The 230,686-nt window shown below is 61.3% G+C and carries 208 protein-coding genes, 2 pseudogenes and 1 riboswitch (2 of these 211 only partly in view); of the genes and pseudogenes, 87 read left to right on the forward strand and 123 right to left on the reverse strand.

What is annotated here, in order from left to right:
* The 5 genes from FPT15_RS04185 to FPT15_RS04205 form a co-directional block, all read left to right on the forward strand.
* Nucleotides 1–146, forward strand: partial view of a cysteine hydrolase family protein gene (locus FPT15_RS04185; RefSeq protein WP_106576532.1) — the 3' portion only. Its footprint begins 445 nt before the window's first position; 146 of the gene's 591 nt are visible here — the last part of the coding sequence; its start codon lies off the left edge, out of view; it ends in the stop codon at nt 144–146.
* A 141-nt stretch (nt 147–287) separates the two neighbouring features.
* Nucleotides 288–608 (forward strand): hypothetical protein, encoded by a 321-nt coding sequence (locus FPT15_RS04190; protein ID WP_053257227.1) that lies wholly within the window; start codon nt 288–290, stop codon nt 606–608.
* A gap of 75 nt (nt 609–683) precedes the next feature.
* A complete protein-coding gene (locus tag FPT15_RS04195; RefSeq protein ID WP_064453382.1) occupies nt 684–1,241 on the forward strand; it encodes a Smr/MutS family protein in 558 nt (185 codons plus the stop codon).
* A gap of 78 nt (nt 1,242–1,319) precedes the next feature.
* Nucleotides 1,320–1,865, forward strand: a complete 546-nt coding sequence (gene folE / locus FPT15_RS04200; protein ID WP_003442011.1) for a GTP cyclohydrolase I FolE — start codon at nt 1,320–1,322, stop codon at nt 1,863–1,865.
* 102 nt (nt 1,866–1,967) lie between these two features.
* Nucleotides 1,968–2,339 carry a glutathione S-transferase N-terminal domain-containing protein gene (locus FPT15_RS04205; protein WP_094951448.1) on the forward strand — a complete coding sequence of 124 codons (372 nt, stop codon included), beginning with the start codon at nt 1,968–1,970 and terminating at the stop codon, nt 2,337–2,339.
* 347 nt (nt 2,340–2,686) lie between these two features.
* On the opposite strand, the gene FPT15_RS04215 is transcribed toward FPT15_RS04205, so the two are convergent.
* Complete coding sequence (locus FPT15_RS04215) at nt 2,687–3,289, reverse strand: glutathione S-transferase family protein (protein ID WP_145158772.1); 603 nt, start codon at nt 3,287–3,289, stop codon at nt 2,687–2,689.
* A gap of 10 nt (nt 3,290–3,299) precedes the next feature.
* Complete coding sequence (locus FPT15_RS04220; protein WP_145158774.1) at nt 3,300–4,466, reverse strand: PLP-dependent aminotransferase family protein; 1,167 nt, start codon at nt 4,464–4,466, stop codon at nt 3,300–3,302.
* 81 nt (nt 4,467–4,547) lie between these two features.
* On the opposite strand from FPT15_RS04220, the gene FPT15_RS04225 reads away from it, so the two are divergent.
* The 3 genes from FPT15_RS04225 (at nt 4,548) to FPT15_RS04235 (ending at nt 7,225) form a co-directional block, all read left to right on the forward strand.
* Nucleotides 4,548–4,982 carry a MarR family winged helix-turn-helix transcriptional regulator gene (locus FPT15_RS04225; protein ID WP_145158776.1) on the forward strand — a complete coding sequence of 145 codons (435 nt, stop codon included), beginning with the start codon at nt 4,548–4,550 and terminating at the stop codon, nt 4,980–4,982.
* 188 nt (nt 4,983–5,170) lie between these two features.
* A complete protein-coding gene (locus FPT15_RS04230; RefSeq protein ID WP_145158778.1) occupies nt 5,171–6,517 on the forward strand; it encodes an NCS2 family permease in 1,347 nt (448 codons plus the stop codon).
* A gap of 66 nt (nt 6,518–6,583) precedes the next feature.
* Entirely contained in the window at nt 6,584–7,225 is a 642-nt protein-coding gene (locus FPT15_RS04235; RefSeq protein ID WP_145158780.1) for a LysE family translocator, read from the forward strand.
* On the opposite strand, the gene FPT15_RS04240 is transcribed toward FPT15_RS04235, so the two are convergent.
* Both FPT15_RS04240 and uraH read right to left on the reverse strand, forming a co-directional pair.
* The gene (locus FPT15_RS04240; protein WP_145158782.1) at nt 7,200–12,473 is read right to left on the reverse strand and encodes a dermonecrotic toxin domain-containing protein; all 5,274 of its coding nucleotides are present in this window, start codon (nt 12,471–12,473) and stop codon (nt 7,200–7,202) included. The two genes, FPT15_RS04235 and FPT15_RS04240, sit on opposite strands and share 26 nt — an antisense overlap.
* Before the next feature lie 153 nt (nt 12,474–12,626).
* Nucleotides 12,627–12,980 carry a hydroxyisourate hydrolase gene (uraH, locus tag FPT15_RS04245; RefSeq protein WP_106576519.1) on the reverse strand — a complete coding sequence of 118 codons (354 nt, stop codon included), beginning with the start codon at nt 12,978–12,980 and terminating at the stop codon, nt 12,627–12,629.
* A gap of 388 nt (nt 12,981–13,368) precedes the next feature.
* On the opposite strand from uraH, the gene puuE reads away from it, so the two are divergent.
* From puuE to FPT15_RS04280, 7 genes are all read left to right on the forward strand, one after another.
* On the forward strand, nt 13,369–14,295 hold the full coding sequence (puuE, locus tag FPT15_RS04250) for an allantoinase PuuE (RefSeq protein ID WP_145158784.1): 927 nt from the start codon (nt 13,369–13,371) through the stop codon (nt 14,293–14,295).
* Entirely contained in the window at nt 14,292–14,807 is a 516-nt protein-coding gene (gene uraD, locus FPT15_RS04255) for a 2-oxo-4-hydroxy-4-carboxy-5-ureidoimidazoline decarboxylase (protein WP_145158786.1), read from the forward strand. The genes puuE and uraD overlap by 4 nt, the downstream gene beginning before the upstream one ends.
* 78 nt (nt 14,808–14,885) lie before the next feature.
* Nucleotides 14,886–15,881 carry an allantoicase gene (gene alc / locus FPT15_RS04260; protein WP_145158788.1) on the forward strand — a complete coding sequence of 332 codons (996 nt, stop codon included), beginning with the start codon at nt 14,886–14,888 and terminating at the stop codon, nt 15,879–15,881.
* Between the two features lie 126 nt (nt 15,882–16,007).
* Nucleotides 16,008–16,511: an ureidoglycolate lyase gene (locus tag FPT15_RS04265; RefSeq protein WP_106576515.1), complete on the forward strand. Its 504-nt coding sequence runs from the start codon at nt 16,008–16,010 to the stop codon at nt 16,509–16,511.
* A gap of 50 nt (nt 16,512–16,561) precedes the next feature.
* The gene (locus tag FPT15_RS04270) at nt 16,562–17,863 is read left to right on the forward strand and encodes a urate hydroxylase PuuD (RefSeq protein WP_145158789.1); all 1,302 of its coding nucleotides are present in this window, start codon (nt 16,562–16,564) and stop codon (nt 17,861–17,863) included.
* A 196-nt stretch (nt 17,864–18,059) separates the two neighbouring features.
* Nucleotides 18,060–19,403, forward strand: coding sequence for a nucleobase:cation symporter-2 family protein (locus FPT15_RS04275; protein WP_145158791.1), 1,344 nt, complete (start codon nt 18,060–18,062; stop codon nt 19,401–19,403).
* 444 nt (nt 19,404–19,847) lie between these two features.
* Nucleotides 19,848–20,633 (forward strand): outer membrane protein OmpK, encoded by a 786-nt coding sequence (locus FPT15_RS04280; RefSeq protein WP_145158793.1) that lies wholly within the window; start codon nt 19,848–19,850, stop codon nt 20,631–20,633.
* Nucleotides 20,634–20,742: 109 nt separating this feature from the next.
* On the opposite strand, the gene FPT15_RS04285 is transcribed toward FPT15_RS04280, so the two are convergent.
* The gene (locus tag FPT15_RS04285) at nt 20,743–21,891 is read right to left on the reverse strand and encodes a patatin-like phospholipase family protein (RefSeq protein WP_145158795.1); all 1,149 of its coding nucleotides are present in this window, start codon (nt 21,889–21,891) and stop codon (nt 20,743–20,745) included.
* A 28-nt stretch (nt 21,892–21,919) separates the two neighbouring features.
* Nucleotides 21,920–22,855: a lipid A biosynthesis lauroyl acyltransferase gene (locus FPT15_RS04290; RefSeq protein ID WP_145158797.1), complete on the reverse strand. Its 936-nt coding sequence runs from the start codon at nt 22,853–22,855 to the stop codon at nt 21,920–21,922.
* 117 nt (nt 22,856–22,972) lie between these two features.
* Here FPT15_RS04290 and minC point away from each other — a divergent pair, with 117 nt between their 5' ends.
* The 8 genes from minC (at nt 22,973) to FPT15_RS04325 (ending at nt 31,198) form a co-directional block, all read left to right on the forward strand.
* Nucleotides 22,973–23,710, forward strand: a complete 738-nt coding sequence (gene minC / locus FPT15_RS04295; RefSeq protein ID WP_106576509.1) for a septum site-determining protein MinC — start codon at nt 22,973–22,975, stop codon at nt 23,708–23,710.
* Between the two features lie 199 nt (nt 23,711–23,909).
* Complete coding sequence (minD, locus tag FPT15_RS04300) at nt 23,910–24,722, forward strand: septum site-determining protein MinD (protein WP_003175251.1); 813 nt, start codon at nt 23,910–23,912, stop codon at nt 24,720–24,722.
* 3 nt (nt 24,723–24,725) lie between these two features.
* Nucleotides 24,726–24,980 carry a cell division topological specificity factor MinE gene (minE, locus tag FPT15_RS04305; protein WP_003175252.1) on the forward strand — a complete coding sequence of 85 codons (255 nt, stop codon included), beginning with the start codon at nt 24,726–24,728 and terminating at the stop codon, nt 24,978–24,980.
* 96 nt (nt 24,981–25,076) lie between these two features.
* Nucleotides 25,077–25,712: an RluA family pseudouridine synthase gene (locus tag FPT15_RS04310; protein ID WP_106576508.1), complete on the forward strand. Its 636-nt coding sequence runs from the start codon at nt 25,077–25,079 to the stop codon at nt 25,710–25,712.
* Between the two features lie 172 nt (nt 25,713–25,884).
* A complete protein-coding gene (locus FPT15_RS04315; RefSeq protein WP_145158799.1) occupies nt 25,885–27,174 on the forward strand; it encodes a M18 family aminopeptidase in 1,290 nt (429 codons plus the stop codon).
* Between the two features lie 246 nt (nt 27,175–27,420).
* On the forward strand, nt 27,421–27,597 hold the full coding sequence (locus FPT15_RS29715) for a hypothetical protein (protein WP_178119653.1): 177 nt from the start codon (nt 27,421–27,423) through the stop codon (nt 27,595–27,597).
* Nucleotides 27,598–27,669: 72 nt separating this feature from the next.
* Nucleotides 27,670–29,835: a mechanosensitive ion channel family protein gene (locus tag FPT15_RS04320; protein WP_145158801.1), complete on the forward strand. Its 2,166-nt coding sequence runs from the start codon at nt 27,670–27,672 to the stop codon at nt 29,833–29,835.
* A 16-nt stretch (nt 29,836–29,851) separates the two neighbouring features.
* Entirely contained in the window at nt 29,852–31,198 is a 1,347-nt protein-coding gene (locus tag FPT15_RS04325) for an amidohydrolase (protein ID WP_145158803.1), read from the forward strand.
* A gap of 50 nt (nt 31,199–31,248) precedes the next feature.
* On the opposite strand, the gene FPT15_RS04330 is transcribed toward FPT15_RS04325, so the two are convergent.
* The 5 genes from FPT15_RS04330 to FPT15_RS04355 all read right to left on the reverse strand — a co-directional run bounded on the left by FPT15_RS04330 (nt 31,249) and on the right by FPT15_RS04355 (nt 36,669).
* The gene (locus tag FPT15_RS04330) at nt 31,249–31,473 is read right to left on the reverse strand and encodes an MbtH family protein (protein WP_028617283.1); all 225 of its coding nucleotides are present in this window, start codon (nt 31,471–31,473) and stop codon (nt 31,249–31,251) included.
* 83 nt (nt 31,474–31,556) lie between these two features.
* A complete protein-coding gene (locus tag FPT15_RS04335; protein WP_145158805.1) occupies nt 31,557–32,969 on the reverse strand; it encodes an aspartate aminotransferase family protein in 1,413 nt (470 codons plus the stop codon).
* Between the two features lie 794 nt (nt 32,970–33,763).
* A complete protein-coding gene (locus FPT15_RS04345; protein ID WP_145158809.1) occupies nt 33,764–34,531 on the reverse strand; it encodes an N-acetylmuramoyl-L-alanine amidase in 768 nt (255 codons plus the stop codon).
* A 123-nt stretch (nt 34,532–34,654) separates the two neighbouring features.
* Nucleotides 34,655–35,974: an ATP-binding protein gene (locus tag FPT15_RS04350; RefSeq protein WP_145158811.1), complete on the reverse strand. Its 1,320-nt coding sequence runs from the start codon at nt 35,972–35,974 to the stop codon at nt 34,655–34,657.
* Complete coding sequence (locus FPT15_RS04355; RefSeq protein ID WP_106576501.1) at nt 35,974–36,669, reverse strand: response regulator transcription factor; 696 nt, start codon at nt 36,667–36,669, stop codon at nt 35,974–35,976. Before FPT15_RS04355 ends, FPT15_RS04350 begins: the two co-directional genes overlap by 1 nt.
* 177 nt (nt 36,670–36,846) lie before the next feature.
* Between FPT15_RS04355 and dsbD the strand changes: the two genes are divergently transcribed.
* From dsbD to dsbG, 3 genes are read left to right on the forward strand one after another with little or no spacing between them, the layout of a single operon-like run.
* Nucleotides 36,847–38,574 carry a protein-disulfide reductase DsbD gene (gene dsbD / locus FPT15_RS04360; protein ID WP_145158813.1) on the forward strand — a complete coding sequence of 576 codons (1,728 nt, stop codon included), beginning with the start codon at nt 36,847–36,849 and terminating at the stop codon, nt 38,572–38,574.
* Nucleotides 38,574–39,419, forward strand: coding sequence for a TlpA disulfide reductase family protein (locus FPT15_RS04365; RefSeq protein WP_145158815.1), 846 nt, complete (start codon nt 38,574–38,576; stop codon nt 39,417–39,419). Before dsbD ends, FPT15_RS04365 begins: the two co-directional genes overlap by 1 nt.
* Nucleotides 39,395–40,156 (forward strand): thiol:disulfide interchange protein DsbG, encoded by a 762-nt coding sequence (dsbG, locus tag FPT15_RS04370; protein ID WP_106576498.1) that lies wholly within the window; start codon nt 39,395–39,397, stop codon nt 40,154–40,156. Before FPT15_RS04365 ends, dsbG begins: the two co-directional genes overlap by 25 nt.
* Before the next feature lie 267 nt (nt 40,157–40,423).
* Here the strand turns inward: dsbG and FPT15_RS04375 are convergent.
* From FPT15_RS04375 to FPT15_RS04390, 4 genes and pseudogenes are all read right to left on the reverse strand, one after another.
* Nucleotides 40,424–41,422, reverse strand: a pseudogene (locus FPT15_RS04375) (chitinase); the annotation flags it as partial.
* A gap of 40 nt (nt 41,423–41,462) precedes the next feature.
* Complete coding sequence (locus tag FPT15_RS04380) at nt 41,463–42,098, reverse strand: lytic polysaccharide monooxygenase auxiliary activity family 9 protein (RefSeq protein WP_145158819.1); 636 nt, start codon at nt 42,096–42,098, stop codon at nt 41,463–41,465.
* Nucleotides 42,099–42,346: 248 nt separating this feature from the next.
* Nucleotides 42,347–55,243 (reverse strand): non-ribosomal peptide synthetase, encoded by a 12,897-nt coding sequence (locus FPT15_RS04385; RefSeq protein WP_145158821.1) that lies wholly within the window; start codon nt 55,241–55,243, stop codon nt 42,347–42,349.
* Between the two features lie 51 nt (nt 55,244–55,294).
* The gene (locus FPT15_RS04390) at nt 55,295–56,047 is read right to left on the reverse strand and encodes a thioesterase II family protein (RefSeq protein WP_145158823.1); all 753 of its coding nucleotides are present in this window, start codon (nt 56,045–56,047) and stop codon (nt 55,295–55,297) included.
* A 337-nt stretch (nt 56,048–56,384) separates the two neighbouring features.
* On the opposite strand from FPT15_RS04390, the gene FPT15_RS04395 reads away from it, so the two are divergent.
* Nucleotides 56,385–56,936: an RNA polymerase factor sigma-70 gene (locus FPT15_RS04395; RefSeq protein ID WP_145158825.1), complete on the forward strand. Its 552-nt coding sequence runs from the start codon at nt 56,385–56,387 to the stop codon at nt 56,934–56,936.
* Between the two features lie 40 nt (nt 56,937–56,976).
* Here FPT15_RS04395 and FPT15_RS04400 read toward each other — a convergent pair whose 3' ends face one another.
* Nucleotides 56,977–57,765 carry an ABC transporter substrate-binding protein gene (locus FPT15_RS04400; RefSeq protein ID WP_145158827.1) on the reverse strand — a complete coding sequence of 263 codons (789 nt, stop codon included), beginning with the start codon at nt 57,763–57,765 and terminating at the stop codon, nt 56,977–56,979.
* 93 nt (nt 57,766–57,858) lie between these two features.
* Nucleotides 57,859–58,482, reverse strand: a complete 624-nt coding sequence (locus FPT15_RS04405; RefSeq protein ID WP_145158829.1) for a TetR/AcrR family transcriptional regulator — start codon at nt 58,480–58,482, stop codon at nt 57,859–57,861.
* A 153-nt stretch (nt 58,483–58,635) separates the two neighbouring features.
* Here FPT15_RS04405 and FPT15_RS04410 point away from each other — a divergent pair, with 153 nt between their 5' ends.
* From FPT15_RS04410 to FPT15_RS04445, 8 genes are all read left to right on the forward strand, one after another.
* Entirely contained in the window at nt 58,636–60,414 is a 1,779-nt protein-coding gene (locus FPT15_RS04410; RefSeq protein ID WP_145158831.1) for an acyclic terpene utilization AtuA family protein, read from the forward strand.
* A 13-nt stretch (nt 60,415–60,427) separates the two neighbouring features.
* Nucleotides 60,428–61,300: an SDR family oxidoreductase gene (locus tag FPT15_RS04415; RefSeq protein ID WP_145158833.1), complete on the forward strand. Its 873-nt coding sequence runs from the start codon at nt 60,428–60,430 to the stop codon at nt 61,298–61,300.
* A 3-nt stretch (nt 61,301–61,303) separates the two neighbouring features.
* On the forward strand, nt 61,304–62,920 hold the full coding sequence (atuC, locus tag FPT15_RS04420; protein ID WP_145158835.1) for a geranyl-CoA carboxylase subunit beta: 1,617 nt from the start codon (nt 61,304–61,306) through the stop codon (nt 62,918–62,920).
* Between the two features lie 15 nt (nt 62,921–62,935).
* Nucleotides 62,936–64,093: a citronellyl-CoA dehydrogenase gene (atuD, locus tag FPT15_RS04425; RefSeq protein WP_145158837.1), complete on the forward strand. Its 1,158-nt coding sequence runs from the start codon at nt 62,936–62,938 to the stop codon at nt 64,091–64,093.
* Complete coding sequence (locus FPT15_RS04430; protein ID WP_145158839.1) at nt 64,090–64,857, forward strand: enoyl-CoA hydratase/isomerase family protein; 768 nt, start codon at nt 64,090–64,092, stop codon at nt 64,855–64,857. Before atuD ends, FPT15_RS04430 begins: the two co-directional genes overlap by 4 nt.
* Nucleotides 64,858–64,965: 108 nt before the next feature.
* Nucleotides 64,966–66,894, forward strand: coding sequence for an acetyl/propionyl/methylcrotonyl-CoA carboxylase subunit alpha (locus tag FPT15_RS04435; protein ID WP_145158841.1), 1,929 nt, complete (start codon nt 64,966–64,968; stop codon nt 66,892–66,894).
* Nucleotides 66,895–66,960: 66 nt separating this feature from the next.
* Nucleotides 66,961–67,503: an exonuclease domain-containing protein gene (locus tag FPT15_RS04440; protein ID WP_119742324.1), complete on the forward strand. Its 543-nt coding sequence runs from the start codon at nt 66,961–66,963 to the stop codon at nt 67,501–67,503.
* A 153-nt stretch (nt 67,504–67,656) separates the two neighbouring features.
* Nucleotides 67,657–67,938: a pyrimidine/purine nucleoside phosphorylase gene (locus FPT15_RS04445; RefSeq protein WP_106576484.1), complete on the forward strand. Its 282-nt coding sequence runs from the start codon at nt 67,657–67,659 to the stop codon at nt 67,936–67,938.
* A gap of 64 nt (nt 67,939–68,002) precedes the next feature.
* Here FPT15_RS04445 and FPT15_RS04450 read toward each other — a convergent pair whose 3' ends face one another.
* Nucleotides 68,003–68,809, reverse strand: a complete 807-nt coding sequence (locus tag FPT15_RS04450; RefSeq protein WP_145158843.1) for an MOSC domain-containing protein — start codon at nt 68,807–68,809, stop codon at nt 68,003–68,005.
* 316 nt (nt 68,810–69,125) lie between these two features.
* A complete protein-coding gene (locus FPT15_RS04455) occupies nt 69,126–70,061 on the reverse strand; it encodes a chemotaxis protein CheV (protein WP_017134971.1) in 936 nt (311 codons plus the stop codon).
* Between the two features lie 608 nt (nt 70,062–70,669).
* Here FPT15_RS04455 and FPT15_RS04460 point away from each other — a divergent pair.
* The 3 genes from FPT15_RS04460 to FPT15_RS04470 all read left to right on the forward strand — a co-directional run bounded on the left by FPT15_RS04460 (nt 70,670) and on the right by FPT15_RS04470 (nt 73,020).
* Complete coding sequence (locus tag FPT15_RS04460; RefSeq protein WP_178119654.1) at nt 70,670–71,119, forward strand: hypothetical protein; 450 nt, start codon at nt 70,670–70,672, stop codon at nt 71,117–71,119.
* A gap of 351 nt (nt 71,120–71,470) precedes the next feature.
* On the forward strand, nt 71,471–72,364 hold the full coding sequence (locus tag FPT15_RS04465) for a sensor histidine kinase (RefSeq protein WP_145158845.1): 894 nt from the start codon (nt 71,471–71,473) through the stop codon (nt 72,362–72,364).
* Nucleotides 72,361–73,020, forward strand: a complete 660-nt coding sequence (locus FPT15_RS04470) for a response regulator transcription factor (protein WP_145158847.1) — start codon at nt 72,361–72,363, stop codon at nt 73,018–73,020. The genes FPT15_RS04465 and FPT15_RS04470 overlap by 4 nt, the downstream gene beginning before the upstream one ends.
* Here FPT15_RS04470 and yegS read toward each other — a convergent pair.
* The 52 genes from yegS to FPT15_RS04735 form a co-directional block, all read right to left on the reverse strand.
* Entirely contained in the window at nt 72,979–73,899 is a 921-nt protein-coding gene (gene yegS, locus FPT15_RS04475; protein WP_106576480.1) for a lipid kinase YegS, read from the reverse strand. The genes FPT15_RS04470 and yegS overlap by 42 nt on opposite strands.
* Before the next feature lie 366 nt (nt 73,900–74,265).
* A complete protein-coding gene (locus FPT15_RS04480) occupies nt 74,266–74,658 on the reverse strand; it encodes a DUF2802 domain-containing protein (RefSeq protein ID WP_145158849.1) in 393 nt (130 codons plus the stop codon).
* Nucleotides 74,659–75,144: a chemotaxis protein CheW gene (locus FPT15_RS04485; protein ID WP_106576477.1), complete on the reverse strand. Its 486-nt coding sequence runs from the start codon at nt 75,142–75,144 to the stop codon at nt 74,659–74,661.
* 79 nt (nt 75,145–75,223) lie between these two features.
* Nucleotides 75,224–76,018, reverse strand: coding sequence for a CheW domain-containing protein (locus FPT15_RS04490; RefSeq protein ID WP_145158851.1), 795 nt, complete (start codon nt 76,016–76,018; stop codon nt 75,224–75,226).
* The gene (locus FPT15_RS04495) at nt 76,018–76,806 is read right to left on the reverse strand and encodes a ParA family protein (protein ID WP_014719332.1); all 789 of its coding nucleotides are present in this window, start codon (nt 76,804–76,806) and stop codon (nt 76,018–76,020) included. Before FPT15_RS04495 ends, FPT15_RS04490 begins: the two co-directional genes overlap by 1 nt.
* 50 nt (nt 76,807–76,856) lie before the next feature.
* Nucleotides 76,857–77,744 carry a flagellar motor protein MotD gene (gene motD / locus FPT15_RS04500; RefSeq protein WP_145158853.1) on the reverse strand — a complete coding sequence of 296 codons (888 nt, stop codon included), beginning with the start codon at nt 77,742–77,744 and terminating at the stop codon, nt 76,857–76,859.
* A gap of 28 nt (nt 77,745–77,772) precedes the next feature.
* Nucleotides 77,773–78,513: a flagellar motor protein gene (locus FPT15_RS04505; protein ID WP_145158855.1), complete on the reverse strand. Its 741-nt coding sequence runs from the start codon at nt 78,511–78,513 to the stop codon at nt 77,773–77,775.
* Nucleotides 78,513–79,634, reverse strand: a complete 1,122-nt coding sequence (locus FPT15_RS04510; protein ID WP_145158858.1) for a chemotaxis response regulator protein-glutamate methylesterase — start codon at nt 79,632–79,634, stop codon at nt 78,513–78,515. Before FPT15_RS04510 ends, FPT15_RS04505 begins: the two co-directional genes overlap by 1 nt.
* Nucleotides 79,635–79,683: 49 nt before the next feature.
* Nucleotides 79,684–81,906: a chemotaxis protein CheA gene (locus FPT15_RS04515; protein WP_145158859.1), complete on the reverse strand. Its 2,223-nt coding sequence runs from the start codon at nt 81,904–81,906 to the stop codon at nt 79,684–79,686.
* Nucleotides 81,907–81,917: 11 nt separating this feature from the next.
* Nucleotides 81,918–82,706, reverse strand: coding sequence for a protein phosphatase CheZ (locus FPT15_RS04520; RefSeq protein ID WP_145158861.1), 789 nt, complete (start codon nt 82,704–82,706; stop codon nt 81,918–81,920).
* 18 nt (nt 82,707–82,724) lie between these two features.
* Nucleotides 82,725–83,099, reverse strand: coding sequence for a chemotaxis response regulator CheY (locus tag FPT15_RS04525; RefSeq protein WP_005790040.1), 375 nt, complete (start codon nt 83,097–83,099; stop codon nt 82,725–82,727).
* A 168-nt stretch (nt 83,100–83,267) separates the two neighbouring features.
* Nucleotides 83,268–84,008, reverse strand: a complete 741-nt coding sequence (fliA, locus tag FPT15_RS04530; RefSeq protein ID WP_016973417.1) for an RNA polymerase sigma factor FliA — start codon at nt 84,006–84,008, stop codon at nt 83,268–83,270.
* Nucleotides 84,005–84,838 carry a flagellar synthesis regulator FleN gene (fleN, locus tag FPT15_RS04535; protein ID WP_003192912.1) on the reverse strand — a complete coding sequence of 278 codons (834 nt, stop codon included), beginning with the start codon at nt 84,836–84,838 and terminating at the stop codon, nt 84,005–84,007. Before fleN ends, fliA begins: the two co-directional genes overlap by 4 nt.
* Nucleotides 84,839–84,944: 106 nt before the next feature.
* On the reverse strand, nt 84,945–86,261 hold the full coding sequence (flhF, locus tag FPT15_RS04540; protein ID WP_106576470.1) for a flagellar biosynthesis protein FlhF: 1,317 nt from the start codon (nt 86,259–86,261) through the stop codon (nt 84,945–84,947).
* Between the two features lie 11 nt (nt 86,262–86,272).
* On the reverse strand, nt 86,273–88,387 hold the full coding sequence (gene flhA / locus FPT15_RS04545; protein ID WP_145159571.1) for a flagellar biosynthesis protein FlhA: 2,115 nt from the start codon (nt 88,385–88,387) through the stop codon (nt 86,273–86,275).
* Nucleotides 88,388–88,848: 461 nt separating this feature from the next.
* Entirely contained in the window at nt 88,849–89,052 is a 204-nt protein-coding gene (locus tag FPT15_RS04550; RefSeq protein WP_145158863.1) for a cold-shock protein, read from the reverse strand.
* A gap of 42 nt (nt 89,053–89,094) precedes the next feature.
* Nucleotides 89,095–89,295 (reverse strand): cold shock domain-containing protein, encoded by a 201-nt coding sequence (locus tag FPT15_RS04555; RefSeq protein WP_145158865.1) that lies wholly within the window; start codon nt 89,293–89,295, stop codon nt 89,095–89,097.
* A gap of 321 nt (nt 89,296–89,616) precedes the next feature.
* Nucleotides 89,617–90,753, reverse strand: coding sequence for a flagellar biosynthesis protein FlhB (gene flhB / locus FPT15_RS04565; RefSeq protein WP_145158867.1), 1,137 nt, complete (start codon nt 90,751–90,753; stop codon nt 89,617–89,619).
* Between the two features lie 3 nt (nt 90,754–90,756).
* Nucleotides 90,757–91,542 carry a flagellar biosynthetic protein FliR gene (gene fliR / locus FPT15_RS04570; RefSeq protein ID WP_064453451.1) on the reverse strand — a complete coding sequence of 262 codons (786 nt, stop codon included), beginning with the start codon at nt 91,540–91,542 and terminating at the stop codon, nt 90,757–90,759.
* A 4-nt stretch (nt 91,543–91,546) separates the two neighbouring features.
* Entirely contained in the window at nt 91,547–91,816 is a 270-nt protein-coding gene (fliQ, locus tag FPT15_RS04575; RefSeq protein ID WP_003214552.1) for a flagellar biosynthesis protein FliQ, read from the reverse strand.
* A gap of 4 nt (nt 91,817–91,820) precedes the next feature.
* Nucleotides 91,821–92,564 (reverse strand): flagellar type III secretion system pore protein FliP, encoded by a 744-nt coding sequence (gene fliP / locus FPT15_RS04580; RefSeq protein WP_106576465.1) that lies wholly within the window; start codon nt 92,562–92,564, stop codon nt 91,821–91,823.
* Complete coding sequence (gene fliO, locus FPT15_RS04585; RefSeq protein WP_145158869.1) at nt 92,564–93,004, reverse strand: flagellar biosynthetic protein FliO; 441 nt, start codon at nt 93,002–93,004, stop codon at nt 92,564–92,566. The genes fliP and fliO overlap by 1 nt, the downstream gene beginning before the upstream one ends.
* A 1-nt stretch (nt 93,005) precedes the next feature.
* Entirely contained in the window at nt 93,006–93,473 is a 468-nt protein-coding gene (fliN, locus tag FPT15_RS04590) for a flagellar motor switch protein FliN (RefSeq protein WP_057700902.1), read from the reverse strand.
* Nucleotides 93,474–93,507: 34 nt separating this feature from the next.
* Nucleotides 93,508–94,476 (reverse strand): flagellar motor switch protein FliM, encoded by a 969-nt coding sequence (gene fliM / locus FPT15_RS04595; protein WP_010166091.1) that lies wholly within the window; start codon nt 94,474–94,476, stop codon nt 93,508–93,510.
* Between the two features lie 9 nt (nt 94,477–94,485).
* Entirely contained in the window at nt 94,486–94,992 is a 507-nt protein-coding gene (fliL, locus tag FPT15_RS04600) for a flagellar basal body-associated protein FliL (RefSeq protein ID WP_145158871.1), read from the reverse strand.
* 219 nt (nt 94,993–95,211) lie between these two features.
* Nucleotides 95,212–96,567, reverse strand: a complete 1,356-nt coding sequence (locus tag FPT15_RS04605) for a flagellar hook-length control protein FliK (protein ID WP_145158873.1) — start codon at nt 96,565–96,567, stop codon at nt 95,212–95,214.
* Between the two features lie 87 nt (nt 96,568–96,654).
* Entirely contained in the window at nt 96,655–97,002 is a 348-nt protein-coding gene (locus FPT15_RS04610) for an Hpt domain-containing protein (RefSeq protein WP_106576461.1), read from the reverse strand.
* A gap of 30 nt (nt 97,003–97,032) precedes the next feature.
* Nucleotides 97,033–98,751: a fused response regulator/phosphatase gene (locus FPT15_RS04615; protein WP_145158875.1), complete on the reverse strand. Its 1,719-nt coding sequence runs from the start codon at nt 98,749–98,751 to the stop codon at nt 97,033–97,035.
* The gene (locus FPT15_RS04620; protein WP_106576459.1) at nt 98,748–99,053 is read right to left on the reverse strand and encodes an STAS domain-containing protein; all 306 of its coding nucleotides are present in this window, start codon (nt 99,051–99,053) and stop codon (nt 98,748–98,750) included. Before FPT15_RS04620 ends, FPT15_RS04615 begins: the two co-directional genes overlap by 4 nt.
* Nucleotides 99,054–99,223: 170 nt before the next feature.
* Nucleotides 99,224–99,673, reverse strand: coding sequence for a flagellar export protein FliJ (gene fliJ / locus FPT15_RS04625; RefSeq protein ID WP_145158877.1), 450 nt, complete (start codon nt 99,671–99,673; stop codon nt 99,224–99,226).
* Between the two features lie 3 nt (nt 99,674–99,676).
* Nucleotides 99,677–101,035 (reverse strand): flagellar protein export ATPase FliI, encoded by a 1,359-nt coding sequence (fliI, locus tag FPT15_RS04630; RefSeq protein ID WP_145158879.1) that lies wholly within the window; start codon nt 101,033–101,035, stop codon nt 99,677–99,679.
* Nucleotides 101,025–101,789, reverse strand: coding sequence for a flagellar assembly protein FliH (gene fliH, locus FPT15_RS04635; RefSeq protein WP_145158881.1), 765 nt, complete (start codon nt 101,787–101,789; stop codon nt 101,025–101,027). Before fliH ends, fliI begins: the two co-directional genes overlap by 11 nt.
* Before the next feature lie 10 nt (nt 101,790–101,799).
* Complete coding sequence (fliG, locus tag FPT15_RS04640) at nt 101,800–102,816, reverse strand: flagellar motor switch protein FliG (RefSeq protein WP_106576455.1); 1,017 nt, start codon at nt 102,814–102,816, stop codon at nt 101,800–101,802.
* On the reverse strand, nt 102,809–104,584 hold the full coding sequence (gene fliF / locus FPT15_RS04645) for a flagellar basal-body MS-ring/collar protein FliF (protein ID WP_145158883.1): 1,776 nt from the start codon (nt 104,582–104,584) through the stop codon (nt 102,809–102,811). Before fliF ends, fliG begins: the two co-directional genes overlap by 8 nt.
* Before the next feature lie 16 nt (nt 104,585–104,600).
* Entirely contained in the window at nt 104,601–104,930 is a 330-nt protein-coding gene (gene fliE, locus FPT15_RS04650; RefSeq protein ID WP_016972029.1) for a flagellar hook-basal body complex protein FliE, read from the reverse strand.
* Between the two features lie 146 nt (nt 104,931–105,076).
* Nucleotides 105,077–106,456 carry a sigma-54 dependent transcriptional regulator gene (locus tag FPT15_RS04655; RefSeq protein ID WP_145158885.1) on the reverse strand — a complete coding sequence of 460 codons (1,380 nt, stop codon included), beginning with the start codon at nt 106,454–106,456 and terminating at the stop codon, nt 105,077–105,079.
* A 7-nt stretch (nt 106,457–106,463) separates the two neighbouring features.
* Entirely contained in the window at nt 106,464–107,675 is a 1,212-nt protein-coding gene (locus FPT15_RS04660; protein WP_145159573.1) for a PAS domain-containing sensor histidine kinase, read from the reverse strand.
* A gap of 109 nt (nt 107,676–107,784) precedes the next feature.
* A complete protein-coding gene (locus FPT15_RS04665; protein WP_071483261.1) occupies nt 107,785–109,260 on the reverse strand; it encodes a sigma-54 dependent transcriptional regulator in 1,476 nt (491 codons plus the stop codon).
* Between the two features lie 170 nt (nt 109,261–109,430).
* Entirely contained in the window at nt 109,431–109,727 is a 297-nt protein-coding gene (locus tag FPT15_RS04670) for a flagellar protein FliT (protein WP_145158887.1), read from the reverse strand.
* A gap of 24 nt (nt 109,728–109,751) precedes the next feature.
* Nucleotides 109,752–110,141 carry a flagellar export chaperone FliS gene (gene fliS, locus FPT15_RS04675; protein ID WP_106576450.1) on the reverse strand — a complete coding sequence of 130 codons (390 nt, stop codon included), beginning with the start codon at nt 110,139–110,141 and terminating at the stop codon, nt 109,752–109,754.
* A 141-nt stretch (nt 110,142–110,282) separates the two neighbouring features.
* Nucleotides 110,283–111,695, reverse strand: a complete 1,413-nt coding sequence (fliD, locus tag FPT15_RS04680) for a flagellar filament capping protein FliD (RefSeq protein WP_145158889.1) — start codon at nt 111,693–111,695, stop codon at nt 110,283–110,285.
* A gap of 80 nt (nt 111,696–111,775) precedes the next feature.
* A complete protein-coding gene (locus tag FPT15_RS04685) occupies nt 111,776–112,135 on the reverse strand; it encodes a flagellar protein FlaG (protein ID WP_145158891.1) in 360 nt (119 codons plus the stop codon).
* Between the two features lie 75 nt (nt 112,136–112,210).
* Entirely contained in the window at nt 112,211–113,656 is a 1,446-nt protein-coding gene (locus FPT15_RS04690; RefSeq protein WP_145158893.1) for a flagellin, read from the reverse strand.
* 267 nt (nt 113,657–113,923) lie between these two features.
* Entirely contained in the window at nt 113,924–114,853 is a 930-nt protein-coding gene (locus FPT15_RS04695; protein ID WP_145158895.1) for a ketoacyl-ACP synthase III, read from the reverse strand.
* 277 nt (nt 114,854–115,130) lie between these two features.
* On the reverse strand, nt 115,131–116,714 hold the full coding sequence (locus FPT15_RS04700; protein ID WP_145158896.1) for a flagellar hook-associated protein 3: 1,584 nt from the start codon (nt 116,712–116,714) through the stop codon (nt 115,131–115,133).
* 14 nt (nt 116,715–116,728) lie between these two features.
* Complete coding sequence (gene flgK / locus FPT15_RS04705; RefSeq protein ID WP_145158898.1) at nt 116,729–118,765, reverse strand: flagellar hook-associated protein FlgK; 2,037 nt, start codon at nt 118,763–118,765, stop codon at nt 116,729–116,731.
* A gap of 10 nt (nt 118,766–118,775) precedes the next feature.
* Nucleotides 118,776–120,044, reverse strand: coding sequence for a flagellar assembly peptidoglycan hydrolase FlgJ (flgJ, locus tag FPT15_RS04710; RefSeq protein WP_145158900.1), 1,269 nt, complete (start codon nt 120,042–120,044; stop codon nt 118,776–118,778).
* Between the two features lie 3 nt (nt 120,045–120,047).
* A complete protein-coding gene (locus FPT15_RS04715) occupies nt 120,048–121,136 on the reverse strand; it encodes a flagellar basal body P-ring protein FlgI (protein ID WP_145159575.1) in 1,089 nt (362 codons plus the stop codon).
* 27 nt (nt 121,137–121,163) lie between these two features.
* A complete protein-coding gene (gene flgH, locus FPT15_RS04720) occupies nt 121,164–121,859 on the reverse strand; it encodes a flagellar basal body L-ring protein FlgH (RefSeq protein WP_003214607.1) in 696 nt (231 codons plus the stop codon).
* Between the two features lie 53 nt (nt 121,860–121,912).
* Complete coding sequence (gene flgG, locus FPT15_RS04725; RefSeq protein WP_005790105.1) at nt 121,913–122,698, reverse strand: flagellar basal-body rod protein FlgG; 786 nt, start codon at nt 122,696–122,698, stop codon at nt 121,913–121,915.
* A 71-nt stretch (nt 122,699–122,769) separates the two neighbouring features.
* Nucleotides 122,770–123,510 carry a flagellar basal body rod protein FlgF gene (locus tag FPT15_RS04730; protein ID WP_145158904.1) on the reverse strand — a complete coding sequence of 247 codons (741 nt, stop codon included), beginning with the start codon at nt 123,508–123,510 and terminating at the stop codon, nt 122,770–122,772.
* Nucleotides 123,511–123,762: 252 nt separating this feature from the next.
* A complete protein-coding gene (locus FPT15_RS04735) occupies nt 123,763–125,325 on the reverse strand; it encodes a sigma-54-dependent transcriptional regulator (RefSeq protein ID WP_106576441.1) in 1,563 nt (520 codons plus the stop codon).
* A gap of 257 nt (nt 125,326–125,582) precedes the next feature.
* Between FPT15_RS04735 and phhA the strand changes: the two genes are divergently transcribed.
* The 3 genes from phhA (at nt 125,583) to FPT15_RS04750 (ending at nt 128,029) form a co-directional block, all read left to right on the forward strand.
* A complete protein-coding gene (gene phhA / locus FPT15_RS04740) occupies nt 125,583–126,374 on the forward strand; it encodes a phenylalanine 4-monooxygenase (protein WP_145158906.1) in 792 nt (263 codons plus the stop codon).
* A gap of 105 nt (nt 126,375–126,479) precedes the next feature.
* Nucleotides 126,480–126,836: a 4a-hydroxytetrahydrobiopterin dehydratase gene (locus FPT15_RS04745; RefSeq protein ID WP_106576439.1), complete on the forward strand. Its 357-nt coding sequence runs from the start codon at nt 126,480–126,482 to the stop codon at nt 126,834–126,836.
* The gene (locus FPT15_RS04750) at nt 126,836–128,029 is read left to right on the forward strand and encodes an amino acid aminotransferase (protein WP_145158908.1); all 1,194 of its coding nucleotides are present in this window, start codon (nt 126,836–126,838) and stop codon (nt 128,027–128,029) included. The genes FPT15_RS04745 and FPT15_RS04750 overlap by 1 nt, the downstream gene beginning before the upstream one ends.
* A 125-nt stretch (nt 128,030–128,154) precedes the next feature.
* On the opposite strand, the gene FPT15_RS04755 is transcribed toward FPT15_RS04750, so the two are convergent.
* Entirely contained in the window at nt 128,155–128,964 is an 810-nt protein-coding gene (locus FPT15_RS04755) for a UDP-2,3-diacylglucosamine diphosphatase (RefSeq protein ID WP_145158911.1), read from the reverse strand.
* A gap of 138 nt (nt 128,965–129,102) precedes the next feature.
* On the opposite strand from FPT15_RS04755, the gene FPT15_RS04760 reads away from it, so the two are divergent.
* A complete protein-coding gene (locus FPT15_RS04760) occupies nt 129,103–129,852 on the forward strand; it encodes an AraC family transcriptional regulator (RefSeq protein WP_145158913.1) in 750 nt (249 codons plus the stop codon).
* A gap of 92 nt (nt 129,853–129,944) precedes the next feature.
* Nucleotides 129,945–130,829, forward strand: a complete 885-nt coding sequence (locus tag FPT15_RS04765) for a DMT family transporter (RefSeq protein ID WP_145158915.1) — start codon at nt 129,945–129,947, stop codon at nt 130,827–130,829.
* 3 nt (nt 130,830–130,832) lie between these two features.
* Here FPT15_RS04765 and FPT15_RS04770 read toward each other — a convergent pair whose 3' ends face one another.
* Nucleotides 130,833–131,120: a SelT/SelW/SelH family protein gene (locus FPT15_RS04770; RefSeq protein WP_145158917.1), complete on the reverse strand. Its 288-nt coding sequence runs from the start codon at nt 131,118–131,120 to the stop codon at nt 130,833–130,835.
* An 82-nt stretch (nt 131,121–131,202) separates the two neighbouring features.
* Between FPT15_RS04770 and FPT15_RS04775 the strand changes: the two genes are divergently transcribed.
* A complete protein-coding gene (locus FPT15_RS04775; protein ID WP_145159577.1) occupies nt 131,203–133,392 on the forward strand; it encodes a patatin-like phospholipase family protein in 2,190 nt (729 codons plus the stop codon).
* A 67-nt stretch (nt 133,393–133,459) separates the two neighbouring features.
* Here the strand turns inward: FPT15_RS04775 and FPT15_RS04780 are convergent, their stop codons facing one another.
* Both FPT15_RS04780 and recQ read right to left on the reverse strand, forming a co-directional pair.
* The gene (locus FPT15_RS04780; RefSeq protein WP_145158919.1) at nt 133,460–133,894 is read right to left on the reverse strand and encodes a MarR family transcriptional regulator; all 435 of its coding nucleotides are present in this window, start codon (nt 133,892–133,894) and stop codon (nt 133,460–133,462) included.
* A 121-nt stretch (nt 133,895–134,015) separates the two neighbouring features.
* Nucleotides 134,016–136,142, reverse strand: a complete 2,127-nt coding sequence (gene recQ / locus FPT15_RS04785; RefSeq protein ID WP_053258024.1) for a DNA helicase RecQ — start codon at nt 136,140–136,142, stop codon at nt 134,016–134,018.
* Nucleotides 136,143–136,416: 274 nt separating this feature from the next.
* Between recQ and FPT15_RS04790 the strand changes: the two genes are divergently transcribed.
* The 3 genes from FPT15_RS04790 (at nt 136,417) to FPT15_RS04800 (ending at nt 141,110) form a co-directional block, all read left to right on the forward strand.
* A complete protein-coding gene (locus FPT15_RS04790) occupies nt 136,417–137,004 on the forward strand; it encodes a YecA family protein (RefSeq protein WP_106576431.1) in 588 nt (195 codons plus the stop codon).
* A 20-nt stretch (nt 137,005–137,024) separates the two neighbouring features.
* Nucleotides 137,025–137,414, forward strand: coding sequence for a YbaN family protein (locus tag FPT15_RS04795; protein ID WP_145158921.1), 390 nt, complete (start codon nt 137,025–137,027; stop codon nt 137,412–137,414).
* A gap of 225 nt (nt 137,415–137,639) precedes the next feature.
* Nucleotides 137,640–141,110, forward strand: a complete 3,471-nt coding sequence (locus FPT15_RS04800; protein ID WP_145158923.1) for a PAS domain-containing hybrid sensor histidine kinase/response regulator — start codon at nt 137,640–137,642, stop codon at nt 141,108–141,110.
* A 105-nt stretch (nt 141,111–141,215) separates the two neighbouring features.
* On the opposite strand, the gene rmuC is transcribed toward FPT15_RS04800, so the two are convergent.
* Nucleotides 141,216–142,580, reverse strand: coding sequence for a DNA recombination protein RmuC (gene rmuC, locus FPT15_RS04805; protein WP_178119661.1), 1,365 nt, complete (start codon nt 142,578–142,580; stop codon nt 141,216–141,218).
* Nucleotides 142,581–142,755: 175 nt separating this feature from the next.
* Nucleotides 142,756–143,079 carry a hypothetical protein gene (locus tag FPT15_RS04810; protein ID WP_043293316.1) on the reverse strand — a complete coding sequence of 108 codons (324 nt, stop codon included), beginning with the start codon at nt 143,077–143,079 and terminating at the stop codon, nt 142,756–142,758.
* Nucleotides 143,080–143,537: 458 nt separating this feature from the next.
* On the opposite strand from FPT15_RS04810, the gene FPT15_RS04815 reads away from it, so the two are divergent.
* From FPT15_RS04815 to FPT15_RS04835, 4 genes are all read left to right on the forward strand, one after another.
* The gene (locus tag FPT15_RS04815; protein ID WP_145158927.1) at nt 143,538–143,843 is read left to right on the forward strand and encodes a hypothetical protein; all 306 of its coding nucleotides are present in this window, start codon (nt 143,538–143,540) and stop codon (nt 143,841–143,843) included.
* A 443-nt stretch (nt 143,844–144,286) separates the two neighbouring features.
* Nucleotides 144,287–144,511: a hypothetical protein gene (locus FPT15_RS04825; RefSeq protein WP_106576426.1), complete on the forward strand. Its 225-nt coding sequence runs from the start codon at nt 144,287–144,289 to the stop codon at nt 144,509–144,511.
* A gap of 278 nt (nt 144,512–144,789) precedes the next feature.
* Nucleotides 144,790–145,272, forward strand: a complete 483-nt coding sequence (locus FPT15_RS04830; RefSeq protein ID WP_106576425.1) for a hypothetical protein — start codon at nt 144,790–144,792, stop codon at nt 145,270–145,272.
* A gap of 146 nt (nt 145,273–145,418) precedes the next feature.
* A complete protein-coding gene (locus FPT15_RS04835) occupies nt 145,419–146,702 on the forward strand; it encodes an OmpP1/FadL family transporter (RefSeq protein WP_145158929.1) in 1,284 nt (427 codons plus the stop codon).
* A gap of 64 nt (nt 146,703–146,766) precedes the next feature.
* On the opposite strand, the gene FPT15_RS04840 is transcribed toward FPT15_RS04835, so the two are convergent.
* The 13 genes from FPT15_RS04840 to cobO all read right to left on the reverse strand — a co-directional run bounded on the left by FPT15_RS04840 (nt 146,767) and on the right by cobO (nt 158,266).
* A complete protein-coding gene (locus FPT15_RS04840; RefSeq protein ID WP_145158931.1) occupies nt 146,767–147,315 on the reverse strand; it encodes a glutathione peroxidase in 549 nt (182 codons plus the stop codon).
* A 150-nt stretch (nt 147,316–147,465) separates the two neighbouring features.
* Complete coding sequence (locus FPT15_RS04845; protein WP_145158933.1) at nt 147,466–148,674, reverse strand: MFS transporter; 1,209 nt, start codon at nt 148,672–148,674, stop codon at nt 147,466–147,468.
* A gap of 54 nt (nt 148,675–148,728) precedes the next feature.
* A complete protein-coding gene (locus FPT15_RS04850) occupies nt 148,729–149,133 on the reverse strand; it encodes a MarR family winged helix-turn-helix transcriptional regulator (protein ID WP_106576421.1) in 405 nt (134 codons plus the stop codon).
* A gap of 42 nt (nt 149,134–149,175) precedes the next feature.
* Complete coding sequence (locus FPT15_RS04855) at nt 149,176–149,904, reverse strand: adenosylcobinamide-GDP ribazoletransferase (protein WP_145158935.1); 729 nt, start codon at nt 149,902–149,904, stop codon at nt 149,176–149,178.
* Between the two features lie 2 nt (nt 149,905–149,906).
* The gene (cobC, locus tag FPT15_RS04860) at nt 149,907–150,482 is read right to left on the reverse strand and encodes an alpha-ribazole phosphatase family protein (RefSeq protein ID WP_145158937.1); all 576 of its coding nucleotides are present in this window, start codon (nt 150,480–150,482) and stop codon (nt 149,907–149,909) included.
* The gene (gene cobT, locus FPT15_RS04865; protein WP_145158939.1) at nt 150,479–151,534 is read right to left on the reverse strand and encodes a nicotinate-nucleotide--dimethylbenzimidazole phosphoribosyltransferase; all 1,056 of its coding nucleotides are present in this window, start codon (nt 151,532–151,534) and stop codon (nt 150,479–150,481) included. Before cobT ends, cobC begins: the two co-directional genes overlap by 4 nt.
* Nucleotides 151,531–152,052 carry a bifunctional adenosylcobinamide kinase/adenosylcobinamide-phosphate guanylyltransferase gene (gene cobU, locus FPT15_RS04870; protein WP_145158941.1) on the reverse strand — a complete coding sequence of 174 codons (522 nt, stop codon included), beginning with the start codon at nt 152,050–152,052 and terminating at the stop codon, nt 151,531–151,533. Before cobU ends, cobT begins: the two co-directional genes overlap by 4 nt.
* 232 nt (nt 152,053–152,284) lie before the next feature.
* Nucleotides 152,285–153,736, reverse strand: a complete 1,452-nt coding sequence (locus tag FPT15_RS04875) for a cobyric acid synthase (protein ID WP_145158943.1) — start codon at nt 153,734–153,736, stop codon at nt 152,285–152,287.
* The gene (gene cobD / locus FPT15_RS04880; RefSeq protein WP_145158945.1) at nt 153,733–154,722 is read right to left on the reverse strand and encodes a threonine-phosphate decarboxylase CobD; all 990 of its coding nucleotides are present in this window, start codon (nt 154,720–154,722) and stop codon (nt 153,733–153,735) included. Before cobD ends, FPT15_RS04875 begins: the two co-directional genes overlap by 4 nt.
* The gene (gene cbiB / locus FPT15_RS04885) at nt 154,715–155,623 is read right to left on the reverse strand and encodes an adenosylcobinamide-phosphate synthase CbiB (RefSeq protein WP_145158947.1); all 909 of its coding nucleotides are present in this window, start codon (nt 155,621–155,623) and stop codon (nt 154,715–154,717) included. Before cbiB ends, cobD begins: the two co-directional genes overlap by 8 nt.
* Nucleotides 155,620–156,270 carry a 5,6-dimethylbenzimidazole synthase gene (bluB, locus tag FPT15_RS04890; protein ID WP_145158949.1) on the reverse strand — a complete coding sequence of 217 codons (651 nt, stop codon included), beginning with the start codon at nt 156,268–156,270 and terminating at the stop codon, nt 155,620–155,622. The genes cbiB and bluB overlap by 4 nt, the downstream gene beginning before the upstream one ends.
* Nucleotides 156,267–157,658 carry a cobyrinate a,c-diamide synthase gene (locus FPT15_RS04895; RefSeq protein WP_145158951.1) on the reverse strand — a complete coding sequence of 464 codons (1,392 nt, stop codon included), beginning with the start codon at nt 157,656–157,658 and terminating at the stop codon, nt 156,267–156,269. Before FPT15_RS04895 ends, bluB begins: the two co-directional genes overlap by 4 nt.
* Nucleotides 157,655–158,266: a cob(I)yrinic acid a,c-diamide adenosyltransferase gene (gene cobO / locus FPT15_RS04900; protein WP_145158953.1), complete on the reverse strand. Its 612-nt coding sequence runs from the start codon at nt 158,264–158,266 to the stop codon at nt 157,655–157,657. Before cobO ends, FPT15_RS04895 begins: the two co-directional genes overlap by 4 nt.
* Nucleotides 158,267–158,345: 79 nt before the next feature.
* Nucleotides 158,346–158,596, reverse strand: a riboswitch (cobalamin riboswitch).
* Nucleotides 158,597–158,695: 99 nt separating this feature from the next.
* On the opposite strand from cobO, the gene FPT15_RS04905 reads away from it, so the two are divergent.
* Nucleotides 158,696–160,009 carry a sorbosone dehydrogenase family protein gene (locus tag FPT15_RS04905; protein ID WP_145158955.1) on the forward strand — a complete coding sequence of 438 codons (1,314 nt, stop codon included), beginning with the start codon at nt 158,696–158,698 and terminating at the stop codon, nt 160,007–160,009.
* A 73-nt stretch (nt 160,010–160,082) separates the two neighbouring features.
* Here FPT15_RS04905 and FPT15_RS04910 read toward each other — a convergent pair whose 3' ends face one another.
* The 5 genes from FPT15_RS04910 to FPT15_RS04930 form a co-directional block, all read right to left on the reverse strand.
* Nucleotides 160,083–160,622, reverse strand: coding sequence for a C40 family peptidase (locus tag FPT15_RS04910; RefSeq protein WP_145158957.1), 540 nt, complete (start codon nt 160,620–160,622; stop codon nt 160,083–160,085).
* A gap of 145 nt (nt 160,623–160,767) precedes the next feature.
* Nucleotides 160,768–161,397, reverse strand: a complete 630-nt coding sequence (locus tag FPT15_RS04915) for a C40 family peptidase (RefSeq protein ID WP_106576408.1) — start codon at nt 161,395–161,397, stop codon at nt 160,768–160,770.
* Between the two features lie 213 nt (nt 161,398–161,610).
* Entirely contained in the window at nt 161,611–162,315 is a 705-nt protein-coding gene (gene hda, locus FPT15_RS04920) for a DnaA regulatory inactivator Hda (protein WP_017134884.1), read from the reverse strand.
* Nucleotides 162,316–162,518: 203 nt separating this feature from the next.
* Nucleotides 162,519–163,592, reverse strand: a complete 1,074-nt coding sequence (locus FPT15_RS04925; protein WP_145158959.1) for an AI-2E family transporter — start codon at nt 163,590–163,592, stop codon at nt 162,519–162,521.
* A 42-nt stretch (nt 163,593–163,634) separates the two neighbouring features.
* On the reverse strand, nt 163,635–164,675 hold the full coding sequence (locus tag FPT15_RS04930) for a DUF2066 domain-containing protein (RefSeq protein ID WP_145158961.1): 1,041 nt from the start codon (nt 164,673–164,675) through the stop codon (nt 163,635–163,637).
* Nucleotides 164,676–165,030: 355 nt separating this feature from the next.
* On the opposite strand from FPT15_RS04930, the gene purM reads away from it, so the two are divergent.
* The 4 genes from purM (at nt 165,031) to FPT15_RS04950 (ending at nt 168,029) form a co-directional block, all read left to right on the forward strand.
* Nucleotides 165,031–166,089, forward strand: a complete 1,059-nt coding sequence (purM, locus tag FPT15_RS04935) for a phosphoribosylformylglycinamidine cyclo-ligase (RefSeq protein ID WP_145158963.1) — start codon at nt 165,031–165,033, stop codon at nt 166,087–166,089.
* Complete coding sequence (gene purN, locus FPT15_RS04940) at nt 166,089–166,739, forward strand: phosphoribosylglycinamide formyltransferase (RefSeq protein ID WP_145158965.1); 651 nt, start codon at nt 166,089–166,091, stop codon at nt 166,737–166,739. Before purM ends, purN begins: the two co-directional genes overlap by 1 nt.
* Before the next feature lie 8 nt (nt 166,740–166,747).
* Entirely contained in the window at nt 166,748–167,461 is a 714-nt protein-coding gene (locus FPT15_RS04945; RefSeq protein ID WP_106576404.1) for a DUF3108 domain-containing protein, read from the forward strand.
* A gap of 379 nt (nt 167,462–167,840) precedes the next feature.
* On the forward strand, nt 167,841–168,029 hold the full coding sequence (locus tag FPT15_RS04950) for a hypothetical protein (RefSeq protein WP_145158967.1): 189 nt from the start codon (nt 167,841–167,843) through the stop codon (nt 168,027–168,029).
* A gap of 134 nt (nt 168,030–168,163) precedes the next feature.
* Here the strand turns inward: FPT15_RS04950 and FPT15_RS04955 are convergent, their stop codons facing one another.
* From FPT15_RS04955 to FPT15_RS04990, 7 genes are all read right to left on the reverse strand, one after another.
* Entirely contained in the window at nt 168,164–168,709 is a 546-nt protein-coding gene (locus FPT15_RS04955; RefSeq protein ID WP_014719402.1) for a DUF2058 domain-containing protein, read from the reverse strand.
* Between the two features lie 25 nt (nt 168,710–168,734).
* Nucleotides 168,735–169,568 (reverse strand): nucleoside triphosphate pyrophosphohydrolase, encoded by an 834-nt coding sequence (mazG, locus tag FPT15_RS04960; RefSeq protein WP_145158969.1) that lies wholly within the window; start codon nt 169,566–169,568, stop codon nt 168,735–168,737.
* Nucleotides 169,569–169,718: 150 nt separating this feature from the next.
* Nucleotides 169,719–171,962, reverse strand: a complete 2,244-nt coding sequence (gene relA / locus FPT15_RS04970; RefSeq protein WP_017134872.1) for a GTP diphosphokinase — start codon at nt 171,960–171,962, stop codon at nt 169,719–169,721.
* Nucleotides 171,963–172,100: 138 nt separating this feature from the next.
* Nucleotides 172,101–173,453, reverse strand: a complete 1,353-nt coding sequence (gene rlmD / locus FPT15_RS04975; RefSeq protein ID WP_124418194.1) for a 23S rRNA (uracil(1939)-C(5))-methyltransferase RlmD — start codon at nt 173,451–173,453, stop codon at nt 172,101–172,103.
* Nucleotides 173,453–174,355 (reverse strand): cysteine synthase CysM, encoded by a 903-nt coding sequence (gene cysM / locus FPT15_RS04980; RefSeq protein WP_145158973.1) that lies wholly within the window; start codon nt 174,353–174,355, stop codon nt 173,453–173,455. Before cysM ends, rlmD begins: the two co-directional genes overlap by 1 nt.
* A 212-nt stretch (nt 174,356–174,567) precedes the next feature.
* On the reverse strand, nt 174,568–175,173 hold the full coding sequence (locus FPT15_RS04985) for a tRNA-uridine aminocarboxypropyltransferase (RefSeq protein ID WP_145158975.1): 606 nt from the start codon (nt 175,171–175,173) through the stop codon (nt 174,568–174,570).
* Nucleotides 175,174–175,177: 4 nt separating this feature from the next.
* Entirely contained in the window at nt 175,178–176,071 is an 894-nt protein-coding gene (locus FPT15_RS04990; protein WP_049712094.1) for a LysR family transcriptional regulator, read from the reverse strand.
* A 297-nt stretch (nt 176,072–176,368) separates the two neighbouring features.
* On the opposite strand from FPT15_RS04990, the gene speB reads away from it, so the two are divergent.
* From speB to FPT15_RS05010, 4 genes are read left to right on the forward strand one after another with little or no spacing between them, the layout of a single operon-like run.
* Nucleotides 176,369–177,319: an agmatinase gene (speB, locus tag FPT15_RS04995; protein ID WP_064453522.1), complete on the forward strand. Its 951-nt coding sequence runs from the start codon at nt 176,369–176,371 to the stop codon at nt 177,317–177,319.
* On the forward strand, nt 177,319–177,741 hold the full coding sequence (locus FPT15_RS05000) for a nuclear transport factor 2 family protein (RefSeq protein WP_145158977.1): 423 nt from the start codon (nt 177,319–177,321) through the stop codon (nt 177,739–177,741). The genes speB and FPT15_RS05000 overlap by 1 nt, the downstream gene beginning before the upstream one ends.
* A gap of 21 nt (nt 177,742–177,762) precedes the next feature.
* Nucleotides 177,763–179,277 (forward strand): cytosine permease, encoded by a 1,515-nt coding sequence (locus FPT15_RS05005; RefSeq protein ID WP_145158979.1) that lies wholly within the window; start codon nt 177,763–177,765, stop codon nt 179,275–179,277.
* A 24-nt stretch (nt 179,278–179,301) separates the two neighbouring features.
* Nucleotides 179,302–180,684, forward strand: coding sequence for a sodium:solute symporter (locus tag FPT15_RS05010; RefSeq protein WP_145158981.1), 1,383 nt, complete (start codon nt 179,302–179,304; stop codon nt 180,682–180,684).
* A 196-nt stretch (nt 180,685–180,880) separates the two neighbouring features.
* Here the strand turns inward: FPT15_RS05010 and FPT15_RS29940 are convergent, their stop codons facing one another.
* Nucleotides 180,881–181,003, reverse strand: a complete 123-nt coding sequence (locus tag FPT15_RS29940) for a PA1414 family protein (protein ID WP_256347311.1) — start codon at nt 181,001–181,003, stop codon at nt 180,881–180,883.
* A gap of 142 nt (nt 181,004–181,145) precedes the next feature.
* The gene (locus tag FPT15_RS05020; RefSeq protein WP_106576394.1) at nt 181,146–182,039 is read right to left on the reverse strand and encodes a LysR family transcriptional regulator; all 894 of its coding nucleotides are present in this window, start codon (nt 182,037–182,039) and stop codon (nt 181,146–181,148) included.
* A 103-nt stretch (nt 182,040–182,142) separates the two neighbouring features.
* Here FPT15_RS05020 and FPT15_RS05025 point away from each other — a divergent pair, with 103 nt between their 5' ends.
* A complete protein-coding gene (locus FPT15_RS05025) occupies nt 182,143–183,360 on the forward strand; it encodes a YbfB/YjiJ family MFS transporter (protein WP_145158983.1) in 1,218 nt (405 codons plus the stop codon).
* Here the strand turns inward: FPT15_RS05025 and FPT15_RS05030 are convergent.
* From FPT15_RS05030 to FPT15_RS05040, 3 genes are all read right to left on the reverse strand, one after another.
* Nucleotides 183,272–184,714 carry an NCS1 family nucleobase:cation symporter-1 gene (locus FPT15_RS05030; RefSeq protein WP_145158985.1) on the reverse strand — a complete coding sequence of 481 codons (1,443 nt, stop codon included), beginning with the start codon at nt 184,712–184,714 and terminating at the stop codon, nt 183,272–183,274. The two genes, FPT15_RS05025 and FPT15_RS05030, sit on opposite strands and share 89 nt — an antisense overlap.
* A gap of 198 nt (nt 184,715–184,912) precedes the next feature.
* Entirely contained in the window at nt 184,913–185,311 is a 399-nt protein-coding gene (locus FPT15_RS05035; RefSeq protein WP_119742218.1) for a DUF2177 family protein, read from the reverse strand.
* A 112-nt stretch (nt 185,312–185,423) separates the two neighbouring features.
* On the reverse strand, nt 185,424–186,260 hold the full coding sequence (locus FPT15_RS05040; protein ID WP_145158987.1) for a S1 RNA-binding domain-containing protein: 837 nt from the start codon (nt 186,258–186,260) through the stop codon (nt 185,424–185,426).
* 323 nt (nt 186,261–186,583) lie between these two features.
* On the opposite strand from FPT15_RS05040, the gene FPT15_RS05045 reads away from it, so the two are divergent.
* The 3 genes from FPT15_RS05045 to FPT15_RS05055 all read left to right on the forward strand — a co-directional run bounded on the left by FPT15_RS05045 (nt 186,584) and on the right by FPT15_RS05055 (nt 188,640).
* A complete protein-coding gene (locus FPT15_RS05045) occupies nt 186,584–186,763 on the forward strand; it encodes a hypothetical protein (RefSeq protein WP_003193095.1) in 180 nt (59 codons plus the stop codon).
* 221 nt (nt 186,764–186,984) lie between these two features.
* The gene (locus tag FPT15_RS05050) at nt 186,985–187,707 is read left to right on the forward strand and encodes a TorF family putative porin (protein ID WP_145158989.1); all 723 of its coding nucleotides are present in this window, start codon (nt 186,985–186,987) and stop codon (nt 187,705–187,707) included.
* A gap of 66 nt (nt 187,708–187,773) precedes the next feature.
* Nucleotides 187,774–188,640: a DUF6279 family lipoprotein gene (locus FPT15_RS05055; protein ID WP_145158991.1), complete on the forward strand. Its 867-nt coding sequence runs from the start codon at nt 187,774–187,776 to the stop codon at nt 188,638–188,640.
* Between the two features lie 52 nt (nt 188,641–188,692).
* Here FPT15_RS05055 and FPT15_RS05060 read toward each other — a convergent pair whose 3' ends face one another.
* Nucleotides 188,693–189,082, reverse strand: a complete 390-nt coding sequence (locus tag FPT15_RS05060) for a transcriptional regulator (RefSeq protein WP_145158993.1) — start codon at nt 189,080–189,082, stop codon at nt 188,693–188,695.
* A 154-nt stretch (nt 189,083–189,236) separates the two neighbouring features.
* Here FPT15_RS05060 and FPT15_RS05065 point away from each other — a divergent pair, with 154 nt between their 5' ends.
* The gene (locus FPT15_RS05065) at nt 189,237–189,512 is read left to right on the forward strand and encodes a hypothetical protein (protein ID WP_106576387.1); all 276 of its coding nucleotides are present in this window, start codon (nt 189,237–189,239) and stop codon (nt 189,510–189,512) included.
* Between the two features lie 49 nt (nt 189,513–189,561).
* On the opposite strand, the gene FPT15_RS05070 is transcribed toward FPT15_RS05065, so the two are convergent.
* Complete coding sequence (locus tag FPT15_RS05070) at nt 189,562–190,908, reverse strand: DEAD/DEAH box helicase (RefSeq protein WP_106576386.1); 1,347 nt, start codon at nt 190,906–190,908, stop codon at nt 189,562–189,564.
* Nucleotides 190,909–191,101: 193 nt separating this feature from the next.
* Here FPT15_RS05070 and FPT15_RS05075 point away from each other — a divergent pair, with 193 nt between their 5' ends.
* Nucleotides 191,102–192,400: a mechanosensitive ion channel family protein gene (locus FPT15_RS05075; RefSeq protein WP_145158995.1), complete on the forward strand. Its 1,299-nt coding sequence runs from the start codon at nt 191,102–191,104 to the stop codon at nt 192,398–192,400.
* Nucleotides 192,401–192,510: 110 nt separating this feature from the next.
* Here the strand turns inward: FPT15_RS05075 and FPT15_RS05080 are convergent, their stop codons facing one another.
* The 3 genes from FPT15_RS05080 to FPT15_RS05090 form a co-directional block, all read right to left on the reverse strand.
* Nucleotides 192,511–193,377 carry a carboxylate/amino acid/amine transporter gene (locus FPT15_RS05080; RefSeq protein WP_145158997.1) on the reverse strand — a complete coding sequence of 289 codons (867 nt, stop codon included), beginning with the start codon at nt 193,375–193,377 and terminating at the stop codon, nt 192,511–192,513.
* A gap of 203 nt (nt 193,378–193,580) precedes the next feature.
* Nucleotides 193,581–194,180 (reverse strand): FMN-dependent NADH-azoreductase, encoded by a 600-nt coding sequence (locus FPT15_RS05085; RefSeq protein ID WP_145158999.1) that lies wholly within the window; start codon nt 194,178–194,180, stop codon nt 193,581–193,583.
* Nucleotides 194,181–194,331: 151 nt separating this feature from the next.
* Complete coding sequence (locus FPT15_RS05090) at nt 194,332–194,646, reverse strand: 3-phosphoglycerate kinase (RefSeq protein WP_145159001.1); 315 nt, start codon at nt 194,644–194,646, stop codon at nt 194,332–194,334.
* A 49-nt stretch (nt 194,647–194,695) separates the two neighbouring features.
* Between FPT15_RS05090 and FPT15_RS05095 the strand changes: the two genes are divergently transcribed.
* The 5 genes from FPT15_RS05095 to aqpZ all read left to right on the forward strand — a co-directional run bounded on the left by FPT15_RS05095 (nt 194,696) and on the right by aqpZ (nt 199,901).
* Entirely contained in the window at nt 194,696–195,619 is a 924-nt protein-coding gene (locus FPT15_RS05095; protein ID WP_145159004.1) for a LysR family transcriptional regulator, read from the forward strand.
* 14 nt (nt 195,620–195,633) lie between these two features.
* Nucleotides 195,634–196,437, forward strand: coding sequence for an alpha/beta fold hydrolase (locus FPT15_RS05100; protein ID WP_145159006.1), 804 nt, complete (start codon nt 195,634–195,636; stop codon nt 196,435–196,437).
* 3 nt (nt 196,438–196,440) lie between these two features.
* Entirely contained in the window at nt 196,441–197,004 is a 564-nt protein-coding gene (locus tag FPT15_RS05105) for a peptidylprolyl isomerase (protein WP_145159008.1), read from the forward strand.
* 82 nt (nt 197,005–197,086) lie between these two features.
* Nucleotides 197,087–198,919 (forward strand): ABC transporter ATP-binding protein, encoded by a 1,833-nt coding sequence (locus FPT15_RS05110; protein WP_145159010.1) that lies wholly within the window; start codon nt 197,087–197,089, stop codon nt 198,917–198,919.
* A gap of 280 nt (nt 198,920–199,199) precedes the next feature.
* Nucleotides 199,200–199,901, forward strand: coding sequence for an aquaporin Z (gene aqpZ / locus FPT15_RS05115; protein ID WP_145159012.1), 702 nt, complete (start codon nt 199,200–199,202; stop codon nt 199,899–199,901).
* A gap of 11 nt (nt 199,902–199,912) precedes the next feature.
* On the opposite strand, the gene FPT15_RS05120 is transcribed toward aqpZ, so the two are convergent.
* On the reverse strand, nt 199,913–201,037 hold the full coding sequence (locus FPT15_RS05120) for a GNAT family N-acetyltransferase (protein ID WP_145159014.1): 1,125 nt from the start codon (nt 201,035–201,037) through the stop codon (nt 199,913–199,915).
* Nucleotides 201,038–201,318: 281 nt separating this feature from the next.
* Between FPT15_RS05120 and FPT15_RS05125 the strand changes: the two genes are divergently transcribed.
* Nucleotides 201,319–202,641, forward strand: a complete 1,323-nt coding sequence (locus FPT15_RS05125) for a putative porin (protein ID WP_145159016.1) — start codon at nt 201,319–201,321, stop codon at nt 202,639–202,641.
* Nucleotides 202,642–202,764: 123 nt separating this feature from the next.
* Here FPT15_RS05125 and FPT15_RS05130 read toward each other — a convergent pair whose 3' ends face one another.
* The 5 genes from FPT15_RS05130 to aceK all read right to left on the reverse strand — a co-directional run bounded on the left by FPT15_RS05130 (nt 202,765) and on the right by aceK (nt 210,902).
* Complete coding sequence (locus FPT15_RS05130) at nt 202,765–202,998, reverse strand: anti-sigma factor (RefSeq protein ID WP_106576374.1); 234 nt, start codon at nt 202,996–202,998, stop codon at nt 202,765–202,767.
* Nucleotides 202,992–203,606, reverse strand: a complete 615-nt coding sequence (locus tag FPT15_RS05135; RefSeq protein WP_064453547.1) for an RNA polymerase sigma factor — start codon at nt 203,604–203,606, stop codon at nt 202,992–202,994. The genes FPT15_RS05130 and FPT15_RS05135 overlap by 7 nt, the downstream gene beginning before the upstream one ends.
* A 130-nt stretch (nt 203,607–203,736) precedes the next feature.
* Nucleotides 203,737–204,858, reverse strand: a complete 1,122-nt coding sequence (locus FPT15_RS05140) for a beta-ketoacyl-ACP synthase III (protein WP_145159018.1) — start codon at nt 204,856–204,858, stop codon at nt 203,737–203,739.
* Between the two features lie 340 nt (nt 204,859–205,198).
* Entirely contained in the window at nt 205,199–209,110 is a 3,912-nt protein-coding gene (gene hrpA / locus FPT15_RS05150) for an ATP-dependent RNA helicase HrpA (protein ID WP_145159022.1), read from the reverse strand.
* A gap of 70 nt (nt 209,111–209,180) precedes the next feature.
* Nucleotides 209,181–210,902 carry a bifunctional isocitrate dehydrogenase kinase/phosphatase gene (gene aceK / locus FPT15_RS05155; protein ID WP_145159024.1) on the reverse strand — a complete coding sequence of 574 codons (1,722 nt, stop codon included), beginning with the start codon at nt 210,900–210,902 and terminating at the stop codon, nt 209,181–209,183.
* Between the two features lie 451 nt (nt 210,903–211,353).
* Here aceK and FPT15_RS05160 point away from each other — a divergent pair, with 451 nt between their 5' ends.
* Together FPT15_RS05160 and FPT15_RS05165 are read left to right on the forward strand one after the other, a co-directional pair.
* Nucleotides 211,354–212,916 carry a methyl-accepting chemotaxis protein gene (locus FPT15_RS05160; RefSeq protein WP_372241440.1) on the forward strand — a complete coding sequence of 521 codons (1,563 nt, stop codon included), beginning with the start codon at nt 211,354–211,356 and terminating at the stop codon, nt 212,914–212,916.
* Between the two features lie 64 nt (nt 212,917–212,980).
* The gene (locus FPT15_RS05165) at nt 212,981–213,877 is read left to right on the forward strand and encodes a DMT family transporter (protein ID WP_145159029.1); all 897 of its coding nucleotides are present in this window, start codon (nt 212,981–212,983) and stop codon (nt 213,875–213,877) included.
* A 91-nt stretch (nt 213,878–213,968) separates the two neighbouring features.
* Here the strand turns inward: FPT15_RS05165 and FPT15_RS30235 are convergent, their stop codons facing one another.
* The 4 genes and pseudogenes from FPT15_RS30235 to rfbD all read right to left on the reverse strand — a co-directional run bounded on the left by FPT15_RS30235 (nt 213,969) and on the right by rfbD (nt 217,050).
* Complete coding sequence (locus tag FPT15_RS30235; protein ID WP_306098697.1) at nt 213,969–214,778, reverse strand: WxcM-like domain-containing protein; 810 nt, start codon at nt 214,776–214,778, stop codon at nt 213,969–213,971.
* 174 nt (nt 214,779–214,952) lie between these two features.
* On the reverse strand, nt 214,953–215,495 hold the full coding sequence (gene rfbC, locus FPT15_RS05175) for a dTDP-4-dehydrorhamnose 3,5-epimerase (RefSeq protein WP_145159031.1): 543 nt from the start codon (nt 215,493–215,495) through the stop codon (nt 214,953–214,955).
* 82 nt (nt 215,496–215,577) lie between these two features.
* Nucleotides 215,578–216,120: pseudogene (locus tag FPT15_RS05180) on the reverse strand (sugar phosphate nucleotidyltransferase); the annotation flags it as partial.
* A gap of 33 nt (nt 216,121–216,153) precedes the next feature.
* Nucleotides 216,154–217,050: a dTDP-4-dehydrorhamnose reductase gene (rfbD, locus tag FPT15_RS05185; protein WP_145159033.1), complete on the reverse strand. Its 897-nt coding sequence runs from the start codon at nt 217,048–217,050 to the stop codon at nt 216,154–216,156.
* Between the two features lie 443 nt (nt 217,051–217,493).
* Between rfbD and FPT15_RS05190 the strand changes: the two genes are divergently transcribed.
* Both FPT15_RS05190 and FPT15_RS05195 read left to right on the forward strand, forming a co-directional pair.
* Nucleotides 217,494–218,285 carry a CPBP family intramembrane glutamic endopeptidase gene (locus FPT15_RS05190; RefSeq protein ID WP_145159035.1) on the forward strand — a complete coding sequence of 264 codons (792 nt, stop codon included), beginning with the start codon at nt 217,494–217,496 and terminating at the stop codon, nt 218,283–218,285.
* Nucleotides 218,286–218,359: 74 nt separating this feature from the next.
* On the forward strand, nt 218,360–219,925 hold the full coding sequence (locus FPT15_RS05195) for a PAS domain-containing methyl-accepting chemotaxis protein (RefSeq protein ID WP_145159037.1): 1,566 nt from the start codon (nt 218,360–218,362) through the stop codon (nt 219,923–219,925).
* 101 nt (nt 219,926–220,026) lie between these two features.
* On the opposite strand, the gene FPT15_RS05200 is transcribed toward FPT15_RS05195, so the two are convergent.
* Complete coding sequence (locus tag FPT15_RS05200; RefSeq protein ID WP_145159039.1) at nt 220,027–220,719, reverse strand: alpha/beta family hydrolase; 693 nt, start codon at nt 220,717–220,719, stop codon at nt 220,027–220,029.
* 79 nt (nt 220,720–220,798) lie between these two features.
* Between FPT15_RS05200 and ccoN (FPT15_RS05205) the strand changes: the two genes are divergently transcribed.
* From ccoN (FPT15_RS05205) to FPT15_RS05255, 11 genes are all read left to right on the forward strand, one after another.
* Nucleotides 220,799–222,223: a cytochrome-c oxidase, cbb3-type subunit I gene (ccoN, locus tag FPT15_RS05205; protein ID WP_145159041.1), complete on the forward strand. Its 1,425-nt coding sequence runs from the start codon at nt 220,799–220,801 to the stop codon at nt 222,221–222,223.
* 10 nt (nt 222,224–222,233) lie between these two features.
* Nucleotides 222,234–222,842, forward strand: coding sequence for a cytochrome-c oxidase, cbb3-type subunit II (gene ccoO, locus FPT15_RS05210; RefSeq protein WP_065909614.1), 609 nt, complete (start codon nt 222,234–222,236; stop codon nt 222,840–222,842).
* A 3-nt stretch (nt 222,843–222,845) separates the two neighbouring features.
* Nucleotides 222,846–223,046 (forward strand): cbb3-type cytochrome c oxidase subunit 3, encoded by a 201-nt coding sequence (locus tag FPT15_RS05215; protein WP_106576350.1) that lies wholly within the window; start codon nt 222,846–222,848, stop codon nt 223,044–223,046.
* Entirely contained in the window at nt 223,043–223,990 is a 948-nt protein-coding gene (gene ccoP, locus FPT15_RS05220) for a cytochrome-c oxidase, cbb3-type subunit III (RefSeq protein WP_145159043.1), read from the forward strand. Before FPT15_RS05215 ends, ccoP (FPT15_RS05220) begins: the two co-directional genes overlap by 4 nt.
* A gap of 348 nt (nt 223,991–224,338) precedes the next feature.
* Nucleotides 224,339–225,781: a cytochrome-c oxidase, cbb3-type subunit I gene (gene ccoN / locus FPT15_RS05225; RefSeq protein ID WP_106576348.1), complete on the forward strand. Its 1,443-nt coding sequence runs from the start codon at nt 224,339–224,341 to the stop codon at nt 225,779–225,781.
* On the forward strand, nt 225,781–226,389 hold the full coding sequence (ccoO, locus tag FPT15_RS05230) for a cytochrome-c oxidase, cbb3-type subunit II (protein WP_078738505.1): 609 nt from the start codon (nt 225,781–225,783) through the stop codon (nt 226,387–226,389). The genes ccoN (FPT15_RS05225) and ccoO (FPT15_RS05230) overlap by 1 nt, the downstream gene beginning before the upstream one ends.
* A gap of 5 nt (nt 226,390–226,394) precedes the next feature.
* Nucleotides 226,395–226,580: a CcoQ/FixQ family Cbb3-type cytochrome c oxidase assembly chaperone gene (locus FPT15_RS05235; RefSeq protein ID WP_003193169.1), complete on the forward strand. Its 186-nt coding sequence runs from the start codon at nt 226,395–226,397 to the stop codon at nt 226,578–226,580.
* The gene (ccoP, locus tag FPT15_RS05240; protein ID WP_145159045.1) at nt 226,577–227,554 is read left to right on the forward strand and encodes a cytochrome-c oxidase, cbb3-type subunit III; all 978 of its coding nucleotides are present in this window, start codon (nt 226,577–226,579) and stop codon (nt 227,552–227,554) included. Before FPT15_RS05235 ends, ccoP (FPT15_RS05240) begins: the two co-directional genes overlap by 4 nt.
* Nucleotides 227,555–227,891: 337 nt before the next feature.
* Nucleotides 227,892–229,307 (forward strand): cytochrome c oxidase accessory protein CcoG, encoded by a 1,416-nt coding sequence (gene ccoG, locus FPT15_RS05245; protein WP_145159047.1) that lies wholly within the window; start codon nt 227,892–227,894, stop codon nt 229,305–229,307.
* A gap of 15 nt (nt 229,308–229,322) precedes the next feature.
* The gene (locus tag FPT15_RS05250; protein WP_145159049.1) at nt 229,323–229,862 is read left to right on the forward strand and encodes a FixH family protein; all 540 of its coding nucleotides are present in this window, start codon (nt 229,323–229,325) and stop codon (nt 229,860–229,862) included.
* A 102-nt stretch (nt 229,863–229,964) separates the two neighbouring features.
* A protein-coding gene (locus FPT15_RS05255) for a heavy metal translocating P-type ATPase (RefSeq protein ID WP_145159051.1) crosses the window boundary here: on the forward strand, nt 229,965–230,686 show its 5' end (the start). It continues 1,729 nt past the right edge of the window; 722 of the gene's 2,451 nt are visible here — the first part of the coding sequence; its start codon is at nt 229,965–229,967; the stop codon falls past the right edge of the window.

A 230,686-nucleotide genomic window follows, 5' to 3' on the forward strand; every position in this document is an offset into this window, starting at 1 on the left:
GCTGCACCCTGGTGGAAGACGCCTGCGCCACGCGCGACCTGCCTTACAAAGGCGGCATCCTGAGCGCTGAACATGTGCAACAGACCGAAATGGCCATCATGGCCGATAACTTCGCGACCCTCGCATTGACCAAAGATCTGATCTGATTGAACTTCTGATGAGCGGCGCGGCGTGTTTATTGCCCCGCTCATCCGCAAAATCTTTTCATTTTCTGCAATTGCCTCTGGTACAGGAACAACCTGTGTATCTTCCGGTCGAAGGGCCGATACCCTGGAGGAAAGGTCGGAATGAAGATATCCGATGGTTTTGACGCTCGTCGCTTGCGCCCCAAGGGCCCGAGCAATTGGCGTCTGCGCCTGGTGGCCGGCTTTGCCGCGCTGCTGGCAATTGTAGGTTTGCTGCTGGCAGGTGCCGGTGGCGCCGGTTTGTTTGGTCATTCGCCGGCACTCGGCGAACTGAATGCCAGCCCGGGCGGCTCGGCAATTTTGTTGGTGATCGGCCTGTTGGTACTCTGGCTGGGCGTCTGGTTATGGCGTCGCAGCCGTCGGCGGATGCGCCAGCCGTTGTCGCTGAACATCGCCTCACACCTGATGAAAAAGCACGACTGATGGCGCTTGGATAGCGTTTCCTGCGCCCCGGCCGCCGCGATTTAGGTAAACTGCCCGCCCTTCGCGGAGGCTGACATGCAAGACGACGATTTTTCCCTGTTCAAAAACGAGCTGCGCGGCGTCAAGCCGATCAAGCACGACCGCGCCGACACCGGCAAACCCAAGACCGACCGGGCGCAGATCGCCAAGCTGCGCCAGGCCGCGACCGTGCGCACCGATGCCACCACCGTGGATGGCCTGTCGGACCAGTTCGTAATCGACGTAGGCCCCGAAGACGAGTTGATGTGGGCCCGCGACGGCGTGCAGGAAAGCCAGATGCGCAAGCTCAAGATCGGCCAGATCCCGTTCGAGGGCAGCCTTGACCTGCACGGCATGAACGTCGAAAAAGCCCGCGAAACCCTCTGGGCCTTCCTGGCCGAAGCGACCAAATTCGAAATCCGCTGCGTGCGCGTCACCCACGGCAAGGCCGTGCGGTTGGATGGCAAGCGGCCGATGATCAAGAGCCACGTCAACACTTGGCTGCGCCAGCATGCCCAAGTGCTCGGTTTTACCTCTTGCCAGGCCCGCCACGGCGGCGCGGGCGCGGTGTATGTGATGCTCAAGCGCACCATGATGGAGGGGCGCGACGAGTAACAAGTGCCATCGTCAGGCTTGCAGCGATGTGTCCGCCACCGTAACCTTGCGCTTTGCGAAAATCCCACAGGTAGTTTCATGTCCCTGGAACAGAATTACACCGCGATCCTCGGCCAACTCGGCGAGGACGTTTCCCGCGAGGGCCTGCTCGACACGCCAAAGCGTGCCGCCAAGGCGATGCAGTACCTTTGCCGCGGCTATGAACAGACACTCGAAGAAGTCACCAACGGTGCCTTGTTCAGCTCCGACAACAGCGAAATGGTGCTGGTCAAGGACATCGAGCTGTACTCGCTGTGCGAACACCACCTGCTGCCGTTTATCGGTAAAGCTCACGTCGCGTATATCCCGAGCGGCAAAGTGCTGGGCCTGTCGAAAGTGGCGCGGATTGTCGACATGTATGCGCGCCGCCTGCAGATCCAGGAAAACCTCAGCCGCCAGATCGCCGATGCCGTGATGCAAGTCACCGGCGCGCTGGGCGTGGCCGTGGTGATCGAAGCCAAGCACATGTGCATGATGATGCGCGGTGTAGAGAAACAGAATTCTTCGATGATCACCTCGGTGATGCTGGGTGAGTTCCGCGAAAACGCGGCCACGCGCAGCGAGTTTCTCAGCCTGATCAAGTAACAGGTTGTGCAGGAAAAGACCGGCGTTCATCGCCGGTTTTTTTTCGCCTGCAAATTTCAGGTAAGCTGCGGCCCCTTCTTCATGGGCAAGAGGTTTTCAGCCATGTTCGTCAAAGCACTTCGAGTGGGCCTCGGCCACGTCATCATCGCGGGCGACTTCATTACCCGCCCACGCAAAAAGCAGCGCCCCGCCGAACAACAGGCGCAGGTGAACGCTGCGGCCAAGGACCTGACCCTGTATCAGTTCCACGCCTGCCCGTTCTGCGTGAAGACCCGTCGTACGTTGCACCGTCTGAATGTGCCGGTGGCGTTGAAGGACGCCAAGAACAATGCGCAAGATCGCCAGACCCTGCTGGAGCAAGGCGGCAAGATCAAAGTGCCGTGCCTGCGCATTGAAGAAAATGGCCAGACCACTTGGATGTATGACTCCAAGGTGATCATTGATTACCTCGACAAGCGGTTCGCCGCAGTCTGATAAATACCGCTGTCAGTGTGGGAGCGGGCTTGCCTGCGATGCAGACACCTCGATTTATCAGTGACACCGAGGTGACGCTATCGCAGGCAAGCCAGCTCCCACATTAGTTCGGCGTTGCCAATTCGATATCCAACAAGGCCAAGCCCAGGCAGTTGCCGGAATCGGCGGCTGCACGGGTTTGAGCCCGGCGGCGCAGCGCTGTTTTGAATTGCTGAAGGATCAACTGTCTGCCACAACAGACAGCTAAAGGTGGGAGCGGGCTTGCTCGCGAAAGCGGTGGATCAGTCGAATCATCAGTGACTGCGCACCCTTGGCGAGCAAGCCCGCTCCCACGTTTGGACCTGTGTTCAGTCCAGCATCGCCACATGTTTGGGGTGGCTGGCCACACGTTTGAGCCACGCCTGCACCGCCGGGTACGGCGTCAGGTCAAAACCCCCTTCATGGGCCACGTGGGTGTAGGCATACAGCGCGATATCGGCAATCGAATATTGCTCGCCTACCAGGTAGGGCGTGGCTTGCAACTGACGCTCCATCACCCTCAAGGCCTTGTAGCCGCCCTTATGGGTGTTTTTGTATTCCTCCAGTCGGTCTTGCGGCATGTTCAGGTAGAACTGGATAAACCGCGCCACCGCGATATAGGGCTCATGGCTGTATTGCTCGAAAAACTGCCATTGCAGCACTTGGGTACGCAGGCGTGGCTCAGCCGGCAGAAACTCGCTGCCGTCCGCCAGGAAGTTCAGGATCGCGTTGGACTCCCACAGGCAGGTGCCATCTTCCAGTTCCAGCACCGGGATCTTACCGTTGGGGTTCTTGGCCAGGAATTCGGCGGTCTGGGTGTCGCCCTTGAGAATATCGACATCAATCCATTGGTATTCGATGCCCAACAGATTGAGCATCAATTTGACCTTGTAGCAGTTGCCCGACTTGTAATCGCCATAAACCTTGTACATGGGGCTCCCCTTATGCCGCTTGCGCGTGCTGTGCTTGACGGACCACCGCGGCCAGGCGCTTGAGACCTTCGTCCAGACGGGCCGGGTCGATATGGCTGAAATTGAGGCGCAACGAGCCGAGGTGTTGATCGGGCTCGGAAAAGAACGGTTCACCGGGCATGAACGCGACGTCCTGATCCAACGCTTGCGCCAACAAGGTGCGGGTGTCGAGCGGTTGTTTCAAGGTCAGCCAGAAGAATAATCCGCCCTGAGGCGTCTGCCAGTCAGCCAGATCGCCAAAATGACGCTCCAGCGCGGCCTGAAATGCATCGCGACGCTCGCGGTAAAAGCGGCGCAGTTGCGCCAGGTGCTGCTGGTATTTCTGGGTGCCGATCCACTGCATGGCCTGCCACTGGCCGACGCGGTTGGTGTGCAGGTCCGCCGATTGCTTGAGCTTGAGCAAATGCGGGAACAGATCCGGGCTGGCGATCAGGTAGCCGACGCGCAGGCCCGGTAGCAGGGTCTTGGAGACGGTGCCGGTGTAGATCCAGCTGGCTTTTTTCAGGCGGCCGGCGATGGGCTGCGCACTGGCGCCGTCGAAGCTCAGTTCACGGTAGGGTTCGTCTTCGATCAGGGTGACGCCGAACTCATCGAGCAAAGCGGCGACGGCCGCGCGCTTGGCCTCGCTGTAGCGTACGGCCGAAGGGTTCTGGAACGTCGGGATCAGATAGATGAACGCCGGGCTATGGTGTTCAAGGAGGCTGCGCAAGGTGGCGAGGTTGGGACCGTCGGCCTCCAGTTGCACAGTCAGGCAATCGGCGCCGAACAGTTGGAAGATCTGCAACGCCGCCAGGTAAGTCGGGCCTTCCAGCAGAACCTTGGTGCCCTTGTCGATATACAGTTTGGCGGCCAGGTCCAGGGTTTGCTGGGACCCGCTGACCACCAGCACCTGGCTCGCCTGGCACGGTACGCCCAACGCGCGGGCCTGGGCGGCGAGCAGTTCGCGCAACTGCGGTTCGCCTTCGCTCATGCCATATTGGCCGAGGGTGAGCGGCATGCCGTCCCAGTTCAGTGCCGGCAGCATGGCTTCGGCCGGCAGGCCGCCGGCGAACGACATCACTTCCGGGCGCTGGGCTGCGGCAAGGATTTCACGGATCAAGGAGCTTTTGAGGCGCGTAACACGTTCAGAGAAGGCCATAAGGTCACCGGTGGCAAAGCGCATGGAAAATACGTCAAACTGCTTGACCGAAATTACGCCGACTTGAGTAGATACGTCAATATGCTTGACCTTAAAACCCAGAGCAGCCAGCAACAAGCCATGGAAGCGTTCTTTTTCGGCTACCAGGCCTTTACCGCCAAGGCCGACGAGATGCTCGAACGCCGAGGCCTGAGCCGTGTGCACCAGCGCATCGTGTTTTTTATCGCGCGCTACCCCGCCTTGAGCGTGAAGCAACTGCTGGAGTTGCTCGGCGTGAGCAAGCAGGCGTTGAACATACCGTTGCGACAGCTGCAGGAAATGCACTTGGTAAACAGCGTGGCGTCCGAGACCGACAAGCGTAAACGCCTGTTGGAATTGAGCGACGAGGGCCAGCGTTTCGAGCAGTCCCTGCGCCGCGAACAGGTGAAGCTGCTGCAGCGCGCCTTCAGCGAAGCCGGCGAAGACGCGGTGGCGGGATGGCTGGCGGTGAATCAGGCGCTGAGTGCCGTGAATTAGCCTTTCATCTTGTTTCGAACACATAATCGAAAACATTATTTGCTTTATTTGTATACAAAAGCATAATTCGCTTCGTGCGAGTTCCTGACCTATTGGTCAACAAAAACCCGCCAGTACCTCAAAGCGCTGTTGCCCACACCTGTGACCGGCGCTGGAAATAACAATAAAACTCTTGAGGAGTACTCGCTGTGGAAAGCCGCAAATCCGAAGCCCCAACGCTGGACCTCTCCGCGCCGCAAGGCGGTTGGCTGGAACGCCTGTTCAAACTGCGTTTGCATGGCACCACAGTGAAGACCGAACTGATCGCCGGCCTCACTACGTTCATCACCATGGCCTACATCATCTTCGTCAACCCGAACATCATGGCCGACGCCGGCATCGACCACGGTGCGGCGTTTGTCGCCACGTGCATCGCCGCGGCGCTCGGTTGCCTGCTGATGGGCCTTTACGCTAATTGGCCCGTGGGCCTGGCGCCCGGCATGGGCTTGAACGCGTTTTTCACCTACACCGTGGTCGGCACCATGGGCTATCACTGGGAAACGGCGCTGGGCGCGGTGTTTGTTTCCGGGGTGTTGTTCATGGGCCTGACCCTGTCCCGCGTACGTGAATGGCTGCTCAACAGTATTCCCGTCAGCCTGCGCCACGCCATGGGCGCCGGTGTCGGCCTGTTTCTGGGGGTGATCGGCCTGAAAACCGCCGGCATCATCGTCGACAGCCCGGCCACGCTGATCAAGCTGGGGTCGCTGCACGAGCCTGCGCCCCTGCTGGCGGCGGTGTGCTTTTTGCTGATCGCGATCCTCAGCTATCACCGCGTGTTCGGCGCAATCCTCATCAGCATCATCGCCGTCACCCTGGCCGGATGGGGCCTGGACCTGGTGCACTACAACGGCATTCTCTCCACCCCACCCAGCCTGGCGCCGACCTGGATGGCCATGGACGTGAAGGGTGTATTCAATGTCAGCATGATCAGCGTTGTATTTGCGTTTCTTTTTGTACACATGTTCGACACTGCCGGTACACTGATGGGCGTTGCGCAACGCGCCGGGCTGGTGGGCGCCGATGGCAAGATTCATAACCTGTCCCGCGCGCTGAAAGCCGACAGTGCCTCCAGCGTGTTTGGCGCCATGGTCGGTGTGCCGCCGGTGACCAGTTATGTAGAAAGTGCTGCCGGTGTCGCCGCGGGCGGTCGCACCGGGTTGACCGCCGTGACCGTGGGCGTGCTGTTTGTGGCGGCAATGTTTTTCGCGCCCTTGGCGGGCATGATTCCTGCGTATGCCACCGCCGGTGCACTGATTTACGTAGCGATGCTGATGATGGCGAGCATGGCCCATATTAATTGGGATGAAGCCACCGACAGCATCCCGGCCATCGTGACCGCGATCATGATGCCGCTGACGTTCTCGGTTGCCGACGGTATCGCCCTGGGCTTCATCACGTATGTGGCGCTCAAGGCCGGCACCGGCAAGTACCGCGAGATTTCCATCAGCCTGTGGGTGCTGTGCGCGATTTTCATCGCGAAGTTCATCTTCCTGTAGTTCGCAGGAAACGGCCGAAAACCGCCTCACCTTCGGGTGGGGCTTTTGTACGAATGGAGGACTGTAATGACCCTGGAAACCTGGCTGCTGTTCAGTGGCGCTGCATTGATCGTGATCCTGATCCCCGGCCCGCTGTCGCTGTTGATGATCAGCAACAGCCTGAACTACGGCCTGCGCCGTTCCTACCCGGCGTTTCTGGGCGGCGTGTTCGCCTCGATCTGCCTGTTGAGTGCCTCGGCATTGGGGCTGGGTGCATTGCTGCTGGCCTCGGAGCAGTTGTTCAGCGCCCTGAAGGTCGTCGGTGCGCTGTACCTGTTTTATCTCGCCTGGCAGAGCTGGCAGCAATCGCGCCAACCGGCCCAGGGCGCCGTGGTGCCCCAGGCCGTGGCCACACCGCGTTTTCGCGCCTTGTTCGGTCGCGCGTTTGTGCTGGGCGCCAGCAACCCCAAGGACATCCTGTTCTTTGCCGCCTTCTTGCCGCAGTTTCTCAGCAGCGAGCACGCGTTCCTGCTGCAATTGCTGATCATGATTGCCACCTGGACCGTACTCGACTTGCTGTGCAAGCTGGCCTACGGCCTGGGCGCCCATGGGGCAGCACGCTACCTGCGCAGCGGCAGTGGCCAGAGCTGGTTCAACCGTGTCAGCGCCGCACTGTTCGGCGCCGCGGGCATGGTGTCGCTGATCAAGGCGAGGACGGGCTCACTTTGACAAAGTAGACGCTCGGGCGGGCCGCCTGCGTCGTAGGCCATTGAATGCCGGCGACGATCCGAGCCAGGCGATTTTCGTTCATGGCGCTCTTGACGCCCATCAACGCAACCGACCGGGGATGCGTATTGATTGCGGCGTCAAACCACCGGTCCGTCAGCCGGGTTTCCAGCCTCACCGTGCCTCTCTCGATCCAGTGAATGGACACGTAGTACAGCGTGTTTGAAGGGGAAGAAGGATGGGTCGCGATCAACTCATGCGTGAGCTTGCGCCCGTGCCTGAGCTGCAGTTCCTGCACATTGAACCCTTGCTGCTCCAGCGCGCGCTTGACTGCGGCGCGCTGCGCGACGACCCGCTGAGGCTTGACCTCACCGCCGCCGGATTGCAACGCAGGGTCTAACCCGACGGCCCGGAAGTCGACACGCGTGAAGCCGGGGGCCTTGCCCTCGTAACCGATGTGCAGCGCCCTGCCCGCCCTTTGAATGGGCCGTAACATTCTCAGCAAATCATCTGTCTGACCCGGCCCGTTGGGAGTCGACATCAGCCAATTGTCCAGCGTCGAACGGATATTGAGCAGGTGCGTGGCCGTCGCCGAGCGCGAAGAATCGGCCAGTTCAATCAGCCTTGCGGCTGCCAATGCCTGGCTGCGGCGGGTCATGCTGGGGAACGCCTGCCCCAAGGACTGCTCCAGCGGCCGGTCAAACAACGGGGCATGCACCTGCCACTCACCCGATACGCCGCGTGATATCGGAATGGGCTGTTCACCCATCGCAGTGCTCGTCCAACGTTCAATATCAACACGGGCAAGCGAGACCAGCGGCTCATTGCGGGTGATAAACGCGATGCCATTCCAGGGCGCATTGTCGCCCTGGTGAAGCACTCTGTAATAACCCGCCCCCGAAGCGGCGAGGCTGTCATACCGGGGTCCGATGTAGACGGCATCGTAGGGAAATCCCGGCGGCTCCATGTGCACATGAAACGTGCCGAACGCCGAGAGGCCGGACACCTGCCCCGTCGCATCCGGAACACGCCATTTGAACCAATAGGGGTCCGGTGCCGGTGACCGATAGATGCGGTTGTGCGTGGCGGCGCGCACCGTCGGTGGCTGCCAGTCCGGGGGCGCCTGCACTGGCGCACGCCACGGGCTGAGCAGCGTCGAACTGGTCCCCGCCACCGGCTGAGGCGCATCCGCGCCCAGTAACCATTCCCCGGGCTGGTGCACGTTCACTATCAGTTCGTCTTGCCCAGGCGCCTGCCGGTTTTTCAGGCGCAACGCGTGTTCGTTGCCGCGCCGATAAAGCGGGTAATGGTGTGAGTCATCCGCCACGAACAGCTCGCCATCTTTGACATACACGCCTTTTTCACCAACACCTTTCAACGCCACAGCCCCTTGAGGCACCCCCTTGATTTTGAAACGCTCCAGGTCCTTGAGTTGAGCCACCGGTGGCGGCGCCAGGCGGTCAAGCCCGCTGGCCCTCATGCGCAGACGATGGATACGCCCCAGCACAGCCCGCACGGCGGGCCGCGCCATACGAGCCGCCGCAACCGGCACCCTGGCGGGGCCGGGAATAAAGTTAAGTAACAAATCGATCGCCAGAAACGCGCTCATAAAACCCACATCGACCGCCGTGTGAGCGTCGCCAAAGCGGTGATAACGCCGCGCCATAAGCAGCAGTTCATGGAATTGATTAAAGATCCCGTACATCGGGCAGAAAAACCCCACCAGCGCCCGCGTACGTGTCTCGCTTTGCTCACCAAGGCGGCGCGCGCGGTAGGCCTGCAGCGCCTTGCCAGAATGGCTGGCGGCTTGAGTGCGGCGCTGCAGCTCGAGCACGCTGGCGTGGTAGAGCAATGCCCTGGCGTCGCTGTGAGAGGTGGCGACAATTGCCAGCCAGCCCTGCGGATCACTGGCAATCTGCTCAAGGGTGTGGGCCTGGATCTCATCGAGCAACGCCGTCGGCTCCAGGTGCTTGATGTTAAAGGAGCGAATAAAGCCAAGCCCCCGCCAAATCCCCTTCACCATAAAAAATGCAGGCGGCAGATCAAGCGTGCTGAACAGGTGACCTGGGCTATCGGCGCGGTCCGGATGGTGGGTGATTGCCTCAAATGCCCAGCCAGGTGCGACCTGTCGCGCGAGCACTTTGGCGTTATCGGCCGATGCGCCGATACGGTTCAATGCAGCAAGGGCCTGTTGCAGGTCGCTGTACTCGGTGAGAACCCAGGCTTGCGGGGCATCGGGCCAGTAGACCACGCAACACCCGGAGCGCTTGTCGTGCACCACCACAATGCCTGCGACATAGCGGTCGTGCTGCATCGTATGGCCCACCAGGTGCACCACATGCAGTTGCAACTCGTGCTGGTTGTTCAGCAAGTCTGGCGGCATGCGGGCCGCCATGGCGGTGCTAAACACACTTTGCGCGTTCGCCGACAGCCCGCTTTGCCGCGCCAGGAACCGGTGGTGGTCAACGCCTGCGTGCAACGCGCGATTCAATAAGGGCGAAATGCGTCCTTCGCTGAGGGCGCGGTCGGTGCCAGCAGGCGGATAAAAAGCGCGGTTGATCAATGCGTCGTACTGCCCGCCGATATCCAGCGAAGCGACCATCTGGATCAAATACCCGGCATTGAGCCGGTGTCGCCATTCAGGTTGCAGAAAGCGGGCGCGGTTCAATCGCCATTGCGTCCATGGCGCCAGCGGGTCGAGGTTGTGCAGCGCCAGTTGCAGCAGACTGAAGGAGGTACGCGTAGCGGTCGGGGTGAGGACGATGGTGCGATCACCGACAGTGCAGCCGCTCGCCCACCCACAAAACTGGCCATGAACATCATCAGGCATTTCAATAAAGGGCTGGTCGATCAGCCACGACGCAGGCACGCCGTCCTGCTGCAAACGGGCCGTCAAGGCACGGCGGGCAAACGTGTCCAAATCGGGCAGGTGCTGCTCAAGCCGCGTCTGGAAGGCGAAGGCGCTGCTGAGGTAAAAACGCTGCGAACGTTTGAAGTGTTTACGCTGGGCACGCGTGGCGCCCACCCAGCCCGCCGGCAATTTTTGCGCTTCAGACGCGGCCTTGCGCAGTAACTCGATGTTCGCCTGAGCCTGGCTCAGGGCGCTATTGGCCGGGACCTTGAGCTGTTGCGCCAGCCCCGCCAGCAGCAGCGCGCGGCTGAGCCCGATCTGCGTCACTTCGCTGAATATACGCGTGATGTCTTCAGTGCTTTTGTGCAGGCGATCGTAGCAACCGAGCAGTTTTTTCAACGCGGCCAATGCAGGCTTGCCGTCGATGGGGACGTAGCGCACAGCCAAGGTTTCACGCAGCGCATGTGCGCGCAAATCGCTGCGCTTGTCATGCTCGATACCGCCCCACAGCACCGAGCCGTCCCGGCTGCCGAGGCTCGCCTTGACGCTTCGGGTCAAGGCATCCAGCCCGGCAAAACCCAGCACCCCGCCCTCTTCCCCAAAGGCGTAGAGCACCACCGGAAGCTGGCGGGCCGGCACCCTCAGCGCGGCCGCGGTGGTCACCAGCCACACATTATGCAGGGGATAAAAAGCATCGGGCTCACTGCCCACGGCGATTGAAAGCACCTGGGTTTGGCTGCCCGGGCGTGCCGCGGGCGAAGGCGGGTCCAGCACGTCGATAATCAGGTCGCGGTGGGCCGTGCCCAGCAGTTTGAGACGGTGTTGCAGCTGAACCTCGCAGCGCAGTGCCTCGGCTTGGGCATGCATGAACAACGAAGCACGCCTGGGCGTTTGCACGCCACCGGGGCGCTCGGTCCAGAACTTCAGATCGAGCAGCCGGTGCTCTGCACCCTGCAGCAACGAATTCAGCGCCTGTGCATGGGCCGCGAGCTGCGCCTTCAGCGCTGTGAATTGCTGATAAGCGAGGGTCTCGATGCCGGGCTCATACGGATCCAGCAAGGCCAGCAGACCTTTTTCGTAACGCTTGACCTGCTGCTGCGCAGTGCGCAAGGCCAAGCCGGGTGAGGTACTGGCAAAGATTATTTCTGCGCTGCGTCGTTGCTGGTCCCATTTGAGTAGCGGGTCAGCAAGAGCGCCAAGCCGAGCGCTGCCGACCCACTGCTTTCGCGCCCCTTCCACCTGCGCGAGTAACGCGGCGACAGCCCCCGGCCGAGGCGGTTGTGCAGCAACAAAGGGAGGATCAACCCTCACGGCACACGCCAATTCGGTATTCCATTGCCCGCGCAACAACGCTTGCGCGCTCAGCGCCAACGCGTCGTCGAGCACCTCCAGGCCGCGCACAAAACCGCCCGCCGCAGACAACTGCGCGGGCTGGCATAACCCAGTGCGACGACTTGCCACCAACCCCTGCCAGAGCATGTGCAACTGCGCTCGGTCCAGCGGCAACAGGCCTTCCTGCAGGGCGGCAAAAGACGGGTACTCGTAGAACGTGCGGGCCACACCCGGCAGGTACACCACCTGCGGCGCCTGCGCGGGATCACCCTCACGATAAAAGTGCAATACGCCTGGCATCACCACCGCGGGTGTTCCGGGCCACATCAGCAGGCCCACCCGTACGCTGGCCCAATCCCCGCCTGCACGTTGGCGTGCCGTCGCGGTCGGGGCATCGATCACGGCCTGCACCAGGCTCATGCCCGCCAGTGACAGCTCATCCAGTTGCCGTGCCATGAAGGCCCGGTCAGCGAACAGTTCAGTGTGCAGCTCAACCCAGCGCTCGCGGCGTGTGAGCCATGAGCCCCGCGCCAAGGTGTCCCAATAGTGGTCTGCCGCCTGCACCAAGCGCTCAAAAAGCCGCATCGCAATGACGCGCTGCAAGGCTTCCAAAGGGGTATAGGGCAACCGACGGCTTGGCTGCCCTTTTATGCTGAGCGTGGTGAATTGATTGACATTGATAGGCACCGAGGGCCGTGCCAGCAGCGACAGGGCCCGCTCGGTCAAGCTGTTGATGATCTGCGGTGCGCCTGGGCGCTTGGTCTCGGTAAACAGCAGAGTGTCCGGTTCCATCTCAAATGCTTTGCGCAGTTGAGCACGGATCACTCGCAGGATTTTGGGCGAGCGCCCTATCAGCTGTGCCAGTGCGCGTACCGATTCGCGGCAGCGCCAATCGGCAAGAGCGAGCTGATTGATCAGGCGGCTGGGATGGGTAAACCGGTTGATCCGCCGGGTCAGTTGATCTCGAATGGCCTGCAAATCGGCTTGGGCAGCAACGACAGCATCAACGTCTTCGGGCAGGGAACTGAAAGAGGGCAAAACGCCTGGGTGATCTGGGGACGAGGCCATGGGTGTTTTCTTCTGAGGAAAACACCCAGCCTAAGCATCACCGACACTCAAGAGGTGCTAGATAGTTGAACGCGCAACAGGCAAAAAAAAGCCCGCAGTGTGGGCGGGCGAAAAACCAACGAAGAGCTTTGGGGGTGTGAAGCGAGGTGACGCTCAGCTACCGCGATAAGTGGAGTAGCTGTAAGGCGAAATCAGCAGGGGTACATGGTAATGGTCCTGTTCGGCGCTGATGCCAAAACGCAGCACCACCACATCCAGGAAAGCCGGCTCGGGAAGCTGCACACCGCGGGCCCGGTAATAATCGCCGGCACTGAATTGCACCTGGTACACACCGCTGCGGTAATCGTCACCTTGCAGCAACGGCGCGTCGCAACGGCCGTCGCTATTGGTCACGGCGGTGGCGACCAGCTCCAGTTGCGCGCCTTCGACGCGGTACAGTTCAACCTTGATCGCGCTGCCGGGGCAGCCATGTGCGGCGTCCAAAACGTGTGTGGTCAAGCGTCCCATGGCGTCTTTGCGCCTCCCGTAAACAGTAGAAAAGTGATCCGCACTCTTTCAGGGCAGTGAAAAAGCCGGCGATGGCTGATTAAGACACTTTCTAAAAAAATTGTACACAATAAATTCAACAAATATCCCGCACCTCGCAGCCACCGGTTCGCCGACCACCGCGGTGCACCTGATAAAACCCACTGAGGCGATCGCCGGCCAGCCAGCGCCTACCGCTGGACATCCGCGAAAAACTTTTTAGCGTTTAGCTGACCAGTCAGGCAGGTTTCTTGCAGTAGCTTGAGTGCGCGCCGTTGAGAAAAAATGCAGAAATGCGGGCTTACAAAGTCGGCGATAAGTTGTATACAATCACTCATCGCTACTACGACGAACAAGAAGGAAGACTGCAGTGAGCGCTGACTACCCACGCGACCTGATCGGTTACGGCAGTAACCCTCCTCACCCCCACTGGCCGGGCAAGGCACGCATCGCGCTGTCTTTCGTACTCAACTACGAAGAAGGCGGCGAGCGCAACATATTGCACGGCGACAAAGAGTCCGAGGCATTTCTTTCGGAGATGGTCTCGGCTCAGCCGCTGCAAGGCGAGCGCAACATGAGCATGGAGTCGCTGTATGAATACGGCAGCCGTGCCGGCGTGTGGCGCATCCTCAAATTGTTCAAAGAATTCGATATCCCGCTGACCATCTTCGCCGTGGCCATGGCCGCCCAGCGCCACCCGGATGTGATCCGCGCAATGGTCGCCGCCGGCCATGAGATCTGCAGCCACGGCTATCGCTGGATCGACTACCAGTACATGGACGAGGCCCAGGAGCGCGAGCATATGCTCGAAGCCATCCGCATCCTCACCGAGCTGACCGGCGAGCGCCCATTGGGCTGGTACACCGGTCGCACCGGCCCCAACACCCGGCGGCTGGTGATGGAGGAAGGCGGCTTTCTGTACGACTGCGACACCTATGACGACGACCTGCCCTACTGGGAACCCAACAACCCCACCGGCAAGCCGCACCTGGTGATCCCCTACACCCTGGACACCAACGACATGCGCTTTACCCAGGTGCAGGGTTTCAACAAGGGCGATGACTTTTTCGAGTACCTCAAGGATGCCTTCGACGTGCTGTATGCCGAAGGCGCTGACGCACCGAAGATGCTTTCCATCGGCCTGCATTGCCGCCTGATCGGCCGCCCGGCGCGCCTCGCCGCCCTCAAGCGTTTTATCGAATACGCCAAGGGCCATGAACACGTCTGGTTCACCCGACGCGTCGATATTGCCCGCCACTGGCACGAAACCCACCCGTACACGGGAGCGGCGAAATGACTGCGTTCCAAACCTTGAAACCGTCGAGCCTGAGCCGCGATGCATTCGTGACAGCCTTCGCCGACATCTACGAACATTCGCCATGGGTGGCCGAAAAGGCCTTCGACCTGGGCCAGGACGCGTCGATCGACCAGATCGAAACCCTGCACCAGCGCATGAGCGACATCCTGTTGAGCGCCGATCATGCCAGCCAGCTGGCGCTGATCAACGCTCACCCGGACCTGGCGGGCAAAGCTGCCGTCCAGGGCCAGTTGACCGAAGCCAGCACGAATGAACAGGCTGGCGCCGGTATTCACCAATGCTCGAGCGAGGAATTTTCTCGCTTCACCGAGCTGAACGATGCCTACAAGGCCAAGTTCAAGTTTCCCTTCATCATGGCGGTAAAAGGCAGCAACCGGCACCAAATCCTCGCCGCGTTCGAAACGCGCATTCACAATTCGGTGGAAGCCGAGTTCAAATGCGCCCTGGCCGAGATCAACAAAATCGCGTTGTTCCGATTACTGACCCTTTAGCAGACCTGGCCCGAGCGCTCATGACGCCCAGGGCCTGGCGAGCATCCCAAGCCACTTTATTTAAGGCAGACAAGAAGAATGAAAGCTTACGCCGTACCTTTCGAGAAGTTCGTCAACTTGGCCGACGCCCGTCTGGGCACCAAGATCCTTTCGGTGACCGATGACTGGTTCGCTGACGCCAACCGCCTGTTCCAGCCGACACCGGCCGTGTGGAAGGAGGGCGTTTTCGATGACAACGGCAAGTGGATGGACGGCTGGGAGTCGCGCCGCAAGCGCTTCGAAGGCTACGACAGTGCGGTGATCCGCCTGGGCGTGCCCGGCTCGATCAAGGGCGTGGACATCGACACTTCATTCTTCACCGGCAACTACCCGCCGTCGGCGTCCCTGGAGGCGTGCTTCCTGGCCTCGGGCGATCCTGATGAAAACACCCAGTGGGTGGAAGTGCTGTCGGCCGTCGAGCTGCAAGGCAACAGCCACCACTACCACGAAATCAGCAACGACCAGGCGTTCAGCCACCTGCGTTTCAACATCTACCCGGATGGCGGCGTAGCCCGTCTGCGCGTGTATGGCGTGCCGTTCCGCGACTGGTCGTCGGTGGGCGACAACGAACAAGTCGACCTGGCCGCAGCCTTGAACGGTGGGCGCGCGCTGGCCTGCTCCGATGAACACTTCGGCCGCATGAGCAACATCCTCAACCCGGGCCGTGGCATCAACATGGGCGACGGCTGGGAAACCGCACGTCGTCGTACGCCAGGCAATGACTGGGTCATCGTCGCGCTGGGGCACCCGGGCGAAATCGAGAAAATCATCGTCGACACCCTGCACTTCAAGGGCAACTACCCGGACACGTGCTCGATCCAGGGCGCGTTCGTCAAAGGCGGCACCGACAGCCAGATCGAAACCCAATCGCTGTTCTGGCGCGAACTGCTGCCGGCGCAGAAGCTGGAAATGCACGCCGAACACACCTTCGCCGAGCAGATCAAGGCGCTGGGCCCGATCACTCACATCCGCCTGAATGTGTTCCCCGATGGTGGCGTGAGCCGCCTGCGGGTCTTGGGCAAAGTAGCTAAATAAGCGGTGAGCCCATCGCAGGCAAGCCAGCCCCCACATTTGAATGTATTTGCGAATCAAAATGTGGGAGCCGGGCTTGCCCGCGATAGTAATAGAACAAACAACACAGACCTCGGATAAGAGACAGCCATGCGCACACTAGTGATCGAACCCCTGACCAAAGAAGCCTTCGCCCCTTTCGGAGACGTTATCGAAACCGATGGCAGCGATCACTTCATGATCAACAACGGGTCGACCATGCGCTTTCACAAGCTGGCAACGGTAGAAACCGCCCAGCCTGAAGACAACGCGATCATCAGCATCTTCCGCGCCGACGCGCAGGACATGCCGCTGACCGTGTGCATGCTGGAGAGACACCCGCTGGGCAGCCAGGCTTTCATTCCGCTGCTCGGCAACCCCTTTCTGATCGTGGTCGCGCCACTTGGCGATGCACCTGTATCGGGCTTGGTCCGCGCCTTCGTCACCAACGGCAGGCAGGGCATTAATTACCATCGCGGCGTCTGGCACCACCCGGTGCTGACGATCGAAAAGCGGGATGACTTCCTGGTGGTTGATCGCAGTGGCACCGGCAATAACTGCGATGAGCATTTTTTCAAAGAGGATGAGCGGTTGATCCTCGCCCCCCACCAATAAGAGAAGGTCTGATCACTCGACAACAGAGTGACAGGCGAGAGGTAAAGACTGTGGAAGCACATTTGATGGAATGGCTGAACCTTAGCGTGCGCTGGGTTCACATGATCACCGGCGTCGCCTGGATCGGCGCTTCGTTCTACTTCGTCTGGCTGGAAAACAACCTCAATCGCGTCAACCCCAAGGACGGCCTGGCCGGTGACTTGTGGGCGATTCACGGTGGCGGTATCTACCACCTGGAAAAATACAAACTGGCCCCGCCGACCATGCCGGACAACCTGCACTGGTTCAAATGGGAAGCCTATTTCACCTGGATGTCCGGCATCGCGCTGCTGTGCGTGGTGTTCTACGCCAACCCGACCTTGTACCTGCTGGCCCCGGGCAGCAGCCTCAGTGGCCCCGAAGGCGTACTGCTAGGCATCGGCTCACTGTTCGTCGGCTGGTTCATCTACTCCTTCCTCTGCGACTCGGCCCTGGGCAAACGCCCTGCCCTGCTCGGTTTGATCCTGTTCGTACTGTTGATTGCTGCCGCGTACGGCTTCAGCAAGGTGTTCAGCGGGCGTGGTGCCTACCTGCACGTGGGTGCGGTGATCGGCACCATCATGGTCGGCAACGTGTTCCGCATCATCATGCCCGCCCAGCGTGCGCTGGTAGCGGCCATTGCCGAGAACCGCACGCCGGACCCGGCGCTGCCCGCCAAAGGCTTGCTGCGCTCACGGCACAACAACTACTTCACCCTGCCGGTGCTGTTCATCATGATCAGCAACCACTTCCCGAGCACCTACGGCAGCCAATACAACTGGCTGATCCTGGCCGGTATTGCGGTGGCAGCCGTGTTGGTACGGCACTACTTCAACACCCGTCATAACAGCCAGAAGTACGCGTGGACCTTGCCGGCTGGCGCACTGGCGATGATTTGCCTGGCGTACGTGACCGGTCCGAAACCGGTGTCGACGGCTCCAGATGTGGCCAAGGCTCCGGCTGCCATCGAGTACCAGCCGCTGCCGGAAACGGCACTGGGTGGCGGGCTCAAACCGGCTGCGCCAGCGGCACCCGCACCGGCCCCCGCTGAAGCAGCACCGGCGCAGGCATCGATTGACTTTGACAAGGTGCATGGGGTGATTCAGGAACGCTGCGCCGTGTGCCATTCGGCCAAGCCGACCAGCCCCCTGTTCAGTACCGCGCCGGCGGGCGTGATGTTTGATACGCCGCAGCAGATCCAGCAATTGGCCCCGCGCATTCAGGCGCAGGCCGTGGCCAGCCAGATCATGCCGCTGGGCAACATCACCCAGATGACTCAGCAGGAGCGCGACCTGATCGGCACCTGGATCAATCAAGGAGCCCGCACCAATTAACTGATTCATACAGAACCCATGTGGGAGCTGGCTTGCCTGCGATAGCGGTGTATCAGGCACCGAAAGGGCGGGATGACCCACCGCCATCGCAGGCAAGCCAGCTCTCACAATTGGGATCGGCGTCGTTTTGAAGATCGAGTTCCACCCGGCAATTGAATGCCAAACAACACAAAAATAAAAAGATTCGAGGTGTTGCATGTCCCAGTTAGAACCGCAGACTCCTGCCGCGCCCGCCATGGTGCGGCTGCCCCTCTTGCAACTGATTCTGGTAGGCCTGCAACACGTCTTGCTGATGTACGGCGGCGCCGTCGCCGTGCCCCTGATCATTGGCCAAGCCGCCGGTTTGAGCCGTGAAGAAATCGCCTTTCTGATCAACGCCGACCTGCTGGTAGCCGGTATCGCCACCATGGTGCAGTCGTTCGGCATCGGCCCGGTGGGCATTCGCATGCCGGTGATGATGGGCGCCAGTTTTGCCGCCGTCGGCAGCATGGTGGCGATGGCCGGCATGCCCGGTATCGGCTTGCAGGGGATCTTCGGCGCAACCATTGCCGCCGGGTTCTTCGGCCTGCTGATCGCGCCGTTCATGTCCAAGGTGGTGCGCTTTTTCCCGCCGTTGGTGACCGGCACCGTGATCACCGCCATCGGCCTGTCGCTGTTTCCGGTGGCCGTGAACTGGGCCGGTGGAGGCAGCGCCGCCGCCACGTTCGGCTCGCCGGTCTACCTGGCGATTGCCGCGCTGGTACTGGGCACCATCCTGCTGATTAACCGCTTCATGCGCGGCTTCTGGGTGAACATCTCGGTGCTGATCGGCATGGCGCTCGGCTATGGCCTGTGCGGCATGCTCGGCATGGTTGACCTCAGCGGCCTGGCGCAAGCGCCGTGGGTGCAGGTGGTGACGCCACTGCATTTCGGCATGCCCAGGTTCGAGTTGGCGCCGATCCTGTCGATGTGCCTGGTGGTGGTCATCATCTTTGTCGAGTCCACCGGCATGTTCCTCGCCCTGGGCAAAATCACCGGCCAGGACGTCTCCCCAAAGATGCTGCGCCGTGGCCTGCTGTGTGATGCCGGCGCATCGTTTTTTGCCGGCTTCTTCAATACGTTTACCCATTCCTCGTTCGCGCAGAACATTGGCCTGGTGCAGATGACGGGCGTGCGTTGCCGCTCGGTGACGATCATGGCCGGCGCGTTTTTGATTGTGCTCAGCCTGTTGCCCAAAGCCGCCTTTCTGGTGGCCTCGATTCCACCGGCGGTACTCGGCGGCGCGGCAATTGCCATGTTCGGCATGGTCGCCGCGACCGGGATCAAGATCCTGCAGGAAGCCGATATCGCCGACCGGCGCAACCAGTTGCTGGTGGCGGTGAGCATCGGCATGGGCCTGATCCCGGTGGTGCGTCCGGAGTTCTTCGCGCAATTGCCCTTATGGATGAGCCCGATTACCCACAGCGGAATTGCCATGGCCACCCTCAGCGCGTTGTCGCTGAATGTACTGTTCAACATTCTGGGAGGTGCTGAACGCCCCGTTGTCGCCCACACGCATTGATTCCACCTGTTTTTAAAAACAACAAAAATAATAAACAACAGGAAACACGCACATGCACGCCATCCACCTAGGGCCGGCCACCCGCCGCGCCCTATTCTTGCCCCTCGCGCTCTCTAACAGCGCACTTGAGCCAAGGCCTGGGAGCCAGTATTCTCCGCGCCCGCTCGAATCGACTCAAAAAAAAACAGCGAATGTAAAAGCTGACTGTAGGGCCAACTTATCCCGGCCCCGCAGTGGCTGCCAAAGTGCGCAAAAGCCCCCTGAATTCGACTGCAGTTTGTGCAGCCGACGGGGATTTTTTGGCTTTTTGAACACCTTGGCGCAGCTCTTGCTAAAAGCATTAAAGCTGACCATACAGACGATTTTTTCAGCGAACCCAAAGGCGCCACACCAGAGCGCCTGCGTAGAAAAACAACCATAAAACTTTGACTCGGGAGCAACCGAATGAAACCTATGTTGAAAGGCCTGATGCTGGCAGGATCCCTGCTGGCCGGTGGCCAAGCCGTCGCGGGCGATCTGTTGCAGTGGCAAAACAACAGCCTGACGTATCTATGGGGCAAGAACTTCACCGTCAACCCGCAGATTCAGCAGACCGTCACGTTTGAACATGCCGATGCCTGGAAGTACGGCGACAACTTCTTGTTCGTCGACCGCATCTTTTACAACGGCAAGGAAGACGGCAACGTCGGCCCAAGTACCTACTACGGCGAGTTCAGCCCGCGTTTGTCGTTCGGCAAGATTTTCGACAAAGACTTGTCATTCGGCCCGATCAAAGATGTATTGCTGGCCTTCACTTACGAGTTCGGCGAAGGCGATAACGAATCGTACCTGTTGGGCCCGGGTTTTGACTTGAACATCCCGGGTTTCGACTACTTCCAGCTGAACTTCTATCAGCGCCAGACCGAAGGCAATCGGCCGGGTGACGGCGTATGGCAAATCACGCCGGTCTGGTCTTACACCATCCCCGTGGGCAACTCCAACGTGTTGATCGACGGCTTCATGGACTGGGTCGTGGACAACGACAAGAACGCCCGTGGTACTTACCACGCCAACCTGCACTTCAACCCGCAGGTTAAATACGACCTGGGCAAGGCGCTGCACTGGGGCGAGAAGCAGCTGTATGTGGGTTTTGAATACGACTACTGGAAGAACAAGTACGGGATTGAAGATTCCGGCGCGTTCAAGACCAACCAGGACACCGCGAGCTTCCTGGTCAAGTACCACTTCTGATTGAGCAACGCCAATCCCCTGTGGGAGCTGGCTTGCCTGCGATTGCACTCTGTCTATGCCACCTGTGCTGGCTGACACACCGTTATCGCAGGCAAGCCAGCTCCCACATTCAGATCGTGTTCAGCCCAAGGAATCTGGACAATTCCTCGCGCTTGGCCAACGCATCCTTCCTGCCCAACTCGATCAACTCGCTGCAATACCCCGCCTCGAACAGCAAGTAACTCAGCACCCCTGCCCCGCTGGTTTTGGTCGCGCCCGGCCCGCGCAAGAACAGGCGCAACGCTGCGGGCAACTCCTGGCGATGCCGCGCGGCGATTTCATCAATCGGCTGGCTCGGCGCGATCACCAACACCTCCACCGGGGCCAGGCCCTGGATCGCCGCATCCGCCGGCAACACGTGGCTGAACTGGTTCAGACGCTCGAGCAATTCGATATCGCTCTCCAGGCTGTCAATGAACGTGCTGTTGAGCATGTGCCCACCGATCTGCGCCAGGGTGGGTTCCTGGCCGGTGTAGGTGCGTTGCGTGGAAGGCTCATTGCCGCGCGGATTGCCACTCACGCCCACCACCAGCACCCGACTGGCGCCCAGGTGTAAGGCCGGGCTGATCGGCGCGGATTGGCGCACCGCGCCATCGCCGAAATACTCCTGATCAAGTTTGACCGGAGCAAACAGCAAGGGGATCGCCGAACTGGCCAGCAAGTGTTCAACCGTCAGTTGGGTGGGCATGCCGATACGCCGATGGCGCAGCCACGCATCGATAGTGCCGCCGCCCTGATAAAACGTCACTGCCTGCCCGGACTCATAGCCGAAAGCGGTGACCGCGACCGCGTGCAGGTGGTTGTTACGGATGGCCGCATCGATGCCGTCCAAGTGCAGTTTGTCGTTGAGCAATGCGCGCAACGGTGTGCTGTCGAGCAACGCGACCGGCACCTGAGCCCCCAGGCCGAGCAAGCTGTGGATCAAGAAACGACTGGCCTGGCGGATAACGCCAGGCCAGTCGCTGCGCAGCACCCGATGGCTGCGAAAGCCCTGCCAGAACGCCGTGAGGCGCTCGATGGCAGCAGTGAAATCAGTCGCGCCGCTGGCAAGACTCACCGCATTGATCGCCCCTGCTGACGTGCCGACGATCACCGGAAAGGGATTGGGCGCCCCTGGCGGCAGCAATTCGGCAATCGCTGCCAAGACCCCCACCTGATACGCCGCTCGCGCCCCGCCGCCGGAAAGAATCAAGCCTGTGACCGGTTCAGTTGGGCGCATTGCATCACTCCATGTGGGGCAGAAAGCGTTATCGACGGCGTTTTTCGTACAGCTTGGGCTCACCCGGTGGCCGGCTCTTGAAACGCCGATGGGTCCACAGGTATTGCTCCGGGCATTCGCGAACCGACGCCTCGACCCACTGGTTGATGCGCAGGCAGTCGATCTCATCGGTTTCGCCCGGGAAGTCGGTCAACGGCGGGTGGATCACCAGGCGGTAACCACTGCCATCGGCCAGGCGTTCCTGGGTGAACGGCACCACCAGCGCCTTGCCCAGGCGGGCAAATTTGCTGGTGGCGGTGACGGTGGCGGCCTGAATGCCGAACAGCGGCACAAAGATACTTTGCTTGGCGCCGTAGTCCTGGTCCGGTGCGTACCAGATGGCGCGGCCGGCGCGCAGCAACTTGAGCATGCCGCGCACGTCTTCGCGCTCTACCGCCAGGGAATCGAGGTTATGCCGCTCGCGGCCACGGCGCTGAACGAAGTCGAACAGCGGGTTGCCGTGCTCGCGGTACATGCCATCGATGGTGTGTTTCTGGCCGAGCAGCGCCGCGCCGATTTCCAACGTGGTGAAGTGCAGGGCCATAAGAATCACACCCTTGCCATCGAGCTGCGCCTGCTTGAGGTGCTCCAGCCCTTCGACATGGGCCAGGCGTGCCAGGCGCTGACGCGACCACCACCAGCTCATGGCCATCTCGAAAAACGCGATGCCGGTGGAAGCGAAATTTTCCTTGAGCAGCTTCTTGCGCGCTTTGGCGGATTTTTCCGGGAAGCACAGTTCCAGGTTGCGCGCGGCGATGCGGCGGCGCTCGCCAGCCACGCGGTACATGCCCGCGCCCAATAAACGACCAATGGTCAACAACGCGCGGTATGGCAACTGGGTGATCAGCCACAGCAGGCCGAGCCCCAGCCATAGCAGCCAAAAACGCGGGTGAAAAAATACAGCTCGAAAACGCGGGCGATCCATTACAGATTCCGGTAAAGACAGGGCCGCGCATTCTACAACGTTCGACTCGGCTTGCGGCCCGTGGATGTTCTCGTTATAAGTCTCGACACTTTTCGTGACAAGCCGCTTTTGCCGACCATGAGCCAAACCGAACCGCTAGACCAAGATCCCGTGTTCCAGCTGAAAGGCAGCATGCTCGCCATCACCGTGCTGGAACTGGCCCGCAATGACCTCGATGCCCTGGACCGCCAACTGGCCGCCAAGGTCGCCCTGGCGCCGAACTTCTTCAACAATGCCCCGCTGGTGTTGGCCCTGGACAAACTCCCGGCCGGCCAGGGCGCGATTGATTTGCCCGGGCTGATGCGCGTTTGCCGCTCGCATGGTTTGCGCACTCTGGCGATTCGCGCCAGCCGTATTGAAGACATCGCTGCGGCAATCGCCATTGAACTGCCAGTACTGCCACCGTCGGGTGCCCGCGAGCGACCGCTGGACCCGAGCGAAGGTGAAGTGAAGAAAAAACCGGAGAAACCGCCGGAGCCCACCGTCAAGCCTACAAAGATCATCACCTCCCCCGTACGCGGCGGGCAGCAGATTTACGCCCAGGGCGGCGACCTGGTAGTGATCGCTCCCGTCAGTCCGGGTGCGGAACTTCTTGCCGATGGCAACATCCATGTATACGGCCCGATGCGCGGACGTGCCCTCGCCGGCATCAAGGGTGATACCAAGGCCCGTATTTTTTGCCAGCAGTTGACCGCTGAGCTAGTGTCCATCGCAGGCCAGTACAAGGTTTCAGAAGATTTGCGCCGTGATCCGCTGTGGGGGGCCGGGGTACAAGTCAGCCTGTCGGGCGATGTGTTGAACATCATCCGTCTTTAACGGATACTGCCGCATTTTCCAAGCATCTCTAGACTCTGATAGCACAGCGAAACCGGCAAGATTTGCGTAGGAATATTCGAAGTTGGCGTTTCCCCTTGGGAAACCACATCTTTTCCTACAAAGGCTGTCCGCCTGCAGCGAGTTCCAAGAGATGTTTTTCAGGGGCTGAAAAGTCCTTTTTCCTTAGGGGTGAAACACCTTGGCCAAGATTCTCGTGGTTACATCCGGCAAGGGTGGTGTGGGTAAGACCACCACCAGCGCCGCTATCGGTACCGGCCTCGCTTTGCGCGGCCACAAGACAGTCATCGTCGACTTCGACGTCGGTTTGCGTAACCTCGACCTGATCATGGGCTGCGAACGCCGCGTGGTGTACGACTTCGTCAACGTGGTGAACGGCGAAGCCAACCTGCAACAGGCCCTGATCAAGGACAAGCGCCTTGAGAACCTGTACGTACTGGCCGCCAGCCAGACCCGCGACAAAGACGCGCTGACCAAGGAAGGCGTAGGCAAAGTTCTCGCCGAGCTGAAAGAAACCTTCGAATACGTGGTGTGTGACTCGCCGGCCGGTATCGAAACCGGTGCTCACCTGGCGATGTACTTCGCCGATGAAGCCATCGTGGTGACCAACCCGGAAGTCTCCTCGGTACGTGACTCGGACCGCATGCTGGGCCTGTTGGCCAGCAAGTCCAAGCGCGCCGAAGAAGGCCAGGACCCGATCAAGGAGCACTTGCTGCTCACCCGCTACAACCCTGAGCGCGTCAGCAACGGCGAAATGCTTGGCGTTGAAGACGTGAAGGAAATCCTCGCAGTGACCCTGCTGGGCGTGATCCCGGAATCCCAGGCCGTCCTGAAGGCTTCCAACCAGGGCGTTCCGGTGATTCTTGACGACCAGAGCGACGCCGGCCAGGCGTACAGCGATGCCGTTGATCGCTTGCTGGGCAAGACCGTGGAACATCGCTTCCTCGATGTTAAGAAGAAGGGATTCTTCGAGCGTATCTTTGGAGGCAACTAAACAATGAAATTTCTCGACTTCTTTCGCGCCAACAAAAAGCCAAGTACCGCGTCGGTAGCGAAAGAGCGTCTACAGATCATCGTGGCGCACGAACGCGGCCAACGCAGTACCCCGGACTACCTGCCAGCCTTGCAGAAGGAACTGGTCGAGGTGATCCGCAAGTACGTCAATATCGGCAACGATGACGTGCATGTCGCCCTGGAAAACGACGGCAGCTGCTCGATTCTGGAACTCAATATCACCCTGCCTGATCGTTAATCGAAAAGGCGGCCGCCACGGCGGCTCGGTCACCTTGATCCCTGTTGGGGAACCGGGTGGGCGAGCCGCCGTTGGCGTTTGTTACGAGGCTGTTTAATGCCGCTGTCCACTATCCATATCCTGCACCAGGACGACGCTGTCCTGGTGGTGAACAAGCCGACCCTGCTGCTCTCGGTGCCCGGCCGCGCCGATGACAACAAGGACTGCCTGATCACCCGCCTGCAGGAAAACGGCTACCCCGAAGCCCGCATAGTCCATCGCCTGGACTGGGAAACCTCAGGGATCATCCTGCTTGCACGCGACGCCGATAGCCACCGTGAACTGTCGCGTCAGTTTCACGACCGCGAAACCGAAAAAGCCTACACCGCCCTGGCGTGGGGCCAGCCGGCACTGGACAGCGGCAGCATCGACCTGCCCCTGCGCTACGACCCGCCGACCAAGCCACGCCACGTGGTCGACCACGAGTTCGGCAAACACGCGCTGACCTTCTGGAAGGTATTGGAGCGTTGCGGCGACTGGTGCCGCGTCGAGCTGACGCCGATCACCGGGCGTTCGCATCAATTGCGCGTGCACATGCTGTCGATCGGGCATCCACTGTTGGGTGACGGCCTGTACGCCCACGAACAAGCCCTGGCCGCCTGGCCACGCCTGTGCCTGCACGCGAGCATGCTGAGCTTCACCCACCCGCAAAGCGGCGAGCGGCTGCGCTTCGAGTGCCCTGCACCGTTCTGAGTGGGCAATGAGATCAAAAATGTGGGAGCGGGCTTGCTCGCGAATGCGGTGTGCCAGTCATAGATAGACTGGCTGATCCACCGCCTTCGCGAGCAAGCCCGCTCCCACATTTGTTCTGTGCACTTCTTGCCATCGAACGGTAAACTCCGCGCATTGCTGTCTGGAGCTATTTATGCGCGAAGCGTTGAATCAAGGCCTGATCGACTTCCTCAAGGCCTCCCCTACTCCTTTTCATGCCACTGCCGCCCTCGCCCAGCGCCTGGAAGCGGCCGGTTACCAGCGTCTCGACGAGCGCGAAACCTGGACCACCGAGGCCAACGGTCGTTACTACGTGACCCGTAACGATTCGTCGATCATCGCCTTCAAGCTCGGCCGCCACTCGCCGCTGCAAGGCGGGATTCGCCTGGTCGGCGCCCACACCGACAGCCCGTGCCTGCGCGTCAAGCCCCAGCCGGAGCTGCAACGCCAGGGCTTCTGGCAGTTGGGCGTGGAAGTCTACGGCGGCGCGCTGCTGGCGCCGTGGTTCGACCGCGACCTGTCGCTGGCCGGCCGCGTGACCTTCCGCCGTGACGGCAAAGTCGAAAGCCAACTGATCGACTTCAAGCTGCCCATCGCGATCATCCCCAACCTGGCCATTCACCTGAACCGTGAAGCCAACCAGGGCTGGGCGATCAATGCGCAGACCGAGCTGCCGCCGATCCTCGCGCAATTTGCCGGTGACGAACGCGTGGACTTTCGCGCCGTGCTCACCGAGCAACTGGCGCGCGAACATGGTTTGAACGCCGACGTGGTGCTCGACTACGAGCTGAGCTTCTACGACACCCAAAGCGCCGCGGTGATTGGCCTCAATGGTGACTTCATCGCCGGTGCGCGCCTGGACAACCTGCTGTCGTGCTACGCCGGCCTGCAAGCCTTGCTCACCAGCGAAACCGACGAAACCTGTGTGCTGGTGTGCAACGACCACGAAGAAGTCGGCTCCTGCTCGGCGTGCGGCGCCGATGGCCCGATGCTGGAACAGACATTGCGCCGCCTGTTGCCTGAGGGTGATGAATTCGTACGCACCATTCAGAAATCACTCTTGGTGTCGGCGGACAATGCTCACGGCGTGCACCCCAACTATGCCGAGAAACACGACGCCAACCACGGCCCGAAACTCAACGCGGGCCCGGTGATCAAGGTCAACAGCAACCAGCGCTACGCCACCAACAGCGAAACCGCCGGCTTCTTCCGCCACCTGTGCATGGCCCAGGAAGTGCCGGTGCAGAGCTTCGTGGTGCGCAGCGACATGGGCTGCGGCTCGACCATCGGCCCGATCACCGCCAGCCACCTGGGCGTGCGCACGGTGGACATCGGCCTGCCGACGTTTGCCATGCACTCGATCCGTGAACTGTGCGGCAGCCACGACCTGGCGCATTTGGTGAAGGTACTCGGTGCGTTTTACGCGAGCCACGATCTGCCCTGATGTCAGGGCGCGACCATCGCAGGCAACCTGCGCCCCCACTTGATCTGTGAATACAGTCAAATGTGGGAGCGGACTTGCCCGCGAAGGCGGTCCATCAGTGGGCAGATTCAGTCACTGACACCGCATATTCGGGGGGCAAGCCCCCTCCCATATTCAGTTGTGGGTACACATGATCTGCATCATCTGCACTTTCCATAATCCGACCTAGACTTGTCAGTATTCCCACTCTGACAAGGCCGTCGCCCCATGATCTCCATGTCCTCCTTCCACGCCATGCTCATCCCGATCCTCATCGGCATGATCCTGCTGGCCGTCGGCTTCAACTTTCGCGACAAGCCGGTCGGCGTGTTTGGCATGTGGATTGGTATGCTGCTGATCCTCGGCACCGTGGTTTACAAGATCCTCGCCAAACTGGCGGAATGACAAATGCACTCGCATTGGGCATAACGGCCTCGTACACTCGGTCAATTCGTCGTTTTCAAGGTTGACCGCCTCGTGCTCTCGCGTCTTTTTGCTCTGCCCTGCTACTGCCTGATTGCCCTGCTGATGTTGCTGCCGATAGCGCCTGCCCAAGCCGTGAGCTTGCCCGGCCTGCTCGGCAGCGCCAACAAGACTCAACCCCAGGCCGATGTGCCGCTGGGGCAGTCGCTGGACGAGGTGATCAAGACCCTCGAAAACGACCAGCAGCGCACCCAGCTGTTGAGCGACCTGAAGAAACTGCGCGAAGCCACGCAAAAAGCCCAACCCGCCGCTGAACAAGGCGTGCTCGGGTTGATCGGCAGCACGCTGTCCGACCTCGAACAGCAGTTCTCCGGCGCCGACAGCCCGGTGCAACGCTGGTCCAACGAGGTCGAACTGGCCAAGGATGAACTGGGCGCCCTGATGCTGCCCGCCAGTGAATGGCTGCCGATCATCTTCGGTTTTGCCGTGATCCTGGCCGTGTGGAGCCTGCTGGCCGCCGCGCTGATCTGGCTCAGCCACCGTCTACGCGAACGTTTCGGCCTGCCCGAAGAACTGCCGCAACACCCGCGCACCTGGGACATGCTGCGCTTCGCCCTGCGCAAGTTGGGGCCGTGGCTGATCGCCTTGGTGATCACCGTTTACCTGAGCTACGCCCTGCCTTCGTCCCTGGGTAAATCCCTGGCGATGGTGCTGGCTTACGCGCTGGTGGTCGGCACCTGTTTCTCGGCGATCTGCGTGATTGCATTCTCCGTACTCGACGGCCCGCACCGCCACCGGGCGCTGTATATCCTGCGTCACCAAGCCTTCCGTCCATTGTGGTGGATCGGCAGTTTCGCCGCCTTTGGCGAAGCCCTGAGCGACCCACGGCTGGTAACGGCCCTGGGCCAGCATCTGGCCCACACGGCGGCGACGGTCGCCAATGTGATGGCGGCGCTGTCCACCGGCGTGTTTATCCTGCGTTTTCGCCGGCCGATCGCGCACCTGATCCGCAACCAGCCGCTGTCGCGGCGCCTTACGCGCCGTGCCCTCACCGATACCCTGTCGATCATCGGCACCTTCTGGTACTTGCCGGCATTGTTGCTGGTGGGCATTTCACTGTTCGCCACCTTCCTGTCCGCCGGCGACACCAGCACCGCCTTGCGCCAGTCATTGTTGTGCACGGTGTTGCTGGTGTTGTGCATGGTCATCAACGGCCTGGTGCGCCGCCACGCGCTCAAGCCGCAGCGTGGGCACAAGCGCCACGCGCTGTACTCCGATCGCCTGAAAAGCTTCGTGTATACCCTGGCTCACTTAGTGGTGTGGCTGGTGTTTATCGAACTCGGCCTGCGTGTATGGGGCCTGTCGATGATTCGCTTTACCGAAGGCGACGGCCATGAAATCAGCGTCAAGCTGTTTGGCCTTGGCGGCACGCTGTTGTTTGCCTGGCTGATCTGGATCCTCAGCGACACCGCCATCCACCACGCCCTGACCCGCTCGCGCAAAGGCCTCGCGAACGCGCGTGCGCAGACGATGATGCCGTTGATCCGCAACGTGCTGTTTGTGACCATTTTCATCATCGCCGCCATCGTGGCGCTGGCGAACATGGGCATGAACGTTACGCCGCTGCTGGCCGGTGCCGGTGTGATCGGTATTGCCATCGGTTTTGGTGCACAGTCGCTGGTGGCGGACTTGATCACCGGCCTGTTCATCATCATCGAAGACTCGCTGGCCATCGACGACTACGTGGATGTCGGCGGCCACCTTGGCACCGTCGAAGGCCTGACCATCCGTACGGTGCGCCTGCGCGACATCGACGGCATCGTGCACACCATCCCGTTCAGCGAAATCAAGAGCATCAAGAACTACTCGCGTGAATTCGGCTACGCGATCTTCCGCGTGGCGATCCCCTACAACATGGAAATCGATGACGCGATCAAGTTGATGCGCGACGTCGGCCAGAAAATGCGCAACGACCCACTGCAACGCCGCAACATCTGGTCGCCGCTGGAGATTCAGGGCGTGGAAAGCTTTGAGTCCGGCAGTGCGATCCTGCGGGCGCGGTTCAAGACCGCGCCGATCAAGCAGTGGGAAGTGTCGCGGGCGTTCAACCTGGCGCTCAAGCGTCAGCTGGATGAAGCCGGACTCGACCTGGCGACGCCGCGCTTGAGTGTGCAGGTGGTCACTGCCGGCACCGTGCAGGAGAAAGAACCACAACAATAAAGAGGGAGAGGTACTTATGCGTTTGAACGGTCTGACACACCCATGGGTTTTCGGAATGCTCTGCGGGCTAGCCAGCAGTGCAGTGATTGCCGCCAGCAGCGGCCAGGAGAGCGCCCGGGAGGAAATCGCCGCGCAGGCAAAAATCCTTGAACCGGCGTTACTGGAAACCCGCCGCGATATCCACGCCCACCCCGAACTGGGCAACACCGAAACCCGCACCGCCGAGCTGGTCGCCAAGCAACTGCGCGCGTTGGGCCTTGAGGTAACAACCGGCGTGGCGCGTACCGGCGTCGTCGCGATCTTGAAGGGCGCCCTGCCCGGCCCAACCGTGGCCCTGCGCGCGGACATGGACGCGCTGCCGATCAAGGAAGTCGCCGACCTGCCCTTCGCCTCCAAAGCCAAGGGCACCTACCTGGGCAAGGAAGTCGACGTGATGCACGCCTGCGGCCACGACGCCCACACCGCGATCCTGCTGAGCACGGCGAAGATTCTCACCGGCATGCGCGACCGTCTGCCGGGCACGGTGGTGTTTTACTTCCAGCCGGCCGAAGAAGGCCCAAGCGACTTTATCCCCGACGGCAAAAACACCTGGGGCGCGAAGATGATGGTGCAGGAAGGCGTGATGCAAGCGCCCAAGCCCGACGCGGTATTCGGCCTGCACGTGTGGGCCGGCGTGCCTGCCGGGCAAATCGCCTACCGCCCGGGCCCGACCCTGGCCAGCTCCGATGACCTGCGCATCAAGATCCTTGGCAAACAGACCCACGCCGGCCGCCCTTGGGACGGCATCGACCCGATCACCGTCGGCGCGCAGACCATTGTCGGCCTGCAAACCGTGGTCAGCCGTCGCACCGACATCTCGTCATTTCCATCGGTGGTGAGCATTGGCACCATCAACGGCGGCACGCGCTACAACATCATTCCCGAGTCGGTGGACATGAGCGGCACCATTCGCTCCTACGACTACGGCATTCGTCAGAAGCTGCACGCCGACGTGCGCCAGACGGTAGAGAAAATCGCCGAGAGTGGCGGCGCCAAGGCCGAAGTCACGATCATCGAGAAGTACGACCCGACCATCAATAACCCGGCGCTGACCGAGAGCATGCTGCCAAGCCTGCGCTGGGCGGCCAAGGATGATGTGGTGCAGGCCCCATTGGTGGGCGGCGCGGAGGACTTTTCGTTCTATGCCAAGCAAGCGCCGGGGCTGTTTGTGTTTCTGGGGGTGACGCCAAGGGATCAAGACATGAGCAAAGCGGCGCCGAATCATAATCCGGGCTTCTTTGTGGATGAGTCGGCGCTGGTGGTGGGCGTGCGGACGTTGGCTTCGTTGGCGACGGATTACCTGTACACCAACCCACCGCTATAACGCTTTATGTGGGAGCGGGCTTGCCCGCTCCCACATTGGATTGCAGCGTGTCAGCCCGCCAGCGCAGCGCCATCCATCTTCTGGCGCAGGCTCAGCGGGCGCATGTCGGTCCAGACTTCCTCGATGTAAGCCAGGCACTCTTTTTTCATGCCGCTCTTGCCAACGGTGCGCCAGCCTTCCGGCACGGCCTTGTAGTCGGGCCAGATGGAATACTGCTCTTCGTGGTTGACCACTACCTGAAACAGGATGTCGTCGCGGTCAAATACTGAGGTCATTGCTGTTCTCCATCGCTCATAGAACTGGCTGCGCACCACGCGCAGCGCCGATATCTGTAGAAACGTACCAAGCGTGCGAAAAATTAGAGGTTGGCGACCGCTGCCGCCAGGGCGCGGCCGAAGATCTCGGCAACGCGGTCGATTTCGGCGGCGGTGATCACCAGCGGCGGCAGGAAGCGCACCACACTGCCGTGCCGGCCGCCCAGCTCCAGAATCAGCCCACGCTTGAGGCATTCGCGCTGCACCAGCGGCGCCAGTTGGCGATGCACAGGCGGATGGCCCTGGATATCGACGGCGCCGCTCGGGTCGACCAGTTCCACGCCGAGCATCAGCCCACGTCCCCGAATATCCCCCAACTGCGGGAAGTCGCGCTGCAGAATGCGCAGGTGCTCGCCAAGGCGTTCGCCCATGGCGGCGGCGTGGCCGGCCAGGTCGTGTTGCTTGAGGTAGCGCATCACCGCCGAGCCCGCCGCCATCGCCATCTGGTTGCCACGGAATGTTCCGGCGTGTGCGCCTGGCAACCAAGTGTCGAGCCAGTCGCGATACACCACCACCGCCAGCGGCAAGCTGCCGCCGATGGCTTTGGACATCACCACCACGTCCGGGATGATGCCGGCGTGCTCGAAGGCAAACATCTTGCCGGTGCGCCCGAAGCCGCTCTGGATTTCATCGACGATCAGCGCCACACCGGCTTGCTCGGTGATGCGGCGCAGGCCGCGCAGCCAGTCGAGATCGGCCGGGATCACGCCACCTTCACCCTGCACCACTTCGACAATCACTGCCGCCGGCAACAACACGCCGGCTTCCGGGTCATTGAGCAGGTTTTCCAGGTAATGCAGGTTGACCCGCACGCCTTCGGCGCCGCCCAGGCCGAAGGGGCAACGGTAGTCGTAAGGGTAAGGCAGAAATTGCACGCCATTGCCGAGCAAAGCGCCCAAGGGCTTTTTCGGCCCCAGGCTGCCCATCAGGCTCAGCGCGCCTTGGCTCATGCCATGATAACCGCCCTGGAAAGACAACACGGTGCTGCGCCCGGTGGCGGTGCGCACCAGCTTCAGTGCGGCTTCGACGGCATCGGTGCCGGTGGGGCCGCAGAACTGAATTTTCGCTTCACGTGCCAGTTCGGTCGGCAGCAGGCCGAACAGGTCCTGCACGAACTGGTCTTTCACCGGAGTGGTCAGGTCGAGGGTGTGCAGCGGCAGTTCGTCGCTCAGAACCTGCTGAATGGCTTCGATCACCACCGGGTGGTTGTGGCCCAACGCCAGGGTGCCAGCGCCGGCCAGGCAGTCGATGAAACGACGGCCTTCAACGTCTTCCACATAGATGCCCTTGGCACGCTTGAGCGCCAGGGGGATACGCCGAGGATAGCTGCGGGCGTTGGATTCCTGCTGGCGTTGGCGGGCCAGTATCGGGGTTTCTTCGAATTGGTAGAGTGTTTCTGCGCACGCCGGGCTGGCGTGCACCGGGGCGTCTTCGATACGGCTGGTAGCGACTGACATCTCTCGATCCCTCAATACGCGGGTGGGGTGACCAAACTGGCGATCCGCGCGCGCGCGGATTTCATGTTCTGGAGACGCACCAGGGAGTGGGGGATTTAGGCTTGTTGTGGTTTTTTGAGGTGGGGCATATCCGGCTTTTTGGTAATGGCGGGCAGGGGTTCCGCCCTTACCTCGGCCTAGTGGTTAGATCAAAAGCAAAAGCGAGGCGGCCTGACAGCCGACCTGATCTTGAAGGCTGAACTCAATCAAAAGTGGGAGCTGGCTTGCCTGCGATGGCATCAACTGGTTATGCCTGACACACCGAGTTGTCTGCATCGCAGGCAAGCCAGCTCCCACAGAAAAGCAAAAGCACTGCGATGCTAGCAGCTGTACTCGCTCCCACATTTGGAGCTCAGTGCATCAGATAGAGGTGTGTTGCTGTGCTGTTGCTGTGCTGTTGCCCTGCTTTTGCTTCTACCACTCAGGCGGCTACCAGGTCGCCGTGCTCTGCTTTTGATCTGACAGGCCCCGTCAACCATGTGTCCGGTCCGTACAGGGCGTTTGCCAAAAGTGACCCGCTGTAAGAGCCAGCCTTTTCAAGGTCTTTGGAAAAAGCCTCAAAAAATGATCATTTTTTAACCAAAAGAGATGCTAGCTGAACCAAATTCAACTCGTTTTTTTCTTAATTTCAGCCTGGAATGGGCGTAGGACGCGATTTAGGCAAAGACCTTGAAAGGGCTGGCTGTAAGAGCGCAACCCTACGAAGCCGTTACCGCAGCAACGGATATGTACACCCCCCAAAACAAAAAGAGCACTCAAATCCCCCGATACCGATCATTCAACGCATACAAAATCGCACACGTCTCCCCATCCAAAACCCCACCATAATCCCGACTCCGAAAGTGCATCTGAAACGCCCGCGTCCGCAGCTCAAACGCCCGGCGATTCTGGGCCGGCTTATACCCATACCGCTGAAACGCCCGCTCCACCTCAACCTCCGGCGGCAACCCAAGACAAAACCGCCGCTGGTACATGCCCCGCGTCGCCTCATCAAACCAGGCCCCAACCCCTGCCTCGAACAAACACCGCCAAGGCAACCGAGGCCCCGGATCGCTCTTGCGCCAATAGGCAACATCCGAATGCCCAAGCACATCGGCAGGCCCAATCTGCGGATAGCGCCCAAGGACATCGCGAACCAACGCAATCAACACATCAACCTGTTCTTCGCCATACGCTGGAAACGTAAACACGCCCCCCTCATCCCGCGCCAAATTAACAATCTCGACACCAATCGACCGGCTATTGAGATCATCCCGCCCACCCCAATAACTGACCCCGGCATGCCACGCACGCTTATCCTCGTCCACCAGCCGAAACACGCGCAATTCGTCATGGCCGGTGGCGCGGTAGCCAGGGTCATCCGGATCGGGCAGCAAGTAGTGAGCGCTGACACCCTCTTGCGTGAGCGTACGCAGGGATGAAGCAAAAGGCGCCGCGGTGTAATGCAAAACCACCTGCCGCACGGGCTCAGCGTTACGCTCATTGAAACCCCTGGCGGGGAAACTGCTATCGACCACCAACATAAGAACCGTCCTTTTCAGTACAGGCCGAGTCATTCAGCCCGCTCAAGCGCAAAAAAATTACCGCCATCCTGAAGGGAAGAATGTCAGGCGGGCGGTAACTATTTGGTGCTTGAAGAAAAGTGCTCAGCGCCGCAGCGGCATCCCCAGATCGACCCGCAAGCCATCTGCCTGACTGTCGAATTTCAGCGAGCAGGAGCAGCGCTGCACAATCGCCTGCACAATCGCCAGACCCAGCCCGCAGCCCTCGCTGCTGCCATTGCGCCAGAAGCGTTGGGTCAGGTATTGCAGGTCCTCACTGGAAATCTGCTTGCCATGATCACGCACGCGGAACACCACCGTGTCGGCAGTGGTGAACACACTCAGCTCCACCCGGGTATCACCCGGCGTATGGCGCAGCGCGTTATCCAGCAGGTTGCGCAAGGCCGCGACCGCCAGGGCCACCGGCATTTCCACCGGCGTATCGGTAAGGTTGGCCGACAGGATCAGGTCGATACGCCGGTTGTCGCCGGCGTTGGCATCCTGGATCGCCAGCCGCGCGACCTGTTCGGCGCTCGATTGCAGGCCGTCATCGAACGACAGGCTGCCTTCCACACGCGCCAGCAGCAGCAATTGCTCAAGGGTGCGATGCAGGCGGTCAGCGCCCTCCTCGGCATGGGCCAGGGACTGGTCGCGCGCCGCGCCGTCGGTCATGCGCGCCACTTGCAGGTGGGTCTTGATCGCCGTCAGCGGGCTGCGCAACTCATGCGCGGCGTCACCGGTGAGGCGGCGCTCACGCTCGATGGTCTTGGCGATGCGTTGCAACAGTTGGTTCTGGGTGTCGAGCAGCGGTTTAAGCTCGCTGGGCAAGGGGTGAATCTGCAAGGGTTCGAGCGAATCGGCGCTGCGTCGCATCAACGCGTCACGCATGCGGTTGAGCGGCAGCAGGCTCTGGCCGATGCCCAGCCACAGCAGGCACAGGCAACCCAGCAAGGCTACGCCGACCGGCACCGAAGCCGCCAGCAGGATCGACAGGTTCAGCGCCTCGCGCTCCACCTGGCGGTCGGCCGTGGTGATCAACAAGTCCCCCCGGGACAGAGTGAAACTGCGCCAGCCGACGCCGTCGATGACTTGATCGCGAAAGCCACTCTTGCGCGACTCCAGGCCTTCATCCGGGGTCATGTGGCTGCGCGCCAGAACTTCCCCACGCAGGGAGCTGACCTGGCAGGCCATGCCACCCGGCACATTCAGTTGCTCGGTGCGCAGGTGCGTACCGCCGCTCACACTGGCCAGGCCCGGCATCTGCTCGGTCAACCCCGCGACCATGCGCGCCGACGCCACCAGACGCTGGTCGAGAGAGAACATCATCTGGTTGCGCAGATCGTTGAGCATCCAGGCCGCCGCCAGCAGCCAGATCAGCACGAAAGCAGCGCCCAGCTTGAACGTCAGGCGCAGGCGCAGGCTCATCACGAGGCGTGTTCTCCATCATCGGCCACGCCACCATCGGCCGTGCCCAGGCGATAACCGAGGCCGCGTACGGTCTCGACGATGCCGTTGCCCAATTTGCGCCGCAGGTGATGGATATGCACGTTGAGGGCGTTACTTTCCAGTTCGTCGTTAAAACCGTAGACGCTGTCCTTGAGCTGTTCGCTGGACAGCACCCGGCCTTTGTTATGCAACAAGGCCTGCAACAACGCTTGTTCGCGACGGGAAAGATCCACCGGCTCGCCGCCCAGGAAGGTTTCGCGGCTGCTGGGGTCGTAGGCGAGGCGGCCGTGTTCGATCAGGTTGACCCGGCGCCCCGCCACCCGCCGCAGCAGGGTTTGCAGGCGGGCGGCAAGCTCGCGCAGGTCGAAGGGCTTGAGCAGGTAATCGTCGGCACCGGCTTGCAGGCCGTCGACACGGTTGGTCACAGAATCGCGCGCCGTCAGAATCAGCACCGGAATCTCCAGTCCCTGGCTGCGCTGCTGTTGCAGCAGCTTGAGGCCGTCTTCGTCGGGCAAACCGAGGTCGAGCACCATGATGTCGAACGTGGCCGCCTTGAGCATCGCCCGTGCAGCCGCGGCCGTGGCCACGCGTTCGACGGTAAAGCCCTGAGCGCCGAGGCCGGCCACGATGCCGCTGGCGATCAGTTCGTCGTCTTCACAGACCAGTACGTGCATGGTGAACCCTTCATGAAAGATGGGGAGAATTAAAGGTGCAGCGGATTAAGCGCCGATTATGCCGTGAAAAGAGGCGCGCTCAGACACGCCCTTCACTTTAGAATAGCCCCCGGTTAATCATCGGTTAATCAACGCCACACATTGTGTCCCTAACTTGCACCAAACTAAGGCTTGACCATGCGGCATCTGTTTACCTTTCTACTGGTAATGTTCGCGGGATTCGCCCAGGCCGCGCCGGGCAACCCTTTTGAAAGCAAACCCGATTTCCTCCCGGTGGGCAAAGCCTTCACCTTTACCTCCGAACGCCTGGAGTCTGGCGAGACTCAGCTGTATTGGCAGATTGCCGACGGTTACTACCTGTACCAGCAACGCATGAAGTTCGACGGCCTGGCCGAAAAGCCGGTATTGCCGCAGGGTGAAGCCCACAGCGACGAGTTCTTCGGTGAGCAGCAAGTGTATCGCCAGGGCCTGGAAGTGAAGATTCCAGCCGGCGCCACCGGCCAGGTCAAGCTCGGCTGGCAGGGTTGTGCCGATGCCGGCCTGTGCTACCCGCCGCAGTCGATCACCGTGGACCTGGGCGGCAACCCCGCCGTCGCCGCCACCGCACAAGCCCAGGACCAGAGCCTGGCCAGCGGCCTGCAACAGCGCAGCCTGGGCTGGAGCCTGCTGGTGTTCTTTGGTCTGGGCCTGCTGCTGGCATTTGCCCCGTGTTCGCTGCCGATGCTGCCGATTCTCGCAGGCCTGGTGGTCGGCAGTGGCGCGAGCCCGCGTCGTGGTTTCGCCCTGGCCAGCAGCTACGTGATATGCATGGCGCTGGTATATGCAGCGCTGGGCGTACTGGCCGCGCTGCTCGGCGGCAACCTCGCTGCATGGCTGCAAACGCCGTGGATTCTTGGCAGTTTCGCCGCGCTGTTTGTGATCCTCGCCCTGCCAATGTTTGGTTTCTTTGAACTGCAATTGCCGGCCTTCCTGCGTGATCGCCTGGACAACGTCAGCCGTCAGCAAAGCGGCGGCAGCCTGGTAGGCGCCGGCGTGCTCGGTGCGCTCTCCGGCTTGCTGGTGGGGCCGTGCATGACCGCGCCACTGGCCGGCGCGCTGCTGTATATCGCCCAGAGCGGCGATGCGCTGCACGGTGGCCTGATTCTCTTCGCCATGGGCATCGGCATCGGCATCCCGCTGTTGCTGCTGGTGACGGTGGGCAACCGCTTCCTGCCGAAACCGGGCACCTGGATGAACGTGCTCAAGGGCGTCTTCGGCTTCCTGTTCCTGGGCACCGCAGTGCTGATGATTCGCCCGGTGGTCGGCGAAAGCCTGTGGCTCGGCCTGTGGGGCGTATTGGCCCTGGTGATGGCTTACTGCGGCTGGGGCCTGGCGCGCGAATACGGGCTGGCGGCCAAAGTGTTTGGCGCAGGCTCCCTGGTGCTGGGCCTGTGGGGCGCAATACTGGTGGTGGGCGCGGCCGGTGGCAGCGACGACCTCTGGCAACCGCTGAAAGTCTACGGTGGCTCGCGGGTTGCCGCCGCACCGAGCGCCCATGACGCGTTCATGACCATCAATGACCCGGCCGTGCTGCAAACCCAGCTCGACAGTGCCAAGGCCCAGGGCCAATGGGTGCTGGTGGATTACTATGCCGACTGGTGCGTGTCGTGCAAGATCATGGAAAAACAGGTATTCGGCAAACCGGAGGTGATGGACGCCCTGAAAGATGTGCGCCTGCTGCGCCTCGACGTCACCGCCGACAACGCTGCCAGCCGTGAGCTGCTGGGTCGCTACAAGGTGCCGGGGCCACCGAGCTTTGTGTGGATCGGCCCCAACGGTGAAGAACGTCGCGCCCAACGCATCACCGGCGAAGTGGATGCCGCCGCCTTCCTGCAACGCTGGACGCAAACCCGAGACGCACGCTGATGCTGACCCTGACCATCGGCACCTTCGCCATCGCCCTGAATCACATCCTGCTGATCAGCGCGTTGATTCTCGCCACCCTGGTGGGCTGGCGGGTGGCCAAGCGTGGCGGCGAAAACCCCGAATCGGTGCTGTTCACCCTGTTCCTGTTGGGCATGTTGGCCGCGCGCGTCAGCTTTGTCGTGATGTACTGGAGCGATTACAGCCGCGATCCCCTGCAGATGGTCGACCTGCGCGACGGCGGTTTCCTCGCCTGGCCCGGCGTGATTGCACTGGTAATTGGCGCACTGTTGTACGGCTGGCGCCGCCCTGCCCTGCGCAAACCGTTGAGCGCCGGGGTGGTCACTGGCTTGGTGTTCTGGGGCCTGACCAGCTTATCCCTGAGCCTGTACGACAAAGGCGCGCAACTGCCGGACATCACCTTGCGCAACGCCAATGGCGACGTGGTGCAACTGGCCGACTACAAAGGCGGCCCGCTGGTGATCAACCTCTGGGCCACCTGGTGCCCACCATGCCGCCGGGAAATGCCGGTACTGGAGCGCGCCCAGCACCAGCGCCCCGACGTGACCTTCCTGTTCGTCAACCAGGCCGAAAGCATGCAAAGCGTCAGCACCTTCCTCGCGACCCAAGGCCTGACCCTCGATAACGTATTGTTTGACGCCAGCGGCCGACTCGGCCAGGCCGTGGGCTCCATGGCCTTGCCGACCACGCTGTTCTACCAAGCCGATGGGCGCCTGATCAACAGCCACCTCGGTGAGCTGTCCCAAGCCAGCCTGGCCCGTGCCATGGAACCCTTCGACACCGCCCCTGAAAGGAAACCGACATGCCAAGCCTCCGCCACCTGCTGACCCTGCTGCCGCTGACGCTCGCGGCCACCCTGGCCCAGGCCGAAGACTGGCCGGCACCGATCAAACAGATCGAAGCCAAAGGCGCCAAGATCCTCGGCAAGTTCGATGCGCCCAGCGGCCTCACCGGCTACGCCGCGCAGTACCAGAACCGTGGCATGGCGCTGTACCTGACCGCCGACGGCAAAAGTGTGATTGCTGGCAACCTGTACGACGCCGAAGGTAAAGACCTGAGCAGCGCGCCCCTGGAAAAACTGGTGTATGCGCCGATGGCCAAGGAAGTCTGGGCCAAGATGGAACACAGCAACTGGATTCAGGACGGCGATAAAAACGCGCCACGTATCGTCTACCTGTTCAGCGACCCCAACTGCCCTTACTGCAACATGTTCTGGGAACAGGCACGGCCGTGGGTAAAAGCCGGCAAGGTGCAGTTGCGCCATATCATGGTGGGCATTATCCGCGAGGACAGCCCAGGCAAGTCGGCTGCGCTGTTCGCCGCCAAAGACCCGCAAAAAGCCCTGGAAGAACACGAAGCCGCCGGCAAAGGCAGCAAATTGCAGGCGCTGGACAAGATCCCGGCGGACATCGAAGCCAAGCTCGATGCCAACATGAAGTTGATGGAAGAGCTGGAATTGTCGGCGACGCCGGCGATTTTCTATCTGGATGACAAGGGCGGGTTGCAGCAACAGCAAGGCGCGCCATCGCCGGACAAGCTGGCGAAGATTCTGGGGCCCAAGTAATCGGCGTTTCCCTAAGACTGTTTCGGGCTTGCGCAACAGAAAACGAGCAAAGCAAGTTCATAAAAACCGGATGAAAACTTGAGCCTGACGCAGAAAATCCGATGCCCAAAGAGGGCATCGGATTCTATTTGATAAAGCCAACGATCAGCTCATAAACACAGCTGTTTGAGATCAGGCACGTCTGCCCGATGTCTCTTTGCGCTACTGCCGATTGGCGACGTCGAGATCCGCCTCATCCTCACCGAGGCCAGACAGATGAGTGCCTGTGATCAACGGCCCATAACGGCGGCTGAATTCCCAGTTGTAGGGCACGTGGTCTTTGCTGATCCCGTTGTCCCAATTCACCGACCATGTCATCAGGCCCTTGATCGACAACCCTTTGGCGTCCAAACGCTTGAATGCATTGGTCACGGCTGCGGGGTTGATCACATAACCGGTGGCGGCTGCGTCGACGTTGGCCGGCAGACCAATGACGAACTTGTCCGCCGGGATTTTGGTAAACCCTCGCGTTCCGCTCACCAGACTTTCGGTCAGGTAAAACAGGAAATCCTCTTTCATCGCGTCGTTGTTCTGGGCAATCCAGGCACCGTTGCCGTTGTTGGCCTCCTGCACCCAGATCCCGTCGCCCCCCTGGTTGTAATACTGCGGGGCAATGAAGTCGTAATAGCCTTCCAGCGCCTGGATGTAACCGACGTATTTGCCGGCGGTGGTCAGGTAAGGAAACTCCGGCGCCATGCTGATAATGAAGTGTTTGCCTTCACCGGCGTAATGGTCCTTGACCAGTTTCAACGCGGCGGGCAGGACAGTCTTGTTGTCGGCGAAATCAATCGCGCTCTGTTCAAGATCGATGTCCAGGCCATCAAAGCCATAGGTTTCCACCAGGCGGATAATCTCGTTGGCCAGTGGCTGTTCGTTGCCTTTATGCAACTCGATGTGCGCATCGGCGCCGCCAAGGGAAATCAGCACCGCCCTGCCCTGGCTGTTTAGCACGCCCACCTGACGGCGGAACTCGGCGTCGGAAAGGTTGTACGGCTTGAACGTTGGGATACCGTTGCCTTTCATGAAGGCCACGGCCACCACGTTGTAATCCTTCGGCACGTCCGCCAGGTTCATATTGGCGAATTGGCCACGCTGGTAACCGTCGCTCGCGCCGGCAGGCCAGTTGTGCCAGAAGCCCATGAGGATCTTTTTGCCGGCAATGCTCGGCATCAGCGAAGCGACATCGTTCAGCGGCGATTTCAATGAGGTGAAGTCAATATTTGTCATGTTCTAATCCTTCAGAACGTATGGGTTTAACGGCGCGGGCTTATTTGAAGTCCACGTCGAAGGCTTGATAGAAGGCGTTGCCGGTGTTGGCGACGATCCACATCAATACGATCACATGCTTGCCCTTTTTGTTGGCCGGCAGTTTCACTTCGTGATTGACCTTGGCCTTCAGTTCACCTGCATGGCTGAAGTACGGCACCTGGGTATAGAAGTCTTCGGCGAACGGCTGGGTTTCCAGTTGTGCGCGGGTGATGCGCTGTTTCGGATCCCAGCCATCCTTGGTGATCAGCCAGCGATAGCCACGGGTGGTGTGCGGCGCGGTGTATTCCCAGGTGACCTTGAAGGTCTGACCCGGGTCGACATTGAGCAGCGGCCAGGTGAAGGCGCGGTTGAGTTTCTTGGCCATTTCCTCGTTGGTGAAGTTGATGCAGTCACGGGCATCGGTCTTGCCGCCGCTGAGGATGAAGCCGTCGGCGGGTGGGGTGACGCTGTCACTGTCGGTTTGATAAGGCGCCGGGAACGGACCGGCAATCAGTGCCGGAAAGTTCTTGCCGCCTTCCATTTCATTGACCTGCCAGGTAGCCAGCAGGCCAAGATCCACGGCGACTGCGCCACGGCTGGAAGGGGACGTGACACGACCATGGCGAAGAGGTGTCTGGGTTTGTGGTTTATTCATGTGTGACTCCATTGATAGTGATTAAGAACTCTCCCTTCCTGAAGGAGAGAACCTCAACCTAACGGAGTTGCCTTTTTTTGCCACAGGCCCGTTTTTCACTCATTTGCTTCCCATCAGGCAACAGCCCTTAAAACACTGTATATAAAAACAGTATTATGGAAATCACCTACGCCACTCGAGGTCGATATCCTACAAACAAAGGCGGAAATAAGCACAATTTCTCTCACCGCCAGTTGTTCCAGTTTTCCTTAAAGCCCCTCCAACTCCGCCATCAAATCACTCAACCGATCGACCTTCTCGGCACTGATCTCATTCGCCGCCAAGCCCTCGATATACTCAGCCAACTCCGCCACCGTGCTGCACTCAAACATCGCCCGCAGCGGTACATCGCGTTGCAGGGTTTTCTGCACTCGGGAGGCAATCTGCGTGGCCAGCAACGAGTGCCCGCCGAGCTCGAAGAAGTTGTCCTGCACACCCACCTTGTCGACTTTCAGTACCTCGGCCCAGATAGCCGCCAACGTCGTTTCCAGTTCGTTGCGCGGCGCCAGGTAGTCCTGACTGTGCAAGTGGCCGATCTCCAGCGCCGGCAGGGCCTTGCGGTCAAGTTTGCCGTTGGCGTTCAGCGGCAGGCGCTCGAGCCATAACCAGTGCAGTGGCACCATGTATTCCGGCAGCTCTGCGCGCAGGCGTTGCTTGATGCGGTCCAGGCGCTCGCTCGGGTTGAGGCGTTCATCCGCCGCCACCAGGTAACCCACCAAGTGCTTGCCGTTGACGCCCTCTTGTACGCCCACCGCGGCGTCACGCACCTGCGGCTGTTCATGCAGGCGCGCTTCGATTTCACCCAGCTCGATGCGGTAGCCGCGAATCTTCACCTGGTGGTCGATACGCCCCACATATTCCAACACGCCATCGCTGCGCCGACGTGCCAGGTCGCCGGTGCGGTAGAGACGCTCGCCGGGTGCGCCAAATGGGTTGGGCACAAACACCTGCGCCGTGCGCAACGGATCGCTGACGTAACCACGGCCCACACCAGTCCCCGCCACACACAGCTCGCCAACCGCGCCATGGGGCACCAACGCCAGTGCGCCATCGAGCACGTACAACCGGTTGTTGTCAGTCGGGGTGCCAATCGGCAAATAAGTGCCTTGGGTTGACGCCAGATCAACGCGGAAGAACGCCACGTCATCCGAACATTCCGCCGGGCCATAAGCGTTGACCAGGCCAATGTCTGGATACCGCAGCAACCACTGATGCGCCAGCTCCGGCGGCATCGCTTCGCCCGTCGGCAGCATCCAGCGCAGGCCGTCCAGGCTCATGCGTTCCTGGGCGAGCATGCCCTGGATCAGCGACGGCACGCTTTCCAGCACAGTAATGCCCTGGGCCTGCACATGCGCCAGCAAACCTTGCGGATCATGGGCGACCGTATTCGGCACAATATCCACCCGCGCGCCAAACAGCGGCGCAGCGAGGAATTGCCACACGGAAATATCGAAACTTTGCGACGCAGTTTGGGCGATTACATCCGCCGGGCTCAGGTCCAGATACGGCACTTTGCTCAACTGGTTATTCAGCATGCCGCGCTGTTCGACCATCACGCCTTTGGGCAGGCCGGTGGAGCCCGAGGTGTAGATCACGTAGGCGAGGTTGTCCGGGCCGCTGTAGACACCTGGATTTTCCCCACGGCCCGGCACTTCCTCCCACACCAGCAACTGGCAGTCGGTACCTTCCAGCAATTCAATCGCCTGCTCGCGACACGCCTCGGAGCACACCAGCAACGGCGTGCGGCTCAAGTCGATAATCCGGCTCAGGCGCTGGCTTGGCAGGCCTGGGTCCAGCGGCAGATAACCGGCGCCGGCCTTGAAGCTGCCGATGATCATGCCCAGCAGGTCCAGGTTGCGCTCGGCCAGCAACGCCACCGGTTGATCCAGGCCAACACCCACCGCGATCAGCGCGTGGCCAAGACCATTACTGCGCCGGTTCAATTCGTCATAGCTCCATTGCTGGTCAAGGCAACTGGCGGCGATGCGCTGCGGATACGCGGCCACCTGCGCCTCAAACAGCTCGATATAGCTGCGCTCCAACGGGTAGACGTGCTCACTCTGGTTGCAGCCGTCGAGCAGGAATTCACGTTCCTGCGCGCCAATCAACGGCAGGTCGGCCATGTCGCCATGGAAACCCTGCACCAGCGCCAGCAGCAGGCGCTTGAACTCGCCGAGCATGCCCTGCACGGTGCTTTCGTCGAAGTAACGCTGGTCGTAGGACAGGTGCAAACCGAGGTCATCACCCGGGTAGCACACCGCGGTCAGCGGGAAGTTGGTGTGGGTGCGGCCGGAATCCGAGGTGGCATTCAGGCTTTGCGCGTGGTCCAGCACCGAGACTTCCACCGGCGCGTTCTCGAACACGAACAGGCTGTCGAACAGCGGTTGGCCCTTGGGCAATTCGCTGTGTTCCTGAATGGTCACCAGCGGCAGGTACTCGTACTCGCGCAGCTGCATGTTGCTGTCAAGCAAGCCGCTCAACCACTGGCGCACGCTGCAGCGCTGACCGTCTTCAGGCAGTTTCACCCGCAGCGCGATGCTGTTGATGAACAGGCCGACAGTGCGTTGCATCTCGGGCATGTCCACCGGGCGCCCGGCCACGGTAACGCCGAACAACACGTCACGCTCGCCGCTCAAGCGACGCAGCACCAACGCCCATGCCGCCTGGGCGAAGGTGTTGACGGTCAGTTGATGGGCCTGCGCCAGTTCACGCAGTTGCGCACCGTCGCGTGCCTCCAGGCGGGTGTAGCAGTCGCCCACCACCATACCGCCGCTATGGCCCGCATGTTCACGCAGGAACGGCCGGTCGCTCGGGATCGGTGTGGTGCGCTCGAAACCTTGCAGGTTGTGCTGCCACCACTGGCGTGCTTCAGCGAGGTTCTGGCGTTGCAGCCAGGCAATGTAATCGCGGTAGCGCGGCGGGGTGGCCAACTGTGCTTCGCGGCCCTCGCCCAGAGCCATGTAGATCTCAAAGAAGTCATTCATCAACAGCGAACGGCACCAGGCATCGATGAGGATGTGGTGGTTGCTCATCATGAACCAGTAGCGCGCTTCACCGACGCGGATCAGGCGCAGGTGAAACGGCGCCTGGTTAAGCAGATCGAAACCGGCTTCACGCTCGGCCTTGAGCAAGGCTTGCAGGCGCGGCTCCTGTTCACTTTCCGGCTCGGCGCTCCAGTCCAGGTACTCGATCGGCGTGCTGCCCGGCTTGTGAATCACTTGCAGCATGTCTTCGCCGACGTTCCAGCAGAACGACGCGCGCAAGGCTTCGTGACGGGCGATCACCGCCTGCCAGGCTTGGGCAAACCGCTGCGGGTCGAGCGCGCTGTTGATGCGGTAGCGGTCCTGCATGTAGTAGAGACCCGTGCCCGGTTCCAGCAAAGTGTGCAGCAGCAGGCCTTCCTGCATCGGCGTCAGCGGGTACACGTCTTCGATGGCGCTGGCCGGCACCGGCAGACTGTCGAGTTGTGGCTGGGTCAGGTGCGCCAGCGGGAAGTCCGACGGCGTGAGGCCGCCGGCAGCGTCGCTCAGGCAATGCGCGATCAGGCTTTGCAGTTCGCCCAGGTAGGCCTCGGCCAGTTCGCGAATGGTCTGTTGATCGTGGCGCTCGCGGCTGAAGGTCCAGCGCAGCACCAGTTCGCCGCCGTACACCTGGCTGTCGACGCTCAACTCATTGGGCAACGGCGCCTGCGGGTCATGCGCCAGGCCGGCTGGCTCATCCAGCGGGTGGAACAGCGCATCGGCGCCGAAGCTCTGGTCGAACTGGCCGAGGTAGTTGAAGGTGATGTCGGCGCTTGGCAGTGCAGCCATGGTCTGCTTGCACAGATCGTCCGCCAGGTAACGCAGCACGCCATAGCCCAAACCTTTGTGCGGCACGCCGCGCAGTTGCTCCTTGATCGCCTTGATCGAGTCGCCCTGCCCAGCTTGCGGTGTCAGGCGCAACGGGTAAGCACTGGTAAACCAGCCGACGCTGCGGGTCAGGTCGATGTCATCAAACAAGGTTTCACGGCCATGGCCTTCCAGCTGGACCAGCGCTGAATCGTGACCACTCCAACGGCACAGCACACGGGCCAACGCCGTCAGCAGCAGGTCGTTGACCTGAGTGCGATAGGCGCTTGGCGCCTGTTGCAGCAACTGGCGAGTGTGTTGCGCGTCCAGGCGCACGCTGACCGTGTCGGCATCCCGAGTGAGCAGCGAGCCGTGTGGGCGATCCACCGGCAATACCGCCGCAGCACCGGCCAACCGGTCTTGCCAGAGGCTCAACTCTTCACGCAGGGATTCACTGCTCGCATAGGCCTGCAAACGCGCAGCCCAATCGCGCAAGGCGCTGGTCTTGGCCGGCAGGCTGACCGATTGGCCGTCGCTCAGTTGGCGGTAGACGGTTTGCAGGTCCTCAAGCAATACGCGCCACGACACGCCATCCACCACCAAGTGATGAATCGCGATCAGCAGGCGTTGCTGACCCTGTGGGCCATCCACCAGCAAGGCGCGCAGCAGCGGGCCGTGTTCGAGGTCGAGGCTGCGTTGGGTGTCGGTGAACAGCGCGGTGCACTGCGCCATATCGCGCACTTGCGCCTGCATCAGCACGCCGCCGCGCGGCACGGCCAAGTGCTCGGCGTGCCATTGGGCATCGCGCGGCGTAAAGCTCAGGCGCAGGGCGTCGTGGTGCTCCAGCACCGCCAACAACGCTTGCTCCAGGCGATGCGGGTCGAGCAGTTGCAGCGGTTTGAGCAGCAACGCCTGGTTCCAGTGCTGACGATTCGGAATCGCCGTATCGAAGAACCAATGCTGGATCGGCGTCAGGCCCGAGCTGCCCGTCAGCACCCCTTGTTCGGCGCTGACCCGCTCGGACCGCGTGGCCACGGCCGCCAGGGTTTGCACGGTTTGATGCTGGAACAGGTCGCGCGGGCTGAAGTGAATCCCGGCCTGCCGCGCACGGCTGACCACCTGGATCGACAGGATCGAGTCGCCGCCCAGTTCAAAGAAATTATCGTCCAGGCCGACCTGCTGCACGTTCAACACGGCGCACCAGATCGCGGCCAGGGTGTGCTCCAGTTCGTTGCGTGGCGCCACGTAGTCTTGGCGGTTCGCCTCCGGGTCCGGTTGCGGCAAGGCGCGGCGGTCGAGCTTGCCGTTGGCGGTCAGCGGCATGCTGTCCAGCACGATCAGGTGCGCAGGCACCATGTAGTCCGGCAGTTGCGCCTTAAGGTGTGCCTTGAGCGCGTCGCGCAGTGTGCCGTGGTCGGCGTCGCTGACCAGGTAAGCCACCAGCTGTTTGCCGCTCGGCGAATCCAGCGCCAGCACCACCGCTTCGCGCACCGCGTGGTGTTCCAGCAGGCGGGTTTCGATTTCGCCCAGCTCAATGCGGAAACCGCGAATTTTCACCTGATGGTCGATACGGCCCAGGTACTCCACCAGGCCATCGGCGCGTTGGCGCACCAGGTCGCCGGTGCGGTACAAACGCCCGCCATTGGTAGCAAACGGGTCGGCGACAAAACGCTCTGCGGTCATGCCCGGGCGTTGGTGGTAACCCTGCGCCAGACCGGCCCCGCCGACATACAACTCGCCGGTCGCACCCTGCGGCACCAGCGCCAGGTCGGCGTCGAGAATGTAGGCCACGCGGTCGCCGATGATGCTGCCGATCGGCACGCTGCCAGCGCCCTCCTCCACGTGCTCGGGCGCCAGACTGGCCAGCGGCATGACCACGGTTTCGGTCGGGCCGTAGGCGTTGAAAAACACCTCGGGCTGGAACGCTGCGCGGATACGCTGCAAGTGTTCGCCGGTCAGCGCCTCACCACCGGTGATGCACATGCGCACCGGCAAGGTTTGCCGCTGAGTCGCCAGCCACTGCGCCAACTGGCTGCCATAGCTTGGGGTGAAGCCGAGGATATTGATGCGATGGGTGCGAATCAGCGCGCAGATTTCTTCGGCATCCCACTGGCCCTGGGCGCGCAACACCACCTGCGCGCCGCTGAGCAGCGGCACCAGCAAACGCTCGGTGGCGGCGTCGAAATTGATCGAATAAAAGTGCAGTTCGCAATCGTCCGCACGCATGCCAAAGCGCTTGATCACCGCCTGGCAATGCATGGCGATTTCACCGTGGGACACCACCACGCCTTTGGGCTTGCCGGTGGAACCTGAGGTGTAGATCAAGTACGCCTGATGTTGCGGCAAGCTGATAAAGGGCAGCTCGTCGGCCGAGTAATTGGCGAGCATCGGCAGGTCATCTTCCAGGCACCAGCACGCCACCGTCGCCGGCAGTTCACCAAGGGCTTCGAACAGTGCCGCGTCACTGAGCAGCAGGCCGATGCCGCTGTCTTCGATCATGTAGTGCAAGCGGTCCAGCGGGTATTCCGGGTCGAGCGGCACATAGGCGCCACCGGCCTTGAGGATCGCCAACAAGCCAATCACCATTTCCAGGGAACGCGGCAACGCCAGGCCGATGCGCACCTGTGGGCCGACGCCGCGCTCGCGCAGCATCCACGCCAGGCGATTGGCGCGGGCGTCCAGTTCGCGGTAGGTCAGGGTTTCACCGGCAAAAGTCAGCGCCGGCGCATCGGCACGCTTGCTCGCCTGCTGACTGAACAACTGATGAATGCACTGATCGAGGCGATGCTCACCCGCTTCCATACCGAGGCTGTTCTGCAACGCGCGCTGCTCGACGGCGGTCAGCAACGGCAGTTCGCTGAGGCGCTGCTGCGGGTTGGCGATCAATGCCTCCAGCAAGTTGCGCCAATGCTCGGCCATGCGCGCAATGCGCGGTTCGTCGAACAGGTCGGTGCTGTAGGTCAGGCAGCAACCCAGGCGATGGTCGAGGTCGGTGACTTCCAGGTTGAGGTCGAACTTGGTCGCACGCGCGTCGTTGGCCAGGTACTCGACGGTCATGCCGGCCAGTTGGCGGCTCTGCTGGAATTCCCAGCGCTGCACGTTGCACATCACTTGGAACAGCGGGTTGTAGGCCGCGCTGCGTGGGGGTTGCAGGGCTTCCACCAAATGATCGAACGGCAGGTCCTGATGGGACTGGCCTTCAATCACGGTGTGGCGCACCTGCTCAAACAGTTCAGCCACCTTCATCTGCCCAGTGAGCTGGCAACGCAGCACCTGGGTGTTGAGGAATGCGCCGATCAGGCCCTCGCTTTCCGGACGAATGCGGTTGGCCACCGGCGCGCCGATGCGCAGGTCGGTCTGGCCGCTGTAGCGGTAGAGCAACACGGCCAGGGTGGCGGTCATGGTCATGAACAGGGTCAGGCCGCGTTCGGCATTGAAGGCGCGCACGCGGGCGGCCAGTTCATCGCTCAGGTCAAAGCGGTACAGCTCGCCCTGATGGCTTTGCACCGGCGGACGCGGGCGGTCGCCGGGCAGTTCGAGCAGTGGATGCTCATGCCCAAGCTGCCCGATCCAGTAGTCGAGTTGGCGCTGACGCTCGCCGGACTCCAGCCATTGGCGCTGCCACACGCTGTAGTCGAGGTACTGCACCGGCAACGGCGCCAGCGGCGAATCGCGCTCGTCGATAAAGGCCTCGTACAGCGCGCTGAGTTCACGCGCGAAGATGTCCATCGCCCAGCCTTCGGTGACGATGTGGTGCAGGGTCAGCACCAGGTAGTGTTCCTGCTCGCCGGCCTTGACCAGGCACGCGCGCAGCAATGGCCCGGTTTCCAGGTTGAAAGGTGTATGGGCTTCGTGGTCGGCCAGTTGTTGCAGGCGCAGCTGACGCTCGGCTTCAGTGAGCGCCGAGAAATCCTGCCAGTCCATGCGCAGGCCGGTTTGCGGCGCGACCTTTTGCTGGGCCACGCCGTCGAGGCTCGGGAAGGTGGTGCGCAGGGTTTCGTGACGCATGATCAAGGCTTGCAACGCCGCCTCGAAACGCCCCACATCCAGCACGCCACGCAGGCGCGCCATGCCGCCGACGTTGTACGCCGGGCTGTCCGGTTCCATCTGCCAGAGGAACCACATGCGCTGCTGCGAATAGGACAGCGGCACCGGCGCGCTGCGGTCGACCTTGGCGATGGCGGTTTGCTGGTTGCGCTGGCCCGAGGCCTGGATCAGCCCGACTTGCTCGGCAAACGCGCCCAGCTCGCTGGCTTCGAACAAGGTGCGCAGCGGCAGCTCGACGTCGCAGGCCTGGCGGGTGCGCGAGATGATTTGCGTGGCCAGCAACGAGTGGCCACCGAGGGCGAAGAAGTCGTCGCCCAGGCCAATGCGAGGCAGGCCGAGGACTTCGCGCCAGATCGCCGCAATCTGCTGCTGCAACGGGGTTTGGGGTTCGATGTGTTCACGGGTTTGCCACACCGGCGCCGGCAAGGCACGGCGGTCCAGTTTGCCGCTGGGGCTCAGCGGCATCGCCTCCAGCCGCAGCAGTTGCGCGGGCACCATGTATTCCGGCAGCTCGGCGGCCAGGGCAGTTTTTACCTGTTGAGCGTCCAGCGCGGTGCTGGCGGTGTAGTAGCCGATCAGTTGCTGGTCACGCACCAGCACCACGGCTTGGGCGATGCCGTCCATGGCCAACAGGCGTGCTTCGATTTCTTCCGGTTCCACGCGAAAGCCACGCAGTTTGACCTGTTGATCGAGCCGGCCGAGGTATTCGAGTACGCCGTCAGCGCTCCAGCGCACGCGGTCACCGGTGCGGTACAGGCGTGTGCCCGCCTCGCCCAAGGGGTCGGCGACGAAACGTTCGGCGGTCAACCCGGCGCGGCCGAGGTAACCGCGCGCCAGGCCGATGCCGCCGATGCACAATTCGCCCGGCACACCGGCCGGCAATGGGTTGAGGTGTTCGTCCAGCACGCGACAGATCACATTGCCCAGCGGCCGGCCAATCGGCGAGCGTTCGCCGTCTTCGGCCTGGCACTGCCAGTGGGTGACGTTGATCGCGGTTTCCGTCGGGCCATAACGGTTGTGCAATTGCACCGCCGGCAACTGTGCCAAGACGCGGTTGCGCAGTTCGGCGGGCAAGGCTTCACCGCCGGAGAACAGGCGGCGCAGGCTGGTGCATTCGGCCACCAGCGGCTCATCGATAAACAGCTGCAACAGCGGCGGCACAAAGTGCAGGGTGGTTACGCCGTGTTCCTGCACCAACTGCGCAATGCGGTGCGGGTCGCGATGCTCGCCGGGACCGGCCAGCACCAGGCGGCAACCGGTGATCAATGGCCAGAAGCACTCCCACACCGACACGTCGAAACTGATCGGTGCTTTTTGCATCAGCACATCTGTGTCGTTGAGTTGATACGTGGCTTGCATCCACTGCAAACGCTCGGCCAGCGCCGCATGGGTATTGCCCACGCCCTTGGGCTGGCCGGTGGAGCCGGAGGTGTAGATCACGTAGGCGAGGTTGTCGCCATGCAGATGCAAACCCGGTGCCTGGGTCGGCCAGCTGTCGAGATGCAGGCTGTCCATGACGATCACGCACACACCTTCGGGTGCCGGTAGCAGATCGAGCAGTGAGGTTTGGGTCAACAGCAGGTGCACGCCGCTGTCCTGGAGCATGTAGGCCAGGCGGTCGGCGGGGTAATCCGGATCGAGCGGCACATAGGCGCCACCGGCCTTGATGATCGCCAGCAAGCCGATCAACAGTTGCGGCGAGCGTTCGGCGGCGATGGCCACGCACACATCCGGGCCAACGCCCTTGTCGCGCAGGTAATGGGCCAGGCGGTTAGCCTGGGTGTGCAGTTGGGCGAAGGTCAGGTTGCCGTCCTGCCAGACCAACGCGGTGTTGTCCGCGGTGTGTTGGCTGAGCAGTTCGGGCAGCCACTGCTGCGCCGGCGTGCACGGCGCTTCACTCCACGGCTGTTGTTCGTCGGCGTGCATCAACGGCAAGTCGCTGATGGCCTGTTGCGGTTGCTCGCACACGGCGTGTAGCAAGTTGATGAAGTGCTCGGCGAGACGCTGAATGGTTGCGCTGTCGAACAGCTCATCGGCGTAGTCGAACGACAGGCTCAGGCGCCCGTTGCGGTCTTCTTCGCTGTGCAGTTGCAGGTCGAACTTGGCCTCGCGGCTGTGCCAGGGCAACTCATCGGCCAGCATGCCCGGCAGGCGGCGCAAGGCACTCAGGTCGCGTTGCTGGTGGTTGAACATGACTTGGAACAGGCCCTGTTCGCGGGCGTGCGGGAAGGCTTCCAGCAGTTGCTCGAACGGCAGGTCCTGATGGGCCTGCGCCCCCAACGCCGTCTGGCGCGTTGCAGCCAACAGCTGGTTGAACGGCAGGCGCCCGTCCAGCTCGGCGCGCAGCACCAGGGTGTTGATGAAGAAGCCGATCAGGCCTTGGGTTTCCTGGCGCGGGCGGTTGGCATTCGGCACGCCGATGCGGATATCGCGCTGGCCGCTGTAGCGGTAGAGCAGGCTTTGGAACGCCGCCAGCAGCAGCATGAACGGGGTGGCTTGGTTGTCTTGGGCGGTCTGGCGAATCGCTGCACTGAGGCCGGCCTCCAGGCGCACGCTATGGCGCGACGCGCTGTGGCGTTGTTGCGCCGAGCGCGGATGGTCGGTGGCCAGGCTCAGGCTCGGATGTTCCTCGCCCAGCTGGGTTTTCCAGTACGCCAGTTGCCGCTGGCCTTCGCCTTCGGCCAGCCATTGGCGCTGCCAACTGCCGTAGTCGGCGTATTGCAGGGCCAATGGCGGCAACGCCAGGGGCTGGCCTTGCGTCGCGGCGGCATACAGCCGCGAGAATTCGTCGATGAGGATACTCAGCGACCAACCGTCGGCAATGATGTGGTGCAGCGTCACCAGCAATTGGTGATCTTCGTCGTCCAGGCGCACCAGGGTCACCCACAGCAGCGGGCCCTTTTCCAGGTCGAACTGGGTGCGCGCTTCGTCTTCGCGGATCTGCTGCGCGCGTGCCTCACGCTCGGCGCCAGGCAGGTCGCTGAGGTCGATAATTTGCAGGTCGAATTCGGCGCTTGCCTGCACACGCTGGAGGGCCTGGCCGTCGCGCTCGTAGAAGCGCGTACGCAGGGCTTCGTGACGCTCGATCAAGTGCTGGAAGCTGGCGCGCACCGCGTCTTCGTCCAACTCGCCGCGCAAACGCAAGGCGCCGGGGATGGTGTAGGCGCTGCTCTGCGGGTCGAGTTGCCAGGTGATCCACAGGCGGTTTTGCGCCAGGGATTGCGGCAGGTCATCCTGGCGCGACAAGGCATGAATCGCGCCTTGAGCGATGCCGCCGTCCTGCTGCAATTGCGCAACGCTTGCGGCAAAGCTCGCCAGGGTCGGCGCTTCGAACAGCATGCGCAGGTTCAGCTCCAGCCCCAGGGTTTCGCGCAGGCGGGCGACCACTTGGGTGGCGGTGATGGAGTTACCGCCGAGCAGGAAAAAGTGGTCATCGGCCGCAACGGTTGCGACCTGCAACTGCTCGCACCAGATGGCGGCGATCTGGTTTTGCAGATCGGATTCCAACGCCGCATCGCTCGCTTGCGCTTGCAGGTCGGGGAACTGCGCGTAGCTGTCGAGGCTGCCATCGGCGTGGCGAAGGGCACAGGCCGAGCGCTGCACTTTGCCGCTGGAGGTCTTCGGCAAGGCGCCGGGGTTGAGCAGCACCACCACGCTCGGGGCTTCTTGATACGCCTCGGCCACGGCCTGGCGGATGGCTTTGATCAGCGCCTCGGGCAGCAGGATTTTCTGCACGCTGCGGCTGATTTCGGCGGCGATGCCGATGCCTTCCAGGCCCTGGTCATTCACTGCAAATGCGGCGACGCGGCCTTTGCGCACCACTTCCACTTCGCGCTCGATGGTTTGTTCGATGTCCTGCGGGTACAGGTTATGGCCGCGCACGATCAGCAGGTCTTTCAGGCGGCCGGTGATGTACACCTGGCCCTCGCGGATAAAACCCAGGTCGCCGGTGCGCAGCCAGGTGCGGCCGGCGTGCTGTACAAACGTCTTGGCCGACGCTTGCGGGTTGCGCCAGTAGCCGTGGGCGATGCTCGGGCCGCTGGCCCACAGTTCGCCGACGTGGTTATCCGGCAGTTCGCTCAGCGTGTGCGGGTCGGCGATCAACACCGCGTGCTCCGGCTGGCTGGTGCCGCAACTCATGATCGCGCTGCCCTGCCCCGGTTCGGCGCGGTTGGCGGCCAACGCCTGTTCATCCAGGCGCAAGGCCGGGATGCCGTGGCCGCGGGTGCCGCCAGCGACGAACAGGGTCGCCTCGGCCAGGCCGTAGGAGGCGAAGAAATTGTTCGGGGTGAAGCCACACGTCGCAAACTTCTCGGCGAAGCGCTCCAGGGTGTCGAGGCGGATCGGTTCAGAGCCCGAATAGGCCACGCGCCAGGTGCTCAAGTCGAGGCGCTCCAGGGCTGATTCGCTGACCCGCTCGCTGCACAGGCGGTAGGCGAAGTCCGGGCCACCGCTGATGGTGCCGCGGTATTCACTGATCGCCTCCAGCCAACGCAGCGGCCGGCCAAGGAAGTACGCCGGCGACATCAACACGCACGGCACACCGCTGAAGATCGGTTGCAGCAGGCCGCCGATCAGGCCCATGTCGTGGTACAGCGGCAGCCAGCTGACGATCACGTCATCCGGGTTGAGGTCGATGCCAAAACCACGGCGGATCAGCACTTCGTTGGCCACCAGGTTGCCGTGGCTGACTTGCACGCCTTTGGGCAATGCGGTGGAGCCGGAGGTGTATTGCAGGAAGGCGATGTCATCGGCGTGCAGTTCGGGTTCGACCCAGCGCTCGGCGAGCTGTGCATCCAGGGTGTCGACGCTCAGCACCGGGGGTGCGTTGTCGATCTGCGCCAGGCCGTCGCCGAGGCTGGCAATGGTCAGCAGCAAGCGCGGTTCGGCGTCACTGATGATCGACAGCAAGCGCTCCTGATGATGCCGGCGCGTGGACTCTGGCGGATACGCCGGCACTGCGATGACCCCGGCGTACAGGCAGCCAAAGAACGCCGCGACGTAGTCCGGGCCGCTGGGGAACAACAGCACCGCACGCTCGCCCAACGCCACATTGGCCTGCAAGGCGGCGGCGATGGCGCGGGCGCGCCGGTCCAGGTCACGGTAGCTGAGCACAACGTTTTGCTCGGCAGAGTCGGCGAGGAAGCGCAGGGCCACCTGGTCCGGGGTCTGCGCGGCGCGGCGTTGAAGGGACTGGACCAGAGTGCGGGGAAGTTCGAAGGCGTCCATCATGGGGTTCCTGCCTGAAATCGGCTTACGGGAAAATCGAGAAATAGAGAGCGTTCAGACGGCGGCCAGCTGCCGCGCCGCGTCACTGCGCCAGCGTGCGAGGTGCTCGTCGGCGTAGCGCCGCAGGCAACGCAGCACGGCGCTTTCGTGCTGCACGAGAAAGAAGTGGTGGCCGTCGAACATGTCCAGGGAAAAGCCGCTGGCGGCGTCGGCCTGCCAGTCAAGCAACTGGTCGGCGCGCACGCTGTCTTGCTTGCCGCCAAACACGTGGATCGGCATGCCCAGCGGTTCGCGCTGGCCGTAGGTGAAGCTGCCGCAGAGCAGGAAGTCGGCGCGCAGGATCGGCAGCATCAACTGCATCAATTCGGGGTTGGCCAGGGCCTCTTCGGCGGTGCCCTGCAATTCGCGCAGGCGGGCGATCAGTTGTTGGTCAGTCTTTTCAATGGCGTAGTCGCTCACATCACGACGCGCCGGGCCGGCGGTGCCAGAGGCAAACAACGCCAGCGGCTCAGGCGCACCGCGCTCGCGCAGGGCGTGGGCCAATTCGAAGGCGAGCAGGCCGCCGAGGCTGTGGCCGAACAGGGCATACGGGCCGTTCAGGTCGCGGCTGATTTCATCCGCCAACTGCGCTGCCAAGGCCTTGATGTCGCGCTGCAACGGCTCATCCATGCGCATGCCGCGCCCCGGCAACTCCAGTGGGCACACTTGCAACCACTCCGGCAGAGCCCGACGCCAACGCGCATAGACCATGGCGCTGGCCCCCGAATAGGGCAGGCAAAACAGGCGCAGTCGCGTAGCGGCACTCATCGGCTGAGCGCTCTCATCAGGCTGAGGGCGCCCGATAGGCTAAAGGCTCCAAACTGAAACACGCTGTATGCACCGTACAAACCCATGTCGTCCTCCTGCGGGCGCTGATCCTTGGCCGTTTGTTAACGGACCTGTCACCCATGAGAACGGACGGTGCCGGCAAATAATTAGTCTGCGGGCAAGCGCGAGACCTGGTTCACACCTTTCAGGAAGGCATAAGATTAGTTCGTCTTCTCATTTGACAATCATTATCATTAAGCATAATTTGTTGCCCGATGTGTAGGAGGCCTCAGCACGGACGCCCTCCCCTAACCTCTTTTGCGACAAGGTGATTTCCATGACGGAACAAGTATTCACAGGCAGGTGCGACTCACCGCTTCTCCAGGCATTCGTCGACAATCGTTTGATTCTGGTGAAGATCGCGGCACGCATTACCGGCTGCCGCTCGCGCGCCGAAGACGTGGTGCAGGACGCCTACTTCCGGCTGCAATCGGCGCCGACGATCACCTCATCGTTCAAGGCCCAACTGAGTTATCTGTTCCAGATCGTGCGCAACCTGGCGATCGATCACTACCGCAAGCAGGCCCTGGAACTCAAATACTCCGGGACCGAAGAGGAAGGCTTGAATGTGGTCATTCACGGCGCTTCACCGGAAACCTCGCACATCAACTTCAACACTCTGGAAAACATCGCCGACGCCCTGACGCAATTGCCTCAACGCACCCGTTACGCGTTCGAGATGTATCGCCTGCACGGCGTGCCGCAAAAGGACATCGCCAAGGAACTCGGCGTCTCGCCGACCCTGGTGAACTTCATGATTCGTGATGCGCTGGTGCATTGCCGCAAGGTGTCGGGCAGCCACAGCGATACGTTTGCGCGACGAGTCTGAGTGTGGGGAAAGGGCTTGTTGTGGCAAGCCTGATCCGCGCTCAGTGCACCGCTGTCACATCAATGCGATACGGCTCGAAGATCTTCAACAGCTGCCCGTTATCGCGCAGGCGCTTGAGCATCTCGGCAAACGCCGCTCCGGTAATCGGTGCCTTTGGCCGCAGCAACGCGTAGTGGTGGTACACCTGGTCAATCCGCTCCGAGACCAGGAACTGCCCGGCCATGTCCGCGTTGCGCACCATGAAATCACTCAAGTACGAACGCGTGACCAGTGCGATGTCCGCACGCCCGCGCGCCACCATCAGCAAGTTGCTGTCATGGGAATAGGTCAACGTGGCGTTGAAATGCTCGGTCATGTACTTGGGGTCGGGGTTGAAGTTGGCAAAGGCGTAGTGATAACCGCTGAACACGGCCAGACGCTTGCCGTTGAGGTCGGCGAAATAGCGCTGATCGCGACCGGGCTCACGTTGGGCGACGAAAATTTCCGCGTCCTCAAGCCCCATGTCCACGGCAGTGTGGTCAATGTTCTGCCAGCCCCAGTCGGGGTTTTCGAAGATCGCCATGTCGACCCGGCCTTGCTCGAAATCGCGAAAACGCCGTGGGATAGACGTCGGCACCAGTACAAACTGGTAGTCGGTTTGCGAGGCGTTCAGCGCCTCGACCAGTTGCGGCAGTAAACCGGTGTCGGCGCCTTGCTCGGGGCGTACGGTGTAGGGCGGAAAATGCGCGGCGCCGATCCTCACCAATTGCGCAGCCGAAGCCGGCATCCACCCCGCGGTGCCCAGTGCCCATAAAGTTAGTCCTGCAGCCAGCCGCCATGGCGAAAACATTGAGGCACACACCGTTTAATACTCTGATGGCGATAAGCTAGGCGTTTTTGTCAGGTGAGACAACTTTCCATCGGCAAATTAATGGCTTGCGCCTCAATCGGCCTTCAGCACCATCAGCAGGGCTTCTTCGGCCAATTGCTCCAGGGTCATGCTGCCTTGGGCGCGGAACCACGTGGTGGTCCAGGACAACGCGCCGGTGAGGAAACGCCGGGTGATAAATACATCGCCCCTGATGTAACCGGCGGCCTTGGCCTCGCCCAGCACCTGCAACCAGATGTCTTCGTACACATCCCGCAGCGCCAGCACTTGGGCCTGGCCATCGGCCGACAGCGAACGCCATTCGTAGACCAGCACCGCCATGGCTTCGCCGCTGCCGCCCATGATCGACTGCAACTCACAGCGAATCAGCGCCAACACGCGTTCACGCACGCTGTTCGCTTCCTCGAGTGAGGCGCGCATCATCGCGGTGTTGTAGTGGATGGTTTCCTCCATCACCGCGCGCAGGATCTCGTCCTTGCTCTTGAAGTGATGAAAGATGCTGCCGGACTGAATGCCCACCGCGCTGGCCAAGTCACGCACGGTGGTGCGCTCAAAGCCCTTGTTGCGAAACAGGTGAGCTGCGGTTTGCAGCAATTTGCCCCGGGCACTGTCGGGGTCGGTCAATTGGCCGGCATCGACCATGGTGCGCATCACCCTCAGGGCTTTTTGCTCATCCATGCCTCTCTCCTTCACGTGTGCTGACGTCGTGGGCGGCAATTTAGGCCGTGGCCGCCACCCAAGCAAGCGCTTGGGCAAAACTTGTGTACAGAGTTTACAAACCAAGCGCTTGCTTGGTAGTCTCGACGCCAGCCATTCGAGGACGGATTTCTCATGAGCAAGACGGTACGTATCGGCTGCGCCAGCGCCTTCTGGGGAGACACCTGCACCGCCGCCGCCCAGTTGGTACACGGCGGCGCGCTGGATTACCTGGTGTTCGACTATTTGGCGGAAGTCACCCTGTCGATCCTTGCCGGCGCACGGATGAAAGACCCTCAGGCCGGCTACGCCACGGATTTCGTCGAAGTGCTCACGCCGCTGCTGGGTGACATCCAGCGCCAGGGCATCCGCGTGATCAGCAATGCCGGCGGCATCAACCCGCAAGCGTGCGCCGCCGCCCTGCAAGCGGCCTGCGACAAGGCGCAAATCCCGCTGAAAATCGCCGTGCTGCTGGGCGATGACCTGCAACCGCAGCTCAAGCACCTGCACGGCGTCAGCGATATGTTCAACGGCGCGCCGCTGCCGCCGATGTGCGTGTCGGCCAACGCCTACCTCGGCGCGCCGGGCATCGCCCAGGCACTTGAGCTGGGCGCCGACATCGTGATCACCGGCCGAGTGGTCGACAGTGCGGTGGTCAGCGCCGCATTGGTGCACGAATTCAACTGGTCATGGCAGGACTATGACCGTCTCGCCCAAGCTGCCCTCGCCGGGCACATCATCGAATGCGGCGCGCAATGCACAGGCGGCAACTTCACCGATTGGCGTGACGTGCCGGACTACGAGCACATTGGTTTTCCCATCGTCGAGGTCAGCGCCGACGGCCAGTTCACCGTCAATAAAGTCGACGGCACGGGCGGGCTGATCAGCGAACTCAGCGTGGCCGAACAGCTGCTGTATGAAATCGGCGACCCGCGCGCCTACCTGCTGCCCGATGTGATCTGCGATTTCAGCCAGGTCAAACTGCAGCAGCAAGGCAAAAACCAAGTGCGCCTGCACGGCGCCAAGGGTTTGCCGCCCACCGATCAGTACAAAGTCAGCGCCACCTACCCGGACGGTTTTCGTTGCACCGCCAGCTGCCTGATCGCCGGGATCGACGCGGTGGCCAAGGCCGAGCGCGTCAGCCAGGCGATCATCAACAAGACTTCGGAACTGTTCAGCCAGCGCGGCTGGGCGCCTTACACCGAGGTCAACATCGAACTGCTCGGCAGCGAAGCCACCTACGGCGCCCACGCCCAGCGTCAGGATTGCCGCGAGGTGGTGGTGAAACTGGCGGTGCGGCACCCGAGCAAACAGGCGCTGGTGCTGTTCGCCCGCGAGATCGCCCAGGCAGCCACCGGTATGGCGCCGGGGTTAACCGGAATTGTTGGCGGCCGCCCGACGGTGTATCCGCTGATTCGGCTGTTTTCGTTCCTGATCGATAAATCATCCTGTGAGCTGGTGATCGACTTCCAAGGCCAGCGCCACGCCATTGAACTGCCCGCCTCTGCGCCACTGGTCACCCCGGCTGAGCCGATTGACCCGCCCAAGCCTCAAGGCCGCGCCGATGCCAGCGTGCCCCTGGTAAAGCTGGCCGTCGCGCGCTCCGGCGACAAAGGCAACCACAGCAATATCGGCGTGATCGCCCGCCATCCCGACTACTTGCCGTGGATCGCCGAAGTGCTGACCCCGCAAGTGATCGTCGACTGGATGAGCCACGTGCTCGACCCCTTCCACGGCCGCGTCGAACGCTGGTACATGCCTGGCAGCCACAGCCTGAATTTCCTGCTGGAAAACGCCTTGGGCGGCGGCGGTATCGCCAGCCTGCGCATCGACGCGCAGGGCAAAGCCTTCGCCCAGCAACTGCTGGAAATCCCCATCGCCGTGCCACAACACATCGCCGATCAACTCAAATAAAAGGAGCGTTGCCGTGGCCTTCGACTCAATCTTCAAAGCCGACCTGTTCCACGGGCAAACCGTGATCGTCACCGGTGGCGGCAGTGGCATTGGCCGCTGCACCGCGCATGAACTCGCAGCCCTCGGCGCTCAAGTGATTCTGGTGGGGCGCAAACCGGAAAAACTGCAAACGGTGGCAGCGGAAATCGCCGAAGACGGCGGCACGGCGCATTGGCAGGCTTGCGATATTCGCGATGAAGACGCGGTGAAGGCGCTGGTTACGCAGATTATCCACGCACACGGGCCGATCCACGGGCTGGTGAACAACGCTGGCGGCCAATACCCGTCGCCCCTGGCCTCGATCAATCAAAAGGGCTTTGAAACCGTGCTGCGCACCAACCTGGTCGGCGGTTTCCTGATGGCGCGGGAAGTGTTCAATCAATCCATGAGCAAGCACGGCGGCGCCATCGTCAACATGCTCGCCGACATGTGGGGCGGCATGCCCGGCATGGGCCACTCGGGCGCAGCGCGTTCGGGCATGGACAACTTCACCAAAACCGCCGCCTTCGAATGGGGCTACGCCGGGGTGCGCGTCAACGCAGTGGCGCCGGGCTGGATTGCCTCCAGCGGCATGGACACCTACGAAGGCGCCTTCAAGGCGGTGATTCCGACCCTGAGCGAGCACGTGCCACTCAAGCGGATCGGCACCGAATCGGAGGTCAGCGCGGCCATCGTGTTCCTGCTCAGCCCCGCCGCCGCGTTCATCAGCGGCAGCACCTTGCGCATCGACGGCGCCGCCAGCCTGGGCAGCCGCGCCTGGCCGCTGCCCAAGGCGCAACCGCCGAGCGAGCCGTTCAATGGTTTCCACCGTGCCTACCTGCCCGGTGTGCTCAAGGCGGAGCAATAAACCATGCCGGTGATTGAAAGCTTGATCGACGCCCACAGCCCGCAGTTCGCGCAAAACCGTGAGGCGATGCTGGCCGCCATCGCGCAGTTGCGCCAACTGGAGCACGCCCTGCTCAGCAAGGCGCAGGAAGCCAAAGCCAAGTTCGACACGCGCGGCCAACTGCTGCCCCGCGAGCGCCTCAACCTGCTGCTGGACCCCGGCGCGCCGTTCCTGGAACTGGCCAGCCTGGCCGGCTACAAACTCCACGACGACAAAGACGGCAGCGCGGCCGGCGGCGGCTTGATCGCCGGCATCGGCTACGTCAGTGGCGTGCGCATGCTGGTGGTGGCCAACAACAGCGCGATCAAGGGCGGCACTATTTCCCCCACGGGGCTGAAAAAATCCCTGCGCCTGCAACAGATCGCCATGGAAAACAAACTGCCGGTGGTGACGCTTGCCGAAAGCGGCGGTGCCAACCTCAACTACGCCGCCGAGATTTTCGTCGAGGGCGCCCGCAGCTTTGCCAACCAGGCGCGCATGTCGGCCATGGGCCTGCCGCAAATCACCGTGGTGCACGGCTCGGCCACGGCCGGCGGTGCATATCAGCCGGGGCTGTCGGATTACGTGGTGGTGGTGCGCGGCAAGGCCAAGCTGTTTCTCGCCGGACCGCCGCTGCTCAAGGCCGCCACCGGCGAAGTGGCCACCGATGAGGAACTCGGCGGCGCCCAGATGCACGCGCAAACCGCCGGCACCGCCGAATACCTGGCCGAAAACGACGCCGACGGCGTGCGCATCGTGCGCGAAATCGTCAGCCTGTTGCCTTGGGATGAGCGCCTGCCGCGTGCGCCAACACGCGCTTACACAGAACCGCTGTACCCCATCGAAGAGCTGCTGGGGCTGATCCCCGACGACCCGAAAAAGCCCTACGACGTGCGCGAAATCCTCGCGCGCCTGGCCGACGGTTCCAACTTCCTCGAATTCAAGGGCGAGTTCGACGCCCACACCGTCTGCGGCCATTTGCACATCCAAGGCCGCGCCGTCGGCGTGATCGGCAATAACGGCCCGATCACGCCCAAAGGCGCGAGCAAGGCCGCGCAATTTATCCAGCTGTGCGACCAGAGCCGCACGCCGCTGCTGTTCCTGCACAACACCACAGGTTTCATGGTGGGCACCGAGTCGGAGCAACACGGCGTGATCAAGCACGGCGCGAAGATGATTCAGGCAGTGGCCAATGCGCGGGTGCCTAAACTCACGGTGGTGGTCGGCGGCTCCTACGGCGCCGGCAACTACGCCATGTGCGGCCGCGGCCTGGACCCGCGCTTTATCTTCGCCTGGCCCAACAGCCGCACGGCGGTGATGGGTGGCGCGCAGGCGGGCAAAGTGCTGCGCATCGTCACCGAGGCCAAGCAATTGAAGGAGGGTTTGGTGCCCGACCCCAAGGTGCTCGACATGCTCGAACAGGTCACCGCGCAGAAGCTCGACAGCCAGTCCACAGCGCTCTATGGCAGCGCGAATCTGTGGGACGACGGGCTGATCGACCCACGCGATACCCGCACGCTGCTGGGTTACCTGCTGGATATTTGCCATGAGGCCCAGAGGCGGCAGTTGCAGCCCAACAGTTTCGGTGTGGCGCGTTTCTAAAGGAGAACAACAACAATGATTTTTACCCAGGAACATCAGGAACTGCGCCGCACCGTGCGCGCCTTCGTCGATCGCGAGATCAACCCGCATGTGGACGAATGGGAAAAAGCCGGGCGCTTCCCCATTCACGAGATCTTTCGCAAGGCCGGTGACCTCGGCCTGCTGGGCATTTCCAAGCCGGAGCCATTCGGTGGCATGGGCCTGGATTACAGTTACTCCATTGTTGCGGCGGAAGAGTTCGGCACCATCCGCTGCGGCGGCATCCCGATGTCCATCGGCGTGCAGACCGACATGTGCACCCCCGCCCTCGCCCGCTTTGGCAGCGATGAACTGCGCGACGAGTTCCTGCGCCCGGCCATCAGCGGCGAGCAGGTCGGCTGCATCGGCGTCTCGGAAACCGGCGCCGGCTCCGACGTCGCCGGGCTGAAAACCCACGCACGCAAAGACGGCGACGACTACGTGATCAACGGCAGCAAAATGTGGATCACCAACTCGCCCAGCGCCGACTTCATTTGCCTGCTGGCCAACACCTCCGACGACAAGCCGCACATCAACAAGTCGCTGATCATGGTGCCGATGAACACGCCGGGCATCAGCGTCAGCCCACCGCTGGAAAAACTCGGCATGCACAGCTCCGAGACTGCCCAGGTGTTCTTCGACGGTGTGCGCGTGCCGCAGCGCAATCGCATCGGCCACGAAGGGGCGGGTTTCATGATGCAAATGCTGCAGTTCCAGGAAGAACGCCTGTTTGGCGCGGCCAACATGATCAAGGGCCTGGAATACTGCATCGACAGCACCATTGAGTACTGCAAAGAACGCCAGACCTTCGGCAAAGCGCTGATCGACAACCAGGTCATTCACTTTCGCCTGGCCGAACTGGCCACTGAAATCGAATGCCTGCGCGCGCTGGTCTACCAGGCCACCGAGCAATACATCAAAGGCCAGGACGTGACCCGCCTGGCGTCCATGGCCAAGCTCAAGGCCGGGCGCCTGGGCCGCGAGGTCAGCGACAGCTGCCTGCAATACTGGGGCGGCATGGGTTTTATGTGGGACAACCCGGTGGCCCGCGCCTACCGCGACGTGCGGCTGGTGTCGATTGGTGGCGGCGCCGACGAAATCATGCTGGGCATCATCTGCAAATTGATGGGCACGCTGCCTGGGAAAAAATCATGAATACCCTGCTGCTCGAACCGCATAACGGCGTGCTGCACATCACCCTCAATCGCCCGGCGCATCGCAATGCCATGAGCCTGGAGATGGTCAACGAACTGCGGGCGGTGTTGGCGCAGCTCGACAGCCAGGTGCGCGCGCTGGTGATCAGCGGCGCGGGCGGGCATTTCTGCGCAGGGGCGGATGTTAAAGACATGGTCACCGCCGGCGGCACGGCGCAGTTGCAGGCGCTGAACCGCGCGTTTGGCACCTTGCTGCAAGAAGTTGAGGCGGTGCCGCAAGTGGTGATCGTGGTGCTGCAAGGCGCCGTGCTGGGGGGCGGGTTTGGTTTGGCGTGTGTGAGTGACATTGCGATCGCCGATCACCAGGCGCGATTCGGCTTGCCGGAAACCAGCTTAGGCTTGTTGCCAGCGCAGATTGCGCCGTTTGTGGTCAAGCGGATTGGCCTGACCCAGGCGCGCCGGCTGGCGCTGACCGCGGCGCGGTTTGATGGGCTTGAGGCGCAGCGCTTGGGCGTGGTGCATTTTGCCGAGAGCGATGCGCAGGCATTGGCGCAGCGCCTGGATGAGGTGTTGGGACACGTGCTGCAGTGTGCGCCGGGCGCAAATGCGCGGACTAAAGCGCTGTTGCTGGCCAGTGCCGACGAGCCGCTTGAGGCGGTGCTGGATCGCGGGGCGCAGTGGTTTGCCGAGGCGGTGACGGGCGTGGAAGGAATAGAGGGGACGCAGGCTTTTGTGCAGAAGCGCAAGCCAGGTTGGTGCAAATGACGCCATCGCAGGCAACCCAGCTCCCACCGTTGAAACGCCTTTCAAGGTGGGAGCTGGCTTGCCCGCGATGGGGCCAGAACAAACACCCGATTACCCAGGGATAAACCAATGCCCCCATTCAACAAAATCCTGATCGCCAACCGCGGCGAAATTGCCTGCCGCATCCAGCGCACCGCCCAGGCCCTGGGCTACCGCACCGTGGCGGTCTACAGCGATGCCGACGCCCAGGCCCTGCACGTGCAGATGGCCGACGAAGCCGTCAACATCGGCCCGGCGCCCGTCCAGCAGTCGTACCTCAACATCGCCGCCATTCTCAACGCAGCCAACATCACGGGCGCCGACGCCATCCACCCCGGCTATGGCTTTCTCTCCGAAAACGCCGACTTCGCCCGCGCCTGCCAACACGCGAACATCACCTTCATCGGCCCAAGCGTTGAGGCCATCGAACTGATGGGCAGCAAGCGCCTGTCCAAACTGGCCATGCTCGAGGCTGGCGTGCCGTGCATACCCGGTTACCAAGGCAACCGCCAAGACGACGCCGGCCTGCAAGAGCAAGCCAAGCGCATTGGCTACCCCCTGATGATCAAGGCCAGCGCCGGCGGCGGCGGGCGCGGCATGCGCCTGGTGCACGACGCCAGCCAACTGCTCGACGCACTGCGCACCGCCCGCTCGGAAGCGATGAACGCCTTTGGCAGCGACGAACTGATCCTCGAGCGCGCGCTGATCGACCCGCGCCATGTCGAAATTCAACTGTTCGGCGACAGCCACGGCCAGCTCATCTACCTGGGCGAACGCGATTGCTCGATCCAGCGCCGCCACCAGAAAGTCATCGAGGAAGCCCCCTGCCCCGTGATGACCCCGCAACTGCGCCACGCCATGGGCGAAGCTGCGCTGAAGGCTGGGCGGGCGGTCAGTTATGTGGGCGCCGGCACCGTGGAATTCCTGCTCGACCGCGACGGCCAATTCTATTTCCTGGAAATGAACACGCGCCTGCAAGTGGAGCACCCCGTTACCGAGCTGATCACCGGCCTCGACCTGGTGGCCTGGCAACTGCAAATCGCCGCCGGTGAACCGCTGCCACTCACACAGGCCGACGTGACCCTCAGCGGCCACGCCCTGGAAGTGCGCCTGTACGCCGAAGACCCGGCCCAGGGCTTTGTGCCGCAAACCGGTGACGTGCTGCGCTGGGAGCCTGCCGTCGGCGTGCGGACCGACCACGGCGTACTCGAAGGCCAGCGCATCAGCCCGTTCTACGACGCCATGCTCGGCAAGATCATCGCGCACGGCGCCACCCGTGAAGAAGCCCGGCGCAAGCTGCTGCGAGCAGTCCAAGACACGGTATTGCTGGGCGTAACGACCAACCAGCGATTGCTCGCCGATCTGCTTGAACACCCGGACTTTATCGCCGGCGATTTCAGCACCGGATTCATCGCCGCGCACTTCAGTGACATTCCCCGCCGGGCAGCCACGGATGAACAGATCGCCCTGGCCGCCGCGCTGTTTTATCAACACAGCGCCGGTACCTACTCCCCAGGTTTAACGGGCTGGCGCAACAACGCCAGCGTGCCTTGGACTTATCGGCTGGATATTAACGACGCACCCCACGCGGTCGCCGTGAGCGTTTTGCAGGCCAACCACCTGCAGGCCAACGGCATCGACATTCGCAACCTCAGTACCGACGGCCGTCGGGCCACGCTGGAGATCAACGGCGTGCGCCGCCGCGTCGCCTATCACCTCGACGATACCCAACTCTGGCTGCCCGGCGTGCGGGTGATCAACCGTACCCAGCAGGTCGCCAGCCGCCAGGCCGATGCCGGCAGCGGCACCGTCAAGGCGCCGATGGACGGTGCCATTGTCGATATTCGGGTCAGCGCCGGTCAGCGTGTCAGCCAGGGCCAGCTGCTGCTGGTGCTCGAAGCGATGAAGATGGAGCATCCGCTGACGGCCGGCATCGACGGCGTGATCAAAAGCGTGCAAGTGATTGCAGGCGCTCAGGTGCGCAATCGCCAGGTTTTACTGGAGATCGAAAAGCCCTAGGCGGAACTACAAGGCCCGGCTACGCTCTATCCCCATCAGGAAGGGACGAGTACGGGAACCTGCGCGATGCCTCATTGGCTGATTATTGACCTTGAAGCCACAACGGATGAAGGCGGCTGGCCCGTGACGGAGATGGAAGTCATCGAGATCGGCGCGAGCCTGGTGAACCGCCAAGGCCGTGAACTGGATCACTTCCAGCGCTTTGTGCGGCCGCTGCGTCGGCCGTTGCTGACGCCGTTCTGCCGACAGCTCACCCACATCACCCAGGCCAACATCGACGCCGCTGCGCCGATGACCGACGTGTGGCCACTCTTCGAACGCTGGCTGGGCCAACATCACACGCGCCTGGAAGGCTGGGCCAGTTGGGGCGACTACGATCGCAAGCAGCTTGAACTCGAATGGCAACGCCATGGCCTGGCCAGCGCGCTCGCACAAACGCCGCATGTGAACCTCAAGCAGCGCTTTGCCAAGGCCCGGCGCCTGGATAAGCCGCTGGGTCTCAACGGCGCGCTGCAATTGGCGGGGATGCAGTTTCAGGGTCAGCAACACCGGGCGCTGGAAGATGCACGCAACACCGCGCGCCTGCTGCCATTGATTTTGCCGGTCTAGGCAGCGCGCAAAGGCTTGGGCATACTGGCCGGCCTTTTCCAATATCCTGCTGTTCTGTAGGAGCCGGCGTGCCGGTGATGGCGTGCGCCTGAGCGAAGCCAGGCACGTCCATACAGAGCAGCAAGCCTTAATCCACTTTTCGAGGATTCACCCATGTTCAAAGTCAACGAATACTTCGACGGCACCGTCAAGTCGATCGCTTTCGGCACCGCAGAAGGTCCGGCGACCATCGGCGTAATGGCACCGGGTGAATACGAATTCGGCACCGCCCAGCGTGAAATCATGCACGTGGTGTCCGGCGCCCTGACCGTGAAACTGCCTGACGCCGACTGGGAAACCTTCGCTGCCGGCAGCCAGTTCAACGTACCGGCCAACAGCAAGTTCCAGCTGAAGGTCGCGGTAGACACTGCTTACCTGTGCGAATACCGCGGCTAAGGGTTGCACCGGTCAAAAAAATGCCCGTCTCGCAGGAGACGGGCATTTTTTATGCGCGAACGTGTTACTCGATGACGGTCACCGGCATGCCCACTTGTAGACGGCCGAGGTCATCATTGACCAGGTTCTGGCCGAACAGGGCGCCGTGTTCCGTCTTGCGATAGGCATCGAGCGTGGCGAAGGGTTCGCGATCGGCACTGCGTTCGCCGGTCGCGGGGTCGATCGTGGTGAGGATGCAACGAGCGCAGGGCTTGACCACTCGGAACTCAACGTCGCCGATACGCAGGCGTTTCCAGCCGTCTTCGGCATACGCTTGACTGCCTTCGATCACCAGATTGGGACGAAAACGCAGCATTTCCATGGGCCGGCCGACCTGCCGGGAAAGGTCGTCCACGGACGCCTGACCGATCAACAACAGCGGGTAGCCGTCGGCAAACGCCACTTGGTCGTTATCTTTGCCGAAACCGGCCTCGGTGGTGCGTGCACGGGCCAGTGGCATCTGCACCAGCCGCGTGGCTTTGCCGATGAAGTCACTGACCCAGGCAGCCGCCGCATCGCCGGCATCCGGCACACGCAGGGTATCGCGCCAGATCGTCACCCCGCGCAGTTCGGCGTCGCTGCCGGGCAAGGCCACCTCCAGCGGCGCCATGCCTGGCGTGCTCAGGGTCAAGCCACCGGCGCTGTTCCACAACGCCGACAACTGGCTCATCTTCGCCACCGCCCGCTGCGTCAGAAATCGCCCGCTGGCTGCATCCACCAACATCCAGCGTCGATCCCCGTCCAGCCCAAGTTGATCCAGACCGACCTGCTGCAAGGCTTCGGCCTTGCCGGACTTCAAGGGATAACGGTACAACGCGCTGAGACGAAGCATGAGCCTGCGTTCCTGAGGGGACAAAGCGCCACCCTATAGCAGGCAGCCCCCGGAATCAAAGGACTACGCCCCCACAGCCAACAAGCAGGTGCAACGCGCAGACTCACCGTGCCACCCAGACTTACCCTGGCGCGCGGCCTTCTGTGGCGAGCGGGCTTGCCCCGCGTTGGGCTGCGAAGCAGCCCCAGAACCAGACGCCGCAGTTCTACTGAGACACCGCAGCGTCCTCATGGGGCCGCTGCGCAGCCCAACGCAGGGCAAGCCTGCTCGCCACAAAGAGCCAACTCACCCAACTACAGCTTCCCCTTAAAGACAATCAGGCCGGCACTTCATCCAGCATCAGGCGTTGGCGCACCACATCCACCAGCTTGTCGGGCTGGAATTTGGACAGGAAGTTATCGCAACCGACCTTTTTCACCATCGAGTCGTTGAAACTGCCCGACAGCGAGGTGTGCAGCACCACGTAAAGCCCACGCAGGCGCGGGTCGTTGCGGATTTCAGTGGTCAGGCGGTAGCCGTCCATCTCCGGCATTTCGGCGTCGGTAAAGATCATCAGCAGTTTGTCGGTCATCACCTGGCCGCTGTCGGCCCAGGCCTTGAGCATGTTCAGCGCCTTGAGGCCATCACTGGCGATGTGCATTTTCACCCCAAGCTGGCCAAGGGTATCGCGCAGTTGCGACAGGGCCACATTGGAGTCGTCCACCAGCAGCACTTCGCGGCCACGGGCGCGTTCCAGCACCGGGTCTTCGAGTTTCTCGCGGGAGACCTTGGCGTTGTACGGCACGATTTCGGCGAGGACTTTTTCCACGTCGATGATTTCCACCAACTGGTCATCGACCTTGCTGATGGCGGTGAGGTAATGCTGGCGACCGGCGCTGGCCGGTGGCGGCAGGATGGCTTCCCAGTTCATGTTGACGATGCGGTCCACACCGCCCACCAGGAACGCCTGCACTGAGCGGTTGTACTCGGTGACGATAATCGTGCTGTTGGGCCCCGGCACCAGCGGACGCATGCCAATCGCCTGCGACAGGTCGATCACCGGCAGGGTCTGGCCGCGCAGGTTGACCACGCCACACACAAACGGATGACGCTGGGGCATCAGGGTCAGCTTGGGCAATTGCAGGACTTCCTGCACCTTGAACACGTTGATCGCGAACAGCTGCCGCCCGGCCAGGCGAAACATGAGAATCTCCAGGCGATTCTCACCCACCAGTTGCGTGCGTTGATCTACCGTGTCGAGAATGCCGGCCATTAAAAGCTCCTGATGTGGTGTGTGTGTGCGGCTGGTTCAGCGGGTCGGGTATCGCGACCCTGCCGACCAACGCGCCGTCTTTGAATTCTTCGCGAGCATGCTTGCGTCTATGCTCGTTATCGGCGGCGATCGCCAGAGCTTGACCCCGGTAAAATGCCACGTAAATTCATTGATGTCACACTGACATCATGGTTTACTGCAACGGCCTTTTCAAACGGCACTGCAGCAACGTCGCGCGACCTTCAAATCGACGTGAGGTTCCGCTGCGTAAGGGAATCCCCTATACACAATCAGGCCCAACCTGATATTCGCGATATCTAATAGCCATTAATGTGACGCCATTCTCATTGCATGAATGGAGTCAGGCTTTTGTTTGCCATCCCAAGCCCTCGGCCCACGGGTCTTTCAGAGATTGCCGTGGCGGCATCCAAAGTTGTGCAAGCGACCCGAATGACCAGGGCCACTCTCGGCTACCGTGATCATTCTAATAACGGTCCTACTCGAATTTCGGAAGCGGGCTACAGATTTCAGTCATATTTCAGCGGTAGGTTTACGCCATTCACCCGGTGCGGCATCTCATCACCCGAGCTTATGTTGCGGAGACATGCATGATGAATAACGCAAACGAATGGCAAACTGCACTTCCCGAATTCCTGCTTGAGGCCGAGATGCTGCTGGCCAAGTCGCAAGAGTGCTTGAACCACTTGCACCTGATTCGCAACGACAGCGATGCCATCGACTGCATGAAAATCAGTTTGAGCAAGCTGGCTGAAAAGGCCGAAGGCCTGGCCCTGCAGGCGATCAGCGAATTCTCTCGGCATATTCAAAACCTGATTGCCAATGCCGCCTGCCCCATGGAACTGCATGACCAGGCGCTGAAGGCCTTGCATGACTGCCTGACATTACTGGCCTGGCAACTGGAGTTGATCGACACCCGCACCGGCGAACTGGCCCTGGATGAAAGCGAGCAAACTAAATTGATTGCGACAGTCACCTTGCAGATCCCGCAAAAAAACTTCGGTTATAAACCGCAGCAACGCTTACATCACACCTCATGAATGGGTGAGAGGTCGTATTTAATCAGTGAGTTATCTAATAACGACAGCAACATATCAATTAGCCATCAGCGCTATAACTCTGCACACCCACTTCATTAATACAACGGCCTGCTGTTTCAACTCCGGGCCCCTCTAACGCGCAGACTAGGGCCCTGAGTATTTATGCGTGGTTGTTAACCCCTCAGGCGAGTCGCCAGGCGACCAACGGTAATAGTGGTGGTACTATGCCCCGCTCGAAGTGAATCAACTTCATGATGTATAAAAGATGTTTCGGCACCGCATATCAAACAAAGCCCCGTCAGCCGCCGTGACCGGTCTTCCCGCAGCGAACCTTCATTGGCTCCATCCGCTATGTACGCCAGCTTAAAGTCACTCATCGCAAGATCCGTGTCCCGCAGCAATGCCCGCCGCATCGTTCTCGCCCTGTGCCTTTGCTCATTGCTGGTCAGCCTGTGGGCCTATGCCCGTTGCGCGCCGTTGCCGTTATTGATCCCTTTGCTCAACCTGGCCACGTTGCTGGTGGTGGGCGTGCAACAGTGGCGCTCGCGCAAATCGATAAAATTCCAGCCGCAGGAATTGGCCGATCGCTTGCTGCAAGTACAGGAAAACGAACGGCATCGCCTCAGCCGCGAATTGCATGACGATATCGGCCAGTTGCTCACTGCCGCCAAGCTGCAAAGCGAATGGCTCAAGCGCCGCTTGCCGCCAGACCTGCAAAGCCAGTGCACGGTGCTGTGCAACACCTTGAATGAAACCCTGGCCAAAGTGCGCGACGTCTCGGCCATTCTCAACCCCAGGCAGCTGGCCAGCCTGGGGTTGGAAGCCAGCCTGCGCGCGCACCTGCTCAAGACCCTGGAAAACACCCCGGTGCACTGGAGCCTGGAATGCCAGCAACGGCTGACCGGTATTCCCGAAGAGATGGCCGTGGCGGCCTTTCGGATCACCCAGGAAGCGGTGACCAACATGCTTCGCCATGCCCAGGCGCACAACTTGCTGGTGCGCCTGCAACGCCTGCCCGAAGGCCTGTCGCTGATGATCTGCGATGACGGCCAGGGCTTCTCGCCTGCCATCAACCCCGGCCTGGAAGGCCAACGGGGCATGGCCGGCATGTCCGAGCGGATAGATCAGTTAGGGGGCACTTTGTCCGTCAACAGCCAGCCTGGCAAAGGGACCCGGATCGACGCACTTTTCCCCTGGGCGCCGCGCGCCCTCGAACGGGCCAGTTCCCCTAAGGTTCTCGAGTGACCTGCAATTTACTCCTGGTGGATGACCACGCACTGATTCGGGCCGGCGTACGCGCGCTGATCCAGGATATTCCCGGCTACACCGTGATCGGTGAAGCCAATGATGGTGCGCAGTTACTGGAAAAATTCAGCGCACTGCAGCCGGATATCGTGCTGCTGGACCTGTCGCTGAAGCACGTCGGTGGCCTGGATGCATTGCAGCAACTCAAGGCGGCCTACCCCAAAAGCAAAGTGCTGATCCTGTCGATGCACACCGACCCGGAGCTGATCATGCGGGCGCTGGAGTCCGGCGCCTATGGCTACCTGCTCAAGGACACCACCGCCAACGAGCTGGAACACGCCCTGCTCGCCCTGCGCAACAACGAACGCTACCTGAGCCCGGCGATTGCCCACACCGTGATCAATCAGGCGCTGATCCGCAGCCAGGGTCCCACTTCCCCCGTCGCCCATAGACACAACCTCACGGCGCGTCAGCTGGAAATCCTGCGCCTGATCGTGCGCGGCAAATCCACCCGGGAGATCGCTCACGGCCTGGGCCTGAGCATCAAGACCGTGGAGGCGCATCGCTCGCAAATCATGAAGCGCCTGCAGATATTCGACGTGGCGGGCCTGGTGCTATTCGCCGTTCGCGAGCAGATCATCAGCCTGGACGATTAGCGGCGAATTCAGCGGCAGGTGCACACGCAAGGCCTTGGGCAGTGCAGAGAACCGCAGGTCATCGCCTTTTAACGGTTCACCGTCCAGGTTGATGTACAGCCCTTCGGCCACCTTGATCTCGACCCACGGCAGGCGCGCGCGCACAAACATGTTGTCCAGGCCCCAGCCGTCGCTCATCAGGGTCATCAGCGTGCCAACCACCTCCTGAGGTGCCGGCAGAATGCTGATATCCAGCAAGCCGTCGTCGGCCAACGCGCCAGGGCACAGCACATGGCCGCCGCCCGCTTGGCGACCGTTGCCGATCCCCAGCGCGAGCAGGTCGCCCTTCCAATGAAAGCCCGGCCCTTCCAGCTCGCCATAGGCGGCCTTCAGTTCACTGAATCGCGTCAACCCGGTGAACAGGTAGGCCGCGCCGCCGAGGACTTTTTTCAGGTCTTCGGAGGTATTGGCCGTGACCTGGCTGCCAAACCCGCCGGTGGCCATATTGAGGAACATTTGCCCGCCGGCCTGGCCGAGGTCGATGGCCCTGGGCGGTACGTCCAGCAGCGCCAGCGCGTGCGCAGGCTGCAGCGGAACGCCGGCGGCGCGGGCAAAATCATTGGCGGTGCCCAACGGCATCAGCACCAGGCTGGCGTCGGTCTTGGCCAGCGCCATGGCTTCGGCCACATCGCGCAAGGTGCCGTCGCCACCGCCGGCGATCAGGTGGGTATAGCCGTCGGCCAGGGCCTCGTTGACGATGCGCTGGGCGTCGCCGCCCTCCCAAGTGACCCGCACCGCCAGCTCCCAGCCCTGCTCACGACGGGCCTGCACGGCGGCGCGCACGTCCTCGTTGAGGGCTTGCTTGCCGTGCAGGATCAACAGTGCCTTGGGGGTGGTCATGCGGGGATTCTCCTGGGTTCAAAGGTGCTTGAAGGATGTGGACATTGGCCGGAGAGAAAAAAGCCATCGGGGACGCAAATTTATTGGCCGCCTGGAAGTTATCCATCGCGTTGCACGTCGATACCTTGCCGTTGGGCACAGGTTCTACGCCATCCCATCGCTTGCCGTCGGCAGACAGCTCATGCAGCTGGATTGAACAGTCGGCGTAAATGCTCGCCTGCACCCTGTAATCTGTCACAGGCCGAGGCGCAAATGTCAGGCGGCACCTATCGAGTGTGCCTGGTGTACCGAGGTGTCCGCATCGCAGGCAAGCCAGCTCCCACAGGAAAGCCAGCCAGCAGTGTCGGACAGGTGTAGCAACCTACGTCAGCTTTTGTGCAACTTACTCATCAATTGCGCTTCAGCCTGGGTCAAGCCACACGACTGCGTCAGCTCATCCACGGTCGCGCCCATGCCCACCAGCTTCGCCGCCTGGGCGAACGACAGGCTCGAAGGGTCGCGTTGTTCGATCTGCGCCAGCTTGTCCGGCAGCGGCCCGAGAATCGCGCGCAGTTCATGCACCTCGTCCCCGACCTTTACCGCAGTCTGCTGGAAGTGATCCACGCGCTTGACCAGGTCAAGAATGCGCCGGTCACGCACGGCATCGCGCTCGGCCTGTTGCTGGGCCAATTCGCGTTGCTGGCGCATATAGCGCAGCAGGAACGCCACGGTCCCGGCCCACAACAGGGCCAGGACAATCACCGCCGCTTCAAAAAACAATCAGATGTTCTCCAGGTCCTGCCATTCTTCTTCGCTCATCATCTTGTCCAGCTCAACCAGAATCAGCAGTTCGCCGTTCTTGTTGCACACGCCCTGGATGAACTTGGCCGATTCTTCGTTGCCCACGTTCGGCGCGGTTTCCACTTCCGATTGGCGCAGGTAAACCACTTCGGCCACGCTGTCGACCATGATCCCGACCACTTGCTTGTCGGCTTCGATGATGACGATACGCGTGTTGTCGTTAACCTCGGTCGGCACCAGGCCAAAACGCTGGCGGGTGTCGATCACGGTCACCACGTTGCCGCGCAGGTTGATGATGCCCAGCACGTAGCTCGGCGCACCCGGTACCGGCGCGATCTCGGTGTAGCGCAACACTTCCTGCACGCGCATCACGTTGATGCCGTAGGACTCGTTGTCCAGTTTGAAGGTTACCCATTGCAGGATTGGATCATCGACCAAACCTTGTGCGGATGCTGACTTGTTCATTCCTCGGACCCCTTCAAATACCGTTTTCACGGCGTATGTACTTCGCTGACCGCACTTGCATGCGGGCCTTATTGTTCAATCAACTGCGTTTGTTCTGTGGCATCGCTTTTACCGCGCCGCTGGCGATCAACTCAGCCAGCTCGGCGACGTCGAGCAACGCGCACATGTGTTCAATCACGGTGCCGGCCAACCACGGCCGCTGGCCCCGGTGGCTGCGCCATTTGATTTCATTGGGGTCCAGGCGCAACGAGCGGCTGACTTGATGCACCGCCAGCCCCCACTCGTAGCCCTGAACCGAAATCACGTACTGCAAACCCTGGCGGAAGTCATCGCGGTAACGGTCGGGCATGACCCAGCGTGCGGTGTCCAGCACCTTGAGGTTGCCGGCCTGGCTTGGCAGGATGCCGAGAAACCACTCCGGTTGCCCGAACAGCGGCGTCAGCTCCTGACCTTCCAGCGAATAGATCGAGCCCAGGCACACCAGCGGCACCGCCAGGGTCAACCCGGCGACGTCGAACAACAGGCATTCGAACGGCTCGGCGGCCCACGCCGGGCGACCATCCGCGGTGACTGGCGGCGGCGTGATGCTCGGCGGCAGGTGGACTTCCACCACCGGCTCGACCACCACGGGCGCCACGACCGTCGGCGCAATCGGCGCTATCGGCTCAACCACCGGCACGAGGTATGCATCGCGGGCTTGTTCTTCGAGCACTGCCAACTGGAACTCATCCAGCGTGCCTTCGGCTTCTACAACCGGTTCAAGCAGCAGAATCGGTTCCGGCAGTTCCTCTTCGGTCGCGTCCTGCAGCAGGGCATCCAGGTAGGATTCCAGTGCCAGTTGCGGCCGGGTCTTGAATTCAACGGGACGGTTCATCACGCCACCTGCGCCACAAGCTGTTGCGACAGCAAATGCTTGAGCAACGCGCGGTACGCCAGCACGCCACGGCTTTTGCCGTCGAACTGCGAAGGCGTCAGGCCTGCGCGGCTGGCGTCACGCAGGCGCGTGTCGACCGGGATGTAGCCATTCCAGATGGTGTCCGGGTAGGCATCGCGCAATACCCGCAAGGTGCCAAGGGACGCCTGGGTACGACGGTCGAACAACGTCGGCACGATGCTGAACGGCAGCGCCTGCTTGCGCGAACGGTTAATCATCGCCAGCGTGCTGACCATGCGCTCCAGACCTTTGACCGCCAGGTGCTCGGTCTGCACCGGGATCACCAACTGCTGGCTGGCCGCCAAGGCGTTGACCATCAGCACGCCCAGCAGCGGCGGGCTGTCGATGATCGCGTAGTCGAAGTCCTGCCACAGCTGCGCCAGGGTCTTGGCGATCACCAGGCCCAAACCGCTCTGCCCCGGCGACTGACGCTCCAGGGTCGCCAGCGCAGTGCTGGACGGCAGCAGGGAAATGCTTTCGTTACTGGTGGGCAGCAGCAATTGCCCCGGCAAGTCGGCAGGCACGCTGCCTTTGTGCAGGAACAGGTCGTAGCAGCTGTGTTCCAGCGCATCCGGGTCGTAGCCAAAATAGCTGGTCATCGAGCCATGCGGGTCGAGGTCGACCACGACCACACGCTTGCCCGCCTCGGCCAGCAAGCCGGCTAAAGCGATGGAGGTGGTGGTCTTGCCGACTCCACCCTTTTGATTGGCAACTGCCCAGACTCTCATTCGGTTGGTTCCTCCCGGCAGGCGATGGCGCGACCGAGACATTGCATAAGTTATTGAGCCGGTGACGGAGAATTGACGGCGCTCTGACGAACCGACGGCTTAACGGTTGGCGTAGCAGTTTGTGTGCCAGCCCGCTTCAGTGCCGCATCCGGTGTTGCATTGGCCGTGCCGGTGCCGGTCAGGCTGCGGCGTACATCCAGGTTGCGCGACACCACCAGCACCACGCGACGGTTGCGCGCGCGGCCTTCGGCGGTGGCGTTATTGGCCACCGGCTGGAATTCGCCGTAGCCCACCGACGCCAGCCGACCAGGGTTCACGCCCTGCATTGCAAGCATGCGCACGATGCTTGCGGCGCGCGCCGACGACAGTTCCCAGTTGGTCGGATACTGCGCAGTCGCAATCGGGAAATTGTCGGTAAAGCCTTCCACGTGGATCGGGTTTTCAAACGGTTTGAGGATCGCCGCCACCTTGTCGATGATGGTGAACGCCTGGTCGCTCGGCATCGCATCGGCGCTGGCGAACAGCAGGCTGGAATTCAATTCGATTTCCACCCACAACTCGTTGCCGCGCACAGTCATCTGATTGGATTTGATCAGGTCGCCAAACGCAGCGCTGATGTCATCGGCAATGCTTTTGAGCGGGTCGCTGGTGCCACCGATGCCGGCGGCGGTTTCGTCGCTGTCGTTGACCAGCGGCTTGGCCGGGGTCACGGTCTTGGGCCGCTCTTCGCCAATGGGGATCGGCTTGAGGGCACGGTCGGCGTCGTTGAACACGCCGATCAGCGCCTGGGAAATGACTTTGTACTTGCCTTCGTTGATCGACGAGATGGAGTACATCACCACAAAAAACGCGAACAGCAAGGTAATGAAGTCGGCGTAGGACACCAGCCAGCGTTCATGGTTGACGTGCTCTTCAGGCTCGCGGCGGCGACGGCTCACAAACTCCCTCCTACACAAAGCATGCCCATCAATCCATGAAGCCCTGAAGCTTCAATTCGATGGAGCGCGGGTTTTCACCCTCGGCAATCGACAAGAGGCCTTCCAGCAACATTTCGCGGTAACGCGACTGGCGCATGGCAATCGACTTGAGCTTGCTCGCCACCGGCAGCAACACCAGGTTGGCACTCGCCACGCCGTAGATGGTGGCGACAAACGCCACGGCAATGCCGCTGCCCAGCTGCGACGGGTCGGCCAGGTTGCCCATCACGTGGATCAAGCCCATCACCGCACCGATGATGCCGATGGTCGGCGCGTAGCCGCCCATGCTTTCAAAGACTTTGGCGGCGTTGATGTCGCGGCTTTCCTGGGTGTAGAAATCCACCTCGAGGATGCTGCGGATCGCCTCCGGTTCGGCGCCGTCCACCAGCAATTGCAGGCCTTTGCGCGCGTAGCTGTCGGGCTCGGCATCGGCCACGCCTTCCAGGCCCAGCAGGCCTTCCTTACGGGCGGTGAGGCTCCAGTTGACCACGCGGTCGATGCCGCCTGGCAGGTCGACGCGTGGCGGGAAAATGATCCACACCAGAATCTGCATGGCGCGCTTGAACGAACTCAGGGGCGATTGCAGCAACGCGGCGCCCACGGTGCCGCCGATTACGATCAGTGCCGCCGGGCCGTTGGCCAAGGCGCCAAGGTGGCCGCCTTCAAGGTAGTTGCCGCCGATAATCGCGACAAACGCCATGGTGATGCCAATCAGGCTCAAGACATCCATCAGAGGCAGGCCTCCACCAGATGCTTGCCGATGTCGTCCAGGCTGTAGACGGCGTCGGCCAGGTCAGCCTTGACGATGGCCATGGGCATGCCATAGATCACGCAGCTGGCTTCGTCCTGGGCCCAAATGGCGCTGCCGCCCTGCTTGAGCAGGCGCGCGCCTTCACGGCCGTCGGCGCCCATGCCGGTAAGCACCACCGCCAGAACTTTGTCGCCGTAGGACTTGGCCGCCGAACCGAAGGTGATGTCCACGCACGGCTTGTAGTTGAGGCGCTCGTCGCCCGGCAGGATTTTGATCGCGCCACGGCCATCGACCATCATCTGCTTGCCGCCCGGGGCCAGCAGCGCCAGGCCAGGACGCAGGATGTCGCCATCCTCGGCTTCCTTGACGCTGATGCGGCACAGCTTGTCCAGGCGCTCGGCGAACGCTTTGGTAAAGGCCGCGGGCATGTGCTGGATCAGCACAATCGGCGCAGGGAAGTTGGCCGGCAGTTGGGTCAATACCCGCTGCAAGGCCACCGGGCCGCCGGTAGAGGTGCCGATAGCGACAAGCTTGTAGGCTTTGCGCTTGGGCGCAGGCGAATGCGCGCTCGGTGCAGCGGCGCGTACCGGCGGCGCCGCAGGGCGTGCCACAGGCGCAGGTGCCGGGCGCGCAAACGACGACGTCGGCGCAGCAGGCGCTGCCACCGGGGCCGGCGCCGGCGCACTGGACAGGCTGCGACGGTTACTGCGCGAAATGCTGTGCACCTTCTCGCACAGCATCTGCTTGACCTTCTCGGGGTTGCGCGAGATGTCTTCGAAATTCTTCGGCAGGAAGTCCACGGCACCCGCGTCCAGCGCATCCAGGGTGACCCGGGCGCCTTCGTGCGTGAGCGAGGAGAACATCAACACCGGAGTCGGGCAGCGCTGCATGATATGCCGAACAGCCGTGATGCCATCCATCATCGGCATCTCGTAGTCCATGGTGATCACGTCCGGCTTCAACGCAATGGCTTGATCAATCGCTTCTTTGCCGTTGGTGGCCGTGCCGACCACCTGGATCGTTGGATCGGCGGAAAGAATTTCCGAGACGCGGCGGCGGAAGAAACCCGAATCGTCCACCACCAGGACCTTGACTGCCATAAACACTCCGTTAGGCGGGGCGGGCATTACCGCCCAAGCCCCACCAGAATCAAATACGCCGTGCGGCGTAACGCTTGAGCATGCTCGGAACATCGAGAATCAGCGCGATCCGACCGTCACCGGTGATGGTCGCACCCGACATGCCCGGGGTTCCCTGCAGCATTTTGCCCAACGGCTTGATGACCACTTCTTCCTGGCCAACCAGTTGATCGACCACAAAGCCGATGCGCTGGGTGCCCACGGACAAGATCACCACATGGCCTTCGCGCTGCTCTTCATGCTTGGCCGAAGCCACCAGCCAGCGCTTGAGGTAGAACAGGGGCAACGCCTTGTCGCGCACGATCACCACTTCCTGGCCGTCCACTACGTTGGTGCGCGACAGGTCGAGGTGGAAGATCTCGTTGACGTTGACCAGCGGAAAGGCGAACGCCTGGTTGCCCAGCATCACCATCAGGGTCGGCATGATCGCCAGGGTCAACGGCACCTTGATGACGATCTTCGAGCCTTGGCCCTTGGTCGAGTAAATGTTGATCGAGCCATTGAGCTGGCTGATCTTGGTCTTCACCACGTCCATGCCCACGCCACGGCCGGACACGTCGGAAATCTCGGTCTTGGTCGAGAAGCCCGGGGCGAAGATCAGGTTGTAGCACTCGGTGTCGGTCAGGCGGTCGGCGGCGTCCTTGTCCATCACGCCACGCTTGACCGCGATATTGCGCAAAATCGTCGGGTCCATGCCTTTGCCGTCATCGGTGATCGACAGCAGGATATGGTCGCCTTCTTGCTCGGCCGCCAGAATCACCTTGCCGTTGCGGGACTTGCCCGAGGCTTCGCGTTCTTCCGGGGTTTCGACGCCGTGGTCGACGGCGTTGCGCACCAAGTGGACCAGCGGATCGGCCAGGGCCTCGACCAGGTTTTTGTCGAGGTCGGTTTCTTCACCCACCAGTTCCAGGTTGATTTCTTTCTTGAGCTGGCGCGCCAGGTCGCGAACCAGGCGTGGGAAGCGACCGAAGACTTTCTTGATCGGCTGCATCCGCGTTTTCATCACGGCGGTCTGCAAGTCAGCGGTGACCACGTCGAGGTTCGACACGGCCTTTTGCATGGCTTCATCACCGCTGTTCAGGCCCAGGCGCACCAGACGGTTACGCACCAGCACCAGTTCGCCGACCATGTTCATGATGTCGTCCAGGCGTGCGGTATCAACCCGTACGGTGGTTTCGGCTTCACTGGCAGGCTTCTCGGCCACCGGCGCCGCACCAGCCCGTGCAGGCGCCGGGGCGGCTGCGGGGGCTGGAGCGGGTTTGGCGGCGGCCGGTGCGGCGGCGTTGGCTGGCGCGGGTTTCGCCGCTACCGGGGTGGCGGTCGCCGCGGCGGCCGGGGCCACTTCGGTGAACTTGCCTTTGCCGTGCAATTCATCCAGCAAGGCTTCGAATTCGTGATCGGAGATCAGCCCGTCGCCAGCCGGTTCTGCCGGTTCTGCCGTGGCGGCAGGCGCGGCGGCGGTGGCGGCGACTTCCGGCAAGGCTTCGGCCGCAAAGGTGCCTTTGCCATGCAACTGGTCGAGCAACGCTTCGAATTCGTCGTCGGTAATGTCGGTGTTGGCAGACGCCGCCGGGGCCTGCGGCGCAGCGGCAGGTGCCACGGCGTCGGCGGCGAACTGGCCTTTGCCATGCAACTGGTCGAGCAGCGATTCGAACTCGGCGTCGGTAATGTCTTCGCTGGTCGGCGCTGCAGGCGCAGTGGGCGCAGTGGGCGCTTGCGGTGCTTCAGCTTCGGCCTTCACCGCACTGAGGGAGTTGAGCAACTGCTCGAACTCGCTGTCGGTCACATCCGGCTCAGCCTCGACAACCGGCTCAGGCGCCGCTGCCACAGGTGCCGCCGACGTGGCCGGTTCTGCCAGGCGTGCCAGGGCCGCCAGCAGTTCCGGCGTGGCCGCAGTGATCGGTGCACGTTCGCGCACTTCACTGAACATGCCGTTGACCGCATCCAGTGCTTCGAGAATCACGTCCATCAGTTCCGAGTCGACGTGCCGCTCACCCTTGCGCAGGATGTCGAACACGTTCTCGGCGATGTGACAGCACTCCACCAGCTCATGGAGCTGGAGGAAGCCGGCGCCCCCTTTTACAGTGTGAAAACCGCGAAAAATTGCATTGAGCAGGTTCGCATCATCCGGTCGGCTTTCCAGCTCGACCAGTTGCTCGGACAGTTGCTCTAAAATTTCGCCGGCCTCTACAAGGAAATCCTGAAGGATTTCTTCATCGGCGCCGAAGCTCATGTGGGTGCTCCTTAGAAGCCTAAACTGGATAACAGGTCATCTACGTCATCCTGACCTGACATAACGTCTTCACGTTTATCGGCATGAATCTGCGGACCTTCACCCTTGGCGAGATGTTTTTTTGGATCTTTTTCCGAGAGGATCGCTTCGCGGTCATGTTCGATACCGGCAAAACGGTCTACCTGGCCGGCCATGAGCACCAGTTTGAGCAGGTTGCTTTCCACTTCGGTGACCAATTGGGTCACGCGCTTGATCACCTGACCGGTGAGGTCCTGGTAATCCTGGGCCAGCAGAATGTCATTGAGGTTGCTGGAAACCGTGCGGTTTTCCTGCTCGCTGCGTGACAGAAAAGCGTCAACCCGACGCGCCAATTCACGAAACTCTTCAGCCCCCACTTCACGACGCATGAAGCGGCCCCAGTCAACGCTGAGCGCCTGAGCGTCGGTGGCCATGCCATTGACCAGCGGCGTGGCGTTTTCCACCAGGTCCATGGTGCGGTTGGCCGCCGCCTCAGTCAGCCTGACCACATAGGACAGGCGTTCGGTGGCATCGGTGATTTGCGAAATTTCTTCGGCCTGGGGCATGTGCGGGTCAATCTGAAAATTGACGATCGCACTGTGCAGCTCGCGCGTGAGCTTGCCCACTTCCTGATACAGGCCGCGGTCACGGGTCTGGTTAAGCTCATGGATCAACTGCACCGCGTCGCCGAAGTGGCCTTTTTCAAGGCTTTCGACCAACTGGTGAGCATGCTTTTTCAGGGTCGACTCAAAGTCTCCCTGCGACGTTTCTTTATGCTCCATAGCTCCCCCGTGGCAGCATCAATGACCGATGCGTTCGAAGATTTTTTCAATCTTCTCTTTCAAGGCCAGTGCAGTGAATGGCTTGACCACGTAGCCGTTTACCCCGGCTTGGGCGGCTTCGATGATCTGTTCACGCTTGGCTTCGGCGGTCACCATCAACACAGGCAGGCTGCGCAGTTTTTCATCGGCGCGTACGTGACGCAGCAGGTCGATACCGGTCATGCCCGGCATGTTCCAGTCGGTTACCAGAAAGTCGATGCTCCCGCTGTTGAGGATCGGAATCGCCGTAATGCCGTCATCCGCCTCGACCGTGTTGGTGAACCCAAGGTCACGCAACAGGTTTTTTATGATCCGCCGCATCGTTGAGAAGTCATCAACGATGAGGATTTTCATGTTCTTGTCCAATTCGACCTCCAAGCAGTCTTAAACGCGCCCAGCACCTGGACGCGCCATTTCAATCAACAGGCGTTACACAAAAAGGACTGCCCAGGGCACCACGGTACGAACCCGCGAAGGCATGAAGCCTTCGCGGTAGCGTCTGCAGTGTCCCCACACTGCCTGTCAGCGCGCGCGCCACTCTCCCAATCGCCCCCGCAAGCGGGCTGCGCACTGGCTGTGCAACTGGCTGACACGCGATTCGCTGACCCCCAGGACCTCACCGATTTCCTTGAGGTTCAGCTCTTCGTCGTAGTACAGCGCCAACACCAGTCGCTCACGCTCCGGCAAATTGGCAATCGCTTCCGCCAGCGCGCCCTGGAAACGTTCGTCCTCCAGGTCGCGTGACGGTTCGAGATGAGCACTCGCGCCGTCCTCGTGCAGCCCTTCGTGTTCGCCGTCCTGCAACAGGTCGTCGAAACTGAACAGGCGGCTGCCCAAGGTATCGTTCAAAATCCCGTAGTAATCGTCGAGACTCAATTGGAGTTCGGCCGCAACTTCATGATCTTTAGCGTCACGACCGGTTTTTGCTTCAATTGCGCGAATTGCGTCACTGACCATGCGCGTATTGCGGTGTACCGAACGCGGCGCCCAATCCCCTTTACGCACTTCATCGAGCATCGCGCCACGGATACGGATACCCGCATACGTCTCGAAACTCGCGCCTTTGCTCGCGTCGTATTTGGTCGACACTTCGAGCAGACCGATCATGCCGGCCTGGATCAGGTCTTCGACCTGCACGCTGGCCGGCAGGCGTGCCAGCAAGTGATAGGCAATGCGCTTGACCAGGGGCGCATAGCGCTCGATCAATTCGCCCTGGCTGTCACGCGCCGACTTTTTGTAAAGGTTGTAGCCGCTGGATGTCATAGCACAGGTCCCGCGCTCGTCTGATGCACCAATCGCTCGACGAAAAACTCCAGATGCCCCCGAGGGTTGGCGGGCAACGGCCAAGTATCGACCTTCTGGGCAATAGCCTTGAACGCCAGTGCGCACTTCGAACGAGGGAACGCTTCGTAGACTGCACGCTGCTTCTGCACAGCCTTGCGTACACACTCGTCATAGGGAACTGCGCCTACATATTGTAAGGCGACATCCAGGAAGCGATCCGTGACCTTGGTCAACTTGGCGAACAGGTTGCGCCCTTCCTGCGGGCTTTGGGCCATGTTGGCCAGCACGCGGAAGCGGTTCATGCCGTAGTCACGGTTAAGCAGTTTGATCAGGGCGTAGGCGTCGGTGATCGAGGTGGGTTCGTCGCAGACCACCAGCAGCACTTCCTGGGCGGCGCGCACGAAGCTGACCACGGACTCGCCGATGCCGGCGGCGGTGTCGATCACCAGCACGTCGAGGTTGTCGCCGATATCGCTGAACGCCTGGATCAGGCCGGCGTGCTGCGCCGGGCTCAGGTGCACCATGCTCTGGGTGCCCGAGGCGGCCGGCACGATGCGAATGCCACCGGGGCCTTGCAGCAGCACATCGCGCAGCTCGCAGCGGCCCTCGATCACATCGGCAAGGGTGTGTTTGGGTGTCAGCCCCAGCAGAACGTCGACGTTCGCCAGGCCCAGGTCAGCATCCAGCAGCATGACGCGACGGCCAAGCTCTGCCAGGGCCAGGGACAAATTCACTGACACGTTAGTTTTCCCGACGCCACCTTTGCCGCCGGTCACCGCGATCACCTGTACGGGATGCATGCTGCCCATTTTATTTCTTTACCTTGTCTTGCTTAGACGCAGGCTACATGGCTTGGCCGCGTGAATCGCTTGCAGACCATCGATGTAGATACATTTCATGGTGTTCATCCTGGCCTTAACCGACCCGCTTGGCGGGGTTGTGGTAAAGGTCGGCGAACATATCGGCCATCGCTTCCTCGCTAGGCTCTTCTTGCATTTGCACACTGACAGCACGGCTGACCAACTGATGACGGCGCGGCAGATGAAGATCATCCGGGATCCGCGGCCCGTCGGTCAGGTAGGCGACCGGTAATTCATGACTGATGGCCAGGCTCAGCACTTCACCCAGGCTCGCGGTTTCATCGAGCTTGGTGAGGATGCAACCGGCCAGGCCGCAACGCTTGTAGCTGTGATATGCAGCGGTAAGAACCTGTTTCTGGCTGGTGGTTGCAAGCACCAGGTAATTTTTTGACTTGATGCCACGCCCGGCCAGGCTTTCGAGCTGCATGCGCAGCGCCGGGTCACTGGCTTGCAGGCCGGCGGTGTCGATCAGCACCACGCGCTTGCGCAGCAGCGGGTCGAGAGCGTTGGCCAGCGACTGGCCCGGGTCGACATGGGTCACCGTCACATTGAGGATGCGGCCCAGGGTCTTGAGCTGCTCCTGGGCGCCAATGCGGTAGCTGTCCATGCTCACCAGCGCGATATTCTGCGCGCCGTACTTGAGCACATAACGCGCTGCCAGCTTGGCCAGGGTGGTGGTCTTGCCCATGCCGGCTGGGCCGACCATGGCAATCACACCGCCCTCTTCCAGGGGTTCGATTTCCGGGGTGACGATCATGCGTGCCAAGTGCGCCAGCAACATGCGCCAGGCCTGGCGTGGTTCTTCAACTTCGGCGGTCAGCGCCAGCAGGTCGCGGGACAACGGGCCAGACAGGCCGATGCGTTGCAGGCGACGCCACAGGTTGGCTTGTTGCGGTTTGCTGCCTTGCAACTGGTTCCACGCCAGCGAGCCCAACTGCACTTCGAGCAGCTCACGCAGGCCGTTGAGCTCAAAGCGCATCGAGTCGAACACGCGCTGGTCAACTGCGGCAGCCGGGGCCGGCGCTGCAGGACGTGGCGGTTCTTTGAATGTCGGTTCAACCAGCGGCTCGGCAGCGGTCAGCGGCAGGCCGGCGAACAACTGGCGGTTGGTGCTGGCATCGCTGTCGCCACGCATGCTCAATTCGGCCTGGGCCGAGACAATCCGCGAGGCCGTCTTGCGCAGCTCGTCTTCGAGCTCCATGTTCGGCACACGCGGCGCCAGCGCCGAGGGGGTGTAATCCAGGGCAGCCGTCAGCTCGACACCGCCGGCAATACGACGGTTTCCGATAATCGCGGCATCGGCGCCCAGCTCATCACGTACCAGTTTCATGGCCTGACGCATATCGGCGGCGAAAAAACGCTTAACTTGCATAACCCACTACCTCAGCCGTTGGGCCCTACTGTCGCGACAATAGTCACTTGCTTGTTGTCAGGAATTTCCTGATAAGCCAAAACGTGCAAATTCGGCACTGCCAGACGTCCAAACCGCGACAACATCGCGCGGACCGGGCCCGCCACCAGCAGAATTACCGGGTGACCCGCCATTTCCTGGCGCTGCGCGGCCTCAATCAAAGAACGCTGCAGTTTTTCCGCCATGCTTGGCTCCAGCAGAACGCCCTCTTCCTGGCCTTGTCCCGCCTTCTGAATACTATTGAGCAATATTTGTTCCAACCTTGGCTCCAAGGTGATCACAGGCAGCTCAGACTCAATCCCTACAATGCTTTGCACGATTGCACGGGACAATCCGACCCGCACCGCCGCCACCAGCGCGGCGGTATCTTGACTCTTGGCGGCGTTGTTCGCGATGGCCTCGGCGATGCTGCGAATGTCGCGCACCGGCACCTGTTCGGCGAGCAAGGCCTGCAACACCTTGAGCAATTGCGACAGCGAGAGCACGCCCGGCACCAGTTCTTCGGCCAGTTTTGGCGAGGCTTTGGCCAGCAACCCCATCAATTGCTGGACTTCCTCGTGGCCGATCAGCTCGTGGGAGTGCTTGTACAGGATCTGATTGAGGTGCGTGGCGACCACCGTACTGGCGTCTACCACGGTGTAACCCAGCGATTGCGCCTGGCTGCGCTGGCTGACTTCGATCCACACCGCTTCCAGGCCAAAAGCCGGATCTTTGGCGGTTATGCCGTTGAGCGTGCCGAACACCTGGCCGGGGTTGATCGCCAGTTCGCGGTCGGGGTAAATCTCGGCTTCGGCGAGGATCACACCCATCAGGGTCAGGCGGTAGGCGCTGGGGGCCAGGTCGAGGTTGTCGCGGATGTGCACGGTCGGCATCAGGAAGCCCAGGTCCTGGGACAGCTTCTTGCGCACGCCCTTGATCCGCGCCAGCAATTGGCCGCCCTGGTTGCGGTCCACCAGCGGAATCAAGCGGTAGCCGACTTCCAGGCCGATCATGTCGATCGGGGTCACGTCATCCCAGCCAAGCTCCTTGGTTTCCTGGGCGCGGGCCGGCGACGGCAGCAGGTCCTGCTGGCGGGCGATTTCCTGCTGGGCCTGCACCTTGACCTGGTTTTGCTTGCGCCAGAACAGGTACGCACCGCCGGCGGCCATGGCCGCCATGCTCAGGAACGAGATGTGCGGCATGCCCGGCACGATGCCCATGATCGCCATGATGCCGGCGGCCACGGCCAGCGCCTTGGGCGAGGCAAACATCTGGCGGCTGATCTGCTTGCCCATGTCTTCGGAGCCCGAAGCACGGGTCACCATGATCGCGGCGGCTGTGGATAACAACAGTGATGGCAATTGCGCCACTAAACCGTCACCGATGGTCAGCAAGGCGTAGACCTTGCCCGCATCGCCGAAGGTCATGCCGTGCTGGAAGATACCAACCGCCATGCCGCCGATCAGGTTGATGAACAGAATCAACAGGCCGGCGATGGCGTCACCGCGCACGAACTTGCTCGCACCGTCCATGGAACCGTAGAACTCGGCTTCCTGGGCCACTTCCAGACGGCGGGCCTTGGCCTGGCCCTGGTCGATCAGGCCGGCGTTGAGGTCGGCGTCGATCGCCATTTGTTTGCCGGGCATCGCGTCGAGGGTAAAGCGCGCGCTCACCTCGGAAATCCGCCCGGCGCCCTTGGTCACCACCACGAAGTTGATGATCATCAGGATCGCGAACACCACGATACCGACCACGTAATTACCGCCGATCACCACTTCACCGAACGCCTGGATCACCTTACCGGCGGCGGCGTGGCCGTCCTGGCCGTGGAGCATCACCACCCGCGTGGACGCCACGTTCAGCGCCAGGCGCAGCAGGGTCGCGATCAGCAGGATGGTAGGAAATACCGCGAAATCCAGCGGCCGCAGGGCGTACACGCAGACCAGCAGCACGACGACGGACAGGGCAATGTTGAAGGTAAAAAACACGTCGAGCAGGAACGGCGGCATCGGCAACATCATCATTGCCAGCATCACCAGCAACAACAACGGCACACCCAGGTTGCCCCGCGACAGATCAGTCAGGGTGCCACGGGCCGTGTTGAGCATTTGAGAGCGATCTACCACCGGTATTCCTCGTGTTCCTTGAAGCAAAGTTTTGACGCTGAAGCGCGTCCTGGAGGCGGTATTGCAAGAAGCCTTCCAACTTTTGCATTGAGGCTCAGATCACCGAACAAACGACCGCGCCTACCGGGTGTAAATCGGTTCAACTGTGGGAGCGGGCTTGCTCGCGAAGGCGGTGTGTCAGTCAGCGATAGTCCAGCTGAACCACCGCTTTCGCGAGCAAGCCCGCTCCCACAGTTGGACGGCGTACATCTGCTGCAGCCGAGGCATTTCCGACAAGATTTCGGGGTTGTCCCTGCGATTTCGCTTTTGGTCTGGAAAGGTCACAACGAGAAGGCGCGCCGGGTATTGCGCAGTTGATTGAGGTCGGACGGTTAATGGCCGAGCGCGTGCTGGACTGCACTGCTCGCCCCTGCGCTCTTGCGCAGGCGCGAGCAATAAACTGCCTAGAGAACTTCGACCTTTTCGGCCTGTGGCCCTTTCGCCCCCTGAGCGACGTCGAACTTTACTTTTTTACCTTCTTCAAGGGTCTTGAACCCTTCACTGACGATGGCCGAAAAGTGAACGAACACGTCAGACCCGCCCCCATCCTGAGTAATGAAACCAAACCCCTTCTCCGCGTTAAACCACTTCACTGTGCCTGTTGCCATTGCCGCTCTCCTTACATCGGGTTCCATGACCCGCACGGGTCGCTAGATAATCTTGATATGCGACGCGAAGATGCCCTTGGGCCGATGGATCCTCGCGAATTGCACGCGCAGGCCCGTTTTCAACCAAACCCCGCACGAACTTTTGAGATCCACCTGCACCGGCTCATCGCCGCCATCCAGTGCAATCAAGCCTTCCCCGGTTTTCCGGCTATAAGATTTGATCGTGCCCGTTACCGCTTCCATTACCGCTCCCTCTGCATCTCTACGACGACCTGTGTGCAGTGTGCTGCCATGGAACCGCGAGCAGGCGGCGCTGGCTACTGTCAGAGTTGACAGGTAGACGGGGGTTAACGACGAGTGGTAGCGGATAGCGCGACGAACGTACCGTGGCGAGCAGGCGTTTTTGTGGCGAGCGGGCTTGCCCCGCGCTGGGCTGCGAAGCGGCCCTAAAACCGAACGCTGCGGTGGGTCTGAGAGAACGCGGTGGGCCTATTGGGGCTGCTGCGCCGCCCAACGCGGGGCAAGCCCGCTCACCACAAGAACCAGCTCGCGACCAATTCAGGATCAGGAATCGCGGCGCAAATCCGGCGGGATCGGCAGATCCTTGAGCGGCTCGGGCCGCTTGCCCTTGCCCGCGCGGTATTGGCGGATCTGATAGACATAGGCCAACACCTGCGCCACGGCCAGGTACAAGCCCGCCGGGATTTCCTGGTCGAGGTCGGTGGAGTAGAAGATCGACCGCGCCAACTCCGGCGACTCCAGCAACAGAATGTCGTTGGCCACGGCGATTTCGCGGATTTTCAGCGCGGTAAAGTCGCTGCCCTTGGCCAACAGCATCGGCGCGCCGCCCTTCTCCGGGTCGTACTTGAGGGCCACGGCGTAGTGAGTCGGGTTGGTGATGACCACGTCGGCATCCGGCACCGCCGCCATCATCTTGCGCTGGGACATTTCGCGCTGCAGCTGGCGAATGCGCTGCTTGACCTCGGGGCGACCTTCCTGATCCTTGTGCTCGTCGCGCACTTCCTGCTTGGTCATCAGCAGCTTCTTGTGGCTTTCCCACAGCTGGATCGGCGCATCCACGGCGGCGATGATGATCAACCCGCAGGCCATCCACAGCGCGCTCCAGCCCACCACCTGCACGCTGTGGATGATCGCCGACTCCAGCGGCTCATGGGCGATGCGCAGCAAGTCGTCGATGTCGGACGACAACACCGTCAGCGCCACAAACAGGATCAGGATGAATTTCGCCAACGCCTTGAGCAGTTCCACCAGCGCCTTGCTGGAAAACATGCGCTTGAGCCCAGCCGCGGGGTTCATCCGGCTGAACTTGGGCGCCATGCTGCCAGCGGCAAACAGCCAGCCGCCCAGGGACACCGGGCCGATCAACGCGGCCAGCAACAAGGTGATGAGCACCGGCTGCACCGCCAGGATCGCGATTTTGCCCGAGTGCAGCAGGTACTGGCCCATGGCGCCGGGGCTGAGCAGCACTTCGCGCGGCAGCGAGAAGTTGAGTTTCATCAACTCCATCATGTCCAGCGCCAGACCGCCGCCGTAAATCAGCAAACCACCGGCGCCGGCCAGCATGACGGCGAGGGTATTAAGTTCTTTGGAGCGGGCAATCTCACCCTTTTCCCTGGAGTCCTTTTTGCGTTTGTCCGTGGGGTCTTCTGTTTTGTCCTGACCACTCTCGCTCTCGGCCATGGCTCAACGCGCCCGTGCCAGATCACGTAAGAACTGCAAGGCGTCGGTCGCCAGCGGTTGATACTGATTGAGAATGTCGGCCATGCCGATCCAGAAAATCCCCATGCCCAACACCAGGGTCAGCGGGAAACCAATCGAGAAAATGTTCAGTTGCGGCGCCGCGCGCGTCATCACGCCGAACGCGATGTTGACCACCAGCAGCGCGGTGATCGCCGGCAACACCAGCAACAGCGACGCGCCCAACACCCAGCTCAGGCGCCCCACCAGTTCCCAGAAGTGACTGACCACCAACCCCGAGCCCACCGGCAAGGTGGTGAAGCTTTCGGTCATGACCTCAAACACCACCAGGTGGCCGTTCATGGCCAGAAACAGCAAGGTCACCAGCATGGTCAGGAACTGTCCGATCACCGCCACCGACACGCCGTTGGTGGGGTCGACCATGGACGCAAAGCCCATGCCCATCTGAATCGAAATGATTTGCCCGGCGATCACAAACGCCTGGAAGAACAATGTCAGCGAAAAGCCCAGCAGCGCGCCAATCAATATCTGCTCGGCGATCAGCAGCAAGGCACTCAGGTCCAGCGCGTTCACCGGCGGCATCGGCGGCAGGCCGGGCACGATCACGACGGTAATGGCAAAGGCGAAATACAGGCGGATACGCCGCGGAACCAGGGTGGTGCCGAACACCGGCATGGTCATCAGCACCGCCGTGACGCGGAACATCGGCAAGATGAAAGACGCCACCCAGGTGCTGATCTGGGTGTCGGTCAGTGCCAGCACAGATTGCATGGGGTCAGCCGATCAACTGCGGAATACTGCCGTACAGCTGCAGGATGTATTCCATGAAGGTTTGCACCAGCCACGGGCCGGCGACGATCAAGGTGATCAGCATCACCAGCAACCGCGGGAGGAAGCTCAAGGTCTGTTCGTTGATCTGCGTCGCCGCCTGGAACATCGCTACCAGCAGGCCGACCAACAGGCTCGGCACCACCAGCACGGCGACCATCATGGTGGTCAGCCACAGCGCTTCACGGAACAGGTCGACCGCTACTTCTGGGGTCATGGCACTACACTCCGCCGAAACTGCTGGCCAGCGTGCCGATAATCAGCGCCCAGCCGTCCACCAGCACAAACAGCATGATCTTGAATGGCAACGAAATAATCAGTGGCGAGAGCATCATCATGCCCATGGCCATCAGCACGCTCGCCACCACCAGGTCGATGATCAGGAACGGGATGAAGATCATGAAGCCGATCTGGAACGCGGTCTTCAGCTCGGAGGTGACGAAGGCTGGTACCAGAATGGTCAGCGGCGCCTGATCCGGCGTGGCGATGTCGGTGCGCTTGGACAAGCGCATGAACAGCTCAAGGTCGCTGGAGCGGGTTTGCGACAGCATGAAGTCCTTGATCGGGCCCTGGGCTTTGTCGATCGCATCCTGGGCGCTGAGTTTTTCCGCCAGATAGGGTTGCAGGGCTTGCTGGTTCACCTTGTCGAACACCGGCGCCATGATGAACAGCGTCAAAAACAAGGCCATGCCGGTGAGGATCTGGTTCGACGGCGTCTGCTGCAGGCCCAGGGCCTGACGCAAAATCGAAAAGACGATGATGATCCGCGTAAAGCTGGTCATCAGCATGACAAACGCCGGGATAAAACTCAGCGCGGTCATGATCAGCAGGATCTGCAGGCTGACCGAGTATTCCTGGGCGCCGGCGGCGTTGGTGCCCAGCGTGATCGCCGGGATCGACAACGGGTCGGCCGCAAACGCCAGCGGCGCGGCCAGCAACAGCATGAGCGTCAATAAAACGCGCATTACTTCTTATCCTTCTGATCCTTGCCCAGCAACTCCATCAGGCGCTGGGCGAATTCTGGCGTGGCGGCCTCGGTTCTGGCCACTTCCACCGGCGACTTGAGCACATGCAGCGGGGTGATACGGCCGGGCGTGATGCCGAGCAGAATCTGCTCTTCGCCGACTTGCACCAGCACCAGACGATCACGCGGGCCGAGGGCGCGCGAGCCGATCATCTCGATGACCTGGCCATTGCCCGGGCCGATGCGCTGCACGCGGCGCATCAACCAGGCCAGCACGAAAATCAGACCGACCACCAGCAACAGGCCCAGCACCAGCTGGGTCAATTGCCCGCCGATGCCACTGCTGACCACGGGCGCCGCAGCCACCGCTTGCGCAACCGGCTCAGCCGCCAGGGCGCTCAATGGCAGCGCCAGAAACAGTCCCGCCATCGAATACTTCATATCAGCGCAACTTCTTGATGCGTTCGCTTGGGCTGATCACGTCCGTCAGGCGGATGCCGAACTTCTCGTTGACCACCACCACCTCGCCATGGGCGATCAGGGTGCCGTTGACCAGCACGTCCAGCGGCTCGCCGGCCAGGCGGTCGAGTTCGATCACCGAACCCTGGTTGAGCTGCAACAGGTTGCGGATGTTGATTTCGGTGCTGCCCACTTCCATGGAAATCGACACCGGGATGTCGAGGATCACATCCAGGTTCGGGCCGTCGAGGGTCACCGGGTCGTTGTTCTTCGGCACGCTGCCGAATTCTTCCATTGGCAGGCGCTTGCCGGCCGGCGCGGTGGCGGCGTCGGCGGCCAGCAGCGCGTCGATGTCGTCCTGGCCAACATCGCCGGTTTCTTCCAGCGCTGCAGCCCACTCGTCAGCCAGGGCCTGGTCTTCGGCGGAAGTGTTTTCGTGTTCGGTAGCCATTACATGTCCTCGGCGAAGCAAAAATAATTGTTGATCAGCGGCGGTTGATCGGTTCGATCACTTGCAACGCCAGGTTGCCTTTGTGCGAACCCAGCTTGACCTTGAACGACGGCACGCCGTTGGCACGCATGATCAGTTCTTCCGGCAATTCCACGGGAATCACGTCCCCCGGCTGCATGTGCAAAATATCGCGCAGACGCAGCTGGCGACGGGCCACGGTGGCGCTCAGCGGTACGTCGACGTCCAGCAGGTCTTCGCGCAGGGCCTTGACCCAGCGCTCGTCCTGGTCGTCCAGGTCGGACTGGAAACCGGCGTCGAGCATTTCGCGCACCGGCTCGATCATCGAGTACGGCATGGTCACGTGCAGGTCGCCGCCACCGCCATCGAGTTCGATGTGGAAGGTGGAGACCACGATGGCTTCGCTGGGGCCGACGATGTTGGCCATGGCCGGGTTCACTTCCGAGTTGATGTACTCGAAGTTGACTTCCATGATCGCCTGCCAGGCTTCCTTCAAGTCGATGAAGGCCTGCTCAAGCACCATGCGCACCACGCGCAGTTCGGTCGGGGTGAATTCACGGCCTTCGATCTTGGCGTGACGGCCGTCGCCGCCGAAGAAGTTGTCCACCAGCTTGAACACCAGCTTGGCGTCGAGGATGAACAGCGCGGTGCCGCGCAACGGCTTGATCTTGACCAGATTGAGGCTGGTGGGCACGTACAGCGAGTGCACGTACTCGCCGAACTTCATCACCTGCACGCCGCCCACCGCCACGTCCGCCGAACGGCGCAGCATGTTGAACATGCTGATACGGGTGTAGCGGGCGAAACGTTCGTTGATCATTTCCAGCGTCGGCATGCGTCCACGGACGATGCGATCCTGGCTGGTGAGGTCATAACTTTTGACGCTGCCGGGTTCGGCAGCCATTTCGGTCTGTACCAGACCATCGTCGACGCCATGCAACAGCGCGTCGATTTCATCCTGGGACAGCAGGTCTTGCACGGCCATGTCGTGATCCTACTGCAATACGAAGTTAGTGAAGAGCGCCTGCTCGACCACGACTTTGCCAAGCTCTTTCTGGGCCACTTCCTGCACGCTGGCAGTGACCTTCTGGCGCAGCATTTCCTGGCCTACCGGCGTGGCCAGGCTGTCGAAGCTCTGCCCGGAGAACAGCATCACCAGGTTGTTGCGGATCACCGGCATGTGCACTTTGAGCGCATCCAGGTCCGCCTGGTTACGCGCCAGCAAGGTGATGCTCACCTGCAGGTAGCGTTGACGGCCGTTCTGATTGAAGTTGGCCACAAAGGCCGGCAGCATCGGTTCGAAGATTGCCGGTTGCTTGACGTTACTGGCGGTTTCGGCGGCGGGTGCCGGTTTGCTTGCACTGCTGTGCATGATGAACCAGGTGCCGCCAATCGAGGCGCCGATGGCCAGGAGCAGGCCCAGCACGATCAGCAGGATAAGCTTGAGCTTGCCTTTGCCTTTGCCTGCGGGGGGAGTTGCTGCGTCGTCGCTCTTCGCCATGCCAATAATCCGTCACTATTCTGGAATTCATAGATCTACGGAAAGGCAAGAGCAAGTGTTATGCCAGAGTTGTCTGGTAACCCGGTAAGCGCGAACACCACATATCAAATGTGGGAGCTGGCTTGCCTGCGATGACGGTGGCTCAGCTCACATCTGTGTGACTGATACACCGCCATCGCAGGCAAGCCAGCTCCCACATTGACCGGGTTTCAACAGGTGTCAGGCGTAGTAATCAACGGCGCTGGAGCCGATCACTGTCTGGGTCACGGGCGCGACCGCTGCCGCCACCTCAGCGTGATCACCGGCATCCCCGCCATCACCCCGCCCGCCGCTGCCACTCACGCCGCGCGCCTGGTTCTGCTGCTGTTGATCCTGGCCCTGGCCCTGGCCCTGCCACCCACGCGACTGGTCGGAGACGTTGACGTCGACCTGCCCCATGCCTTGCTGGGCAAACATCTCCCGCAGACGGCCGGACTGGGTTTCCAGTGCTTCACGCACCACGGCGTGACCGCTCATGAACGTGACTTGGGCCTGCTGGTCCGCGGTCATGTTGACCTTGATGTCCAGGCGCCCCAACTCTGCCGGCTGCAATTGAATTTCTGCCGACTTGAGGTTGGCACTGGACAGGTACATCACGCGGTTGACCACTTCCTCGGTCCAGCCGCTCTGGTGCATGGCCAGCGGCGCATTCGCAACCGGTGGCAAGGCATTCGCGGTTTTCGGCGTGGCGGCCTGGGTCAATGCGGCGAGGCGGTTGGCGAAATCATCCACGCGGGTGTCGCTGCTGGCGTCTTTCAAATCCTTGAGGCCACCTTCGATCAGCCCGCTGAAGGCTTTGTCGCCGCCCTGGTCGGTGCTGTCCTTGGTGGCTTGCTGATCGACCATAGTCGCCAGGCCCGCAGCAAAGCTTTGCGCAGCGGTCGGCTGATCCTGCGTGGTGGTCGGTGCGGCTTTCTGCGGCGTCTGGCTACTGGCCGAAACGTGACCGCCCTGCTCCATCGCCAGGCGCACGGCGGGCATCGAGTCCAGCGGATCCGCTTGCGGGTCGAACGCCGGCTGCTTGGCGTCATCGGTGGCTGCCACAGCGGGCGCGACGACCGGCTGGGCCTTGTCGTCCTTGGCGGCTACAGGTGCCGGCGTTTCTACCGGGACGGGCACGGGGACCGGTGTGACCGCGGCAACCACTGCCGGGTCAACCACGGGATCAACCGGAGGCTGCTGCGCCACCGCCGGGTCGGCGGTTTTGTCGTCGTCATTGCTGGCGCTGTCGTCGGATTTAGCCGGCGGCTTGGCAGGCAAGGGATTGCCGCTATCGGCAACGGCCGGCTTGCTGGCGGCAGGCTTATCGTCGCCTGCAGCCGGCTTGGAGGGGGTGTCCGAGGGCTTGTCACGCGTGACTTTGGCCGAGGCCTCGTCGCTCTTGAGCGTCGGTTTCGGGCTTTGGTTTGCAAACACTTGCGCGAAGCCAGGGCCCTTGCCTCGTGGGTCCGCAGCCGCTACCGAGGGGGTGGCGGCCGGCGCTTGAGGCTTGGCCGCAGCGGCAGCCTGAAGAAGCGAATTGGGGGCGACTGGCATAGATAAGGGTCTCCACTGCACTGGGATCGGGGATGCAGTATCCAGAGGTAGAGCAAGAGTTGGGCCAGGTTTACCTCGAGCCCTCAATCACAGCTGAAAACGCTGACGCTCGTGTTCGTACAACGGCCGAACCAGCGCGAATTCCTGGTCGATTTCGTCGACCAGTTCATCCAGGTCCACGCGTGTCAGCTGCGCAGAGCCGTCTTCGAGCCGGCGGCAAAGTTCTGCCAACCGCACCGCCCCCAGGTTACCGCTGCTGCCCTTGAAGCTATGCGCGATGCGTCCCAGCGCCTTGGCATCGTCGCGAGCCTTGCGCAACGCTTCGACGCGCTTCTGCGAATCGTCAAGGAAGGTATCCAGCAGTTTCGGGTACTCGCCTTCCATCACTTCCTGCAAACCCGACAACACATCGGGGTCCAGATGAATCTCAGCCACTTGTTCGCTCCTTGATCAAGAATCGGCGGATTATGCCAGAGCCCCCCAGCAAAACTCCACGCACACACTGCTCCCGCCATCGGACCAGCGTACATCGCTGCTCAACTGGCGCACCAGGCTCAAGCCGCGGCCAGACAGACGGTCGACATCCATCGGCCGCGCCAGCACCTGCTCCACGTCAAACCCCGGGCCGCTGTCCTCAATGCGCAGCGTCATTTTGCCGCCCGTGGCGGTCGGCACCACCTGCACATGCACCCGCACGTAACCGCTGTTCAACTGCCCCAGCCGCTCATTGCGCTGGCGGTAATAGTCGGCGAACCCCTGGGCATCACGCTTGAGGCGCGAATCCAACCCCAGCACACCATGCTCCAGCGCGTTGGAATACAACTCGGCCATCACACTGTAAAGCGCCCCGCTCTGCCCCCGCAGACCCTGAATCTCCAGCAGCAACTGCAGCAGATACGGTAACGGGTTGTAGCTTTTGAGGGTCTGCGCACGGAATTCGAAACTCACCGACCAATCCAGCGGGCACGACTGCCCGCTGTCGGCGTAAACGGGCTCGGCCGCGCGCAACGGCTGGCCGGCCTGCAAGGTGATTTCCACCATGCTGACGTCATCGCGCGCCTGGCCACGAAACGCCGCCAGCGCCCGCTCGATGTCTTCGAATAACCGGTCGGGCTCGCGGTTGGCCGCGAACACCTGCTGCAAGCGCTCGGCGCCGAACAGCTGGTCATTGGCGTCAGCCGTGTCGAGCACGCCGTCGGAGAGCAAAAACACCCGGTCGCCCAGCGCCATGGGCCAGACCTCGGTGCCGTCATCGAACGCCTGCGCCGACAACACACCCAGTGGCAGGTGCCGCGACACCAATGGCGTGCGCTTGCCCGTGGCGACTTCATGCACATAGCCTTCGGGCATCCCGCCGTTCCACACCTCCACCACGCGCCGCTGGGCGCTCAGGCACATCAGCGTGGCGCAGCAGAACATGTCCACCGGCAGGATGCGTTTGAGCTTGGCGTTCATCTCGCGCAGGGTCTGCGCCAGGCCGTAGCCCTTGGCGGTCATGCCGTAGAACACTTCCGCCAGGGGCATGGCCCCCACGGCGGCCGGCAGGCCATGGCCGGTGAAGTCGCCGAGCAAAACATGCATGTCGCCGGAGGGTGTGTACGCCGCCAGCAGCAGGTCGCCATTGAACAGGGCATAGGGCGATTGCAGGTAACGAATGTTCGGCGCCGCATTGATACAGCCCGAATGCGCCACCTTATCGAACACCGCCTTGGCCGCGCGTTGCTCGTGCAGCAGGTAGTCGTGGTGCCTGGCGATCAGGTCACGCTGCTGCAAGACCGTGGCCTGCAGCCGGCGCAGGCGGTCCATGGCGTTGATTTTCGCTGCCAGGATCAACTGGTTGTAGGGCTTGGGCAGGAAGTCATCGCCGCCCGCGTCCAGGCACTGGGCCAGCGCCTCGCTTTCGCGCAGCGAGGTCAGGAAGATGATCGGAACCAGCGCCTCACCGGCGAGCTGCTTGATGCGCCGCGCGGCTTCAAAGCCGTCCATCACCGGCATCAGCGCGTCCATCAACACCAGTTGCGGGCGCTCGCGGGTAAACACCTCAACCGCTTGCGCGCCGTTGGTGGCGGTGAGTACTTGGTGCCCCTGACGCCGAATGATGGTCGACAGCAACAGCAAATCGGCGGCGCTGTCTTCGGCGATCAGGATCGTCAGCGGTTCAAGGACCGGGGCCAGGCTGCTCAACTGAGATCGAACAGTTTGTCAAAGTTGGAAATGGCGAGGATCTTGCGCACATCGGAGTTGCTGTTGATCACCTGGACTTCGGCATTGTCGCCACCGGCATGGTCACGCAACAACAGCAACATGCCCAGGGCCGAGCTGTCCATGTAGGTGGTGTCTTTGAGGTCCACCACGTAGACCTCGGGCACCTTGTAGAACCGCTCGTAGGCGTCACGAAAGGCTTGATGGCTACCGAAATCGAATCGCCCTTTGACGGTAATCGTCAATTTTTTCCCATCCAGGGATACTTCTGACACGACTGACATGCGACTGCTTCCTTGTCATTGGCAATGTGCAACAAGGTTTAGCAGGTGATCGAGGTATGGGCAACACAGCAAATCAAATGTGGGGGGCTGGCTTGCCCGCGATAGCATGACCCACCTCGGTACCTGCATCGCGGGCAAGCCCGGCTTCCACAGTGGGCCGGTGGCGGCCGTTAGTACTGTGATTGGCGGGGAAGTCGCTGTGACAGCTCGTCGAGCAGCTTCTGCTCGCGCTTGTCTTCAAGCGCCCGCGCTTCGTCGATGTAGCGCTGCACCAGTTTGCGCAAACCTTCGACCCGAGCGAACGCCGCCTGCCATGCCTCGCGGGCTTTATCGAGGTTGTTCTGGTGCCAGGCCAGGCTCTGGCGCTGTTGGCCTACGGCGGTTTCCAGCTGATTGAGGAAGCCCTGGTAGCCCATCAGCCATTGGCCGGAAACCCCCTTGCTGCCGCGCTCGATCCATTGCTGCTGGTATTCGCCGCGAAAGCGCTCCAGGTCGCCGAGCTTGCTTTCTGCCAGGCGCACCTGCCCCTGAAAATAGCCCAGGCGTTGCGCGGCGGTTTTTTCGGCCTTCTCCGCCATGTCCACCACTGGGGCCAGGCGCGAGGAACGGGTGCTGGCCATGGCTTAACCGCCTGGCGCCGGGGCAAAGATCGAGCCCAGATGCGCTTCGCTTTCGCCCATGCTGATCTTGTCGTTGAGGCCCTGGCGCAGGTAGGTCACCAGCTGCGGTTGCAGGGCAATCGCCAGGTCGGTTTCGCGATCACCGCCGGCCACGTAGGCACCCACGCTGATCAAGTCGCGGCTCTGCTGATAGCGCGACCACAGTTGCTTGAAATGCTGGGCGCGGGCCATGTGCTCCGGCGTGACCACCGCCGGCATCACCCGGCTGATCGACGCTTCGATATCGATGGCCGGGTAGTGCCCTTCTTCGGCCAAACGCCGCGACAGCACGATGTGGCCGTCGAGCACGCCACGCGCCGAGTCGGCAATCGGGTCTTGCTGGTCATCGCCTTCGGACAGCACGGTGTAGAACGCCGTGATCGAACCGCCGCCGGCCTCGGCATTACCGGCGCGCTCAACCAGCTTGGGCAGCTTGGCAAACACTGAAGGCGGGTAGCCTTTGGTGGCTGGCGGTTCGCCGATGGCCAGGGCGATTTCCCGCTGGGCCTGGGCGAAACGCGTGAGCGAGTCCATCAGCAACAGGACGTTCTTGCCCTTGTCGCGAAAATATTCGGCGATGCGCGTGCAGTACATGGCCGCGCGCAAACGCATCAGCGGTGCATCGTCCGCTGGCGAGGCGACAACCACCGAACGCTTGAGGCCTTCTTCACCGAGGCTGTGCTCGATGAATTCCTTTACTTCACGGCCCCGCTCACCGATCAGCCCGACCACGATGATGTCGGCCTCGGTAAAGCGCGTCATCATGCCGAGCAACACCGACTTACCCACGCCGGTACCGGCAAACAGGCCCAGACGCTGGCCGCGGCCGACCGTCAATAAACCGTTGATGCTGCGAATGCCCACGTCCAGCGGCACGCTGATCGGGTTGCGGTTGAGCGGGTTGATCGTCGGGCCGTCCATCGGCACCCAGTCTTCGGCCTTCATGCCGCCTTTGCCGTCCAACGCGCGACCGGCGCCGTCGAGTACGCGGCCGAGCATGCTCATGCCCATCGGCAGGCGGCCGGTATCGGCCAGTGGCACCACGCGGGCACCGGGGGCGATGCCCGCCAGGCTGCCGACCGGCATCAGGAAAATCTTGCTTCCGGAAAAGCCCATCACTTCGGCTTCGACCTGCACCGGGTGGTAGCTGTCGTCGTTGATCACCAGGCAGCGGCTGCCCATGGCGGCACGCAGGCCTTCGGCTTCGAGGGTCAGGCCGACCATGCGCAGCAGGCGCCCTTCGAGGATCGGCTGGCCGGGCAACTCAGTGGCCTCGGCGTAGCCGCTCAGGCGCTTGGCGAAGCTGGTACGTTCAAGGCGCATCGGCGGCGTCCAGGTCCACACTCATATCAGGCTCGGCCGGGTGCAGGGACTGTTCATGCAATTGATCGAACATTTTCGCCATGATCTGGCTGATGCGGGTTTCCACCGTGGCATCGATGCGGCTGTGCTCGGTTTCGACGCGGCAGCCACCGGGCAGCAGCGCCGCGTCCTCGACGATGCGCCAGGTTTCTTCATGGCGCTCGCGCAGGGCTTTGACCTGTTCGAAATCCTGCGGGTTGATGTACAGCCGCACATTGCCGACGCCCAATGGCAGCAGCTTGAGGGCTTCGCGCATCACGCTTTCGATGTGGCTGGAATCGAGCACCAGCTCGCGCTGGATCACTTGGCGCGCGATGTGCTCGACCAGCCCGACCATGGATTTTTCCAGCTGCGAATCCTGTTCGGCGATCGGGTCGAACAGGTTGCCCATCAAGCGCTCAAGGCTGGCCAGCTTGACGCTCAGCGCTTCCTCGGCCTCTTGGCGAACTTTGAGGGTGGTGCTGCGAAAACCGTCTTTTTCACCCGCCGCGAAACCCTCGTTGTAGGCCTCCTGGCGGATGGCTTCCAATTCTTCAAGGGTCAGTGGCTGGACTTCATCGAGCGGCACTTCTTCCATTTCGGCCGGCGTTTCAACCACCGGCTCCGGTTCAGGTTCCGGGACATGCGGATCGAAACTGGGCAACGACCAGATATCGAACCCGCCGACATCCCGCGCGCGAATCAGATCGCTGGGCGTCTCATCTTTGTTCGACATGGGCAGCGCCTTAGATCATTTCTTCGCCGCCCTTCCCGCCGAGAACGATTTCTCCGGCTTCGGCCATACGGCGGGCAATGGTGAGGATTTCCTTCTGGGCGGTTTCCACGTCGCTGACACGCACCGGGCCTTTGGCTTCCAGGTCGTCACGCAACAGCTCGGAGGCACGCTTGGACATGTTCTTGAAGATCTTCTCTTTGACGTTTTCGTCCGAGCCCTTGAGGGCCAGCACCAGCACGTCCGAAGACACCTCGCGCAGCAACGCCTGGATGCCACGGTCGTCAACATCGGAGAGGTTGTTGAACACGAACATGAGGTCTTCGATCTGGCCGGACAGGGTGTCGTCGATCTCGCGGATCGAGTCCATCAACTGACCTTCGACCGAGCTGTCGAGGAAGTTCATGATATCGGCCGCGCGCTTGATGCCACCCAGGGTGGTACGCGAGGCATTCGAGTTGCCCGAGAACTGCTTCTCGAGAATCGTGTTGAGTTCTTTCAATGCCGCTGGCTGCACGGTGTTCAGCGACGACACGCGCAGGATGATGTCCAGGCGCACTTTATGGTCGAAGTGGCCAAGCACTTCACCGGCCTGGTCCGGGTCCAGGTAGGCGACGACGATGGCCTGGATCTGCGGGTGCTCGTAGCGGATCACGTCGGCAACGGCGCGCGGCTCCATCCATTTGAGGCTGTCCAGGCCACTGGTGTTGCCGCCCAGCAGGATGCGGTCGATCAGGCCGTTGGCCTTGTCTTCGCCCAGCGCCGAGGTGAGCATCTTGCGGATGTAGCTGTCGGAGCCGACGCCCAGGCTGGTCTGGTCGCCGACGATCTCGACGAACTCGCTCATCACCTGCTCGACTTGCTCACGGTGCACATTGCGCATTTGCGCCATGGCCACGCCTACGCGCTGAACCTCTTTGGGGCCCATGTGGCGCAGCACTTGTGCGGCGTCGGTTTCACCCAAAGACAGCAGCAACACGGCGGCTTTGTCGACTTTGGTGAGCTTGGCAACAGCGGCTCGATCATTCATCTGCGTTAATCCACTCTTTCACGACCTGAGCCACACGGCCCGGGTCTTCTGCTACCAGACTCTTGATTGCGTTCAACTGAGCGTCATAGCCTTCGCTCGGGCTTGGCAACAGGATGCTTTGCGGGCCACCGAGGCTGACGCGGTCGTTGGCCAGTTCGCCGTCCAGGCCGCCCATGCCACCCAACTCGACGTCACTGCCAGCCAATGCCAGCTGCTTCTTGCCATGGCCGGTGATGTTGTTGAGCACCGGGCGCAGCACGCCGAACACCAGCACCAGGATGAACAACACACCCAGCACTTGCTTGACGATGTCCCAGAACCACGGCTGCGTGTAGAACGCCGGATCGGCGATCACTTCGCCGCGCTCGGCGGAGAACGGCATGTTGATCACGCTGACGCTGTCGCCACGGCTGGCGTCGAAACCGACGGCGTCCTGCACCAGGCGGGTGAAGCGCGCCAATTCGTCGGCGCTCCACGGCGCACGGGTGACGGCGCCGTCAGCGGCGTTGACCTTGACCTGATCATCGACCACCACCGACACCGACAGGCGATTGATTTTGCCCTGCTGCTGCTTGGTGTGGCTGATGGAACGGTCGAGCTCGAAGTTCTTGGTGGACTGGTTACGCTTGTCCGCCGGGTACGGTGCGAGCATCGGCTGGCCGGTGGCCGGGTCCATGATCTGCTGGCCGTTGGCGTCCAACAGTGGCTGACCAGGCTGAATCGCGCCCGCTGTCGCGGCGGCGCCACCGGTGGTTTGCGGTGCAGTGGCCGGGGCCGGTGGCTGGTTGCTCAGGGCACCCGGCACACCTTGCGGGCCATTGCTGGCGGTGCGTTGTTCGCTGGTCGATTGCTCGCTGCGCAGCGCCGGCTGGTCCGGGTTGAACTGCTCGGAGGTCGATTCGACGGCACTGAAGTCCACGTCGGCAGACACTTCAGCCTTATAGCGGTCGTTGCCCAGCACCGGCTGCAGAATGTTGTGCACGCGCTGAGTGAGCATGCTTTCCATGCGGCGGCTGTAGTCGAACTGCTTGCCGGCCTGGGTCAGCGCGGAGTTCTCGGCCTGGTCGGACAGCAGGTTGCCCTTCTGGTCCACCACGGTGATTTGCGACTTGCTCAATTCAGGAACGCTGGTGGCCACCAGGTTGATGATCGCCAGGACCTGGCCAGGCTCCAGGGAGCGGCCGGAAAACAGTTCGACCAATACCGAGGCGCTTGGCTTGCGCTCGTCGCGCACGAACACCGAGCTTTTCGGAATCGCCAGGTGCACGCGGGCGCCCTTGACGTTATTCAAGCTTGAGATGGTGCGTGCCAGTTCGCCTTCCAGGCCACGACGGTAACGCGTGGCCTCCATGAACTGGCTGGTGCCCAGGCCCTGGTCCTTGTCGAGAATTTCAAAACCGATATTGCTGTCGGACGGCGTGACGCCGGCGGCCGCCAGCTTCATGCGCGCACGCGCCACGTCATCGGCCTTGACCAGCAAGGCGCCGGAATTCGGCTCCACGGTGTAGGCGATGTCGGCGGCGGCCAGGGTTTCCATGATCTGCTTGGAATCCATCCCGGCCAGGCTGCCGTACAGCGGGCGGTAATCAGGTTGCTGCGACCACAGCACCACGGCAAAACCAATCGCCACGCTGGCAGCCAGGCCGACCATCAGGCCCACCTGACGCAACATGGTCATTTCGGAAAGGTTTTCCAGGAACGACAGGCCAAACAGCGGCGGCTTGCCGTCTGCCTTGGCGGGTACGTTGTCCACGACTGCTTCTGCCATGACTTAAATCTCGTCCTTAAACCGGCATCTGCATGATGTCTTGATAAGCCTGAACCAACTTGTTACGCACTTGGGTCAAGGCCTGAAAGGAAACGCTGGCCTTTTGCGAAGCGACCATCACATCGGTGAGGTCCACGCCGCTTTTGCCGATCTCGAAGGCGGTAGCCAACTGATTCGAGGCTTGCTGGGTATCACTGACTTTGTTGATTGCCTGACCGAGCATGTCGGCAAAACTGCTTTGGCCCAATTCCGGCGCAGGCGCGACGGATTTCGGTTGAGCCATGGCATCCATTTGCATGGAGCGCATATCCAACATCAACCGATTGAACTCAATACCCTGGCTCATGACCTTCTCTCTCCGACGACCCGCAATTTTTTGACACTACGCAGCGGTTACTAGGGGTGGTAGCAACAAGGGTGCCAGCTCCGTGGCTATTCGTAAGAAAAGGCGACAAACCCTGTCAGCCTGGGTATTTCCAAGACGGCGATTTGTCAGGTCGCGAACAGGTAGGCTTCGACATCCATCCCCGCGTCGCGCATCTGCGCCAGCTTGTAGCGCAAGGTGCGCGGGCTGATGCCCAGGCGCTCGGCGGCTTCCTTGCGGCGGCCGCGCTCGGCACGCAGGGTGTCGATGATCATCTGGAATTCGCGGCGACGCAGGTCGTCGCCCAGGGCGCCGCCAGACTCGGCGTCGGCCACGACCACCGGTGCCGGCGCCAGGCTCGGCAACGGCGCCGCGCCACTGCCCATGGCCAGGCAGAAGTCCTGCGGCTGGATCAACCCGCCCTGCTGCAAAATCAGCGCGCGCTGGATGGCATTGTCCAGTTCCCGCACATTGCCGGGCCATGGGTAGCTGATCAGGCAGGCCTGGGCCTCGGCCGACAGCCGCGCCTGGGCATGCTTCATTTTTTTGACGTGGTTGTTCAACAGGCGCTCGGCCAGCGGAATGATGTCCGCCGGGCGCTCACGCAACGGGCGCCAGGCCAGCGGGAACACCGAGAGCCGGTAGAACAGGTCTTCACGAAAGCGCCCCGCCGCCACTTCGCCCGCCAGGTCGCGGTTGGTGGTGGCGACCACGCGAATGTCCAGCTGGATGGGCTTGCGCGCGCCGACGCGCTCCACCTCCCGCTCCTGCAGCACCCGCAGCAGCTTGGCTTGCAGGCCCAGGGGCATTTCCGAAATTTCGTCGAGCAGGATGGTGCCGCCGTCGGCCTGTTCGAACTTACCAGCCTGCGCGGCAATGGCGCCGGTGAACGAGCCCTTTTCATGGCCGAACAGCGTGGCTTCGAGCATGTTGTCGGGAATCGCCGCGCAGTTGATCGCAATAAACGGTTGTTTGGCGCGGTCCGACTGCTGGTGAATGTAACGCGCCAACACCTCTTTACCGGTGCCGGACTCGCCAGAGATCAACACGGTTGAATCGCTGCGCGCCACCCGGGCTGCCAGCTCCAGCAACTGAGCGCTGGCCGGCTCGAAGGCAATCGGGCCTTCACCCTCGGCATTCGACACCACGCCCAGCGCATGCCGGGCGACCAGTTCGATCAGCGCCTTGGGCTCGAAGGGTTTGACCAGGTAATCCGCCGCCCCCTGGCGCATCGCGTCCACCGCCCGCTCGACGGCGCCATGGGCTGTCATCAGCAACACCGGCAGTTGCGGCTGGCGCGCGCGCAACACGCCGAGCAACTGGTGGCCGTCCATGCCGGGCATGTTCACGTCACTGACCACCAGGCTGAAGGACTCTTGCTCAACGGCCTCCAAGGCATCCTCGGCAGAACCGACCGCCCGGTAGTCATGGCCCGCCAACAGCAGCGTGTCAGCCAATGCTTCACGCAGGGCGCGATCGTCTTCGACCAATAAAACCTTGATAGCCATAGTCCTTTTACTCCGCGCTTGCCGCGCTGGAAAACAGCGGCAAGGTCATCAATGCACAGGTGCCACGCCCCAACCGGGAGTGCAGCTGCAATTCTCCCTGATGCGCACGCGCCACTGCCTTGACCACGGTCAGGCCCAGGCCCGTGCCGTTGGTCTTGGTGGTAAAAAAGGGTTCGCCCAGGCGCTGCAGCACGACCGGGTCGATGCCGCTGCCGCTGTCGCTGATGCACAGGCGCAGGGTTTGGTCGCGGGTGTAGAGGTGCACTTTGAGCCGCGCACCCGGGCCGCTGGCCTGGGTGGCGTTTTCGATCAGGTTGAGCAACGCGCCGACCAGCGTGTCACGGTTGCACAGCAACTCGCCCAAGTGGCTGTCGCACTGCCAGCGCACGTTGACGTCCTGGATATGCGTGGCGGCTGCCGCTTGCAGCGACTGCATCAGCGCGGATGGCGTGACGCGGTCGGTCAGCGGCAATTCGCCGCGGGCAAACACCAGCATGTCTCTCACCTGGTGCTCCAATTCATGCAGACGCTCCTTGAGGCGACCGGCAAATCGCTGGTGGGTGGCGGCCGGCAGTTGCTCATCAGTCAAATGACTGGCGTAGATCAACGCGGCCGACAACGGCGTGCGGATCTGATGCGCCAACGAAGCGACCATCCGCCCCAGCGACGACAAACGCTCATGGCGCGCCAACTGGTCTTGCAAGTGACGGGTTTCAGTCAGGTCGTTGAGCAGCACCAGCTGGCCGGGCTCGGCGTCCAGGGAACGGGTGGCGATGGACAGGCGCCGGCCGTCTTTGAGGGAGATTTCATGGCCGTCGTCTTCGCGCGGCGCAAAGCAGCGTGTAATCACCTGGCGCCACAGCTCGCCTTCCAGCGGCTCGCCCAGCAAGTCACGCGCGGCCGGGTTGGCTTCGCGGACACGGCCCATTTCATCGATGACGATTACGCCGCCGGGCAACAGGTCGAGGAGGTTTTGCAGACGGTTGGCCAGACGCTCTTTCTCGGCCAACTCCTGCATGCGCTGGGCGCTGACCACTGCCAGCTCGCCTTTAAGCTCGGAAACCCGCGCTTCCAGCAGACTGTAAGAGTCGGTCAGTTGGCTCGACATCTGGTTGAACTGCGAGAACGCCTGTTCAAGACCCTGCCGGGTCAGCGGCTCTGCGCACGGAACCAGCCCAGGAATAGCAGGGGCTGAAGAAAGTTTGGCGGCGTGGGGCATCATGCTCTCTCGCTGGCTGACCGTCAGTTAAACGGAACGTTGCGAGGGCTGTAGCAATACCCGTGCCGAAAAAAATAGACCTATCTATCAGTCAGTTAAAAAACAGGCGTCAATCATCCGCCTGTTCGTCACCTTCGCGACGGCTCATGCCGTACTTGCGCATCTTCTCCACCAAGGTGGTGCGACGGATGCGCAGGCGCTCGGCGGCGCGCGCAACAATGCCATTGGCATCGTCCAGCGCCTGCTGGATCAGGCCTTGTTCGAGGCTACCGAGGTAGTCCTTCAAGTCCAGGCCTTCGGGCGGCAGCATGGCGGTGGAACCGAAGTCCGGCGTATGGCCGTTGATGGCCACGCGCTCTTCCAGGTCACTGCGCAGGCTGTCTACCAGCTGCTCGTCTTCGTCGTCGACGTAGCGGAATTTCTTCGGCAGCTCGACCACGCCGATCACACCGTACGGGTGCATGATGGCCATGCGCTCGACCAGATTGGCCAGCTCGCGGACGTTGCCCGGCCAGCCGTGACGGCACAGCGACATGATCGCGGCGGAGTTGAAGCGAATCGAGCCGCGCTTTTCGTGCTCCATGCGCGAGATCAGTTCGTTCATCAGCAGCGGGATGTCTTCCACGCGCTCACGCAGCGGAGCCATCTCGATGGGGAATACGTTGAGGCGGTAGTACAGGTCTTCGCGGAAGCTGCCGACCTCGATCATGCTTTCGAGGTTTTTGTGCGTGGCCGCGATGATGCGCACGTCGACGCTCTGGGTCTTGTTGCTGCCCACGCGCTCGAAGGTGCGCTCCTGCAACACGCGCAACAGCTTGACCTGCATCGGCAGCGGCATGTCGCCGATTTCGTCAAGAAACAGGGTGCCGCCATTGGCCAATTCGAAACGCCCGGCACGGCTGGTGATCGCCCCGGTAAAGGCGCCCTTCTCGTGGCCGAACAGTTCGCTTTCGAGCAACTCTGCCGGGATCGCCCCGCAGTTGACCGGCACGAACGGCCCGTCGCGGCGCTTGGAGTGATAGTGCAGGTTGCGTGCGACCACTTCCTTGCCGGTACCGGACTCGCCGAGGATCAATACGCTGGCGTCGGTATCGGCCACTTGCTGCATCATCTGGCGCACGTGCTGGATCGCACGGCTGGTGCCGACGAGGCTGCGAAACAGGTTGGGTTCGCGATGACGACCGCGCTCGCGGGCCTGGTCATACATCTCGCGGTAGACCTGGGCACGGTGCAGGGAGTCGAGCAATTTGCTGTAGCTGGGCGGCATTTCCAGGGTGGAAAGCACGCGGCGGCGCTGGTCTTCCGGAAGGTCCACGGAAGAAATATCGCCCATCAGCAACACCGGAAGGAACTCATCCCAGGTAGACAGTGTCTTTAACAAGCCCAGAACTGCGCCAGGAGCGTTGACCGTCCCGATCAACACACAGATGACTTCACGGCTCGACGACAAAGAGCTGACCGCCTGCTGCCAGTCATGGCTACCGCAGGGCAAATTTTCTTCACCAAGAAAATTCAAAATTACCGCTAAATCGCGGCGGCGGACGCTATCGTCATCAATCAGCAGAATTTTGGTTTCACGCCACATGCAATAGCAACTTCCCTAGTAAAACGCTCTGCCCCAGAGTGAGGGCAATCTAGACGTTTGTAAGATTTCTTACCCTACTAGACGTCTGAAATCTGAAAACAGCACTAGTTAAGTCAAAAATGCTGGCACAGTCAAATATATGACGCGCCGTTCGGATTAACTGAGCCCATTCAGCCGAACAGATGGTAAACCTTTGACGCGCTTTCCGCTCGGTTGATCTGCGACATCTCTTCGAAAATCGCCTGGCGTTCGCCAGTCGTCACCTCAAGCAACTGCTGATACACCGCCAGCAAGCTTTGCAGCTTTTCCCGCAGGGCATCCTCGTCCACCGGCGCATTGTTGAGCGCCTCATCGATCACCGCACGACACCCCATATCCAGTTCGCCGATAGCGTCCCAGTTACGGTGGGCCAATGCGTCAACCAAGGCTTCGCGGGTCTCGTCAATCCGTTGCAGGGCGTGGCTCATGACATCATCCTCAGGCCAACAGGCCTACAGTGTTGCAATACCGTCCCAGCCTTCCTTGAGCGTAATCATCAGGCCGGCTACTTCGTCGATCATGGCGACATCGCTCTTGCTGTTGGCTTCCAGCAGGCGCGTGGTCATGTAGGCATACAGATTGTCCAACTGCTGCAACGCGGCCGGATCATCGGTTTTTTCCGGATTAAGGCCATCACGCAAGCCGATCAGGATGTCGATCGCCTTGCCCAGCAGCAAACCTTTTTGCGCGATATCACCACGAGCCATGGCGCCTTTGGCCTGAGCCATGCGATCCAACGCGCCTTCCATCAGCATCTGGACCAGACGGTGCGGGCTGGCTTCGGAGATCTGGGCATGGGAATTGACCTTCTGGTATTGGCGAAGGGCTCTCATGGGATTCATGTTTCTACCTCGTGACAGGCAACAGCTAAATAGGATGGGCTCTGACTAATATGTCGACTGGGTCGCAAAAAACTTTAACCCGCAAGTCGGCTGAAGGCGGCGCCCGATGGCGGTAATCACCAGCGGGCGGCTTCATCGGAATCAGCTGTCCGAAGACGTCTTGTTCAGCGCGTTGAGCGTGCTCATGACACTGGAACGCTGACTGGTGAGCTGGGCCACCAGGTTGTTCATCGTCGTGTACTTGGCGGTCAGGCTGGTCTTCAGGGCGGCCATACGCGCGGTCAGGGTGTCCTGCTGGTTCTGCAGGTCCTTGAGATCGTCCGACAGCGTCGACGAACGCGTGGCCAGCACGCCGGTGTTGCTCAGTGCATAGCTGTCGGTCGCGCTTTTCATGCGCGCCAGCAAGCCATTGTCACCGTTGAAAATGCCGCCGATGTCGGTGGGGTTGGTGGCAATCGCTGCACCGAACACCTTGTCGTCGATACTCAACTTGCCGGTGCCGGAGTCCGTGTTCACGCCAAATTGCGCCAGGGACTTCAACGTGCCCGTGCCCGTCATTGCGTTCAGCTCGCTACGCAACGCGGTCTGCAGGGAGCGCATGGTGGCATCGCCTGTCAGCGCAGCGCGCGTGGTGGAACCGTCCGCGTTGGTGGTGACCGCGGTCTCGGTGTTCATGGCCGTCATCAACGCGTTGTAGGTGTCGACAAAACCCTTCACCGAACTTTTGAGGGTGTCGTTGCTGCGGGAGACCGTAATGGTCGATGACACGCGCGTAACGCCGTCAGGGAGCGTCCCCGTGACCCCGGCAGGCAGAGGCGACACCGCCGTCAACTTGATGCTCACACCACTGATCGCCTCGGTCAGGGTATTGCTCTTGGATTCCTGAGCCGTGCCGTCAATGGTGTATTTAGCGTTTTGCGGTGGATCACCCACAACCGACGAACCCGCTTGCAGGCCGGAGTTACCCCCCAGGGTAATGTCCGTGCCGGCGCCGGTATTGGTCGAGGTCATGACCAGGCGAGAACCGGTGGCGTCAGTCAGGATGTTGGCACTCAGGCCAACACTGCTGTATTGCGCGTTGATCGAGTCACGCACTTGTTGCAGCGTCGCGCCTGGCGGAACACTGACCCCGTAACTCTGACCAGACTGGGAAATTTCCAGGGTCGTCGCGGTGGTGCCGGTATTGACGACGGTTTTCGCGCCGGTTGAATAATTCTGAGTAGCAACCTTCGAGGCGGTCGCCAACTGGTTGACGATCAGCTGATAACTGCCCGCAGACGCACCGGCACCCAAGGTCACGGTGGACACGTTGGCATCCGACGTCGTCGCCGTCAGGCCGCCGATACTGGCGTCCTTGGTCATGTTGTCCATGGCACCACGGAAGGCATCCAGCGCGGCTTGAATCTTGCCGATCGAGGACAGCTGGGCAGTCGACGTTTGCGTCTGCTTGTTGATCTGCGATTGCTTCGGCGCCTGTTCCGCGTTCACCAATGCCGTCACGATCTGCTGGGTATCAATGCCCGTAACGGGGCCGCTAACTGATATATCACCCATGATTTTTCTCCTGATCCGGGGCTGGCGCTTTATTGACGGACGACGCCTAAAGCAGCTACAGCAACAAAATTCATGCCAGCTCAGACTTTGGCGTCAAACAATACGCTGCTGGCGTCATGAAGGCTTTGTGCGAGTTTCAGTGCCGTTTCCGATGGGATCTGACGAATGACCTCGCCGCTTTCGGTCGCTATGACCTTGACGACTACCTGATGGGTGGAGTCATCAATTGAAAAGTCCAGGTTGCGCTGGGCAGCCTGGACGAATTTGCGAATATCCGTGACCGCCTGTTCAAGGTCGGACGGCTTCGAGTCCTGCTTGGGTTGGACCGTGGCAGCCAAAGGATCAACCTTGGTTTTCTGCGGGTCGTTGTTCACGGGAGCAGGAGCGCTCTGTGGCGCCACTGCCGGATAAGACAGGTTCAACTTCACGCTCATGTCCATGCCCAATCTCCTCATCACGCAAAAGACAAAAGGGCACGTAAACGCGCCCTTCCGTCATTCATCTACCGATGGCTATTACTGAAGCAGCTTCAGTACAGCGGAAGGCAGTTGGTTGGCCTGGGACAGGATCGCAGTGGAAGCCTGTTGCAGGGTTTGTTGCTTGGTCAGCTGAGCAGTTTCTGCAGCGTAGTCAACGTCCTGGATCTGACCGCGAGCGGCGCTGGAGTTGTCCGAGATGCTCTGCAGGTTGGCAACGGTGTTGTCGAAACGGTTTTGTACAGCACCGAGACCGGCACGCTGGGAGTCGATGTCCGAGATCGCCTGGGTGATCACGTCGATCGAGTTCTGTGCGTTGGCAGCAGTGGTGATGTCAGTGTTGTTGACGGTGGTTTTGGTGGAGTTGGCAGCAGTACCAGTAGCTGCGAACAGACCGGTCACACCGGCGCCGCTCAGCGAGTAGCTGCTGGAGGAGTTCAGCGACACTGCGCCAGTAGCGACGATCGGGCCAGCGTCCAGTGCAACGGCTGTGCCGAATGCACCGCTGCCGTCCTGAGTAGCGACCTTGACACCTGCAACAGCACCGGCATCGCCAGCGTTGAAGGTCAGGTTCTCACCGGTATCGGACTTGACCGACAGAGCGTTGGTGGTCGAATCGTAGTTAACGGTGATGCCCAGTTTGGCAGCGTTGGACTTCAGCTGGTCAGCCAGGTCCGAAGTGCTGGTCACGCCAGTGAACTGGACAGCAGTACCGCTGCCGACTTTCAGGGTGAAGTTGGCGCTGGCAGGGCTGGCAGCAGCAATGGCAGTGGAGTCAACGGAGAACTGGGCAACAGTGCTGGCAGTAGCAGCCAGGCCGCCGACAGCGCCGTTCATTTGAGCAGCGATCTGCTTGGCGGAAGCGCCGGCAGCGATGGTCAGGTTGGTCGACTGGCCGCCACCGGTAACGGTGATTGCGCCGCCGGCAACGCCGGTTGCACTTGGCGCTACGCCTTGAGTTTTCAGCTGCTGCGAACCAATGTTGTTGGCTGCAACGTTACCGATGCTCATGTCGATGGTCTGGTTGGCGTTGGCGCCGACCTGGAACGAAGTAGTACCGAAAGAACCGTCCAGCAGGTTCTTGCCACCGAAAGTAGTGGTGGTAGCGATACGGGTCAATTCAGCAGTCAGCGCTGCGTATTGAGCCTGGTTCGACTTACGGTCTTCAGCGCTTGGCGAGCCGTTGGCGGATTGCAGAGCCAGGGTACGCATGCTTTGCAGGATGTTGGTGGACTGCTGCATTGCGCCTTCAGCGGTCTGAGCAATCGAGCTACCGTCGTTGGCGTTTTTGATTGCAACGCCCAGGCCGTTGATCTGGCTGGTCAGACGGTTGGAGATTTGCAGGCCGGCCGCGTCGTCTTTGGCGCTGTTGATACGCAGGCCGGAGGACAGACGCTGCATGGAAGTTTGCAGGGCGCCGGAAGCCTTGTTCAGGTTGTTCTGAACGTTCAACGAAGCAAGGTTAGTGTTTACTGTTAAAGCCATGACGAAATCCTCGTGGGTGGTGTACTGCGGCTTCCGGCCCTGGCAACCGCCGGGTGTGGCCTAGAGAACCTTCGTAATAGTTATCGTCGTGAATGCAGGTTGCTTGAGGACTTTTTTGATTTTTTTTACTAGCAACGGGCCATCCTTTGTAATTCAAGCATTTACGATAGCCCAAACACCCGCAAATGCTGGGTTTTCTGGCGCCAAATAAAAAACGCCCAGGCTTTTACAAGCCTGGGCGTTTTTGTGTGCAGCGCTATTAGGGCATCACGGACGATAGAGAATCGCCGAACCCCACGACAAGCCAACCCCAAATCCGCTGATTGCGACACGCTTCCAGTCGCCGTCCATCATGTGCTTTTCAAGCAGCAGTGGAATGCTGGAAGACACGGTATTGCCGGTCTCGACCATGTCCTTGATGAATTTCTCCACCGGGGCGTCTTCAAAACGCCGCGCCACGGCGTCGACAATCGCCGCACTGCCCTGGTGAATGCAGAAGGCATCGATTTCGTCAGCCTTGAGCTGTGATTCGTTGAGCAGCTCATGCAGATGAGCCGGCACTTTGAGCAGGGCAAAGTTGAACACCTGGCGGCCATTCATGAAAAACACGCCATCGCTGACCTTCAGGTGCGGCGCGCCGGAACCGTCAGTGCCGAACTTCGACTTGCCGAGCAACCACGGGGCATCTTCACCCATCCAGGTGGCAGTGGCGGCATCGCCGAAGAGCATGGTGGTGTTGCGGTCTTCCGGGTCAACGATCTTGGAATACGGGTCAGCGGTGATCAGCAGGCCGTTTTTCAGGCCGGTGGCTTCCATGAAGCCTTTCATCGCGTAGATGCCGTAGACATAGCCCGAGCAACCCAGCGAGATATCAAACGCCGCCACATGGGTCGGCAGGCCCAGTTTGTCCTGGACGATGGCGGCCGTGTGGGGCAAGCCTTCCTCATCGCCGTTTTGGGTCACGACGATCAGCGCGTCGATCGACTCGCGCTTCAAATCAGGGTTGTTGGCAAACAAGGCGTTGACCGCCTCGACGCACAGGTCGGAGGTTTCCTGCGCAGCATCCTTGCGCGGCAGGAACGCCGAACCGATCTTGCCAATGATGAAGTCCTCATCCTTGGCGAATTTGGCGCCCTGGGCGTAGTTATCGACCCCGTCTGCCGGCACGTAACTGGCGATGCTTTTTATGCCAATCATTGTGGCTTCCCAATACTAAATAGCTGGATAACACCCCTCGGGCTACGCCGGGAGCGCTGACAATAAAGGGGATAACCCCGTAAAAATATCGCTGAAAGCCCCCGCGCAAAGACCCTGCGACGACTTATCCTTTTCACACGATACAGTGAAGATGCGCTTTATGACTCACAGGTCACTCAATTTTGTGCGCTTTGTGCAAAACCCTGCAACATTCTCGGCCCCAGAAACGACAACGGCCCACCCTGTTGCCAGGGTGGGCCGCTTGTACGCTCGCCGGTTACATGCGGCTGAACAGGCTCAACTGGGAGATCTTCACAAACGCCAGCTGCGAAGCCTGCAGCATGGTCTGCTGCAATGTCAGGTCAATGGCCGCCTGGCCCATGTCGACGTTCGCCAGCGATGACATGGTGGAGGTGTTGGCCAGCCCCAGGCTGGTGTTTTCCTGGCTCTGGATATCCAGGGCGTTCTGGCGGGCACCAATCGAGCCACGCACCTGGTCGATCTGCGCCGAAGCGTTGGCCAGGTTACCGATGGAGGTATTGATCACGTCCTTGAGATTGTTCATGGCCACCGGATCGCCATCTGCCGGGGTTTCCAGCGCCTTGCGCAGTTGGCCCAGCGTGTCCAGGGCGTTCATGTTCTTGTTGCTGGTGGCATTCACCGAAAACTGATCACCCGCCCCCGGCGCGCCGCTCACATCGAAGGTCACCCCGGCAGCCGTGATCGACGTCGCGCCGGTGGCCATGGTGCCCGTGGCAATCGACTTGCTGTTCGCCGAGTACGGCTGGGCGTACACCTCATAGTCATTGCCGCTGGTGAACTTGATCACCGCGCCCGAGTTCGGAAAGGTGCTGGCGTAGGCTGCCTGGTCGGTGACCCGGCCACCGGTCAACTGCGCCGTAGACGGATTACTGGCTGTACGCGAACTGCTGAACGTGTCCGGCTTGCTCTCCAGCGTAAAGGCCTTGCCCGCCACCAGCGCGTCAGACGGCGCGCCCGAGGCCACATCAGACCCAAGGTTCAGGCTGATGTCGAACTTGACCCCGCGCAGGTTGACGCTGGACGCGCCTTCCTTGGTGGAATCAAATGTGCCGTTACCGGAGATCTCGGACGTAACGTCGTTGCCGTCCTTGTCGGTCACGCTGTATTGGGTGCTGCTGGAGAAGGTCAGCTTGTACGGCTGGCCATCGGCAAAATTCTTCGTGTAAGCGGTGCCCGAGGTGACCAGGCCCGCCGAAATCGCGATTTTGCCGTCGTTGACCGCCGGCGGTAAAATCGTCGCCTGAGTGCGACCGGTGTTGCCGGAGCTTTCCAGCAGCGTCTTGCCGGTATCGCCCGCGGCAACCGTCAAGTTGCTCGACACTTGCAGGCTCAGCGGCGTCTCATCACCCTGGTAGGTGTAGGTGCCATCATTGTTACGGCTGTAGGGCGGCGTGTCGGTCTTGGCCCCGGAAAACATGTAGTTGCCGCTGGAATCCTTGGTGTTGAGCAAACCCAACACCTGGTCTTCGAGCGCGCCGACCTGAGCGGCGATAGCCTTGCGGTCGTCATTGCTGAGCTTGAGGTTACCCGCCTGCAACGCCAGGCCGCTGGCGGTTTGCATGGCCGTGTTGATGCTCGACAACACGCTTTCCTCGTTGGTCAGCGAGTTTTGCAGGCTGGTGATGTTGCCGTTGTACTGGCCCAGCATGTCTTTCTGCTGTTGCAGCATCAGCAATTGCGCGGCGGCTACCGGATCATCCGAAGCGGTCTGCACGCGCACGCCGGAGCTGGCCTGGTCCTGAGCCTTCACCACACCCGAATAGTTATCCTGATATTTGGCGGAGCTGGTGTCGAAATACTGCTGTGTAGAGATACGCATCGTTCCAGACTCCTTTAAAGGGCGTTGATCAGTGTGCTGAAGGTTTCTTGCGCGGCCTTGATGATCTGCGACGACGCGGTGTAGTACTGCTGGAACTTGATCATGTCGCCCGCCTCCTCGTCCAGGTTGACCTGGGACACGGAGTCGCTGGCCGCCTTGTTCGCGGCCAGCAATGCGCCGGTGGCGGTGCTGTCGGTGTTGGCCTGGGCAGCCTTGGAACCGACTTGGGACACCAGCCGGCTGTTGGCACTGACCAGGCTCACGCCCGCATTGCCATCTACCGCGCCGACCGTCGCCTTGGTCTGCAAACCCAGCAATTGCTGAGCGTTGCGGCCATCGGAGGTGGCGCCGCTGTTGAACGAGAAAGTCGTGCTGTCGCCGTTGGCGGGTGCGCCCGCCACCGTGGTGTCGAAACTGAAGCTCTTGCCTGGAATCAACGTGCCGCTGGCATCACGCATTGGCACACTGATAGAGACCTTGTTGCCCTGGCCCGGAATGATGCTGCCGGTGCCGATCGAGTTGCCCTGGGCATCGCTCACTGTGTAGGACTGGGTGCCGTCTGCCGCAGGCTTGCCAAACACCATCTTCACTGGCATCGAGTTTTCGATCCCGGTGCGCAATTGCGCGCTGGCGGCGCCGCCATTGATATCGATCGGCAGCGTCAATGTCGGTGGTGTGAACGTGCCGGTGCCGGTGTTGGTAGTGCTGGAATTACCGGCCAGTGGCGCCGCGAACGCGAGCTTGTTCGGGTCTTTGAGGTCGACACTGATGTTGCTGGCCCCGGTCGCCGTCGGGCTGACCTTGAAGCTGTCACCGGCAGCCATCGGCCCCTTGCCATCCAGTGCCAGGGTGAAGCCGTCGATCACGGGCGGCGGCGTGGTGGTGGTGTCGAACGAGCCCATGGCTTTGCCGTCGGAGCGCACCACGTTGTACTGGTTGCCGCTGGTGAAGGTGACTTTGTAGTCGAAGGTCGAGAGCTTGCTGCTGTCGGCAATCGTCACATTCAGGTTGCCCGAGCCTACGCTGTTGCCCGAGGCTGCCTGGCTACGCTGGGTGATGGCCGCGGCGCTGTTGATGTCGCTGAACAACGAAGAACCGAAATCGCTGTTCAGGTCCAGGCCCTGGCCCAACTGGCTGTTGACGCTGTCAGCGGTGGCAATGGCAATGCGGCCCAGGTCATTGATGGCCGGCATCAGCGCATCACTGCGATAACGCAACAGGCCGCCGATGCTGCCGCCGGACACCACGTTGCCGATGTCCATCGGCGTGTCGCCCATGTTGAGCTGAATGGTGTACTGGCTGTTGTCGGTTTTGCTCGGCACCGCCGAAATCGTGTTGGCCACACCGCCTTCGACCAGCGACTGGCCGGTGCCGGTGGTGATGCTGAACTGGCCGTTCTTCTCGGTGGCCGTTACGCCGATCAGCTCGTTGAGCGAACGCACTGCCTCGTTACGCGCATCCAGCAGGTTGGCCGGCGCACTGGTCGACGAGCCCTGGGCGGTTGAAATTTGCGTGTTCAGCGAGGCAATCGACGACGTCAGCTTATTGACCTGATCACTCATGGTGCTCAGCTGACTGTTGATGCTTTCTTTTTGCTGGGTCAGTTGAGTGGAGATCGCGTTGAAGCGGTCGCTCAAGGTCTGGGCGCTGGTCACCAGCAGCTGGCGCGCGGACACGTCGCTGGGGGTCGCTGCCGCGGTCTGCAGGGACGCGAAAAACGCGCTGAGCACCGCAGACATGCCGGTGGACTTGTCAGACAGGGTCTTGTCAATCGCAGCCGCCTGGCCCGCGTAGGCGGTGGCGTCGCTGTTGAGGGCCGTGCTGCTCTGGTAAGCGGCGCCCAAGAAATCGTTATAGATGCGGCGCACATCCGCCAGGGTCGTGCCGCTGCCGATGTACACGCCACCGTACTGATTGCTGGCGCTGGCGTTCTGGGTGGTCTGCTGACGCGAGTATCCCGGGGTGTTGACGTTGGCAATGTTGTTACTCAGGACCGACAACGATCCTTGAGCGGCGTTGAGCCCCGACATCCCGATATTGAGCAAACTCATGATTCAGACCTTATAAATGAGTGGAGGCGCCCGCGGCAGCGTAATCCTGGTAACTGTTCATCGTTTTGGCGATCTGCGAAATCTTGCTGGCGTAGTCCGGGTCGGTTGCATATCCGGCTTTTTGCAACTCGCGCACAAACTGTTCCGGGTTGTCGGCTGATTTCACAACTTCTTTATAGCGATCATTGCTTTGCAGCAATGTCACCAGATCGTGGAAGCTGTCCTGATAGGAGTTGTAGGAACGGAATTGCGCCGTTTCCTTGACCATCGACCCATCACGAAACTCGCTGGTAATTGCACGCGCCTGGCCGCCCTGCCAACTCTGCCCGGCCTTGATGCCGAACAGGTTGTGACTGCTGCTGCCGTCCTCGGCGCGCATCACCGATTTGCCCCAACCGGTTTCCAGCGCGGCCTGGGCCACCAGGTACTTGGGATCGACACCGATGCGCGCGGCGGCCGCCTTGGCCATCGGCAGCATGGTGGCGACAAATTCATCCTGCGAGCTGAAGGCTTTCTTCGCCGGCGCCAGCGGTGGCTGGGCGATGGCGCGGCCATACACCTGCATGCGCCCGCTCGGTACGGCAATGCTGCGCGCGCTGCTGTTGACCACGTTGTCGGCGGCGGCGCTGTTACGCAGCGGCGCGCTCTTGGCATCGATGGCGACCGGCGCGTTCGGCACGATACCGGCCAACAGACGGTCAGTCAGCTTGCTCGGCAAGGCGATACGGCGCTGGTTCATCAGCTCCATGTCGTTGGCGTGCGTACTCGCGCCTTCAGGCACGGCCACGCGATAAGCCCACAGCGGACGCTGACCGTTGGAGCGGCCCAACGGCCCTGCGGCCTGGGTGCCTGCGGCGATTTCAGTCGGCACATCGACCTTCTTCGCCGACGCCTGCGCCGCCTCAGGGCCCTGCAACGTGGCCGCCTGGGCGTCCACCGGCTTGTTCTTCTGCATCTGGCGCATCAGCACGTCGGCCAGGCCAATACCACCGCCTTCGCGGGACATCGAAACCGCCAACTGCTGGTCGTACATTTCCTGGTATTGCTTGGCCGCCGGCGTATTCAGCGGGTTGTCCTTGCCCAGCGCTTCCGTGGCCGAGCGCATGGACTTGAGCATCTCGCTGAGAAACAGCGACTCGAACTCCTGCGCGACTTTGCGCATGTTGCCTTCGCTGTTCTTGTCAGCGCCGACCTTGAGCTGGTTAAGCCGGTTCAGGTCGGAGTAAGACCCCGAATCCGCCGTGCTGCTGATCCCGCTCTGGCGCATATCCATGACCATGGCTCAGATCACTATCAGGTCGGCTTGCAAGGCGCCGGCCTGTTTCAGCGCTTCGAGGATCGCCATCAAGTCGCCTGGGGCTGCGCCCACCTGGTTCACCGCGCGGACAATCTCGTCCAGCGTGGTGCCGGGGCCGAACTTGAACATCGGCTTGGCTTCTTGCTGAGCATTCACCCGCGAACGCGGCACCACCGCCGTCTGGCCATTGGACAAGGGCCCAGGCTGACTGACGATCGGGTCTTCGGTAATGGTCACGGTCAGGCTGCCGTGGGTCACGGCCGCCGGCGATACCTTGACGTTTTGACCGATCACGATCGTGCCGGTACGCGAATTGATGATGACCTTGGCCACCGCCTGGCCTGGATCGACCTCAAGGTTTTCCAGGATAGACAGGTAATCGACGCGCTGGCTTGGGTCCAGTGGCGCGGTGACGCGGATCGAGCCGCCGTCGATGGCCTGGGCGACGCCAGGGCCGAGCATGTCGTTGATCTTGTCGACCACGCGCTTGGCGGTGGTGAAGTCCGAACGGTTGAGGTTCAAGGTCAGGCTATTGCCCTGGTTGAAGCCGCTGGGCACGGTGCGTTCCACCATGGCGCCGCCTGGAATCCGTCCGGCAGATGGCACGTTAACGGTGATCTTCGAACCGTCACGGCCCTCGGCGTCAAAACCACCGACCACCAGGTTGCCCTGGGCGATGGCGTAGACGTTGCCGTCAATACCCTTGAGCGGCGTCATCAGCAACGTGCCGCCGCGCAGGCTTTTGGAGTTACCGATGGACGAGACGGTGATGTCCACCACCTGACCCGGCTTGGCGAACGCCGGCAAGTCGGCACTGATGGACACGGCCGCAACGTTTTTCAGTTGCACGTTGCCCGAACCCGCCGGCACCTTGATGCCAAACTGCGAGAGCATGTTGTTGAAGGTCTGCAGGGTGAACGGGGTCTGAGTGGTCTGGTCACCCGTGCCGTTAAGCCCCACCACCAGGCCGTAGCCGATCAGTTGGTTGGAGCGCACACCGGAAATACTGGCGATGTCTTTCAACCGCTCAGCAAAGGCCCCTGTGCTCAAGGCCAGCAACAACGCGGCAGCCATCAGCTGTTTGAGTTTCAAAGTGGCCACCTAGAAAGGGAACAGCGGGCTAAGGAAGAAACGGTCGAACCAGCCCGGCTGACTCGCATCAGCAAACGAACCCGTACCCGAGTAGGTAATGCGTGCATCGGCAATCCGCGTCGACGGCACGGTGTTGTCGGTGGAAATATCATCGGCGCGGACCATGCCCGCAATGCGCACCAGCTCGTCGCCGGTGTTGAGGGTCATCCACTTTTCACCGCGTACGGCGATGATGCCGTTGGGCAGTACATCGGCGACAGTCACGGTGATCGAACCGGTCAGGCTGTTGCCCTGCCCCGCCGCACTCTTGCCGTTGGTGGCGCGGTCGCCGCTGTAGCCGGCGTCCAGGCTCAGGTCACCGCTGCCCAGCGGGTTATTGGTGTTGGGCACGCCACCGAACAGCGACGTGAGGCCAATGCTGGTCTTGCTGGTCTTGCCTATCTGCGAGTTGGCGTTTTTGCTGGCCTGGGTTTTCTCGTTCAGGGTGATGGTGATGATGTCACCCACGCGGAACGCCTTGCGGTCGCTGTACAGGTTCTGTTCGAAACCGGCCTGGTAGATCGAGCCATTGTTGGCCGCCGCCGGCAACGGCGTGCGCGGCAACACCGGCGCGTAGTACGGGTCATTGGGTTTTGGCGTCGGGGCGACACAGCCCGCGAGCACGGCGATCCCACTCAATGCCAGAACAGAAACATAGCGATTCATGACCCTTACCTCACGGTGTTGCAGGCGCCGTCGATGGCGCCCCATAGACTTGATTACAGATTCTGCGTTACGAACGAAAGCATCTGGTCGGCGGTGGAAATCACCTTGGAGTTCATCTCATAGGCGCGCTGAGTGGTGATCATGTTGACCATCTCCTCAACCGTGCTGACGTTGGAAGTTTCCAGGGTGCTTTGCAGCGTGGTGCCAAAACCGTTCAGGCCAGGGGTGCCGATTTGCGGCGCGCCGCTGGAGGCGGTTTCCAGGAACAGGTTGTTACCCATCGCTTGCAGGCCGGCCGGGTTGATGAAGTCGGCGGTTTGCAGGTTGCCGATCACTTGCGACGCCGGGTTGCCGGCCACGGTGATCGACACGGTGCCGTCGTTGCCGACGGTAAAGGTCTTGGCGTCCGCGGGAACCACAACAGCCGGCTCCAGGGCGAAACCGTTGGCCGTGACGATCTGGCCATTGGAGTCGAGGTGGAACGTGCCGTCACGGGTGTAGGACGTGGTGCCATCGGGTTGCAGGATCTGGAAGAAGCCGCGCCCGTTGATGGCCATGTCCAATGGCTGACCGGTTTGCTGCAGGTTACCGGCGCTGAAGTTCTTCTGCGTGCCAACGATCTGCACACCGGTACCCAGTTGCAGGCCCGACGGCAATTCGCTGTCCTGGGTCGATTGGGCGCCCGGCTGCTTCTTGATCTGATAGAGCAAATCCTGGAACTCGGCGCGGTCACGTTTAAAGCCCGTGGTCGACACGTTCGCCAAGTTGTTGGAAATGGTGGTCAGGTTGGTGTCCTGGGCGGACAAACCGGTTTTGGCAACCCATAGAGCCGGAAGCATGCTGTTCTCCTTCGTGCGCCTGTTTGTTGGCGCTGCGCTGCAAAATTAGTAGTCGGTCAGTAACGCGCCAATCAGCTCATCGCCAGAACGCGGGTCATGGCCTGGTCGTCTTCCTTGGCGCTGTTCATCATCTTGATGTGCAGCTCGAACTGCTTGGAAAGCGACAGCACCGCGGTCATTTCTTCAACGGCGTTGACGTTGCTTGCCTGCAGGAAGCCCGACGTCAGCGTGACGTTGGCGTTCGCCTGGGCCGGCTGGCCATCCTTGGTGTGGATGGTGCCGTCCAGGCCCTTGGTCATGTTCTTGAGGTCCGGCTGGACCAGCTTGATGCGGTCCACTTCAGCCATGACCCGCGGGCCTTCGCCCATGGCGCGGATGCTGATGGTGCCGTCGGCACCCACTTCGATTTTCTGCTGCGGCGGCACCGCAATCGGGCCACCGTTGCCCATGATCGGCATACCGTTGCCGGCCCGCAGCACGCCCAGCGCATCCACATTCATGCTGGCGCTGCGCACGTAGGCTTCACCGCCATCGGGGGTTTGCACGGCCATCCAACCGTCGCCGCTGACCGCTACGTCGAGGTCACGACCGGTTTCGATCATGGCGCCCGGGGAGAAGTCGGTGCCCGGACGCTCGGTCATGGCAAACGCGCGCGCCGGAAAGCTGTCACCAAACACCGGCATCGAACGCGCCTGCTCCAGGTCACGCTGAAAACCGTTGGTGGAGATGTTCGCCAGATTGTTGGCATGGGCCTTCTGCGCCAGTGCATTCTGGCTGGCGCCGGTCATTGCCACATAAAGGTACTTGTCCACGCTCTATCCTCTTTCTGACGGACGCTTGCCGCCCACCGCTGTACTGATGAGGCTTAAGCAATTTGCGAACCAACTTTTAAAAACAAGTAAAAGTCCAGGCAGTACGGGGGGTTGCGGGGAGGCATGGAGATTATGAGGCTGGACGAGAGTCGAAAAAACGGCGGACTACTGCCGCCTGCGGCAAGCACAGGTCTTGAAGATGACAAATAACAAATGTGGGAGCTGGCTTGCCAGCTCCCACAGGGGATGCGCTCACTTGTCGGCCTTGAGGATTTCGTAATCACGCAGCTTATTGGCGATGGTGGTGTGCGACACGCCCAAGCGTTTGCCCAGTTGCCGGCTGCTGGAATGCTCGGCATATAAAGCCTCCAGCACTGCCTTCTCGAACCGGCCGACGATCTGCTCCAACCCTCCCTCCAGGGAGAAATCGCCAAGCGGCTGACGCACGCCGTAATCCGGCAAGCGAATATGCTCAGCCTTGACCGTCCCGCCCTCGCACAACGACACCGCCTGAAACAGCACGTTTTCCAGCTGGCGCACATTGCCCGGCCAGTGATAGTGGCTGAGCCGATCCATCGCAGCCGGTGCCAGCTTGGGCAGCGGGCAGCCGATCTGCCGGCTGGCTTGATCGAGGAAATGCTCAACCAACGGCGCCAACCCATCCAGACATTCGCGCAGCGGCGGGATATGCAGCGACAGCACATTGAGGCGGTGATAAAGGTCCTGGCGGAATTCGCCGCGGGCGCAAAGCTCAGACAAGTCCACCTGCGTCGCACAGATCACCCGTACATCCAGGTAGACCTCTTCATCACTGCCCACCCGGCGAAAGCATCCGTCCTGCAGAAAACGCAGCAATTTCACCTGCAGACGCGCGCTCATTTCGCCGACGCCATCCAGAAACAACGTACCGCCTGCCGTCAGCTCCAACAGACCCAGCTTGCCTTCGGCCCGCGCGCCTTCAAACGCACCAGGCCCGTAGCCAAACAGCTCGGTCTCGGCCATTGACTCCGGCAAGCCTGCGCAATTGAGCGCCATCAATGGCGACTGCCCACGCGGGCTGGCCAGGTGACAAGCGCGGGCCAACAGCTCTTTGCCGGTGCCGGTTTCGCCTTCTATTAATAGAGGCGCATCCAGAGGCGCCATGCGCCGCGCCTCGCGCACCACGGCCGCCATGACCCTGGAGCTCTGGAAGATGCTGTCGAAACCACGCAATTCCTGCTTGCGCACGTTATAGATGCGCTCCCCGACGCGGTCGGCGCGGTGCAGGGTCAGCACGGCACCCGCCATGGCTTCGCTGTCATCGTGTTCGGAGGATTGCAGCGGCGCGATGTCCGCCAGGAATACGTCGCCCTTGACCTTGACCCGCAAGCCATTGATGCGCGACTTGCTCGCCCGCACCAGTTCCGGCAGATCGAAGTCTTCGGCGTAGCGCGACAGTGGAATGCCCGGCACCTCGTCCACGCGCACCCCGAGCAACTGCGCCGCTGCGCGGTTGGCGGCAACGATGGAGCCGCCCATGTCGATCGACAGCACCGGAAATTCCAGGGCGCCAAGCAGCGCATTGAGCTCCATATGCCGACGCTCGCTGGGCATCAGCCCTACCCGCTTGACGCCAAACACCCCGGCAATGGCTTCAAATTGCGGGCGCAGCGCCTGGAATTGCATGTTCACCAGGTTGGGGCAAAACAGGTAAATCGCATTGCCATGTTCGCCGCCGACCTCGCCCTTGGCGACGTTGACGCCGTACTCCACCAACAGGTTGAGGATGTCCCGCAGGATGCCGATGCGGTTCTGGCAGTGCACTTTAATACGCATGAAAAAGCCCGAAAGGTGGGAAGGCGCCGCGTCTTTTTGCCGCTGGGCGCAGATAGTCGTCAAGATTATGTGACAGCCCGTGAGCATTTCACAGCCCAAGACAACGACGAGCCGGGCTATCGTAACGAATACTTTACAAAAAACGGTAACATTTCCTACAGCATTAGGCCGCAGCCCGATGGAATCCGGCGCCTTGCGGGTTATCAATAGGCTCATCGCAGGACATAACAAGAACGAATGCCTAGCAGGAGAGCCGTATGAAGCAAACGCACTACGTGGCCCGCGAGCCCGATGCGCAAGGTTTTATCCACTACCCGCCGGAAGAACACGCGGTGTGGAACACTCTGATCACGCGCCAGTTGAAAGTGATCGAGGGTCGCGCCTGCCAGGAATACCTGGACGGCATCGACAAGCTCGGCCTGCCGCTGGACCGCATTCCGCAACTGGGTGAAATCAACCAGGTGCTGGCCGAGACCACCGGCTGGCAAGTCGCCCGCGTGCCGGCACTGATCCCCTTCCAGACCTTCTTCGAATTACTCGCCAGCAAGCAGTTTCCGGTGGCGACTTTTATTCGGACCCGCGAAGAACTGGACTACCTGCAAGAGCCGGATATTTTCCACGAGATCTTCGGCCACTGCCCGTTGTTGACCAACCCTTGGTTCGCCGAATTCACCCACACCTACGGCAAGCTCGGCCTGGCCGCGACCAAGGAACAGCGCGTGTACCTGGCGCGCCTGTACTGGATGACCATCGAGTTCGGCCTGGTGGACACCCCGCAAGGCCGGCGCATCTACGGTGGCGGCATTCTGTCGTCGCCCAAGGAGAGCGTGTACTGCCTGTCGGACGAGCCCGAGCACCAAGCCTTCGACCCGCTTGAAGCGATGCGCACGCCGTATCGAATCGACATCCTGCAACCGCTGTATTTCGTTCTGCCTGAGCTCAAGCGCCTGTTCGACGTGGCGCAGGAAGACATCATGGGCATGGTCGAGCGCGGTATGCAGCTGGGTCTGCACGCGCCGAAATTTCCGCCCAAACCCAAAGCAGCTTGAACCTTACGTTTTCAGGCCAGGTGAGTCTGTTCCCTGGCCGCGCGTTGCTTTAGGGTGACGCCACTGACGACCGTTTTTCAAACACTCGAATTCAGGACACTTCCCATGACCACCTTGAACCAAGCCCACTGCGAAGCCTGCCGTGCCGACGCCCCGCAAGTCAGCGATGAAGAGTTGCCGGTACTGATCAAGCAGATTCCCGACTGGAACATCGAAGTCCGCGACGGCGTGATGCAGCTGGAAAAGGTTTTTCTGTTCAAGAACTTCAAATTTGCCCTGGCCTTTACCAACGCCGTGGGTGAAATCTCTGAAGCCGAAGGCCACCACCCTGGCCTGCTCACCGAGTGGGGCAAAGTCACCGTGACCTGGTGGAGCCACTCGATCAAAGGCTTGCACCGCAACGACTTCATCATGGCCGCGCGCACTGACGAAGTGGCTAAGGACGCCGAGGGCCGCAAGTAATGCATTTCGATGCGATTGGCCGCGTGCCCGGCGACCCGATCCTCGGGCTGATGGACCTGTATGCCCAGGACAGCAACCCGAACAAGTTCGACCTGGGCGTCGGCGTCTATAAAGACGACCAGGGCCTCACGCCGATCCCGCATTCGGTAAAACTCGCCGAACAGCGGCTGGTAGACACCCAGACCACCAAGACCTACATCGGCGGCCACGGCGATGCGGCATTCGGTGCGTTGATCAGCGAACTGGTGCTCGGCGCCGACTCGGCCTTGATCCGCGACCGCCGCGCCGGCGCAACGCAAACCCCAGGCGGCACCGGCGCCCTGCGCCTGAGCGCGGACTTTATCGCCCATAACCTGCCGGGGCGTGGCGTGTGGCTGAGCAACCCGACCTGGCCGATCCACGAAACCATCTTCGCCAAGGCCGGGCTCAAGGTCAGTCACTACCCCTATGTGGGCGCCGACAACCGCCTGGATGTGGCCGCGATGTTGGCAACACTTGCCACGGTGCCCGAGGGCGACGTGGTGTTGCTGCACGCGTGCTGCCACAACCCGACTGGTTTTGACCTGTCCCAGGACGACTGGCGCCAGGTGCTGCAGATCGTGCGCGAGCGCCAATTGCTGCCGCTGATCGACTTCGCCTATCAAGGCTTCGGCGACGGTCTGGAGCAAGACGCCTGGGCCGTGCGACTGTTTGCCGCCGAGCTGCCGGAAGTGCTGATCACCAGCTCCTGCTCGAAAAACTTTGGCCTGTACCGCGACCGTGTCGGCGCGTTGATCGTGTGCGCGGCGGATGCTGAAAAGCTCACGGATGTGCGCAGCCAGCTGGCAAACACCGCGCGTAATCTGTGGTCGACGCCGCCGGATCATGGCGCCGCCGTGGTCGCGACCATCCTTGGGGATGCCGAGCTGAAAAAGCGCTGGAGCGACGAAGTCGAAGCCATGCGCTCACGGATCGCGCAGCTGCGTTCAGGCCTGGTGGAGGCGCTGGCGCCCCACGGGCTGGCCGAACGCTTTGCGCATATCGGTGCGCAGCGTGGGATGTTTTCCTACACCGGCTTGAGTGCCGAACAGGTCAAGCAACTGCGCGAGAAGCACAGCGTGTACATGGTCAGTTCGGGACGGGCTAACGTGGCCGGGATTGATGCGACGCGCCTGACCCTGCTGGCCGAGGCCATCGCCGACGTCTGCAACTGAAGAAACGGGGAATAAATGTGGGAGCGGGCTTGCCCGCGAATGCAGTGTGACAGTCACCCAATATATTGACTGACACTCCGCATTCGCAGGCAAGCCAGCTCCCACATTTGAACGGAGTGAGGCCTTTAGCCCGCAACCATCTCGGCTTTAAGCTGCGCCTCTTTCGCCTGCGCATCCGCCAACCGATACAACTCGATCTGCCCGTCCCAGTGCTCGATCAGCGCCGTGCACGACTCCACCCAGTCCCCGCAGTTGAGGTAATCCACCTCGCCCACCTTGCGAATTTCCGCGTGGTGAATATGCCCGCAGACCACGCCATGCAGCTCGCGCCTGGTGACTTCGTGGGCGATCGCCTCCTCAAAGTCGCTGATAAAGCTCACTGCCGTCTTGACCTTGTGCTTGAGGTACGCCGACAGCGACCAGTAGCCGTAGCCATACCGCGCCCGCCAGTGATTGAGCCAGCGGTTCAGCGTGAGCGTGAACTCGTAGGCCGAGTCGCCGAGAAACGCCAGCCAGCGGTGGTAACGGGTGATCACATCAAACTGGTCGCCGTGAATCACCAGCAAGTGCCGGCCATCGGCGGTGACGTGCACCGCTTCGTCCACCAGTTGGATATTGCCCAGGATCAGCTTGGAATAGCGCCGCAGGAACTCGTCATGGTTGCCGGTGACATAGATCACCTCGGTGCCGCGCTTGGCCATGGTCAGCAAGCGGCGGATCACATTGGTATGGGCCTGGGGCCAATACATGCCGCCGCGCATTTTCCAGCCGTCAATGATGTCGCCCACCAGGTACACCTTGTCGGCGTGGTAGCCCTTGAGAAACCGCGACAAGTGTTCGGCCTGGCAGTCCCGCGTGCCCAGGTGCACGTCGGAAATCCACAAGGTACGAACCCGTTGTTTAGGACCGGGTTTGGCGAATTCGGCACGGGTCATGGGCATCCCTCGACGCTGTTTTAGCGAGCTTGCGCCCTGGTGGTTAACAGCCCATGACAGCGGTGCGTCAGTCTGATGACAGCGCCTGGCGCCCGTGAAGCGTTGTAGACTGGCGCCCTGCACCCTCAGGAGACCGCGATGAGACCGACGCTCACGCTGCGCCACTACCTCGAAGAGCCTCTTGCCCACAGCCATGACCATGCGCAGTTGGTGTTCGGCCTGTCCGGGCACCTGGACCTGGAAGTCGATGGCCGGGGCAGCCAGGTGCGCGAAAGCAGCGTGATGGTGCTGCCCTTTTCCGCTCACCACGCCTGCGGCAGCCGCGATGGCAGCCGGTGCCTGGTGCTGGATGTACCCACCGAACACTGGGTGCTGGACTCCTTGGGCGAGCATGCCGACGCCAGCCGCCGCCTGCTCGATCAACCGGCGCGCCTGACTCTGGATTCGCGGCAAAGCCAGCTGGTGCAATGGCTGGCGCACAGCCCGGTGGATGACCCGTTGATCGTGCAGCAAGGCGCGGTGCTGTTATTGGCCAGCCTCAATCACCCGCTGGCCCAACCGATGCCGGGGCGGCGCCTGCCGTATGCGGCGTTTGATGCGCATATCGAGCGCCACATTGCGCATCCGTTGCAGGTCGCGGACCTTGCGCGCATTGCCGGCCTGTCGGTCGCGCGCCTGCACGCGCGCTTTATCGCCGAGTGCGGGCAGACGCCGATGGACTACATTCGCGGGCGCCGCCTGCAGATGGCCTTGAACCTGTTGCGCAACACGCCGCTGCCCATCGGCGACATTGCCGAGCGCGTCGGCTACAGCTCGCAAAGTGCGTTTGCCGCCGCGATGTTGCGCGAATTTGGCGCATCACCGGGCGCATTGCGGCGCTCATCATAGTCTTGCGACAAAAAACGCGAGCCGGACGACAGACGCCCACACCTCCAACCTCTAGACTGCGATTCTGTCACCCCGTTGGTTCAAGGATCGCAATGACTCCCCGCTCAGCCCTCGGCGCCCTGCATATCGGCGCACTGATGTTTGGCCTCACCGGCGTATTCGGCAAGCTGGCGGCGGCCTCGCCCGCCATCATCGTCTTCGGCCGGGCGGCCTTCGCCGTGGTGGCACTCGCCGTGTTTGCGCGATTCGCCAGCAATACCACCTGGAAAACACTCCAGATGCGCGACTGGCGCCGCCTGCTGATCAGCGGCGTACTGCTCGCGGCGCACTGGGTGACCTTCTTCATCGCGGTCAAAGTCGCCGGCGTGGCCGTCGCCACGCTTGGGTTTACCGCGTTCCCGGCATTTACCGTGATTCTCGAAGGGCTGATCTTCCGCGAGCGCATTCGCGCCAATGAAGTGCTGCTGGTGGTACTGGTCAGTGTCGGCCTGATCCTGGTGACGCCAGACTTCAACCTCGCCAGCGCAGCCACCGGCGGCCTGCTCTGGGGCATTGCCTCGGGTTTGCTGTTCTCGTTGCTGTCGCTGAACAACCGCGCCAGCTCCGGGCGCATTCCCGCGGTGCAGGCGGCGCTGTGTCAGAACCTGGTGGTCGCGGCTTGTCTGCTGCCGGTGGCGGCACCCGGGCTGGCGGATGTGCGGGCAATTGACTGGTTGTGGATCGGACTGCTCGGGGTGTTCTGCACCGGCCTGGCCCACAGCCTGTTTGTCGCCAGCCTGGCGGTGATCAAGGCGCGCACCGCCTCGGTAGTGTTTGCCATGGAACCGGTCTACGGCATCACCGCGGCCTGGGTGCTGTTTGCCGAAACCCCGACCTTGCGCATGCTGCTGGGCGGCGCGCTGATCATCGTCGCCATCGTGCTTTCCGGGCTGATGGGCAGCACCAGCCAGGCCAAGGCGCCTGCGGCGACGGCCTGATGCTCAGGCTTTGCGGTCGTTGTGGCCCAGATCGCGCTGCGGGTCGATCTGGTCACGCACGCGCTGCTTGAGCACCTTGGCTTCGGGAAAGCCACTGTCGGCCTTGCGCTCCCAGATCTGCACGCCATCGCAGGTGATGCGAAACGCGCCGCCGGTGGCCGGCTCCAGCGCCACACGACCCAGGTCATCGGCAAACGTACTCAACAACTCCTGGGCCAGCCACGCGGCGCGCAACAGCCACTGGCACTGGGTGCAATAGGTGATGACGATCTCTGGTTTGCTCAGCGACATAATTTGAGAGGTTCCTGGCATAACGGGCTGGGTGGATCGGGTGGCTATAATACCGGCCTTTCGCCCAGCCTCGAGATTCATGATGCGCCGCCTGTTGTCTTGCCTGTTCCTGTGTTTGCTTCCACTGCTCGCCGACGCCGTTGAAACACCCCGCCCCAAAATCGGCCTTGTGCTGTCCGGCGGCGCCGCGCGTGGCCTGGCGCATATTGGTGTGCTCAAGGCTCTGGAGGAGCAAGGGATCCAGATCGATGCGATTGCCGGCACCAGCATGGGCGCGGTGATTGGCGGGCTGTACGCCTCGGGCTACAAGATTGATGAGCTGGAAAAGCTCGCGCTGAATATCGACTGGCAACAAGCGCTGTCCGACGCACCGCCACGCGAAGACGTGCCGTTTCGACGCAAACAGGATGACCGCGACTTTTTGGTCAAACAGAAGCTCAGTTTCCGCGACGACGGCAGCCTCGGCCTGCCACTCGGCGTGATTCAGGGTCAGAACCTGGCACTGCTGCTGGAAAGCATGTTCGCCCACAGCAGCAACACGCGTAACTTCGACAAGCTGCCGATCCCGTTCCGCGCAGTGGCCACCGACATCACCACCGGCGAAAAAGTCGTGTTCAACAAAGGCCACCTGCCCCAGGTGATCCGCGCGAGCATGTCGATCCCGGCGGTGTTCGCCCCGGTGGAAATCGACGGCCGGCTGCTGGTGGACGGCGGCATGACCGACAACATCCCGCTGGACGTGGCCCGCGAGATGGGCGTCGACATTGCCATCGTGGTCGACATCGGCACCCCGCTGCGCTCGCGCAAGCAACTTGCCACTGTGGTCGATGTGCTCAACCAGTCGATCACCCTGATGACCCGGCGCAACTCTGAAGAGCAACTCAAGGCGCTGCACCCCAAGGATGTGCTGATCCAACCGCCGCTGGCGGCCTACGGCGTGACGGACTTCGGCCGCGCCAAGGACATGATCGACGCCGGCTACCGCGCCACCCGCGCGCTTGATGTACGCCTGGCGCACCTGCGCCCTGCTGAGCCTGTCGACCCGCAACTGATCGCGGCCCGCACACCCGGCGAGCGTACCCCCGTGATCACCGCCATCAAAGTGGAGAACGACTCGAAGGTCAGCGATGACGTAATCCGCTACTACATCCGCCAAAACCTGGGCGAGCCGCTGAACCTGGGCCGTCTGCAAACCGACATGGGTACCTTGTACGGCCTGGACTACTTTGAGCAGGTGCAATACCGCGTAGTGAAAAAGGGCCAGGACAATACCCTGGTGATCAGTGCACGCGGCAAACGCAGCGGCACCGACTACTTGCGCCTGGGCCTGAATCTGTCGGATGACATGCGCGGCGACAGCGCCTTCAACCTCGGCGCCAGTTACCGCATGAATGGCATCAATCGCCTCGGCGCCGAATGGCTGACGCGGGTGCAGATCGGTGATCGCCAAGAGCTATACAGCGAGTTCTACCAGCCACTGGATGTCGGCTCACGCTACTTCGTCGCGCCCTATATCAGTGCCCAGGCGCAGAACGTTGAACTGATTCTGGACAACGACCCCATCTCCGAATACCGCCTGGAGCGTTATGGCTTTGGCTTGAACGTCGGCCGCCAGATCGGCAACAGCGGCGAGATCCGCTTCGGCGTCGGCGAAGCCTGGGGCAAGGCGGATGTGCGCATCGGCGACCGCGACCTGCCGAGCGTGAGCTTCAGCGAGGGCTTCTATGAACTGAAGTACTCGTTCGACTCGCTCGATAACGTGTACTTCCCGCACACCGGCGAAGACATCGGCCTGGCGTTCCGCGAATTCGAGCCCGGGTTAGGCTCGGACCAGCGCTATCGACAGTGGGAGTTCAAACTGGACAAGGCCATGAGCCGCGGCCCGGACACGCTCATACTGGGCGGCCGTTACGGGCGCACGCTGGATAAATCCGACGTGGTGGTGTCCAGCTTCCTGCTGGGCGGTGCGCGGCAATTGTCGGGCTTTCGCGAAGATGCAATCTCGGGGCAAAACATCGCCCTGATGCGCGCGGTGTACTACCGCCGCCTGACGCCGCGCTCGTACCTGCCGTTGGACTTCCCGCTGTACCTGGGGGCCTCGGTGGAACGCGGCCGGGCGTGGAACAACGACAATCAATTCGACAGCGGTTACATCAACGCTGCGAGTGTTTTCCTGGGGTTTGATACGCCGCTGGGGCCGCTGAATTTCAGCTACGGGTTCAATGATGACAATCAGCAGGCGGTGTACCTGAACCTCGGCCAGACGTTCTAGCCAGCGCACAAAAAAAGTGGGAGCTGGCAAGCCAGCTCCCACTTTTTAATTTCTGGTGAATCCCGGATCAGGACTTTTCCAGGTTCGACAGGATGTGCCCATGCACACGCATGCACACGCGCAAATCCTCTTCATCCACGCCCACAAACAGCTCATGGCGCAACGCTGTGGCAATGGTTTCAATCTGGTCGATCAATGGGCGGGCGGTGTCGCACAGCAATATGCGTTTGGCACGACGGTCTTCAAGCACCGCCTGGCGTTGCACCAGACCCTGGCCTTCAAGGCTGTCGAGCAGGCGGGCCAGCGTCGGCCCTTCGACGCCAACACTTTGAGCCAGCTCGCGCTGAGTGGGCGCTTCCGCAAAACGGGCCAGGTGCAACAGCACCAGCCAACGCGCCTGGGACAAACCCAGCCCCGCCAAGCGGCGGTCCAGTTCGGCGCGCCAACCTCGGGACATTTGCGCCAACTGCATGCCAAAGCGGTGTTGATCGGTTAAAGGCATAAAAAACTCATGGTTTAGACTGAAAATAAAGTGTGGCTAATTATTAGTCAGCTAAGCATGAGCCATGCCAGGAGGCAAGGGCCGCTATGTACTGATTCGTTACATTGGCGCAATTGGCACACTAAATTTCGAATTCCGACTGCAAAGCAGCCCGCACGCAATACAAAACACCCTCAGGCACACGCCCGGTAAACAGCGGCGCGATCTCCGCAACTGGTGGCAATTCGCCCTCTCCGTCGAGGAATGCATCCTGGATTTCACCGAGCAGATCTTCCGGCAAATCAAGGGCTTGCTCCAACGACAACTGCTGCTTGCCGATGGATTCGGCCAGCAGGGTATAGACGTTTTTTTCCGAACATTGCAGTTGACCGGCAATCTGGATCGGGGTCATGCCGGCACGCGCCAGGCTGATCAGTTCGTGGCGAATATCGGCGACTTCCTTCGGCGCCTCGGCCTGGCCGCCGAGCACTTCGAGGAAGGCTTGCCCGTAGCGTTCCAGCTTGCGCGCGCCGACGCCGCTGACCCGGGCCATTTCGGCCATGGTGGTCGGCTGCTCGCGCAGCATCTCCAGCAACGTGGAGTCGGGGAAAATAACGTAAGGCGGCACACTGTGTTCCTGCGCAAGTTTGCGTCGCAGGGTGCGCAAGGCTTCCCATTGCTCGCGCTCTTCGCCACGGACCAACTGGCTGGCCTGGCTGGTGCTGCTCTTGGCCGTGGTCTGCGGTTTGAGGTCGCGACGCAGCTCCAGGCTCACTTCGCCCTTGAGCAATGGCCGGCAACTGTCGTTCAGGCGCAGGCCGCCATAGCCTTCGAGGTCGATGTCCACCAGGCCGCGGGCGACCATCTGGCGGAACAATGAGCGCCACTCGCCTTCAGCGCGGGCTTTGCCGACGCCATAGACCGAGAGTTTTTCGTGGCCGAAGCTGCGCACTTTTTCGTTGTCCTTGCCCAGCAACACATCCACCAGATGGCCCACGCCATAACGCTGGCCGGTGCGATAAATAGCCGACAACGCCTGGCGCGCCGGCTCGGTGGCATCCCAGGTCTGCACGCCGTCCACGCAGTTGTCGCAGTGGCCGCACGGCTCGGGCATGTCTTCGTCGAAGTACGCCAGCAGCGTTTGGCGGCGGCAGCGCGTCTCCTCACACAGCGACAGCATCGCGTCGAGCTTGTGTTGCTCCAAACGCTTGTGACGCTCGTCGCCCTCGGAGTTCTGCAGCATCTGCTTGAGCATCACTACGTCTTGCAAGCCATAGACCATCCAGGCATCCGCCGGCAGGCCATCACGGCCGGCGCGACCGGTTTCCTGGTAATACGCCTCGAGGGACTTGGGCAGGTCCATGTGCGCGACAAAGCGCACGTTGGATTTGTCGATGCCCATGCCGAACGCGATGGTCGCCACCATGATCAGGCCTTCCTCGTTGAGAAAGCGCTTCTGGTGGGCAGAGCGCGTTTCATTGGGCAGGCCCGCGTGGTACGGCAGCGCCGGGTAGCCTTGCTCGCAGAGGAACGCGGCCACTTCATCGACCTTCTTGCGCGACAGGCAATAGACGATGCCCGCATCGCTGCGCCGCTCGGACAGGAACGCCAGCAACTGCTTGCGCGGCTGCTCCTTGGGCACGATGCGGTAGAAGATGTTCGGCCGGTCGAAACTCGACAGGAAGCGCTCGGCGTTCTGCAGATGCAGGCGCTCGACGATTTCTTCACGGGTGCGTTTGTCGGCAGTGGCCGTCAACGCGATGCGCGGGACGTCGGGGAACAATTCCGCCAACTGGCCCAGCTGCAAATATTCGCGACGGAAATCGTGGCCCCATTGCGATACGCAGTGGGCTTCATCGATGGCGAACAGGGCGATTTCCAGGCTCTGCAAAAACGCCAGCATGCGCGGCTGCACCAGACGCTCAGGGGCCAGGTAAAGCATCTTGACTTCGCCGCGCTTGATGCGCGCGGCCAGGTCGCGCTGCTGCTCGGCGCTGAGGGTGGAGTTCAACGACGCGGCGGCGACACCAAGCTCTTCAAGGGTGGCGACCTGGTCATCCATCAACGCAATCAGCGGCGACACCACCACGGCCAGGCCGTTACGCAACAGCGCCGGCACCTGGAAGCACAACGACTTGCCGCCGCCGGTAGGCATCAGCACCAGGGCATCACCGCCACTGGCCACGCGCTCAATGATCGCACCCTGGCGGCCACGAAAACTGTCGTAGCCGAAGATGTCCTTGAGGACGCGTTGAGCCTGCTCGAGCATGTAAAACTCCAAAATGGTGCCGAAATCCCTCTGTACAGGCTGGCCGAAAAACCCCGGCTTCACGGGAAATAATCCGTAAGCGAAGTTTTCGCGGGTGGGCGCTGGGCCTGCAGGGGCATCACAAAACGCGGCAGTATACCCGAGCGTCGGTCCGCAAAGGGCGCCACTGACGAACAGCGACTGCTATCTAAACCTGGCAAATATGCCTTGCAGCTGGCCTGGGGGCTCAAGAAAGCCTAGAATTGCGCATCGTTTATTCCCAAGGTATGCCGTAATGTCCTTCGCTGAGCAACTAACCCGCCTGCAAGCCTTCCTCGACGCCGATGAGCTGCATGACGAGGCGCTGGACTACGTGGCCGCCCACGGCTACCTGACCGCCCTGTCGATCTCTTCCGACATCGTGCCGGACCGTGAGTGGATCGACGCCTTGTTCGCCGAAGAGCCGCACTACGCCGATGCCGCCCAACGCGAAGAAATCGAATCCACCCTGCTGGCCCTCAAGGCCCACATCGGTCGCCAACTGGCTTCCGACGAAGAATTCGAGCTGCCTTGCGAGCTGGACCTGGGCGAAGACCCGGATGACTCCGACCTGCGCGGCTGGTGCATCGGTTTCATGGAAGGTGTGTTCCTGCGCGAAGCGGCCTGGTTCGAAACCGCCGAGGAAGAAGTCAGCGAAATGCTGCTGCCGATCATGGTCGGTTCGGGTCTGTTCGACGACCAGCCGGAATTCTCCGACATCGCTTCCGACGCCAACCTGATGGACGACATGATCGTACAGATCCCTGAAGCCCTGACCGCCCTGTACCTGTTGTGCAACGCCCCTGACGAAAAACCGGCGATCCTCAAGCCACGTCACCACTGAGTCGTTTGCCCGTGTCCCCCATGGGCAATCGCTCGCTGCTCCTGCGTTACGCACTGCTGGCCATCGGCTGGTTGAGCGTGGCGCTGGGAGTGATCGGTATCTTCCTTCCCGTATTGCCGACCACGCCCTTCCTGCTACTCGCCGCCGCCTGCTTCGCTCGAAGCTCCCCGCGTTTCTACCACTGGCTGGTGGAACACCCGCGCCTGGGCCCGTGGATCAAAGACTACTTGGACGGCAATGGCATTCCGCTCAAGGGCAAGGTCTACGCACTCGGCCTGATGTGGTTGAGCATCGGTTTCTCCTGCTACCTGGTGCCGCTGCCGTGGGCACGCGGTTTCATGCTGACCAGTGCCGTGCTGGTGACAATCTATATCCTGCGCCAAAAAACCCTGCCGCCCCGCGAACGGTAGGCGCGGGCTTGGGTGGGAGCCGGGCTTGCCCGCGATAGCATCGCCACGGTGCAACGTTCACACCGCAGCGCCTGAATCGCAGGCAAGCCAGCTCCCACACCAGCCAGCAGCTACATAATCCAGATCCTGCACACGACCTTGGTCGACACTGACTAACCCCAAGCATCATGCGAGACTGTCCCACCGGGCCTGGAATGCCTGGGTGTTCTTATGCTCGGAGTTACCATGACGCTGTCCAGCGGGCTGATCGCCGCCGTTGCCCTGGCCTATATGGCCATTATGTTCGCTATCGCCTTTTACGGTGACCGCCGCCATGCGCCGTTGCCGCCGAAGGTGCGCGCCTGGGTGTACAGCCTGTCGCTGGCCGTCTACTGCACCAGCTGGACCTTCTTCGGCGCGGTAGGCCAGGCCGCCGAACAGCTGTGGGCATTTTTACCGATCTATCTAGGACCGGTGCTGCTACTGGTGTTGGCACCCTGGGTGCTGCAGAAGATGATTCTGATCAGCAAGCAGGAAAACATTACCTCCATCGCCGACTTCATCGCCGCGCGCTACGGCAAATCCCAGTCGCTGGCGGTGGTAGTGGCGCTGATTTGCCTGGTCGGCGTGCTGCCCTACATCGCCCTGCAACTCAAAGGCATCGTGCTGGGCGTGAACCTGTTGATCGGCTCCGGCCCCGACACCACCGGCACGCGCGCCCAGGACACGGCCCTTATCGTGTCGCTGGTGCTGGCGCTGTTCACCATCGTGTTTGGTACGCGCAACCTCGACGCCACCGAGCACCACCGTGGCATGGTGCTGGCTATTGCCTTTGAATCGTTGGTCAAGCTGTTCGCCTTTCTCGCTGTCGGCGCGTTTGTGACCTACGGCTTGTACGACGGATTCGGCGACCTGTTCAGCCAGGCGATGCTGGCGCCGCGCCTTGAGGAATACTGGAAAGAAACCATCAACTGGCCGTCAATGGTGGTGCAAACCGGCGTGGCGATGATGGCGATTATCTGCCTGCCCCGGCAGTTTCACGTCACCGTCGTGGAAAACATCGACCCGCAAGACTTACGCCTGGCCAAGTGGGTGTTCCCGGCCTACCTGATCCTCGCCGCGCTGTTCGTCATCCCCATCGCCCTTGGCGGCAAAATGCTGCTGCCCGGCTCGGTATTGCCGGACTCCTACGTGATCAGCCTGCCCATGGCCGAGGCACACCCGGCCCTCGCTGTGCTGGCGTTTATTGGCGGTGCGTCGGCAGCGACCGGCATGGTGATCGTGGCCAGCATCGCCCTGTCGACCATGGTGTCCAACGACATGTTACTGCCGTGGCTGCTGCGACGCTCCAGTGCCGAGCGGCCGTTCGAAGTGTTCCGCCACTGGATGCTCTCGGTGCGCCGGGTCAGCATTGTGATCATCCTGCTGCTGGCCTACGTGAGTTATCGACTGCTCGGCTCCACCGCGAGCCTGGCGACCATCGGCCAGATCGCCTTCGCGGCAGTCACCCAACTGGCCCCGGCGATGCTGGGCGCACTGTACTGGAAGCAGGCGAACCGGCGCGGCGTGTTCGCTGGGTTGGCGGCGGGCACGTTTTTGTGGTTCTACACCTTGGTCCTACCGGTCACGGCGAAAAGTCTGGGCTGGTCGTTGAGCCTTTTCCCCGGGCTGACGTGGATGCATTCACACCCGTTTGGCTTCTCCGTGACCTCGCTGACCTTGGGCACCGTGTTCTCGCTGGCGGGTAACTTCACGCTGTTTGTGTGGGTCTCGATGCTGTCGCGCACACGGGTCTCGGAGCATTGGCAGGCTGGACGCTTTATCGGCCAGGAAATCAGCCAACGCGCCAGCGCGCGCTCGATGTTGTCGGTGCAGATCAGCGACCTGCTCAGCCTGGCGGCGCGCTTTGTCGGTGAAGAACGTGCCCAGCAGAGTTTTATCCGCTTCGCCTATCGCCAGGGCAAAGGCTTCAACCCCAACCAGAATGCCGACAACGATTGGATTGCCCATACCGAACGCCTGTTGGCGGGCGTGCTCGGCGCCTCTTCGACACGCGCCGTCGTAAAAGCCGCAATTGAAGGGCGGGAAATGCAACTGGAGGACGTCGTACGCATCGCCGACGAAGCCTCCGAAGTGCTGCAGTTCAACCGCGCGCTGCTGCAGGGCGCCATCGAAAACATCACCCAGGGCATCAGCGTGGTCGACCAGTCGCTGAAGCTGGTGGCCTGGAACCGGCGCTATCTGGAGCTGTTCAACTACCCCGATGGTTTGATCAGTGTGGGCCGGCCGATTGCCGACATCATTCGCTACAACGCCGAGCGCGGCTTATGCGGGCCAGGGGAAGCCGAAGTGCACGTCGCGCGGCGTCTGCACTGGATGCGCCAGGGCCGTGCGCATACGTCCGAGCGCCTGTTTCCGAATGGGCGCGTGATCGAGCTGATCGGCAACCCGATGCCCGGCGGCGGGTTCGTCATGAGCTTCACCGACATCACCGCGTTCCGTGAGGCCGAACAAGCCCTGACCGAGGCCAACGAGGGCCTGGAACAACGGGTGACCGAACGCACCCATGAACTGTCGCAACTGAATGTGGCGCTCACCGACGCCAAAGGCGTGGCCGAATCCGCCAGCCAATCGAAGACGCGCTTTCTGGCGGCAGTGAGCCACGACCTGATGCAGCCGTTGAACGCGGCACGATTGTTCTCCGCCGCCCTCTCCCACCAGAACGACGGCCTGTCTGCCGAAGCCCGCCAGTTGGTGCAGCACCTGGACAGCTCGCTGCGCTCTGCCGAAGACCTGATCAGCGACCTGCTGGATATCTCGCGCCTGGAAAACGGCAAGATCAATCCCCAGCGACAGCCCTTCGTCCTCAACGAGTTGTTCGACACCCTGGGAGCAGAATTCAAGGCACTGGCCCACGAGCAAGGCCTGCGTTTTCGCCTGCGTGGCAGCCGTCTGCGGGTGGACAGCGACATCAAGTTACTGCGGCGGATCCTGCAGAATTTTCTTACCAACGCATTCCGCTACGCCGACGGCCCGGTGCTACTTGGCGTACGCCGACGCAAGGGTGAACTGTGCCTGGAAGTGTGGGATCGCGGCCCTGGCATCCCGCTGGATAAACAACAGGTGATCTTCGAAGAGTTCAAGCGCCTGGACAGCCACCAGACCCGCGCCGAAAAGGGCTTGGGCTTGGGCCTGGCAATCGCCGACGGCCTGTGCCGAGTGCTCGGCCATCGTTTGAGCGTACGTTCGTGGCCGGGCAAAGGCAGCGTGTTCAGCGTGCGTGTGCCGTTGGCGCGTAACCAGGCCAGCCCCAAGGTCAAGACCACGCAGGATAACGGGCTGCCGTTGAGCGGTGCCCAGGTGCTGTGTGTGGACAATGAAGAAAGCATCCTGATCGGCATGCGCAGCCTGCTCACGCGCTGGGGTTGCGAGGTGTGGACCGCTACCGATCAGGCGCAATGTGCGGCGTTGCTGGCCGAGGGCGTGCGCCCGCAACTGGCGCTTGTGGACTACCACCTGGACCACGGCGAGACAGGCACTGAGTTGATGGGCTGGCTGCGCGCGCAACTGGCGGAGCCGATTCCCGGGGTGGTGATCAGCGCCGATGGGCGCCCGGAAATGGTGGCCGAGGTGCATGCCGCAGGGTTGGATTATTTGGCCAAGCCGGTGAAGCCTGCGGCGTTGCGCGCGTTGTTGAGTCGGCATTTGCCATTGTAGGAATGACTGAACTCAATCCCCTTGTGGGAGCTGGCTTGCCTGCGATAGCAGTGGAGCAGTCACCACCGCTATCGCAGGCAAGCCAGCTCCCACATTGACCGAATGCTACTCCGGTAAGTGTGCGACGCCGTCGGAGTCGGTCATCGCCCGTTCGAGCAAATCCGCCGGCAGGCTCTTGCTCGCACGCGCACCCAGCAACCTTAACTGCTCGGTTCGGCTGACCAGATTTCCACGGCCATCCGTCAGCTTGTTTCGCGCCGCGCTGTAGGCCTTATCCAGCTGCTGCAGGCGGTTGCCGACTTCATCCAGATCCTGAATAAACAGTACGAACTTGTCATACAGCCAGCCGGCGCGCTCGGCAATTTCCCGCGCGTTCTGGCTCTGGCGTTCCTGCTTCCACAGGCTGTCGATCACCCGCAGGGTGGCCAGCAAGGTGGTGGGGCTGACAATCACGATATGGCGGTCGAACGCTTCCTGGAACAGGTTCGGCTCAGCCTGCAACGCGGCGGAAAACGCAGCTTCTATCGGCACGAACAACAGCACGAAATCCAGGCTGTGCAGACCTTCGAGGCGCTTGTAATCCTTGCCGGCCAAGCCTTTGACGTGATTGCGCAGGGACAGCACGTGCTGTTTCAGCGCCGCCTGGCCGATCACATCGTCATCCGCTGCAACGTACTGCTGATAGGCGGTGAGGCTGACCTTGGAATCGACCACCACCTGCTTGTCGCCGGGCAGCATGATCAACACGTCCGGCTGGAAGCGCTCGCCGTCCGGGCCTTTGAGGCTGACCTGGGTCTGATACTCGCGGCCCTTCTCCAGCCCGGCATGTTCAAGCACGCGCTCAAGAATCAGCTCGCCCCAGTTGCCCTGGGTTTTCTGGCCCTTGAGCGCGCGCGTGAGGTTGGTGGCCTCGTCCGACAGTCGCAGGTTCAGTTGCTGCAGGCGCTCAAGCTCCTTGGCCAGGGAGAAGCGCTCGCGCGCTTCATTCTGGTAGCTCTCTTCCACGCGCTTTTCAAACGACTGGATGCGTTCCTTGAGCGGGTCGAGCAACTGGCCCAGGCGTTCCTGGCTGGTTTCGGCAAATCGTTGCTCACGTTCATCGAAGATCTTGCCGGCAAGCTCGGCGAACTGCGCACGCAGCTCGTCCCGCGAGCCTTGCAGGTCAGCAAGGCGTTGTTGATGGCTTTCCTGTTGTTCGCGCAGTTCGGCGCGCAACGCCGAGGACAGCGCATCGAGGCGGCGCAGCTCGGTTTCCTTGGCGCTGCGGTCGAGGTTCCAGGCGTGAGCAGCGTCACGGGCGTTATCGCGGTCGATCTGGAGCAATTCGACTTCACGGCGAACGGCGGCCAGGTCAGCTTGTTTGGCGGCGTTGGCCTGGCTCAGGTCACTGATCTCGTCGCGGCTGGCGTCGAGTTGCGCGGCCAGCCCTTCCTGGGCCAGTTGCGCGGTGGCCAGGCGCTCTTCGAGCAGTTCCCAGCCGGTCATGCGCGCGCTCAGCCGCCGTTGGAGCTGCCAGCACAGGGCCAATAAAGGCACTGCAGCACCAGCCAGGCCCAAGGCAACACTGGTCCAGTCAAAAGCCATCGCCATTTCTGCCATCACCGAAAAAGAGCAAGGTTAACCAAGCATAGGGCTTGAGGACAGCTCAGTCTTCGACCTGCCCCAGTTCGCGCTGGGCGCGGCGGTCGCCGGCACGGGCAGCCAGGCGCAGCAGGTCATGGCCGATGCGGCGGTCGCGGGCGTTGCCGCACTCACGGCACATCAGCTGGCCCAGGCGGCTCTGCGCGGCAACCACACCTTCACGGGCCGGCTGCTTGAGCAAGCGCCCGGCGAAGTGCTTGACGTTGGTGCTGTGCCCCAGGCGCGGGCTGTCGAGCAGCCATAAGGCGACTTTCAAGGAGAAACGCTTGGGTGCGGTAACAGTCTGAGGGGTGTCGGTAACAGATGGTGATACTGAGCGAAACTTCATAAAGCACTGCGGGACAGAACGGAAGGCGCGCCACTCTACTCTTTTTTTCCTACAGGTAAAGCTGAAAAATCCCTGCACGCCCGTTCTAGAGCAAGCGCTTGGGACAATCCACAGAAGCTGTGGATAACTCAGTGGACAACCCACCTTTAACGCGCGCAAAGGCCCATGGAACGGGGGCCGCAGTCAAACTGACGATTTTTTCACCAATAAAAAAAAGCGATATTTTTCATTGACTTAAATTTTCATTGCAGGCAAATGGCGGCGCTTCCAGGCCGTTGACAGACGGGTTACATACCTCGCAACTAATGTGCACAAGTACCCACCCACTGGCTATATGGCGCCGGTTTTTTGCTTCGACACGTCCTAAAAATGTTACCGACAGGCCAAACCAGGCACTTTTCAAATCCTCGCCGGCTCGCCACACTGGCCCACTCCCACACGCAACCTACCAAGGCTCGATGAAAGGAATCCTCTTATTCGCCGTGTTGCTGCTGGCCATCTGTGTAACCTCATTGGCGGTCAATGCCGCGCTGCCCTCCCCCGACGGCGCGCTGTTTGCCATCGCCATCCTGGTATCAGCGGCGTTTACTGCCGTAATGCTGTGCATAGAGTTGAGTGAAGGCCGAATCAACGACATGCGCGAGGTGATGAATGTGATCGAGACCGGCCGGTCCTGGCGCTTGACCCTGGCGGCCTACGGACTCGGCTGCTCATTGGCCGCGACGGCCACCGTGCTGGTCTATCACGGGTTGTTGGGCGGCTGAATTAAGTTTTTTGGCTAGCACACTTCCCTTCCGTGTTTCAATCCGTTACTATCCGCGGCGTTAGTACCAAGCTGAAAGTCAATTCTGGTCGAACAACTCCCCTGAACAACACGGGATCGACCACCTCGATGGTTTCCAGGTATTCCTTGCGACGACACTGCCTTTGAACAAGCAAAGGGTGCCGCGAAGTTTCAATACTCTGAACGAACCAGCCTGCAAATTGATCAGGATCTTCACCCCGGGCCCAGAACCTTTGCCCCTGTTGTGTTGCCTGCCCTCCTAAGTACCTACCTGCCAGCCCAAGCGCGCCTAACTTATTAGCGCTTCAAACTGGCTGCTTTGTTCCAGTCGGGTTCTTCGTTTGATCAATGGTGATCAACGTTACTGGAACGTTTTAACGTTGCACGGTTCTTAACCGTGTCATTTGTAGGAACACCAATAATATGTCCGCTCAAATCCACACTCAGGATGCCATTCGCACCCTCACCAACGCTTTTGCACCAATGAACTGCCTGATCATGGCCGCTCGCAAAGGCTGCTTCAGCTTCACCCTGGTCAACGAACACGGCATTGCTCGTCACAGCGAACGCCTGTACCCCGATCAATACTCCAGCGCAGAGCCGCTGCAGGCCGTGATCGAGCGTACCCGTCAGGCATTGATTGCCTGATCGACCCGAGTCGCTGAAACCCAAAAGACCCTGCTTGAAACGCAGGGTTTTTTATTGCCCGAAATTCGGCTTTTGAGTACTTGCACTAAGTTCGAATAGATATAAACGTTATAACTAAATGAAGAAGATGTTTTAAAAACAGTCCTTTACATCACAAATATGACACTACACTTCAACTCAAGCGGCATGATCCGCTTGCGACGAGCCTGAGGTCCGATTCACTGCTGCCAAGCTCCCCTCTCAGGCTTCGTCGACCACTTCCATGGATTGAGGCTCGTATGGGTATCGCCGCCAGCGAATTGTGTCGTTATGTGATCAGGCCGACGTTGATTTATCTCGGCCGCCATAACCCGACAGCTGAATCCCTGCTGCTGGGCATTGCCGCCAGCCAATCGGAACTCGGCTCCGCCCTGCATGATCGCCGTGGCCACGGCCTGTACAGCATCACCGAACCTCGTCACCGCGCCCTGTGGGACGACTACCTTGCCCAAGACCCCGAGCGCGCCAGCCTGGTACGCGGGCTGGCCAGTCAACATGCATTCCTCAGCGCGCCCCAGCTTGAGCTGACCGTCAACCTGCGCTACGCCACCGCCATTGCCTGGCTGCTGGTAGAACAGCATCGTCCTGCCCTGCCGCCACCGGGTGACGTATTGGCCATGGCACGTATCTGGAAAGAAATATTTCACCCTCAAGGTCGGCTGCGGGATTTCACCCAAGCCTGGCAAACCTGTGTTTTACCCATGAATCAGGCCATTTGTTGATCAGGCGTTTTGCAAGATTCGGCTAAAACCTTCGAATCTGGTCGGATTGTCCTACAAAACCGCTCTATCTCCGACATTACAGCCTATAGCGCTAACTTAAAATTATTGATACTTTCCGCAGCGGTGATCACCACGGAGTTCTAATAATGAAAAAAGTAATGCTCAAGACCACACTTAGCCTCACCGTTGCCATGGCATCCTCCCAACTGTTCGCAAGCGGCTTTGCCCTGAACGAACAAGACGTCGCCGGTATGGGTACGGGGTTCGCAGGCCGCTCTTCTTCTGCCGATAACGCCAGCACTGTGTACGGTAACCCTGCCGGTATGGCCCGCCTCGAAGGCCAGCAGATTACCGGTGGTGTAGCCGCTATCGATGCCTCGACTGACATCAAAAACGCCAGCGGCCGTTCTTTCGGCAGTAACAAAGGCGACATGGTGCCCTTCACGGCGGTCCCGTTTGGTTTCTACACCAACAAACTCAATGATCAGTGGGCCGTCGGCGTTGGTGTTTATGCACCTTTCGGCCTGGTTACCGATTATGAGAGGGGCTTCCAGGGTCGCTCGTTCGGCAGCTACAGCAAAGTGTCGGTCATCACCTTGCAGCCAACCGTCAGCTACGCCTTCAACGATCGTGTTTCCATCGGTTTTGGCCCGACCATCAACCGTATTTCCGGCAAGCTGGAATCTGAGTTGGCTCTGTCGACAAACCCGGCTGTCCCGAATACCAACGTCACGATCAAAGGTGACGACACGGCTGTCGGCTTCAACGTCGGCGTGCTGGTACAAGCCACCGATACCACGCGCGTGGGCCTGACTTACCACTCCAAAGTCAGCTACAAGCTTGAAGGCCACACCGAAGTATCGGCACCGACTCCGACGGCTCCACTGCTGGCAAGCGGCCGCTACGATGCGTCGTTGAGCATTGATACGCCTGAGTCTTACGACCTGTCCGTGACACAGGACCTGAGCGATGCCTGGAAACTCTACGCCGGTTCCACCTGGACTCGCTGGAGCCGCCTGAAAGACATCACTGTCGACAACCAGGGCGTTACCCGAGCTGGCGGCCTGGTCGCTCCGCAGATCGTGGGTACCATCACCGAGCCACAGAACTGGCATGACACCTGGGCCTATGCCTTGGGTACTTCGTACCAGGTCACCAAACAAGTGGTACTGCGTACCGGCCTGACTTTCGACCAGTCGCCAACCAACAACACCGACCGTTCGCCACGCATCCCTACCGGCGACCGGACCATTTTCAGTGTTGGCCTGGGCTACGAAGTAATGCCGAACATGATCGTCGACGTGGCTTACTCCTACCTGAAGGAAGAGCCAGTCAAGGTCAACAAGACCAACGCACTGGGTTCGTCCTACAGCGCCAAGTACGAAAACAGCGCCAACGGCTTCGGCCTGGGCGTGACGTACAAGTTCTGATCCAACGCGTATAAAAAAGCCCCGTTCTCCTGCAAAGGAGGCGGGGCTTTTTAATGGCCGGCGATCAGGGCTTCGAGGCCAGCGCTGCCTCCACCGCCTTGATCAGGTCCGGGCTGTCCGGCTTGGTCAAACTGGAAAAGTTGGCAATCACCTTGCCCTGGCGATCCACCACGTACTTATAGAAATTCCACTTCGGCGCGCTGGTCTGCTGCGCCAGAATCTTGAACAGGTGCACCGCATCCGGCCCCTTAACCGTCTGCGGCTCGGTCATCGTGAAGGTCACGCCGTAATTCACATAGCAAACTTTGGCGGTCTCTTCACCGGTCTTGGCTTCCTGTTTGAAGTCGTCGGACGGCACGCCGATCACTTCCAGCCCCTGGCCCTTGTAGCGCTGATACAAGGCTTCGAGGCCTTTGAATTGCGGCGCGAAACCACAAAAGCTGGCGGTATTGACGATGACCAGGGGTTTGCCGGCAAAGCGCTGGCACAAATCGATGGATTCCTTGGCCCGCAACTTGGGCAATTGCCCCTCCAGCAACGGCGGACAGTTGGCGGCCATGGCCAAACTGCCTACAGCCATCAGGACGGGTACAGCGAGCCAGCGCATCAGCATGTCGAAAGTCCTTGAGTCAGATCAGACACAGAACTTAACAGATCGACATCCCCAGTTGCATCAATGCCAGCCCGCCGTGCTGCCAGCCCCACCAGGCCAGCAGCAACAGAACCAGACCTGCCGAGATCAGCAACCCTCTTGCCGTCAAACTCATGCCGCCTCCATCTGCGCCTGCAAGCGCGCCACCGGCCGCTCGCGCACCGGCCAGTTGAGGGCCGCAGCGAGCAGGCTCAAAAGAATCGCCACCTGCCAGATCAAATCGTAGTTGCCGGTTCGATCATAGACCACCCCGCCCAACCAGCCGCCGAGGAACGAACCGAGCTGGTGGAACAGAAACACAATCCCACCGAGCATCGAGAGGTTTCGCACGCCAAACAGCGTCGCGACAGTGCCGTTGGTCAGCGGCACGGTGGACAGCCACAGAAAGCCCATGGCCATGCCGAACAGGTAGGCCGTCACTTCGGTCACCGGCGCCCACAGGAACAGCACAATCACCACCGCGCGCAACAGGTACAGGCCGGTGAGCAAACGCGGCTTGGACATGCGTCCGCCAAGCCAGCCAGCGGTATAAGTGCCAAACACGTTAAACAGGCCGATCAACGCCAATACCGTGGTACCCACCGTGGCCGGCAGATGCTGGTCCACCAGATACGCCGGCAAGTGCACGCCGATAAACACCACCTGGAAACCGCAGACAAAAAAGCCGAAGGCCAGTAGCCAGAAGCCGGAGTGCGAGCAGGCCTCTTTCAGGGCTTCACGCAGGGTTTGCTGGCCGACCACCGCCGGCAGCGGTTTGTCCTTGAGCATCGCCACCAACGGCAGGATCAGCGCCACCATCAGGCCCAACGCCAACAAAGCGGCCGACCAGCCCAGCCAACTGATCAGGCCCAGGGTGCCCGGCACCATCGCAAACTGGCCGAACGACCCTGCGGCGCTGGCAATGCCCATGGCCATGCTGCGTTTTTCCGGCGGCACGGCGCGGCCGACCACACCGAGGATCACCGAAAACGAGGTGCCCGACAGGCCGATCCCAATCAGCAAACCCGCGCTGAGCGACAGCGACCACGCCGAGTCAGACATGCCCATCAACACCAGCCCTGCGGCGTACAGCACCCCACCGACAAACACCGCCTTGGTCGCGCCGAAGCGGTCGGCCAAGGCGCCGGTAAACGGTTGCGCCAGGCCCCAGATCAGGTTTTGCAGGGCAATGGCGAAGGCAAAGGTTTCACGGCCCCAGCCAAATTCCATGCTCATCGGCGACAGGAACAGACCAAAGCCGTGCCGCACGCCCAACGACAACGCCAGGATCAGCGCACTTCCCACAAGAACCCAGCCACTGGTGCGCCACATCGAGGTCATTTCTTATTCTCCGCTCGCGGGTATATACCCGCTTGTAGTCGAACAAACCCGCGCTCAGGCGAGTTCGTCCAGCAAGGCCAACAAGGTTTCACGCTTCTCGGCGCCCAACTGATCTATCAATTTCTGCTGCGCCGCCTCCCAAGCCGGCAACGCGGCAGCCAGGCGTTCTTCGCCGGCGACGGTCAACACCACCAAGCGGTTACGCAGGTCATCGCCCTCGACCAACTGCACCAAGCCCTCGCCTTCCAATACCCGCAGGTTGCGCCCCAGGGTACTGCGGTCCAGGCCCATGGCTTCGGCCAGGCTGGAAATGCTCGGTTGATCGAGGCGCTGCAGGTTACACAGCAAAGAATACTGGGCAACGTTGATCCCGAAGCCGTCGAGAGCGCCGTCGTAATGCCTGCTGACGCCACGGGCGGCACGTCGCAGGTTGGTGCATAAACATTGGGAGGCAAGCATGGAGCGTGTATATACCCGCGATTATGAAAATGCAAGAAAGTGTTACAGCGCCAGGCCGACCAAAACCGCGACTTCCAGCAACTCCAACAATGCGCCGGCCGTGTCACCCGTGGTGCCACCCAGCCGGTTGACCATCAACTGACGCAGCCCGATAAAGCACAGCGCAGCGAGTAAAACAGCGATCCCGCCACTGAAACCGCCGATCAGCACACAGGCCAGACCGCTGAGGATCAGCACCTGTTGGCCGACGATTCTGGGTAAATGATCCGACAGTGCCTGGCCCAAACCGCCTGCACGCACGTAGCGCGTGGTAAGGAACAGCGCCAGCATCGAAGCACGCCCGATCAGCGGCGCCAGAATCACCGCCGCGCCGTTGTGCTGCTCGATCAAGGCCACCAGTGCGGTGAATTTGAGCAACAACACCAGCCCCAGAATGACCACGGCAATCGGCCCGCTGCGCGGGTCTTTCATGATAGTCAGCGTGCGCTCGCGGTCGCCAAAGCCGCCGAGCCAGGCATCGGCGCTGTCCGCCAGCCCGTCTAGATGCAAGCCGCCACTGAGCAACACCCAGGCTGTCAGCACCAGCGCCGCATGCAGCAATAACGGTGCGCCCATCAGGGCGGTGTTCAGGGCCCACAACAGCAGCCCGAACAGCAACCCCACGACCGGGTAAAACAGCAACGAACGCCCCAATTCCTGAGGCTGCGGCATGCCGGGCAGACGAATCGGCAGGCTGCTGAGAAATTGCAGGGCGATCCAGAACGCCAGCATCCTCAGACTCCTTCCTTCAGCAGACCGTCGGCCATCACCTGCAGGCTGAACAGCCCACCGTGGCCGACTTCGACATTCAGCAGCTGCTCACGCGGCAAACCGCGCGCCTGCGCCAGCAGCAGCCGCATCACGCCACCGTGGCTGATCAACAGCACGCGCTGTGCGGCATATGCCTGATGCAAACGTGAGACGGCGCCGAGAACGCGTGCAGAAAAGTCGCTGACGCGCTCGCCTTCAGGCGGTGTAAAGCTGTAGGGGTCAGCCCAGAACCGGCCCAGTCCTTCGGCATCGGTTTGCATCAGCGCCGCCGCGCTCTGCCCTTCCCAGGCGCCGAAGTGCAGCTCCTGCAGATCCTTTTCCAGGCTCACCGGCACCCCAAGCCGTGCGCCCAGCTCGTGGGCGAACAGCGCGCAGCGTTGCAGTGGCGAACTGACCAACCGGTCCCACGGCCCCTGCTTTGCCACGGCGGTGCGCATCTGCTCCCAGCCTTTGGCGGTGAGCGCGTCGTCCAGGCTGCCGCGCAGGCCGCCGCCCAGCTCGGTTTCGCCGTGGCGCAGCAGGTCCAGGTGCAAGGTCATGTCGGGCGGTCTGCCACGGCGGCTTCGGCGAACGTCGCCATCTGCCCGTGCAGCGCGCACGCCAGGCGCAACAACGGCACCGCCAGCGCCGCACCGCTGCCCTCACCCAGGCGCAGACCCAGTTCCAGCAGCGGTTGCGCGTCGAGGCTGTGCAGCACATGACGATGACCGGGCTCAGCGCCGCGGTGGCCGAACACCAACCACTCACGGCACGCCGGATTCAGGCGTGTAGCCACCAGCGCCGCGACCGTGCAGATAAACCCGTCCACCAGCACCACGATGCCTTCCTGGGCGCAGGCCAGATAAGCCCCCACCAACGCGGCAATTTCGAAACCACCCAGGTTGAACAACGTGTTCAACGCGTCGTCACGTTGCGCCGCATGCAAGGCCAGCGCGCGTTCAATCACCGCCACTTTGTGGCTGACGCCCTGGGCGTTCAAGCCGGTGCCCGGGCCGGTCAGGTCGCTCACCTGGCAATCGAGCAACGCGCACGCCAAGGCGCTGGCGGCGGTGGTATTGCCGATGCCCATCTCGCCGCCGATAAACAGCTGTGCGCCGCCTCGCAACGCACGGTGCGCACTGTCACGCCCGGCTTTCAGGGCAAGTCGCCCTTGCGCTGCGGTCATCGCCGGGCCGTTGACGAAATTGGCCGTGCCGGCGCCGATATTCAGATGACGCACACCCGGCAGATCCAACGACGGCGTTACGGTGCCGAGGTCGACCACTTCCAGCTGCGCATTCAACTGCCGCGCCAATACGCTGATGGCCGCGCCACCGGTGACAAAGTTGTGCAACATCTGGCCGGTCACTTCCTGTGGAAATGCCGATACGCCTTCTGCAACCACGCCATGGTCACCGGCAAAGATGGCGATCCATACCTGATCCACCGCAGGTTTGACCTGGCCTTGCAAGCCGGCCAATTGCACCGCGATGGCTTCGAGCTGGCCGAGCGAGCCGGCTGGCTTGGTCAGTTGCTGCTGGCGAGCCAGCGCGTGTTCATGCGCCGAAGTGTCGACGGCCTTGCAGAGGTTGAGCCACCAGGAGTCAGTCATAACGCAGTACCTTTCAAAGTCAGGGGCAGGCCGGCGACGGTCAGGACCACACGCTGACACCGCTCGGCCAAGGCTTGATGCAGCCAACCGGCTTCATCCACATAGCGGCGAGTCAATTCGCCCAGCGGCACGACACCCATTCCGGTTTCGTTGCTGACAAAAATGATTTCACCTGGCAGCGAGGCCAGGGTTTGCAGCAGTTGATCGCGCTCGAACGCCAGGCGTGCGGGGTTCTCCAGCATCAGCAAGTTGGTGAGCCACAGGGTCAGGCAATCCACCAGCAGGCAGCGGTCGGCGGCGGCGCTTTCGCGCAGTACACGCGCCAGCTCGATGGGTTCTTCGATCAGCCCCCAGTGATCGGGACGGCGCTGGCGATGCAGTGCGACGCGCTCGTTCATCTCGCCGTCCAACGGCTGGCTGGTGGCGATGTAGGTGACAAGCAAGCCACACTCACTCGCCAGCTTTTCGGCGAGGCGGCTCTTGCCGGAACGGGCGCCACCGAGGATCAGTTGATACATGGGAAGGCACCTGTGTCGGCCGGCTGATAGGGTGAGGCGGGCACTGCCCCGTGTGGGAGCCGGCTCGCTCGTGAACGCGGTGTGTCAGTCAGCCGATTTGTCACTGAAGCACCCCATTCGCGAGTAAGCCCGCTCCCGCTGCTGAGGTGAGGTGCATCAGTTGAACCGAGGCTGGCTGGCCGGGGGCCATCGCAGGCGGGCCGGCGCCTGCTGGGGGATTGGGTGTACACCGTCAGATCCCGCATAGCTTGCGCAACAGTTCGGTGTCCAGGTGGTGCTCCACCAGGTCCGCCAGGCGCTCAATATCGCGCTCGCGCAGGGCGTGGTAATCCACCTCTTGCACATCCTGCAGCCCGGCCCAGCGCAGTAACGCACTGCACGCCGCCGGGGTCTCAAACACGCCGTGCAGATACGTGCCAAGAATCTGACCGTCTTCACTCAGGGCACCGTCACTGCGGCCGTCATCCAACAGCACGGCGGCGTTCGACAGGGCACTGCCGGCGGTCACGCCCGCATGGATTTCATAACCACTGACTTCGGCATCTTCCAGCAGCAACCGTCCGCGCACATTGCGCAATTGTTTCTCTTGTTCCAGCGTCGTGCTGAACGCCAGCAACCCCAGGGCGTCGCTGGAACCGGCCAACCCTTCCAGGCCGAGCGGGTCATGCACCTGCTCGCCGAGCATCTGCAGGCCGCCGCAAATCCCCAGCACCTTGCCGCCATAGCGCAAGTGCCGCGCAACGGCAGTGTCCCAGCCGTTGGCGCGCAAATAAGCCAGATCGCTGCGCACGCTTTTGGAGCCCGGCAGGATGATCAGGTCGGCAGCCGGAATGGCCTGGCCAGGGCCGATAAACTGTAAATCCACTTGGGGATGCAAACGCAGCGGGTCAAAATCCGTGTGGTTGCTGATGCGCGGCAACACCGGCACCACCACTTTGAGTACTTGGGCGGCCTTGTCGATCTGGCGCTGGTCGATGCCGTCTTCGGCTTCCAGGTGCAAGTCCATCACGTAGGGCAGCACGCCCACCACAGGCTTGCCGGTGTGCGCTTCGAGCCAATCGAGCCCCGGCTGCAACAGCGCGATATCACCGCGAAAGCGATTGATAATGAAGCCTTTGACCCGTGCCTGCTCGGTCGGCGACAGCAATTGGAGGGTGCCGACCAGATGCGCAAACACCCCGCCGCGATTGATATCGGCGATCAGCAGCACCGGGCAATCCACGGCCTCGGCGAAACCCATATTGGCAATGTCATTGGCACGCAGGTTGATTTCCGCCGGGGAGCCCGCGCCTTCCACCATCACCACAGGGTAGGCCTCGCTCAACCGTGCGTGGGAGGCGAGCACCGCCTGCATCGCGATGGCCTTGTAGTCGTGATAGGCCACGGCGTTCATGCTGGTCACGGCACGGCCATGGATAATCACTTGGGAGCCGGTGTCACTGTTGGGCTTGAGCAGCACCGGGTTCATGTCGGTGTGCGGCGCCAGGTTGGCGGCCTGGGCCTGCACGGCCTGGGCGCGGCCGATCTCGCCGCCCTCAGCGGTGACGGCGCTGTTGAGCGCCATGTTCTGCGGTTTGAACGGCACCACGCCAATGCCTTGGCGTACCAGCCAACGGCACAGCGCGGTCACCAGCGTACTTTTACCGGCGTCAGACGTGGTGCCTTGCACCATCAACGTACTCATGCGGCGTCCTTGTAAGCGGCCAGGGCCTCATCGAGTCGCAACCAATCGGCCTCCGTGTCGGGCAGACCGAAGCGCAGGCTGCTGTCGTGGACAAACAGGCGCAGCAGGATGCCGCGCTGGGCCATGAATTCGTGCAGGCGTTCGGCGTGTGGGGTGATCAGCCATTGGAACAACGCGCAACCGCCCTTAGGCTCAAAGCCGTGGCGCTCAAGCAGCGCAAACAAGCGCTGGCCAGCCTCGATACAGCGATGACGCTGTTCGGCATGCCCGGCCGTATCGCGCAGGCACACCTGGCCAAGCACCCGTGTCGGCCCACTGACTGCCCACGGGCCGAGCTGTTCGGCCAACAACTTGAGCAGCTTGCGTTCCGCCAGCACAAAGCCCAGGCGCACACCGGCCAGGCCGAAGAACTTGCCGAATGAGCGCAACACAATCAGGCCGACTTGATGGGCCTGGCTGGCGAGGCTCAATTGCGGGGTCACGTCCATAAACGCTTCGTCCACCACCAGCCAGCCGCCGCGCTGGGCCAGCCGTGAGTGCCAGTCGAGCAGGCGCTGCGGCGGCAGACTCAGGCCGGTGGGGTTATTTGGATTGACCACCACCAGCACGTCGAGGCCGTCGAGAAAAAAGTCGACTTCCTGCTCCTGCACTTCGCGCACCACGTAACCGGCACGGCGCCAGGCTTCGGCGTGTTCGGCATAACACGGCGACAACACGCCGACCTTGCCGGAGCGGCGCAAGCGCGGCAGCAACTGGATCGCCGCCTGGGAACCCGCCACCGGCAACACGTGGGCGGCGCCGTAGTACTCGCTGGCGGCCTTTTCCAGGCCGTCGTCGGTTTCCGGCAATCGCGCCCAGGCCCGCAGCGGAATCTCGGGAATCGGCCACGGCCAGGGCGCCAGGCCGCTGGACAGGTCGAGCCAGTCCGCCTCGGCAATCCCGTACTGAATCACTGCCCTGCGCAGCCGGCCACCGTGCTCAAGCATAAAATTGCGCCCCCGCGCACAGGATCAACAGCCATAACCATACGCCGCGCTGCACCAGTTGCCAGCCACGGTCGATGGCGTCGGCATCGGCCGCCGTGCCTTCGCCCAACTGCGCACGCTGATGCAGCTCGCCGTGATAAATCGCCGCGCCGCCCAATTCAACACCCAAAGCGCCCGCACCGGCCGCCATCACCGGCCCGGCGTTGGGGCTGTCCCAGGTCGGCGCCTGGGTGCGCCAACATTTAAGTGCCAGGCGGGTTTTGCCGAGTACCGCGTAGGTCAACGCCACCAGACGCGCAGGAATGTAGTTGAGCACATCGTCGATTTTTGCCGCCGCCCAGCCGAAACGCTCAAAGCGCTCGTTGCGATAACCCCACATGGCATCGAGGGTGTTGCTCAGGCGATAAAGCACCACGCCGGGCACACCGGCCACGACAAACCAGAACAGCGCGGCGAACACCGCATCGCTGCCGTTCTCGAGCACCGATTCAGTCGCGGCGCGCGCGACTTCAGTGCTGTCCAGTTCGCTGGTCTGACGGCTGACGAGGTAGCTCACGCGTTTACGCGCTTCATCCAGGTCACCACTGCGCAACGCCTGGGCGACGGGAATCACGTGCTCGCCAAGGCTGCGCATGCCCAGCGCCATGTACAGCGCCAGAATCTCCAGCACCCAGCCGATATACGGCGCCCACGACAACAGGGTGGCCAGCAACGTCAGCGGCACCACCGCGATAAACCATGCGGTCACGCCGTGGCTGCGCCACCCGCGGCCGCCGCTGTTGAAACGTTTTTCGATGCGCCCGGCAAAGTTGCCGAACGCCACCAGCGGATGCCAGCGCCTGGGCTCGCCCAGCAGCGCATCCAGCGCCACCGCAGCGACACACAGCAAGGCCACACTCATTGACTCACTCCCCACACATTCTCATACACCATGTCACTCAGCGGCCGTGGTTCGGTCCAGCCTTCGAGTTGCAACATCGGTGCCGGGTAGAACTCGGCCACCGGGCCCAGGCACAACACGGCCAGGGGCTTTGCACCCGCCGGCAACCCCAGCAGGTCGGCCAGGGCCTGGGGTTCGAACAACGAAACCCAGCCCATCCCAAGGCCTTCGACGCGGGCGGCCAGCCACAGGTTCTGGATTGCACAGGATAACGAGGCCATGTCCATTTCCGGCAAAGTGCGCCGGCCAAAGATGTGGCGCTCGCGATCATCCATCAGCGCAGCCACCAGCACTTCGGCGCAGTCGTGGATGCCTTCGACCTTGAGCTTCATGAATTCGTCGGAGCGCTGGCCCAGGGCCTCGGCGGTGCGCACGCGCTCTTCTTCCACCAGTTGCTGGATTTGGCCGCGCAGGGCGCGGTCGCTGATGCGGATGAATCGCCACGGTTGCATCAAGCCGACGCTGGGCGCCTGGTGTGCGGCCTGGAGCAGGCGTTGCAGCAACTCGGGGGCCACGCTGCCGCCGGTGAAGTGGCGCATATCACGGCGTTCGGCGATGGCGCGGTAGACGGCCTGGCGTTCGGCTTCGGGGAAGGCGTTGTCAGTCATGGCCCTATCGCGGGCAAGCCCGCTCCCACATTGGATTGAGTTTCAACTTGGTCAGTTGTGGGAGCGGGCTTGCCCGCGATAGCGGTCTCAGGGCCAGGCGCAAACAATGCAGCCACCGCCGCCGGGTTGGAGGGGAAGTAAAAGTGCACGTAGGAAGCCGTCATCCGCCCCTGCCGGTAAACCGCTTCGGCGCCACGCCCGCCGTTAGGGCTCAAGCCTCGGGCGATCGGCTGCCACTCGGTGCTGGTCAGCGAATGGTGATAGGTATGGCCGCGCAGCACGCCTTCCGGCAACTCGACACTTTGCAAAGCCAGCGCCGCCAGCTTCTTTTGCATCACCGCGTCGCCCTGCAGCAGGCCAACCAGTTCGGCACGGTTGCCGTCGACATCTGTCAGCGAGTCCAGCAGGTAGAGCATGCCGCCGCACTCGGCGAGCAACGGTTTGCCCGCCGCGTGATGCGCGCGAATGGCGTTAAGCATCGAGGTGTTTTTCGACAGCGCCTGGTGGTGCAATTCCGGGTAGCCACCGGGCAGATAGAGGCTGTCGGCCTCAGGCAATTGGCTATCGTGAATCGGCGAAAAGAAGCGCAACTCGGCGCCCATCGCACGCAGCAGGTCAAGGCTTGCGCCGTAGGTAAACGCAAAGGCTTCGTCGCGGGCCACGGCGATGCGCACGCCCGCCAGCAGCGGCTCGGCCTCGATCACTTCGGGCGCGGCAAACGTCACCGGTGGCGGCACGGCGACTTCGCAGCTGCTGCCCAGGGCTTGGGCGGCGGCGTCCAGGCGCATATCGAGGTCATTCAATTCGCTGGCTTGCACCAGGCCCAGGTGGCGGCTGGGCAACTCGATGCCGGTTTCACGCGACAACGCGCCGTACCAGCGCAGGCCTTCAGTGAGGCTGCCTTCAAGCAATTGCGCATGGCGCAGGGTGCCAACGCGGTTGGCTAGCACGCCGGCGAACGGCAGGTCCGGCTGATAGCGCGCCAGGCCCAAGGCCAGCGCGCCAAAGGTCTGGGCCATGGCGGTGCCGTCGATCACGCCCAGCACCGGCACACCAAAGTGCCGCGCCAGGTCGGCGCTGGAGGGCGTGCCGTCGAACAGGCCCATCACACCTTCGATCAGGATCAGGTCGGCCTCGCCCGCCGCTTCCCACAGCAAACGGCGACTTTCCTGCTCGCCGACCATCCACATGTCCAACTGGTACACCGGCGCACCGCTGGCGCGCTCGTGAATCATCGGGTCGAGAAAGTCCGGCCCGCATTTGAACACGCGCACCTTGCGCCCCAGGTTGCGGTGCAAACGGGCGAGCGCGGCGGTGACGGTGGTTTTGCCCTGGCCGGATGCCGGTGCGGCGATCAGTACGGCCGGGCAATGACGGGGCTGATTCAAAGTTCGACGCCCTTCTGTGCCTTGATACCGGCCTGGAACGCGTGCTTGAGCATGCCCATTTCGGTGACGGTGTCGCCCATTTCGACCAACTCGGGCTTGGCGCCACGGCCAGTGACCACCACGTGCTGCATCGGCGGGCGGGCTTGCAGATCGCTGAGTACCTGGTCGAGGTCGAGGTAGCCGTGCTTGAGGGCGATGTTCAGTTCATCCAGCACCACAAGGCCGATGGAAGGGTCTTGCAGCATTGCGCGGGACACCGCCCAGGCGGCTTCGGCGGCGGCGATGTCGCGCTGACGGTCCTGGGTTTCCCAGGTAAAGCCTTCGCCCATCACGTGAAAGCGCACTTGCTCGGGGAAGCGGCGGAAGAACAGCTCCTCGCCGGTGCTGTTGCGCCCCTTGATGAATTGCACCACGCCGCACTGCATGCCGTGGCCCATGGCGCGGGCAAGCATGCCAAAGGCCGAGCTGCTTTTGCCTTTGCCGTTGCCGGTCAACACCAGCAGCAAGCCGCATTCGTTCGGCGAGTTGGCGATGCGCTCGTCGATCACGGCTTTTTTGCGCAGCATGCGCGCCAGGTGGCGTTCGTCGCGGTCGGGGGAATCGGTCATGGCAGCTCTCCGTTGGGGCTGGACAAAAAACGGCGGGCAGGAAAATAGACAAACAGACAGCCAAGCATCGCCCACCGTGATGCTGTTGGATGATCCAGGCCGGTCTCCGGACTCATGAGTGGCGCTTGCTCAGCGAGCGAGCAGGCCAACGGCGCGCCTTCCCATATCACGCGGATACAGTGGCAAAAGGCACCGTTTTGACTCATTTACCGTTGCGGGGGCAGCGCCGGAATCGCGGCAGCACTGTGTACAAGTGCGCTCACTCACCGGCTTCCCTGTTTCACTCTGTCGACCCACAGGTCACAGAGCACCTGGAACAAGCCGCGAAGGTTAGTGGGTTGGGGGTGGAGCGTCAATTAAAGCCGGCCTTGCACTTGAACGATCGGACCGGCAAACGCCTCTACCCTTACAGGTATCAAGGAGAAAACCATGCATAAAACCAGACTTGCCTTACTGATCATGCTCGCAGGCACCCTCGCCGCCTGCGGTGAAAGCTCTACCCTGCAGGTGTCCGACGGCACCGGGCCTGCGCCCAAGCTGCCGGAGCCGAACAAAACCCTGATCCCCACCGTAAACATTGCCCCGGCGATTGGCTGGCCAGACGGCGCGAAGCCTACGGCCGCCGCCGGCACTCAGGTCGCGGCGTTTGCAGACGGCCTGGATCACCCGCGCTGGTTGTATGTATTGCCCAACGGCGACGTGCTGGTGGCAGAAACCAACGCGCCGCCCAAGCCGGATGATGCCAAGGGCATTCGCGGCTGGGTGATGGAGAAGGTCATGGGGCGCGCCGGTGCAGCCGTGCCGAGCCCGAACCGCATCACCCTGCTGCGCGATGCCGATCACGATGGCGTGGCCGAGACCCGCACCGTGTTCCTGGAGAACCTCAACTCGCCGTTCGGCATGACCCTGGTCGGCAACGACCTGTACGTGGCGGACTCGGACAAACTGCTGCGCTTCCCCTATCAACCGGGCGAAACCGCGATCAAGGCTGCCGGCACCACGGTGGTTGACCTGCCGGGCGGCAGCATCAACCACCACTGGACGAAAAACGTGGTGGCCAGCAAGGACGGCAGCAAGCTGTACGTGAGTGTCGGCTCCAACAGCAACGTCGGCGAAAACGGCCTGGCAGCCGAAGAAGGCCGCGCGGCGATCTGGGAAGTCGACCGTGCCACAGGCCAGCACCGGATTTTCGCCTCCGGCCTGCGCAACCCCAACGGCATGGCCTGGGAACCGCAGAGCGGCAAGCTGTGGACGGCGGTGAATGAGCGCGACGAGATCGGCAGCGACCTGGTGCCGGACTACATCACGTCGGTCAAAGATGGCGCGTTTTATGGCTGGCCATTCAGCTACTACGGGCAACACGTGGATGTGCGCGTCACGCCGCAGAACCTGGACCTGGTCGCCAAGGCCATCGCTCCGGACTATGCCGTGGGGCCGCACACCGCATCATTGGGCCTGACCTTCGCCGAGGGCAGCAAACTGCCGGCGCAGTTCAGCAACGGCGCGTTTATCGGCCAGCACGGTTCGTGGAACCGCAAACCGCACAGTGGCTACAAGGTGATCTTCGTGCCGTTCGAAGGCGGCCAACCCAAAGGCCAGCCGGTGGATGTGCTGACCGGGTTTCTCAACAGCGATGAGAAAGCCATGGGCCGACCGGTCGGCGTGGTGATTGATCAGCAGGGAGATTTGCTGGTGGCCGATGACGTGGGGAATAAGGTGTGGCGGGTCTCGGCAGTCAAATAGCCGATCCCGGGTACAGCCTAAAACCAATGTGGGAGCGGGTTTGCCCGCTCCCACAATGGGATCTGCACTCGCCTTACGGGTTACGCGCCAGACTCGCCGGCAACACGCGCTTGGCGCTCAGGTAGGCATTTTGCCAATAGGCTTTGGACAGCGTATCCAGCTTCACCGTGCCGCCGGTCTGCGGTGCATGCACGAATCGCCCTTCGCCCACGTAGATGCCCGCGTGGCTCACCTTTGAGCCGCCGCCAGTGGCGAAGAAGATCAGGTCGCCGGTCTGCAGGTTATTTTCGCTCACGTCCTGGGCACGCATCACGATCAATTCACGGGTGGTGCGCGGCAGGCTGATGCCCGCGGCGTCACGGTAGACAAACCCGATCAGGCCGCTGCAATCAAACCCGGAGTCCGGCGTGTTGCCGCCCCAGCGATAAGGTGTGCCGACCAGGCCCAGCGCACGAAAGAGCACGTCTTCGGCTGCCGGCGAGAAATTCTGCGTGGAGTAATTGAACACCGGCTTGGGCTTGACCGCTACAGGAGCGGGCGGCGGTGGACGGCTTGCGCAGGCGCTGAGGAGCGCGGCGCAAACAAGAAGAATGAGGCGGGCTGAGGTCGACATGGGCAGAACAATCCTGGTCTGGATGCGGCTTTTCGCTGCCGAACGCTGAAAACCAGAACGCGCAAGCAAAGCTCGCGCGAACGGATTACAACAATATCCAGGGATTCTAGCGCTTACACGTCAAACTTCAAGTATCACTTTAACTTTACTTACTAGCGGTAACCGTCGTCGGGGCCATGGCGAGTGCGCGCTTGGCTTCGATGAAGGTTTTGCTCCAGTAGCTGTCACCCAGGTTGTCGACGCGCACACCACCACTGCGACGGCTGCTGGAGTGAATAAACTGGTTATCGCCCAAGTAGATACCGGCGTGACTCACACGACCACGGCCCGCCGTACTAAAGAAAAGCAGATCACCGGGCTTGAGGTTATTGCGTGCGACCAACGGTGCATCCACGTTGATCATTTCGCGGGTCGAGCGAGGCAGGTTCATGCCGGCTTCTTCACGAAACAGGTAGCCGATGAAGCCGCTGCAGTCGAAACCGGCTTCAGAGGTACCGCCGAAACGGTAACGGGTACCGATCAGGGACATGCCGCGTTCAAGAATGCTGTCGGCCAGAACTGGAAGCTGGTAAGGCTTGCTGCCGGCGAAGTCGGCGAGTTCTTTTTCAGTTGCAACTTCTTCCTCGTAAACAGTGGAAGACTGCGTTGCAACGAATTTTGCCTGGGACTGTTGTGCTGGTTTTTGCTGCTCAGCCACGTTTTGAGTGTGGGTGGCGCAACCAAACAACAGGGTAACGAGTGCGAGAGGCACGAGGGGTGCGAAGCGATTTAGCATGGGCACGACCGTGGCTGGTATGTAAAGAAGTCGAGACTATGCCCACTATCACATCGATTTGCAAATTCAATCGTGATCTATGTGACTTCTTGTTTGAACGATGACATCTAACCGCTTAACACCCATTACACGCCTTTTGCGTGGCCAAAGCGGCCCAAACGCAGGTTTTCTGGCGCCTGAAATTTGCCGAAAGCCGCGCACTACAAGGGCTGGCTACCAGCCGAGGGTTTCCTTGAGGAAGGGTATGGTCAGCTTGCGCTGGGCCTGCAACGAGGCCTGATCGAGCTGTTCGAGCAAATCGAACAATGCACTCATGCTGCGGGTGCCGCGAGTGAGAATAAAATGCCCGACTTCGTCGGTAAGGTGCAGGCCGCGACGGGATGCACGCAATTGCAGAGCACGCAATTTGTCCTCGTCGGACAATGGGCGCATCTGGAAAATCAGCGCCAGGGTCAGGCGCGACTTGAGGTCGGCCAGCTTCACCGGCAATTCACGCGGCGAGGTAGACGCGGCGATCAACAGGCGCCGGCCGCTGTCACGCAGCCGATTGAACAGGTGGAACAGCGCCTCTTCCCAATCCGCCTTGCCGGCAATCGCCTGCAGATCATCCAGGCATACCAGTTCGTATTGCTCCAGATGGTCGAAGATGCCGATACCACGGTCCATCAACTCCGCCAACGGCAGGTAAACCGCCGGTTCGCCCATTTGCTCGAAGCGCAGGCACGCCGCCTGCAACAGGTGGGTACGCCCCACGCCGTGCTTGCCCCACAGATAGATCAGGCTTTCAGTCCACCCGGCGTCGGCTTCGCAAAGCCGCTCGACATAGCCGAGTGCAGCGGCATTGGCGCCTGGGTAGTAATTGATAAAGGTGGCGTCGTCACGCAGACGCACACCCAAGGGCAGCTGAATCGGTTTCATGCTGACTGAACGGCTCCAAACGAACCGTTAGTGGCCTCTGTGTAAAGTTTGCAAAGTTTATACCCGTGACGCCGGGCGCACAATGCAGCAGACCACAAGCAAAATCAAAGGTTTGCGTTAACTTGGGCGATTTGCGCAAATTGTTTGACGCCCTGCCCGTAGAAACAACAAACCCGGCCTGGGCCGGGTTTGTGACGAAGCGGTTACAGGTCGGGGTCTTCAACCCCGGTGTACACATCCGAATCCTTGTACAGATCATGCACATGGCGCACCAGCACCATGATCACCGCCGCCACCGGCAGCGCCAACAGGATGCCCGTAAAACCAAACAGCTCACCGCCAGCCAGGATCGCGAAGATCACCGCCACCGGGTGCAGGCCGATCCGGTCGCCCACCAGCAAGGGCGTCAACACCATCCCTTCAAGGGCCTGGCCGACCATAAACACCGCAACAATCCCCAGCATCGGGTACAGGTCGCCGCCAAACTGGAACAACCCCGCCACCAGCGCCGCGCCAATCCCGATCACAAAGCCCATGTACGGCACGATGGCAGCCAGACCGGCAATCAAGCCGATCAACAGGCCCAGCTCCAAGCCGATCGCCATCAACCCCGCGGCGTAGATGATCCCCAGCGCGAGCATCACCAGCAACTGGCCCCGCACAAACGCGCCGAGCACCTCATGGCACTCTTCCGCCAGCGAGACGATGCGCTCCTCGTTGTTGCGCGGCAGCAGGCCGCGGATCTTGGCCATCATGATGTCCCAGTCACGCAGCAGGTAGAACGCCACCACCGGGATCAGCACCAGGTTGGTCAACCAGCCGATCAACGCCAAACTGGACGCCGTGGCCTGACTGAGCACGACACCGACAATATCGGTGGTCTGCCCCATGTGCTCACTGATCGCCGCCTTGACCTTGTCGAACTTCCAGAAACCGTCCGCCAGCCCCAGCTTGGCCTGCGCCCACGGCATTGCCGTGTGCTGCAACCAGTCAAGCATCTGCGGCGCCAGTTCATACAGGCGAAACAGCTGCTTGGCCAGCATCGGCACCAGCACCAATACCAGCGCGGTGATGATCAACGTGAACAAGGCAAACACCGCTACCACACCCAAGGTGCGCGACAGGCCGGCCCTCTCCAGGCGATCCACCACGGGATCGAACAGGTAAGCCAGCAGCAGCGCAACCAGGAACGGCGTCAGGATCGAATGCAGCAAGAACACAAAAACGCACAGCAGGACAATCCCGCCAAGCCACACCCAACGACGCGTATCCGCCATAAACCACTCCATTATTTGCTTCTATCTATAGAGGAAGAACACTTACCACCGAAAACGCAGCTGAGCCTGAGGTTCAGGTGCTGCGGGTGCCTGGGCACCCTCTGCCACCGGCGGCTGAACAGCAGCTTCGCCCGCAGGCACTTCCTGCAACTTGGCCAGGCTCAACTGGGTACGCAGCTGATCAGTACTGCCGTTGACGCGGTAAACAATGCGAGTGCCGTCGACCAACTGCGGCTGACCACCAAAAGGTTCGAGCAGATGGCCCAGTGCAGCGTAGCGTTCCAGGTTCATGCCCTGCACTTCGAGCAATTGCTCACTGCTCACGCCGGGCTTGACCGCAAAACGTGGCGCCAGCTTTTGGCTGACAGCGAGCAATACGGCGTCGGCCACGGCAGCGGTGTCGGCGCCTTGGGCCGTGCCCTGCTCAGTTTTATCGCCCAGCCACAGGCGCCATTTGGCCTGCCACTGATTGCCTTCCTGACGAGCGTGCACCGCGAGCAACGCGTCGGCCCCGTAGCGCTCGGAGGCTGCACGCAGTGGCGTGGCATCGGCGCTTTCCAGATTCGGCGCAGTGGCGACGACCTGTTCATCCAGATCACCCAACGGCAGGCGCAACGGCAAACCCCGGTGTTGCGCGGCACGGCGCAGGGCACCGGCAACGGCTTGACCATCACCCACCAGGCTGCTGCCTTCGGTGGAGTCGTTCAGCCACCAGCCGAGAATCGACGGCCGATTACTGCCCCAGATCGACAGGCCCGCTGCACGCAGGGCGCGATCGGTGCTCACCGGGTCGAAATCCACCTGCAGGCTCTCGGGTGGGCCAGCGTCGTAGCCATACTGGCTGATGATTTGCTGCGGATCTTTGCGAATTGCCGCCAGGCCCGGGCCTTCGGCGGCCTTGGCGTCGCCGGTCAGGCGGATCACCAGGGTTTGCACGGCTCGCTGGGTCGCTTGGTCGCGCTCTTGGGGCGACTGGCTGCTAACCGGTTCAAGCACTTGATACAGGCCATTGAGGGTTTCGGCATGACTCGCCAGGTTGACCAACGACAAGCAGCCTACAAAGAAGAATTTACACAGACGCATGGAAGATTCCTGAACGACAAATTTAGCGGCTGGAACAGACCGCGTGAACCCGGCTTGCCAGGCTGTGACCACAGCAGCCGGTAAAACATTCACAGGGTCGCGGTAAGTTTTCGTACTGTCATAACGATAGCGGGTTAAAGGCTATACCTTAATACGCGCCACCACAGAGACGATTAGCAATTTTTTAACCGCGCTTTTTAACCTTTATGGCCCTGCCCGTCGGCCCGAGGATGGCCGCTGCCCCTCAAGCCTGATAAAATCGCGCGCCTTCGCAGACCGTCAACGGCTGGGCCTCTTCACGAAAGCCTTCGCCAGCTCGGTCGTTACCCAGAAATCCCCCCTAAAGGCCTGGATCATGAGCAAGCAACCCTCCCTGAGCTACAAGGACGCCGGTGTAGACATCGACGCCGGTGAAGCATTGGTCGAACGCATCAAGAGCGTCGCCAAGCGCACTGCGCGCCCCGAAGTCATGGGCGGCCTGGGCGGTTTTGGCGCCCTCTGCGAAATCCCGGCCGGCTACAAACAGCCTGTGCTGGTCTCCGGCACCGACGGTGTGGGCACCAAGCTGCGCCTGGCCTTGAACCTGAACAAGCACGACAGCATCGGCATTGACCTGGTTGCCATGTGCGTCAACGACCTGGTGGTGTGCGGCGCCGAGCCACTGTTCTTCCTCGACTACTACGCCACCGGCAAGCTCAATGTCGAGACTGCGACCCAGGTCGTGACCGGCATTGGCGCGGGCTGCGAACTGTCGGGTTGCTCCCTGGTCGGCGGCGAAACCGCTGAAATGCCAGGCATGTACGAAGGCGAAGACTACGACCTGGCCGGTTTCTGCGTCGGCGTTGTCGAAAAATCCGAAATCATCGACGGCTCCAAAGTCGCTGCCGGTGACGCCCTGCTCGCGCTGCCATCCTCGGGCCCGCACTCCAACGGCTACTCGCTGATCCGCAAGATCATCGAAGTGTCCGGCGCCGACATCGAGAACATCCAACTCGACGGCAAGCCGCTGACCGACCTGCTGATGGCCCCGACACGCATCTACGTCAAACCACTGCTCAAGCTGATCAAGGACACTGGCGCCGTCAAAGCCATGGCCCACATCACCGGCGGCGGCCTGCTGGACAACATCCCGCGCGTCCTGCCAAAAGGCGCCCAGGCGATTGTCGACGTGGCCAGCTGGCAGCGTCCTGCGGTATTCGACTGGCTGCAAGAGAAAGGCAACGTCAACGAGACCGAAATGCACCGCGTGCTGAACTGCGGCGTCGGCATGGTCATCTGCGTGGCTCAAGAGCATGTTGAAGCGGCGCTGAACGTTCTGCGTGAAGCGGGCGAGCAGCCATGGGTCATCGGCCAGATCGCAACTGCCCCGGAAGGCGCAGCTCAGGTTGAACTGAAGAACCTCAAGGCTCATTGATGTCTCAGACCTGTGATGTCGTGGTGCTGCTTTCCGGCACCGGCAGTAACTTGCAGGCCCTGATCGACAGCACGCGCACCGGCGACAGCCCGGTGCGCATCGCTGCGGTGATCTCCAATCGCAGCGACGCCTACGGCCTGCAACGCGCCAGGGACGCGGGCATTGAAACCCGCTCCCTGGATCACAAGGCTTTCGAAGGCCGCGAGGCCTTCGACAGCGCCTTGATCGAACTGATCGACGCCTTCAACCCCAAACTCGTGGTCCTCGCCGGCTTCATGCGCATTCTGAGCGCCAATTTCGTGCGGCACTACGAAGGGCGCCTGCTCAATATCCACCCTTCCCTGCTCCCCAAGTACAAAGGCATGCACACGCACCAGCGTGCGCTCGAGGCTGGCGACAGCGAGCACGGCTGCAGCGTGCACTTTGTGACCGAGGAACTCGATGGCGGCCCTCTGGTCGTACAGGCAGTGGTTCCGGTAGAGTCTGCAGATTCAGCGCAGACACTTGCGCAACGGGTTCACACCCAGGAACACAGGATTTACCCGCTGGCTGTTCGCTGGTTTGCCGAGGGGCGGTTGATTCTTGGCGATCACGGTGCATTATTGGACGGCCAATTACTTGCGGCCAGCGGCCACTTGATTCGAACCTAGGAGATTTTATGCGTCGCGCCTTGCTCTTCGCTTTTGCGCTGTTCGCCTTGCCTGCCGTGCAAGCAGCAGACCTTCACCCTTTCTCCGCCAGCTACACCGCCGACTGGAAACAGTTGCCCATGAGTGGTTCGGCCGAACGCAGCCTGACCAAGAATGACAATGGCACCTGGACCTTGAACTTCAAGGCTTCCATGATGATCGCCAGCCTCACCGAAACCAGCGTGATCCTGTTCGACAAGGACGCACTGCAACCCAAGAGCTACAGCTTCGAACGCGGCGGCCTGGGCAAGGCGAAGAAGATCAACCTGGATTTCGACCACGCGGCCAACAAGGTCACCGGCTTCGAAAACAAGGACCCGGTCAACGTCACGCTCGAAAGTGGCATGCTCGACAAATCGACTTATCAGCTTGCCCTGCAGCGCGACGTCGCCGCCGGCAAGAAAAGCATGAGCTACCGCGTGGTCGAAGGCACCGACGTCGATACTTATGACTTTCGCGTGATCGGCCCGGAAAAGGTCCAGACCAAAGCCGGCGCCATTGATGCGATCAAGGTTGAGCGCGTGCGCGACCCTTCCCAGAGCAAGCGCATCACCCAGATGTGGTTTGCCAAGGACTGGGGCGGCATCCTGGTTGCCCTGCGTCAGGTGGAAACCGACGGCAAGGAATACAACATCATGCTGCTGGACGGCACCGTTGACGGCAAGGCTGTCAAAGGGAGCTGATCGGCTGATGAGCTGAAAAACGGGCCTCGCTGAATGCGGGGCTTTTTTTCGCCTGCAGGTTGTGTGTGTTGGAGCTTCTACCGCTATCGCAGGCAAGCCAGCTCCCACACTGGAATGCATTTCAACGGTGGGAGCTGGCTTGCCTGCGATGGCTTTGGCGCGGGCAGAACAAGGCTAAAGCCTAAGAAGAACATGAAACTTTTGTCATAAAACCCAGGCCCCTGCGACGCAATGTCGCGGATTACGGGGCCTGCGGGATAGTTGCAATTTGTGCAATGAATTGTTGCGTGCAAAATCGGTTTACTTAGCAAGCTAACAAAACATATAAAAGAGGCCTGCGACGACTTGCCGCAGATCAACCAGAGATTGGAGCAAGCAGATGACTGTAAAAGTAACTGAACGCGACGATGCACACATGTCTCACGAAGCACTGGGCCATGGGATTCACATCTGGGATGTCCACCAACAAGACCAACTGGTCGGCATGTTCCACAACGAGAACGAAGCCCACAATTATAAAAACGAGCTCGAATCTCTAGAGATGAAACGCCAGGCACAAAGCTCCTGAATACTGAAATCCGCTAGGCCCCCAGCCCCACGCAGCCAGGGTGCCTATAAACACAAACCCCGCCTTTTGAGCGGGGTTTGTGTTTATAGGCTTTGGCGTTGGGCGCGCCTGGCACGCCCGATTGTTTTAACGCCTTACCACATCAGATCATCCGGGATCTGGTACGCGGCGTATGGATCGTCCTCATCCGGCACCTGGCTTTCGGTGAGGATATTGAGCTGCACGATACGCTCCGGCGCACGCTCCTGAATCTTCAGCGCCGCCTCACGCGGGATCACCTCGTAACCGCCGCCATGGTGCACGATTGCCAGGGAGCCGTTGCTCAGCTTGTTGCGCATCAGCGTGTTGACCGACAGGCGCTTGACCTTCTTGTCATCCACGAAGTTGTAGTAGTCCTCGGTGGTCAGCTTGGGCAGGCGCGAGGTCTCGATCAATTGTTTGACCTGGGCCGTACGGGCCTTGGCCTCGGCTTTTTCCTGCTGCTGGCGGTTCAGCTCCTGGTCGCGCTTGACCTTCTCGGCGTGCGCCTCGGCGGCCAGGCGTGCCTGGGTGTCGTCCACTTCGGCTTGACCCTTGTGGACCAGGCGCTGCTGCTTCTGTTTCTCTTTGCCGACCTGCTTGGCCTGCTTTTGGTTGACCAGACCTGCTTTAAGCAACTGGTCGCGAAGGGAAAGGCTCATGGTGCTTACTCACTTAGGCAACTGCTTAACCGCAGCTGGACAGATTCTTTTCCTGGCGTTTGGCCTCACCCCACAGGGCGTCCAACTCTTCGAGGGTGCAATCTTCTATGGATTGATGCGTATCGCGCAATGCCTGTTCGATAAATCGGAAACGTCGTTCGAACTTGGCATTGGCGCCACGCAACGCAGCTTCCGGGTCAACCTTCAGATGCCGGGCCAGGTTGACCGCTGCAAACAGCAGGTCACCGACTTCATCGGCAATCGCCACCGGGTCGTTATCGGCCATGGCTTCGAGCACTTCATCCAGCTCTTCGCGCACGTTGTCCACCACCGGCAAAGCGGCGGGCCAGTCGAAGCCGACCTGGCTGGCGCGCTTTTGCAATTTGGCGGCGCGCGACAGCGACGGCAATGCCGTGGGCACGTCATCGAGCAGGGACAGCTGCTGTGGCGCGTCGGACTTTTCCGCGCGCTCCTCAGCCTTGATCTGCTCCCAACGCTCCTTGACCTGCTCTTCGCTCAGCTGAGGAATATCCAGCGGCGCATACAGATCACCCGTGGGGAATACGTGAGGATGGCGACGAATCAACTTGCGGGTGATGCTGTCGATCACCCCGGCAAATTCAAAGCGCCCGTCTTCCTTCGCCAACTGGCTGTAATACACCACCTGAAACAACAGGTCGCCCAGTTCGCCTTGCAGGTGATCAAAGTCGCCGCGCTCGATGGCATCAGCGACTTCGTAGGCTTCTTCCAGGGTGTGCGGGACGATGGTTGCGTAGGTTTGCTTGATGTCCCACGGGCACCCGTACTTTGGGTCTCGCAGGCGGTTCATCAGGTGCAGCAGGTCTTCAAGTGAATACATCAGTCAATCTCTGTCCGCGTTCAGTGGGAGCTGGCTTGCCTGCGATGCAGGCGACTGGGTGTAGCTGGCAGACCCAGGCGATGCTATCGCAGGCAAGCCAGCTCCCACATAAAACTGCCCCACATTTTCAGTCCGCGCTCATCCAGCTGCTCATGGTGTGCGATTACGCCGCGTCTCAATGATGTTCGGCAACTGGGAAATCCGCCCCAGCAACCGACCCAACGCGTCCAGGCCCGGAATCTCGATGGTCAGAGACATCAACGCCGTGTTGTCCTCTTTGTTCGAGCGGGTATTCACCGCCAGCACGTTGATCCGCTCATTGAGCAGCACTTGCGACACGTCACGCAGCAAGCCGGAACGGTCGTAGGCGCGAATGATGATGTCCACCGGGTAAGTGAGCACCGGCACCGGGCCCCAGCTGACCTGGATGATGCGCTCCGGCTCGCGCCCGCCCAGTTGCAGCACCGAGGCGCAATCCTGGCGGTGAATGCTTACGCCACGGCCTTGGGTGATGTAACCGACGATGGCGTCGCCCGGCAACGGCTGGCAGCAGCCGGCCATTTGCGTCATCAGGTTGCCCACGCCCTGAATCTGGATATCGCCGCGCTTGCCCGGTTTGTAGCCGGTGGCTTTGCGCGGGATCAGTTCCAGCTGCTCGCTGCCGCGCTCTGGCTCGACCAGTTGCTGCGCCAGGTTGACCAGTTGCGCCAGGCGCAAGTCGCCGGCGCCAAGGGCTGCGAACATGTCCTCGGCGATCTTCATGTTGGCTTTTTCGGCCAGCTTGTCGAAGTCCACCTGCGGCAGGCCCAGGCGTGCCAGCTCGCGTTCGAGCAAGGTTTTACCGGCCGCGACGTTCTGGTCGCGCGCCTGCAATTTGAACCAGTGGACGATCTTCGCCCGTGCCCGCGATGTGGTGATGTAGCCCAGGTTCGGGTTCAGCCAGTCGCGGCTCGGCGTGCCGTGTTTGCTGGTGATGATCTCGACCTGTTCACCGGTCTGCAGGCTGTAGTTGAGCGGCACGATGCGCCCGTTGATCTTGGCGCCCCGGCAGTTGTGACCGATTTCGGTGTGCACGCGGTAGGCAAAGTCCAACGGCGTGGCGCCCTTGGGCAAGTCGATGGCGTGGCCGTCGGGGGTGAAGATATAAACGCGGTCGGGCTCGATATCCACCCGCAGCTGTTCGGCAAGGCCGCCGATGTCGCCGAGTTCTTCGTGCCACTCGAGCACTTGGCGCAGCCAGGAGATTTTCTCTTCGTACTGGTTGGACCCGGCCTTGACGTCGGTGCCCTTGTAGCGCCAGTGCGCGCACACCCCAAGTTCAGCCTCTTCGTGCATGGCGTGGGTGCGGATCTGCACCTCCAGCACCTTGCCCTCAGGGCCGATCACCGCAGTGTGCAGCGAGCGATAGCCGTTTTCCTTGGGGTTGGCGATGTAGTCGTCGAACTCCTTGGGAATGTGCCGCCACAAGGTGTGGACGATGCCCAGCGCGGTGTAGCAGTCGCGCATTTCCGGCACCAGCACACGCACGGCGCGCACGTCGTAGATCTGGCTGAAGGCCAGGCCCTTGCGCTGCATTTTGCGCCAGATCGAATAGATGTGTTTGGCGCGGCCGCTGATATCGGCGTCAACGCCGGTGGCCTGCAACTCGGAACGCAGCTGGCCCATCACGTCGGTGATAAAGCGCTCACGGTCGAGCCGCCGCTCATGCAGCAGCGTCGCAATCTGTTTGTATTGATCGGGCTCGAGGTAGCGAAAGGACAAGTCCTCCAGCTCCCACTTGATATGGCCGATGCCCAAGCGATGCGCCAGCGGCGCGTAGATGTCGAAGACTTCGCGGGCCACCCGGTTGCGTTTTTCGTCGTCGGCGGTCTTCACCGCACGGATCGCGCAGGTGCGTTCAGCCAGCTTGATCAGCGCAACGCGTACGTCGTCGACCATCGCCACCAGCATTTTGCGCAGGTTCTCGACCTGGCCCTGGGTGCCCAGCACCATCGACTGGCGCGGGCTGAGGCTGGCACTGATAGCCGCCATGCGCAGCACGCCGTCGATCAGTTTGGCCACGACCGCGCCGAAACGCTGGCTGACCGTCGGCAACGGGATGTGCCCTTCACGCACGCCGCGATAGAGCACGGCGGCGATCAGCGAATCCTGGTCGAGTTTGAGATCGGCGAGGATCTCGGCGATTTCCAACCCGGTGCGAAAGCTTGACGTGCCCTCCGCCCAGAGGTTTTTGGCCGCATTGTCTTGTTGTTCAGACTCACGAGCGAACTCGCAGGCTGCTTTCAAGGCTTCACGGTCCAGTGCCGGGTCGACACTGACGGCATGATCCAGCCATGCCTCGAGATTGATACTGCCGTCGGTGTTGATCGGCTGGTGTGCTCTCACCTGTACCATCTTGCTTACCTTCCCTACGACGCACCTTTAATGCGCCAAAAATCATCGCTGACCTGCTTTACCTGAATAAAGCTTACACACACTCCCTGGCAGGTCACGGCCTTGGAGAATGCAGGCCAGTCGGATTAAACGGGCATCCTAGCCCGCTTCAAATAACGCCATGGCCTCGACATGCGCGGTTTGCGGAAACATGTCGAGGATCCCGGCACGTTTTAGCCGGTAGCCCTGCTTGACCAACTCAACCGTGTCCCGCGCCAGCGTGGCCGGGTTGCAGGACACATACACCAGACGCTTGGCCTTAAGGGTCGCGAGCTTGCGCACAACCTCCAGGGCACCATCACGGGGTGGGTCCAAGAGTACCGCAGAAAAGCCCTGTTTGGCCCACTCCGCGTCAGTCAAAGGCTGGGATAAATCGGCCTGAAAAAACTGCACATTATGCAAATTGTTGCTGACGGCATTCTGCGCCGCCCGGTCCACCATGGTCTGCACGCCTTCTACCGCGACCACTTCACGCACCTGCCGGGCCAGCGGCAAAGCGAAGTTGCCCAGCCCGCAGAACAAATCCAGTACCCGCTCGTCGGGCTGTGGCGCCAGCCATTCCAGGGCCTGGGCGACCATCGCGGCGTTGACGCCGGCGTTGACCTGCACAAAATCCCCGGGCCGATAAGCCAACTCCAAATCCCACTGTTCCAACCGATAACCCAACGCCGAATCCGTCTCGACCGGCTCCGGCTGGCCCTCGCCATGCAGCCACAACTGCGCGTCATGGAAGGTGCAAAATTCCTGCAGGATCAGCAGGTCTGCCTCGGACAACGGCGCCATATGCCGCAGCAGCACGGCAATCGACGAGCCGCTGAACAACTCCACATGCCCCAGCGCCTGCGGTTTGCTCAGGCGGCGCAGCATGTTCGGCAAACGCTGCATGATCGGTTGCAAGGCCTGTACCAGCACTGGGCAATCATCGATGGCGACGATGTCCTGGCTGGCCACCGCGCGAAAACCCACTTCAAGTTTTTTCGCCTTGGCATCCCAGCGTACCGCCACGCGGGCGCGTCGGCGGTAGCCGAATTCCGGACCACTCAAAGGTGCGGCCCATACCTGCGGTTCGACACCGGCGACGCGAGACAGTTGTTCGGCGAGCATGCGCTGTTTCAGGGCAAGTTGTTCGGCATGGGGCAAGTGCTGCACGCTGCAACCGCCGCAGCGGCCAAAATGGGCGCAGGGTGCCGGACGGCGCAGTTCGCTGGCCGTGAACACGCGCTCGGTGCGGGCCTCGACCACTTTGCCGTGGGCGCCCAATACACGTGCTTCGACCTCTTCGCCGGCGAGCGCGCCATTTACAAACCAGGTGCGGCCTTCAAAAAACACAATGCCGCGGCCGTCGTTGGCCAGGCGCTCGATGGTCAGGCGCTGCTTCTTGCCTACCGGAATTTGCGGGGCCCGGCTGCCGCCCGTCGGTTGAAAGCGCAGGCCTCTCTCGTGCTTGGCCATCAGTTGGGTTCGTCGAAAATGCCGGTCGACAAGTAACGGTCGCCTCGGTCACAGATGATCGCAACGATCACTGCGTTTTCCACTTCCTTGGACAAACGCAACATACCGGCCACGGCGCCCCCGGAGGACACGCCGCAGAAAATGCCTTCTTCACGCGCCAGGCGGCGGGTGGTGTCCTCGGCTTCGCGCTGGGCCATATCGATGATGCGATCCACGCGCGTCGCGTTGTAGATCTTCGGCAGGTACTCTTCGGGCCAACGGCGAATGCCGGGGATAGCTGCGCCTTCCATCGGTTGCAGGCCAACGATCTGGATCGCCGGGTTCTGCTCCTTGAGGTAGCGCGAGTTGCCCATGATGGTGCCGGTGGTGCCCATCGAGCTGACGAAATGGGTGATGGTGCCCTGGGTCTGACGCCAGATTTCCGGACCGGTGGTGGTGTAGTGCGCCTCCGGGTTATCACCGTTGGCAAATTGGTCGAGCACTACGCCACGGCCTTCGGCGGCCATGCGCTCGGCGAGGTCGCGGGCGCCTTCCATGCCTTCTTCCTGGGTGACCAGGATCAACTGGGCGCCGTAGGCGGTCATTGCCGCCTTGCGTTCGGCGCTGCCGTTGTCGGGCATGATCAATACCATCTTGTAACCCTTGATGGCCGCGGCCATGGCCAGGGCGATGCCGGTGTTACCCGAGGTGGCTTCGATCAGGGTGTCGCCGGGCTTGATCTGCCCGCGCAGTTCAGCGCGGGCAATCATCGACAGCGCCGGGCGGTCCTTGACGGACCCGGCCGGGTTGTTTCCTTCGAGCTTGAGCAACAGGGTATTGCTGGTTTCACCCGCCATGCGTTGCAAGCGGACCAGGGGCGTGTTGCCGACGCAATCGGCGATTGTAGGGTACTGCAAGGTCATGGCGTATTCGCAATCCAGACTGCGGGGGCGAACATCATACCGGGAAAGGCTGGCGGGCCATATCACGCAAAGTATGGTGCTTATGGCTTATAGGAATAAGCGAGTGGTGTGTGGCCTGTAAGGGCGCTATCGCGGGCAAGCCCGCGCCCACAGGTATCCGCGATCATTGTGGGAGCTGGCTTGCCTGCGAAGGCCGCACCTCGATGAACCGGCTACCCCAACTGCCCGTCGCCATGATTTTTACGAAACACCTCTTCTCCCATCGCAGCAATCTGCCCCTCAATAAGCGCCTCAAACGGTTTGAGCAATGCGTCAAAAGACGCCGGCGCCTCCAGCACCTGCAATGCCTGCACAATCGCCTCCACCGTCGACAACGCACCTGGCCCGGGCGCCTTGCGCAGCCGGTAGCGGGACACCGCACCCTCGGCCAGGGTCACTCGAGGCAAGGCCGCCAGTAACGGATTGAGGTGCAACAATTTGCGCGCCTTGCGCCAGGTACCGTCCGGCACCACCAGCAGCATAGGTTCGTCACTCGGTGTATAGGCCTGCAACGGCTGCGCATCCTCAGCGGGAAACAACAACCGCGGCTGGTAGCCGGGCGGGTTCAATAAGGTCGGCAAATCCTCAAACACCTCGCCCACCACCAATTGCGCATTGTTCAACCCCAACGCTGCCAGCCGCGCGGTATTGAGCGCATGGTTGACCTCACTCGGGTGCTGCAACAGCAACACGCGGGTGCGGCTGTCGAGACTGGGGATCAGCGCGCACAGGCAATGGGTGACAGGCCGCAGGCAGCGGGAGCATTGGGGTCGGGACATGGTTTCAGGCCTGGTTGAGCTGTGCTTTGAGTAAATCGCGGAAGGTCTGGATCAGCGGCTCGCGGCTACGGCCCCGGCGCATGATCATCGAAAATGGCGCCTGATAGCCGAAGGTCGCCGGCAACAATACGCGCAGGTCGCCCTTGTCGGCCCAGGCCTGGGCGTAATGCTCGGGCAGGTAGCCGATGTAGGCGCCGGACAGCACCAGAATCAACTGAGCTTCCATACTTTCCACCGTTGCCGCGCTGTGTTTGAAGCCATGGCGCGCCAGTTCAGCCTGGCTCCAGTAGCCGCGCCCGACCATGCGCTGTTGGGTGATCACTTGTTCGGGGATGCGCCGTTCGTTGAACAACGGATGGCGGGTGCTGCAATACAACCAGTGTTGCTCGCGGTACAGCGGCATGTAGATCAGCCCGCTCATGCGGTTGGAAAAGGCGCCAATGGCCAAATCCAGACGATTGTCCTGCACACCCAGTTGCAGTTCGTAAGGGCTCATCACCGAGAGGTGCAAGTGCACGGCCGGGTGTTCCTGGCTGTAGGCGCCGATCACCTCAGCGAACGGCAGCGCCTTGTCGCTGACGGTGGAGTCGAGCACGCCCAGCTTCAGTGTGCCGCGCAACTCGCCTTTGAGCGCTGCTGCGTATTGCTCGAAGCCTTCCAATTCGCCCAGGAGGCGCAGGGTTTCCTGATGGAACAGCTCGCCCTTGCTGGTCAGGCTGAACCCGCCGCGCCCGCGATGGCACAGCACCAGGCCCAACGCCGACTCCAGCTGGCTCATATAAGTGCTGATGGCCGACGTTGACAGGTTGAGTTCGTGCTGGGCGTTGGCAAACCCCTGGTGGCGCACGACGCTGACGAAGATACGCAGGAGTTTCAGGTCGGGCAAGGCGTTGGCCATGGGTTCTCCAGATTCAGCGAATGCACGCGATCCCATTGTGGGAGCTGGCTTGCCTGCGATGGCGGCGTATCAAAAAAAGCTATGTGGCTGACCCTCCGCTATCGCAGGCAAGCCAGCTCCCACACTGGGCCGGGGCTCGACAGAAAGGATCGGTTGCGCCCAACACAGGCCGGGGAGTTTACCCCAGGCATTAGTTTAGAAAAATCTGAACTAAGTATTTGCCCCTGCCGATTCTTCCCGCCCTGGGCTTTTCGCAGAATCGGCCCCTAATAAACAAAACAACGATGAGGCAATCCCGTGGACAAGATTTTTCACCAACCACTGGGCGGCAACGAAATGCCGCGCTTCGCCGGCATCGCCACCATGATGCGACTTCCCCACCTGCAAACGGCCAAAGGCCTGGATGCCGCCTTTGTTGGCGTGCCCCTGGACATCGGCACCTCGCTGCGCGCCGGCACCCGTTTCGGGCCGCGGGAAATCCGCGCCGAATCGGTGATGATCCGCCCTTACAACATGGCCACCGGCGCCGCACCGTTCGACTCCCTGTCGGTTGCCGACATCGGCGACGTGGCGATCAACACCTTCAACCTGCTCGACGCCGTGCGCATCATCGAAGAAGCCTACGATGAGATCCTCGAGCACAACGTGATCCCGATGACCCTGGGCGGCGACCACACCATCACCCTGCCGATCCTGCGGGCGATCCACAAGAAACACGGCAAGGTCGGGCTGGTGCACATCGATGCCCACGCCGACGTCAACGATCACATGTTCGGCGAGAAAATCGCCCACGGCACCACTTTCCGCCGCGCGGTGGAAGAAGGCCTGCTCGATTGCGATCGCGTCGTACAAATCGGCCTGCGCGCCCAGGGTTACACCGCCGAAGACTTCAACTGGAGCCGCAAACAGGGCTTCCGCGTGGTTCAGGCTGAAGAATGCTGGCACCACTCGCTCGCGCCATTGATGGCCGAGGTGCGTGAAAAAGTCGGCGGCGGCCCGGTGTACCTGAGCTTCGACATCGACGGCATCGACCCGGCCTGGGCACCGGGCACCGGCACGCCGGAAATCGGCGGGCTGACCACCATCCAGGCGATCGAGATCATCCGTGGTTGCCAGGGCCTCGACCTGATTGGTTGCGATCTGGTAGAAGTTTCGCCGCCTTACGACACCACCGGCAACACCTCGCTGCTCGGCGCCAACCTGCTGTACGAGATGCTGTGTGTACTGCCCGGCGTGGCGCATCGCTGATGAGCACGCACGAGGTGCTGCAAGCCGCGGCCGACCTGGTCTCGGCCTTCGCCCGCAATGACCGCGCCGCCTACTTCGGCGCGTTCACGGCCGATGCCAGCTTTGTGTTCTACACCCTCCCCCAGCCGCTGCTCAGCCGCGATGCCTACCAGGCGTTGTGGGACAGCTGGCGCCAGGACGAGGGGTTTGAGGTGCTGTCCTGCACTTCAAGCAACGCCTTTGTCAGCCTGCAAGGTGATGTGGCGATTTTTATGCATGACGTGGCCACCGAGCTGCGCATGAACGGGGAGCGATTTTTTAGCCAGGAGCGCGAGACCATTGTCTTCACACGACAAGGGTCTGGCACACAACAAAAACAAGGCCTGTGGCTGGCCTGTCACGAACATTTGTCCGCTATGCCGGAAGGGCTGCCGCCCCCTTAGCCAATGTGATCGGAGCTGATCATGAATAATAAAAACAACGATAAAAGTATTCGAACGATAGAAACCAACGGGGTCGAGCAGATCCCGGACCACGAACGTACTGCCGGGCCCAAGGATCTGTTCCGACTGATCTTCGGCGGTGCCAACACCTTTGCCACCGCCGTGCTGGGTTCGTTTCCGGTGCTGTTCGGTTTGTCGTTCCAGGCCGGCGTCTGGGCGATTGTGCTGGGCGTGCTGGTGGGCGCGCTGATCCTGGCGCCGATGGGCCTGTTCGGGCCGATCAATGGCACCAACAATGCCGTGTCGTCCGGTGCGCACTTTGGTGTGCACGGGCGGATTGTCGGCTCGTTTCTGTCGCTGCTGACGGCGATTGCCTTCTTCTCACTGTCGGTGTGGAGTTCAGGCGATGCGTTGGTCGGCGGTGCGAAACGGCTGATCGGCCTGCCGGAAACCGACCTGACGCTGGGCCTGGCCTACGGCCTGTTCGCCTTGCTTGTGCTCACCGTGTGCATTTATGGCTTTCGCTTCATGCTGTGGGTCAACCGCATCGCGGTGTGGGCGGCGAGCCTGCTGTTCCTGCTGGGCATCTTCGCGTTTGCGCCGGCCTTCGACAGCCACTTCGCCGGCACCGTCGGGCTCGGCCAGAGCGGCTTTTGGGCGGCCTTTATCGGTGCTGCGCTGGTGGCCATGAGCAATCCGATTTCCTTCGGTGCATTCCTCGGTGACTGGTCGCGCTACATCCCGCGTGAGACGCCGAAAATGCGCATCATGCTGGCGGTCGTACTGGCTCAGATCGCTACGTTGATCCCGTTTCTGTTCGGCCTGGCCACCGCGACCATCGTGGCGATCAAGGCACCGGACTACATTGCGGCGAACAACTACGTCGGCGGTTTGCTGGCGGTGGCGCCCACCTGGTTTTTCCTGCCGGTGTGCCTGATCGCGGTGATCGGCGGCATGTCCACTGGCACCACCTCGCTGTATGGCACCGGCCTGGACATGTCCAGCGTGTTTCCGCGCCTGCTGTCACGGGTCAAGGCCACGCTGCTGATCGGCGTGATGTCGATTGCCTTCATCTTTATCGGACGTTTCGCCGCCAACCTGGTGCAGAGCGTGTCGACTTTCGCCGTGCTGATCATCACCTGCACCACGCCCTGGATGGTGATGATGATCATCGGCCTGATTGTGCGCCGCGGCTTCTACTGCCCGGACGACTTGCAGGTATTCACTCGCGGTGAAACCGGCGGGCGCTACTGGTTCAGCCATGGCTGGAACTGGCGCGGGCTGGGGGCCTGGATCCCGAGTGCGCTGGTGGGTTTGTGCTTCGTCAATTTGCCGGGGCAGTTTGTCGGGCCGCTGGGCAACCTGGCCGACGGCATCGATATCAGCCTGCCGGTGACGCTGGGGCTGGCCTCGGTGGTGTACCTGAGTTTGCTTCGCCTGTTCCCGGAACCAGCGGCTGTTTATGGCCCCCAGGGGCCGCTTCGCAGCCTAACGGGAGCAAGCTCCCTCGCCACAAAAAGCGCCTCAATAGCCTAAAAAAATAATCGGAGACCCGCCGTCATGGCTTTGGATTTATTCGTCGTACTCATCTACGCCGCCGGCATGCTCGTGCTCGGCTATTACGGCATGCGCCGCGCCAAGACCCACGAAGACTACCTGGTGGCCGGCCGCAATCTGGGCCCGTCGCTGTACATGGGCACCATGGCCGCCACGGTATTGGGCGGTGCATCCACCGTCGGCACCGTGCGCCTGGGTTATGTGCATGGCATCTCGGGCTTCTGGCTGTGTGCTGCGCTGGGGGCCGGGATCATCGCGTTGAACCTGTTCCTGGCCAAACCGCTGCTCAAGCTTAAGATCTTCACCGTCACCCAGGTCCTGGAAAAACGCTACAACCCGATGGCCCGCCAAGCGAGCGCGGTGATCATGCTGGCCTACGCGTTGATGATCGGCGTGACCTCGATTCTGGCCATCGGCACCGTGCTGCAAGTGCTGTTCGGCCTGCCGTTCTGGGTCTCGGTGCTGCTGGGCGGTGGCGTGGTGGTGGTGTATTCGACCATCGGCGGCATGTGGTCGCTGACGCTTACCGATATTGTGCAATTTGTGATCAAGACCGTCGGCCTGATGTTCATCCTGCTGCCGATCTGCCTGTACCGCGTCGGCGGCTGGGACCAACTGGTGGCCAAGCTGCCGGCGTCGAACTTCAGCTTCACCGAAATCGGCTGGGACACGATCATCACCTACTTCATGATCTACTTTTTCGGCATCCTCATCGGTCAAGACATCTGGCAACGGGTGTTCACTGCCCGCGACGAAAAGGTCGCGCAGTACGCAGGCACCTTCGCCGGCTTCTACTGCATCCTCTACGGCCTGGCCTGCGCGCTGATCGGCATGGCCGCTCATGTACTGCTGCCGAATCTGGATAACGTCAACAATGCCTTCGCCGCGATCGTCAAAGCGTCGTTGCCGGACGGCATTCGCGGGCTGGTGATCGCCGCCGCACTGGCCGCGATGATGTCCACCGCCAGCGCCGGTTTGCTCGCCGCCTCCACCGTATTGACCGAAGACCTGCTGCCGCGTTTGCGCGGTGGCAAGCAATCGAGCCTGAACATCAACCGCTTGTTCACGATGCTGACGGGCATTGCCGTGCTGGGTATCGCCCTGGTGGTCAACGATGTGATCAGCGCCCTGACCCTCGCCTACAACTTGTTGGTGGGTGGCATGCTGATCCCGCTGATGGGGGCGATTCTCTGGAAGCGGGCGACGACCTCGGGGGCGATCGCGTCCATGGCCCTGGGCTTTGTGACGGCACTGGTGTTCATGTTCAAGGATGGCTTGGACGCGAACACGCCGATCTACTACAGCCTGGCGGTTGGATTGGTGAGTTTTGTAGGCGTGAGTCTGTTGTCGCGGCGCCCGCAGGCTGCGGCGGCCAGGGCAATTTAAGGCAGTACAGGAATCAGAGCGGTTTCTTCAGCGGGTGCGACGTCGGATGTCGCACCCGTTTTTTTACCTGCCACACACAACTGTGGGAGCGAGCTTACTTACGAAGGTGGTGTATCAGCCAACATTTGCGTTGACTGACAGACCACCTTCGCGAGCAAGCTCGCTCCCACCTGTTGAATCCTGTTGGAACCCGGGCTTATCTGCGACGGGGCCGGCGCTGCTCGTCATCCGTGCGAATCGGCACCGGTTGCAGCGGAGGCTCGATCAGTCCGAGCGCGACGCCAACGTCATGGAGCCAGTTTTGGATTTTCTCTTTCATGGTTGCCCCCTTTGCGGGTAATGCGGGTCGGCGCGAGTTTTGTCGCCTTTTCCTACAGTGATAGTAGTCCTAAGTCCTACGTAATGCTTGAACGAAACCACAACGAACTATTACTGAATTGATTCAAATCCTGACGGATCGTTCAAGCAATCGCGCGCGTGTCCTGCAATAACTCGGCTTTGCCTGCCTGCTGCAGGTCAATCCATGCATTGAGGTTAGCGCCGAGCATACCCTTTCGCCACATCAGCCAGGTCGTTGCGGTCGCAAAAGGCCCCGTCAGGGGATGAACGGACACGCTGTCCTTGCCTGGCAGGCTTTCCAGCATGGATTCAGACATCAATGCCACACCGGAACCGGCAATCACGCAGGCGAGCATGCCCTGATAGGACTCAATCTCGATGGCCCGGCCCATGGCCACGCGCTCGTGGGAAAACCAGGTCTCCAGCCGGGTGCGGTACGCGCAACTGCGGCGAAAGGTGAACACCGAGCGCCCCGCTACATCCTGCGGCCCGCGCACGGGCGGGTGATCAGCCTCGCAGATCAACACCAGGCGCTCTTCGCACAGTGGCACACCGTCCAAGGTGGCGATGGTCAGCGGGCCATCGACCAATGCCGCATCCAGACGCCCAGTGATCAAGCCTTCCAACAGTTCACCGCTGGGCGCCGACTGCACTTGCAGGTTCACCATCGGATAGGCCTTGTGATAGCGCGCCAACAACCTCGGCAAATGAATCGCGGCGGTGCTGTACATGCTGCCCAACACAAAATCGCCGGCCGGTTGCCCGCCCTGGACGGCGCCGTGGGCTTCATCGTGCAGCGCGATCAGACGGGTGCTGTAGTCCAGCAGCACTTTGCCGGCGGGAGAAAGCTGCAAGCGTTGACGCTCGCGCACAAACAGCTCCACGCCCAGCTGCTCTTCCATTTGCTTGAGCCGTGTCGACAGGTTCGACGGCACACGGTGCAGGCGCTCGGCCGCGCGGGTGATGGAGCCCTCTTCTGCCACGGCCTGGAAAATCCGCAATTGACTGAACTCCATACCTTTCTCCAAAACTGAACAAGTTACTCACTATTATTCATTTTTACAGAAAGTCAATTCGCTTTAGCCTGAAGGTCTTCGCGTGCTTGCAGGAAACCAGAACATGTCGCCGCTGATTCGCTTACTCGCCAGCTTTGTCGCCCTGATGATGGCCATGGGCATTGGACGCTTCGCCCTCACACCACAAATGCCGCATCTGCTGAGCGAAGGGCAGATCGACCTGACCGGCGCAGGCCTGATCGCTGCCGCCAATTACCTGGGCTACTTTGTTGGCGCGGTGGATTCGATCTTCGCCCGCAGCCACCACCACGTGCGGGGGCGGATGTACGGCGGGTTGTGGCTGTGCGTACTGCTGACGCTGGCGTCGTATTGGGCGCAAGGGTTTTGGCCGCACCTGCTGCTGCGCTTCGGCACGGGTGTCGCGAGTGCCTGGGCGTTGGTGATGATCACCAGTTTGAGCCAACCGCTGGCAATTGCCGCCGGCCGTCCACGCTTGGGAGCCCTGGTATTCGCCGGGCCAGGGCTGGGGATTTTGCTCACCGGTCTACTGGCTTTGGGCTCGAAACTGCTGGGACAAAGTTCGGCCACGCTGTGGCTGGTGTATGGCCTGGTGGCGTTGGTCATGCTGCTGGCAATCCTGCCGTTCTTGCCTCAGCCGATGCCCGCCGTCGCACACACTGCCCGTGCCGGCAACAATCAAAGCATCACGCACCTGTGCTGGATCTACTTTCTGTACGGTCTGGGCTACATCATCCCGGCCACCTTTCTGTCGCAGATGGCCAGCGCGCAATTCAACGGCGCCTGGCAGGCGGATCTGTTCTGGCCATGCTTTGGTCTGGCGGCTGCCATTGGCGTGGTAGGCGTGAGCTTGCGCCGCAACAACACGCACACCACCCGCCGCTGGCTGATGACCACCTTGTGGCTGCAAGCGACCGGCGTGTTTGCCTGCTTGCTGGGCAACGGCTGGGGCCTGGCGCTGGGCGTTTTGCTCTGCGGTACGCCGTTCCTGGCGTGCATGATGCTGGTGATGCAACGCCTGCGTGAGGTCGCGCCCCACGGCTATCAGCGCAGCACCGGGCTGCTGACCGCCAGCTTCGCCATCGGTCAATTGAGCGGCCCGCTGCTGGCCTCGGTGAGCAGCCACCTGAGTGGCGGCCTGCAACCGGCCCTGGTGATTGCCGGCGCGGGCCTGCTGGTAGCCGGCGCGCTGCTGCTGCGCCCTACTGCCGCGGTCAGCCAGCCACCAGCGGCGCCGGTACGCGAACCTGTTCTCGCCGCGCCAGCACCAGGAAGAACAGCCCACCCAGCAAGCACCCGGTAAACCAGGCGAAGTTGGCCATGCCCTGCAACGCCGGGGTGAAGGTGATCGCGACGCCCGCCAGCGTCGCCGGCACCAAGGCTTTGACCGCGGTCCAGTTCACGCCGCCGTCGAAGTAATAGCGCCCGTTTGGGCTGTCATCGAACAAGGCGTCCACATCGATCTTCTGTTTTTTGATCAGGTAGAAGTCCACCAACAGGATGCCGAACAACGGCCCGATAAACGCCGCGAGAATGTCCAGCGTGTAGTGAATCATCAGCGGGTTGTTGAACAGGTTCCACGGGGTGATGAAGATCGACGCCACCGCCGCAATCATCCCACCGGCGCGCCAGCTGATTTTGCTCGGCGCGACGTTGGCGAAATCAAACGCAGGCGACACGAAGTTGGCGACGATATTGATGCCGATGGTGGCGGTCACGAAGGCAAAGGCGCCGAGCAGCACGGCCATGCTGTTGTCGATACGCGAAACGGTGGCAATCGGGTCATGCAGCATTTCACCAAACACTGGCAAGGTGCCCGACACAATAACGACGGTGACCAGCGAGAACGCCAGGAAATTCACCGGCAGCCCCCAGAAATTACCGCGACGCACGTCGTGCATGCTGCGGCAGTAGCGGCTGAAATCGCCGAAATTCAGCGTTGGCCCCGAGAAGTAGGACACCACCAGCGCCGTCGCCACGATCACCTGCCCAAAAGCCTGCCAGCCCGAGAGGGATTTTTCCGCCAGGGTAAAGCTGATATTTGCCCAGCCGGCCTTCCACACAATCCAGCCGGCCAGGGCAAACATCACCGCGTAGACCACCGGCCCCGCCCAGTCGATAAAGCGCCGGATGGATTCCATGCCCGCCCAGAATACGGCCGCTTGCAATACCCATAAGCTAAGGAAACCGAACCAGCCCAAGTAGGACAGGCCTGCAAAATGCGGCTCTGCATATACCGCCATCTGTGGGAAAAAACGCAGCACCACGATGATCAAGGCACTCGACGCCAGGTACGTTTGAATCCCGTACCAGGCCACGGCAATCAGGCCGCGAATCACCGCCGGAATATTTGCTCCGAACACGCCAAAGGCCAGCCGGCAGATGACCGGATACGGCACCGCCGCTTGCTGGCTCGGCTTGGCGACAAGATTGGCAATCAACCGCACGATACAAATACCCGCCAGCAAGGCGATCAGCACCTGCCAACTGGCCAGCCCAAGCGCGAACAAGCTGGCGGCAAACACGTAGCCGCCGACGCTGTGCACGTCACTCATCCAGAAGGCGAAGATGTTGTACCAGGTCCACTTTTGCGGCAGCGGGCCCAGGTCCTGGTTGTACAGGCGCGGGCTGTAGCCTTTGGGCAATTGTTCGGTCATCGCTTGGCTCCTCGAAATACCGGCCTGCGCTGCCGTAGCAGTGTGCATACGGGAGGCGGCGAGGTTTGTATACGAGGTGTTCAGCAGAATGCGTGCCAATGGCACACAATCCCTCTGGAACGGTGCTCCAAAGGGATTTAGGAAGCGCTAGAGGATGGGGCTCCGCTCAGCAACGGTGCATATGAATCCTGTACACAATCAGCGTTGCACCCGATGTGCACACAAGTACCCGACCGTGCAACAAATGCCAGTGAGGACGGTACCCCACGCCATGTCCATGAGCGCCAACCCAGCAGACCAGCCCTGCAGCGTCGCCCAATTGCTCAGGTCATACGTGCCGTAGGCCACCAGACCAAGCAGGGCTCCCAACCGCGCTGCGCGCTGCCAACTGCCGCTCGGCAGGACCACAAACACCACACACCCGATGGCATACAGCAGGTAGAACACCACGGCGGGGAACAGGCGCGGCTGATCGAGCATCAGCGAGCCAAGCAGGGATTTGTAGGTCGGGCCCATCAGGACGCCGAGCCAGAGGCCGTCGAGCACCAGAAACGCAAGCAAGGTGCCGAGGTAAGCGAACAGGGTTTTCTTGGACATTGAAGCGACCTCTGCTGGAGCTGGCTTGCCAGTGCTGGCATCCCTCAGGACACCACGAAAACCACTGGCCTCGTCGCCGGCGAGCCGGCTCCTACAGAAGAACAAAGCGCACTCAGCTTAGTTCAATGCGATCCGCGTGAATCACAATCTGACCTTGCTTGTAGAGCGCACCAATGGCCTTTTTAAAGTTGCCTTTGCTGACGCCGAACAAGTTGCTGATCACCGCCGGGTCGCTTTTGTCGCTGACCGGCAGAGTGCCGTTGTTTTCACGCAACTTGGCAAGAATCTTCGAGTTCAGGCTGGAGGCCGCTTCCTGCCCAACCGGCTGCAGGCTCAGGCTGATGTTGCCATCGGCGCGAATCTCTTTGATGAAGCCTTTCTCTTCCTTGCCCGGGCGCAGGAACTTGAACACTTCGTTTTTGTGGATCAGGCCCCAGTGCTTGTTGTTGATGATTGCCTTGAAGCCCATGTCGGTGGCTTCGGCCACCAGCAAGTCGACTTCCTGGCCCACCTGGTAGTTGGCCGGTGTCTTGTCCAGATAGCGATCCAGCCGCGCGGTGGCGGTGATGCGCTTGGTGTGCTTGTCGAGGTAGACGTGCACCACGCAGTATTCGCCGGCGGTCAGCTGACGTTTTTCTTCTGAATACGGCAGTAACAGATCCTTGGGCAAACCCCAATCGAGGAATACACCGATGCTGTTGACTTCGAAGACTTTCAAACTGGCGAATTCGCCGACTTGAACTTTCGGCTTTTCAGTCGTTGCGATAAGTTTGTCGTCGCTGTCCAAGTAAATGAAAACGTTAAGCCAGTCTTCATCTTCACTGGGAATATCTTTCGGGATATACCGATTGGGCAAGAGGATTTCGCCATCTTGCGCACCGTCCAGGTACAAACCAAAGTTAGTGTGTTTTACCACTTGCAAGCTGTTGTAGCGCCCGACTAAAGCCATTTCCAAATACCCTCGTTACGTGGGCGGCATTCTACCCGAGTTGCGCCCGGCACGCGCGCGCACCTGAAAAATCGCGGGCTGGCGTGGCGTTCCAGTGGCACCGCCCCACTCGTCAGATCAGATCCTTGAATTTTGCCGCCAGCCAGGCACTGATTCCTCAAGTGGTTTCGAATTAAAACAGTAAGTTAGGCGACTATTTCACCGACAAACTTCGATAATTACCGCCTGACCCAACAATTCCCAGGGGATATTTGCCAAGCAATTGTCAAGTATTTCCTGTACGATGCCTGGCCAAGTTAATTTTCTACAGGTTAGTGGCCGCCATGCGCGTAAAAGCATCCAACAGCAAAGCAAAGCCAGCTCCAGCCGTTGAAACCAGCGAATCGATCAACAGCCAGATTGCTGCGTTCCTCAAGTCCGGCGGCGAAATCCAGCAAATTGCCAAGGGCGTCAGCGGCCAGACTTTCGGCCCGTCCAAGCAAATCAGCCTGGGCAAAAAGTAAAACCCGCGCAACATCCGCCCGCGTTGCACCTAGTCCCTAAGCGTCTTGCCCTCAAGGCGCCAGGACTAGAGCTCGAAATACCCTCTGTGCATCACCCTGCAGTGCGCTAATCGACGAACGGGCCTCACCTTCAGGCGTTCGCCGGTATGCTTGCACACGTCTAGTACGGGCATCTGCCCGATTTCCTCTGTCACTGCTCCTCGCTTTTCATGGAGTGAAGCATGCTCAAGCCCTGCTTTTTTCTGATAACTGCCCTTGCGGCAACCCCTTTAGCGCAAGCGCAGGTTTTCCAGCGTGAACTGGGCGATTTCGACCTGAAACTGGGCACGACGCCAAGCCGCAGCATGGCCCAAGGCCTGGTAAAGCCGACTGCCCCCGGCAGCGACTCATTTCACGGCGGGCTGGACCTGAGCCATGACAGCGGCCTGTATATCGGCCAGTTCTCACCGAATATGGGGCTGTCGTCGGCCAATAACCTTGAAGTCGATTCCTACCTGGGTTTCAAACGTCCCTTCGACAAAACGCTGGGCTACGAAGTCGGCTTGATTCACTACAGCTACCCCAAGCTCAGCCCTCTGGACAGCCAGGAGTTCTACGGCGGCCTGAACCTGCTGGGCAATCGCTTCGGCGTCTCCTTCAGCAACGACCCTGATCGCCAGGACAGCACGTTGTTTGCCGACCTCGGCGGCACGCAGCCTTTCGGCATCGGCGTCAGCGTGAAGTACACCACCCATCAGTTGGGCACCCCTGCCTCGGTGGAAGGCGGCTCGATCAGCAGCTTCAGCGATTGGTCGGTGCAGTTCTCCCGTGCGTGGAAAGGCATCGACCTGGACCTGATCTACAGCGATTCGAGCCTCAGCGGTGGCGATTGCTCGGCCTACTCCGGACACAATTCGCAATGCGACGGCCTGTTGACCTTGAAGGCGGCGCGGTCGTTTTATTGACGGGCTGAACTGTCGCACCTCGCTCAGGTTCACATGCATTAACCCTCTCTGCGCAAGGACTCGCCCATGCTGCGTCGGCTCAAATTACTGGTGGTATTGCTGACCCTGAGCCTGGTGCTCGCCGGCTGCAATCGCGTGGGCCTGGCCTACCGCAATCTGGACGTCATTATCCCCTGGACCCTCAACGACTACCTGGACATGAACGCCGGGCAGAAGAGCTGGTTCAACGACACACTCAAGGACCACCTGGCCTGGCATTGCACCACACAATTGCCGGGCTACCTGGACTGGCTTGATCGCCTGCAACAGATGGTCGACAACAATCAGGTCACCGACGCCGCACTGCAGACCCGTACCGTCGAAGCCAAACAGGCGATAGCCGAGGTGGCGCGGGAAATAACGCCGTCAGCCATCCAATTGCTGCAAGGGCTGGATGACCAGCAGGTCAAGGAAATGAGCGACGCCCTGGCCAAGGACCTGCGCAAGCGCCAGGACGAATACCTCAAGCCGCCCTTGGCGCAGCAGATCAAGGAGCGCGCGCAACGCATAAGCAAACGCCTGGACGCCTGGAGCGGCCCGCTCAGTGCCAGCCAGCAGAACCGTGTGACGGCCTGGTCTACCGCTTTGGGCGAACAGAATCAGGAATGGATCGGCAACCGCGCCCGCTGGCAGGCGCAATTCATCGCTGCGGTGCAGCAGCGCAAAAGCGCGGACTTCCCGCAGAAGATGCAGCAATTATTGGTGGATCGCGAAAGTCTGTGGACCCCGGAATACAAGGCTGCCTATGCGCGGACGGAAACGGCGGCGCGCAGTCTGATTGTCGACCTGATGGCGGAAAGTACGCCGCAGCAGCGCATGAAACTGACGCAAAAAATTGACGGTGTGCGCAGCGATTTCAAAGCCCTCAAATGCCTGAAGGCTACCGCCAACTGAGGTTGGCAAGGGGGACAAGTCCCCCTCACTCAATTGATCGGCGGATTGCCTGTCAGGCAATTTGCGCCTTCGACGCCACTTCATCAAACGTCGCCGGCTCCAGCGCATCCGACTGGTCATCGAGCACCTGACGCGGGTGGTCATTGCCGGGGATAGAGCTGTCAATCAGCGCCAGCAGTTGCGCGCCGCGCGCGGTCAGGATGAAGTTCTCACCGTTTCCGCCCTCTTCCTCTGGCCGCGACTCAATAAACCCGCGCTTGAACAGCAGCGCCTCATAATCTGCGGCGGTCTTTTTCAGCGTGTCCAGGTTACCGGTGGCTTCACCCGCCGTGGCCTTCTCGGCAGCTTCCTGCTCGGCATACTTGCGCGGGGCAAAGCTGCCTTCGCCGTTCTGCACTTCATGCAGCAGACGTTCGATCAAATCCCAATTGTAAGTCGTCATCCTGATTCCTCCTGCAGGCCGGTAGGAAAGTAGCCCGTCTACAGGTGTGACATGCCCCGTCACTGGCCGTTCAGCTGGATAGACCGCCGTCATTTCTCTGAACTTTCCAGACGTTCGCCACCTCAACTGAACACACTGCCAAGGAGGTCCGACCATGAAAACCCTGATGAACCTGGCCATCGCCGCCACGCTGCTGACTGCCCTGCCCGCTTGGGCCTGTACGCCTGAAGAAGCCACGGCAAAACGTGAGCAACTGGCGCAGGAGGTGACCAAACTCACCCAGCAGAACCCCACCAAAGCCAAGGAAATGAATGCAGAGCTGCAGAAAATGGATATGGATACGACCTCTGCCGACCTGCCAGACAAATGCCAATTGATCGATCAGCGCCTTAAAGACCTGGATAAAGCAGCCGCCGAGACAAAAAACTGAAGACCAAAAAAAACCGGACATCGTCCGGTTTTTTTATATCGGTGCAGCCTTATTCGGCAGCCGGCGCTTCTGGCTTGCGGCGTTTGAGCGGCGCCATGCCATCCTTGCTGACGAGCGACAGGTTGTCGGTCTTCGGCCGGTTGGCAATTTTGCGCTTGGTCGGCGACTTGGCACCGGCTTTCTTCTTGTCGCCCTTGGCGTCGACTTTTTTCTTCTTCACGCCAACCGCTTTGCCCGACGCCTTGACCTTCTTCGGCCCGGTGTAGGTGCCTTTGACTTCCTTGATGGTGCGGCGCTCGAACGACTGCTTGAGGTAGCGCTCGATGCTCGACATCAGGTTCCAGTCGCCATGGCAGATCAGCGAGATTGCCAGGCCATCATTACCGGCACGCCCGGTACGACCGATACGGTGCACGTATTCGTCGCCGCTGCGCGGCATGTCGAAGTTGATGACCATGTCCAGGCCGTCCACGTCCAGACCGCGCGCAGCCACGTCGGTGGCCACCAGGATCTTCACGCCGCCAGCCTTCAGGCGGTCGATGGCCAGCTTGCGGTCCTTCTGGTCTTTCTCACCGTGCAGCACAAACGCTTTGTAATCCTGTGCCACCAGGCGACCGTAGATACGGTCCGCCGCAGCCCGGGTGTTGGTGAACACGATGGCCTTCTGATAGGTCTCGTTGGCCAACAGCCAGTTGAGGATCTGTTCTTTGTGCACGTTGTGGTCGGCGGTGACGATCTGCTGACGCGTGGTGGCGTTCAGGTCGCTGACGTTGTTGACCTGCAAGTGCTCAGGGTTGTTCAAGACCTTGGCGACCATGTCACGCAGGGTCGAACCGCCGGTGGTGGCGGAGAACAGCATGGTCTGCTGGCGATTGACGCATTCGGCCACCAGGCGCTGCACGTCATCGGCAAAGCCCATGTCGAGCATGCGGTCGGCTTCGTCGAGCACCAGCACTTCGACTTCCTTGAGGTCGAGGTTGCCGGCGTTGAGTTGCTCGATCATACGGCCTGGGGTGCCGATCAGAATGTCCGGGACCTTGCGCAGCATGGCGGCCTGAACCTTGAAGTCTTCGCCACCGGTGATCAGGCCGGATTTGATGAAGGTGAACTGCGAAAAGCGCTCGACTTCTTTCAAGGTCTGCTGGGCCAGCTCGCGGGTCGGCAGCAGGATCAGGGTTTTGATGCTGACGCGGACTTTGGCCGGACCAATCAAGCGGTGCAGAATCGGCAGGACGAAAGCGGCGGTTTTGCCACTCCCGGTTTGAGCCGTCACCCGCAGGTCACGCCCTTGGAGCGCGAGCGGGATGGCCGCTGCTTGCACAGGCGTAGGCTCGACAAATTTAAGCTCGGCCACGGCTTTGAGCAGGCGTTCGTGCAGGGCGAATTGGGAAAACACGGGTGCTACCTCGAAGAAATACAAAATATCAGCTGCATAGGGTAACGGTTTCGGGCGTCCAAACCGAGTTTCTTTACGCGAACGGGGCTAATCAGCTGCTTTTTTGTCAGCTCATTTGTCTACAACGTCAACTTTGTCGCACTTAAATGCTCTAATCGGCCCGTGTTGTCTTACAGAAGAATCGGTTTCACCCATGGATATCAAACAGTTCTGGCTCAACGTCCAAGACCTTTGGGGCGCCCTCGATCAACACCCACTGCTGCATGCAAGCCTGGGTTTGCTGGTGTTGCTGGTAGTCGCCCTGCTGCTCGGCCGGGTCGCGCGCTACCTCATCCTCCACGCCGTCAAATTGCTTGGCCGGCAACCGGCGCTGCACTGGCTTAATGATCTGCGGCACAACAAAGTCTTCCACCGCCTGGCACAGATGACGCCGTCCCTGGTGATTCAGTTCGGCCTGTATCTGGTGCCGGACCTGAGCAAAACCGCCACGCTGTTTATTGGCAATGTCGCCCTGGCATTCACCATCCTGTTCATGACGCTGGCCGTGAGCGCCCTGCTCAATGCGCTGCTGGATATCTACGCACGTACCGAACATGCCCGCACCCGCTCGATCAAGGGCTATGTGCAATTGGCGAAAATGGTGCTGTTCGTGTTCGCTGCAATCATTATCGTCGCCACGTTGATCGACCGTTCGCCGCTGTTGCTGCTGTCGGGGTTGGGTGCGATGTCGGCGGTGATTCTGTTGGTGTACAAGGACACGCTGCTCTCGTTCGTCGCCAGTGTGCAATTGACCAGCAACGACATGCTGCGGGTCGGCGACTGGATCGAGATGCCTCAGGTCGGCGCCGACGGTGATGTAGTGGACATCACGCTGCACACGGTCAAGGTGCAGAATTTCGACAAAACCATCGTCTCCATTCCTACCTGGCGCTTGATGTCAGAGTCGTTCAAGAACTGGCGCGGCATGCAGGCGTCCGGCGGTCGCCGCATCAAGCGCAGCCTGTACATCGACGCCAGCGGCGTGCGTTTTTTGCGTGACGATGAAGAACTGCGCATGACCCAGGTGCACCTGCTCACCGACTACATCAGCCGCAAGCAGGCTGAGCTCAAGGCTTGGAACGAGGCCCAGGGCAATAGCGCGCAACTCTCTGCGAACCGCCGCCGCATGACCAACTTGGGCACCTTCCGCGCCTATGCCCTGGCCTACCTGAAAAGCCACCCGGACATTCAGCCGAACATGACCTGCATGGTGCGCCAGATGCAAACCACCGCTCAGGGCGTGCCGCTGGAAATCTACTGCTTCACGCGCACCACGGCGTGGGCGGATTACGAGCGCATCCAGGGGGATATTTTTGATTACCTGCTGGCGGTGCTGCCGGAGTTCGGCTTGAGCCTGTATCAGCAGCCAAGTGGCAATGACTTGCGCGCGGGCATGTTGCCGGCAGTGTTGGGGGCCAGTCATTTGCCGACCCTGGAACACAGCGCGATATAACACCACCGACCTTCTGTGGGAGCGGGCTTGCTCGCGAACGCGGAGAATCAGTCAACCGATCACTGACTGACCTACCGCCTTCGCGAGCAAGCCCGCTCCCACAAAGGGGTTCAAGATTGGGCTAACCCTTTACGTACGCCCAACCGGCTGATCCACACCGCCGCCAAAATCACCAACCCGCCCAACGCCAGCCGCCCCAGCGGTTCATGCTGGTTCCAGATCAGCAAGTTCAGCAGCAACCCCACCGGCACATGCAGGTTGTTCATCACCGCCAGGGTGCCGCCGTTGACCAGGCAAGCGCCCTTGTTCCACCAGTACATGCCCAACGCGGTGCTGACCAACCCGAGGAACACCAGCACGCCCCATTGCAGGGGCGCTTGTGGCAGGAAGTCGGCCTTGCCGAACAACAGGAATGCCGGCAACACCACGATCAAGGCGCCCAGGTAGAAGTAGCCGAAACGTCGGTAATGCGGCAGGTCGCTTGGATAACGCGCTACCAGATGTTTGTACATCACCTGCCCGGCGGCGTAGGTGAAGTTGGCCAGTTGCAACAGCAAAAAGCCGCCGAGGAAGTGCGGCGTAATCTGGTCAAAGCGAATCACTGCCGCGCCGCCCACCGCCACCAGCGCAGCGATCAGCGCCCAAGGATTGAAGCGACGGTTAAGCGCGTCTTCGATCAGCGTCACGTGCAACGGCGTGAGGATGGTGAACAGCAGCACTTCCGGCACCGTGAGCACCCGAAAGCTCAGGTACAGGCACACGTAGGTCACACCAAACTGCAGCGCGCCGATCAACAGCATGCCGCGCATGAACCTTGGCTCTACCGAGCGCCAGCGGGTCAGCGGGATGAACACCAGCCCGGCCAGCACCACGCGCACCAGCACGGCGAAATAGCTGTCGACGTGACCGGCGAGGTATTCGCCGATCAAGCTGAAGGAAAAAGCCTGAATCAGGGTGACAACCAGTAAATAGCCCATGCGCGCCTCGTTTCGAATGGGCGCGACTTTAAGGGTTTTCGGTGTTTGAAGAAACTCGAGGCAAAAAAAACCCGACCTCGCTAAAGCGGCAGTCGGGCAGGAGCACTCAGGAGCAACAAGTGCAAAGGGAGGTTCGATACGCGTACTTGAAGGGTTTGCGTGGGGCGATATAAACACCGCGCGATTATGTGACGATTAAACGATCAAGCGACCTGTGCCAGCAGCGCCTTGGCGTGGTTAATGCCTTTTTCCTGGAAGTCCCCGCTCAGGTTCACCCCTTCAGCATGAATGAAGGTCACGTCGTGAATGCCGATAAAGGCCATGACCTGACGCAGGTACGGTTCCTGGTGATCGGAGCTGGCGCCGGTGTGGATGCCGCCGCGCGCGGTCAACACAATCGCGCGCTTGCCAATGAGCAAACCCTGAGGGCCGGTGGCTGTGTACTTGAAGGTCACACCGGCACGCAACACGTGGTCCAGCCAGGCTTTGAGGGTGCTGGGGATCGCGAAGTTGTACATCGGCGCGGCCATCACCAGCACATCGGCGGCAAGCAGTTCGTCGGTCAATTCGTTGGAGCGGTCCAGGGAGGCCTGTTCGATGCCGCTGCGCTGTTCGGCGGGTTTCATCCAGCCGCCGAGCAGGTTGGCGTCCAGGTGCGGAACCGGGTTAAGCGCCACGTCACGCAGGGTGATCTGATCCGTCGGATGAGCGACCTTCCATTGGCTGATGAATTGCTGGGTCAGCTGACGGGAGATCGAATCCTGTTGGCGTGCGCTGCTTTCGATGATCAGAACATTGGACATGGCTGGGTAGGCTCCATCTGTAAATGCTGTAAGGCGATGGAGAAAAGATTAACCAGGGCTCATTCGATAAAAAAGCGCAAAAAACTGCTACAACCCATCTAGAAATTTGTTTATAAGCGGAGTATTGCTGTGAGCATGCTCCGCTGCTGCTTTATTTTGGGGCACATGCCAGCGCGATACGCATCTTGATAATGGCGCGACTGAACTTGACCGTGGTGTTGGTGCTTTTGCCCGCCGCCACCGTGACCTTGCGATTACGCGGCGATTCCGGGCCGTTGGTGAAGGTTACCGAACACACCGCGTCATTGGTGCCGTAGTTGTTTAGCCGGATCGAACTGATGTCGCCGTCCACGTCGGTCGCGGTGTAGTCCACTTGCACGCCGTCGATCTTTTTCGTGACGTCGATGGGGTAGGCAAATGCGCTCATCGGCAGCAGCGCCAGCAACACACAACAGAATTTTCTCATTCGGCAGTCTCCAATAAGGACCGCCAGCTTAGGACAAGAGGAGCTCATCTTGAAAGCGCCCCGCGTTACCCTCGATCAATGGCGCACGCTGCAAGCCGTGGTCGACCACGGCGGCTTCGCCCAGGCGGCTGAAGCGTTGCACCGTTCGCAGTCTTCGGTGAGTTACACCGTCGCTCGCATGCAAGACCAACTCGGCGTGCCGTTGCTGCGCATCGACGGGCGCAAAGCGGTGCTCACCGACGCCGGTGAAGTGTTGTTGCGCCGCTCGCGGCAACTGGTGAAAAACGCCAGCCAACTGGAAGACCTTGCCCACCACATGGAACAGGGTTGGGAGGCTGAAGTGCGGTTGGTCGTGGACGCCGCTTACCCCAATGCACGCCTGGTGCGCGCCCTTACCGCCTTTATGCCGCAAAGCCGTGGCTGCCGCGTGCGCCTGCGTGAAGAAGTGCTGTCGGGTGTCGAAGAGTTGCTGATGGATGGCATGGCCGACCTGGCAATCAGCGGGTTCATTATCCCCGGCTACCTGGGCACGGAAATGAGCGATGTGGAATTTATCGCCGTGGCCCACCCGGACCATTCGCTGCATCGCTTGAACCGTGAGCTGAGCTTCCAGGACCTGGAAAGCCAGATGCAGGTGGTGATCCGCGACTCCGGCCGCCAGCAACCGCGAGATGTGGGCTGGCTTGGCGCCGAACAGCGCTGGACCGTCGGCAGCCTGCCCACCGCCGCGACATTCGTCAGCAGCGGCCTGGGCTTTGCCTGGCTGCCCCGGCACATGATCGAGCGCGAACTCAACGATGGCCTGCTCAAGCAGCTACCCTTGGAGAAAGGCGGCAGCCGCAACCCGACGTTTTATCTGTACGCGAACAAGGACAAACCCCTGGGCCCAGCCACACAGATCCTCGTGGAATTGCTGCGCACCTTTGACACCGCCCCCCTGGACGCGCCTTACGCCGCTCCCCAGCAAGCCTGAAACGGAGTTCATGCATGGCCTGGTTCGACCATGAAGGCTGCAGCCTGCATTACGAGGAATACGGTCACGGCAGCCCGTTGATCCTGATCCACGGCCTGGGCTCCAGCAGCCAGGATTGGGAATTGCAGATTCCGGTGCTGGCCCGGCATTACCGCCTGATCGTGGTGGATGTGCGCGGTCACGGGCGCTCCGACAAGCCTCGCGAGCGCTACAGCATCAAGGGTTTCACCGTCGACCTGCTCGCCTTGATCGAACACCTGAACCTGCCGCCCGCTCATGTCGTGGGCCTGTCCATGGGCGGCATGATCGCCTTCCAGTTGGCGGTGGACGAACCCGCCCGGGTCAAGAGCCTGTGTATCGTCAACAGTGCGCCCGAGGTCAAAGTGCGCAGCGCCGATGATTATTGGCAGTGGGCCAAGCGCTGGAGCCTGGCGCGAGTGCTCAGCCTGGCCACCATCGGCAAGGCCCTGGGTGATCGGCTGTTCCCCAAACCGCACCAGGGCGACCTGCGGCGCAAGATGGCCGAACGCTGGGCAAAAAACGACAAACGTGCTTATCTCGCCAGTTTCGACGCGATTGTGGGCTGGGGCGTACAGGAACAACTTTCCAGGATCACCTGTCCAACCCTGGTCATCAGCGCCGACCACGACTACACACCCGTGGCGCAAAAAGAAATCTATGTAAAACTGCTGCCCGATGCGCGACTGGTGGTGATTGAAGATTCCCGCCATGCCACGCCTTTGGATCAACCCGAAGTCTTTAACGCTACCCTGCTCGATTTTCTAAAGACAGTCGAAACCACTACCCAGGATCACTGACCCATGTTGAAAAAAATCGCCTTCTTTGCCGGTTCTGTTTTGTTCGCCGCCAACCTGATGGCCGCCGAGCCCGCCAAGGCGCCTCACGTCCTGATCACCACCACCAATGGCGACATTGAAATCGAACTGGACCCGGTCAAGGCGCCGATCAGCACCAAGAACTTCCTGGCCTATGTCGACAAAGGCTTCTACACCAACACGATTTTCCACCGCGTGATCCCGGGCTTCATGATCCAGGGCGGCGGATTCACCGCGCAGATGTCGCAAAAACCAACCGAAGCACCGATCAAGAACGAAGCCAGCAACGGCCTGCATAACGTACGCGGCACCCTGTCGATGGCCCGCACCAATGACCCGAACTCGGCCACCAGCCAGTTCTTCATCAACGTGGCCGACAATGCCTTCCTCGATCCGGGCCGTGACGCCGGTTACGCCGTGTTCGCCAAAGTGGTCAAAGGCATGGACGTGGTCGATATCATCGTCAACTCGCAGACCACCACCAAGCAGGGCATGCAGAACGTGCCTATCGATCCTGTTCTGATCAAGTCGGCCAAGCGCATCGACTGAGGTCTGCAGGTAGCTCCGCGCATGGCCCACAAGGCCACGCGCGCATTTGAACAGGAGAGCCCGCCAGGCGGGCGTCAACCTAATGCTCTATCGTCGTTTTGAACAACTGATCGATATTTTCCGCGCTGCCCCCAGCGACGCCCCGCCCGACAAAGTCCTGCCCTTCTACCTCTACTACCTGCGCCAGGTGTGGCCAAGCTTTGCCGCCTTGCTGGTGGTAGGCCTGATCGGTGCGTTGATCGAAGTGGCGTTGTTCAGCTACCTGAGCCGCATCATCGATCTGGCCCAAGGCACACCGCCCGCCAACTTCTTCCAGGTTCACAGCGCCGAGCTGATCTGGATGGCCGTGGTCGCCCTGCTATTGCGCCCGATCTTCAACGGCTTGCATGACTTGCTGGTGCACCAGACCATCAACCCCGGCATGACCAGCCTGATTCGCTGGCAGAACCACAGCTACGTGCTCAAGCAGAGCCTGAATTTCTTTCAAAACGATTTCGCCGGGCGTATTGCCCAGCGCATCATGCAAACCGGCAACTCCTTGCGTGACTCGGCGGTGGCGACGGCGGAAGCCATCTGGCACGTGTCGATCTATGCGGTCAGCGCCCTGGTGCTGTTTGCCGAGGCCGACTGGCGGCTGATGATCCCGCTGATCACCTGGATCATCTGCTACAGCCTGGCCTTGCGTTACTTCGTGCCGCGCGTGAAAGAGCGCTCGGTGATCTCCTCTGAAGCACGCTCCAAACTGATGGGCCGCATCGTCGACGGCTACACCAACATCACCACCTTGAAGCTGTTCGCCCATACGCAGAATGAGCAGGAATACGCCAAGGAAGCGATCATCGAGCAGACCGAAAAAACCCAGCTGGCCGCGCGCGTGCTGACCAGCATGGACGTGACGATTGCCATCTTGAACGGCCTGCTGATTGTCACCACCACCGGCCTGGCTCTGTGGCTGTGGACCCAGTCGCTGATTTCCGTGGGCGCGATTGCCCTGGCCACCGGCCTGGTGATTCGTATCGTCAACATGTCCGGCTGGATCATGTGGGTGGTCAACGGCATTTTCGAAAACATCGGCATGGTGCAGGACGGGCTGAAAACCATCGCAGCGCCGCTGGCGGTCACCGACCGCGAGAATGCCCCACGCCTGAACGTGCCCAATGGCGAAGTACGCTTTGAGCAGGTGGATTTCCACTACGGCAAAAAGAGCGGGATCATTGGCGGCTTGAACCTGACGATCAAGGCCGGAGAAAAGATCGGCCTGATCGGCCCGTCCGGCGCGGGCAAGTCGACCCTGGTCAACCTGCTGCTGCGCCTGTACGACCTGCAAGGCGGGCGCATCCTGATCGACGGGCAGAACATCGCCGAGGTCGCCCAGGAAAGCCTGCGCGCACAGATCGGCATGATCACCCAGGACACATCGCTGCTGCACCGTTCGATCCGTGACAACCTGCTGTACGGCAAGCCGGATGCGACCGATGAAGAACTGACGGCCGCCATCCACAAGGCCCGCGCCGATGAATTCATTCCGCTGCTGTCGGACGCCGAAGGGCGTACCGGGCTGGACGCCCATGTGGGTGAGCGCGGGGTCAAACTCTCCGGTGGGCAGCGCCAGCGGATCGCCATTGCGCGGGTACTGCTCAAGGACGCGCCGATTCTGATCATGGACGAGGCCACCTCGGCGCTGGACTCGGAAGTGGAAGCAGCGATCCAGGAGAGCCTGGAAACCTTGATGCAAGGCAAGACGGTGATAGCGATTGCGCACCGGTTGTCGACTATCGCGCGAATGGACCGATTGGTGGTGCTGGAGAAAGGCCAAATCGCCGAGACTGGCAGCCATGCCGAGCTGCTCGCCCATGGCGGGTTGTATGCGCGGTTGTGGCAGCACCAGACCGGCGGGTTTGTCGGCATCGACTGAGGCTGACAACCCTGGCCCCTGTGGGAGCTGGCTTGCCTGCGATAGCGCAGTGTCAGTACCAAATTGGCTGCCTGGCACACTGCAATCGCAGGCAAACCAGCTCCCACACTTTACAGCGTCAGGCAGCCTATTCTTCAGGCCCTGGCGCTTTTTTATGGCCTGGACTTGCCCACAAACCCTGCTTCAATCAAAGCAGTGCCCAGACGGGCGCTGAAGTAAATCTGCAGGGAGCATCATTGATTTACTGATTGGGTAGAGCGATCTATCAAGGACGTGTTGCATGTCTTTGTTCAAACGTTCAATCACAGAGGGGTTGGGTACGTTTTGGCTGGTGTTGGGCGGTTGCGGGAGTGCGGTGTTGGCCGCAGCGTTTCCCGCGGTCGGGATCGGGCTGTTGGGTGTGGCCCTGGCGTTCGGGCTCACGGTGTTGACCATGGCGTTTGCCATCGGGCACATCAGCGGCTGCCATCTCAACCCGGCCGTATCAGTAGGCTTGGTAGTGGGCGGGAGGTTCCCGGCCAGGGAGTTACCGGCTTATATCCTCTCGCAGGTTATCGGCGGCACGGTCGCCGCTGCGCTGTTGTACTTCATTGCCAGCGGCAAACCCGGGTTCGAACTGGCATCGGGCCTGGCTGCCAATGGCTATGGCGAGCATTCGCCGGGCAGTTACTCAATGGCAACGGGGTTTGTCTGTGAGCTGGTGATGACGGCGATGTTCGTGCTGATCATCCTTGGCGCCACAGACCGTCGTGCCCCAGCGGGCCTCGCGCCCATCGCCATCGGCCTGGCTTTGACCCTGATCCACTTGATCTCCATCCCCGTGACCAACACCTCGGTCAACCCGGCCCGCAGTACCGGCCCGGCGCTGATTGTCGGCGGGTGGGCGCTTCAGCAGTTGTGGATGTTCTGGCTGGCGCCCATTTTGGGTGCTGTGATCGGCGGCGCGACCTATCGATGGCTGGGCGAGGAGGACCCAGCCTGAGGTCAAGGGGTTCAGCCCTGCCGATAAGGCAGGGCTGTCCTCGCTTCTTCGGCATACCCCAGAATCCCCACGCGCTCGCGCTCAAGGAAATCTTCCACGGCATTCTTCAGGCCCGGATGGCGCAGGTAGTGCCACGACCGGGTGATCACTGGTTCAAACCCGCGAATCAATTTGTGCTCGCCTTGGGCGCCGGCGTCGAAGCGCTGCAAGCCGTGAGCAATGGCGTAATCCATGCCCTGGTAGAAACAGGTTTCGAAATGCAGACGATCGAATTCCGCCAGGCAGCCCCAATAACGCCCGTAGAAGCTGTCGCCACCGATCAGGCTGAAGGCCATCGCAACCGGGCGCGCGCCCTGTTTAGCCAGCACCACGCGAATCGCTTCGGGCATGCGCTCGGCCAGCAGGCTGAAAAACGCCCGCGTCAGGTACGGCGACTGGCGGCGCACGGCGTAGGTGTTGGCGTAACAGGCGTAGACAAAATCCCACTGCGCTTCGCTCAACTCATGGCCTTGCAGCCATTCGAACTCGATGCCCTGCCCCGCCACTTGCTCGCGCTCTTTGCGCATTTGTTTGCGCTTGCGCGAACTCAAGGCGTCGAGGAAATCCTGGAAGTCGCGATAACCGCGGTTTTGCCAATGAAACTGGCAGCCCAAGCGCTGTAACCAACCTGGATGCTGCGCCAAGGCTTGGTCGGCCAAAGGGTCAGTGAAGTTGATGTGGGCGCTGGAGAGCCCTTCGATTTCCAGGTAGCCCGGCAGGCTGTTCAGCAGCTCGAAGCCATCTTCGGCGCTCCTGGCCAGCAAGCGCGGCCCGCTGACCGGGCTGAACGGCACTGCGGTCAGCAACTTGGGGTAGTAATCAATGCCCGCACGCTCACACGCATCGGCCCAACCGTGATCAAACACGTACTCACCGTAGGAATGCCATTTGCGGTAGCTGGGCATTGCCGCCACCAGGCGATCGCCTTCCCAGTGCAGCAAATGCTCAGGTTGCCAGCCCGATTGCGGGCCCAGGCTGGCGCTGTCTTCCAGCGCACTCAGGAATGCATGCCGCACAAAGGGTTGGGCCTGCGGCACGAGGGCATCCCATACCTGCGGGGCGATTTCGGACAGGGCGTCCAGGCGTTGCAACGGCATCGGCATCCTCACTACTTCAGGGCGTGAAAGCCTGGCGAGTATCGCTTATCGCTGGCCTTCGCACACGCTCAAATGGCACGACAAAGGCCAACTCAAATAGTTCCTTCTTAAATATTTTGTCATCTACATGACATCACTTAGCCACTGCCCCGTCATAAGTGATCGTGATACTGACGCCTGTTTTTAGAGCGCCTGGTTCTAGCAGGCGGCTATTTTCCGTCCGTCATCGGTCGGTTGTGTCCTGGGTGGTTTGCCATCCCTCCTCACTTTCGGAGATTGATATGCGTCTTGCTTCCACTAAAACTGCGGCGGCCCTGTGTGGCGGCCTGTTGCTGGCCCTGAGCGTTCCGGCCAGCGCTGCAGTCGACGCTAAATTGCTCGACATGCTCAAGGCCAACGGCCAGATCACCGCTGCGCAGTACACCGAACTGCAAGCGGAATTGGCCAAGGACCAGAAAGAAAAGCAGATCGCACAGCAAGCTCAACAAGAGACCAACGAGCAGATCGCGGCCACCGCGAAGAAAACCAACGACCTGAGCGTGTTCGACCAGAAACTCGCCTGGGCCGCACGCACTCAGCTCAAGGGTGACGTGCGCTTCCGTCAGGAAACCGTGAAGATCCAGGGCGAATCCAACAACGGCGGGCGTGACAAGGACCGTCAGCGCATCCGTGCGCGCCTGGGCGCCTACACAGAGGTCAACTCGCAGGTCGACACCGGCATTCGCATTGCCACCGGCAGCAGCGACGACGCGCGCTCCACCAACCAGGACCAGGACAACTACTTCGACAAGAAGTCGATCTGGCTGGACCTGGGCTACATCGACTACCACCCGGACCAGATCAAAAACCTGCACGTGATCGGCGGCAAGATGTTGCAGCCGTGGGTCAACATGGGCGACGTGATCTGGGACAGCGACATCAACCCGGAAGGCCTGGCCCTGACCTACAAATACCCATTGGGCAGCAGCGCCGAGTTGTTCGGCAGCATCGGCAACTACAACCTCAAGGACAACGTCGACGGCGACGGCGTGCAATTTCGTCACGACCTGCGCCTGACGTCCGGCCAGCTGGGCACGCGGTTCTCGGTGACTGACAACTTGAAAATGACCCTGGGCGGCAGCGTCTACGCCTACCAGAACGACAAGGACAGCCGCTGCACGACCACCACCACGCCTTGCGCATTGGCGGTCAACGGTAACTCGGCCGACAACCAGTTCCGCCTGTACGAAGGTTTCGCCCAGGCCGACATCGGCGGCCTGGCAGTGCCGTTGGCGTTCTATGGCCAGTACGTGAAAAACAACGACGCCGTGACCGATCAGGACACTGCCTGGTTGATCGGTGCCAAGTCCAAAGTGTTCGGCTTGAACCTGGACTACAACTACCGCGATATCCAGCGTAACGCCGTGGTGGGTGCCTTCACCGACTCGGACTTCGCCAACGGCACCACCGGCTCGCGCGGTCACAAGATGAAGGTCAGCTACGACATCGACAAGAACTTCGCCCTCGGCGCCACGTACTTCCTGACCAAGGCTGACTATGCCAGCCGCACGCAGCGTGATGCCAACACCAACACCCTGCAGCTGGATGCTGAAGCCAAGTTCTAATGGGTGTGTGTGCAATAAACCTTGGGCCAGGACGGCCCGAGGTGGTTTCAACAGCCTTGCGTGGGTGGATCGCCCCTCATCATCCGTTCGCCCCGCCCACTCGAGTCTGCATTGTTCGCGCTTTTACTGATCTTTCAGCCGCTCGGCCACCAGCCGGTCAGCCAATGCGTCCACATCTTTTACCGGTTCTTCCGGCATGATTTTCAACGTCGCCTGCATCAGGCGCATCTGACGGATAAATCGCCGGCAGTTAGGGCAAAACATCAAGTGATGACGCACCAGCAGACGTTCGCGAAAGGTCAATTGCCCATCGAGGTAGTCACTGGAACGTGCCACTTGTTCTTTGCAGGTCAACATTCGCCCGTTTCCTCAAAATGCTCCACCGTGGCGAAGACTTTAAGCCGTGCCCGATGCAACAGCACACGGACATTGGAGAGCGAGAGCGTCAGAAGATTACAAATCTCTTCCAACTCCAGGCCTTGGCGCTCACGCAGTACCAGCACGCTGCTTTGCAGCTCCGACAAACTCAGCAACGTATGCTCCAGGCACTTGCGCAACTCATCCTCGGTCAGCAACGCCTCCGGAGTGTCCTGGTGCCAGGCGTACGGGGCGACGGCCCAGTGGCCATCGTCGGGGACGAAGCGATCGTCACCGATGGTGCCGTGAGGTGAGGGCAAATCGTCGAGCAACACTTCCCGGCGATTTTGTTTGTAGCGGCCCTTGGCGGAGTTGGCGGTGATGGTCAGCAGCCAGGTCTTGAGGCTGGAACGCCCTTCGAACTTGGCCAGGTTGCGCACCACCGACAACCACGCGTCCTGCACCACTTCGTCGGCGTGGCGCTGGCCGACGATGGCGTAGGCCACTGCGCGCATGGCGCTCTGGTAGGTGGTGACCAATTCCTTATAGGCGCGCTGCTCGCCCTTGAGCAGCCGTTCCAGCAGGTGCGCGTCGTCGGCTGCTGCCATCGTTTACCTCAATCCTGCTGTGGAAATCCGATACCTGTGGGAGCTGGCTTGCCTGCGATAGCGGCGGTGGCTCCACTATCGTCATCGCAGGCAAGCCAGCTCCCACATTAAATCTGGCCAAATCCAACGATTAGCGTTTACGCAGGATCACGCTGCCGATCGAGTAACCCGCACCGAACGAACTGAGCACCGCCACGGCTCCTTTTGGCAAGTCGTCCTGGTAGGTGTGAAACGCGATCACCGAACCTGCCGAACTGGTGTTGGCGTAGGTGTCGAGAATCACCGGCGCTTCTTCCACCGAGGCTTCGCGGCCCAGCAGCTTTTTCACGATCAGGTGGTTCATGCTCAGGTTGGCCTGGTGCAGCCAGAAACGCTTCACATCGGTCACATTCAGCTGGTTTTCGTCCAGATGCACACCGATCAGTTCGGCAACCATCGGGCAGACGTCACGGAAGACCTTGCGACCTTCCTGTACGAACAGCTTGTCCGGCGCGCCGATGCCCTCTTCCGCCGTGCGGTTGAGGAAGCCGAAGTTGTTGCGGATGTTGTTGGAAAACTTGGTCAACAGTTTGGTGCTCACCACGTCGAACTGGTGCTCGGAAGTCGCCAGGTCGGCGCGCTCGAGAATCACGGCCGTAGCCGCATCACCGAAGATGAAGTGGCTGTCGCGGTCACGGAAATTCAGGTGGCCGGTGCAGACTTCCGGGTTGACCATCAGGATCGCCCGCGCCTGGCCCAGCTGGATGCTGTTGGCGGCGTTCTGGATACCAAAGGTCGCCGACGAGCACGCCACGTTCATGTCGAAACCGAAACCTTCGATACCCAGCGCTTCCTGGACTTCGATGGCGATGGCCGGGTAGGCGCGCTGCAGGTTGGAGCAGGCGACGATCACGCCGTCGATGTCGGCGGCAGTCTTGCCTGCGCGCTGCAGGGCCTGTTCGGCCGCACCCACCGCCATCTGGCAAAGCACCGACCACTCGTCATTGCTGCGCTCAGGCAAACGCGGGGCCATGCGCTGCGGGTCGAGAATACCGTCCTTGTCCATGACAAAACGGCTCTTGATGCCCGATGCTTTCTCGATAAAGGCCGCGCTGGACTCAGTCAGTGCCAGGACCTCACCGCGCTCGATGGCGGCGGCGTTGTCAGTGTTGAACTGCTGAACATAGGCATTGAAAGACTGCACCAGCTCTTCGTTGGAAATGCTGTTGGCCGGGGTGTACAGGCCAGTGCCGCTGATGACGACGTTATGCACGGTCGTTCCTCTAAATCTGTCAGGCAGAAGATATTGGTACCGTCGTACCAAACTTTAAGTCGTTCGATTCCGTCCAGCGGGCATCAAACTGGCAACGCTTTATTCCATCGCGCCGCGGCTGCACACCAGCCCATCACGACGATCCCGGCATTTATGACCGCGAAGTTTGCCACAACTTCGGGGATTTGGCGCCATTTCCCGGATAAACCCGGAGCTGACTGTGGGAGCTGGCTTGCCTGCGATGGCATCCCAGTGTCTTGACTGATACACCGCGGTGCCTGCATCGCAGGCAAGCCAGCTCCCACATGAGATCGGTTTTGCTCTGGAAGCCAAGAAAGCCTCAGGCTTCCACCTGGCTCCACTGCTTGCTCAAACGCTTGTCGGAGATCGGCACTTTGGTGCCCAACTGCTGGGCAAACAACGACACGCGATATTCCTCCAACCACCAGCGATACAGCTCCAGCTGAGGGTCGCGCTTGCCTTCCTGGGCGTGTTTGTTCAGGCGGTTCTGGTATTGGGCCCACAGGCCGCTCAGCTCAGTGCTCCACACCCGGTCTTTTTGCACCTGGCTGGGCAGTTTCTCCAGGCGCAGTTCAATCGCCTTGAGAAAGCGCGGCAGTTCCTTGAACCACTGCGCCGGGGTTTCCCGCACAAAGCCCGGATACACCAGGTTGCTCAACTGCTGCTTGATGTCATTCAAGGCCACGGCCTGGGCCAGGTCGATCTTGCCCTTGAAACGCTTTTGCAAGCCATGCCACAGCTTCAGCACTTCCAGCGTCAGGCGCGCGAGGCGCTCGGCGTGCTCGGTCCAGCTGCCGCGCTTGCGTTCGGCCAAAGCCGCCAAACCTGCACCGTCACGCGGCGAGCTGGCTTCGCCTTCCAGTACGCAGGTGTCGAGGCTGGCCAACAGAATGTCTTCCACCAGCGCGTCGATGCGCCCCAGTTCGCGGTACATGAGGCCCAATTCGGTCAGGCCGGGCAATTTGCCGCGCAGGAATTTGGCCGGCTCGGCCAATTGCTGCAGCAGCAGACGCTGCAACGCGCGACGATGCTGGAACTCCGCCTCGGCGGCCGTCGAGAACCGCCCTTCCTTGACCGTGCCATTCTCTTCAACCAGCGCCGGGTAGACCGTCATCGACAGCCCGGCGATCTTTTGCTGGGTCTTCTCGGCCACCGCCGCAAACACCTTGGCTTGCACCGGCTCCTGGCTTTTCGCGGTTTGCGGCACGGCCAACGCGGCCTGGCTGGCCTCGGCAAAACGCGCGGTCAGCTCGGCCAGGTCGCGACCTTCGCCGAGGAACTTGCCCTGGCCGTCGACCACTTCCAGGTTCATCTTCAGGTGGTTTTCAACCTGCTGCGCCGCCTCGGCCCAGGCTTCATCGCTGACCCGTGCGCCGGTCATGCGCAGCAGTTCGCGCCCCAGCACCTGGGGCAGCGAGCCCTGGCCGAATTCGATGCGTTGCAGCGCCGCCTTGACGAAATCCGGCACCGGTACGAAGTTTTTGCGCAGCGCCTTCGGGAGGTTGCGCACCAGCGCGATGCACTTGGCTTCGATCACTCCCGGCACCAGCCATTCCAGGCGTTCCGGCGGCAACGCCGGCAGCAGCGGCGCCGGCACGCGCAGGGTCACGCCGTCGCGTGGGTGATTGGGCTCGAAGTGGTAACTCAAGGCCAACTCCAGATCGCCCAGGTGCAAGGTGTCCGGGTAATGCAGCGCCGTGACTTCACTGGCCTCGCGGGCCAGCACATCTTCCTCGCGCATGATCAGCAGTTGCGGGTCTTTCTGGCTGTTGACCTTGTACCAGCTGTCGAACGTCGCGGTCTGGTGGATCTCCGCCGGCAAGCGCGCATCATAGAAGGCGTACAGGGTTTCTTCGTCCGCCAGGATGTCGCGACGGCGCGCCTTGGCCTCCAGTTCATCGAGCTGCTCCAGCAGTTGCTGGTTGGCCGTCAGGCACTTGGCCCGCGACTGAATCTCGCCGCGCACCAGGCCTTCGCGGATAAACAGCTCGCGCGACACCACCGGGTCAATCGGCCCGTAATGCACCGGCCGGCGCCCAACCACAATCAGCCCGAACAGGGTGATCTGCTCAAAGGCCACCACTTGGCCGCGCTTCTTCTCCCAATGCGGCTCGAAGTGGTTTTTCTTGATCAAGTGGCCGGCCAGCGGCTCGATCCAGTCGGCATCGATCTTCGCCACCATGCGCGCATACAGCTTGGTGGTTTCCACCAGTTCGGCGGTCATCAGCCATTGCGGGCGCTTCTTGCCGATGCCCGAGGACGGATGAATCCAGAAGCGCCGCTGACGCGCGCCGAGGTAATCGCCGTCTTCGGTCTTCTGGCCGATCTGGCTCAACAGGCCAGACAACACGGCCTTGTGCAGCTTGGCAAAGTCCGCCGGCTCTTTATTGACGGTCAGTTGCATGTCGCGGCAAATCAGGCTGAGCTGGCGATGGGAGTCGCGCCACTCGCGCAGGCGCAGGTAATTCAGGAAGCTCTTGCGGCACCAGTTGCGCAACGGGCTGGCGGTCAGTTCCTGGCGCTGTTCCTCAAAACCGCGCCACAGGTTCACCAACCCGGCGAAGTCCGAATCCGGGTCCTTCCACTGTGCGTGAGCCTGGTCGGCCGCTTGCTGGCGTTCCGGCGGACGCTCGCGCGGGTCCTGAATCGACATGGCACTGGCGACGATCAGCACTTCCTGCAAACTGCCCAGCTTGGCGGCTTCGAGCAGCATGCGGCCCATGCGCGGGTCCACTGGCAGGCGCGCCAGTTGACGGCCCAGCGGCGTGAGCTGGCTGTTGCGGTCGACCGCCGAAAGCTCTTGCAGCAGGTTGAAACCGTCGCTGATGGCCTTGCCGTCCGGCGGCTCGATGAACGGGAAATCGGTGATTTCGCCAAGGCGCAAGTGCAGCATCTGCAGGATTACGGCGGCAAGGTTGGTACGCAAGATTTCCGGGTCGGTGAATTCCGGGCGGCCAATAAAATCCTCTTCGCTGTACAAGCGGATGCAAATACCCGGCTCGACTCGCCCGCAACGGCCTTTACGCTGGTTGGCGCTGGCCTGGGAAATCGCCTCGATCGGCAGGCGCTGCACCTTGGCGCGGTAGCTGTAACGGCTGATGCGCGCGGTGCCGCTGTCGATCACATACCGAATGCCCGGCACGGTCAGCGAGGTTTCCGCGACGTTGGTCGCCAGCACCACACGGCGGCCCGGGTGGGACTGGAAAATGCGCTGTTGTTCAGCCGGTGACAGGCGCGCATACAGCGGCAGAATTTCGGTGTGCTTGAGCTGGGCCTTGCGCAGCATCTCGGCGGCGTCACGAATCTCGCGCTCGCCCGGCAAGAACACCAGCACATCACCGGGGCTGCGCCGTTCGCTGCGCTCATAGGCGGCAATTTCATCCAGGGTGGCGAGGATCGCCTGGTCGACGGTCAAGTCGTCCTCGACGCGGTTGCCCTCCTCGTCCTGCTCCAGTGTCAGCGGGCGATACCAGGTGTCCACCGGGAAGGTACGGCCCGAGACCTCAACAATCGGTGCATCGTCAAAGTGCTTGGAAAAACGCTCCAGGTCGATGGTCGCCGAGGTGATGATGACTTTCAGGTCGGGGCGACGCGGCAACAGGGTTTTCAGGTAGCCGAGCAGGAAGTCGATGTTCAGGCTGCGTTCGTGGGCTTCGTCGACGATGATCGTGTCGTAGCGTTCCAGGTAACGGTCGTTCTGGGTTTCCGCCAGCAGGATGCCGTCGGTCATCAACTTGATCAGGGTGTTGGCGTCACTCTGGTCTTCGAAACGCACCTGATAGCCGACCAGCGCGCCCAACGGCGTGGCCAGTTCTTCGGCGACGCGACTGGCGACGCTGCGCGCGGCGATTCGGCGCGGCTGGGTGTGGCCGATCAGGCCGTATTGGCCACGGCCGATTTCCAGGCAGATTTTCGGCAGTTGGGTGGTTTTACCCGAGCCGGTTTCACCGGCGATGATCAGCACCTGATGCTTTTGCAGCGCGTCTTTGATCTCGTCGCGCTTGGCGGCAATCGGCAGGCTGTCGTCGTAGCGAATCACCGGCAGGCTGGCACGCCGCGCCGTGACCTGTGCGCAGGACGCCTGCATGCGCGTGACCCACTGCGCCAGCTTGTCCTCGTCGGGCTTCTTGCGCAGCTCGAGCAACTGGCGCCGCAAGCGGTGGCGGTCGGCGAGCATGGCGTGATCGAGGTTTTTCAGCAGTTGGTCAATAGCAGGCGCTTGGTCAGTCATCAGATGCGTTTGGGTCGTCTATTTATGCAGGGGCCGGATTGTCGCAGAAAACCGCCAACGCGCGCGCCCCTCATTCGTTATCACGGTCTTTGCGCCGGTACGGGAACACGTCGATGACCTTGCCGGCGCGAATCGCGTCCTGCAGGCCTTTCCAGTAGTCGGCGTTGTACAGCTCACCATGCAGCTCATCGAACAGCTTGCGCTGGCCGGCGTCGGCAAACAGGAACGGCGGGAATTCTTCGGGGAACACATCCAGCGGACCGATGGAGTACCAGGGCTCCGAGGCCATTTCGTCCTCGGGCGTGCGCGGTGCCGGGATGTGGCGAAAGTTGGCTTCGGTGAGAAAGCAGATTTCGTCGTAGTCATAAAACACCACGCGACCGTGGCGGGTGACGCCGAAGTTTTTCAGCAGCATGTCGCCGGGAAAGATGTTCGCCGCCGCCAGTTGCTTGATGGCCAGGCCGTAGTCCTCCAGGGCTTCACGCACCTGGGCGTCGTTGGCGTTGTCGAGGTAGAGGTTGAGTGGGGTCATGCGCCGTTCGGTCCAGCAGTGGCGGATCAGCACGGTGTCGCCTTCCACTTCGACGGTGCCCGCAGCGACTTCCAACAGCTCGGCCAGGCATTCAGGCTCGAACTTGCTCAAGGGGAAACGGAAATCGGCGAACTCCTGGGTGTCAGCCATGCGCCCCACGCGGTCGACGCTTTTTACCAGACGGTACTTCTCGATCACCGTGGCGCGGTTGACGTTTTTCGACGGCGAAAAACGGTCCTTGATGATCTTGAACACGGTGTTGAAGCCCGGCAGGGTGAACACGCTCATGACCATGCCACGCACGCCGGGCGCCATGATGAAGCGGTCATCGGTGGTGGCCAGGTGGTTGATCAGCGCGCGATAGAACTCCGACTTGCCGTGTTTGTAGAAACCGATTGAGGTGTACAGCTCGGCGATGTGCTTGCCAGGCAGGATGCGTTTGAGAAACCCGATGAATTCCGCGGGCACCGGCACATCGACCATGAAATACGAGCGCGTGAACGAGAAGATGATCGACACGTCGGCTTCGTCAGTGATCAGCGCGTCGATCTGAATGCCGCGCCCTTCGCGGTGCAGCAGCGGAATCACCAACGGCCATTGTTCGTCACGGGTGTAGATGCGTCCTACAAGGTAGGCGCCTTTATTGCGGTAGAGCACCGAGGAAAACAGCTCGACATTGAGGTCAGGATCTTTGCACACCCAGTCCGGCAGGTTCTCGCGCAATTGCGCTTCGAGCCGGCACAGGTCGGTCGCAAGGTCTGCGTAGGGTTCGCTGAACGCGTAGTCGGCGAAGACCTGCGCCAACATCGCCGTCAGGTCGCCCGCCGGCTGATAAACGCGGGTTTGCGCCGCACGTGCACGGCGCAGACTCGGCCGCGTGGTGTGGATGAACATGCAGGCGTCGCTGATCAGGTCATGACTGAACAGGCCGCAGAAGATCGAGTTGTACCAGGTCTCGGACAGCTCATCGTCAAAGCGCAGGTCGATCAGGCCGATGTACGCACGCTTCACCAGCGGCCACGCGTCCACTTCCAGCAGCGTGGCCTCGTCGAACTGGGCACGCAGGCGCGCCGTTACTTCAGCGACTTTCTCTTCGTACAAGTTGATCCGCGCCGCCGAAGCCGCCTGCCCTTGCTGCCACTGGGCCTTCTCGAAACGTTCACGGGCGCCGTCAGTGATCTGGCGAAAGTGCTCACGGTAATCGTCGAAGCCCTCGAGGATCATGCGGGCGATGGCGATGGCGAGGGCGGATGGCGACATGCGGGAAACCTCGAACGGGCATCTGGAAGCCCTGAGCTTAGCCAGTGAAACGAAGCAGGAGAAGGATGATTTTCCGGACTTATCTGTACCCCTTCGCGCAGTTTGTACATTTACTTTCAATTTTCCCAACTCGACCAAGCGGTCAATAAACGTACCGAAAAGTCTCACCGCGCACGCCTGTAGCCCCACAACCGCATGGCCTGGCGCTGGCGCGAGAGAAAACCAGTGCTGTCGCCGATTCTCAGCACAGGTCACCGCCTCGATGCACCGTAAGGGAAACCCTGATTACCACCTTGATGGCACTTTGATATATAGCGCGCCCTTTCCCACCCAAATCAGGTCCGAAGACGGTCCGGGAACAGAAGCTAATCGCCTAAGGAGCACCAAGATGTCATTGAGGAATATGCGAATCGGTCTGCGCGCCAGTCTGAGTTTCGGGGTTTTGGCCGCCATGCTGGTGATTGTCGGCCTGTTTGGCCTGGGCCAGATGGCCAAGCTGCGGGAAAGCGCGCTGGTCATCGAAGCGTCATGGATGCCGAGCATCGAGAATATTCACGACAGTGCCGCCTATGTGGCCAATATTCGCCTTGAGGCCTTGCGCCTGGCGACCACCGACGAATCGCGGATTCGCGACAACAGCAAAAGCCTGATCACCCGCCAGAGCACTGAGCTGCAAACGCTGCTGACCCATCACGAAACCCTGACCAGCGGCGACGACGAAACCGCTCTGCTGAAAAAACTCAAAGGCGATGTGGCGACCTATCTCAGTATCGTCGGGCAGATGGTTGCCATGGTGGACAAGGATCAACAGCAAGACGCCATCGACCTGCTGACCAGCCGGCTGGCACCCCAAGGTGCGGTCCTCAACAAGAGCCTGGAGGACATGATCACCTTCAATCAGAAAGGCGTCGAAGACGCGGCCGACGCGGCCGCGCAGATGTATTCCAGCGCGCAGTGGGTAGTCGGCCTGATCATCGTTTGCGCGTTGATCGCCACCTTGTTACTCGCCTGGCTGCTGACCCGCAGTATCACCGCCCCCCTCGGCCAGGCCCTGGTCGTGGCACGCACCATCGCCGGCGGCGATTTGAGCCAGCCTGTGGTGGTCAAAGGCACCGACGAACCGGCGCAATTGCTGACGGCCCTGGCCACCATGCAGGGCCAGTTGCGAACCACTATCCATGGCATCAGCGAATCGGCGCAGCAACTGGCCTCCGCCGCCGAGGAGATGAGCTCGGTGATGGAACAGAGCACCCGTGGCCTGCAGGCGCAAAACGATGAAATCGAACAGGCGGCGACCGCCGTCAACGAGATGAGCGCGGCCGTGGACGAAGTGGCGGGCAACGCGGTGTCCAGCGCCGAAGCGTCCAAGGCCTCCGATGAAGACAGCAAGCACGGCCACTACCAGATCAGCGAAACCATCAGTTCGATCCAGAACCTGGTGGACGAAGTGCTTGGCGCCTCGAACAAAGCCGAAGGCCTGGCCGTGCAGGCTCAGGACATCAGCAAAGTGCTTGAAGTGATCCGCGGCATCGCCGGGCAAACCAACTTGCTGGCCCTCAATGCCGCCATCGAAGCGGCGCGCGCAGGCGAAGCCGGCCGAGGCTTTGCGGTAGTGGCCGATGAGGTGCGCTCGCTGGCGCAACGCACCCAGGATTCCACCGAAGAAATCGAACAGATGATCACCGGTATCCAGCAAGGCACCCAGGACACCGTCGACGCCCTCAACAGCAGCGCCGAACACGCCGGCCAAACCCTGCAACGCGCCAACAGCGCCGGCAGCGCGCTGGAGAAAATCACCGCGGCCATCTCGCAGATCAGCGAGCGCAACCTGGTGATCGCCAGCGCCGCTGAGCAGCAGGCACTGGTGGCCCGTGACGTCGACCGCAGCCTGGTGAACATTCGCGACCTGTCCACCCAAACCGCCGCCGGCGCGACCCAGACCTCAGCCGCCAGCCAGGAGCTGTCGCGCCTGGCCGTGGACCTCAACGGCATGGTGACGCGGTTTGTCCTGTAATTAGCGATTGTGTCGACCAGGCCTCTAGGCAACACTCGCCGCCTAATTCAGTTAGGAGTGTTCCGTGAGACCTGTCGACACCCTGTATTTGCTGGGGCTGGCTGCCATCTGGGGCGCGAGCTTCCTGTTCATGCGCATCATCGCGCCGGAAATCGGCACCGTGCCGACCGCATTTTTTCGCGTGTCGATTGCCGCCGCCGGCTTGCTGGTGATACTCGCAGCGATGCGCGTCAACTGGGACTTCCAGGGCAAGTTCAAGACCGTGCTGCTGCTGGGCGTGATCAACTCCGGCATCCCCGCGACCATGTACTCGGTGGCCGCGCAGGTGCTGCCGGCCGGCTACTCGGCGATCTTCAACGCCACCACGCCATTGATGGGCGTGTTGATTGGCGGGTTGTTCTTCAGTGAACGCCTGACACCGTCGAAAATCGCCGGCGTCAGCCTGGGCCTGCTCGGCGTCGCCGTGCTGACGCGCGCAGGGCCGGTGGCGTTTGACCTGGAATTATTGATGGGCGCGCTGGCCTGCCTGTTGGCCACTACCTGCTACGGCTTCGCCGGGTTCCTCGCACGGCGTTGGCTGGACCAACGCGGCGGCCTGGACAGCCGACTCGCGGCGCTGGGCAGCATGCTCGGCGCTAGCCTGTTTTTGCTGCCGTTCTTTGCCTACAGCGCCATCAGTCATCCTCCTGCAAGCTGGGGCGGCTGGCGGGTGTGGGCGTCACTGCTGGGGTTGGGACTGGTGTGCACGGCGTTTGCCTACATCCTGTACTTCCGCTTGCTGTCGTCCATTGGGCCGGTCAAGTCGATGACCGTGACGTTTATGATTCCGCCGTTTGGGGTGTTGTGGGGGGCGTTGCTGCTGGATGAGCCGTTGTCGATGGCGCATGTGTATGGCGGGGTGTTGATTGCGGGGGCACTGTGGCTGGTGTTGCGGGTGGGGAAGTTGGCGAAGAACCGCTAGAAAGCACCCTGCGCGCGAAAGTCTCTCGCTGCGTCAGGGTGTGAGTCCTCCGGCAGAAACGCCTTTGAGGATGCTGGCTCCGCCGGACTTATCAAACGTCGGCGATCAGCGCTTTAAACTCGTCATAGCTACGAATGTAATCCGCAGAATCATAGTGATGCGAGGCGAACACCATCAACACAGCATCATGGGAATAGCGGTACTGAATTCCCCAGGTCATTGGCGGCAAATAAATGCCCTTGTTCGGCCGGTCCAGCACAAATTCTTCCCGGTTCGTGCCATCGTCAGCAACAACGTGCACCGAGCCTTTCACTGCGATCAAAAATTGATGGCAAACCCGATGAGCGTGTTCGCCTCGTGTTTCTGCAGTGGGGACGTCGTAAACCAGAAAATATCGCTCGGACTTGAACGGCACTGTACGCTCGAACTCGCCAACGGAGAGGTTGCCACGAATGTCGACAACTTCAGTCATCGTGTGCAACGTAACACCGCTGACGGACGTTTCGACCGCACCGGGCGTGACAGCCAGTTTTTCCGTCACTGCTTGCGAGGACGCGACGGGCTTGGCGTCAACGTAGCCAATAATTTTGGCCGGGTTGCCGACGACGATTGCGTTGGGCGGTATGGACCGTGTGACGACCGCGCCTGCGCCGATCATGGCATTGGTGCCAATGGTCAACCCTGGAAGGATCGTGCAATTGGCACCCAGCGAGGCGCCTTTTCTAATGATCGTACGAGCACAGGTCTGTGGGTAGACTTTACTGCGCGGAAAAATATCGTTTGTGAAGGTCGCATTGGGGCCAATGAAAACGTCGTCTTCAATCGTGATGCCGCCCCACACCTGCACACCGCATTTGAGTGTTACACGGTCACCAATGAGCACATCGTTTTCGATGAACACGTTGCCGTAAACATTGCATTCACTGCCCAATGCAGCACCCGGCAGGATATGCGCGAAGGCCTGGACTCATGTGTCTTTGCCAATATTTGTGGACTCGCACAGCGCATGGCTGTGGACGAAAAAATCTTTAGTACTGCTCATTCTTATCTCCAGGTCCGATGTGAGATGCCGTTATTAGAAGGCCTCAGCGTCAACCAGATTGACTGCATCTGCATCTTTGGCGGAGAGCGTAGGCGGCTCTGAAAGCGGCCAGTCGATAGCCAGGGCGGGGTCATTCCACGCCAGGCTGCGTTCGTGCTCAGGCGCCCAGTAATCGGTGGTCTTGTACAGAAACTCGGCATTTTCTGATAACACAACAAACCCGTGAGCAAACCCCTCAGGTATCCACAACTGAGCACGGTTACTATCGCTGAGGTGCACCCCTACCCATTTGCCGAAGGTGGGCGAACGTTTACGTAGGTCCACAGCTACGTCAAAGACTTCTCCATGGGTCACGCGCACCAGTTTTCCCTGGGTCTGCTTGATTTGATAATGCAGACCGCGAAGCACCCCCTTTGCAGATCGGGAGTGGTTGTCCTGCACAAAATGAACAGATCTTCCAACAGCGGCCTCGAAAACTTTCTGATTGAAGCTTTCGTAGAAAAATCCGCGCTCGTCCCCGAACACTTTCGGCTCAAACAGAAGAACGTCCGGGATAGCGAGTGGGCTGGCTTTCATCTTTGTAACATCTCCAAAATGTTGTCAGCAGACTTAACGGCACCACAGGTGCAAAGCGATCTTGGGGCAACGAGCCACTCGATCAAAAAATCTTTTCACGCAGTAAACGCTTGAGGTATTGCCCGTAGCCATTTTTGGATAGCGGTAGCGCAAGTTTCTCCAGTTGCTGCGCATCAATCCAGTTCTGCCGAAATGCAATCTCTTCAGGGCAGGCAACCTTGAGTCCCTGACGATGCTCAAGCGTGGCGATGAAACTGCTGGCTTCAAGCAGCGAATCATGGGTGCCGGTGTCCAGCCATGCGTAACCGCGCCCCATGATTTCCACTGACAGCTTGCCCCTCTCCATATAAATACGATTGAGGTCGGTAATCTCTAGCTCGCCACGAGCGGAGGGTTTGATGCCTTCGGCAATTTCAACCACGTCCTGGTCATAGAAATAAAGTCCGTTCACGGCGTATGATAAATGCCTGTGGCAGGCCATCCGGGGACGCTTGCACAGCGTAGGAAATGTTCAAGTGCCGTCACCCAGCAACTGTTCGAAACGCGGGGTGTCCTCTGGTGTGGAAATGATGAGGATGTCGCGAATACCTGCCAGCATCAGCGTGGTCAGCGGGTAATAGATCATCGACCAGAATTATTTTTTTACGTTTAGGCATGTTCATTTTTCGAGAATCTCAGTAAGCATCCGTGCCACGCCATCCTGCCATTCAGGCAAGCGCAGCGAGAAGGCATTCTGCAGCTTTTGAGTGTTGAGCCGGGAATTGCCGGGCCGTCTGGCCGGCGTGGGATAAGAGGCTGTCGTAATCGCACCTAGCGACGCCGGAGCGACCTTGAGTTGCACATCGGCAGCCTGCGCTTGCTCGAGCACAAAACGGGCATAGCGGTGCCATGTGGTTTCGCCAGCTGCGGCGAGATGGTAATTCCCTTCCAGTTGCGGGTTTATGCGCGTCGCGCGGATAGCGTGCGCGGTAACATCCGCCAGCAGGTCAGCCCCGGTTGGAGCGCCAAACTGGTCGTCAATCACGTTGAGGCTTTCACGCTCCGTCGCCAAGCGCAGCATGGTCTTCGCGAAGTTGTTACCTCGCGCTGCGTAGACCCAACTGGTGCGCAAGATTAAATACGCGCAACCGCTGGCCTCGATAGCTCGCTCACCTTGTAGTTTGGTTGCCCCATAGACACTCAGCGGCCCCACCTGATCGCTTTCCTGCCACGGCGCTTCACCATCACCTGCGAACACATAGTCAGTGGAATAGTGCACCAGCAAGGCATTCAGCTTGCGGGCCTCTGCTGCCAATACCGCTGGCGCCTCTGCGTTGACACGCAATGCCTGGTCCGGCTCGCTTTCGGCCTTGTCGACAGCCGTGTAGGCCGCTGCGTTGACGATTACGTCAGGCGCGAACCGCTGCACGCTCCCGGCCACCCCCTTGAGGTCGTTGAAATCACCGCAGTAATCCTGGCTCTGGGAGCTCAACGCTAAGACTTGGCCTAAAGTCGACAAACTACGTTGGAGTTCCCAGCCGACTTGGCCATTTTTACCCAGCAATAGAATCTTCATGCCAAACGCTCGGAATTATTCTTTTCGATCCACTCCCGGTAAAAACCGGACTGGTCATCAATGACGGGCGAATCCGTCAGATGATTAACGCGCAAGCCGCCTGCACCACCGCCCCATCGATCTGGGCCACAGTATAGAGCGGTAATAAAGCCAAGGCGGATTTGCGTCGGCATTTACAGGGAGGAGGGTATTGACCCGATCTGCGCAGGCTGACCGTTCGCGCACGGCACGACCACAGCGTTTAACGCTGAATCGGCTACCGCTGTGCGCTGGAAAGCTGGCATGTGCTGATCTTGTGTGAGAGGAAAAACAGGCGAGGACTATCACCAGCCACAAACACACTTTGCAATCACTTAACCCACGCGCCGTGCGTGGAAGAGTTTTCATGCCTGCGCAGAAAGCCGATCGCTATAATGCCGGCCAGTTTTTTCCAAGGATTTCACATGTTCGCTTTGCCCTGGCTGTACCTGGTGCTTCTTTCGATTGGCTACGGACTGGCCCTGACCTACGGGCAACTGGGCGCGCTGGCGGCCGTGTCGGTGGCCATGCTGCTGATCGCCGGGTACGCCGTGCGCCAGCAACGCAGCCCTTGGGCGCGCTACCTCGGCCACGGCCTGTTCATTGTCCTGGCTCTGGGTCTGGCGATGCACTGGCTGCCGGGCTTCTACAACGGCCGCGGTATCGCGCCGCAGCGTTTTACCCCTGACTCGGTACCGTTTTCGATGTACCTGAACCAGGACAAACCGCTGATTGGCTTCTGGCTGTTGCTGGCCTGCCCATGGATCGTGGCGCGTCGCACGCTGCGCCTGTCGATCTGCGTCGCGGCCCTGGCACTGACCCTCACGGCGGTCGCTGCGCTGGGCGGCGCCACATTGCTGGGGATGATCGACTGGGCACCCAAATGGCCGGAACAGGCGTGGCTGTGGGTCCTGAACAACCTGCTGCTGGTGACGCTGGTGGAAGAGGCGTTGTTTCGTGGCTATATCCAGGGCGGCCTGAGTCAACGCTTCAAACACCTGCCCTACGGTGAAAACCTGGCACTGCTGCTGGCCTCGCTGCTGTTCGGCCTGGTGCACCTCGGCGCGGGCTGGCATTGGGTGCTGCTGGCGAGTATTGCAGGCATCGGTTATGGCCTGGCGTATCGCTTCGGCGGGTTGGGCGCCGCGATTGCCACGCACTTTGGCTTGAATCTGCTTCACTTCGGGTTGTTCACCTACCCGATGCTGGCCGGCTGATTGTTGCAAAAAATAAGTTAAATAAATGCCTGCAACGGCCGACAACCCATCAAAGCCTTGCGGATTGAACAATCATGCGTAATAACCAACCCGTTACCCAGCGCGAACGTACCTTCCCCGCTCAGCAACGGTTGATCTCCACCACAGACGCCAAAGGTGTGATCACCTACTGCAACGACGCCTTCGTCGAAATCAGTGGGTTCACCCGTGACGAGTTGATCCGTGCCCCGCACAACCTGGTGCGTCACCCGGATGTGCCGTCGGCCGTGTTCGCGCACATGTGGTCCACGCTCAAACAAGGCTTGCCATGGATGGGCATCGTCAAAAACCGCTGCAAGACCGGCGATCACTACTGGGTTAACGCCTATGTAACGCCGGTTTTCGATGGCAACCAGGTGATCGGCTACGAATCGGTGCGCATCAAGCCCACCGCCGAGCAGATTCGCCGCGCCGAAGCGCTCTATCAACGCATCAACCAGGGCAAGTCGGCCGTGCCTCAGCGCGATAAATGGTTGCCGGTGCTGCAAGACTGGCTGCCATTTATCCTGATCAGCCAGCTCAGCTTCATGATCGGTGCGTCGCTCAACTCCCACTGGGGCTTTGCCCTGGCGGCGGGGCTGTCGGTGCCGCTGGGCCTGCTGGGCCTGAGCTGGCAGCAGCGCGGCCTCAAGCGTTTGCTGCGCCTGGCGGAGCAGACCACGTCCGACCCGCTGATCGCGCAGATGTACACCGACAGCCGTGGCGCACAAGCGCGGCTGGAGATGTCGATTCTCAGCCAGGAAGCGCGTCTGAAAACGTGCCTTACTCGCTTGCAGGATACGGCCGAGCACCTCAACGATCAGGCCGCGCAGTCCAACACCCTGGCGCACAACAGCTCCAGCGGGCTGGAACGCCAGCGCGTGGAAACCGAGCAGGTCGCCACCGCCGTCAACCAGATGGCAGCAACGACCCAGGAAGTGGCCAGCCACGTGCAGCGCACGGCGGACGCTACCCAGGAAGCTAACCGCCTGACCGGTCGCGGTCGCGACATCGCCGGGGAAACCCGCGAAGCGATCCAGCGCCTGTCGGTCGCCGTGGGTGAAACCGGTGTAACCGTCACCCAGCTGGCCAAGGACAGTGATGAAATCGGCGGCGTGGTGGACGTGATCAAAGGCATCGCCGACCAGACCAACCTGCTGGCATTGAACGCCGCCATCGAAGCGGCCCGTGCCGGCGAAATGGGCCGTGGCTTTGCAGTGGTGGCTGACGAAGTCCGTCAACTGGCGCAGCGTACCGCCGAGTCCACCGGGCAGATCCATGCCCTGATCGCCAAACTGCAGCAGACCGCCGCCGCCGCCGTGCAAACCATGGACGCCGGGCATCGCCAGGCCGAAGAAGGTGTGGCGCGCGTGATGGAGGCGGATCAGGCGCTGGTGGGCATCAGTGAAGCGGTGGCCAACATCACCGACATGACCACGCAGATTGCCGCCGCCACCGAAGAGCAAAGCGCTGTGGCCGAAGAGATCAGCCGCAATATCAGCACGATTGCCCTGTTGGCGGATCAGACCTCGGAGCAGGCGATGAACTCGGCGCAGTTGAGTGAAGAGCTGACGCATACGGCGAATACCCAGTATTCGCTGGTGGAGCGCTTTAACCGGTAAACCGCTATCGCGGGCAAGCCCGCTCCCACATTGGATTGGGTTCACACATTTCTATTGTGAATACATTCAAATGTGGGAGCTGGCTTGCCTGCGATGAGGCCCTAAAGGCCGGCGAGAAACTCGGAGACCTTCACCGCCGCAGCCTCCAAATGCTGCTCATGGCTAAACCCCGAAGCCTTCAACGGCTTCAAATCATGATCCCCCGCCACCAGCCACATCACTTCGATGCTCGGCGACAACGCATACCCTTGCACCGCCGCCCGATTGCCCAGCGCATCGCGCTCGCCCTGCACAACCAACGTCGGTGTCTTCAGACCGGCCAGATGCTCAGTGCGTGGTTTCTCCGGTTTGCCCACCGCATAAAACGGATAACCCAGGCACACCAACCCGTCTGCCCCCAATTCATCTGCCAGCAAACTGGCCATCCGCCCGCCCATGGACTTGCCGCCAACGGCCAGTTTGCCAGCGACATGGCGTCGCACCTCGGCATACACCTCGCGCCAGGCTTGCAATAGTTTCGGCGCCGGATTCGGCGGACGTTTGCCGCCGTCCAGGCGGCGCTGGGCCATATAGGGGAATTCAAAGCGCAATACGTTCACGCCATGCCCGGCAAGGCGTGCAGCCATGTCGTTCATAAACCCCGAGTCCATGGGCGCACCGGCACCGTGGGCCAGGATCAGCGTCACCGGCGCACGCGCGCTGTTGCCTGTCGCCGCATCCCATAACCAGCCGCGCTCGCGCACACACTGCGCCCATTGATCCCCGTCAATACTGGCCTTGTGCTCTTTGCCCATGCTTGCCTCGCTTTTTAGTCTGCCTATAACTCCAGCCCAAGTGCCGCATTGGCTTGGGTTGAACCGTGGATGGGGAACCATGAACACTACTTTAAGTACCACCTATAACTACAAGGTGGTCCGCCAATTCACCATTATGACGGTGGTGTGGGGCATCGTCGGCATGGGGCTCGGGGTTTTTCTCGCCGCCCAATTGGTTTGGCCTGCACTCAACTTCGATTTGCCCTGGACCAGCTTCGGCCGCTTGCGCCCGCTGCACACCAACGCGGTGATCTTTGCCTTCGGCGGCTGCGCGCTGTTCGCCAGCTCGTTTTACTCGGTACAACGCACCTGCCAGACACAGCTGTTCGCGCCGAAAATCGCCGCGTTCTGCTTCTGGGGCTGGCAGCTCGTGATTCTATTGGCCGCGATCAGCTTGCCGCTGGGCTACACCAGCTCCAAGGAATACGCCGAGCTGGAATGGCCGATCGACATTCTGATCACCATCGTCTGGGTGGCCTACGCCATCGTGTTCTTCGGCACGATCATGAAGCGCAACACCAAGCACATCTACGTCGGCAACTGGTTCTTCGGCGCGTTCATCATCACCGTGGCCATCCTGCACATCGTTAACAACCTGGAAATCCCGGTCAGCCTGACCAAGTCCTACTCCCTCTACGGCGGTGCGACGGATGCCATGGTGCAGTGGTGGTATGGGCACAACGCGGTAGGCTTTTTCCTCACCGCCGGCTTCCTCGGGATGATGTATTACTTCGTGCCCAAGCAAGCCGAGCGCCCGGTGTATTCGTATCGCTTGTCCATCGTGCACTTCTGGGCGCTGATCACCCTGTACATCTGGGCCGGCCCGCACCACTTGCACTACACCGCATTGCCGGATTGGGCGCAGTCACTGGGCATGGTGATGTCGCTGGTGCTGCTGGCCCCGAGCTGGGGCGGCATGATCAACGGCATGATGACCCTGTCGGGCGCCTGGCATAAGTTGCGCAGCGACCCGATCCTGCGCTTTTTGGTGGTGTCGCTGGCGTTCTACGGCATGTCGACCTTCGAAGGGCCGATGATGGCCATCAAGACGGTCAACGCCCTCTCCCACTACACCGACTGGACCATCGGCCACGTACACGCCGGCGCGCTGGGCTGGGTAGCGATGATTTCCATCGGCGCGCTGTACCACATGATCCCCAAAGTGTTCGGCCGCGAGCAGATGTACAGCCTCGGCCTGATCAACGCGCACTTCTGGCTGGCCACCATCGGCACCGTGCTCTACATCGCCTCGATGTGGGTCAATGGCATCGCCCAGGGCCTGATGTGGCGTGCGGTCAACGAAGACGGCACCTTGACCTACTCCTTCGTCGAAACCCTGGTGGCCAGTCACCCTGGCTACATCGTGCGACTGGTGGGCGGTGCAGTGTTCCTCAGCGGCATGTTCCTGATGGCTTACAACACGTGGCGCACCGTGCGCTCGGCGCAACCTGCCGAAGCCGCCCCTGTCGCGCAAATGGCCTGAGGAGTCAGTGATGAAACACGAAACGATTGAAAAGAACGTCGGCCTGCTGATGCTGCTGATGGTGCTGGCCGTGAGCATCGGCGGCCTGACCCAGATCGTCCCGCTGTTCTTCCAGGACGTGACCAACAAGCCGGTCGAAGGCATGAAGCCCTATACCGCGCTGCAACTGGAAGGGCGCGACATTTACATTCGCGAAGGCTGCGTGCAGTGCCACTCGCAGATGATCCGCCCGTTCCGTGCCGAAACCGAACGTTACGGCCACTACTCGGTGGCGGGCGAAAGCGTGTGGGACCACCCGTTCCTGTGGGGCTCCAAGCGCACCGGGCCGGACCTGGCCCGCGTCGGCGCGCGCTACTCGGACGACTGGCACCGCGCGCACCTGTACAACCCGCGCAACGTGGTGCCGGAGTCGAAAATGCCGGCCTACCCATGGCTGGTCACCGCGCCGGTCGACAGCAGCCACACCGAAACCAAGTTGAAAGTGATGCGCACCCTCGGCGTGCCGTACACCGACGACGACATCAGTGGCGCCGTCGCCAGCCTCAAGGGCAAGACCGAGATGGACGCGCTGGTTGCGTACCTGCAAGTGCTCGGCACTGCCATCAAGAGCAAGAGGTGAGCCATGGGATTTGAATTTGACGCGGGCACCATCCGCGGCCTTGGCACGCTGGTGGTCGCCATCGCTTTTATCGGCCTGTCGCTGTGGGTGTTCAACAACCGGCGCAACGCGGAATTCGAGCAGGCCCGCCTGCTGCCGTTTGCCGATGAACCTACTCCATCCGACGCTCAAGAAGAGCCTGCAACAAGGAGCACTCGCCCATGACGACCTTCTGGAGTACATGGATCTGCGTATTGACCCTCGGCAGCCTGATCGGCCTGACCTGGCTATTGATCGGCACCCGCAAGGGCGAAACCAAGGGCAGCGTCGACCAGACCATGGGCCACGCCTTCGATGGCATCGAGGAATACGACAACCCGCTGCCGCAGTGGTGGTTCATGCTGTTCGCCGGCACCCTGGTGTTTGCGGTCGGCTACCTGATCCTCTACCCGGGCCTGGGTAACTGGAAAGGCGTGTTGCCGGGCTATGAAGGCGGCTGGACTCAGACCAAGGAATGGGACAAGGAAATGGCCAAGGCCGACGCCAAGTTCGGGCCGATCTTCGCCAAATTCGCGGCGATGCCGGTGGAAGAAGTCGCCAAGGACCCACAAGCGCTGAAAATGGGCGGCCGCCTGTTTGCCTCCAACTGCGCGGTGTGCCACGGCTCGGATGCCAAGGGCGCGTATGGCTTCCCGAACCTGGCGGACAACCTCTGGCGCTGGGGCGGTTCGGCGGAAGCGATCAAGACGACCATCCTGAATGGTCGCCACGCGGCAATGCCGGCCTGGGGTGAAATATTGGGCGAAGACGGTGTGAAGAACGTCGCCGCCTTTGTGCGTCACGACCTGGCCAAGCTGCCATTACCCGCCGACAGCACCGCCGATCTGGCGGCCGGTCAAGCCGCCTTCAATACCACCTGCGTCGCCTGCCACGGCCCACAAGGCCACGGCATGGAAGCCATGGGCGCGCCGAACCTGACCGAGCCTGCCGGTTTCATCTACGGCACCAGCCTGGCGCAACTGCAGCAGACCATTCGCCACGGCCGCCAAGGCCAGATGCCAGCGCAGGACGTGCTGCAAGGCAATGACAAAGTGCACCTGCTCGCGGCCTATGTGTACAGCTTGTCCCATAACGCTGATGGCGCAACGCCAGAAAGCCCAACCGAGTAACCGTAGACTGCCGCCCCAACCTGGGGCGGCAGCTCTGTCTCTCTCAGCGACCAAGTGTCGCACCCCTGCCCACCCCAACTTTCCCCTGCTGCCATTCGGGTCTACGCTTGCCCAACAGTGACCGGTTTTGGCGTATCAGGCGACTGCCGTTGCGACCTGAAAAAATTCCTGTCCACTCGATCAGCTTTCGATTTCTGATTTTGTCCTTACGCCAAACATGGAAAGGGCGCAGAATCTGGCCCGGAACGCATTGATACAGGTCAGCCATTGCGTTGCAATGGCCCCTCGGTTTGTCCATACTTGCGGCCGATTTCAACTATAAAAAAACCTAAACCGTGGAACCTTAGAATGAGCACAGCAATCAGTCCGACTGCTTATAACTATAAGGTAGTCCGCCAGTTCGCCATCATGACGGTGGTCTGGGGGATCCTTGGCATGGGGCTCGGGGTGTTCATCGCCTCGCAACTGGTTTGGCCGGAATTGAATTTCGGTTTGCCATGGACGACCTTCGGCCGCCTGCGCCCGCTGCACACCAACCTGGTGATTTTCGCCTTCGGCGGATGTGCATTGTTTGCCACCTCCTACTATGTCGTGCAGCGAACCTGCCAGACGCGACTGATCTCCGACGGCCTCGCCGCCTTCACCTTCTGGGGCTGGCAAGCCGTGATCCTCGGCGCCATCATCACCCTGCCGCTGGGCTACACCACCACCAAGGAATACGCCGAGCTGGAATGGCCGATCGCCATTTTGCTGGCCATCGTCTGGGTGACCTACGCCGTGGTGTTCTTCGGCACCATCGTCAAGCGCAAGACCAAGCACATTTATGTGGGTAACTGGTTCTACGGTGCCTTCATCCTGGTCACGGCGATGCTGCACATCGTCAACCACGCGTCCTTGCCGGTGAGCTGGTTCAAGTCCTACTCGGCCTACGCCGGGGCGACGGACGCGATGATCCAGTGGTGGTACGGCCACAACGCGGTGGGGTTCTTCCTCACCACCGGCTTCCTGGGGATGATGTATTACTTCGTGCCCAAACAGGCCGAGCGCCCGATCTACTCCTATCGCCTGTCCATCGTGCACTTCTGGGCGCTGATCACCCTGTACATCTGGGCCGGCCCGCACCACCTGCACTACACCGCGCTGCCGGATTGGGCGCAGTCGCTGGGCATGGCGATGTCGATCATCCTGCTGGCCCCCAGCTGGGGCGGCATGATCAACGGCATGATGACCCTGTCGGGCGCCTGGCATAAATTGCGCACCGACCCGATCCTGCGCTTTTTGGTGGTATCGCTGGCGTTCTACGGCATGTCGACCTTTGAAGGCCCGATGATGGCGATCAAGACCGTCAACTCGCTGTCCCACTACACCGACTGGACCATCGGCCACGTCCACGCCGGCGCGTTGGGCTGGGTCGCGATGATCTCCATCGGCGCGCTGTACCACATGATCCCCAAACTGTTCGGCCGTGCGCAGATGCACAGCGTCGGGCTGATCAACGCGCACTTCTGGCTGGCCACCATCGGCACCGTGCTCTACATCGCCTCGATGTGGGTCAACGGCATCACCCAGGGCCTGATGTGGCGTGCGATCAACGATGACGGCACGCTCACCTACTCCTTTGTCGAAGCGCTGCAAGCCAGCCATCCGGGCTACATCGTCCGCGCCCTGGGCGGTGCGTTCTTTGCCAGCGGCATGCTGTTGATGGCCTACAACGTCTGGCGCACCGTGCGTGCCTCCGACCCTGTAGAGGCTGAAGCCGCCGCCAAGATCGCCGTTGTGGGAGCTCACTGATGAAGCATGAAGTAGTCGAGAAGAATATCGGCCTGCTGGCCTTCTTCATGGTCATCGCCGTGAGTATCGGCGGCCTGACCCAGATCGTTCCGCTGTTTTTCCAGGACGTGACCAACAAGCCGGTCGAAGGCATGAAGCCGCGCACCGCGCTTGAACTGGAAGGCCGCGACGTCTACATCGCCAACGGTTGCGTGGGCTGCCACTCGCAGATGATCCGCCCGTTCCGCGCCGAAACCGAACGCTACGGTCACTACTCGGTGGCCGGCGAAAGCGTGTGGGACCACCCGTTCCTGTGGGGCTCCAAGCGCACCGGGCCAGACCTGGCCCGCGTTGGCGCACGTTACTCAGACGACTGGCACCGCGCGCACTTGTATAACCCGCGCAACGTGGTGCCGGAGTCGAAAATGCCGGCCTACCCGTTCCTCGTGGAAAACAAGCTCGACGGCAAGGACACCGCGAAGAAGATGGAAGTCTTGCGCACCCTGGGCGTGCCCTACACCGATGAAGACATCGCCGGTGCAGCCGCAGCCGTCAAGGGCAAGACCGAAATGGACGCACTGGTGGCCTACCTGCAAGGCCTTGGCACCATCATCAAAAGCAAACGGTGATCTGCATGGATATCGGGATGATTCGTGGCCTGGGCACCGTTGTGGTGATGGTGGCCTTTATCGGCCTGGCGCTGTGGGTGTTCAGCCCCAGGCGCAAGTCGGAGTTTGACGACGCAACCATGTTGCCTTTTGCGGATGACCCCGAAGCCATCAAGCACGTCGAGCAAGCGTCTAGGAGTAACAAAGAATGACTACGTTCTGGAGTCTGTACGTCACAGTCCTCAGTCTGGGTACCATCTTCGCCCTGACCTGGCTGCTGCTGTCGACCCGCAAGGGCCAGCGCACCGAACAGACGGACGAGACCGTTGGCCACTCGTTCGATGGCATCGAGGAATACGACAACCCGCTGCCCAAGTGGTGGTTCATGCTGTTTGTCGGCACCATCATCTTCGCGCTCGGCTACCTGGCGTTGTACCCAGGGCTTGGCAATTGGAAAGGCCTGCTGCCGGGCTACAACTACCTCGACAACGACAAGCAAACCCCCTTCGCCAACGGCCAGATCGGCTGGACCGGCGTGCACGAATGGGAAAAGGAAATGGCCAGGTCGGAGGCCAAGTTCGGCCCGATCTTCGCCAAATTCGCCGCGATGCCGATTGAAGAGGTTGCCAAGGACCCGCAAGCCTTGAAGATGGGCGGCCGCCTGTTCGCCTCCAACTGCTCGGTGTGCCACGGTTCCGACGCCAAGGGCGCCTACGGTTTTCCCAACCTGACCGACGCCGATTGGCGCTGGGGCGGCGAGCCGGCGACCATCAAGGAAACCATCATGAAAGGCCGCCACGCGGTGATGCCGGCCTGGGCCGAAGTCATTGGCGAGCAAGGCGTGGCTGACGTGGCGGGCTTTGTGGTGACCAACCTCGACGGTCGCAAACTGCCGGAAGGCGCCAAGGCCGATGTGGCCAATGGCGCGAAACTCTTCGCCGCCAACTGCGTGGCCTGCCATGGCCCTGCCGGTAAAGGCACGCCCGCGATGGGCGCGCCGGACCTGACGCACCCGGGTGCATTCATCTACGGTTCGAGCTTCGCGCAGCTGCAGCAGACCATTCGTTATGGCCGTCAGGGCCAGATGCCAGCGCAGGAGTTGCTGCAAGGCAATGACAAGGTGCACTTGCTGGCGGCCTATGTTTACAGCCTGTCCCATGGCGACAAGCCGGCTGAAGAGCAGTAAGACACAAAAGCAAACGGTGGGAGGGGGCTTGGCCCCGATAGCGGTGCCTCAGTGACAGTTGATCAACTGACATGCCGCAATCGGGGGCAAGCCCCCTCGCACATTTGGAGCGCATTCGACTGCCTGCAAATCTGCAACACAGCCAAAACCGACCATACTTCACAAGTCAATTGATCCAGATCACTTACACCATCAATTGATTTCCCCCAACGCGACCAAAGGTCGCACCCGTGCAGCACTGCCGCAGGCGTATCATTACGCCACTGCAAGAGCCTATTTTTGACCCCGGTTGGCACGTACTGGCCGAGGCAAATCTCCACCGCCGTGGGATGCAATGATGAGCAACCAAATACCGGTACATGACGTTACCCCGCCTGCCAAAAACGCCAGTCAGTCCGTCGACCTGTATGCGTCGCGAGAGAAAATCTACACCCGCGCCTTTACCGGCTTGTTCCGCAACTTGCGGATGCTGGGCGGCGCCGTTTTGTTCCTGCTGTACTTCGGCACGGTGTGGCTGAACTGGGGCGGGCATCAGGCGGTTTGGTGGAACTTGCCGGAGCGTAAATTCTTCATTTTTGGCGCGACCTTCTGGCCCCAGGATTTCATTCTGCTGTCGGGCATTCTGATCGTGGCCGCCTTTGGCCTGTTCTTTATCACCGTGTACGCCGGTCGCGTGTGGTGTGGCTATACCTGCCCGCAAAGCGTGTGGACCTGGATCTTCATGTGGTGTGAAAAGGTCACCGAAGGCGACCGCAACCAGCGCATCAAGCTCGACAAGGCGCCGATGGGCGCCAACAAGTTCCTGCGCAAATTCAGCAAGCACACGCTGTGGCTGTTGATCGGCTTTGTCACCGGCATGACGTTCGTTGGCTACTTCTCGCCGATCCGCGAGCTGGTGTTCGACTTCTTCACCGGCCAGGCCGACGGCTGGTCGTACTTCTGGGTCGGCTTTTTCACCCTGGCCACCTATGGCAATGCCGGCTGGCTGCGCGAACAGGTGTGCATCTACATGTGCCCGTACGCGCGCTTCCAAAGCGTGATGTTCGACAAGGACACCCTGATCGTTTCCTACGACCCACGCCGTGGCGAAGTGCGTGGCCCGCGTAAAAAAGGCACCGACTACAAGGCCCAAGGCCTGGGCGACTGCATCGATTGCACGATGTGCGTGCAGGTGTGCCCCACCGGTATCGACATCCGCGACGGCCTGCAAATCGAGTGCATCGGCTGCGCTGCGTGTATCGACGCGTGCGACAACATCATGGACAAAATGGAGTACCCGCGCGGCCTGATCAGCTACACCACCGAGCACAACCTGTCGGGGCAGAAAACCCATAAATTGCGCCCGCGTCTGATCGGTTACGCGCTGGTATTGCTGGCAATGATCAGCCTGTTGGTCGGTGCATTTTTCATGCGCTCGCTGGTCGGTTTCGACGTCAGCAAAGACCGTGTGCTGTTCCGTGAAAACGCCGAAGGCCGCATCGAAAACGTCTACAGCCTGAAGATCATGAACAAGGACCAGCGCGACCACACCTACGTGCTCGACGCCTCGGGCCTGCCGGACCTCAAGCTGCAGGGTCGGCGCGAAATCAAAGTGGCGGCCGGGGAAATCCTCAGCCTGCCGGTCGAGTTGTCGAGCGCACCAGAGCAACTGCCGTCGAGCACCAACGAGGTGACATTCATCCTCAGGGATGCCGATGACGACAGCGTCCACATTGAAGCCAAGAGCCGTTTCATCGGCCCACAAGTTCGTTAACAAGAGAGCACGACAATGCCCGCAGCTACTGCCGCAAGCCCTTGGTACAAGCACCTCTGGCCGTGGATCATCATTGGAATCCTGACCTGTTCGGTGACCTTGACCTTGTCCATGGTGACCATTGCGGTGAAGAACCCGGACAACCTGGTCAACGACAACTATTACGAGGCCGGCAAAGGCATCAACCGTTCCCTGGACCGCGAACTGCTGGCCCAGACCCTGCAACTGCGCGCCGCGGTGCACCTGGACGAACTGACCGGTGAAGTCGACCTGCACCTGACCGGCAACAGCAACCCGACCACCCTGGAACTGAACCTGATTTCTCCGACCCAGCCGGAGAAGGATCGCAAGATCAATCTGGCGCGCAGCGACAGTGAACCGGGCCGCTACATTGGCCAGGTCACCGACAAGGTCGAAGGCCGACGCTTTGTGGAATTGCTCGGTGTCGAAGGCGACAGGACCTGGCGCCTGTTCGAAGAAGAACAGGTCAGCCACGACAAGGACGTGCTGCTGGGTGATGAGCCGTTGCAGGGCGCTGAAGACCTGAAGAAGTAATAAGCCTGCGCTTCGCGCATCGCGGGCAAGCCGGCTCCCCATTGCTGTGGGAGCCGGGCTTGCCCGCGATGAGGCCCTCCCAGCCGACTAAGATCTAAACCCATGAGCACCCCAACCCCCTGCTACCACTGCGCCCTGCCCGTCCCGTCCGGCAGCCGGTTCACCGCCGTGATCCTCGGCGAGCGCCGCGAACTGTGCTGCCCGGGCTGTCAGGCGGTGGCCGAAGCCATTGTGGCCGGCGGGCTGGAAAGCTATTACCAGCACCGCAGCGATGCCTCGGCCAACCCCGAAGCGCTGCCGGTGCAATTGGTGGACGAGTTGGCCCTGTACGACCGCGCCGACGTGCAAAAACCCTTTGTGCGCCATGACGGTGATCTCGCCGAAACCACCTTGTTGATGGAAGGCATCAGCTGCGCGGCCTGTGGCTGGCTGATCGAAAAACACCTGCGCAGCCTGCCGGCGGTGGCCGAGGCGCGGCTGAACCTGTCCAACCACCGCCTGCATGTGCGCTGGGCCGACGCGCAATTGCCGCTGAGCCAGTTGCTCAGCGAGCTGCGCCATATTGGCTACGCCGCCCACCCTTATCAGGCTGACCGCGCCGCCGAGCAGTTGGCCGGCGAAAACCGTCTGGCCTTGCGCCAATTGGGGGTGGCGGGGTTGCTGTGGTTCCAGGCGATGATGGCGACCATGGCCACTTGGCCCGAATTCAATATCGACCTGAGCCCGGAGCTGCACGTGATCCTGCGCTGGGTGGCGATGTTTCTGACCACGCCCATCGTGTTCTACAGCTGCGCGCCCTTCTTCAAAGGTGCGCTGCGCGACCT

This window comes from Pseudomonas sp. RGB (genome assembly GCF_007713445.1).
GTDB lineage: Bacteria > Pseudomonadota > Gammaproteobacteria > Pseudomonadales > Pseudomonadaceae > Aquipseudomonas.

Bases quoted from the DNA above. Each gene is read 5' to 3' on its own strand.
- FPT15_RS04190 (WP_053257227.1), top strand. From the start codon at position 288: ATGAAGATATCCGATGGTTTTGACGCTCGTCGCTTGCGCCCCAAGGGC.
- FPT15_RS04195 (WP_064453382.1), top strand. From the start codon at position 684: ATGCAAGACGACGATTTTTCCCTGTTCAAAAACGAGCTGCGCGGCGTC.
- folE (WP_003442011.1), top strand. From the start codon at position 1,320: ATGTCCCTGGAACAGAATTACACCGCGATCCTCGGCCAACTCGGCGAG.
- FPT15_RS04205 (WP_094951448.1), top strand. From the start codon at position 1,968: ATGTTCGTCAAAGCACTTCGAGTGGGCCTCGGCCACGTCATCATCGCG.
- FPT15_RS04215 (WP_145158772.1), bottom strand. From the start codon at position 3,289: ATGTACAAGGTTTATGGCGATTACAAGTCGGGCAACTGCTACAAGGTC.
- FPT15_RS04220 (WP_145158774.1), bottom strand. From the start codon at position 4,466: ATGGCCTTCTCTGAACGTGTTACGCGCCTCAAAAGCTCCTTGATCCGT.
- FPT15_RS04225 (WP_145158776.1), top strand. From the start codon at position 4,548: ATGCTTGACCTTAAAACCCAGAGCAGCCAGCAACAAGCCATGGAAGCG.
- FPT15_RS04235 (WP_145158780.1), top strand. From the start codon at position 6,584: ATGACCCTGGAAACCTGGCTGCTGTTCAGTGGCGCTGCATTGATCGTG.
- FPT15_RS04240 (WP_145158782.1), bottom strand. From the start codon at position 12,473: ATGGCCTCGTCCCCAGATCACCCAGGCGTTTTGCCCTCTTTCAGTTCC.
- uraH (WP_106576519.1), bottom strand. From the start codon at position 12,980: ATGGGACGCTTGACCACACACGTTTTGGACGCCGCACATGGCTGCCCC.
- uraD (WP_145158786.1), top strand. From the start codon at position 14,292: ATGACTGCGTTCCAAACCTTGAAACCGTCGAGCCTGAGCCGCGATGCA.
- alc (WP_145158788.1), top strand. From the start codon at position 14,886: ATGAAAGCTTACGCCGTACCTTTCGAGAAGTTCGTCAACTTGGCCGAC.
- FPT15_RS04265 (WP_106576515.1), top strand. From the start codon at position 16,008: ATGCGCACACTAGTGATCGAACCCCTGACCAAAGAAGCCTTCGCCCCT.
- FPT15_RS04275 (WP_145158791.1), top strand. From the start codon at position 18,060: ATGTCCCAGTTAGAACCGCAGACTCCTGCCGCGCCCGCCATGGTGCGG.
- FPT15_RS04280 (WP_145158793.1), top strand. From the start codon at position 19,848: ATGAAACCTATGTTGAAAGGCCTGATGCTGGCAGGATCCCTGCTGGCC.
- FPT15_RS04285 (WP_145158795.1), bottom strand. From the start codon at position 21,891: ATGCGCCCAACTGAACCGGTCACAGGCTTGATTCTTTCCGGCGGCGGG.
- FPT15_RS04290 (WP_145158797.1), bottom strand. From the start codon at position 22,855: ATGGATCGCCCGCGTTTTCGAGCTGTATTTTTTCACCCGCGTTTTTGG.
- minC (WP_106576509.1), top strand. From the start codon at position 22,973: ATGAGCCAAACCGAACCGCTAGACCAAGATCCCGTGTTCCAGCTGAAA.
- minE (WP_003175252.1), top strand. From the start codon at position 24,726: ATGAAATTTCTCGACTTCTTTCGCGCCAACAAAAAGCCAAGTACCGCG.
- FPT15_RS04310 (WP_106576508.1), top strand. From the start codon at position 25,077: ATGCCGCTGTCCACTATCCATATCCTGCACCAGGACGACGCTGTCCTG.
- FPT15_RS04315 (WP_145158799.1), top strand. From the start codon at position 25,885: ATGCGCGAAGCGTTGAATCAAGGCCTGATCGACTTCCTCAAGGCCTCC.
- FPT15_RS29715 (WP_178119653.1), top strand. From the start codon at position 27,421: ATGATCTCCATGTCCTCCTTCCACGCCATGCTCATCCCGATCCTCATC.
- FPT15_RS04325 (WP_145158803.1), top strand. From the start codon at position 29,852: ATGCGTTTGAACGGTCTGACACACCCATGGGTTTTCGGAATGCTCTGC.
- FPT15_RS04330 (WP_028617283.1), bottom strand. From the start codon at position 31,473: ATGACCTCAGTATTTGACCGCGACGACATCCTGTTTCAGGTAGTGGTC.
- FPT15_RS04335 (WP_145158805.1), bottom strand. From the start codon at position 32,969: ATGTCAGTCGCTACCAGCCGTATCGAAGACGCCCCGGTGCACGCCAGC.
- FPT15_RS04345 (WP_145158809.1), bottom strand. From the start codon at position 34,531: ATGTTGGTGGTCGATAGCAGTTTCCCCGCCAGGGGTTTCAATGAGCGT.
- FPT15_RS04350 (WP_145158811.1), bottom strand. From the start codon at position 35,974: ATGAGCCTGCGCCTGCGCCTGACGTTCAAGCTGGGCGCTGCTTTCGTG.
- FPT15_RS04355 (WP_106576501.1), bottom strand. From the start codon at position 36,669: ATGCACGTACTGGTCTGTGAAGACGACGAACTGATCGCCAGCGGCATC.
- dsbD (WP_145158813.1), top strand. From the start codon at position 36,847: ATGCGGCATCTGTTTACCTTTCTACTGGTAATGTTCGCGGGATTCGCC.
- FPT15_RS04365 (WP_145158815.1), top strand. From the start codon at position 38,574: ATGCTGACCCTGACCATCGGCACCTTCGCCATCGCCCTGAATCACATC.
- dsbG (WP_106576498.1), top strand. From the start codon at position 39,395: ATGCCAAGCCTCCGCCACCTGCTGACCCTGCTGCCGCTGACGCTCGCG.
- FPT15_RS04380 (WP_145158819.1), bottom strand. From the start codon at position 42,098: ATGAATAAACCACAAACCCAGACACCTCTTCGCCATGGTCGTGTCACG.
- FPT15_RS04385 (WP_145158821.1), bottom strand. From the start codon at position 55,243: ATGATGGACGCCTTCGAACTTCCCCGCACTCTGGTCCAGTCCCTTCAA.
- FPT15_RS04390 (WP_145158823.1), bottom strand. From the start codon at position 56,047: ATGAGTGCCGCTACGCGACTGCGCCTGTTTTGCCTGCCCTATTCGGGG.
- FPT15_RS04395 (WP_145158825.1), top strand. From the start codon at position 56,385: ATGACGGAACAAGTATTCACAGGCAGGTGCGACTCACCGCTTCTCCAG.
- FPT15_RS04400 (WP_145158827.1), bottom strand. From the start codon at position 57,765: ATGTTTTCGCCATGGCGGCTGGCTGCAGGACTAACTTTATGGGCACTG.
- FPT15_RS04405 (WP_145158829.1), bottom strand. From the start codon at position 58,482: ATGGATGAGCAAAAAGCCCTGAGGGTGATGCGCACCATGGTCGATGCC.
- FPT15_RS04410 (WP_145158831.1), top strand. From the start codon at position 58,636: ATGAGCAAGACGGTACGTATCGGCTGCGCCAGCGCCTTCTGGGGAGAC.
- atuC (WP_145158835.1), top strand. From the start codon at position 61,304: ATGCCGGTGATTGAAAGCTTGATCGACGCCCACAGCCCGCAGTTCGCG.
- atuD (WP_145158837.1), top strand. From the start codon at position 62,936: ATGATTTTTACCCAGGAACATCAGGAACTGCGCCGCACCGTGCGCGCC.
- FPT15_RS04430 (WP_145158839.1), top strand. From the start codon at position 64,090: ATGAATACCCTGCTGCTCGAACCGCATAACGGCGTGCTGCACATCACC.
- FPT15_RS04435 (WP_145158841.1), top strand. From the start codon at position 64,966: ATGCCCCCATTCAACAAAATCCTGATCGCCAACCGCGGCGAAATTGCC.
- FPT15_RS04440 (WP_119742324.1), top strand. From the start codon at position 66,961: ATGCCTCATTGGCTGATTATTGACCTTGAAGCCACAACGGATGAAGGC.
- FPT15_RS04445 (WP_106576484.1), top strand. From the start codon at position 67,657: ATGTTCAAAGTCAACGAATACTTCGACGGCACCGTCAAGTCGATCGCT.
- FPT15_RS04450 (WP_145158843.1), bottom strand. From the start codon at position 68,809: ATGCTTCGTCTCAGCGCGTTGTACCGTTATCCCTTGAAGTCCGGCAAG.
- FPT15_RS04455 (WP_017134971.1), bottom strand. From the start codon at position 70,061: ATGGCCGGCATTCTCGACACGGTAGATCAACGCACGCAACTGGTGGGT.
- FPT15_RS04460 (WP_178119654.1), top strand. From the start codon at position 70,670: ATGATGAATAACGCAAACGAATGGCAAACTGCACTTCCCGAATTCCTG.
- FPT15_RS04465 (WP_145158845.1), top strand. From the start codon at position 71,471: ATGTACGCCAGCTTAAAGTCACTCATCGCAAGATCCGTGTCCCGCAGC.
- yegS (WP_106576480.1), bottom strand. From the start codon at position 73,899: ATGACCACCCCCAAGGCACTGTTGATCCTGCACGGCAAGCAAGCCCTC.
- FPT15_RS04485 (WP_106576477.1), bottom strand. From the start codon at position 75,144: ATGAACAAGTCAGCATCCGCACAAGGTTTGGTCGATGATCCAATCCTG.
- FPT15_RS04490 (WP_145158851.1), bottom strand. From the start codon at position 76,018: ATGAACCGTCCCGTTGAATTCAAGACCCGGCCGCAACTGGCACTGGAA.
- FPT15_RS04495 (WP_014719332.1), bottom strand. From the start codon at position 76,806: ATGAGAGTCTGGGCAGTTGCCAATCAAAAGGGTGGAGTCGGCAAGACC.
- FPT15_RS04505 (WP_145158855.1), bottom strand. From the start codon at position 78,513: ATGGATGTCTTGAGCCTGATTGGCATCACCATGGCGTTTGTCGCGATT.
- FPT15_RS04510 (WP_145158858.1), bottom strand. From the start codon at position 79,634: ATGGCAGTCAAGGTCCTGGTGGTGGACGATTCGGGTTTCTTCCGCCGC.
- FPT15_RS04515 (WP_145158859.1), bottom strand. From the start codon at position 81,906: ATGAGCTTCGGCGCCGATGAAGAAATCCTTCAGGATTTCCTTGTAGAG.
- FPT15_RS04520 (WP_145158861.1), bottom strand. From the start codon at position 82,706: ATGGAGCATAAAGAAACGTCGCAGGGAGACTTTGAGTCGACCCTGAAA.
- FPT15_RS04525 (WP_005790040.1), bottom strand. From the start codon at position 83,099: ATGAAAATCCTCATCGTTGATGACTTCTCAACGATGCGGCGGATCATA.
- fliA (WP_016973417.1), bottom strand. From the start codon at position 84,008: ATGACATCCAGCGGCTACAACCTTTACAAAAAGTCGGCGCGTGACAGC.
- fleN (WP_003192912.1), bottom strand. From the start codon at position 84,838: ATGGGCAGCATGCATCCCGTACAGGTGATCGCGGTGACCGGCGGCAAA.
- flhF (WP_106576470.1), bottom strand. From the start codon at position 86,261: ATGCAAGTTAAGCGTTTTTTCGCCGCCGATATGCGTCAGGCCATGAAA.
- flhA (WP_145159571.1), bottom strand. From the start codon at position 88,387: ATGCTCAACACGGCCCGTGGCACCCTGACTGATCTGTCGCGGGGCAAC.
- FPT15_RS04550 (WP_145158863.1), bottom strand. From the start codon at position 89,052: ATGGCAACAGGCACAGTGAAGTGGTTTAACGCGGAGAAGGGGTTTGGT.
- FPT15_RS04555 (WP_145158865.1), bottom strand. From the start codon at position 89,295: ATGGAAGCGGTAACGGGCACGATCAAATCTTATAGCCGGAAAACCGGG.
- flhB (WP_145158867.1), bottom strand. From the start codon at position 90,753: ATGGCCGAGAGCGAGAGTGGTCAGGACAAAACAGAAGACCCCACGGAC.
- fliR (WP_064453451.1), bottom strand. From the start codon at position 91,542: ATGCAATCTGTGCTGGCACTGACCGACACCCAGATCAGCACCTGGGTG.
- fliQ (WP_003214552.1), bottom strand. From the start codon at position 91,816: ATGACCCCAGAAGTAGCGGTCGACCTGTTCCGTGAAGCGCTGTGGCTG.
- fliP (WP_106576465.1), bottom strand. From the start codon at position 92,564: ATGCGCGTTTTATTGACGCTCATGCTGTTGCTGGCCGCGCCGCTGGCG.
- fliO (WP_145158869.1), bottom strand. From the start codon at position 93,004: ATGAAGTATTCGATGGCGGGACTGTTTCTGGCGCTGCCATTGAGCGCC.
- fliN (WP_057700902.1), bottom strand. From the start codon at position 93,473: ATGGCTACCGAACACGAAAACACTTCCGCCGAAGACCAGGCCCTGGCT.
- fliM (WP_010166091.1), bottom strand. From the start codon at position 94,476: ATGGCCGTGCAAGACCTGCTGTCCCAGGATGAAATCGACGCGCTGTTG.
- fliL (WP_145158871.1), bottom strand. From the start codon at position 94,992: ATGGCGAAGAGCGACGACGCAGCAACTCCCCCCGCAGGCAAAGGCAAA.
- FPT15_RS04605 (WP_145158873.1), bottom strand. From the start codon at position 96,567: ATGCCAGTCGCCCCCAATTCGCTTCTTCAGGCTGCCGCTGCGGCCAAG.
- FPT15_RS04620 (WP_106576459.1), bottom strand. From the start codon at position 99,053: ATGTCAGTCGTGTCAGAAGTATCCCTGGATGGGAAAAAATTGACGATT.
- fliJ (WP_145158877.1), bottom strand. From the start codon at position 99,673: ATGGCCAGCACCCGTTCCTCGCGCCTGGCCCCAGTGGTGGACATGGCG.
- fliI (WP_145158879.1), bottom strand. From the start codon at position 101,035: ATGCGCCTTGAACGTACCAGCTTCGCCAAGCGCCTGAGCGGCTACGCC.
- fliH (WP_145158881.1), bottom strand. From the start codon at position 101,789: ATGTCGAACAAAGATGAGACGCCCAGCGATCTGATTCGCGCGCGGGAT.
- fliG (WP_106576455.1), bottom strand. From the start codon at position 102,816: ATGAATGATCGAGCCGCTGTTGCCAAGCTCACCAAAGTCGACAAAGCC.
- fliF (WP_145158883.1), bottom strand. From the start codon at position 104,584: ATGGCAGAAGCAGTCGTGGACAACGTACCCGCCAAGGCAGACGGCAAG.
- fliE (WP_016972029.1), bottom strand. From the start codon at position 104,930: ATGAGCCAGGGTATTGAGTTCAATCGGTTGATGTTGGATATGCGCTCC.
- FPT15_RS04655 (WP_145158885.1), bottom strand. From the start codon at position 106,456: ATGGCTATCAAGGTTTTATTGGTCGAAGACGATCGCGCCCTGCGTGAA.
- FPT15_RS04660 (WP_145159573.1), bottom strand. From the start codon at position 107,675: ATGCCCCACGCCGCCAAACTTTCTTCAGCCCCTGCTATTCCTGGGCTG.
- FPT15_RS04665 (WP_071483261.1), bottom strand. From the start codon at position 109,260: ATGTGGCGTGAAACCAAAATTCTGCTGATTGATGACGATAGCGTCCGC.
- FPT15_RS04670 (WP_145158887.1), bottom strand. From the start codon at position 109,727: ATGAGCCACGCCCTGCAACGGATTGACGAGACCCGCGAAGCCTTGGTT.
- fliS (WP_106576450.1), bottom strand. From the start codon at position 110,141: ATGAATCCCATGAGAGCCCTTCGCCAATACCAGAAGGTCAATTCCCAT.
- fliD (WP_145158889.1), bottom strand. From the start codon at position 111,695: ATGGGTGATATATCAGTTAGCGGCCCCGTTACGGGCATTGATACCCAG.
- FPT15_RS04685 (WP_145158891.1), bottom strand. From the start codon at position 112,135: ATGGACATGAGCGTGAAGTTGAACCTGTCTTATCCGGCAGTGGCGCCA.
- FPT15_RS04690 (WP_145158893.1), bottom strand. From the start codon at position 113,656: ATGGCTTTAACAGTAAACACTAACCTTGCTTCGTTGAACGTTCAGAAC.
- FPT15_RS04695 (WP_145158895.1), bottom strand. From the start codon at position 114,853: ATGATTGGCATAAAAAGCATCGCCAGTTACGTGCCGGCAGACGGGGTC.
- FPT15_RS04700 (WP_145158896.1), bottom strand. From the start codon at position 116,714: ATGCGTATCTCTACACAGCAGTATTTCGACACCAGCTCCGCCAAATAT.
- flgK (WP_145158898.1), bottom strand. From the start codon at position 118,765: ATGAGTTTGCTCAATATCGGGATGTCGGGGCTCAACGCCGCTCAAGGA.
- flgJ (WP_145158900.1), bottom strand. From the start codon at position 120,044: ATGGTCATGGATATGCGCCAGAGCGGGATCAGCAGCACGGCGGATTCG.
- FPT15_RS04715 (WP_145159575.1), bottom strand. From the start codon at position 121,136: ATGGCTGCCGCGTTGTTGCTGGCCTTGAGCACAGGGGCCTTTGCTGAG.
- flgH (WP_003214607.1), bottom strand. From the start codon at position 121,859: ATGAATCGCTATGTTTCTGTTCTGGCATTGAGTGGGATCGCCGTGCTC.
- flgG (WP_005790105.1), bottom strand. From the start codon at position 122,698: ATGCTTCCGGCTCTATGGGTTGCCAAAACCGGTTTGTCCGCCCAGGAC.
- FPT15_RS04735 (WP_106576441.1), bottom strand. From the start codon at position 125,325: ATGCGTATTAAAGTGCACTGCCAGAACCGCATCGGCATCCTGCGGGAC.
- phhA (WP_145158906.1), top strand. From the start codon at position 125,583: ATGAAGCAAACGCACTACGTGGCCCGCGAGCCCGATGCGCAAGGTTTT.
- FPT15_RS04745 (WP_106576439.1), top strand. From the start codon at position 126,480: ATGACCACCTTGAACCAAGCCCACTGCGAAGCCTGCCGTGCCGACGCC.
- FPT15_RS04750 (WP_145158908.1), top strand. From the start codon at position 126,836: ATGCATTTCGATGCGATTGGCCGCGTGCCCGGCGACCCGATCCTCGGG.
- FPT15_RS04755 (WP_145158911.1), bottom strand. From the start codon at position 128,964: ATGACCCGTGCCGAATTCGCCAAACCCGGTCCTAAACAACGGGTTCGT.
- FPT15_RS04760 (WP_145158913.1), top strand. From the start codon at position 129,103: ATGAGACCGACGCTCACGCTGCGCCACTACCTCGAAGAGCCTCTTGCC.
- FPT15_RS04765 (WP_145158915.1), top strand. From the start codon at position 129,945: ATGACTCCCCGCTCAGCCCTCGGCGCCCTGCATATCGGCGCACTGATG.
- FPT15_RS04770 (WP_145158917.1), bottom strand. From the start codon at position 131,120: ATGTCGCTGAGCAAACCAGAGATCGTCATCACCTATTGCACCCAGTGC.
- FPT15_RS04775 (WP_145159577.1), top strand. From the start codon at position 131,203: ATGCGCCGCCTGTTGTCTTGCCTGTTCCTGTGTTTGCTTCCACTGCTC.
- FPT15_RS04780 (WP_145158919.1), bottom strand. From the start codon at position 133,894: ATGCCTTTAACCGATCAACACCGCTTTGGCATGCAGTTGGCGCAAATG.
- recQ (WP_053258024.1), bottom strand. From the start codon at position 136,142: ATGCTCGAGCAGGCTCAACGCGTCCTCAAGGACATCTTCGGCTACGAC.
- FPT15_RS04790 (WP_106576431.1), top strand. From the start codon at position 136,417: ATGTCCTTCGCTGAGCAACTAACCCGCCTGCAAGCCTTCCTCGACGCC.
- FPT15_RS04795 (WP_145158921.1), top strand. From the start codon at position 137,025: ATGGGCAATCGCTCGCTGCTCCTGCGTTACGCACTGCTGGCCATCGGC.
- FPT15_RS04800 (WP_145158923.1), top strand. From the start codon at position 137,640: ATGACGCTGTCCAGCGGGCTGATCGCCGCCGTTGCCCTGGCCTATATG.
- FPT15_RS04810 (WP_043293316.1), bottom strand. From the start codon at position 143,079: ATGAAGTTTCGCTCAGTATCACCATCTGTTACCGACACCCCTCAGACT.
- FPT15_RS04815 (WP_145158927.1), top strand. From the start codon at position 143,538: ATGAAAGGAATCCTCTTATTCGCCGTGTTGCTGCTGGCCATCTGTGTA.
- FPT15_RS04825 (WP_106576426.1), top strand. From the start codon at position 144,287: ATGTCCGCTCAAATCCACACTCAGGATGCCATTCGCACCCTCACCAAC.
- FPT15_RS04830 (WP_106576425.1), top strand. From the start codon at position 144,790: ATGGGTATCGCCGCCAGCGAATTGTGTCGTTATGTGATCAGGCCGACG.
- FPT15_RS04835 (WP_145158929.1), top strand. From the start codon at position 145,419: ATGAAAAAAGTAATGCTCAAGACCACACTTAGCCTCACCGTTGCCATG.
- FPT15_RS04840 (WP_145158931.1), bottom strand. From the start codon at position 147,315: ATGCTGATGCGCTGGCTCGCTGTACCCGTCCTGATGGCTGTAGGCAGT.
- FPT15_RS04845 (WP_145158933.1), bottom strand. From the start codon at position 148,674: ATGACCTCGATGTGGCGCACCAGTGGCTGGGTTCTTGTGGGAAGTGCG.
- FPT15_RS04850 (WP_106576421.1), bottom strand. From the start codon at position 149,133: ATGCTTGCCTCCCAATGTTTATGCACCAACCTGCGACGTGCCGCCCGT.
- FPT15_RS04855 (WP_145158935.1), bottom strand. From the start codon at position 149,904: ATGCTGGCGTTCTGGATCGCCCTGCAATTTCTCAGCAGCCTGCCGATT.
- cobC (WP_145158937.1), bottom strand. From the start codon at position 150,482: ATGACCTTGCACCTGGACCTGCTGCGCCACGGCGAAACCGAGCTGGGC.
- cobT (WP_145158939.1), bottom strand. From the start codon at position 151,534: ATGACTGACTCCTGGTGGCTCAACCTCTGCAAGGCCGTCGACACTTCG.
- cobU (WP_145158941.1), bottom strand. From the start codon at position 152,052: ATGTATCAACTGATCCTCGGTGGCGCCCGTTCCGGCAAGAGCCGCCTC.
- FPT15_RS04875 (WP_145158943.1), bottom strand. From the start codon at position 153,736: ATGAGTACGTTGATGGTGCAAGGCACCACGTCTGACGCCGGTAAAAGT.
- cobD (WP_145158945.1), bottom strand. From the start codon at position 154,722: ATGCTTGAGCACGGTGGCCGGCTGCGCAGGGCAGTGATTCAGTACGGG.
- cbiB (WP_145158947.1), bottom strand. From the start codon at position 155,623: ATGAGTGTGGCCTTGCTGTGTGTCGCTGCGGTGGCGCTGGATGCGCTG.
- bluB (WP_145158949.1), bottom strand. From the start codon at position 156,270: ATGACTGACAACGCCTTCCCCGAAGCCGAACGCCAGGCCGTCTACCGC.
- cobO (WP_145158953.1), bottom strand. From the start codon at position 158,266: ATGACCGATTCCCCCGACCGCGACGAACGCCACCTGGCGCGCATGCTG.
- FPT15_RS04905 (WP_145158955.1), top strand. From the start codon at position 158,696: ATGCATAAAACCAGACTTGCCTTACTGATCATGCTCGCAGGCACCCTC.
- FPT15_RS04910 (WP_145158957.1), bottom strand. From the start codon at position 160,622: ATGTCGACCTCAGCCCGCCTCATTCTTCTTGTTTGCGCCGCGCTCCTC.
- FPT15_RS04915 (WP_106576408.1), bottom strand. From the start codon at position 161,397: ATGCTAAATCGCTTCGCACCCCTCGTGCCTCTCGCACTCGTTACCCTG.
- hda (WP_017134884.1), bottom strand. From the start codon at position 162,315: ATGAAACCGATTCAGCTGCCCTTGGGTGTGCGTCTGCGTGACGACGCC.
- FPT15_RS04925 (WP_145158959.1), bottom strand. From the start codon at position 163,592: ATGGCGGATACGCGTCGTTGGGTGTGGCTTGGCGGGATTGTCCTGCTG.
- FPT15_RS04930 (WP_145158961.1), bottom strand. From the start codon at position 164,675: ATGCGTCTGTGTAAATTCTTCTTTGTAGGCTGCTTGTCGTTGGTCAAC.
- purM (WP_145158963.1), top strand. From the start codon at position 165,031: ATGAGCAAGCAACCCTCCCTGAGCTACAAGGACGCCGGTGTAGACATC.
- purN (WP_145158965.1), top strand. From the start codon at position 166,089: ATGTCTCAGACCTGTGATGTCGTGGTGCTGCTTTCCGGCACCGGCAGT.
- FPT15_RS04945 (WP_106576404.1), top strand. From the start codon at position 166,748: ATGCGTCGCGCCTTGCTCTTCGCTTTTGCGCTGTTCGCCTTGCCTGCC.
- FPT15_RS04950 (WP_145158967.1), top strand. From the start codon at position 167,841: ATGACTGTAAAAGTAACTGAACGCGACGATGCACACATGTCTCACGAA.
- FPT15_RS04955 (WP_014719402.1), bottom strand. From the start codon at position 168,709: ATGAGCCTTTCCCTTCGCGACCAGTTGCTTAAAGCAGGTCTGGTCAAC.
- mazG (WP_145158969.1), bottom strand. From the start codon at position 169,568: ATGTATTCACTTGAAGACCTGCTGCACCTGATGAACCGCCTGCGAGAC.
- relA (WP_017134872.1), bottom strand. From the start codon at position 171,962: ATGGTACAGGTGAGAGCACACCAGCCGATCAACACCGACGGCAGTATC.
- rlmD (WP_124418194.1), bottom strand. From the start codon at position 173,453: ATGGCCAAGCACGAGAGAGGCCTGCGCTTTCAACCGACGGGCGGCAGC.
- cysM (WP_145158973.1), bottom strand. From the start codon at position 174,355: ATGACCTTGCAGTACCCTACAATCGCCGATTGCGTCGGCAACACGCCC.
- FPT15_RS04985 (WP_145158975.1), bottom strand. From the start codon at position 175,173: ATGTCCCGACCCCAATGCTCCCGCTGCCTGCGGCCTGTCACCCATTGC.
- FPT15_RS04990 (WP_049712094.1), bottom strand. From the start codon at position 176,071: ATGGCCAACGCCTTGCCCGACCTGAAACTCCTGCGTATCTTCGTCAGC.
- FPT15_RS05000 (WP_145158977.1), top strand. From the start codon at position 177,319: ATGAGCACGCACGAGGTGCTGCAAGCCGCGGCCGACCTGGTCTCGGCC.
- FPT15_RS05005 (WP_145158979.1), top strand. From the start codon at position 177,763: ATGAATAATAAAAACAACGATAAAAGTATTCGAACGATAGAAACCAAC.
- FPT15_RS05010 (WP_145158981.1), top strand. From the start codon at position 179,302: ATGGCTTTGGATTTATTCGTCGTACTCATCTACGCCGCCGGCATGCTC.
- FPT15_RS29940 (WP_256347311.1), bottom strand. From the start codon at position 181,003: ATGAAAGAGAAAATCCAAAACTGGCTCCATGACGTTGGCGTCGCGCTC.
- FPT15_RS05020 (WP_106576394.1), bottom strand. From the start codon at position 182,039: ATGGAGTTCAGTCAATTGCGGATTTTCCAGGCCGTGGCAGAAGAGGGC.
- FPT15_RS05025 (WP_145158983.1), top strand. From the start codon at position 182,143: ATGTCGCCGCTGATTCGCTTACTCGCCAGCTTTGTCGCCCTGATGATG.
- FPT15_RS05030 (WP_145158985.1), bottom strand. From the start codon at position 184,714: ATGACCGAACAATTGCCCAAAGGCTACAGCCCGCGCCTGTACAACCAG.
- FPT15_RS05035 (WP_119742218.1), bottom strand. From the start codon at position 185,311: ATGTCCAAGAAAACCCTGTTCGCTTACCTCGGCACCTTGCTTGCGTTT.
- FPT15_RS05040 (WP_145158987.1), bottom strand. From the start codon at position 186,260: ATGGCTTTAGTCGGGCGCTACAACAGCTTGCAAGTGGTAAAACACACT.
- FPT15_RS05045 (WP_003193095.1), top strand. From the start codon at position 186,584: ATGCGCGTAAAAGCATCCAACAGCAAAGCAAAGCCAGCTCCAGCCGTT.
- FPT15_RS05050 (WP_145158989.1), top strand. From the start codon at position 186,985: ATGCTCAAGCCCTGCTTTTTTCTGATAACTGCCCTTGCGGCAACCCCT.
- FPT15_RS05055 (WP_145158991.1), top strand. From the start codon at position 187,774: ATGCTGCGTCGGCTCAAATTACTGGTGGTATTGCTGACCCTGAGCCTG.
- FPT15_RS05060 (WP_145158993.1), bottom strand. From the start codon at position 189,082: ATGACGACTTACAATTGGGATTTGATCGAACGTCTGCTGCATGAAGTG.
- FPT15_RS05065 (WP_106576387.1), top strand. From the start codon at position 189,237: ATGAAAACCCTGATGAACCTGGCCATCGCCGCCACGCTGCTGACTGCC.
- FPT15_RS05075 (WP_145158995.1), top strand. From the start codon at position 191,102: ATGGATATCAAACAGTTCTGGCTCAACGTCCAAGACCTTTGGGGCGCC.
- FPT15_RS05080 (WP_145158997.1), bottom strand. From the start codon at position 193,377: ATGGGCTATTTACTGGTTGTCACCCTGATTCAGGCTTTTTCCTTCAGC.
- FPT15_RS05085 (WP_145158999.1), bottom strand. From the start codon at position 194,180: ATGTCCAATGTTCTGATCATCGAAAGCAGCGCACGCCAACAGGATTCG.
- FPT15_RS05090 (WP_145159001.1), bottom strand. From the start codon at position 194,646: ATGAGAAAATTCTGTTGTGTGTTGCTGGCGCTGCTGCCGATGAGCGCA.
- FPT15_RS05100 (WP_145159006.1), top strand. From the start codon at position 195,634: ATGGCCTGGTTCGACCATGAAGGCTGCAGCCTGCATTACGAGGAATAC.
- FPT15_RS05105 (WP_145159008.1), top strand. From the start codon at position 196,441: ATGTTGAAAAAAATCGCCTTCTTTGCCGGTTCTGTTTTGTTCGCCGCC.
- FPT15_RS05110 (WP_145159010.1), top strand. From the start codon at position 197,087: ATGCTCTATCGTCGTTTTGAACAACTGATCGATATTTTCCGCGCTGCC.
- aqpZ (WP_145159012.1), top strand. From the start codon at position 199,200: ATGTCTTTGTTCAAACGTTCAATCACAGAGGGGTTGGGTACGTTTTGG.
- FPT15_RS05120 (WP_145159014.1), bottom strand. From the start codon at position 201,037: ATGCCGTTGCAACGCCTGGACGCCCTGTCCGAAATCGCCCCGCAGGTA.
- FPT15_RS05125 (WP_145159016.1), top strand. From the start codon at position 201,319: ATGCGTCTTGCTTCCACTAAAACTGCGGCGGCCCTGTGTGGCGGCCTG.
- FPT15_RS05130 (WP_106576374.1), bottom strand. From the start codon at position 202,998: ATGTTGACCTGCAAAGAACAAGTGGCACGTTCCAGTGACTACCTCGAT.
- FPT15_RS05135 (WP_064453547.1), bottom strand. From the start codon at position 203,606: ATGGCAGCAGCCGACGACGCGCACCTGCTGGAACGGCTGCTCAAGGGC.
- hrpA (WP_145159022.1), bottom strand. From the start codon at position 209,110: ATGACTGACCAAGCGCCTGCTATTGACCAACTGCTGAAAAACCTCGAT.
- aceK (WP_145159024.1), bottom strand. From the start codon at position 210,902: ATGTCGCCATCCGCCCTCGCCATCGCCATCGCCCGCATGATCCTCGAG.
- FPT15_RS05160 (WP_372241440.1), top strand. From the start codon at position 211,354: ATGCTGGTGATTGTCGGCCTGTTTGGCCTGGGCCAGATGGCCAAGCTG.
- rfbC (WP_145159031.1), bottom strand. From the start codon at position 215,495: ATGAAAGCCAGCCCACTCGCTATCCCGGACGTTCTTCTGTTTGAGCCG.
- rfbD (WP_145159033.1), bottom strand. From the start codon at position 217,050: ATGAAGATTCTATTGCTGGGTAAAAATGGCCAAGTCGGCTGGGAACTC.
- FPT15_RS05190 (WP_145159035.1), top strand. From the start codon at position 217,494: ATGTTCGCTTTGCCCTGGCTGTACCTGGTGCTTCTTTCGATTGGCTAC.
- FPT15_RS05195 (WP_145159037.1), top strand. From the start codon at position 218,360: ATGCGTAATAACCAACCCGTTACCCAGCGCGAACGTACCTTCCCCGCT.
- FPT15_RS05200 (WP_145159039.1), bottom strand. From the start codon at position 220,719: ATGGGCAAAGAGCACAAGGCCAGTATTGACGGGGATCAATGGGCGCAG.
- ccoN (WP_145159041.1), top strand. From the start codon at position 220,799: ATGAACACTACTTTAAGTACCACCTATAACTACAAGGTGGTCCGCCAA.
- ccoO (WP_065909614.1), top strand. From the start codon at position 222,234: ATGAAACACGAAACGATTGAAAAGAACGTCGGCCTGCTGATGCTGCTG.
- FPT15_RS05215 (WP_106576350.1), top strand. From the start codon at position 222,846: ATGGGATTTGAATTTGACGCGGGCACCATCCGCGGCCTTGGCACGCTG.
- ccoP (WP_145159043.1), top strand. From the start codon at position 223,043: ATGACGACCTTCTGGAGTACATGGATCTGCGTATTGACCCTCGGCAGC.
- ccoN (WP_106576348.1), top strand. From the start codon at position 224,339: ATGAGCACAGCAATCAGTCCGACTGCTTATAACTATAAGGTAGTCCGC.
- ccoO (WP_078738505.1), top strand. From the start codon at position 225,781: ATGAAGCATGAAGTAGTCGAGAAGAATATCGGCCTGCTGGCCTTCTTC.
- FPT15_RS05235 (WP_003193169.1), top strand. From the start codon at position 226,395: ATGGATATCGGGATGATTCGTGGCCTGGGCACCGTTGTGGTGATGGTG.
- ccoP (WP_145159045.1), top strand. From the start codon at position 226,577: ATGACTACGTTCTGGAGTCTGTACGTCACAGTCCTCAGTCTGGGTACC.
- ccoG (WP_145159047.1), top strand. From the start codon at position 227,892: ATGAGCAACCAAATACCGGTACATGACGTTACCCCGCCTGCCAAAAAC.
- FPT15_RS05250 (WP_145159049.1), top strand. From the start codon at position 229,323: ATGCCCGCAGCTACTGCCGCAAGCCCTTGGTACAAGCACCTCTGGCCG.